The sequence below is a fragment of the Sinorhizobium sp. BJ1 genome (assembly GCF_002531555.1).
GTDB classification, from domain to species: domain Bacteria; phylum Pseudomonadota; class Alphaproteobacteria; order Rhizobiales; family Rhizobiaceae; genus Sinorhizobium; species Sinorhizobium fredii_B.
In genome coordinates this window covers 391,440-556,466 of the sequence record NZ_NWTH01000003.1, presented here as the reverse complement: position 1 = coordinate 556,466, position 165,027 = coordinate 391,440, and the positions used below count along the sequence as shown (strand labels likewise).

Annotated in this window: 150 protein-coding genes, 1 tRNA gene, 2 pseudogenes and 1 riboswitch (1 of these 154 cut by a window edge); of the genes and pseudogenes, 89 read left to right on the top strand and 64 right to left on the bottom strand. The window is 63.2% G+C overall.

The window, feature by feature from the left end; genetic code table 11:
* Positions 1 to 158 precede the first annotated feature (158 nt).
* A complete protein-coding gene (locus CO676_RS06070; protein WP_097519933.1) occupies positions 159 to 620 on the bottom strand; it encodes a hypothetical protein in 462 nt (153 codons plus the stop codon).
* 155 nt (positions 621 to 775) lie between these two features.
* Positions 776 to 849, bottom strand: a tRNA-Gln gene (locus tag CO676_RS06065).
* Between the two features lie 247 nt (positions 850 to 1,096).
* On the opposite strand from CO676_RS06065, the gene CO676_RS06060 reads away from it, so the two are divergent.
* Genes CO676_RS06060 through CO676_RS06050 form a run of 3 tightly spaced genes read left to right on the top strand, consistent with a single transcriptional unit; the run spans position 1,097 to position 3,793 of the window.
* The gene (locus CO676_RS06060) at positions 1,097 to 2,671 is read left to right on the top strand and encodes a Ppx/GppA phosphatase family protein (RefSeq protein WP_179875413.1); all 1,575 of its coding nucleotides are present in this window, start codon (positions 1,097 to 1,099) and stop codon (positions 2,669 to 2,671) included.
* Positions 2,668 to 3,405: an RlmE family RNA methyltransferase gene (locus CO676_RS06055; protein WP_014761260.1), complete on the top strand. Its 738-nt coding sequence runs from the start codon at positions 2,668 to 2,670 to the stop codon at positions 3,403 to 3,405. Before CO676_RS06060 ends, CO676_RS06055 begins: the two co-directional genes overlap by 4 nt.
* A 4-nt stretch (positions 3,406 to 3,409) precedes the next feature.
* Positions 3,410 to 3,793 carry a VOC family protein gene (locus CO676_RS06050; protein ID WP_014761261.1) on the top strand — a complete coding sequence of 128 codons (384 nt, stop codon included), beginning with the start codon at positions 3,410 to 3,412 and terminating at the stop codon, positions 3,791 to 3,793.
* A gap of 16 nt (positions 3,794 to 3,809) precedes the next feature.
* On the opposite strand, the gene CO676_RS06045 is transcribed toward CO676_RS06050, so the two are convergent.
* Positions 3,810 to 5,219 (bottom strand): DHA2 family efflux MFS transporter permease subunit, encoded by a 1,410-nt coding sequence (locus CO676_RS06045; protein ID WP_097519932.1) that lies wholly within the window; start codon positions 5,217 to 5,219, stop codon positions 3,810 to 3,812.
* A gap of 196 nt (positions 5,220 to 5,415) precedes the next feature.
* Between CO676_RS06045 and CO676_RS06040 the strand changes: the two genes are divergently transcribed.
* The 4 genes from CO676_RS06040 to CO676_RS06025 all read left to right on the top strand — a co-directional run bounded on the left by CO676_RS06040 (position 5,416) and on the right by CO676_RS06025 (position 9,610).
* Positions 5,416 to 6,399, top strand: coding sequence for an MBL fold metallo-hydrolase (locus CO676_RS06040; RefSeq protein ID WP_179875412.1), 984 nt, complete (start codon positions 5,416 to 5,418; stop codon positions 6,397 to 6,399).
* 189 nt (positions 6,400 to 6,588) lie between these two features.
* A complete protein-coding gene (gene guaB, locus CO676_RS06035; RefSeq protein ID WP_014761264.1) occupies positions 6,589 to 8,091 on the top strand; it encodes an IMP dehydrogenase in 1,503 nt (500 codons plus the stop codon).
* A 69-nt stretch (positions 8,092 to 8,160) separates the two neighbouring features.
* Positions 8,161 to 8,577 carry an MAPEG family protein gene (locus CO676_RS06030; protein WP_097519931.1) on the top strand — a complete coding sequence of 139 codons (417 nt, stop codon included), beginning with the start codon at positions 8,161 to 8,163 and terminating at the stop codon, positions 8,575 to 8,577.
* 157 nt (positions 8,578 to 8,734) lie between these two features.
* Entirely contained in the window at positions 8,735 to 9,610 is an 876-nt protein-coding gene (locus CO676_RS06025) for a dienelactone hydrolase family protein (protein ID WP_097519930.1), read from the top strand.
* 38 nt (positions 9,611 to 9,648) lie between these two features.
* Here CO676_RS06025 and oxyR read toward each other — a convergent pair whose 3' ends face one another.
* Both oxyR and CO676_RS06015 read right to left on the bottom strand, forming a co-directional pair.
* Entirely contained in the window at positions 9,649 to 10,566 is a 918-nt protein-coding gene (gene oxyR, locus CO676_RS06020) for a hydrogen peroxide-inducible genes activator OxyR (protein WP_014761267.1), read from the bottom strand.
* Positions 10,567 to 10,679: 113 nt separating this feature from the next.
* Complete coding sequence (locus CO676_RS06015; protein ID WP_014761268.1) at positions 10,680 to 11,630, bottom strand: LysR substrate-binding domain-containing protein; 951 nt, start codon at positions 11,628 to 11,630, stop codon at positions 10,680 to 10,682.
* A 206-nt stretch (positions 11,631 to 11,836) separates the two neighbouring features.
* Here CO676_RS06015 and CO676_RS06010 point away from each other — a divergent pair, with 206 nt between their 5' ends.
* Positions 11,837 to 12,133 carry a DUF1127 domain-containing protein gene (locus CO676_RS06010; RefSeq protein ID WP_014761269.1) on the top strand — a complete coding sequence of 99 codons (297 nt, stop codon included), beginning with the start codon at positions 11,837 to 11,839 and terminating at the stop codon, positions 12,131 to 12,133.
* Positions 12,134 to 12,429: 296 nt separating this feature from the next.
* Here CO676_RS06010 and CO676_RS06005 read toward each other — a convergent pair whose 3' ends face one another.
* The 6 genes from CO676_RS06005 to CO676_RS05980 form a co-directional block, all read right to left on the bottom strand.
* Positions 12,430 to 13,248: a DUF937 domain-containing protein gene (locus CO676_RS06005; RefSeq protein ID WP_097519929.1), complete on the bottom strand. Its 819-nt coding sequence runs from the start codon at positions 13,246 to 13,248 to the stop codon at positions 12,430 to 12,432.
* A 100-nt stretch (positions 13,249 to 13,348) separates the two neighbouring features.
* The gene (locus CO676_RS06000) at positions 13,349 to 14,722 is read right to left on the bottom strand and encodes a glutamate--cysteine ligase (RefSeq protein ID WP_097519928.1); all 1,374 of its coding nucleotides are present in this window, start codon (positions 14,720 to 14,722) and stop codon (positions 13,349 to 13,351) included.
* A 178-nt stretch (positions 14,723 to 14,900) separates the two neighbouring features.
* Positions 14,901 to 15,638: a 16S rRNA (uracil(1498)-N(3))-methyltransferase gene (locus CO676_RS05995; protein ID WP_097519927.1), complete on the bottom strand. Its 738-nt coding sequence runs from the start codon at positions 15,636 to 15,638 to the stop codon at positions 14,901 to 14,903.
* Between the two features lie 11 nt (positions 15,639 to 15,649).
* A complete protein-coding gene (locus CO676_RS05990) occupies positions 15,650 to 17,158 on the bottom strand; it encodes an inorganic phosphate transporter (RefSeq protein WP_179875414.1) in 1,509 nt (502 codons plus the stop codon).
* A gap of 108 nt (positions 17,159 to 17,266) precedes the next feature.
* Positions 17,267 to 17,773, bottom strand: a complete 507-nt coding sequence (locus CO676_RS05985; protein WP_041413856.1) for an NUDIX hydrolase — start codon at positions 17,771 to 17,773, stop codon at positions 17,267 to 17,269.
* A 254-nt stretch (positions 17,774 to 18,027) separates the two neighbouring features.
* A complete protein-coding gene (locus tag CO676_RS05980; protein WP_080605737.1) occupies positions 18,028 to 18,819 on the bottom strand; it encodes a FadR/GntR family transcriptional regulator in 792 nt (263 codons plus the stop codon).
* A gap of 210 nt (positions 18,820 to 19,029) precedes the next feature.
* Here CO676_RS05980 and CO676_RS05975 point away from each other — a divergent pair, with 210 nt between their 5' ends.
* Positions 19,030 to 20,304 (top strand): DUF3422 family protein, encoded by a 1,275-nt coding sequence (locus tag CO676_RS05975; RefSeq protein WP_014761277.1) that lies wholly within the window; start codon positions 19,030 to 19,032, stop codon positions 20,302 to 20,304.
* 12 nt (positions 20,305 to 20,316) lie between these two features.
* On the opposite strand, the gene CO676_RS05970 is transcribed toward CO676_RS05975, so the two are convergent.
* Positions 20,317 to 21,213: a LysR family transcriptional regulator gene (locus tag CO676_RS05970; protein ID WP_097519924.1), complete on the bottom strand. Its 897-nt coding sequence runs from the start codon at positions 21,211 to 21,213 to the stop codon at positions 20,317 to 20,319.
* A gap of 235 nt (positions 21,214 to 21,448) precedes the next feature.
* On the opposite strand from CO676_RS05970, the gene CO676_RS05965 reads away from it, so the two are divergent.
* From CO676_RS05965 to glcF, 4 genes are all read left to right on the top strand, one after another.
* On the top strand, positions 21,449 to 22,888 hold the full coding sequence (locus CO676_RS05965) for an FAD-linked oxidase C-terminal domain-containing protein (protein WP_014761279.1): 1,440 nt from the start codon (positions 21,449 to 21,451) through the stop codon (positions 22,886 to 22,888).
* The gene (gene glcE, locus CO676_RS05960; protein WP_097519923.1) at positions 22,885 to 24,096 is read left to right on the top strand and encodes a glycolate oxidase subunit GlcE; all 1,212 of its coding nucleotides are present in this window, start codon (positions 22,885 to 22,887) and stop codon (positions 24,094 to 24,096) included. The genes CO676_RS05965 and glcE overlap by 4 nt, the downstream gene beginning before the upstream one ends.
* 44 nt (positions 24,097 to 24,140) lie before the next feature.
* Positions 24,141 to 24,521 (top strand): membrane protein, encoded by a 381-nt coding sequence (locus CO676_RS05955; RefSeq protein WP_014761281.1) that lies wholly within the window; start codon positions 24,141 to 24,143, stop codon positions 24,519 to 24,521.
* 61 nt (positions 24,522 to 24,582) lie between these two features.
* Positions 24,583 to 25,878: a glycolate oxidase subunit GlcF gene (gene glcF / locus CO676_RS05950; RefSeq protein WP_097519922.1), complete on the top strand. Its 1,296-nt coding sequence runs from the start codon at positions 24,583 to 24,585 to the stop codon at positions 25,876 to 25,878.
* A gap of 192 nt (positions 25,879 to 26,070) precedes the next feature.
* Here the strand turns inward: glcF and CO676_RS05945 are convergent, their stop codons facing one another.
* Together CO676_RS05945 and CO676_RS05940 are read right to left on the bottom strand one after the other, a co-directional pair.
* Positions 26,071 to 26,766, bottom strand: coding sequence for a L,D-transpeptidase (locus CO676_RS05945; protein ID WP_097519921.1), 696 nt, complete (start codon positions 26,764 to 26,766; stop codon positions 26,071 to 26,073).
* A 183-nt stretch (positions 26,767 to 26,949) separates the two neighbouring features.
* Positions 26,950 to 27,693, bottom strand: a complete 744-nt coding sequence (locus CO676_RS05940; protein ID WP_097519920.1) for a L,D-transpeptidase — start codon at positions 27,691 to 27,693, stop codon at positions 26,950 to 26,952.
* Between the two features lie 221 nt (positions 27,694 to 27,914).
* Between CO676_RS05940 and CO676_RS05935 the strand changes: the two genes are divergently transcribed.
* Positions 27,915 to 28,550 (top strand): DNA-3-methyladenine glycosylase I, encoded by a 636-nt coding sequence (locus tag CO676_RS05935; protein ID WP_097519919.1) that lies wholly within the window; start codon positions 27,915 to 27,917, stop codon positions 28,548 to 28,550.
* A gap of 49 nt (positions 28,551 to 28,599) precedes the next feature.
* Here CO676_RS05935 and CO676_RS05930 read toward each other — a convergent pair whose 3' ends face one another.
* The 3 genes from CO676_RS05930 to CO676_RS05920 all read right to left on the bottom strand — a co-directional run bounded on the left by CO676_RS05930 (position 28,600) and on the right by CO676_RS05920 (position 29,926).
* Positions 28,600 to 28,965, bottom strand: coding sequence for a DUF305 domain-containing protein (locus CO676_RS05930; RefSeq protein ID WP_014761286.1), 366 nt, complete (start codon positions 28,963 to 28,965; stop codon positions 28,600 to 28,602).
* 81 nt (positions 28,966 to 29,046) lie between these two features.
* On the bottom strand, positions 29,047 to 29,424 hold the full coding sequence (locus tag CO676_RS05925) for a hypothetical protein (protein ID WP_097519918.1): 378 nt from the start codon (positions 29,422 to 29,424) through the stop codon (positions 29,047 to 29,049).
* A 76-nt stretch (positions 29,425 to 29,500) separates the two neighbouring features.
* On the bottom strand, positions 29,501 to 29,926 hold the full coding sequence (locus CO676_RS05920; protein ID WP_097519917.1) for a hypothetical protein: 426 nt from the start codon (positions 29,924 to 29,926) through the stop codon (positions 29,501 to 29,503).
* A 241-nt stretch (positions 29,927 to 30,167) separates the two neighbouring features.
* On the opposite strand from CO676_RS05920, the gene hisS reads away from it, so the two are divergent.
* The 6 genes from hisS to CO676_RS05890 all read left to right on the top strand — a co-directional run bounded on the left by hisS (position 30,168) and on the right by CO676_RS05890 (position 38,713).
* Positions 30,168 to 31,682 carry a histidine--tRNA ligase gene (hisS, locus tag CO676_RS05915; RefSeq protein ID WP_041414917.1) on the top strand — a complete coding sequence of 505 codons (1,515 nt, stop codon included), beginning with the start codon at positions 30,168 to 30,170 and terminating at the stop codon, positions 31,680 to 31,682.
* A complete protein-coding gene (locus tag CO676_RS05910) occupies positions 31,682 to 32,821 on the top strand; it encodes an ATP phosphoribosyltransferase regulatory subunit (protein WP_014761291.1) in 1,140 nt (379 codons plus the stop codon). Before hisS ends, CO676_RS05910 begins: the two co-directional genes overlap by 1 nt.
* Positions 32,822 to 33,517, top strand: coding sequence for an ATP phosphoribosyltransferase (gene hisG, locus CO676_RS05905; protein WP_097519916.1), 696 nt, complete (start codon positions 32,822 to 32,824; stop codon positions 33,515 to 33,517).
* Between the two features lie 109 nt (positions 33,518 to 33,626).
* Positions 33,627 to 34,334 carry a glutathione binding-like protein gene (locus CO676_RS05900; RefSeq protein WP_097519915.1) on the top strand — a complete coding sequence of 236 codons (708 nt, stop codon included), beginning with the start codon at positions 33,627 to 33,629 and terminating at the stop codon, positions 34,332 to 34,334.
* 144 nt (positions 34,335 to 34,478) lie between these two features.
* Positions 34,479 to 35,696, top strand: a complete 1,218-nt coding sequence (locus tag CO676_RS05895; protein WP_097519914.1) for an FAD-dependent oxidoreductase — start codon at positions 34,479 to 34,481, stop codon at positions 35,694 to 35,696.
* 224 nt (positions 35,697 to 35,920) lie between these two features.
* Entirely contained in the window at positions 35,921 to 38,713 is a 2,793-nt protein-coding gene (locus tag CO676_RS05890) for an EAL domain-containing protein (RefSeq protein ID WP_097519913.1), read from the top strand.
* Between the two features lie 208 nt (positions 38,714 to 38,921).
* On the opposite strand, the gene groL is transcribed toward CO676_RS05890, so the two are convergent.
* Both groL and groES read right to left on the bottom strand, forming a co-directional pair.
* Positions 38,922 to 40,559: a chaperonin GroEL gene (gene groL, locus CO676_RS05885; protein ID WP_014761295.1), complete on the bottom strand. Its 1,638-nt coding sequence runs from the start codon at positions 40,557 to 40,559 to the stop codon at positions 38,922 to 38,924.
* 65 nt (positions 40,560 to 40,624) lie between these two features.
* A complete protein-coding gene (gene groES, locus CO676_RS05880) occupies positions 40,625 to 40,921 on the bottom strand; it encodes a co-chaperone GroES (RefSeq protein WP_012706990.1) in 297 nt (98 codons plus the stop codon).
* Between the two features lie 263 nt (positions 40,922 to 41,184).
* On the opposite strand from groES, the gene CO676_RS05875 reads away from it, so the two are divergent.
* From CO676_RS05875 to CO676_RS05845, 7 genes and pseudogenes are all read left to right on the top strand, one after another.
* The gene (locus CO676_RS05875) at positions 41,185 to 42,012 is read left to right on the top strand and encodes a sulfurtransferase/chromate resistance protein (protein WP_097519912.1); all 828 of its coding nucleotides are present in this window, start codon (positions 41,185 to 41,187) and stop codon (positions 42,010 to 42,012) included.
* Positions 42,009 to 43,367: pseudogene (gene chrA, locus CO676_RS05870) on the top strand (chromate efflux transporter). The gene CO676_RS05875 and the pseudogene chrA overlap by 4 nt, the downstream one beginning before the upstream one ends.
* Before the next feature lie 117 nt (positions 43,368 to 43,484).
* Positions 43,485 to 44,333 (top strand): TIGR01459 family HAD-type hydrolase, encoded by an 849-nt coding sequence (locus CO676_RS05865; RefSeq protein WP_097519911.1) that lies wholly within the window; start codon positions 43,485 to 43,487, stop codon positions 44,331 to 44,333.
* Between the two features lie 13 nt (positions 44,334 to 44,346).
* Positions 44,347 to 45,330, top strand: coding sequence for a bifunctional riboflavin kinase/FAD synthetase (locus CO676_RS05860; RefSeq protein WP_014761299.1), 984 nt, complete (start codon positions 44,347 to 44,349; stop codon positions 45,328 to 45,330).
* A 279-nt stretch (positions 45,331 to 45,609) separates the two neighbouring features.
* Positions 45,610 to 48,519, top strand: coding sequence for an isoleucine--tRNA ligase (ileS, locus tag CO676_RS05855; protein ID WP_097519958.1), 2,910 nt, complete (start codon positions 45,610 to 45,612; stop codon positions 48,517 to 48,519).
* A 136-nt stretch (positions 48,520 to 48,655) separates the two neighbouring features.
* Entirely contained in the window at positions 48,656 to 49,276 is a 621-nt protein-coding gene (locus CO676_RS05850; protein WP_097519910.1) for a hypothetical protein, read from the top strand.
* Between the two features lie 3 nt (positions 49,277 to 49,279).
* Positions 49,280 to 49,758 (top strand): annotated as a pseudogene (locus CO676_RS05845) (GNAT family N-acetyltransferase).
* A 10-nt stretch (positions 49,759 to 49,768) separates the two neighbouring features.
* Here the strand turns inward: CO676_RS05845 and CO676_RS05840 are convergent.
* Positions 49,769 to 50,218 carry a nucleoside deaminase gene (locus CO676_RS05840; RefSeq protein WP_097519909.1) on the bottom strand — a complete coding sequence of 150 codons (450 nt, stop codon included), beginning with the start codon at positions 50,216 to 50,218 and terminating at the stop codon, positions 49,769 to 49,771.
* 72 nt (positions 50,219 to 50,290) lie between these two features.
* Here CO676_RS05840 and CO676_RS05835 point away from each other — a divergent pair, with 72 nt between their 5' ends.
* The 3 genes from CO676_RS05835 (at position 50,291) to CO676_RS05825 (ending at position 53,664) form a co-directional block, all read left to right on the top strand.
* The gene (locus CO676_RS05835) at positions 50,291 to 52,120 is read left to right on the top strand and encodes a pseudouridine synthase (protein WP_097519908.1); all 1,830 of its coding nucleotides are present in this window, start codon (positions 50,291 to 50,293) and stop codon (positions 52,118 to 52,120) included.
* Between the two features lie 6 nt (positions 52,121 to 52,126).
* Complete coding sequence (gene rsmD, locus CO676_RS05830; protein WP_097519907.1) at positions 52,127 to 52,687, top strand: 16S rRNA (guanine(966)-N(2))-methyltransferase RsmD; 561 nt, start codon at positions 52,127 to 52,129, stop codon at positions 52,685 to 52,687.
* A 92-nt stretch (positions 52,688 to 52,779) separates the two neighbouring features.
* A complete protein-coding gene (locus CO676_RS05825; RefSeq protein ID WP_097519906.1) occupies positions 52,780 to 53,664 on the top strand; it encodes a patatin-like phospholipase family protein in 885 nt (294 codons plus the stop codon).
* 27 nt (positions 53,665 to 53,691) lie between these two features.
* On the opposite strand, the gene CO676_RS05820 is transcribed toward CO676_RS05825, so the two are convergent.
* Positions 53,692 to 55,551, bottom strand: coding sequence for a monovalent cation:proton antiporter-2 (CPA2) family protein (locus CO676_RS05820; RefSeq protein WP_097519905.1), 1,860 nt, complete (start codon positions 55,549 to 55,551; stop codon positions 53,692 to 53,694).
* Between the two features lie 149 nt (positions 55,552 to 55,700).
* Between CO676_RS05820 and CO676_RS05815 the strand changes: the two genes are divergently transcribed.
* From CO676_RS05815 to lpxK, 6 genes are all read left to right on the top strand, one after another.
* A complete protein-coding gene (locus tag CO676_RS05815; protein ID WP_041413864.1) occupies positions 55,701 to 57,047 on the top strand; it encodes a TldD/PmbA family protein in 1,347 nt (448 codons plus the stop codon).
* A gap of 63 nt (positions 57,048 to 57,110) precedes the next feature.
* On the top strand, positions 57,111 to 57,929 hold the full coding sequence (locus CO676_RS05810; RefSeq protein WP_097519904.1) for a 3'(2'),5'-bisphosphate nucleotidase CysQ: 819 nt from the start codon (positions 57,111 to 57,113) through the stop codon (positions 57,927 to 57,929).
* A gap of 58 nt (positions 57,930 to 57,987) precedes the next feature.
* Positions 57,988 to 58,224, top strand: coding sequence for a DUF4170 domain-containing protein (locus tag CO676_RS05805; protein WP_014761309.1), 237 nt, complete (start codon positions 57,988 to 57,990; stop codon positions 58,222 to 58,224).
* Positions 58,225 to 58,257: 33 nt separating this feature from the next.
* A complete protein-coding gene (waaA, locus tag CO676_RS05800; protein ID WP_097519903.1) occupies positions 58,258 to 59,571 on the top strand; it encodes a lipid IV(A) 3-deoxy-D-manno-octulosonic acid transferase in 1,314 nt (437 codons plus the stop codon).
* A 19-nt stretch (positions 59,572 to 59,590) separates the two neighbouring features.
* Complete coding sequence (locus CO676_RS05795) at positions 59,591 to 60,295, top strand: HAD family hydrolase (protein WP_097519902.1); 705 nt, start codon at positions 59,591 to 59,593, stop codon at positions 60,293 to 60,295.
* Positions 60,296 to 60,431: 136 nt separating this feature from the next.
* Complete coding sequence (lpxK, locus tag CO676_RS05790) at positions 60,432 to 61,472, top strand: tetraacyldisaccharide 4'-kinase (protein WP_097519957.1); 1,041 nt, start codon at positions 60,432 to 60,434, stop codon at positions 61,470 to 61,472.
* A 28-nt stretch (positions 61,473 to 61,500) separates the two neighbouring features.
* Here lpxK and CO676_RS05785 read toward each other — a convergent pair whose 3' ends face one another.
* Both CO676_RS05785 and mutL read right to left on the bottom strand, forming a co-directional pair.
* On the bottom strand, positions 61,501 to 61,734 hold the full coding sequence (locus tag CO676_RS05785) for a DUF2093 domain-containing protein (protein WP_014761313.1): 234 nt from the start codon (positions 61,732 to 61,734) through the stop codon (positions 61,501 to 61,503).
* 137 nt (positions 61,735 to 61,871) lie between these two features.
* Complete coding sequence (mutL, locus tag CO676_RS05780; protein WP_097519901.1) at positions 61,872 to 63,689, bottom strand: DNA mismatch repair endonuclease MutL; 1,818 nt, start codon at positions 63,687 to 63,689, stop codon at positions 61,872 to 61,874.
* Between the two features lie 346 nt (positions 63,690 to 64,035).
* Between mutL and CO676_RS05775 the strand changes: the two genes are divergently transcribed.
* Both CO676_RS05775 and CO676_RS05770 read left to right on the top strand, forming a co-directional pair.
* Positions 64,036 to 65,760: a response regulator gene (locus CO676_RS05775; RefSeq protein ID WP_014761315.1), complete on the top strand. Its 1,725-nt coding sequence runs from the start codon at positions 64,036 to 64,038 to the stop codon at positions 65,758 to 65,760.
* Positions 65,761 to 66,063: 303 nt separating this feature from the next.
* On the top strand, positions 66,064 to 67,404 hold the full coding sequence (locus CO676_RS05770) for an EAL domain-containing protein (protein WP_014761316.1): 1,341 nt from the start codon (positions 66,064 to 66,066) through the stop codon (positions 67,402 to 67,404).
* Here the strand turns inward: CO676_RS05770 and CO676_RS05765 are convergent.
* The gene (locus tag CO676_RS05765; RefSeq protein WP_014761317.1) at positions 67,377 to 68,345 is read right to left on the bottom strand and encodes a LysR substrate-binding domain-containing protein; all 969 of its coding nucleotides are present in this window, start codon (positions 68,343 to 68,345) and stop codon (positions 67,377 to 67,379) included. The genes CO676_RS05770 and CO676_RS05765 overlap by 28 nt on opposite strands.
* Before the next feature lie 90 nt (positions 68,346 to 68,435).
* Between CO676_RS05765 and CO676_RS05760 the strand changes: the two genes are divergently transcribed.
* Entirely contained in the window at positions 68,436 to 69,986 is a 1,551-nt protein-coding gene (locus CO676_RS05760; RefSeq protein ID WP_097519900.1) for a trimethylamine methyltransferase family protein, read from the top strand.
* Positions 69,987 to 70,157: 171 nt separating this feature from the next.
* Here CO676_RS05760 and CO676_RS05755 read toward each other — a convergent pair whose 3' ends face one another.
* The 6 genes from CO676_RS05755 to CO676_RS05730 form a co-directional block, all read right to left on the bottom strand.
* A complete protein-coding gene (locus tag CO676_RS05755; RefSeq protein WP_041414920.1) occupies positions 70,158 to 70,796 on the bottom strand; it encodes a PRC-barrel domain-containing protein in 639 nt (212 codons plus the stop codon).
* Positions 70,797 to 71,087: 291 nt separating this feature from the next.
* Entirely contained in the window at positions 71,088 to 72,812 is a 1,725-nt protein-coding gene (locus tag CO676_RS05750; protein ID WP_014761320.1) for an IlvD/Edd family dehydratase, read from the bottom strand.
* Between the two features lie 129 nt (positions 72,813 to 72,941).
* The gene (locus tag CO676_RS05745; protein ID WP_097519899.1) at positions 72,942 to 73,826 is read right to left on the bottom strand and encodes an SMP-30/gluconolactonase/LRE family protein; all 885 of its coding nucleotides are present in this window, start codon (positions 73,824 to 73,826) and stop codon (positions 72,942 to 72,944) included.
* Positions 73,823 to 74,461: a 2-dehydro-3-deoxy-6-phosphogalactonate aldolase gene (locus CO676_RS05740; RefSeq protein WP_097519898.1), complete on the bottom strand. Its 639-nt coding sequence runs from the start codon at positions 74,459 to 74,461 to the stop codon at positions 73,823 to 73,825. Before CO676_RS05740 ends, CO676_RS05745 begins: the two co-directional genes overlap by 4 nt.
* 12 nt (positions 74,462 to 74,473) lie before the next feature.
* Complete coding sequence (locus CO676_RS05735; protein WP_014761323.1) at positions 74,474 to 75,391, bottom strand: 2-dehydro-3-deoxygalactonokinase; 918 nt, start codon at positions 75,389 to 75,391, stop codon at positions 74,474 to 74,476.
* A complete protein-coding gene (locus CO676_RS05730) occupies positions 75,391 to 76,161 on the bottom strand; it encodes an SDR family oxidoreductase (protein WP_014761324.1) in 771 nt (256 codons plus the stop codon). The genes CO676_RS05735 and CO676_RS05730 overlap by 1 nt, the downstream gene beginning before the upstream one ends.
* A gap of 128 nt (positions 76,162 to 76,289) precedes the next feature.
* Here CO676_RS05730 and CO676_RS05725 point away from each other — a divergent pair, with 128 nt between their 5' ends.
* The 12 genes from CO676_RS05725 (at position 76,290) to CO676_RS05665 (ending at position 88,160) form a co-directional block, all read left to right on the top strand.
* Positions 76,290 to 77,102 carry an IclR family transcriptional regulator gene (locus CO676_RS05725; RefSeq protein WP_179875411.1) on the top strand — a complete coding sequence of 271 codons (813 nt, stop codon included), beginning with the start codon at positions 76,290 to 76,292 and terminating at the stop codon, positions 77,100 to 77,102.
* 202 nt (positions 77,103 to 77,304) lie between these two features.
* Positions 77,305 to 78,045, top strand: coding sequence for an autoinducer binding domain-containing protein (locus CO676_RS05720; protein WP_097519897.1), 741 nt, complete (start codon positions 77,305 to 77,307; stop codon positions 78,043 to 78,045).
* 155 nt (positions 78,046 to 78,200) lie between these two features.
* Positions 78,201 to 78,956: a LuxR family transcriptional regulator gene (locus tag CO676_RS05715; protein WP_097519896.1), complete on the top strand. Its 756-nt coding sequence runs from the start codon at positions 78,201 to 78,203 to the stop codon at positions 78,954 to 78,956.
* A gap of 462 nt (positions 78,957 to 79,418) precedes the next feature.
* Positions 79,419 to 80,570, top strand: coding sequence for an iron-sulfur cluster carrier protein ApbC (gene apbC / locus CO676_RS05710; RefSeq protein ID WP_041414923.1), 1,152 nt, complete (start codon positions 79,419 to 79,421; stop codon positions 80,568 to 80,570).
* A gap of 360 nt (positions 80,571 to 80,930) precedes the next feature.
* Entirely contained in the window at positions 80,931 to 81,908 is a 978-nt protein-coding gene (locus tag CO676_RS05700; RefSeq protein WP_097519895.1) for a magnesium transporter CorA family protein, read from the top strand.
* A gap of 16 nt (positions 81,909 to 81,924) precedes the next feature.
* On the top strand, positions 81,925 to 83,826 hold the full coding sequence (locus CO676_RS05695) for a potassium transporter Kup (protein WP_097519894.1): 1,902 nt from the start codon (positions 81,925 to 81,927) through the stop codon (positions 83,824 to 83,826).
* Between the two features lie 194 nt (positions 83,827 to 84,020).
* Positions 84,021 to 85,202 carry a cell wall hydrolase gene (locus CO676_RS05690; RefSeq protein WP_179875410.1) on the top strand — a complete coding sequence of 394 codons (1,182 nt, stop codon included), beginning with the start codon at positions 84,021 to 84,023 and terminating at the stop codon, positions 85,200 to 85,202.
* A 282-nt stretch (positions 85,203 to 85,484) separates the two neighbouring features.
* Positions 85,485 to 85,844: an AtpZ/AtpI family protein gene (locus CO676_RS05685; RefSeq protein ID WP_097519892.1), complete on the top strand. Its 360-nt coding sequence runs from the start codon at positions 85,485 to 85,487 to the stop codon at positions 85,842 to 85,844.
* A 59-nt stretch (positions 85,845 to 85,903) separates the two neighbouring features.
* Entirely contained in the window at positions 85,904 to 86,656 is a 753-nt protein-coding gene (locus tag CO676_RS05680; RefSeq protein ID WP_014761333.1) for a F0F1 ATP synthase subunit A, read from the top strand.
* An 84-nt stretch (positions 86,657 to 86,740) separates the two neighbouring features.
* Complete coding sequence (locus CO676_RS05675; RefSeq protein WP_012707029.1) at positions 86,741 to 86,968, top strand: F0F1 ATP synthase subunit C; 228 nt, start codon at positions 86,741 to 86,743, stop codon at positions 86,966 to 86,968.
* A gap of 75 nt (positions 86,969 to 87,043) precedes the next feature.
* Positions 87,044 to 87,661, top strand: a complete 618-nt coding sequence (locus CO676_RS05670) for a F0F1 ATP synthase subunit B (protein WP_097519891.1) — start codon at positions 87,044 to 87,046, stop codon at positions 87,659 to 87,661.
* A gap of 13 nt (positions 87,662 to 87,674) precedes the next feature.
* Complete coding sequence (locus tag CO676_RS05665) at positions 87,675 to 88,160, top strand: F0F1 ATP synthase subunit B (RefSeq protein WP_097519890.1); 486 nt, start codon at positions 87,675 to 87,677, stop codon at positions 88,158 to 88,160.
* Positions 88,161 to 88,527: 367 nt separating this feature from the next.
* Here CO676_RS05665 and CO676_RS05660 read toward each other — a convergent pair whose 3' ends face one another.
* Complete coding sequence (locus CO676_RS05660; protein WP_097519889.1) at positions 88,528 to 89,226, bottom strand: ribonuclease HII; 699 nt, start codon at positions 89,224 to 89,226, stop codon at positions 88,528 to 88,530.
* Positions 89,227 to 89,365: 139 nt separating this feature from the next.
* Complete coding sequence (locus CO676_RS05655; RefSeq protein WP_097519888.1) at positions 89,366 to 90,523, bottom strand: PA0069 family radical SAM protein; 1,158 nt, start codon at positions 90,521 to 90,523, stop codon at positions 89,366 to 89,368.
* Between the two features lie 175 nt (positions 90,524 to 90,698).
* On the opposite strand from CO676_RS05655, the gene CO676_RS05650 reads away from it, so the two are divergent.
* Complete coding sequence (locus tag CO676_RS05650) at positions 90,699 to 91,235, top strand: glycosyl transferase (protein ID WP_014761338.1); 537 nt, start codon at positions 90,699 to 90,701, stop codon at positions 91,233 to 91,235.
* A gap of 303 nt (positions 91,236 to 91,538) precedes the next feature.
* Here the strand turns inward: CO676_RS05650 and moaB are convergent, their stop codons facing one another.
* The 4 genes from moaB to CO676_RS05630 form a co-directional block, all read right to left on the bottom strand.
* The gene (gene moaB, locus CO676_RS05645; RefSeq protein WP_014761339.1) at positions 91,539 to 92,081 is read right to left on the bottom strand and encodes a molybdenum cofactor biosynthesis protein B; all 543 of its coding nucleotides are present in this window, start codon (positions 92,079 to 92,081) and stop codon (positions 91,539 to 91,541) included.
* A 3-nt stretch (positions 92,082 to 92,084) separates the two neighbouring features.
* Positions 92,085 to 92,996: a 4-(cytidine 5'-diphospho)-2-C-methyl-D-erythritol kinase gene (locus tag CO676_RS05640; protein ID WP_014761340.1), complete on the bottom strand. Its 912-nt coding sequence runs from the start codon at positions 92,994 to 92,996 to the stop codon at positions 92,085 to 92,087.
* 4 nt (positions 92,997 to 93,000) lie between these two features.
* A complete protein-coding gene (locus CO676_RS05635) occupies positions 93,001 to 94,833 on the bottom strand; it encodes a tetratricopeptide repeat protein (RefSeq protein WP_014761341.1) in 1,833 nt (610 codons plus the stop codon).
* Between the two features lie 165 nt (positions 94,834 to 94,998).
* Entirely contained in the window at positions 94,999 to 96,015 is a 1,017-nt protein-coding gene (locus tag CO676_RS05630) for a polyprenyl synthetase family protein (RefSeq protein ID WP_097519955.1), read from the bottom strand.
* 110 nt (positions 96,016 to 96,125) lie between these two features.
* Between CO676_RS05630 and CO676_RS05625 the strand changes: the two genes are divergently transcribed.
* From CO676_RS05625 to CO676_RS05605, 5 genes are all read left to right on the top strand, one after another.
* On the top strand, positions 96,126 to 96,347 hold the full coding sequence (locus tag CO676_RS05625) for a DUF2007 domain-containing protein (RefSeq protein WP_014761343.1): 222 nt from the start codon (positions 96,126 to 96,128) through the stop codon (positions 96,345 to 96,347).
* Between the two features lie 52 nt (positions 96,348 to 96,399).
* Positions 96,400 to 97,173, top strand: coding sequence for a tRNA1(Val) (adenine(37)-N6)-methyltransferase (locus tag CO676_RS05620; protein WP_097519887.1), 774 nt, complete (start codon positions 96,400 to 96,402; stop codon positions 97,171 to 97,173).
* Positions 97,174 to 97,247: 74 nt separating this feature from the next.
* Positions 97,248 to 98,114, top strand: a complete 867-nt coding sequence (locus CO676_RS05615) for a S49 family peptidase (protein ID WP_014761345.1) — start codon at positions 97,248 to 97,250, stop codon at positions 98,112 to 98,114.
* Between the two features lie 129 nt (positions 98,115 to 98,243).
* On the top strand, positions 98,244 to 98,435 hold the full coding sequence (locus tag CO676_RS05610; RefSeq protein WP_014761346.1) for a hypothetical protein: 192 nt from the start codon (positions 98,244 to 98,246) through the stop codon (positions 98,433 to 98,435).
* A gap of 108 nt (positions 98,436 to 98,543) precedes the next feature.
* Entirely contained in the window at positions 98,544 to 99,506 is a 963-nt protein-coding gene (locus CO676_RS05605; RefSeq protein WP_097519954.1) for a glycine--tRNA ligase subunit alpha, read from the top strand.
* On the opposite strand, the gene CO676_RS05600 is transcribed toward CO676_RS05605, so the two are convergent.
* Positions 99,507 to 99,788 carry a hypothetical protein gene (locus CO676_RS05600; protein ID WP_179875409.1) on the bottom strand — a complete coding sequence of 94 codons (282 nt, stop codon included), beginning with the start codon at positions 99,786 to 99,788 and terminating at the stop codon, positions 99,507 to 99,509.
* Positions 99,789 to 100,081: 293 nt separating this feature from the next.
* Between CO676_RS05600 and CO676_RS05595 the strand changes: the two genes are divergently transcribed.
* From CO676_RS05595 to CO676_RS05565, 7 genes are all read left to right on the top strand, one after another.
* Positions 100,082 to 100,630 (top strand): LemA family protein, encoded by a 549-nt coding sequence (locus CO676_RS05595; protein WP_097519885.1) that lies wholly within the window; start codon positions 100,082 to 100,084, stop codon positions 100,628 to 100,630.
* 24 nt (positions 100,631 to 100,654) lie between these two features.
* Positions 100,655 to 102,592, top strand: a complete 1,938-nt coding sequence (locus CO676_RS05590) for a DUF2207 domain-containing protein (protein WP_097519884.1) — start codon at positions 100,655 to 100,657, stop codon at positions 102,590 to 102,592.
* Between the two features lie 94 nt (positions 102,593 to 102,686).
* Positions 102,687 to 104,852, top strand: a complete 2,166-nt coding sequence (glyS, locus tag CO676_RS05585; protein WP_097519882.1) for a glycine--tRNA ligase subunit beta — start codon at positions 102,687 to 102,689, stop codon at positions 104,850 to 104,852.
* 46 nt (positions 104,853 to 104,898) lie between these two features.
* Positions 104,899 to 105,780 carry an AraC family transcriptional regulator gene (locus CO676_RS05580; RefSeq protein WP_097519880.1) on the top strand — a complete coding sequence of 294 codons (882 nt, stop codon included), beginning with the start codon at positions 104,899 to 104,901 and terminating at the stop codon, positions 105,778 to 105,780.
* Between the two features lie 123 nt (positions 105,781 to 105,903).
* Positions 105,904 to 106,284 (top strand): cupin domain-containing protein, encoded by a 381-nt coding sequence (locus CO676_RS05575; RefSeq protein WP_097519879.1) that lies wholly within the window; start codon positions 105,904 to 105,906, stop codon positions 106,282 to 106,284.
* 13 nt (positions 106,285 to 106,297) lie between these two features.
* A complete protein-coding gene (locus CO676_RS05570; protein WP_097519878.1) occupies positions 106,298 to 106,894 on the top strand; it encodes a LysE family transporter in 597 nt (198 codons plus the stop codon).
* A 47-nt stretch (positions 106,895 to 106,941) separates the two neighbouring features.
* Positions 106,942 to 107,448, top strand: a complete 507-nt coding sequence (locus CO676_RS05565) for a DUF523 domain-containing protein (protein WP_097519877.1) — start codon at positions 106,942 to 106,944, stop codon at positions 107,446 to 107,448.
* 110 nt (positions 107,449 to 107,558) lie between these two features.
* On the opposite strand, the gene CO676_RS05560 is transcribed toward CO676_RS05565, so the two are convergent.
* From CO676_RS05560 to CO676_RS05540, 5 genes are all read right to left on the bottom strand, one after another.
* Positions 107,559 to 108,056: a plant virulence effector HPE1-like domain-containing protein gene (locus tag CO676_RS05560; RefSeq protein WP_097519876.1), complete on the bottom strand. Its 498-nt coding sequence runs from the start codon at positions 108,054 to 108,056 to the stop codon at positions 107,559 to 107,561.
* A 101-nt stretch (positions 108,057 to 108,157) separates the two neighbouring features.
* On the bottom strand, positions 108,158 to 109,429 hold the full coding sequence (gene purD / locus CO676_RS05555) for a phosphoribosylamine--glycine ligase (RefSeq protein WP_097519874.1): 1,272 nt from the start codon (positions 109,427 to 109,429) through the stop codon (positions 108,158 to 108,160).
* 89 nt (positions 109,430 to 109,518) lie between these two features.
* A complete protein-coding gene (locus tag CO676_RS05550; protein ID WP_097519873.1) occupies positions 109,519 to 111,909 on the bottom strand; it encodes a bifunctional diguanylate cyclase/phosphodiesterase in 2,391 nt (796 codons plus the stop codon).
* Positions 111,906 to 112,946 carry a spermidine/putrescine ABC transporter substrate-binding protein gene (locus tag CO676_RS05545; protein ID WP_097519872.1) on the bottom strand — a complete coding sequence of 347 codons (1,041 nt, stop codon included), beginning with the start codon at positions 112,944 to 112,946 and terminating at the stop codon, positions 111,906 to 111,908. Before CO676_RS05545 ends, CO676_RS05550 begins: the two co-directional genes overlap by 4 nt.
* A 177-nt stretch (positions 112,947 to 113,123) precedes the next feature.
* Positions 113,124 to 114,332: an MFS transporter gene (locus CO676_RS05540; protein ID WP_097519870.1), complete on the bottom strand. Its 1,209-nt coding sequence runs from the start codon at positions 114,330 to 114,332 to the stop codon at positions 113,124 to 113,126.
* A gap of 109 nt (positions 114,333 to 114,441) precedes the next feature.
* Between CO676_RS05540 and CO676_RS05535 the strand changes: the two genes are divergently transcribed.
* Positions 114,442 to 115,254, top strand: a complete 813-nt coding sequence (locus CO676_RS05535) for a helix-turn-helix transcriptional regulator (RefSeq protein ID WP_097519869.1) — start codon at positions 114,442 to 114,444, stop codon at positions 115,252 to 115,254.
* 55 nt (positions 115,255 to 115,309) lie between these two features.
* Positions 115,310 to 116,269: a 4-hydroxybenzoate octaprenyltransferase gene (ubiA, locus tag CO676_RS05530; RefSeq protein WP_097519868.1), complete on the top strand. Its 960-nt coding sequence runs from the start codon at positions 115,310 to 115,312 to the stop codon at positions 116,267 to 116,269.
* Positions 116,270 to 116,562: 293 nt separating this feature from the next.
* Here the strand turns inward: ubiA and CO676_RS05525 are convergent, their stop codons facing one another.
* Positions 116,563 to 117,129: a DUF6101 family protein gene (locus tag CO676_RS05525; RefSeq protein WP_014761364.1), complete on the bottom strand. Its 567-nt coding sequence runs from the start codon at positions 117,127 to 117,129 to the stop codon at positions 116,563 to 116,565.
* A 328-nt stretch (positions 117,130 to 117,457) separates the two neighbouring features.
* Between CO676_RS05525 and CO676_RS05515 the strand changes: the two genes are divergently transcribed.
* The gene (locus CO676_RS05515; protein WP_097519865.1) at positions 117,458 to 119,767 is read left to right on the top strand and encodes a DUF1217 domain-containing protein; all 2,310 of its coding nucleotides are present in this window, start codon (positions 117,458 to 117,460) and stop codon (positions 119,765 to 119,767) included.
* 16 nt (positions 119,768 to 119,783) lie between these two features.
* Here the strand turns inward: CO676_RS05515 and CO676_RS05510 are convergent, their stop codons facing one another.
* The 3 genes from CO676_RS05510 to CO676_RS05500 all read right to left on the bottom strand — a co-directional run bounded on the left by CO676_RS05510 (position 119,784) and on the right by CO676_RS05500 (position 122,928).
* Entirely contained in the window at positions 119,784 to 121,214 is a 1,431-nt protein-coding gene (locus tag CO676_RS05510; RefSeq protein WP_097519863.1) for an FAD-binding oxidoreductase, read from the bottom strand.
* Between the two features lie 60 nt (positions 121,215 to 121,274).
* Positions 121,275 to 122,249, bottom strand: a complete 975-nt coding sequence (locus CO676_RS05505; protein ID WP_014761368.1) for an L-threonylcarbamoyladenylate synthase — start codon at positions 122,247 to 122,249, stop codon at positions 121,275 to 121,277.
* 79 nt (positions 122,250 to 122,328) lie between these two features.
* Entirely contained in the window at positions 122,329 to 122,928 is a 600-nt protein-coding gene (locus tag CO676_RS05500; RefSeq protein ID WP_097519862.1) for a DUF6656 family protein, read from the bottom strand.
* Between the two features lie 307 nt (positions 122,929 to 123,235).
* Positions 123,236 to 123,438: riboswitch (cobalamin riboswitch) on the top strand.
* A gap of 103 nt (positions 123,439 to 123,541) precedes the next feature.
* On the opposite strand from CO676_RS05500, the gene CO676_RS05490 reads away from it, so the two are divergent.
* The gene (locus tag CO676_RS05490; protein ID WP_097519953.1) at positions 123,542 to 124,786 is read left to right on the top strand and encodes an aromatic ring-hydroxylating dioxygenase subunit alpha; all 1,245 of its coding nucleotides are present in this window, start codon (positions 123,542 to 123,544) and stop codon (positions 124,784 to 124,786) included.
* Between the two features lie 2 nt (positions 124,787 to 124,788).
* Positions 124,789 to 125,883 (top strand): hybrid-cluster NAD(P)-dependent oxidoreductase, encoded by a 1,095-nt coding sequence (locus CO676_RS05485; protein ID WP_097519861.1) that lies wholly within the window; start codon positions 124,789 to 124,791, stop codon positions 125,881 to 125,883.
* Between the two features lie 21 nt (positions 125,884 to 125,904).
* On the opposite strand, the gene CO676_RS05480 is transcribed toward CO676_RS05485, so the two are convergent.
* Positions 125,905 to 126,966 (bottom strand): glycoside hydrolase family 25 protein, encoded by a 1,062-nt coding sequence (locus CO676_RS05480; RefSeq protein WP_041413872.1) that lies wholly within the window; start codon positions 126,964 to 126,966, stop codon positions 125,905 to 125,907.
* Positions 126,967 to 127,127: 161 nt separating this feature from the next.
* Entirely contained in the window at positions 127,128 to 128,117 is a 990-nt protein-coding gene (locus tag CO676_RS05475) for a transporter (protein WP_097519860.1), read from the bottom strand.
* A 184-nt stretch (positions 128,118 to 128,301) separates the two neighbouring features.
* Here CO676_RS05475 and CO676_RS05470 point away from each other — a divergent pair, with 184 nt between their 5' ends.
* The 3 genes from CO676_RS05470 (at position 128,302) to mcpU (ending at position 133,414) form a co-directional block, all read left to right on the top strand.
* Positions 128,302 to 130,083: an acyl-CoA dehydrogenase gene (locus CO676_RS05470; RefSeq protein WP_097519859.1), complete on the top strand. Its 1,782-nt coding sequence runs from the start codon at positions 128,302 to 128,304 to the stop codon at positions 130,081 to 130,083.
* A gap of 168 nt (positions 130,084 to 130,251) precedes the next feature.
* Positions 130,252 to 131,004 (top strand): crotonase/enoyl-CoA hydratase family protein, encoded by a 753-nt coding sequence (locus tag CO676_RS05465; RefSeq protein WP_097519858.1) that lies wholly within the window; start codon positions 130,252 to 130,254, stop codon positions 131,002 to 131,004.
* A 331-nt stretch (positions 131,005 to 131,335) separates the two neighbouring features.
* A complete protein-coding gene (mcpU, locus tag CO676_RS05460; protein ID WP_245424262.1) occupies positions 131,336 to 133,414 on the top strand; it encodes a methyl-accepting chemotaxis protein McpU in 2,079 nt (692 codons plus the stop codon).
* Positions 133,415 to 133,460: 46 nt separating this feature from the next.
* Here the strand turns inward: mcpU and CO676_RS05455 are convergent, their stop codons facing one another.
* From CO676_RS05455 to CO676_RS05425, 7 genes are all read right to left on the bottom strand, one after another.
* On the bottom strand, positions 133,461 to 134,708 hold the full coding sequence (locus tag CO676_RS05455; RefSeq protein WP_097519856.1) for a class I SAM-dependent RNA methyltransferase: 1,248 nt from the start codon (positions 134,706 to 134,708) through the stop codon (positions 133,461 to 133,463).
* Positions 134,705 to 135,460, bottom strand: a complete 756-nt coding sequence (locus CO676_RS05450) for a TlyA family RNA methyltransferase (RefSeq protein WP_097519855.1) — start codon at positions 135,458 to 135,460, stop codon at positions 134,705 to 134,707. Before CO676_RS05450 ends, CO676_RS05455 begins: the two co-directional genes overlap by 4 nt.
* A gap of 59 nt (positions 135,461 to 135,519) precedes the next feature.
* Positions 135,520 to 137,433 carry a 1-deoxy-D-xylulose-5-phosphate synthase gene (gene dxs / locus CO676_RS05445; RefSeq protein WP_245424260.1) on the bottom strand — a complete coding sequence of 638 codons (1,914 nt, stop codon included), beginning with the start codon at positions 137,431 to 137,433 and terminating at the stop codon, positions 135,520 to 135,522.
* A 163-nt stretch (positions 137,434 to 137,596) separates the two neighbouring features.
* Positions 137,597 to 138,520, bottom strand: a complete 924-nt coding sequence (locus CO676_RS05440; RefSeq protein ID WP_097519853.1) for a pirin family protein — start codon at positions 138,518 to 138,520, stop codon at positions 137,597 to 137,599.
* Between the two features lie 96 nt (positions 138,521 to 138,616).
* On the bottom strand, positions 138,617 to 138,874 hold the full coding sequence (locus CO676_RS05435; RefSeq protein ID WP_014761382.1) for an exodeoxyribonuclease VII small subunit: 258 nt from the start codon (positions 138,872 to 138,874) through the stop codon (positions 138,617 to 138,619).
* A 3-nt stretch (positions 138,875 to 138,877) separates the two neighbouring features.
* Positions 138,878 to 139,807 (bottom strand): histone deacetylase family protein, encoded by a 930-nt coding sequence (locus CO676_RS05430; RefSeq protein ID WP_097519852.1) that lies wholly within the window; start codon positions 139,805 to 139,807, stop codon positions 138,878 to 138,880.
* Between the two features lie 63 nt (positions 139,808 to 139,870).
* Positions 139,871 to 140,839, bottom strand: a complete 969-nt coding sequence (locus CO676_RS05425; protein WP_014761384.1) for a zinc-dependent alcohol dehydrogenase family protein — start codon at positions 140,837 to 140,839, stop codon at positions 139,871 to 139,873.
* Between the two features lie 14 nt (positions 140,840 to 140,853).
* Between CO676_RS05425 and CO676_RS05420 the strand changes: the two genes are divergently transcribed.
* Positions 140,854 to 141,255, top strand: coding sequence for a thioesterase family protein (locus CO676_RS05420; protein WP_014761385.1), 402 nt, complete (start codon positions 140,854 to 140,856; stop codon positions 141,253 to 141,255).
* Here CO676_RS05420 and CO676_RS05415 read toward each other — a convergent pair.
* The 5 genes from CO676_RS05415 to CO676_RS05395 are packed head-to-tail and all read right to left on the bottom strand — an operon-like array spanning position 141,243 to position 145,795.
* A complete protein-coding gene (locus CO676_RS05415; protein ID WP_097519851.1) occupies positions 141,243 to 142,436 on the bottom strand; it encodes a thiolase family protein in 1,194 nt (397 codons plus the stop codon). The genes CO676_RS05420 and CO676_RS05415 overlap by 13 nt on opposite strands.
* Positions 142,420 to 143,916: a class I adenylate-forming enzyme family protein gene (locus CO676_RS05410; protein WP_097519850.1), complete on the bottom strand. Its 1,497-nt coding sequence runs from the start codon at positions 143,914 to 143,916 to the stop codon at positions 142,420 to 142,422. Before CO676_RS05410 ends, CO676_RS05415 begins: the two co-directional genes overlap by 17 nt.
* Positions 143,917 to 143,920: 4 nt before the next feature.
* Positions 143,921 to 144,484, bottom strand: coding sequence for a biotin transporter BioY (locus tag CO676_RS05405; RefSeq protein ID WP_014761388.1), 564 nt, complete (start codon positions 144,482 to 144,484; stop codon positions 143,921 to 143,923).
* 31 nt (positions 144,485 to 144,515) lie between these two features.
* Positions 144,516 to 145,121, bottom strand: coding sequence for an energy-coupling factor transporter transmembrane protein EcfT (locus CO676_RS05400; protein ID WP_097519849.1), 606 nt, complete (start codon positions 145,119 to 145,121; stop codon positions 144,516 to 144,518).
* Positions 145,115 to 145,795 (bottom strand): energy-coupling factor ABC transporter ATP-binding protein, encoded by a 681-nt coding sequence (locus CO676_RS05395; protein WP_014761390.1) that lies wholly within the window; start codon positions 145,793 to 145,795, stop codon positions 145,115 to 145,117. The genes CO676_RS05400 and CO676_RS05395 overlap by 7 nt, the downstream gene beginning before the upstream one ends.
* A gap of 119 nt (positions 145,796 to 145,914) precedes the next feature.
* Between CO676_RS05395 and CO676_RS05390 the strand changes: the two genes are divergently transcribed.
* The 3 genes from CO676_RS05390 to CO676_RS05380 all read left to right on the top strand — a co-directional run bounded on the left by CO676_RS05390 (position 145,915) and on the right by CO676_RS05380 (position 149,125).
* Entirely contained in the window at positions 145,915 to 147,114 is a 1,200-nt protein-coding gene (locus CO676_RS05390) for a winged helix-turn-helix domain-containing protein (protein ID WP_097519848.1), read from the top strand.
* A gap of 72 nt (positions 147,115 to 147,186) precedes the next feature.
* A complete protein-coding gene (gene tldD / locus CO676_RS05385; protein ID WP_097519846.1) occupies positions 147,187 to 148,602 on the top strand; it encodes a metalloprotease TldD in 1,416 nt (471 codons plus the stop codon).
* Positions 148,603 to 148,612: 10 nt separating this feature from the next.
* On the top strand, positions 148,613 to 149,125 hold the full coding sequence (locus CO676_RS05380) for a GNAT family N-acetyltransferase (protein WP_097519845.1): 513 nt from the start codon (positions 148,613 to 148,615) through the stop codon (positions 149,123 to 149,125).
* Here the strand turns inward: CO676_RS05380 and CO676_RS05375 are convergent.
* Entirely contained in the window at positions 149,122 to 150,369 is a 1,248-nt protein-coding gene (locus tag CO676_RS05375) for a D-alanyl-D-alanine carboxypeptidase (RefSeq protein WP_097519844.1), read from the bottom strand. The two genes, CO676_RS05380 and CO676_RS05375, sit on opposite strands and share 4 nt — an antisense overlap.
* 238 nt (positions 150,370 to 150,607) lie before the next feature.
* Here CO676_RS05375 and CO676_RS05370 point away from each other — a divergent pair, with 238 nt between their 5' ends.
* Complete coding sequence (locus CO676_RS05370; RefSeq protein ID WP_097519843.1) at positions 150,608 to 151,657, top strand: polysaccharide deacetylase family protein; 1,050 nt, start codon at positions 150,608 to 150,610, stop codon at positions 151,655 to 151,657.
* Between the two features lie 15 nt (positions 151,658 to 151,672).
* Here the strand turns inward: CO676_RS05370 and pdxH are convergent, their stop codons facing one another.
* Positions 151,673 to 152,293, bottom strand: coding sequence for a pyridoxamine 5'-phosphate oxidase (gene pdxH, locus CO676_RS05365; RefSeq protein WP_014761396.1), 621 nt, complete (start codon positions 152,291 to 152,293; stop codon positions 151,673 to 151,675).
* Between the two features lie 137 nt (positions 152,294 to 152,430).
* Between pdxH and CO676_RS05360 the strand changes: the two genes are divergently transcribed.
* The 4 genes from CO676_RS05360 to CO676_RS05345 all read left to right on the top strand — a co-directional run bounded on the left by CO676_RS05360 (position 152,431) and on the right by CO676_RS05345 (position 155,878).
* Entirely contained in the window at positions 152,431 to 152,883 is a 453-nt protein-coding gene (locus CO676_RS05360; protein WP_097519952.1) for an RT0821/Lpp0805 family surface protein, read from the top strand.
* Between the two features lie 208 nt (positions 152,884 to 153,091).
* Positions 153,092 to 154,138 carry a DnaJ C-terminal domain-containing protein gene (locus CO676_RS05355; protein ID WP_097519842.1) on the top strand — a complete coding sequence of 349 codons (1,047 nt, stop codon included), beginning with the start codon at positions 153,092 to 153,094 and terminating at the stop codon, positions 154,136 to 154,138.
* Positions 154,139 to 154,342: 204 nt separating this feature from the next.
* Complete coding sequence (gene fabI, locus CO676_RS05350; protein ID WP_014761399.1) at positions 154,343 to 155,161, top strand: enoyl-ACP reductase FabI; 819 nt, start codon at positions 154,343 to 154,345, stop codon at positions 155,159 to 155,161.
* Between the two features lie 132 nt (positions 155,162 to 155,293).
* The gene (locus CO676_RS05345) at positions 155,294 to 155,878 is read left to right on the top strand and encodes a histidine phosphatase family protein (protein WP_041413876.1); all 585 of its coding nucleotides are present in this window, start codon (positions 155,294 to 155,296) and stop codon (positions 155,876 to 155,878) included.
* A gap of 45 nt (positions 155,879 to 155,923) precedes the next feature.
* Here CO676_RS05345 and CO676_RS05340 read toward each other — a convergent pair whose 3' ends face one another.
* Positions 155,924 to 156,184 carry a DUF1344 domain-containing protein gene (locus CO676_RS05340; protein WP_014761401.1) on the bottom strand — a complete coding sequence of 87 codons (261 nt, stop codon included), beginning with the start codon at positions 156,182 to 156,184 and terminating at the stop codon, positions 155,924 to 155,926.
* Positions 156,185 to 156,694: 510 nt separating this feature from the next.
* Here CO676_RS05340 and aroC point away from each other — a divergent pair.
* A complete protein-coding gene (gene aroC, locus CO676_RS05335) occupies positions 156,695 to 157,789 on the top strand; it encodes a chorismate synthase (RefSeq protein WP_097519841.1) in 1,095 nt (364 codons plus the stop codon).
* A 23-nt stretch (positions 157,790 to 157,812) separates the two neighbouring features.
* On the top strand, positions 157,813 to 158,913 hold the full coding sequence (ribB, locus tag CO676_RS05330) for a 3,4-dihydroxy-2-butanone-4-phosphate synthase (protein WP_097519840.1): 1,101 nt from the start codon (positions 157,813 to 157,815) through the stop codon (positions 158,911 to 158,913).
* A gap of 99 nt (positions 158,914 to 159,012) precedes the next feature.
* Here the strand turns inward: ribB and CO676_RS05325 are convergent, their stop codons facing one another.
* Positions 159,013 to 159,543: an invasion associated locus B family protein gene (locus CO676_RS05325; protein WP_014761405.1), complete on the bottom strand. Its 531-nt coding sequence runs from the start codon at positions 159,541 to 159,543 to the stop codon at positions 159,013 to 159,015.
* 382 nt (positions 159,544 to 159,925) lie between these two features.
* On the opposite strand from CO676_RS05325, the gene coxB reads away from it, so the two are divergent.
* The 6 genes from coxB to CO676_RS05295 form a co-directional block, all read left to right on the top strand.
* Positions 159,926 to 160,810 (top strand): cytochrome c oxidase subunit II, encoded by an 885-nt coding sequence (gene coxB / locus CO676_RS05320; protein WP_014761407.1) that lies wholly within the window; start codon positions 159,926 to 159,928, stop codon positions 160,808 to 160,810.
* A 20-nt stretch (positions 160,811 to 160,830) separates the two neighbouring features.
* Positions 160,831 to 162,519: a cytochrome c oxidase subunit I gene (ctaD, locus tag CO676_RS05315; RefSeq protein ID WP_014761408.1), complete on the top strand. Its 1,689-nt coding sequence runs from the start codon at positions 160,831 to 160,833 to the stop codon at positions 162,517 to 162,519.
* A gap of 98 nt (positions 162,520 to 162,617) precedes the next feature.
* Positions 162,618 to 163,574, top strand: coding sequence for a heme o synthase (locus tag CO676_RS05310; protein ID WP_014761409.1), 957 nt, complete (start codon positions 162,618 to 162,620; stop codon positions 163,572 to 163,574).
* Complete coding sequence (locus tag CO676_RS05305; protein WP_014761410.1) at positions 163,574 to 163,714, top strand: hypothetical protein; 141 nt, start codon at positions 163,574 to 163,576, stop codon at positions 163,712 to 163,714. Before CO676_RS05310 ends, CO676_RS05305 begins: the two co-directional genes overlap by 1 nt.
* 11 nt (positions 163,715 to 163,725) lie before the next feature.
* A complete protein-coding gene (locus CO676_RS05300; protein ID WP_014761411.1) occupies positions 163,726 to 164,325 on the top strand; it encodes a cytochrome c oxidase assembly protein in 600 nt (199 codons plus the stop codon).
* Between the two features lie 61 nt (positions 164,326 to 164,386).
* Positions 164,387 to 165,027, top strand: the 5' portion of a protein-coding gene (locus CO676_RS05295; RefSeq protein WP_014761412.1) for a cytochrome c oxidase subunit 3. The gene runs 238 nt beyond the window's last position; the window shows 641 of its 879 coding nt (coding positions 1-641); the start codon lies at positions 164,387 to 164,389; the stop codon falls past the right edge of the window.

The following is a 165,027-nucleotide window of genomic DNA, read 5'->3' as shown; positions in this document are numbered from 1 at the left end:
TCTCCCGCTCAACTCGAGGTAGGCTATCATGCGCGGGAGTTTTCACACAGCCTCCACCCATCCAGGACGGAAGGTGGAACCGGAAAGATCGACCCACTACAGACATCCGCACGCTTGCCGAGGCAAGCAAGTTCTGCCGTGCGAACTGGATCGCCGCGCTAAACAGACTGCAAGGCAATCCGCTGGTTTCGTGCGGTTATGAAGGCCGTGACGTTATTCTTGTACACGCGGTATTCATCGACGTCTGCCGGCAAGGGTGCAGTGTCGAAACCGTGAAACGGAATGAAGAAATTGATGGAGGTACCGTCGTTCCCAATCAGGTCCTGAAGCAAGAAGAAGTCGACATATCCCTCGAAGCCGCCGAACAGCTCGAAAAAGTCGGCATATCGCGCCAATGCTTCACCAAGCGGGCTGTCTTGGTTTTGGTAGTGACGCCTGATGCACTCCAAGGTGAGGTCAAAGCGGTCCTTGATCTTGCTGTTGAGCCCGCGTGCGCCATTGATGGTCGGCTTTCGATCGATCTTTCGAGCAGGAAATACCATGTAGGCGCCGACAGTGCTGCAAACTAAAAAGAACTGGTCGAGTTCTTCTTGGGGAACTTCTCCAATGATGTGCGCCATCGATCTGACGTAGCGATAGGTGTGCCCGATCGAGTCGCTGGATAGAACATGTTCTCACAAGTCGGACTTGGAAATTCGTCGCAGGTTGCGACATGAAATCAGCAGCCAGAAGAAGCATGCTGGCGCTAACCAGTTGATTTTATTATGGAAATTGTTGGCTGGGGAACCTGGATTCGAACCAGGACTAACGGAGTCAGAGTCCGCTGGTCTACCGTTAACCTATTCCCCAACGCCTGCTGGCGGTATGGCCGCCCGTCGGTGTGGCGGGCTTATAAACAAAAGAACCGCCGATGCAAATACCCTTTGGCAAAAAAAATGCGGCCGGGCTGTGGTGAAGGGGCGCAAATGCGGACCGATCCGGCGCCTTAAAAAAAGTTTGGCGAAAAAGGGAGGCGCTGGTACAGTCGCGCCAACGCAAAATCGAGAGAGCGCCTTGAGCGGCCGGAAGGCTTCGCGCGGCGCGATGGTTGAGACAAGTGAAAGACCCCGAACACGGCGCAAAGCCGTCTGAATCCGGGGCGTCGGCAGCAGATCGTGGCGAGGCGCATAAGCTTGTGCCGCGCGGCGGCAAGGGCAAGCGGAGGCGGCGCAAGCCGACCGGTTTGTCGTCTGCAATTGCCAGCCGATCCGGGCTTCCCGGAGAAGCAGGGCGTCCCGCAGCACTGAACGAGGCGGAGCCGGCGCGCAAGCGCAAGCGGCGCCGACGTTCGAAGGCCGCAAGGCCGCAGGGCCAGGCTCCCGCCGCCGTTTCCGGCGCAGCTGCGGCCCACGAGACACCGATCACTGACAAGAAGGGCCAGAAGCGCGGCAAGAAGGCGCGCCATCGGCGCGGCCTGCAGGGGCGGCCGCTGGCAACCGGCGGCAAGCCGTTGGCCGCCGAGCGGCCCGCCGAAACGCAGCGACCGCGCGACGTGTCCGCCGCGCCTCAGCAGTCGCGCAAGGATGAGTTGCGGGCCCCCTATGTCGCGCCGAGCGAACCGCCGGCGCCGCTTTATGCGGCGCTCGACCTCGGCACCAACAATTGCCGCCTTCTGGTCGCCCAGCCGACCCGGCCGGGACAGTTCCGCGTCGTCGATGCCTTCTCGCGGATCGTCCGGCTCGGCGAGGGCTTGGGCGCCAGCGGCAGGCTTTCCGACGGTGCGATGGAGCGGTCCGTAGAGGCGCTGAAGATTTGCGCCGGCAAGCTCAATGCCCGCTCGATCCGCCGTCGCCGGCTGATCGCCACCGAGGCGGCGCGCGCCGCCGAAAATGGCGAGACTTTCCTGCAGCGCGTTGCCGAGGAAACCGGACTCGATCTCGAAATCATCGATCGCGAGACCGAGGCGCGGCTCGCCGTATCCGGCTGCTCGTCGCTCGTCGACCGCGAGACCAAGTCGGTCGTCCTCTTCGACATCGGCGGCGGCTCGTCGGAAATCGCGGTGATCCGCATCGGCGACAACCGCTCGAGCCGGCTCGCCAACCACATCACCCATTGGACCTCGCTGCCGGTCGGCGTCGTCACGCTTTCCGAACGGCACGGCGGCGAGCACGTGACGCCGCAGAGCTTCGAGACGATGGTGCGCGAGGTCGAGGGCATGCTCGACCGGTTCGACGGCCCGTCGGTCGAAACGCTCGATAACGCCGCCGGCAGCGGCTTCCATCTGATCGGCACGTCGGGGACCGTGACGACGCTGGCCGGCGTCCATCTCGACCTGCCGCGCTACGATCGCCGCCGGGTGGACGGGCTGTGGCTTTCCGACGACGAGGTTTCGGCCATGCAGGCGCGCCTGCTCTCCTGGGATTTCGCCGCCCGCGCCGCCAATCCATGCATCGGCCCGGACCGGGCCGATCTGGTGCTCGCCGGCTGCGCAATCCTCGAGGCGATCCGCCGCCGCTGGCCGTCGACGCGGATGCGCGTCGCCGACCGGGGTCTTCGGGAGGGTCTGCTGACCGAGATGATGGCCGATGACGGTGCCTGGCGCCGGGCGCGTCCGCGCCGTTATCAGCGCGGCCCCGGCCACGCGCCGGCAGGCGAGGAGCGGCAAAGGCCCCATGAAGGGAACAAGGCATGACGAAATCCCCGATCGGCGGCAACCGCAGCGGCCGCAAGCTCGGTCAGAAGGTCAAGAAGGGCAAGCTCAAGGCGTCCTCGCGCCGCTGGCTGGAACGGCACATCAACGACCCTTACGTGCAGCGCGCCCAGCTCGAGGGCTATCGCGCCCGGGCGGCCTTCAAGCTCCTGGAAATCGACGAGAAGCACAAGATTCTATCGGGCGCCCGACGCATCATCGATCTCGGTGCCGCACCCGGAAGCTGGTCGCAGATCGCCGCCAAGGTGACGAACTCGACCGATGCGGACCCGCGCGTGGCGGCAATCGACTTTCTCGAAATGGACCCGATCCCGGGCGTCCGCTTCCTGCAGATGGATTTTTTGGATCCGCAGTCGCCGGAAAAACTGAAAGAAGCGATCGGCGGCACCCCCGATCTCGTTCTGTCCGACATGGCGGCGCCGACCACCGGTCACCGCCAGACCGATCATCTGCGCACGATGCATCTCTGCGAGGTGGCGGCGTATTTCGCCGTCGACGTGCTGGCGAAAGGCGGGCACTTCCTGGCAAAGACCTTCCAGGGCGGCACCGAGCGCGATCTTCTCAACATGCTGAAGCAGAATTTCCGCCAGGTCATCCATGTGAAGCCGGCCTCGTCACGCGCCGAATCGGTCGAGATGTTCCTGCTTGCCAAGGGTTTCAAGGGCCGACAGGCGGCCGCGAGCGAAGAGGCGTCGGAGGACGCCGCGGCGGAATAGGACCATGCTGCTTTACGTGACCCTCGGTACGAACGACCTTCGACGGGCCGGCGCCTTCTACGACAAGACCCTTGCGACGCTCGGTCTCAAACGTCGCAAGGAAGATGAGGTCGAGATCGGCTATGGAGCTGAGGACGACTTTCGCTGCCGCCTCTGGCTGGTGACGCCCTTTAACCGCAAGGCAGCGACCATCGGCAACGGTTCGATGGTGGCGCTCGAAGTCGAGAGCCGCGCCGCCGTCGATGCGTTTTACGCCGCGGCACTCGCCAGTGGCGGTACGGATGAGGGCGCCCCGGGCTTGCGGCCGTTCCACCCGAATTTCTACGCGGCCTATGTCCGCGATCCCGACGGCAACAAGCTCTCGGCGGTCTGCGAGCGGCCTGAATAGCTCTACATGAATAGCCCTACTTGCCGGCCGTCGCTTCGGCTTCCCGAATAGCCTTTCGATGGCCGGATACGGAAGCGCCGGCATTCTTCGCCATGGTCAGGAAGGGGATCGCCGCCAGCAGATTGGCGACGGCGATGATCATGAAGGCGATGTGGAAGTCGTCGAGCGCCAGCGGTCCGCCGCTGATCGACGTTTCGATCTCCAGGATGGCGCCGGCCACCGCCACGCCCAAGGCGAGACTGATCTGCTGCAGCACGGCGCTCATCGATGTCGCCTTGCTGGCATCCTCGTCCTCGATATCGGCGAAGGAAAGCGCATTGACGCTGGTAAAGAAGAAGGAGCGGGCGAAACCCGCGACGAGCAGAATGAGCAGCATGGCAAGATAAGGCGTCGCCGGCGTGAAGAAGCCGTTCGCGAAGGTGGTGACGGCGGCGATCGCGGCTGCAACGATCAGGGTCGTGCGGAAGCCGGCAAAGGCGAGCACGCGGCGGGCAAGGAACTTGGTGGTGATGGCGCCGACTGCGCCGATGAAGGTGATCAGCCCCGACTGGAATGGACTGAGGCCGAAGCCGATCTGCAGCATCAGCGGCATCAGGAAGGGAACGGCGCCGACTGAAATGCGGAAGATCGTGCCGCCGATCGAGGCGACGCGGAAAGCGCTGTCGCGAAACAGCCGCAGGTCGAGCACCGGTGCCGGATGCCGGCGCGCGTGGAAAATGTAAAGGAACGTCGCTGCCACGCCGGTCGAGACCGACGCGATGCCGATCGCCGGCGGCAGCGCCGGCAGGCTGATGACCGACAGGCCGAAGACGATGCCCGACGCGGCGATGCCGCCGAGCAGGAAGCCGAGGATATCGACCGGCGGCGGGTTTCGGCGCTCCATCTCCGGCAGGTAGATGCCGGAAAGCACATAGCCGGCGATGCCGACCGGCACATTGATCAGGAAGATCCAGTGCCAGGAGAAATAGGTGGTGATGAAGCCGCCGAGCGGCGGACCCGCCAATGGGCCGACAAGGGCCGGGATGGTGAGCAGCGCCATGGCCGAGACGAGTTCGCTGCGCGGCGTGCCGCGCACCAGGACGAGGCGGGCGACCGGCGTCATCATCGCGCCGCCCATGCCCTGCAGGAAGCGCGACAGCACGAAGGCGACGAGGCTGTCGGCGACGGCGCAGAACACCGACCCGACGATGAAGACGAGGATCGCTGCGCGGAAGATGCGCTTGGCGCCGAAGCGGTCCGCCATCCAGCCGCTCAACGGAATGAAGATCGCCAGCGCCACCATGTAGGCGGTTAGCGCCAGCTTCAGCGTGATCGGCCCGACGCCGATGTCATGCGCGATCGCCGGCAGCGACGTTGAGATGACGGTGGAATCCATCTGCTCCATGAAGAGAGCGACGGCAAGAATGATCGGGACGATGCGATTCATGAAGGGGAGCCTTGGCGTGATCGTCTAGTTGGACGCGTGGCCGTAGAGGTCGCGCCGATAGAGAGTTGCGATGGCTTTGTAAGGGCCAAGGGTGCGGTTGCAGATCAAAAGCCTGTGATGTGGCTGATCTTTTCTGTCAAGACCGCTACTTCTTGCTTGTCGGCGAGTAGGGCAGCGCCAATCAACAGGAGCGATCATGATCAGACATAGTTTGAAGCGCCGAACTTTGTTCGGGGCAGGGGCTGCTGCCTTGGCGGCGCCAGGTCTCCTGGCTGGAATTGCAAATGCTCAGGAAAATGCAGAAAACGGCGCCTTGACGAAGGACTCGGCTTTCAAGACGTTCAAGGTCGGCACCTTCAAGGTGACGGTGATCAGCGACGGCACGCGCGCCTCGGAAAATCCGCACGAGACCTACGGCACCAATCAGCCGGCAGACGCGGTCTCCGCATTGCTCGACCAGAACTTCTTGCCGACCAGTGGTTTCATCAACGGCTTTTCCCCGGTTCTCGTCGATACCGGCTCGCACGTCGTGCTGTTCGACACCGGGCTCGGCGAAGCCGGACGGGAGACGGGGACCGGAAAACTCGCTGAAGGCATCCGCGCCGCCGGCTACGGGCCCGAGCAGGTCTCGGTCGTCGTTATCACCCATATGCACGGAGATCATATCGGCGGTCTCATGGAGGGCGGCAAGCCGGCCTTCCCAAGCGCCCGCTATGTGACCGGCCAGATGGAATTCGATTTCTGGAAGGATGGGGCTCGCGTCGGAACGCCGGCCGAGAACGGCCACAAGGCGGTGCTGCAGAAAGTCGTGCCGCTGGCGGAAAAGACTACTTTCATAGCGGACGGTGCCGAGGTCGTGCCGGGAATCACCGCCATCGCCGCTTTCGGCCACTCTCCCGGGCACATGATCTACAGGCTCGAATCCGAGGGCAAGGCGCTGATCCTGACCGCAGACACGGCCAATCACTACGTCCTGTCGCTGCAGCGGCCGGATTGGGAGGTCCGCTTCGACATGGACAAGGCTGCGGCCGGCGCGACACGGCGAAAGGTGTTCGACATGATCGCCACCGACCGGCTGCCCTTCATCGGCTATCACATGCCGTTCCCGGCGGTCGGCTTCGTCGAGCGGCAGGACCAAGGCTACCGGTTCGTGCCGGTAACCTACCAGTTCGACATTTGAATTCAGGGCTTTGTTGCTCTGCAACAACAAATATGCGGGCCCGGGAGATTTCCGGGCCTTAACTATTTCCATTCTGACATATCCGTGTTACGAGCCCTCGCCAACTTCCAAGACAAGCTTTGAAGTCACCCGGTGGACAAGTCGCTGATCGTCCCCGGGGATTTTCGTATATTCGAAGAGGAACTGGCCATGGCGCGCATCATCGAAACGGCAACCGGTCTGGAGGCTCTGACCTTCGACGACGTCCTGCTCCAGCCGGGACATTCCGAGGTGATGCCGGGCCAGACGAACATCGCCACCCGCATCGCGCAGGATATCGATCTCAACTTGCCGATCCTTTCCGCCGCCATGGACACGGTTACCGAGGCGCGCCTGGCGATCGCCATGGCCCAGGCCGGCGGCATCGGCGTCATCCACCGCAACCTGACGCCCGCCGAGCAGGCCGAAGAGGTGCGCCAGGTGAAGAAGTTCGAAAGCGGCATGGTCGTCAATCCGGTGACGATTGGACCGGACGCGACGCTTGCCGATGCGCTGGGCCTGATGAAGGCGCACGGCATTTCCGGCATCCCGGTCGTCGAAAACGGCGGCAGCGGGGGCCAGAAACAGGGCCGCCTCGTCGGCATCCTCACCAACCGCGACGTCCGCTTCGCTTCCGATCCGGCACAGAAGATCTACGAGCTGATGACGCGGGAGAACCTGATCACGGTCAAGGAGAACGTCGACCAGCAGGAGGCCAAGCGCCTGCTACACAAGCACCGGATCGAGAAGCTGCTGGTCGTCGATCCGGAAGGCCGCTGCGTCGGCCTCATCACGGTCAAGGACATCGAGAAGTCGCAACTGAACCCGAACGCCTCCAAGGACTCGCAGGGGCGGCTTCGCGCCGCCGCGGCTGTCAGTGTCGGTGACGACGGCTTCGAGCGCGCCGAGCGGCTGATCGATGCCGGCGTCGACCTGATCGTCGTCGATACCGCTCACGGTCATTCGCAGCGCGTGCTCGACGCGGTCGGCCGTGTGAAGAAGCTGTCGAATTCGGTCCGCATCATGGCGGGCAACGTCGCGACGGCGGATGGCACCAAGGCGCTGATCGACGCTGGCGCCGATGCGGTCAAGGTCGGCATCGGTCCCGGCTCCATCTGCACGACGCGCATCGTCGCCGGTGTCGGCGTACCGCAGCTTGCCGCGATCATGGCGGCGGTCGAGGCGGGGCAGGCGCTCGACATCCCGATCATCGCTGATGGCGGCATCAAGTATTCCGGCGACCTTGCCAAGGCGATCGCCGCCGGGGCGTCAGCCGTCATGGTCGGCTCGCTGCTCGCCGGCACCGAGGAAAGCCCCGGCGAGGTCTTCCTCTATCAAGGTCGCTCCTTCAAGGCCTATCGTGGCATGGGTTCGGTCGGCGCCATGGCGCGCGGTTCGGCAGACCGCTATTTCCAGGCGGAAGTCCGCGACACGCTGAAGCTTGTGCCGGAAGGCATCGAGGGCCAGGTTCCCTACAAGGGGGCCGTTGGCGGCGTCCTGCATCAGCTCGCCGGCGGCCTCAGGGCGTCGATGGGCTATGTCGGCGGCGCGACCATCAAGGACTATCAGGAACGCGCTACCTTCGTGCGCATCTCCGGAGCCGGCCTTCGCGAAAGCCACGCGCACGACGTGACGATCACCCGCGAGAGCCCGAACTATCCGGGCGCCGCCTGATCTCTTCGTGGGACGCCGCCCTGCGTCCCACTCACCGCTTTCCCATCCGAGAATTGAAGCGGAGCACCGATGACGGCGATCGAGATATTCTGGCCCGTGGTCGCCCACGTCGCGCTGGTCTTCATGCTCTATGCGCTTCTGTCGATGCGCCGGTCTACGGTCGTCCGCGCCGGCAAGGCGCAGGCGTCGCAGTTTCGCGAAAACCGTCAGGAGCCGAGCGAGAGCCTGGTGGTGCGCAACAGCATCGCCAACCAGTTCGAGCTGCCGGTGCTCTTCCATGCGTGCTGCGTCCTGCTCTACGTCACGGAGGCTGACAACCTTCTGTCCGTCGGCCTCGCCTGGCTTTTCGTCGCGCTCCGGTATGCCCACGCCTTCGTCCACGTGACGAGCAACCGGCTCCGCCATCGCGGTCCTCTCTTCCTGGCCGGCTTTGTGACGCTCGCAGCAATGTGGGCGTGGCTGTCCCTCTGGATGGCGATGAACTGACGATCGCCGTCTGCCGGCTCCTCGATTTGAACCGCGGGCCCGAGATCACGACAAGTAACGCAGTTTTGACGTGTGCCCGCCGCCTGCTGACCTATTCTGTCGGCGGGCGGTGTGGCCATCGCTGCGCCGCCTTCGGAAAACGCCGAAGGAGTGCGTCATGAACAAGCCTGTGATCACCCAGGCAATGATCGATGCCTATGACGAATACACGCATCTGACACTGGATCGCCGCCGCTTCATGGAGAGGCTGACGGCGCTTGCCGGTACGGCGGCGGCCGCCGCGGCAATCGCCCCGATGCTGGCCGCCAACAGCGCCAAGGCGGAAATGGTCGCCGCGACGGACGAACGGATCAAAGGAGAGGATATCACCTATCCGGGTGCCGATGGCGAGATGAAGGGCTATCTGGTCAAACCCGCCAACGCGTCCGGAAAGCTCCGGGCAGTCATCATCATCCATGAGAATCGCGGCCTCAATCCGCACATCAAGGACGTCGCGCGTCGCGCCGCCCTCGACGGATTCCTCGCACTCGCTCCGGATTTCCTGTCGCCAGACGGCGGAACGCCCGCCGACGAGGACAAGGCGCGCGAGATGATCGGCGCGCTCGACGCGGATAAAGCCAATTCCAATGCGGTGGCGACCGTGACCTTCCTCAAGGGGCACGCGGAAAGTACCGGCAATATCGGCGCGATCGGCTTCTGCTGGGGTGGCGGCATGGTCAATCGCCTTGCCGTCAATTCTCCGGACCTCAAGGCCGGCGTCGCCTATTACGGCTCCCAGCCGAAGGCCGAGGATGTGCCGAAGATCAAGGCCGCGATGCTTCTCCACTATGCCGGCCTCGACGAGCGCATCAATGCCGGCATCGACGCTTACCGCAAGGCGCTGACGGAGAACGGCAAGGACGCCACGATCTATGTCTACGACGGCGTGAACCATGCATTCAACAACGATACCTCGGCCGCCCGCTACGACAAGGCTGCAGCCGATCTCGCCTGGGGACGGACCATCGAATTCCTGAAGACGAAGCTTGCCTGACGCGCGACGAATTTGGGTAGGGACCGCGGCGCGTTCTCCTATCCCGTAGCGTCAGTCTCCTTGGATATCGAGCGGGCACAATCGACGATCGCTTCGGCCAGCGCGTCCATATCGCGCCGGCGCGGATTGCTGCGCCGCCAGATGAGCCCGATCTCGCGTGCCGGCCCCGGGGCGGCAAAGGGTACGATGCGGATGGCATTGCGTGCCGCTTCGCTCGGAATGGCGATCTCGGGAATGAGCGTCATGCCCATGCCGTTCGCCACCATCTGCAGAAGTGTCGCCATGGAGGTGGCGCCGAAGCTCATCAGTTGCCGCTTGCCGGCGGTATTGCAGACGGCCAGCGCCTGATCGCGCAGGCAATGGCCCTCCTCGAGCAGGAGCAGTTGCGAGATATCGACCTGCGCCTCGGTCAGCGGCGACATCAGCACGTTCCGGTCGTTGTCTGCGACCGCCATGTAAAAACGGTCCGAAAACAGCGGGCGCGTGGTGATGCCATCGGCATCGATCGGCAACGCGGCGACGATTGCGTCGAGCCGACCGTCGCCAAGATCGGCGACCAGCCTGTCGGTCAGCGACTCCTTGAGCTCGATTTCGATCCCTGCGTATCGGGCGCGCAGATAGGGAATGAGCTGCGGCACCAGGTAAGGCGCCAGCGTCGGAATGATACCAAGGCGAACGCGCCCTTCGAGCGTTCCGGAGTTCGCCCGGGCACTCTCCTCAAGCCTGTCGACATCGGACAGGATGGCCCGCACCCGCGCCAGGACGTCTTCGCCCTTGCCGGTCAGAAACACGCCGCCGCGGCTTCTCTCGACCAGCTTGACCCCGAGATGCCCTTCCATCTCCATGATCTGCGCCGAAAGCGCCGGCTGGCTGACATGGGCAAGTTCGGCCGCGCGGCCGAAATGGCGGGCGGTCGCGAGAGCATCGAAATAGCGCATCTGTCGAAGCGTCAGCATGATAGGAAATGCTTATTGAAAAAGAGATATGAGTACAATTGCCGATTATCAAAATAGAATAAGGCCACGCCTGGCAAGAGGCGTGGCCTTCGTCCAATTGCCTGTGAGGCGGCTTACCAGCCCGGCAACATATGGCTCTGCCTGAGACGCGGGTAGCGCGGATAGCCCTTGATATCGTTGTCGAGGTCGTCGTTGACCGCAATCGGCGTGATGTTGTCGAGGCAGGCGGTGATGTGGCTGGTGATCGCATTCGACAGCGACGGCGAAAGGCCGGGCCGCTTCATGATGCCGATCTGTACGGGCGCGAGCGCCGGGAACCCGTCCGCGAGCGTCAGCACCTTCATGCCGGGACGGAGAGCGGACTCCGGCAGCACGGAGACGGCCATGCCGGCGAGCACCGCGGCGGCGACGACGGTCGATGACCAGCTTGTGAACAGGATCTGATACTCGCGGCCCGTCGCATCGAGCGCGGCACAGGCAGCCTGCCGCCACAGACAGTCGCGGCGTCCGACGGCGAGCGGGATCGGCGCATTTTCCGGAAGCGGATGGTTGATCGAACTGACCCAGCAGAGCGGTTCAGTCCTGACCACGTCCGATGCCCGCGCCCGCGGGTTGTGAGTAACGAGCGCGATGTCGAGGTCGCCCTTCGCCATCTTCTCGGCGAGATCCGCCGAAGGCTCGCAGACGATGTAGAGTTCGACATTCGGATGCGTTTTCGCGAAGCGGACGATGATCTCGGGCATGTAGCGATCGGCATAGTCGTCGGGTGTGCCGATCCGAAGCGTACCTTCGAGCCTGTTGTCGTCGAAGGAGGCGATCGCCTCGTTGTTGAGGCGGAGCATCCGCCGGGCGAAATTCAACAGCCTGTCGCCCTCGACGGTCAACCGGTTGCCGCGCCCGTCTTTGATGAACAGCGGCTTGCCGATGCGTTCCTCCAGGCGGCGCATCTGCATCGACACCGCCGACTGGGTCTTGAAGACGCGGTCGGCGGCCTTGGTGAAGCTGCCCGTATCGGCGATGGCGACGAATGTTTGCAACTGATCGATATCGAGCGGTGCGGACATGGCCGAATACCCATAAAATTGTTTGATGAATATCATTAGAAACATTCGTTGGACTGATCAATAAGCATTTGCGATTCATAGCGTGCAAATCACGTCAATCTTCCCGGCGACGTCACCGCCGACCAGCCAAACCGTTCCCGCCTGCCCCTGCGTCTGACCTCCCCGCAGGGGGCGGGCATCTTCGTGCCTGAAAAAGGAGTACCGTCATGCGCACGACCCAACACGCCCTCGATCTCGACCTCGCTGCAGGCAAGCCGTCGCTTGCGTCCCGCACGGCAGGTGTCATCGGCGTGCTGACGGCTGTCTGGCGCCTGTACCGAAACCGCTGTCAGATTGCGCGTCTCCACGATCTCGACGATCGGCAACTGCTCGACATGGGGCTGAAACGGGAAGATCTGCACGAGGCCATGACCTCGTCCTTCTTCGAGAATCCGGGCAGCTTCCTGACGCGCGCGTCGCGAAACCGGGCATGCCTCTTCTACAGGGGTGTCCGCCACGATTGATGAGCCCATGGCGCGTCCCCCCGCCTCGGATGCGTCATTTGCGGCATGATCCGGCGAAAGCCTGCCGCCATCGCGCGGATCATGCCGCGAAATTCCAGTTACGGTGGTGTTTATCACCGATCCGTTCCCCGCAGGGTATAAGCCAATAGACCCTGCCGCTTGCCCGGTACATGCCAAGACATGTACCGGGCTTTTTTCTGGCGGCTTCACCGAGGGGCACAAGACTGCATACAGGGACGGTCCCCCTCATACCGCTCCCTTCTCTCCGCGCTCGGCGAGAGGACTAGGTGGCAAATTCAAGCCTTGTCTTCGGAGCCCTTCGTGTAGCTCTCGAAAAGGGCATCGATATTCTTCTGGTATTCCTTCTGCATCTCCAGACCCGTGTCGAACATGCGGTTCATCATCTGCGAGAACTGCGCGAAGGCAGGGTTTTCCTGAGGCGGCTTCTCGGCCGCCGAACTGCTGCTGCGCATCATGTCCTGATACGCCTTGAAGAAGGGATTGTCGGCGAAAAGGTCAGGCGTTTTTGCTTTTTCTTGTGTCTTGCCGGCACTGAAAAACCCCTGCATCGCCTGGGTGAAAGGGTTGTCGAACGGGTTCGGAACAGGCTCGGGCTTCTTGGCGAAGCCGGTCGCCTCCATCCATTGCCGCATCAGCGTCATCATCGGATTGTTGGCGAGCGCTTCGTTCACCTGGCTGGTCGTCTCCTTGAAGAGACCGCCCATGAGTGTGGTCGCCATCACCGGCAGCATCTGCTTGTAGACTTCCTGGCCGATGCCGGTCATCTGCGCCGCCTGCGCCGCGATCGCCCGCGACATCTCCTTCGAGCCGAATAGCTGGCCGAGGATGTCGTTGCCGTCCGCCACCCCCTGAGGTGTGAAGGCCTGCCTCATATCCTCGAAATACTTCACATAATTGCCGGTCGAGAGTGCCGTGAGCAGCGCCCCGAAATCATAGGGATTGGCGGTGTTGCGCTTGAAACCCGTGGAAAAGGCCGGCATCAGCGCCGCGGTCGCCTTCGCCATCTGCTCCTGGGCCAAGCCGAATTGCTTCGCCATCAGATCGATCGCCTGGCCATTCTGCGCTTGTGCGAACATGTCAAAAAGCGGTGCCATGGCGATTCCTTCCCGGGCGAGTGACGCATGTCATTGCACTATAACGGGAATCGAGGCTCTGGAAACGCTTTTTGTTCGGGGGCTGGGCGTGTTCCTCTGCTTAGTATTGGTATTCCGTGAAGACCGGATCGACGGAGCGGTTCCAGCGGCCGTTGTAAAGCGCCAGCAGGTCCTCGGCGAGCGTCGCCTTCTTCGCCAGAACCTCGTCGAGCGGTTCCAGGAAATGACTCTCGTTAATGCCGTCGCCATTCAGGCGGTTGCGTCGTCTCAGCCCGGCGCGCGAAATCGCCAGCACCTCGCGGGCGATGTCGAGCAGCGACGCCGTTCTGAACTTCGCGGCCAGCCCCTCAGCGGGGACTGCGTCCCTCAGCGCCCGAACCTCGTCGTAGCTCCAGTCACGGGTCAGCGCCTCGGCATCGGCCAACGCCTGCTCGTCATAGAGCAGGCCCACCCAGAAGGCAGGCAGCGCACAGATGCGCCGCCATGGTCCGCCGTCGGCGCCGCGCATCTCGAGGAAGCGCTTCAGCCGGACGTCGGGGAAGAGGGTCGAAAGATGATTCGTCCAGTCGCCCATGGTTGGCTGCCAATCGGCGATCTCACCCTTCAGCGCCCCATTCATGAACTGGCGGAAGGTGACATGGGTACAGTCATGATAATGGCCGTCGCGTACGACGAAATACATTGGCACGTCGAGCGCCCATTCGACGTAATCGGCGAAGCCGAAGTCCGGCCTGAAGGACGCCGGCAGGAGACCGGCGCGGCGGTTGTCGGTGTCGCGCCAGATCTCTCCCCGCCACGAGAGCAGTCCGTTCGGCTTGCCCTCGGTAAACGGCGAGCTGGCGAAGAGGGCGGTGGCGAGCGACTGCAGCTTCATCGAGACCTGCATCTTGCGTCGCATGTCCTCCTCGGAGGAGAAATCGAGATTCACCTGGATCGTGCAGGTGCGGTACATCATGTCGAGGCCCTGGGTTCCGACCTTCGGCATGTAGCGCGTCATGATCGCGTAGCGCGACTTCGGCATGCGCGGCGTCTCTTCAAAGGTCCACTTGGGGCTGCCGCCGATGCCGAGGAAGCGGATGCCGAGCGGCTCGGCGATTTCGCGGAGCACGGCAAGGTGCTGGTTCGATTCCTTGCAGGTCTGATGCAGGTTCTCGAGCGGCGCCCCGGAAAGCTCGAACTGGCCGCCGGGCTCCAGCGAGATCGCGCCATTGCCCTCGCGTTCGGCAAGGCCGATGATGTTGCCCTCGTCGACGATCGGCTCCCAGCCGTTCCTTTCAGCCATGCCCTTCAAGAGGGCCTGGATGCTGGCCTCGCCGAAATAGGGCACCGGGCTGTTGTCCGCCTTGAAGAAGGCGAATTTCTCGTGCTCCGTGCCGATCCGAAACCTCTCCTTCGGCTTCGATCCGGACGCGAGGTAGGCGGTCAGGTCGGCAACAGAGGTGACCGGCGTCTGATCGGTGGTGTCTCGGGCCATATTCGTCTTCTTCGTATGTGCGGGATCCCGCCGGCAGCAGGACTGGATGGAGGGTGCTTGAACCGTAATCAAGTGCGGTGCAAGTCAATTTCTTTCAAGATGCCCTCAAAAAAACTCCGCGCAAGCCCTCCGCCGTCGCACGCCCTGTGAGACGGCCAAAGCTCCCAGCATCGGGGCTTCATTTCCAGTCGCCAAGCGTTGCCTGGATGAGCGCCAGCGCGGCCACCGCCGCCGTATCGGCGCGCAGGATTCGCGGCCCAAGCGGGATGGCGGTGACGAAATCGAGGCTGCGCAAGAGCACCCGCTCTGCTTCCGAGAAGCCGCCCTCCGGGCCGATCAGCAGGGCGAGCCGACGCTCGCTGATCCCGCCCAGGATCGGCAGCGGGTTCTGGCTCTCGTTGCTCTCGTCGCAGAAGATGATGCGCCGATCGCGCGGCCAGTTCGCCAGGAGCTCTTCGAGCTTTCGCGGCGTCTCCACCTCGGGAATGCCGAGAACCCCGCATTGCTCCGCGGCCTCGATGACATTGGCGCGAAGCCGGTCGAGATTGCCGAGCTTGCCCTGCACATGCTGGGTCATCACCGGCTGCAGCACCCCGGCGCCCATCTCGACAGCCTTCTGAACAAGGTAGTCGAGCCGGCCCACCTTGAGCGGAGCAAACAGATAGACGAGGTCTGAGGGGGCGGGCTGCGGACGCGTCTGCTCGGTTGCGGTGAGAACCAGGTGCTTTCGGGACGGCAGGGACAATTCCGCACGCCACTCGCCGTCTCGTCCGTTGAAGAGCAGGATCGACGAGCTCTCGTCGAGGCGCAGTACGTTGACGAGATAGTTGAACTGCTCCTTGGTGGCCTCGTGCCTTGCTCCCGTGTGAAGCGGGCTTCCGACGAACAGTCGCTGCATGCGAAAATTGGCGCGCATTTCGATTGCCCTCACAGAAACAGGCCGGCGAGGAGGCGATAGACGAGCGCCGAGAGCAGTGCGGAGGCGGGAAGCGTGATCACCCAGGCGGCGACGATCGTCAGAAAGTAGGAGCGGCGCACCAGCCGGCGGCGGCGCACTTCGGCAAAATTCGTTTCGATCGCCTCTTCCATGAAGTCGCTTTTCCCCGTCTTCCGCCGGACATGTTGCAGCCGGCGTCGGGAATGGCGCGTGTACCATTCGCGGAAGAAGCCGACGCCGAAGACGGCGCCGACCGCCGTATGGGTGGAACTGATCGGCAAGCCCAGAGCCGATGCCAGGAGGACGGTGACCGCCGTCGCCAGTGCGACGCAGAAGGCGCGCATCGGATTGAGGCGGGTGATCTCCTCGCCGACGACGCGGATCAGGATCGGGCCGTAGAGGAGCAAGCCCAGCGCAATGCCGAAAGCGCCAATAAGCAGCACCCAGAAGGGTGCCAACGAGCGCGCCGTCGACATCGTGCCGTTCACCGCCGAGACGATTGCCGACAGGGGCCCGATGGCATTCGATACGTCATTGGCGCCGTGGGCGAAGGAAAGCAGCGCGGCGGAGAAGATGAGCGGCAGGCGGAACAGCTTGCGAAGCGACTGGTTGCGGTTCTCGAGCCCCTCGGACTGGCGATGAATCCACGGCTTGCACAGCCCGTAACAGGCAATGCCGGCGAAGGCGCCGATAAGGAGACCCGTCCGGAGCGAAATCACCTGCAGATGGGCAAGCCCGAAGGTCGCCACATAGGCGGTGAAAGCCCCTGCCGTAACGCCGAGCACGATCGGCATCCAAAGCCGTGCCGCCTCGATCTTGTCGTCGCGGTAGATGATGAATTCCTTGAGGAATGCAAGGAAGAGGGCGGCGATGGTGCCACCGAGCAGGGGAGAGACCGACCAGCTCGCGGTGATCCCGGCGATCGTCCACCATTTGACGCTGGCAAAGCCCTCCGCCGCCAGGCCGGCGCCGATGATGCCGCCGACGATGGAGTGGGTGGTCGAGACCGGGGCGCGGGCGTAGGTGGCGATGTTGATCCAGACTGCCGCAGACAGCAGCGCCGCCATCATCACCCAGATCAGGATCTCGGGGCTGAGTAACCGTGCGCCGTCGATGATGCCGGCCTCGATGGTGAGCGTCACCTTGCGCCCGGCGATCACGGCTCCGGCAATTTCGAAGACGGCGGCTATGCCGAGCGCCGTCGCCATCGTCATGGCCTTCGCGCCGACCGCGGCTCCGACATTGTTGGTTACGTCGTTGGCGCCGATGTTCATCGCCATATAGGCGGCGACAGCGGCCCCCGCGACGACAATGGCCGTGCCGGACGCGCCTGTGAAATAGCTCGCGGCGAATGCCATGCTGAGGATCAGGAAGAGCAGCCCGAAGCCGGGGGCGGCAAGCCCGCGCATCACAAACTGCGACGCCTCCTCGGCAAGGCTGACCTTGTCGAGATCCTTGTCGAGCGTCAGCTTTTCGAGGCGCGGCCTGGCCACAAATATTTCTCCATTGTCATATTCGCCAGTAGCTGTCCGCGACGGCGCATTCAAGCGGTTTTGGAAAGGTTTGTGGCGGAAAGGCGGACCAGGTGGGCATTGGCCGCCGGGCCGTCAGTCTTCGGATGCGGCGGGTTGTGGCGGCCGGGCGGCGGCCATTCGCTTTCCGAAGCCGAGTATAAGTTCCTTCAGCGAAGGTTCGGCGACGCGCCTGGCCGCCTCCTCGTAGTCGACCCACTCGAGCTTTCGCTCGCCCTTCTCGGGAAAATTCTTGCAAAGATTGTCGACTTCGAGGGCGTGGACCTGAACCTTGCAGGGAATCTTCAGCCCATGGTCCATACGCTTCTGGTAAACATAGGAGCCGATCGCGGCCTTCTGCACCGTCCCCTTGACGCCGGCCTCTTCATAGGCCTCGCGTTCGGCGACTTCATGCGCCCATTTGCCCTGCATCGGCCAACCCTTGGGAATGACCCAACGGCCCGTGTCGCGACTGGTGAGCAGGAGAATTTCCGGAGACTTCGTCTTCTTGCGAATGCGGTAGCACAGCGCGGCATATTGCATGCGCGCAGGTCGACGTAGCATCAAATGCACATCAGAAGCTAGCCGGTGCAAGAGGTTCAAGGGAATCGATACTCCTCTACGAATCACATTTCTCAAAATCAGCCATTCGAAATTATGGCGCGTCTGACTTGCGTGTAAATGACGTCCGCCGATCAATAACCGATAACAAGCGTTGTGGTTCCGTGAGCGGAACCTCGTTGCGAATACATGTAATGCTTCTCCGCGCCGCTTGCCAGAAAGCGACATCGTCGATCGTATTCATTTCCAATGGGGTCTAGGAACGTTGGGGCGGGCGCTCCCGGGGGATCCTGAGCCTATGAGCCGGCGCGGTCGCGCTGCTTGAGGCGCAGCCGCGCGATGCGGGCCCATTCGCCGCTGCGCTCCGCCTCGCGCGCCGCGGCGGCGACGAAGTCGATATGGCTTTGTGCTGCCGCCTTGGCGGCATCGGGGTCGCGCGCCATGATGGCGGTGTAGATCGCCTCGTGCTGCGCAAGCAGCCGGTCGCGCGCGCCCGGTGCGCCGAAGACCGAGCTGCGATGAAAGAAGATGCCTTGGGTCAGGAGCCGATAGCAGGCCCTCAGCGTGTGCAGCAGAATGATGTTGTGGGCGCTTTCGCCGATCGCGTTGTGCAGTTCGACGTCCGCTTCGAGCTCGTCGTCGAAATTGCCGCTCGCGTGCGCCTCGCGCATGCGCTCGATGAGGCGGGTGAGAAGGTCGCGGTCGAAGTCCGTGGCGCGCGTCGCGGCGAGTTCCGCCGTCAGGCCCTCGAGCTCGCGCCGGTATTCGAGATAATCCTGTGTCGCCTTGTGATGACGGCCGATGAGCTCGATCAGCGGTTTCGAGAAGATCTGGCCGACCACGTCGGCGACGAAGGTGCCCCCACCGTGGCGGCTCTCGACCAGCCCGCGCGCTTCCAGTTCCTTCAGCGCCTCACGCAGGATCGGCCGCGATACGTCGAGCCTTTTCGACAGGTCCCGTTCGCCCGGCAGCCGGTCCCCGTCGCGCAGCACACCCTCCAGGATCAGAAGCTCGATCTGCTGGACGACCTCGTCCGCCGTGCGGCTGTGGCTGATACGCGCATAGAGGTCGCTCTGGTCTTCGGTCACGGCAAATTCTCCCACGGACGGAAGGCGCATGGCCCCACCTGTTCCCGTCACCGGCAGCAATCTAGCAGGACCGATCAAGTGGTCAAATTGATTGCCCACTTGGCGAGCCGCCGCTGACAAAAGTCAAACTGCGTCAATGCGTCCTGTTCTTTTTGCTCCCCCGGTTGATAAGTAAACGGTGATGAACGCGTGAGGGGGATGAAACGCTTCATGGCGAAGGCAAGTTTTGGATTTCCAGCGGCGCCCCTGCGCGCCCAGGCGCTCGGCGAAATTCATTCGCGGCCCTATGCGCTGGTGACGACGCCACGCGTCATCTTTCAACTCGCCTTCATCACGGAAGGCGGCTCCACCGTCGACCATGCCGTGCTCGCGGAACTGTCGCGCTCGCGCGGCATCGCCCCGCCCGGTCGCGATGCAAACCACCACGCCATGCCCTGGGGGCAGGGGACGTTGCGCTGGGAACGGCACACCGAGTTCTCCACCTATTTCTGGGACGCGCCAGCGCCGGAACGCTTCGGCGGCGAGGTGCCGATCCACCCCTTCGGCGACGGCTTCTCTCCGCCGGGTCTGCTGATTGCCGGAATTCGCCTCGAAATCCGTCCCGATACGCCTGAAACCCGCGAAGCGATCAAGGCCTTCGATCCGACGAGCCTCTGTTACAGCGAAACCAAGAACGGCCAGGCCGTGCTGCTGACCGACTTCCGGCAGAACGGCGATGGTCTCACCCAAATCCTCATCATCGACCGGGGCATGACGGAGGCGGGCACGGGTGCCCTGGTCCAGCGCCTGCTCGACATCGAGACCTATCGCACGCTGGCCATGCTCGGCCTGCCGCTGGCGCAATCGCTGTCGCCGGCAATCCGCCGGACCGAGGATGGCCTGACCGCCGTCACCCAGCGCATGAAGGAGAATGTCCGCGAGGAAGCGGACGAGATGCTGGCGGAAATCACCCGGCTTGCCGCCGACCTCGAAGCCGGCGCTGCGCTCAGCCTCTATCGCTTCGGAGCGAGCCGCGCCTATTACGGCATCGTCCAGGAACGCATCCGCACGCTCTCCGAAATGCCGGTACCCGGTTACGAGACGATCGGCACCTTTCTCGAACGCAGACTGGCGCCGGCGATGCGAACCTGCCAGTCGGTCGAGGAGCGGCAGGCCAATCTTTCACGCAAGCTCGCCCGTGCAACGGCGCTGCTGAGAAGCTGGATCGACGTCGAACTCGAACGGCAGAACAGTGCCCTGCTCAACTCGATGGACCGGCGGGCGAAACTGCAGTTGCGCCTGCAGCAGACGGTCGAGGGCCTCTCCGTTGCCGCGATCTCCTACTATGTCATTGGGCTGTTCGGCTATCTCGCCAAGGCGGTGAGCCACGAGATTCCAGTCGATCCTGGCGTGCTGACCGGCCTTGCGGTGCCTTTTGTGGTCACCGGTGTCTGGCTCATCGTCCGCCGTATTCGCCGCCATCACGAGGAAAGCGCGCAGAAATAGCGGCTCGCCGGACTACTGCTCCCAATAGGGAACGGGGCCATAGAGGGCCGCAAGATAGTCGACGAAGAGCCGCACCTTGGCGGGCAGAAACTGCCGGCTCGGATAGATGGCCGAGAGCGTCAGCCCGTGTGATCCTTCCCATTCCGGCAGCACCTGGACCAGGCGCCCGTCGCGCAGTTCCGTGCTGATGTCCCAGGTCGAGCGGAGCGCGATGCCCGCTCCGGCGATCACCGCGGCGCGGATGATCTCCGACGAATTGGTGACGAGCGGCCCCTCCGGGCGGTAGGCGAGCGAACCGCCCGGACCTTCCAGTTTCCAATTCTCGTTGTTGTGGGCCGGCAGGCAGATATGCTGCGCCAGGTCGCCGATTTCTTTGGGCGCGCCGTGCCGGGCGATATAGTCCGGTGCCGCGCAGAGCAGGCGACGGACCGGCGCGAGCTTGCGGGCGACGAGGCTCGAATCGGTGAGCTCGCCGATCCGAATGGCAATGTCGTACCCCTCGGCGACAATATCGCTGAACGCGTCGCTGAGCACGATATGGAGCTTCAGGTCGGGATGGTCCTTCATGAAATCGGTCAGATGCGGCGCGATGTGCATGCGACCGAAGGAGGTGGGCGCCGTGATGCGCAGGGTGCCCTGAGCCTGCGACGAACGCCCGGACGCATAGGCCTCCGCTTCCTCTATGCCGGTGAGGACGCCAAGGACACGGTCGTAGAAGCCCTGTCCGGCTTCCGTCAGGGAGACCTGCCGTGTCGTGCGCTGCAGAAGGCGCGTGCCGAGCCTCTCCTCGAGCCGCTTGACGCGCTTGGAGATCACCGCCGCGGAAAGGTCGAGCGCCCGTGCCGCCGCCGACATGCTGCCGGTCGCAACGACTCGCGCAAAGACTTCGAGATCGCCAAGGTTCGTCATCAATCGTGACCATTGTTTCCGGAAAGGAAAGGATGAATAGCAGTTGGCCAATGCCTCTACCAGCGTATCCTGCTTTCACAAAGCGGACGAAATGCTCTAGATTCAAATCATAAACGTGATCGATTCTGAGAGGTTGCGGCGAAGGATACGGGCGGAAGCGACTTGCACTGTTCCTTGCGTCGCTCCAGTGGTAAACAAAAAAGACCACTGGTGACGCATTTGGTTGGAGGAGATCATGACGGAGACGATCGGATTCCTGAAACCCAGGCAGGCCGTCCTCGACCGCCGCGGGGAGATCATCGCCGACCTCGCCGACCTCTTGCCGGAAGGCTGCCTGATCAGCGACGAGCGGGGGCTGAAGCCCTTCGAGACGGACGCTTTTCTCGCCTATCGCCGCCTGCCGCTCGCCGTCGTCCTGCCGGAGACGACCGAGCACGTCTCCGCCATCCTCAAATATTGCAGCCGCTACGGGATCCCGGTCGTGCCGCGCGGCGCCGGCACCTCGCTCTCCGGAGGCGCCATCCCGCAGGAGGACGCGATCGTCGTCGGCCTCTCGAAGATGTCGCGCATTCTCGATGTCGACCTCTTCAACCGCACGGCCACGGTTCAGGCGGGCGTCACCAATCTCAACATTTCCGAGGCGGTGAGTGCCGACGGCTTCTTCTATGCGCCCGATCCGAGCTCGCAGCTTGCCTGCACGATCGGCGGCAACATCGGCATGAATTCCGGCGGCGCCCATTGCCTGAAATACGGAGTCACGACCAACAACCTGCTGGGCGCCAAGATGGTGCTCTTCGACGGCACGGTGATCGAGCTCGGCGGCAGGGCGCTCGATGCACCCGGCTACGATCTGCTTGGTCTCGTCTGCGGCTCGGAGGGCCAGCTCGGCATCGTCACGGAGGCGACGGTCCGGCTGATCGCCAAGCCGGAAGGCGCGCGCCCCGTCTTGTTCGGCTTCGCCTCGTCGGAGGCGGCCGGTTCCTGTGTGGCAGATATAATCGGGTCGGGCATCATCCCGGTGGCGATCGAATTCATGGACAGGCCAGCGATCGAGATCTGCGAGGCCTTTGCCCATGCCGGCTACCCGCTCGATGTCGAGGCCCTGCTGATCGTCGAGGTCGAGGGCTCCGAGGCGGAGATGGACGCGATGCTTCAGAGCATTATCGAGATCGCCCGGCGTCACAGCGTCATGACGATCAAGGAATCGCAATCGGCGCTCGAGGCGGCGCTGATCTGGAAGGGCCGGAAATCCGCCTTCGGCGCCACCGGCCGGGTCGCGGACTATATCTGCATGGACGGCACGGTTCCGCTGAGCCAACTTTCTCACGTATTGCGCAGGACCGGCGAGATCGTCGCGAGCTACGGGCTCCGCGTCGCCAATGTGTTCCATGCCGGCGACGGTAACATGCATCCGCTGATCCTCTATAACATCAACGATCCGGCGGATGCGGCGCGCGCCGAGGCGGCCGGCAATGACATCCTGAAGCTCTGCGTCGAGGCGGGCGGCTGTCTGACGGGCGAGCACGGGGTCGGCATCGAGAAGCGGGACCTGATGCGGTATCAGTACAACAAGGCCGATCTCGACCAGCAGATGGCGGTGCGTGCGGCCTTCGATCCGCAATGGCTTCTGAATCCGTCGAAAGTATTTCCGCTCGAAGGACGGCCTGCCGCATGATCGTTCATTTCGAACCGGCAAGCGAGGAGGGGATCGCCTCCGTGGTGCGCTCGGCAGCGGCAGAGCGCGTCACGCTTGCCATTGTCGGCGGCGGGACGCGCTCGGGGCTCGGAAATCCCGTGCGGGCGGACCGGACGCTTTCGACGCGGCGTCTTTCCGGCATCGTCACCTACAATCCGGCGGAGATGACCATGAGCGCACTCGCCGGGACGCCGCTTGCGGAAGTCGAGGCGGCGCTCGCGGCCAATGGCCAGATGCTGTCATTCGAACCAATGGATCATCGCCCGATTTTCGGAACGACCGGCGACCCAACGATCGGCGGTGTCTTCGCGGCCAATATCTCCGGTCCCCGCCGCTATGTTGCCGGGGCCGCCCGCGACAACCTGCTCGGCGTGCGTTTCGTCAATGGCCGCGGCGAGCTGATCAAGGCCGGCGGCCGCGTCATGAAAAACGTCACCGGGCTCGATCTCGTCAAGCTGATGGCGGGCTCCTACGGGACGCTCGGCATCCTGACGGAAGTTACCTTCAAGGTGCTGCCAGTACCGCCGGCGGCCGGCACTGTCGTTGTCTCGGGTCTGAACGATGCGGAAGCAGCCGTCGTCATGGCCGAGGCGATGGCTCAGCCAGTGGAGGTGTCGGGCGCGGCGCATCTGCCCGAAAGCGTGCGCGGCCGCTTCATCGATGGCGTGTTGCCCGAGGGAGCGGCGACCGTGCTGAGGCTCGAAGGCTTGGCGGCGTCGGTAGAGATGCGCTCCGAAAAGCTCGTCGCGGCGCTGTCGCGTTTCGGTCCCGGCTCGCAGCTCGATGCCAGCCAGACGAAGGCCCTCTGGACCGAGATCCGCGACGTGAAGCCTTATGCGGACGGTACCGCAAGGCCTCTGTGGCGTGTCTCGGTCGCCCCGTCCGCCGGGCACCAGCTCGTTGCCACACTGCGTCTTCAGACGGGTGTGGATGCATTCTACGATTGGCAGGGCGGTCTTGTCTGGCTGCGCATGGAAGCCGAGCCCGAAGCCGAACTCGTTCGCCGCTACGTCCGAGCCTTGGGCGGTGGACATGCGATGCTTGTCCGCGCCGAAGGCGGAGCGCGGACCGGGATACCGGCCTTCGAACCGCAGGCTGCAGCGGTGGCGCAACTGAGCGAACGCGTTCGTGCCTCGCTCGATCCGGCGCGGATTTTCAATCCGGGGCGGCTGGCGGCCGTCGCCTGATCGCAGGCGGGTCGCAATTCGCGTCAAGGCGAAAGGAGAATTCGATGAGTGATCCGGGTCCGCAGACGCCGCTTTCCCGTGACACCGATCGCTGGCTGGAGCCGGGCAAGGTCAATATCCAGATCATCTACCTGCTTTATCTGGTCGGTTTCGCCATTGGTATTACCCCGCTCGTCGGCATCGTGCTCGCCTATCTCAACCGCGACAAGGCTGAAGGCTGGGCGAGGACGCACTATATCTGGGCGATCCGCACCTTCTGGATCGCCTTGCTGTTCGCCGTCATCTCGGCGCTTCTGTCGGTGTTGCTCATCGGCGTGCTCGGTTTCGTCGCGACGGCGGTCTGGATCGTCGTGCGCTGTGTCATCGGTCTTCAGAAGGCGGCTCGCGAGGAGCCGATCACCGATCCCGAAAGCTGGCTGGTCTAGAGCATTGCGGCTCTGCCCCGGCAAGAAGCGCCGCCTTGAGAATTGAGAGTGGAGTATTCGGTTGCAGACAAATTTCTCCCCAGAGCAACTCGCCGACCCGCATGTCGCCGAATCGGAAAAGATCCTGCGCAAATGCGTCCACTGCGGCTTCTGCACCGCCACCTGTCCGACCTATGTGCTGCTCGGCGACGAGCTCGACAGTCCGCGCGGGCGGATCTACCTGATCAAGGACATGCTGGAGAACGGCCGCGCCGCCGATACCGAAACCGTTACCCATATCGACCGATGTCTCTCCTGCCTTTCCTGCATGACCACCTGTCCATCGGGTGTCGATTACATGCATCTCGTCGATCATGCCCGTATCCACATCGAGGAGACGTATAAGCGGCCGCTCAAGGACCGTTTCGCCCGCGCCGTCATCGCCGCGACCCTACCCTATCCTTCACGCTTTCGGCTGGCGCTCCGGGCGGCGCGGCTTGCCCGCCCCCTCGCGGGCCTGCTGAAGTGCATTTCATCGCTGAAGACCTTCGGCGTCATGCTCGATCTCGCACCGCGCGCGGTGCCGGCGGCATCGGACGGGGCGAGGCCGGCCGTTTATGCGGCCAAGGGCACGCCCCGCGGCCGCGTGGCGCTGCTCGCCGGCTGCGCTCAGCCGGTGCTGAGACCGGAGATCAACGAGGCGACCATCCGGCTGCTCACCGGACAAGGGGTCGAGGTCGTCGTTTCTGCGGGCGAGGGCTGTTGCGGCGCGCTGGTCCATCACATGGGGCGCGAGGAGCAGGCGCTGGCCTCTGCCCGGCACAACGTCGACATCTGGCTGAAGGTCGCGGAGGAGGATGGTCTCGACGCGATCGTCATCACCGCATCCGGCTGCGGAACGACGATCAAGGACTACGGCCACATGCTGCGGCTGGACCCGGCCTATGCCGAGAAGGCGGCGAAGGTGTCCGCGCTTGCAAAGGACGTAACCGAATATCTCGCGGGCCTCGACCTCCCCGAGCGGGGGGCGCGCGGCCTGACCGTCGCCTATCACTCCGCCTGCTCGATGCAGCACGGGCAGAAGATCACGCTCGCGCCGAAGCAACTGCTGAAGCGGGCAGGCTTTGCGGTTCGCGAACCGGCGGAAGGCCATCTCTGTTGCGGCTCGGCCGGAACCTACAACATCCTGCAGCCGGAGATATCGGCGAAACTCAAGGCTCGCAAGGTGAGGAACATCGAGGCAACCAAGCCGAACGTGATCGCAACCGGCAATATCGGCTGCATCACCCAGATTGCCAGCGGGACGAATATCCCGATCCTGCACACTGTCGAGCTGCTCGACTGGGCCTATGGTGGGCCGAAGCCGGCGGGGCTGTGAGCGGCAAGCGCCGGCCCCTCAACCAGCCTGCCGGCCACCTTCTCCCCGCAGGCGGGGCGAAGGTGTCGCGCGGTGGCGTCTTGCCCGCACGCAGGTCGAAATGGAAAGAACGCCGGGCGGGCATTCAGGGATGCACCCTCGCCCCGCTTGCGGGGAGAGGGCTAGGATGAGGGGGCAACGCTTCCCGACTCGTCAGCCGCCGAAGATATGGCGGAAGATGTCGACGCCGCGGTCGTCGTAGCTGACGTCGCCCTGCTTGTTGCCCGGGCCGATCACGATGACCTTGGTGCCGATCGGCGCCCGGTCATAGAGGTGCTCGACGTCCTCGTTCATCATCCGGATGCAGCCGGACGACATGTTCTGGCCGATGGTCCAGGGCAGGTTCGTTCCATGGATACGGAAAATCGTGTCGCGGCCGCCCTTGTAGAGGTAGAGGGCGCGGGCGCCGAGCGGATTGTCGATGCCGCCCTCCTGGGTGATCGGCAGGATGCGCCCCTTTGCCCTTTCGCGCTGGCGCATCTCCGCCGGCGGTGTCCAGCTTGGCCACTCGGCTTTGCGGCCTACCTTGACGACGCCGGACCAGCCGAAGCCCTCGCGGCCGACGCCGATACCATAGCGCGTCGCGCGGTTCGGGCCGTCAATGTAATAGAGATACTTGTTGTTGGTATCGACAATGACCGTGCCGGGCGCCTCGTTCGTGCGGAACCGTACCTTGGTGCGCCAATATCTTTGCGGCGGCTTTTTCGGCTGGGCAGCCAGCACGACGTCGGAGCGCTTGACCTTTGCGCCGACCATGTCGGCCGGCGAGAAGGCGGACGCGTTTGCGGCAGCCAGAAAAGCAGCGGCCGCGACAGTGAGCGCGGCCAGCCTGGTGGCGTGAAGTTTCATTTATGATTCCCTCTGAACCCTCGTTACGGGCAAGCTATGTATTTTAACCGCAAGTGCAAGCCCGTGAAACATCCCATAGATCAAGGCGAGGGCCGGAACTTGTATCGAAGGGAACAGCTGTTGCTCTTAGATCACGATCCGGCACAAGCAAGTGCTCGAAAAGTACTTTATGGGCGGCTGCCGCTATATAACGATAACCTTGGTGCCGACTTTGACGCGCTCGTAAAGATCGACAACATCCTCGTTGCGCATGCGGATGCAGCCGGACGAAACGCCATACCCGATCGTCCAGGGCGCATTGGTGCCATGGATGCGATAGAGCGTGGAGCCGAGATACATGGCGCGGGCGCCGAGCGGGTTCTGAGGACCGCCGTCCATGCGGGCCGGCAGATAATGACCCTTGGCCGCTTCGCGCGCGATCATCTCCTCAGGCGGCGTCCAGTTCGGCCACTCGGCCTTGCGGGTAATCTTGTGCGCGCCGGCCCATTCGAAGCCTGGCTTGCCGACGCCGACGCCGTAGCGCCGCGCTTGTCCGTCACCGGTGACGAGATAGAGGAAGCGATTATTGGTGTCGATCACGATCGTGCCTGGCTTCTCGCCTGTCTCGTAGGTCACCATCTGCGGCAGGAATTGCGGGTCCAACTGCGACTTCGCCGGCCTTTGCGCGCGAGCGGCGGCGGGCTGCAAGGCCGCCGTTTCCAGCCGGCGCTTCATTTGGCGGCGCTCCACCTGTTTTCGGGTGGCAGCCGGGGCCTGCGGCCGGTAGACGGCCGGACGCACCCCTTCGCCGGTCAACTGCATCACCCAGGGAGCGGTGAGATCCGGGCTGACGATGACCGGCGGGCGGTTCTGATATCGATCTCGCGCGCCGGCGCCGGTGGGGAGTGTGCAGACAAGGCACGTGGCAAGCAAAAGGAACTTCTTCATCGAACGGACTCGCTACCTAACGCCGAACAAACTTCTGGGGCAGCGCGGCAGCTGCACCTCAACGGCGCGATGCTCTCACTCCTCCGCCACCGAACAGTAAACGCCGGTTCGATAAAATGCTGCGATGTGGATAAAGCTTTGGGTAGGGTTATTCCCCGCTTTATGAATCTGGTTTGCAAATGGTAAATGGAACAAAAGAGAAACGAGGCGAGGGAGCGGTGATGTCGGCAAGAGGCTTGATTACGGGCGATGACGGGCTGCAGCGTTGTGCCTGGCACGGCAATCTCGAAGACTACCGCCGCTATCACGATGAAGAATGGGGCCGCCCGGTCACCGACGATCGCCGGCTGTTCGAGAAGATCTGCCTGGAGGGCTTCCAGTCGGGCCTCTCCTGGCTGACGATCCTAAGGAAACGCGAGGCGTTCCGGTCAGCCTTCGCCGGCTTCGACGTCGATCTGGTTGCCGAATTCGGCGACGCCGACATCGAGCGCTGCCTTGCCGATCCCGGCATCGTCCGCCACCGCGGCAAGATCGTTTCGACGATCAACAATGCACGGCGGGCAAAGGAATTGCGTTCGGAATTCGGCTCGCTCGCCGCCTATTTCTGGGCGCACGAACCGGACGGCAGCGAGCGCCCGAAGGTCATGGACTATGAAACACTGATCGCCAATCCGACGACGCAGGCCTCGGTCCAGATTTCGAAGGACCTGAAAAAACGCGGCTGGACCTTCGTCGGTCCGACGACCGTCTATGCCTTCATGCAGGCCATGGGGCTCGTCAACGATCATCTGGAAGGCTGTTTCTGCCGTGCCGGGATCGAGGAGATGCGGCGGCAATTCGCAAGGCCCGCTGTATGACTATTCGAGCGGGCCCTCCCCGATTCTGAGGCGGGGAGGGCGGTCTCATTTAGCCGCCGTGCTCGGATAGCCAGTCCTTCATCATTGTGATCTCGGCCTCCTGGGCCTTGATGATGTCTTCCGCCAGCTTACGGATCGCTTCGTCCTTGCCGTGCTCGAGCTCGACCTTCGCCATGTCGATTGCCCCCTGGTGGTGAGCGATCATGCCACGCACGAAATCGATGTCTGCATTGCCGGTGAAGACGATGTCCATATCCTTGTGCATCTTGGCGCTCGCTTCGGCGAAGGCCTTGCTCGACGGTGCCGACGCGGCCGCCGTCGAATCGTGATGCATCTTTTGATGTTCCTGGGCGAGTGCGGGGATGCCGACCGATGCGGCCAGCATCAAAGCTGCGGTGATCCTTTTCAGGGTCATAATGCGTACCTTTCCATTCTATGGGAGTCGATAAGTCGATGCGGCGCGCGACGCCTTCGTGTCCGGTCGGAGGCGCCAGCGCTAGATGGAAACGTTGCGCCTGGGCGGTGGGCACGGGGGTTCGATGACCTGATCGAGCAGCGCCGCATGACGCTGCGGCGAAAGCCGCGTCGAGCGCCCCGCGGATCGCGTGAGCCCAATGGGCGCTGCATGGATCGCGACGCAGGCCGAGCAGAGCACCGGGTGGTCCGATTTTGCCGGGCCCGGACAATGGGCCCGCTGCGCACAATGGCTGTCACGGCCCGAGGACGCGTGCTGCATGGTATCGGAGATCACCATGTCGTGCTGGTGTGTGCTCACTGCCTTCGCCGCGAGATCGCGCGCCTGCGCGATCGCGGGAAGGGCTCCGCCGAGCGGCGCCGACAGAAGCAGAAGGATGATGGCGAGCCAACGCAGCATGCGGGCAAGATAGGCTACTCGATCTCGAAGAAGAAGGGGCGATACGAAAACACCGCCGAGTCGTGATCGCCTTGCATCAGCCCGGCAATGCCGCTCCGCTTCCGGGAACGGCGAACACGCCCTGCAGGGAACCTCCCGCACCCTCGTCGATCGTCGAATTTCCGATGCAGCAAAGCTGGTGTGAGCTTCCGCCTGGCCGGCGGACCATCGCAGAAAAACAGAAGGACGAGGACGCCGCCGTCGCCTCTTCCAGGATACTCAGGATTGTCGCCCGGTCTTCTTCATCATAGGCCCGCACGAGGTCGATGACACCGCAGGGATTGTGCCTCAGGCCCAGAAGCGACAGGGTCCGGTGGCCGACCACAAAGGCGCCACTGTCGACGTCACAACGCCACGGGTCGATCACATAGCCTGCCTTCGCGAGCACGCGCGTCCAGGCCCCGTGGGTTTCCGGATTGAGCGGCCTTATCGCTGCCGCCCCGGGCGTCATGACAGTCAGCATTTTGCGAAAGTCTCCGTTGAAGCCCTTGTCTCGATCGCCCTAACTTATAAGGGTAACAAGAGCAATTTACAATCACGGCGTTGTGATCGTAACTGAAAGCGGAACGCTTTTGCGCGCGGCCTGGTTCCGCGACCTTTCCGGATGCGGGCTGTCGGCCCTTTGTCGGCCGCTGCCCTTGCCGCCCTTGGCCTGATCCGGTAGGGAAGGCACCGACCAAGCTTCACAGCCCGGAATGCCTTCCATGAACGACAAACCGAAGAAACAGCAGAAGCTCAAGGCGCGCCTGCCGCGCGGCTTCGTCGATCGTTCGGCCGCGGATATCCGTGCCGTCGACGAGATGATCGCGAAGATCCGCGAGGTCTATGAGCGCTACGGTTTCGATCCCGTCGAAACGCCGCTGTTCGAATATACCGATGCGCTTGGCAAGTTCCTCCCCGACAGCGACCGCCCCAATGAAGGCGTGTTCTCGCTGACGGACGACGACGAGCAATGGATGAGCCTGCGCTACGATTTGACGGCGCCGCTTGCTCGCCATGTGGCGGAGAACTTCAACGAGATCCAGCTTCCCTACCGCACCTATCGCGCCGGTTATGTTTTCCGCAACGAAAAACCGGGACCGGGGCGCTTCAGGCAGTTCATGCAGTTCGATGCCGACACCGTCGGCGCCGCCGGCGTCCAGGCCGATGCCGAGATGTGCATGATGATGGCCGACACGATGCAGGCGCTCGGGATTGCACGCGGCGACTATGTGATCCGGGTCAACAACCGCAAGGTCCTGGACGGCGTGCTTGAGGCGATCGGTCTCGGGGGCGACGGCCAGGCGAACGCGCGGCTGACGGTCCTGCGCGCCATTGACAAGCTTGACAAGTTCGGGCCGGAGGGCGTGCGCCTGCTGCTTGGCGAGGGGCGCAAGGATGAGAGCGGCGACTTCACCAAAGGCGCCGGGCTCGATGAGGAGCAGATCCGCAGGATCCTCTTCTTCGTCGGCATCACCGACTACGCGAAGAGCGCCGATGAGCTCGCCGAACTCGTCGCCGGCACCAGCAGGGGTGCGGAAGGCGTTCAGGAACTCAACACGATCCGGAGCCTCGTGCTCAGCGCCGGCTATGAAACGGATCGCATCAAGATCGACCCGTCGGTCGTGCGCGGTCTCGAATATTACACCGGCCCGGTTTTCGAGGCCGAACTGCAATTTTCCGTCACCAACGAGAAGGGCGAGAAGGTCGTCTTCGGATCGGTGGGGGGAGGCGGCCGCTATGACGGCCTCGTCTCGCGCTTCATGGGCCAGCCGGTGCCGGCAACGGGCTTCTCGATCGGCGTGTCGCGGCTGATGACGGCGCTGAAGAACCTCGGCAAGCTCGGTGTCGAAGAGGTGGTGGCACCGGTCGTCATCTGCGTCATGGACCGCGACATCGACAGCATGGGCCGCTACCAGCGCTTCGTCCAGCAACTGCGCCATGCCGGCATCCGTGCCGAAATGTATCAGGGCAACAAGAAGAATTTCGGCGACCAGCTCAAATATGCCGACCGGCGCGGCTCGCCGATTGCCATCATTCAGGGCGGCGACGAGCGCGCATCCGGTACCCTCCAGATCAAGGACCTGATCGAGGGCAAGCGGCTCTCCGGCGAGATCGAGGACAACGTCGCCTGGCGCGAGGCACGCGTCGCCCAGGTTTCCGTTCCGGAAGGTGAACTCGTCGCAAAAGTCCGTGAGATTCTGGCAGAGCAGACCGAGGACCGGAAAAGGGCAGGCTGATGCCTCTGATCAACCTTCCCGCCTTTGCCGGTGATCTGCTTGCCGATTTCGAGCGGCTGAAGACGCTGCGCGTCGACACGCCGGTCATCCAGCCGGCCGAGCCTTTCCTCGACATGGCTGGGGAAGACCTGCGCCGGCGAATCTTTATGACGGAAAGCGAGACCGGCCAGAGCCTCTGCCTGCGTCCGGAATTCACCATTCCGGTCTGTCTCCGCCACATCGAGACCGCCACAGGGACGCCGCAACGCTACGCCTATCTCGGCGAGGTGTTCCGGCAGCGCCGTGAGGGCGCGAGCGAATTCTACCAGGCGGGTATCGAGGATCTCGGCGACGTCGACACGGCCGGCGCCGACGCGCGGGCGATCGGCGACGCGATGCTTGTGCTTGCCAACCGATTGCCGGGCCAGCGGCTAAAGGTAACGCTCGGCGACCAGTCCGTCTTCGAGGCAGTCATTGCCGTCTGCGGATTGCCGGCCGGCTGGCAGAAGCGACTGATCCACGCCTTCGGAGACCAGAAGCAGTTGCAGAAGCTCCTCGGTGAGTTGGCCGACCCCAAGTCCCCTGGCGTCTTCGGTCACGAAGTCGAGCGGCTCGCCATCATGGGCATACTCGACGACGAGGAGCGGCTCGTCGCCCGAATTGGCGAGACGATGGAGGCGACCGGCTATTCCACCAATGCCAGCCGTTCGCCCCGCGACATCGCCCGCCGGCTCAAGGAAAAGATGGAGCTTGCGACAACGCGGCTCGACAAGGCGGCGCTCACCGTCATGCGTGAATTCCTCGCGTTCGACCTGCCGCTTTCCGAAGCTCCAGCGGCACTGCACGCTTTCGCCAAGAAGTCGAAGCTGAAGATTGACGATGCTTTCGCGCTCTTCGATGCGCGCGTCGCGGCGCTCGCGAAAGCGGGCGCCGATCCCGACCTCATCCGCTATCGGGCCGCTTTCGGCCGTCCGCTCGATTACTATACGGGCCTCGTCTTTGAGATCGAGGTTGAGGGAGAGCCGGCGGTCCTGGCCGGCGGCGGCCGCTTCGATCGCCTGCTGACGCTGCTCGGCGCTCGCGAGCACATTCCGGCGGTCGGTTTCTCTCTCTGGCTCGACCGGATCGAACGGGCCGTCGCTACCGGAGGGGGCGCTTAAATGACGATTACCATTGCGCTTCCCTCCAAGGGTCGGATGAAGGACGATGCCTCGGCAATCTTCGAGCGCGCCGGGATGAAGATCGTCGCCGTCGGCAACGACCGCTCCTACCGCGGCCGCGTCGAAGGTTGGGACGACGTCGAGGTCGCCTTTCTGTCGGCCTCTGAAATCTCCCGCGAGGTCGGCAGCGGCGCCGTCGATTTCGGCGTGACCGGCGAAGACCTGGTGCGCGAAGGCATCGCCGACGCTGACGCGCGTGTCGAGTTCGCGGCCCGTCTCGGCTTCGGCCATGCCGAAGTCGTCGTAGCGGTGCCGGAGGTCTGGTACGACGTCGATACCATGGCGGACCTCGGCGATGTGGCCGCCGACTTCCGCGCCCGCCATGGCCGCCGGCTCGCCATCGCCACCAAATACTGGCGGCTCACCCAGCAGTTCTTCTCGGGCAGCCACGGCATCCAGCTCTATCGCATCGTCGAGAGCCTGGGCGCAACCGAGGGGGCGCCCGCCTCCGGCTCGGCCGATATCGTCGTCGACATCACTTCGACCGGCTCGACCTTGAAGGCAAACCATCTGAAGATCCTGTCGGATGGTGTGATCCTGAGATCCGAGGCCTGCCTCGTCCGTGCCCGCAACGCGGCGCACGAGGGTAACCCCACCATCGATCGGATCATGTCTTCCGTGCGCTCGGTTCTCTGAAGCCGGCGGATCGGAAATTTCGTCCCGGGTCTGACAAATGCAACCGGAGCCACCTATCTAGGGACGGCAGACAACTCATCTTCCCATTATCCCACCTCGAGGCATCCTTATGGCTGATCTTTCCTCCTTCCCGATCACGAGCCGCTGGCCGGCGAAGAATCCCGACATCATCCAGCTCTACTCGCTGCCGACGCCGAACGGCGTGAAGATCTCGATTGCTCTGGAAGAACTTGGGCTGCCCTATGAGGCGCACCGCATTGCCTTCGATACGAACGAGCAGAAGTCGCCCGAATTCGTGTCGCTCAACCCGAACGGCCGTATCCCGGCCATCATCGATCCGAACGGACCGGACGGCAAACCGATCGGCCTGTTCGAATCCGGTGCGATCCTCGTCTACCTCGCGGAAAAGACCGGCAAGCTCATTCCGGCCGATGCGGCCGGCCGCTACGAGACGCTGTGCTGGGTGATGTTACAGATGGGCGGCGTCGGGCCGATGTTCGGCCAGTTCGGCCATTTCTTCAAATTCGCGGCCGACAAGGTCGCCAACAATCCCTATCCGGTTGAGCGCTATCGCGACGAAGCGAAACGCCTGCTCGGCGTTCTCGAAGCGCGCCTCGAAGGCCGTGAGTGGCTGATGGGCGACGAATACACCATCGCGGATATCGCCACCTATCCGTGGGTCGAAGGCGCCCGCAAGTTTTATGGCGGCGCCGAGGTGCTCGAGTACAACAACTTCCCGAACGTCATGACTTGGGTGGAGCGCGGCTTGGCGCGCCCGGCCGCGCAGAAGGGCATCGAGATTCCGCGCAAGGAATGATCCGGGCGATGCGCCGGCCCGAGTTGACGAGACTCGGGCCGGGAGGCTACGGGTAGCAGAGCCAGATGAGGAAAGGTGTGGTGCGACTTTCCGCCCGCACCCGCTCCTGGCTTATGGAATAGACGGTCCAAACGGGTGGAAAAGGTGTCGGGAAGACTTGTTGTTGTCGGTGGCGGTCAGGCCGCCTTCGCTTTGATCGCCAAGCTTCGCGCGCTCCAGGACGAGCGTCCGATCACCGTCATCGCCGCGGAAGCGAGCCTGCCCTACCAGCGGCCGCCGCTTTCCAAGAAATACCTGCTGCGCGAACTCACTCTCGATCGGCTGCTCTATCGGCCCGAGGCCTGGTACGCGGAACACGGGATCGACATTCGCCTGTCGACCAAGGTCACCCGGGTGGAACGCCGCGCAAGAGAGGTCATGCTCAGCGACGGCTCGAGGCTGGATTATGAAACGCTGGCCTTCGCAACCGGTGCCACGGCGCGCCGCCTGCCGGCTGCGATCGGCGGCGATCTCGCAGGCGTCTATGTGGTGCGCGACTTCAGGGATGCCGACCGCCTTGCCGAGGAGATGAAGCCGGGGCGCCGGGTATTGGTGATCGGCGGCGGCTATATCGGCCTGGAGGCGGCGGCGGTCGCACGCACTTGCGGGCTCGAGGTCACTGTGATCGAGATGGCGGACCGCATCCTGCAGCGTGTGGCTTCCGCCGCGACCTCTGCGATCGTCCGTGAGATACACCGCTCGCATGGGGTTGATATCCGCGAACGCATGGGCCTTCATCGGCTGATCGGGGAGGACGGGCGGGTGACGGCCGCGGAGCTCGCCGACGGCTCGATCATTCCGGTCGACGTCGTGATCGTCGGCATCGGCGTAGCGGCGAATGATGCCCTGGCGCATGATGCGGGCATCGAAACCTCCAACGGCATCCTCGTCGACAGCTACGGCAGGACTTCCGATCCGGCGATGTTTGCGATCGGCGACTGCGCGGTCCTGCCCTGGCAGGGAATGCGTATCCGCCTTGAATCAGTCCAGAACGCCGTGGACCAGGCAGAAGCGGTCGCTGCCATTCTTGCCGGCGGTTCCGCTCCCTATGATCCCAAACCTTGGTTCTGGTCGGACCAGTATGACGTCAAGCTGCAGATCGCCGGCTTCGGGCTTGGCCACGACGAAACCCTGGTCCGCCCGGGCCAGCGCGAAGGCAGCGTTTCGGTCTGGTATTTCCGCCAGGGCAAGTTGATCGCCGTCGATGCCGTCAATGACGCCAAGGCTTACGTGACGGGCAAGAAACTGCTCGAAGCGGGCGTGACGCCCGAGCCAGCGCTCCTGGCCGATCCCCAGGTCGATCTCAAATCCTTGCTGGCATAGCGGCTGCGCCGCACGGCGAGGACGAGAGCGGAACCGGTCGAGGGCGGCGGCGTCCCTCGCAATTTTAGCTCGCGTGACTCGGCAATTCATTAACACTGTCCGCTTGGAAACAGCGGTCGATGGCTGATTTTTCATCCTTCCTTAAAGGGCGCAAAGCGAACTGCTAGCGACCCGGCGTGCGGACAAGCGCGTGCGGGGCTGTGCGTTTATTTGGGCGACCTCCGATGTTCAAGATACTCTCGTGCCTCGTCGTGGAACATGATCTGCGGTTGGTTGCGCTGGCAGCGGTGATTTGCGCCCTGTCCAGCTATGGCGCAGTGACACTGCTTCAGCGCGCACGGCTTTCCCGCGGCAGGCCCCGGGCGATCTGGCTGGCGGCGGCAGGCATCGCCAGCGGCTTCGGCATCTGGGCGACCCATTTCATTGCCATGCTCGCCTATGACCCCGGTGTCGTGCTCGGTTATCAGGCAGGCTTCACGACATTATCCCTGGTTGTCTCGATCCTGCTGACGACGTCGGCCCTGGCGATCGCCACCTATGCGACAGGCCGCCCCGCATGGGTGCTGGGCGGCCTGGTGCTGGGCGCCGGGGTGGGCTGCATGCATTTCCTCGGGATGGCCGCGCTCGAGGTGCCCGGCTCCATTCGCTGGGATTCGACGCTCGTCGTCGCTTCGATCTTGGCCGGGGTGCTCTTCGACATGGTTGCGATCTTTACGATCAATCGGAGCGGCCACACGCCGAAGGCTCATTTGGTCGCGACAGTGGCGATGACGCTCGGCATCGTCGTGCTGCACTTCACCGCGATGGGCGCAGTTGCGGTCGAAGTCGAGTTCGCGACCGGGATCCAGGAAGGCATGATCCAGCCGAATTTTCTGGCCTTCGTCCTTGCCGGCACTGCCTTCTTTCTTCTGTCCGCCGTGCTGATTGCCGCCGGCTTTGCGCGCCAGGGCGAAATCCTCGCCGTCGCTTCGGAAAAGGAGTTTTCGCGTTTCGTCCGCAGCGTCAAGGACTACGCCATCTGCATGCTCGATGTCGACGGCCGCGTGGCGAGTTGGAACGCTGGGGCAGAAGCCAACAAGGGTTATGTGGCCGAGGAGATCGTCGGCGAGAACTTCGCCTGCTTCTATTCGCCGGAGGAGCAGGCAGCTGGCCTGCCGCAGCAGGCGCTCAACACGGCGCTTGCCGACGGAAGATACGAAACCGAAGGCTGGCGTTACCGCAAGGACGGCACTCGGCTGTGGGCGAATGTCGTCATCGATCCGCTTATCGATGATGTGGGGCGCCATGCGGGCTTCATCACGATCGTCAAGGACATCACCAAGCGAAAAGAGGATGCCGATCACATCGCCGAAGTCAGCAAGAATCTCGACATTGCGCTCGAGAACATGACGCAGGGCATATGCCTGTTCGACCACGCCGATCGCTTGCTGATTTCAAACCGCCGTTGCCTCGAGATCTTCGAACTTCCTGAATCGCTTGCCGGCATGGGACTGACCTTTCGCGAAGTTCTCGATCGCATGTTTGCCCGCACCTACTCGGATCCAGCGATCGCGGAAGCGAAGGCGGAAGAGGCCTACCGCAAACACAGGCTTGATATCGCCGCCAAGGGCGGCGGCGACTTTGTCGAGAAATTGTCGAACGGCCGCTCGATACTGGTCAAGCATCGCACACTTCCCGATGGCGGCTGGGTCTCCACCTACGAGGATATCACCGAGCGGCTCGACTCCGAGGAGCAGATTTCCTTCCTTGCGCGCCACGACAGCCTGACGGGGCTGCCGAACCGGTTGCAGTTCAACAGCTACCTCGACGACGAGCTCGATGCGGCTGCCTGGTTCTCGCGCAAGGTGGCGGTGGTCGGGATCGATCTCGACAGGTTCAAGGAAGTCAACGACCTGCACGGCCATGCGGCCGGCGACTTCGTGCTGGTCACGATCGCGCAGCGGATGAAGGAACATCTTCAGGAGGGCGAATTCATCGCCCGCTTCGGGGGCGACGAGTTCGCTGCAGTCAAACGCTTCGAGGAACTCTCCGAGGTCCATGACTTCCTGCGGCGGATCGAGAGCTGCCTGCAAGAGGAGATGCGCTTCGGCGATTTCGAGTTGAAATCCGGCGGCAGCATGGGGGTGGCCATCTATCCGCAGGACGCCGAAACCGCCGACGCGTTGATCAACAACGCCGACCTCGCAATGTATCGCGCAAAAGCGGCGCTCAACCAGACAATCTGCTTCTACGAGGTTTCGATGGATGAGGCCGCGCGCGGCCGCAGGGCGCTCGCGAACGATCTCTGGGAGGCGGTGGAGAAGAACCAACTGGCTCTGCACTATCAGGTCCAGAAATCGGTCGCGACGGGAGACGTGATCGGCTACGAAGTCCTGCTGCGCTGGAACCATCCGGAACGCGGTATGGTACCGCCGAACGAATTCGTTCCGCTCGCCGAGGAATGCGGCGCCATCCTGCCGATCGGCGAATGGGTGCTGCGCGAGGCCTGCCGTGAAGCGGCAGCCTGGGACCGTCAGTACAAGATCGCCGTAAACCTGTCGCCGGTGCAACTGGCGAACGGCGACCTTGTCAGCCTCGTCAACGCGATCCTCGTCGAAACCGGGCTCGACCCGAAACGGCTCGAGCTCGAGATTACCGAATCGACGATCATCGACGACAAGGAGCGGGCGCTATTGACGCTACGCGAGATCAAGGCGCTCGGCGTCACGATCGCCATCGATGATTTCGGCACCGGCTATTCCTCGCTCGAGACGTTGCGGTCGTTCCCCTTCGACAAGATCAAGCTCGACAAGAGCTTCATGTCGGAAGTCGAAGGCAGCCCGCAAGCAAAGGCGATCATCCGCGCCATCCTCGCCCTCGGCCAGAGCTTGCACGTTCCGGTTCTCGCCGAAGGGGTCGAAACGCAGACGCAGCTCGACATTCTCCAGGCGGAAGGCTGCGACGAGGCGCAGGGCTACCTTCTTGGCCGGCCGGCGCCGATGGGGTCGGTGATCGGTATCCGAACCCAGGCCGCCTGAGGCGGTCCGGAGGGCCCACCCATCGCGCTATTCGTCGCTGGCGTCGTGATGGCGGCGGCCTTTGGGCCCAGTGTGAAGGTCCGGCGGAAAGATCGCCCCATCAGCACGCGGAAAAGGCGCATGGCTTCACCTCGAACAACAAAAAGGGCGGCCCGAAAGCCGCCCTTCAGATCCGGATGGATCTAGCTGTGCTAAGGCTGACGCCTTATCACATCATGTCCATTCCACCCATGCCGCCCATGCCGCCAGGCATTGCCGGAGCGTCCTTCTTCGGCAGTTCGGCGATCATGGCTTCGGTCGTGACGAGAAGGCCGGCAACCGAGGCTGCGTCCTGGAGCGCGGTGCGAACGACCTTGACCGGGTCGATGATGCCCATGGCGATCATGTCGCCGTATTCACCGGTCTGCGCGTTGTAGCCGAAGTCGTCGGTGTTCTTCTCGAGGATCTTGCCGACAACGATGGAGGCTTCGTCACCAGCGTTTTCAACGATCTGGCGGGCCGGAGCCTGCAGAGCGCGGCGAACGATGTTAATGCCGGCTTCCTGATCGTCGTTTTCGCCCTTGACGGTGATCTTGACAGAAGAGCGCAGCAGGGCAACGCCGCCGCCCGGTACGATGCCTTCCTGAACTGCAGCGCGCGTCGCATTGAGAGCGTCGTCGATGCGGTCCTTCTTTTCCTTCACTTCGACTTCGGTCGAACCGCCGACGCGGATGACGGCAACACCGCCAGCGAGCTTGGCAAGACGTTCCTGCAGCTTTTCGCGATCGTAGTCCGAGGTGGTTTCTTCGATCTGCGCCTTGATCTGGGAAACGCGGCCTTCGATGTCCGACTTCTGGCCGGCACCGTCGACGATCGTGGTGTTTTCCTTGGAGATCGAGACCTTCTTCGCACGGCCGAGCATGTCGAGCGTGACGCTTTCGAGCTTGATGCCGAGGTCTTCGGAGATCACCGTGCCGCCCGTCAGGATGGCGATGTCTTCGAGCATGGCCTTGCGGCGGTCGCCGAAGCCCGGAGCCTTGACAGCGGCGATCTTCAGGCCGCCACGCAGTTTGTTGACGACGAGCGTTGCGAGAGCTTCGCCTTCGACGTCCTCAGCGATGATGAGGAGCGGCTTGCCAGTCTGGACGACGGCTTCGAGAACCGGGAGCATCGCCTGAAGGTTAGAGAGCTTCTTCTCGTGCAGGAGAACGAAGACGTCGTCGAGGTCGGCGATCATCTTTTCCGGGTTGGTGACGAAGTAAGGCGACAGGTAGCCGCGGTCGAACTGCATGCCTTCGACGACTTCGAGTTCCGTTTCGGCGGTCTTGGCTTCTTCAACCGTGATAACGCCCTCGTTGCCGACCTTTTGCATCGCTTCTGCGATGTCGAGGCCGACTTGGCGCTCACCGTTGGCCGAAATCGTGCCGACCTGGGCAACTTCTTCCGAGGTGTTGATCTTCTTGGCCTTGGCGAGGAGGTCCTTGACGACTTCGGTGACGGCGAGGTCGATACCGCGCTTCAGATCCATCGGGTTCATGCCGGCAGCAACGGCCTTGGCGCCTTCGCGAACGATCGCCTGGGCGAGAACCGTTGCGGTCGTGGTGCCGTCGCCGGCGATGTCGTTGGTCTTCGAAGCAACTTCGCGGACCATCTGGGCGCCCATGTTCTCGAACTTGTCTTCGAGTTCGATTTCCTTGGCGACCGAAACGCCGTCCTTGGTGATGCGCGGAGCGCCGAAGGACTTATCGATGATGACGTTACGGCCCTTCGGGCCGAGCGTTACCTTGACCGCATCGGCGAGGATGTCTACGCCGCGAAGCATCTTTTCGCGCGCGGTACGGCCAAATTTGATCTCTTTAGCAGCCATGTGAGAAAACTCCCGGGCTCATTGCCCTTTGGTTGTCATGAATGTGGAGAAGTGGGGCCGGCCGATCAGCCGATGATGCCCATGATGTCGGCTTCCTTCATGATCAGAAGGTCTTCGCCGTTGATCTTGACCTCGGTGCCGGACCACTTGCCGAACAGGACGCGGTCGCCAGCCTTGACGTCGAGCGGAACAACCTTGCCGCTTTCGTCGCGGGCACCCGAACCGACAGCCACGATTTCGCCTTCTTGCGGCTTTTCCTTCGCGGTGTCCGGAATGATGATGCCGCCCTTGGTCTTTTCTTCAGACTCGACGCGGCGAACGACAACGCGGTCGTGCAGCGGACGGAAATTGGTGCTTGCCATTGTCTAATCCCTCGATCAAATGACATTGCGGATCGTTAGAGACCCGGTGGATGGGTGTTAGCACTCTTGGTTGAAGAGTGCTAGCGCCGCCGAGATAAGGCTGGCTTCGGAACGAGTCAAGGATTGGCTTCGAGATTTTTTTGCCGGTTGCGAAAGTTGACAAGAAATCCCGTTTTTTGTTTGATGGGTTATGGGGTAAGCGAATGCCCCACGAGGCGTCATGCTGGAATTTCGCGTCCAACAGCAATAAAGGACGTCGTATCATGGCCTCGTACAACTCCATCTCCCCTGAAAAACTCGCCCGGCTCGTCGGAACCGCGAAGGCACCCGTCCTCATCGACGTGCGCGATGAGGACGATTTCGCTGCTGATCCCTTCCTTGTACCGGCGTCGTTTCACCGGACCCATTCCGATGCCCCGCAATGGGCGGACGAATACAAGGGCCACTGGGTCGTCGTGCTCTGCAAGCACGGCGGCAAGCTCAGCGAAGGCGTTGCCGCCTGGCTTCGGCTCGCCGGCGCGTCTGCGGAAATACTGGAAGGCGGTATTGAAGCGTGGCGCGAAGCGGGCTTGCCGCTCGTGCCGGTGGCCACCCTGCCGAATGCCGATCCTTCGGGCGGCTCGGTGTGGGTCACGCGATCCCGACCGAAGATCGACCGCATCGCCTGTCCATGGCTGATCCGCCGCTTTGTCGACCCGCGTGCCAAATTCCTCTACGTCACACCGGCCGAGGTCGAGGCAGTCGGCGAGCGTTTCGGCGCAACGCCGTTCGACATCGAAGGGGTGTTCTGGAGCCATCGCGGCGACGATTGCACCTTCGATACGATGGTGAAGGAGTTCGGTCTTTCCTTCCCCGCCTTGGAGCACGTCGCCCGTATCGTTCGCGGCGCCGATACGGACCGGCACGATCTCGAGCCGCAGGCGTCCGGCCTTCTTGCCGTTTCGCTTGGCCTGTCCCGCATGTATGCCGACGACCTCGAACAGCTCGAGGCAGGGATGACGCTCTATGACGCGCTCTACCGGTGGGCGCGCGATGCGACACAGGAAAAGCACGATTGGGTATCCCACGGCGGCAAGGGGAAGCGGACGTGAAAGAACAAGCTTCGGCGGGCCTCGCGCCCGCCCATCCGTCTTTTGCCGAGGCCACCAGGGTCTAGGCGAAGATCGGCCTGTTGAGTTTCGGCGGGCCGGCCGGACAGATCGCGCTCATGCACCGGGAACTCGTCGAGGAGCGCCGCTGGATATCGGAAAGCCGCTTCCTGCACGCGCTCAACTATTGCATGCTGCTGCCGGGACCCGAGGCGCAGCAACTCGCCACCTATATCGGCTGGCTCCTGCACGGCACGCGAGGCGGGGTGGTGGCCGGCACCCTTTTCGTCATCCCGGGCTTTGTCGTCATTCTCGCCCTGTCTTCGGCCTATGCCCTCTTTCAGGAGACGGATTGGCTCGCGAGCCTCTTCTTCGGCTTGAAGGCGGCGGTGCTTGCGATCGTCATCGACGCGCTGATCCGGCTCTCCCGCAGGGCGCTGAAAACCGGCTTCGATCGATGGCTCGCACTCCTGGCCTTCCTTGCGCTGTTCGCTTTCGGCCTGCCTTTTCCGCTGGTGGTCGTTGCGGCCGGCATCGCGGGCTATGTCGCCGCCCGGCATGCGCCGGGGCGGCGCGAGGCCGCCCATGCTGCGAAGGCTCCGGATCTTCCTTCCGTAATCGGCGCCGATTACCCCGAAGGCAATCCGACCTGGGGGAGGGCCGCGGCGGTCATTGCGGTGTGGGGGGCTCTTTGGCTGGCGCCCTTCCTCCTGATCGCGGCCACCCTCGGCAGCTCGAACGTCTATAGCGGTATCGGCGTCTTCTTTTCGCAGATGGCGGTGGTCACCTTCGGTGGCGCCAATGCGGTTCTCGCCTATGTGGCACAGCAGGCGGTCGAGACTTATCACTGGCTGTAGCCCGGCGAGATGGTCGATGGCCTGGCGCTGGCGGAGACGACGCCGGGACCGCTAGTGCTCGTGCTCGCCTTCGTCGGTTTCATGGGCGCGTACCGGGCGCCGATCGGTGTTGATGCGTTGGCGTCCGGCGTGCTTGGCGCGACGCTCGCGACCTGGGTCACCTTCATCCCATGCTTTCTCTGGATCTTCCTCGGCGCGCCCTATGTCGATCGGCTGCGCGCCAACGCCGCGCTCTCCGGCGCATTGTCGGCGATCTCGGCGGCGGTCGCCGGCGTCATCCTCAACCTTGCGGTCTGGTTCGGCCTGCACGTCCTCTTTGGCCGTGTCGAGCGATTGGAGAGCGGGCCCCTTTCGCTTCCCTATCCGGATCCGACGACACTCGACCCTCTTGCCCTAGTCCTGACCATATTGGCGGCCGCTTCGCTTCTGTGGTTGAAGCGCGGCATTTTCCAGACTCTCGCAATTTGTGCTGCGGCTGGCTGGTTGCTGATGCTTGTCTGATATCGCGACGTTCGCCGCCGAATCTTGGGAAGTGCGGCGTTTTTCTATGTGCGAGGCTTGTATTCTTGGCCCTTCCTTGCGATGTCAGCCGAGAAGCTGAGTTTGCAGGAAGCCAGGATGGCCGTCAGGATCAACAGTTTTCGGGAAATCGCCAGCCGATACGACGTGGTGCTTTGCGACGTTTGGGGCGTGCTTCACAACGGCGTTCAGGCCTTCGCCTCCGCCTGCGAGGCACTGGCCGAGGCGCGCGCCCAGGGGGTGACGGTTGTCCTTATCACCAATTCGCCGCGGCCGCATCCGAGCGTCAAGGTGCAGATCCGCGGTCTCGGCGTTCCCGACGAGGCCTATGATCGGATCGTCACCTCCGGCGACGTCACGCGGGCATTGATCGCTTCCGCAGCGAAGCGGATTTTCTTCATTGGCGCCGATCGCGACCTGCCACTGCTCGAGGGCCTCGGCACCGAGATCGTTTCGGCGGAAGAGGCCGAGACGATCGTCTGCGCCGGCTTCTACGACGACGAGACCGAAACCCCCGAACACTACCGCGCCACGCTGGTTGGCCTCGCCAGACGCAAGATACCATTCATCTGTGCGAACCCCGATCTTGTCGTGGAACGCGGCCATCGGCTGATCCCCTGTGCGGGCGCCATCGCCAAGCTTTACGAGGAACTCGGCGGCGAGGCGCGCATTGCCGGCAAGCCCTACAAGGCGATCTACCGCGCTGCTCTCTCGGAAGCAAAGGCCGTAAGAGGTAACTTCGACCTCGCGCGCGTCATCGCCATCGGCGACGGCATGCCGACCGATGTGAAAGGGGCGCAGGACGCCGGTTTCGATCTGCTCTATATCAGTGCCGGCATCCACGCGCAGGAATACATGCATGAAAGCCGCACCGACGAGGCGAAGCTCTTTGCCTTCCTGAAGCAAGAAGGAGCGACGCCGAAGTGGTGGATGCCTCGGCTCGCCTGACAGGACGACGGCAATGACGGTTTTTCATCGCAACGAAACCCGTGATCCGCTTCCCGAACGCCTCCGCGGCGGCGTGATCGCGATCGGTAATTTCGACGGGGTTCACCGGGGCCATCAGTCGGTGCTGAACCGCGCGCTCGATGAAGCTAGAGGCCGGGGCGTTCCGGCTCTTGTGCTGACCTTCGAGCCGCATCCGCGCACGGTTTTCAGGCCCGACCAGCCTGTGTTCCGCCTGACCCCGGCACCGCTGAAAGCCCGCATCCTGGAGGGAATGGGTTTTGGCGCCGTAATCGAGTATCCCTTCGACCGGACCTTCTCCGAGCTTTCGGCGTCCGATTTCATCCACCGCATCCTGCGTGAATGGCTGCACGCCTCGCACGTCGTCACCGGCTTCGATTTCCACTTCGGCAAGGGACGGGAGGGCGGCCCGGCCTTCCTGATGGCGGCTGGCGCCGAGGAAGGCTTCGGCGTGACGCTGGTGGACGCCTTCCGCGACGAGAACGCCGCGGTGATCTCCTCGAGCTTCATCCGCTCCTTGCTTGCCGAAGGCGACGTCTCGCATGCGGCCGGCCTGCTTGGCTATCGCTACACGGCCGAAGCGGAGGTGATCGGCGGCAAGAAGCTGGGGCGCACACTCGGCTATCCGACTGCGAACATGCGCCTGCCGCAGGAGGCCGAGCTCCGGAACGGCATCTATGCGGTGCGGTTCCGTCGGGCGGACGGTTCTCTTTATGACGGCGTCGCAAGCTTCGGCCGCCGCCCGACCGTCGACAGCGACGGCGAACCGCTGCTGGAGACCTTCGTCTTCGATTTTTCCGGCGACCTCTACGGCGAGGTCTGCGCCGTCTCCTTCTTCGGCTATCTTCGCGACGAGCTGAAATTTGACGGACTCGAGCCCTTGATGGTGCAGATGAGAGAGGACGAGAAAGAGGCGCGCGCCCTTCTGGCCGGGGTGCAGCCGTTGAGTGAGATCGACCGCCAGATCAATTTCGCCTGATGTCGGCCGGGAGGCGGGCCGGCTTGCCAAAGAATTGAGCCATGCAGCGCACGCGGACCTTTTCAAAACACTGAAAACGCCTTAAACAACCGGCCACTATGATCAGGCATCGTCGATTGACCATCGATCAGCGAATTATCGGCCCGGCTTTCCGCGCGCGCTAGAGCGCGCCGGAAGGTCCGGGATTTCGGCGTTTCACGCCCTTCCAGTCATCTTCGATAGACCGAACCCTTCCGCCTGCGTGACGATCCCGCGCGGAAAAGACGAATGCAAAAGACCATGACAGAGACCGCTGAAAAGATCGACTATTCCTCCACGCTGTATCTGCCGCAGACGGAATTCCCGATGCGCGCAGGCCTGCCGCAGAAGGAGCCGGAAACTGTCGCCCGCTGGCAGAAGATGGAGCTCTACAAGAAGCTTCGCGCTTCCTCCGCCGGCCGCGACAAGTTCGTGCTGCATGACGGCCCGCCCTATGCGAACGGCAACATCCACATCGGCCATGCGCTGAACAAGATCCTCAAGGATGTCATCAACCGCTCGTTCCAGATGCGCGGCTTCGACGCCAATTATGTTCCGGGCTGGGACTGCCACGGCCTGCCGATCGAATGGAAGATCGAGGAGAAGTATCGCGAGAAAGGCAGGAACAAGGACGAGGTTCCGGTCAACGAGTTCCGCCGGGAATGCCGCGAATTCGCCAGCGGCTGGATCGGCGTGCAGACCGAGGAGTTCAAGCGCCTCGGCATCGAGGGCGACTTCGAAAACCCTTACACGACGATGAATTTCCACGCCGAGGCCCGCATTGCCGGCGAACTGATCAAGATCGCCAAGGCCGGCCAGCTCTATCGCGGCTCGAAACCGGTCATGTGGTCGGTCGTCGAGCGCACCGCGCTCGCGGAAGCCGAAGTCGAATATGCCGATGTCGAAAGCGACATGATCTGGGTGAAGTTCCCGGTCGTCGAAGGACCGGATGCGCTAATCGGCGCCTTCGTCGTCATCTGGACGACGACACCCTGGACGATCCCCGGCAACCGCGCTGTCGCCTATTCGTCGCGCTACGCCTATGGCCTCTACGAGGTCGCTACCGCCGAGAACGACTATGGGCCGCAGCCGGGCGAAAAGCTGATCTTCGCCAAGCGTCTCGCGGAGGAGTCGGCCGCCAAGGCAAAGGTCACCTTCAACTTCGTCCGCGATCTCGAGGCTGACGAACTGTCGACCGTTACCTGCGCCCATCCGCTGCATGGTCTCGGCGGCGGCTATGCTTTCAAGGTGCCGCTGCTCGATGGCGACCATGTGACCGACGATGCCGGCACCGGCTTCGTGCACACCGCGCCCGGCCACGGTCGTGAGGACTTTGAAGCCTGGATGGACAGCGCCCGGGCACTCGAAGCGCGCGGCATCTCTTCCGCGATCCCCTTCACCGTCGACGATGCCGGCTATTTCACGGCTGATGCGCCCGGCTTCGGCCCGGAGGCCGAAGGCGGCGCCGGGCGCGTCATTGATGACAAGGGCAAGAAGGGCGACGCCAATGACCGCGTCATCAAGGCACTGATCGCCCGCCACGCGCTGTTTGCCCGCGGTCGGCTGAAGCATTCCTATCCGCATTCCTGGCGCTCGAAGAAGCCGGTGATCTTCCGCAACACGCCGCAATGGTTCGTCTACATGGACAAGGACTTCGGCGACGGCACGACGCTGCGCGGGCGGGCGCTCAACGCCATCGACGAAACCCGCTTCGTACCCGGCGCCGGCCAGAACCGCCTGCGCGCCATGATCGAGCAGCGCCCGGACTGGGTACTGTCGCGCCAGCGCGCCTGGGGCGTGCCGATCGCGATCTTCGCCGACGATCAGGGTGAAATCCTCGTCGACGAGGACGTCAATCTGCGCATCCTCGACGCCTTCGAGAAGGAAGGGGCCGACGCCTGGTTTGCCGAGGGCGCAAAGGAGCGCTTCCTTGGAAACGACTACGATCATGCCCGCTGGCATCAGGTCATGGACATCCTCGACGTCTGGTTCGATTCCGGTTCGACCCACACCTTCACGCTCGAAGACCGTCCGGACCTGAAGTGGCCCGCCGATCTCTATCTCGAGGGCTCCGACCAGCATCGCGGCTGGTTCCATTCCTCGCTTTTGGAAAGCTGCGCAACGCGCGGCCGTGCGCCCTACAACGCCGTCGTCACCCATGGTTTCACCATGGATGAGAAGGGCGAGAAGATGTCGAAGTCGAAGGGCAATACCGTCACGCCGCAGGAGGTGATGAAGGATGCCGGCGCCGATATCCTACGCCTCTGGGTGATGACGACGGACTATTGGGAAGACCAGCGTCTCGGCAAGACGATCATCCAGACCAATATCGATGCTTACCGCAAGCTCAGGAACACCGTCCGCTGGATGCTGGGCACCCTGGCCCACGACAAGGGCGAGGTGGTCGCGGTCGCCGACATGCCGGAACTCGAGCAACTGATGCTGCATCGTCTTGCAGAGCTCGACCGGCTGGTGCGCGAAGGCTACGACGCCTTCGACTTCAAGCGGATCGCGCGCGCCCTGATCGATTTCTCGAATGTCGAACTGTCGGCCTTCTATTTCGATATCCGCAAGGACGCGCTCTACTGCGATGCGCCGTCGTCGCTCCGCCGCCGCGCCGCGCTGCACGTCATCCGCACTTTGTTCGACTGCCTGGTGACCTGGCTTGCGCCGATGCTGCCCTTCACCGCCGAGGAAGCCTGGCTTTCCCGCAACCCGGAAGCCGTCTCCGTGCACCTCGAGCAATTCCCGGCCGTGCCGGCGGAATGGCGTAACGATGCGCTTGCCGAGAAGTGGCGGAAGATCCGCGAAGTGCGCAAGGTGGTCACCGGGGCTCTCGAGATCGAGCGCAAGGACAAGCGCATCGGCTCCTCGCTCGAGGCCGCGCCGATCGTCCACGTCGCCGATCCGGATCTGAGGGCGGCGCTCGACGGCCAGGACTTCGCCGAGATCTGCATCACCTCGGCGATCGAGCTCAATGGCGCCGAAGGGCCGGACGGCGCCTTCACGCTGCCGGAAGTGGCAAAGGTCAGCGTCGTGCCGAAGCTCGCCGAAGGCCGCAAATGCGCGCGCTCCTGGCGGATTACCACGGATGTCGGATCCGATCCGCTCTATCCGGATGTGTCGGCGCGCGACGCCGCCGCATTGCGGGAGCTCGGCTTCAAGCCTTAATCGACATTTCACCGGGTGAATTGCACTTGGGGCATTCATCCGGTACAAACTGCCCGAAATTTGGCGGATTTTTCCGCCATGGGGGCGTGTAATGGCCGCGCGGCGGGCGCGGTCCGGCGGGGCTGGAAGGAAATTCATGGAAATGGCGCGAGCGTTGCGGGTGTTTGCGAGCATTGCTGCTGTCGTGGCGGGTAGCCTGGTGCTTACCGGTTGCATCGGCGGCCCGACCTACGGCACGGATAAAACGGCGGGCGAACAGTTGGTCGATGACCTAGGCAGCGCCATCAGCCTGGCTCCGCCGAAGAAGGACCCCGTCAAGTACCAGCCGCGTGCAGGCCTGGTGTTGCCGCCGCAAGGAGAGCAAGCCGCGCTGGTCCAGCCGCAGCAGTCGCTCGCAAGTCGCGAGACCAATCCCGCCTGGGTCGAGTCGCCCGAGGAAGTGCGGCAGCGGCTGCGCGAAGAGGCCGACGCCAACAAGAACAATCCCAACTACGTCTCGCCGCTTGCAAAGGCGAGCGCCAACGGTCGCCGCCTGTCCGCCAAGGAGCAGCAGGCGGCCTATCGCGAAGCCCGCAAGATCGAGATGGGCGCCTATTCCGACAAGCGCCGTTTCCTGAGCGACCCACCGCTCGAATATCGCCGCCTGCCTGAGGGCTCAGAAATGGATCTCGGCGAGTCGGAGAAGGACAAGGAGCGTCGGCGCAAGAAGGCGGCGCAAGTCGCCAACAGCGGCAGCAAGTGGTACTGGCCGTTCTAAGCGATGGCACTCAGCATTCGCGACGCGGTCCCGGAAGATGCGGCGACGATCCTGCGCTTCATCACCGAACTCGCCACTTATGAGAAGGCCGAGCACGAGGTCGAGGCGACAGTCGAGCTTCTGACCGCGTCGCTCTTCGGGTCGGGCTCGATCAGCCGCGTGGTGATCTGCGAAGTCGATGGCAAGCCGGCCGGCTTCGCCATCTGGTTCTACAACTATTCGACCTGGCAGGCGCGCAAGGGCCTCCTCTCGAGGATCTATACGTGACGCCCGAGCATCGCGGTTCGGGAGCGGGAAAGATGCTGCTCAAGCACCTGGCCCGCATTGCGATCGCCGAGGGCTGCGGCCGCTTCGAGTGGAGCGTTCTCGATTGGAACGAGCCCGCCATCCGTGTCTATGAGGCGATCGGCGCGGAACCGCTGACGGAATGGACCCGCTATCGGCTGACGGGCAAGGAACTCGAGGCGCTCGCCGCCAGCTGATTCCTATCCGTCAACGCCGGGCGGCAAAAAACCGGCGCAGGAGATCGGCGGCCTCGCGCTCGGCGAGGCCCGAATAGACATCCGGAACATGGTGGCATGTCGGCGAGCCAAAGAACCTGACGCCGTTTTCGACGGCGCCGCCTTTCGGGTCCTCGGCGCCGTAGTAAAGGCGGCGTATGCGCGCGAAGGAGATCGCCGCCGCGCACATGGTGCAGGGCTCAAGCGTCACATAGAGATCTGCGCCCGAGAGTCGCTCGTCGCCGACGGCGGCCGCAGCCTGGCGGATCGCCTCGATCTCGGCATGGGCGGTAACGTCCCGCAATTCGCGCGTGCGGTTACCGGCCGCAGCGACGACTTCGCCGTCGAGCACCACGACGGCGCCGATGGGCACCTCGCCGCGCGCCGCCGCCTTCCGCGCCTCGTCGAGCGCCGCATCCATGTAGCGCGTCGTTTCCGCCATCACTTGCTCATAATTTCTCTTAACCCACGGCCTTCGACCTGATAGGACAGCCGCAAAAGGCAGGCAACAGAAATGACATCCAAAGACAAGTCCACCGGGCCCGGCAAGGGAAAAGATCGCAAGGGTAATTTCCCTTCCGGCGACAAGAAAGCCAACGCGGCACGACCCGGCAAGAGCGCGGCGCCGAAAGCTGACGTCGGCATCGACGAGCCGCAACGCATCTCGAAAATCCTGTCGCGCGCCGGCGTTGCCTCGCGCCGCGACGTCGAGCGGATGATCATGGAGGGACGCGTCAAGCTCAACGGCGTCGTGCTCGATACGCCGGTCGTCAATGCAACGCTCGCCGACAGCATCGAGGTCGACGGCCATCCGATCCGCGGCATCGAGCGGACGCGCCTCTGGCTCTACCACAAGCCGGCTGGCTTGGTGACGACCAATTCCGATCCGGAGGGCCGGCCGACGGTGTTCGACAACCTGCCGGACGATCTGCCGCGCGTGCTGTCGATCGGCCGCCTCGACATCAATACCGAGGGCCTGCTGCTGTTGACGAACGACGGGGGGCTTGCCCGCGCTCTCGAATTGCCGTCGACCGGTTGGTTGCGGCGTTACCGCGTCCGCGCGCATGGCGAGATCGATCAGGAAGCGCTTGACCGGCTGAAGGACGGCATCGCCGTCGAAGGTGTCCTCTACGGTGCGATCGAGGCGACGCTCGACCGGGTTCAGGGATCGAACGTCTGGATCACCATGGGCCTGCGCGAAGGCAAGAACCGCGAGATCAAGAACGTGCTCGGGGCGCTCGGGCTGGACGTGAACCGGCTGATCCGCATTTCCTATGGTCCGTTCCAGCTGGGCGAGCTGCCGGAGGGCCATGTCCAGGAAATCCGTGGCCGCACGCTCCGCGATCAGCTTGGCCCGCGCCTGATCGCGGAAGCGAAGGCGAATTTCGACGCGCCGCTCTACAACGACCAGCCGGCCGCGGCGGAGGCGGAGATCCACAGCGACGGTGCTGCCGACAAGGGCAGGCCGGAGCGCAGCACTTGGCGCGAAAAGCCGGAGGACAAGCGCGAACGTGCGCTTGCACGCCTCGATACGCAGCGTGATGAGAGCCATTCCCGCGATCGTCGAGACCGTCCCCGCGAGAGATTCGAGGATCGTCCGGCCCGGGCGCCGGCGAAGCGCAGCCGAACCGCGAATGTCTGGATGGCGCCTGGCGCACGGCCTGTCGCCGAAAAGAAGCCAAAGGCGGCCGAGGAAGACGTTTCAGCGAAACCAGCCCGTCGCGAGCGTCCGGAAGGTGCGCCGAAGACGAAGCGTTATGGGCGCACGAAGGATGGTTCGGCCACGAAGACATCGGCAAAGTTCGATCCGGATCGCAAGACAGGTGCCGCCAAGGGTGCTGCTCGGCCGGATCGCGCCCCGCGTCCATCGGTCAAACGCACCGACGAGGACGGAGACTGGATCAGCGCCAGCGAGCCGGTTCGCCGCAAGGACGACGCTCGCGACGGCGGGTTCGAACGGCGCCGTCCCTTTGATGCCGGAGAACGGAAGTCGCGCGACCATGGCGATCGCCCGCCGCGGCGTGAAGGCAGCGAGCGCCCTCGCGGCGAACGTCCGGCGCGGGCTGCAGGCGAGGGTCGCGCATTCTCCGAAAAGCCGCGGACAAGCCGCAGCAAGGACGACCGCCCCAAGGGCCGCGAAGGCGGAGATCGGCCGTTCGGCGATCGGCCGCCCGGCGGCAAGCCGGCGGGGGGCAAGTCCTTCGGTCAGCGCTCCAGCGGTCCCCGCGGTGGCAAGCCCGGTGGCGGCCGTCCTGGCGGAGGCAAACCCGGCGGCGGCAAGCCTGGCGGCAGCAAGCCCGGCGGTCGCACGGGCGGCGGCAAGCCCCGCGGCAAGGGGAAGTAATCAGCCGTGCGCATCGTCGGCGGAGAGTTTCGGGGTCGCACGCTCGCCACGCCCAAGTCCAACGATATCCGGCCGACCACCGACCGGACGCGCGAAAGCCTGTTCAACATCCTGAGCCACAGCTACCCCGAGGCGCTCGACGGCGCCCGCATGCTCGACCTCTTCGCCGGCACTGGTGCGGTTGGACTCGAGGCCCTGTCGCGAGGCTGCCGGCAGGCGCTTTTCGTCGAACAGGGGGTCGAGGGGCGCGGGCTCATCAGGGTCAATATCGAAGCGCTCGGCCTGCAGGGCCGTGCCAAGATCTTTCGCCGCGATGCCACGGATCTCGGCCCGGTCGGTACGATAGAACCGTTTCATCTGGTTTTCGTGGATCCCCCCTATGCCAAGGGACTCGGCGAACGCGCGCTCGAGCAGGCGGCGGCCGGCGGATGGCTCGTGCCGGGCGCCCTGGTGGTGCTGGAGGAGCGGGCCGATGTGCGGCCGCAATTGTCCGGCGCCTTTGAGCCGCTCGACGATCGCGCCTTCGGCGACACGCGAATGCATTTCTACCGATTTCTTGGCGCTTGATCTAAGTTGGGTCCGACGACCGTAAGGCCTGTCTGGTCCCTCCCTGATGGCGGCACCGGCTGTAGTGGACCAGACGGAAACGGAGAAGATCGATGGAGCAGCACGTATCTGCACAGCGCAACCGGCCGGACACGATAGGTGAACCGACGATCGCCGTCGCGTTTGGCGGCGGCGGCGCGCGCGGCCTTGCCCATATCCACGTCATCGAGGCACTCGACGAGATGGGCATCCGGCCTATGGCGATTGCCGGCTCGTCAATCGGCGCGATCATGGGTGCTGGAATGGCCGCCGGCATGACCGGCAAGGAAATCCGCGACTACACGTTTTCCACCGTCGGCAATCGCGGCGAAGTGCTCAACCGCCTTTGGCAGCTCCGTCCGGGCAGTCTGTCGGAGGCCGTGTCGAGCGGTTTCCGCTTCGGGCAATTCAACATCGAACGGGTACTGAAAGCCTTTCTCCCGGAGGCGATCCCGACGCGCTTTTCCGACCTGCTGATACCGTTGAAAGTCACGGCGACCGACTATTACGGGCAAACCGAGCGCGTTTGCGAGAGCGGCGATCTCCACCAGGCGATCGCTGCGTCCTGCGCCCTGCCGGCGATCTTCATTCCCGTGAGGATCGCCGGCCGCGTAATGATCGATGGTGGCATGTACAATCCGGTTCCCTTCGACCACTTGCGTGAACTCGCCGACATCGTCGTCGCCGTCGATGTCGTCGGCGGGCCGGACGGCGACGGCAAGACGATACCGAGTCGCATCGACAGCCTGTTCGGCGCGAGCCAGCTGATGATGCAGTCGATCATAGCCATGAAGATGAAAGCCGGCGCCCCGGATATTCTGCTCCGCCCGGATGTCGGCCGCTTCCGCGCATTGGATTTCATGCGTGCCCGTGAGGTGCTTGCCGCCACTGCCGCGACGAAGGAGCAACTGAAGCGAGCGCTCTGTGACCGGATCGATCAATGGCAGGCGGGGCGCTGATTCTGCCCAGCCGCACCGCGTTCTCGCTCAGTCGGCACTGGCCAGCGTTTCGCCGGCCCGCCGGTTGTCGCCGTCCGGAAGCTGAGGCAGGATTCGCCCTTCCGTCTCAGCAGTGTGGTTGACGTCCCGTTTCGGCTTGACCAGCGGTTCCGGCCGTACCGGCTGCGAATGCAGCATGTGGCGGCCGGCCGTGATGCCCTCGGCCTCCTGCAGCACCAGCCGCGCCTCGTCGCGGCGGCGGATGTCGTCCATGATGGCGATCGCTTCCTCGCCGCCGACGCCGAGCGCCTCGATCGTCTTGCGGCCGAACAGCAGGCCGGACTCGAACGTCTCGCGCAACTCGTACTCGACTCCCATGGTGCGCAGTTCCAGCGTATGCAGGCGATCGTAGGAACGCGCGAAAATGCGGGCGTTCGGGTATTCCGCCTGAACGAGACTGATGATCCTGTCGGTGATCTCCTTCTTCTGCGTACAGACAGCGACGATCTTCGCCTTCTCGATGCCGGCCGCCCGCAAGACGTCGAGCCGCGTGCCGTCGCCGAAATAGATGCGGAACCCGAAAGTCGCAGCCTGGCGAACGCGTGCAGCCGAATGGTCGATGATCGTAACGTCACGGCCGCCGGCCAGAAGGATCTGCGCGGCGATCTGGCCGAAGCGCGAAAAGCCGATCATCAGGACGTCGGCGCCAGCGCCCTCGAAATCCTCCTCCATCTCGTCTTCCAAATCATCCTGTTCACGCAGCAGCCGCTTCGAAAGCAGCGCCGCCACGGGCGTCAATGCCATGGATAGCGTGACGATCGCGACGAGCAGGGAGGCGACCCCTTGCGAGAAGACGCCGGCAACGGCGGCGGCCGTGAAGAGCACGAAGCCGAATTCGCCACCCTGTGGCAGAAGCAGGCTGATGCGCACGGCATCATTGTGATGGGAACCCGTCGCGCGACAAAGCCCATAGAGGACCAGGCTTTTCACCGCCATGAGCAGCGGCACGGCGACCACAATCAGCAGATAGTTCTCGGCTATGACGCCGAGTTGCAGCGATAGCCCGACCGCCATGAAGAACAGCGCCTGGAGGATACCGCGGAACGGCTCGATGTCGGCTTCGAGCTCGTGGCGATAGGAAGATTCGGCGAGCAGCACGCCCGCCAGAAAGGCGCCCATGGCCATCGAAAGGCCCGCCAACTGCATCATCGTCGCCGCGCCTATGACGACGAGCAGCGCTGCGGCGATCATGACGTCGCGGGCTCCGGTGCGGGCGATTACCTGAAAAAGGGGGTTGAGCAGGTAGCGGCCGGCCGCGAATAGCGCAGCAATGGCCGCAATCGCGATCGCGAAGGCCTCAAGCGGCGTGGTCGTGGCCTCCGGTGCCCGCGCCGCCATCAAGGGGATCAGCGCAAGGAGGGGGACGATTGCCAGGTCCTGGAGCAGGAGGATGGAAAAGGCGCGCTGACCGTAGCGCGTGTTCGTATCGTTGCTCTCATCGAGAATCTGCATGGCAAAGGCCGTCGATGAAAGCGCAAGGCCGAATCCGGCGATGACGCTTCCGCCCGGCGGCAGCAGATCGAAGAACGCGATTAGGAAAGACAGTACGAGGCCTGTCACCGCGACCTGCGCCGTGCCGAGGCCGAAAATGTCGCGCCGCATCTGCCATAGTCGCGATGGCTTCAGTTCGAGACCGATGATGAACAGCAGGAAGACGACGCCGAGTTCCGATACGTGAAGAATTTCTTCGCCCTCGGTAATCGACTGGGCGACCGGGCCGATCACGATACCTGCGGCGAGATAGCCGAGAATCGTACCGAGTCCGAGACGTTTGAACAGCGGCGCAGCAACGACGGCGCCGCCGAGCAGCATCAGCGCCTGGGTATAGAGGATTTGTGTCGTTTGCATTGCGCGCGGCTTTCGTCATGGATGTTCTCGACTTCCCTTGGCGGGGAGGCGAGGCGGGATGTCATACTATGTGGAGAGGGGAATCATCTTGATGCCCTTGATGCATGCTCCAGTGCACAATAAATGGGACAGGAATGAAAGGCCTAATCATGTCCGAGACGATCGATTCCGCCATCCTCGAAAAACGCGCCGCCGAACTTGTGGACCGCGCCCGCCAGGCCGGTGCGGAGACCGCCGACGCTGTCGTCGTACGTGGTCGCTCCCGCTCGGTTTCGGCTCGGCTCGGCAAGGTCGAGGCGACGGAAGCCTCGGAAAGCGACGATTTTTCGCTTCGCGTGTTCGTGGGCCGGCGCGTCGCCAGCGTCTCGGCCAATCCGGGCTTCGATCTGAAGGTTCTGGCGGAGCGCGCGGTCGCGATGGCCAAGGCCTCGCCGGAGGACCCCTACGCCTCGCTCGCCGATCCCGACCGGTTGGCGAGATCCTATCCGGATCTGGACCTCTTCGACACGCGCGAAGTTTCGAGCGAGGCGCTGACCGAAGCGGCGCTTGCGGCCGAGGCGGCGGCGCTTTCGGTGTCCGGCGTTACCAATTCGAGCGGCGCCGGCGCCTCCGCCGGCATGGGCGGGCTGGTGCTCGTGACATCGCATGGCTTCTCGGGTTCCTACATGGCGACCCGGTTTGGCCGTTCCGTCAGCGCGATCGCCGGCGAAGGCACCAAGATGGAGCGCGACTACGACTATGACAGCCGGCTCTTTTTCGACGAGCTTCGCAGCGCCGATGATATCGGACGGGTTGCCGGCGAACGGGCCGTGGCGCGTCTCAATCCGCGGCAAGTTCCAACTGCCAAGAACGTCACCGTTGTCTTCGATCCACGCATGGCGCGCGGTTTCGTCGGTCATCTGGCGGGTGCCATCAACGGCGCGTCCGTCGCGCGCAAGACGAGCTTCCTGCGCGACATGATGGGCAAGCAGATCATGAAGGCAGGGATCGCCGTCACGGACGATCCGCTGATCGTTCGCGGCTCCTCCTCAAGGCCTTTCGACGGCGAAGGGATCACCGGTTCGAAGCTGTCGATGGTCGAGGATGGCGTCCTCAAGCACTGGTTCCTGTCGACGTCCGCGGCGCGTGAATTGGGGCTCGAAACCAACGGGCGGGGCGTACGCGGCGGCCCGGCGGTCAATCCGGCCTCGACCAACCTTGCCCTCGAGCCGGGGACGATTTCCCGCGACGATCTGATCCGCGGCGTCGGCACCGGGTTCTACGTCACCGAGCTCATCGGCCAAGGCGTCAATATGGTGACGGGCGAATATAGCCGCGGCGCCTCTGGCTTCTGGATCGAGAACGGCGAGATCACCTTCCCCGTCTCGGAGGTGACGATCGCGTCCAATCTCAAGCACATGTTCATGGCCTTGACGCCTGCCGACGACATCGACAGGAAGTTCGGCATCGCCGCGCCCACCTTCGCCATCGAAGGCATGACGCTTGCCGGAACCTGAGTGCGGGCCGTACGTTCCGCCAGACGAAGCGCGCGGACGCGTCCCGGCGCTTAAAGGAGTCGAATGTCAGAAGCTGCCCTCCAGACCGCGCCCAGCTGGGACGAGGATCTCAAGCTCATTCTCGCCGCGGCGGTGGCCGCCGGCGATACGGCGCTCGGATATTTCCGAAAGTCCATCGATGTTCGCTGGAAGAACGAAGGCCGCTCTCCGGTGAGCGAGGCCGATCTCGCCGCGAACGATATCCTGAAGACAAGGCTGCTTGCCGCGCGGCCCGATTACGGCTGGCTCTCCGAGGAGACCGACGACGATGCGACGCGCCTTTCGCGCGACACCGTCTTCGTCGTCGACCCGATCGACGGCACGCGCGCCTTTATCTCCGGCAAGGACCTCTGGTGCGTCAGCGTCGCCGTCGTCCACCGGGGTCTGCCGACGGCGGGCGTGCTTTATGCACCGGCGCTCGGAGAAATCTTCCAGGCGACCCGTGACGGGGAAGCGCGAAAGAACGGCGCGGCGATTGCCGTGCGCGACCCGGTGCCCGACGAACGGCTGCAGGTGGCGATGGCCGAAGATATCGCCGGCAAGCTCGCCGTACCCTATCGCGAGCGGCTGGCACGCGTGCCGCACGTGCCGTCGCTCGCCTATCGGTTGGCGATGATCGCCGATGGCCGCATCGACGGCACGATCGTCAAGAAGAACGCGCATGACTGGGACCTGGCCGCCGCCGACCTCATTCTGGCACGGGCAGGCGGGGCGCTCCGTGGCCTCGACGGACTGCCCTTGTCCTACAATCGCCCGATTGTCAGTCATGGAGTCCTGGGCGCCGGATCCGCTCTGGCCCTGCCGGCGTTGCTGGCCGCCTCCAGGCCGTTCGACTCCCATTGACCTTTGGGTGCGAATGCCGCAAATCAACGCCGACGTTTCAAGGAACAATGGGAACACAATGGCTCAGAACACCGAGAAGAAGCAGCTTCTGCACCTCGTCTTCGGCGGCGAGTTGACGACGCTTACCGACGTGCAATTCCGCGATCTCAACAACCTCGACATCGTCGGCATCTTCCCCGATTACGAGAGCGCCCACGTTGCCTGGAAGGCCAGGGCGCAGATGACCGTCGACAACGCCCATATGCGCTACTTCATCGTCCACATGCACCGGCTGCTCGACCCGGAAAATGATTGATGAGTTGGTAAGCGCGGGTGAAAGCGAGCGTTCATGAGTAGCCTGCGCGCACGGCTTGCGCTTTCCAGCTATCGCTGGCTTGGCACGGCGATCTACCCCTTCGTCGGGCCGTATCTGGCCTTGCGGGCGGCCAAGGGCAAGGAGGATCCGGCTCGGCGCCGCGAGCGGTACGGCCATGCGAGTGCGCCGCGCCCCCCGGGGCCGCTCGTCTGGTTTCATGCCGCCAGCGTCGGCGAAACGGCTGCAGTCACCCCACTGATCAAGGAGATCCGCCGCCGCGGCATCGCCGTGGTCCTGACCACCGGCACGACGACCTCGGCGCGGGTTGCCGCCGAACGCCTGGGCACGGGCGTCATCCATCAATATGTTCCGCTCGATTTCAAGCCGGCGGTGAGCCGCTTCCTCGAATATTGGCAGCCGGATCTGGCGATCATCGCCGAGTCGGAAATCTGGCCGATGACGATTGTCGAACTGGGCCGACGCCACATTCCGCAGGTTCTCGTCAACGGGCGCCTTTCGGACCGGACCTTCGCCCGTTGGAAAAAGCGGCCGTCGCTCGCCGATGCGCTCTTCGAGAACCTCGCGCTCGTCATCGCCCAATCCGATATCGATGCGGAACGCTTCCGCACGCTCGGCGCGCTCCCGGTGATGGTTTCCGGGAATCTCAAGGTCGACACCGACGCGCCGCCGCACGATCCGCAGGTGCTGCGCGAATATTCCCAGCAGATCGGTTCGCGCAAGACCTGGGCGGCGATCTCCACCTTCGAGGGCGAGGAAGAGGCGGCGGGGGTGGTTCACCATGCCCTGAAGCAGCGCCACGGCTTGCTGACGATCGTCGTCCCGCGTCATCCCGAGCGCAGCGATGCCGTCGAAGCGGCCTTGGCGGCCAAGGGACTGAAGGTCGCGCGGCGCACGCGCGGCGATCGCCTGACGCCCGACGTCGACATTTTTCTCGGCGACACGATCGGCGAAATGGGCCTTTATCTGCGGCTGACCGAGGTCGCCTTCGTCGGCCGTTCGCTCTTCGCCGAAGGCGGGCAGAACCCGCTGGAGCCGGCCATGCTCGGCTGCGCGGTGCTTTCGGGCGCCAATGTCCAGAATTTCCGCGAGACGTACCAGATGCTCTCCAAGAACGGCAGCGCCAAGATCGTCCGCGATGTCGAAATGCTGGCGAAGGGTGTCAACTACCTGCTCGGCAACGACGATATGCGTCGTTCGATGATCGACGCGGGACTTGAAACCATGCAACAGATGCGCGGCGCACTGACGGCGACGATGAGGGGACTCGAACCCTATATCAACCCGCTGATCGTGAAGGCGCGGCTGGAGCCGCGCGCGGAAAGCTGACACCAACTTGGATGGGACCATGGCTGCGGGCAACGGCATCGCCGGCATTTTGTTCGACAAGGACGGCACGCTTCTCGACTATGTGAAGAGCTGGGTTCCCGTGAATTACGAACTGGCGCGCATCGCCGCCAGGGGCGATGAGAGCCTCGCGAGAGTTTTGCTTCAGGCCGGCGGCATGGACCCGGATACGGGCCACGTCGCGCCCGACAGCCTGCTCGCCGCCGGCAACACCGTGGAGATTGCGACAGGCATGGTCGATGCCGGTGCGTCGTTCACCGTGGAGGAATTGACGACGCTGTTCGACGGGATGTTTGCGCATTCCGCCGACTATGCGGTGCCGGTGACCGATCTAGGCGCCTTTTTCGCCGCCCTGCATGCGAAGGGCTATCGCCTCGGCGTCGCCTCGAGCGACAACGAACGGTCGATCCGGGAAACGGCCAAGCGCTTCGGTTTCGAAAACTATCTGCACTACATCGCCGGCTATGACAGCGGCTATGGCGTCAAGCCGCAGCCAGGCATGGTGCTCGGCTTCTGCGCGGCGACCGGGCTGACGCCCGAGCAGGTGGCGGTGGTCGGAGACAACAATCACGATATGCATATGGGCCGCAATGCCGGCGTCGGCATGACCATTGCGGTGCTGACAGGCACCGGCTCGCGCCAGTCGCTGGCCGAGGCTTCCGACCATTGCCTGGCCGATATCACCGAACTTGAAGCGGTGCTCTGACTCCGTTCACCCGCTTGCCTTTTTTTGCGTTCTGAAGTCTCTTGTGGCGTCGCCGGCCGGCGGCCGGCAAGAACACGGCCAGAAGCGCCTCGTGGCCGATGGAGTTAGCGAAACCGCGGAGGCAACACAGTCGAAAATGGTTTCCGAAGCGCCTCCGTTCTGGTGGACAAAGGCCGACTGGCGTGCCTATGCGCTTTGGCCCTTCTCCTGGGTCTATGGCCGCATCGCCGCAATCCGGATGGATCGGGCGCGCCGCGCCATGCCGGCCGTGCCGCTGATCTGCGTCGGCAACTTCACGGTCGGCGGGGCAGGCAAGACGCCGACCGCCATCGCGCTCGCACAGGCGGCCAAGGCGCGGGGGCTGAAGCCGGGTTTCCTCAGCCGCGGCTATGGCGGCTCGCTGGACGTCACGACGGTCGTTGATCCTGGTCATCATCGCGCCCGGGAGGTCGGCGACGAGCCGCTGCTGCTTGCGCGCGAGGCCCTGACGGTCGTTTGCCGCCGCCGCGTCGACGGTGCCCGCAGGCTCGCCGCCGAAGGCGCCGACATCATCATCATGGACGACGGCTTCCAGAGCGCTCGTCTTACCTTCGATTTCGCGCTGCTGGTGATCGATTCGGTCCGCGGCATCGGCAACGGCCATCTGGTGCCCTCCGGGCCCGTCCGCGCGCCGATCGCCGACCAGCTTCGTCACGCGACGGCGCTTCTGAAGATCGGCCACGGTCCGGCCGCCGATCGCCTCATTCGCCGCGCGGCGCGGGCCGGCAAGGCCATCTATGTCGCGGACACGGTGCGGGTGGAAGATCAATCGCTGTCCGGCGTCAAGGTTCTGGCCTGGGCGGGCATTGCCGATCCGGAGAAATTCTATCGGACGGTCCGCGAAACGGGCGCGATCGTCGAGGAGACGCGGAGCTTTCCGGATCATCACCACTTTTCCGAGGACGAGATTGCCGATCTCGTCGATCGCGCCGCAAGCCGGGGCTATACGCTGGTGACGACGGCCAAGGACATGGTCCGCCTTGAATCCGGCCACGGACGGGCGGGGGAACTGGCCGCCAGCAGCAGGGTCATCGAGATCGAGGTGCGTTTCGACGATCCCTTAGCGCCCGCCAAGATCATCGAGGCGACACTTGCCGCCGCGCGGGCACGCAAATTGCGTGCAAATGGGAAGAGTTGAAAGGCTCCTGGATCTCGGCGCAGGGCCGTCAGGACTGCTGCGTCGGTAGCGTTCCGGCACGCCGTTCCGCCTCGAGCGAGGCGGCCGCGTCGATGTAGGGCTCCTGCCGCTCCACGCTCCAATAGCGAAGCTCATCCACTGGAATGGCCTTGCCAGTCATGGCGCAGACGACATGCGAGCCGGCCAGGACGATCTGGAAGTCGCCGTCGAGATAACGGATTTTCGCTTCGCGAGAGGAATTTCCGTCAAAACGGTTCATCATTTTGCGTGTTTGCCTCGTCAATGCTCGTTGCCTGATCTCTATCCCGCCCGTGGCGAAATGACCAGTGCAATTCCGAATCCGGCGCCATCATGACTGCGAGGTCGCAACGTTCTCGCGTTCTCACAGGCGCCCGGTTTTCAGCTCCGGCCAAAGAGCCTTTCGATATCGGCGAGCTTGAGCTCTATGTAGGTCGGCCGGCCGTGGTTGCACTGCCCCGATCCGGGTGTCGCCTCCATCTGGCGGAGCAGCGCGTTCATTTCCTCCGGCCGCATGCGGCGACCGGAGCGGACGGAGCCGTGGCACGCCATGGTCGCGGCCAGATATTCGAGCCGCCCGGCAAGCCCGTTGGCCGTGTCCCATTCGGCCAGTTCGTCGGCGAGTTGCCGCACAAGCCCTGAAGCGTCCATCTCGCCGAGCATTGCCGGCGTTTCGCGCACGGCGATCGCGCCCGGCCCGAAGCGCTCGATCGAAAGCCCGAGCCGCAGGAGTTCTTCGGCATGCGCCATCAGCCGGTCGCAGTCGTCCTCGGCGAGATCGACGATCTCGGGGATGAGCAGCGCCTGTGCCGGCACTGGCCGAGAATGCAACGCCGTCCGCATCGCCTCGAACACGAGACGTTCATGCGCGGCATGCTGGTCGACGATGACGAGGCCGTCTTCGGTCTGGGCAACGATATAGTTCTCGTGGAGCTGCGCACGTGCGGCGCCAAGCGGGAAGGAGGACCCGCCGCTGCCGTTCGGGGCTTTCGTTTCGGCTGCGGCTGCCGCGGCACGTGCCGATGGCTGCGCAAAATCCGCAAATATTGCTTGCGGTGTCTCGGCAAAGCCGCGGGCGGGCTCGTCGAACTGCATCGGTCGGTAGGGCGAGGCGGCAGCCGTCCAGGGCGCCTGCGCTCGCCGCGGTTCTGGTCGGTAGGCTTCCGTGCGGAAGGCGCGCATCATTCCCTGGGCCCCGGTCGTTGCTGCCCGGGCGCCGCCGCGCGTCAAAGCCTCGCGGATCGCGCCGATGATAAGTCCGCGGATCAGCCCCGGGTCGCGGAAGCGCACGTCCGATTTGGCCGGATGGACGTTGACGTCGACGAGGGCAGGGTCGATCAGGATCGAGAGCACGGCGACCGGATAGCGCCCTTGCGGAATGGTTTCGGCATAGGCGGCGCGGATGGCGGAGAGGACGAGCTTGTCCTGCACCGGGCGCCCGTTGACAAAGGCATATTGCTGCAGCGAGTTGCCGCGGTTGAAGGTCGGCACGCCGGCAAATCCGGTGAGCCGCACCTCTTCGCGCTCCGCATCGATCTCGATGGCATTATCGCGAAAGTCCTTGCCGAGCACCTGTGCCATGCGCGCCAGCCGATCGTCGCCGGTCGCCGGAAACTCCAGGGTCGAGCGATCCGAACCGGACAGCACGAACCGCACCTTCGGAAAGGCGATCGCCATGCGGCGGACGACTTCGGAAATCGCCGCGGCTTCGGCCTTTTCCGATTTCATGAATTTGAGCCGCGCCGGCGTGGCGAAGAACAGGTCAAGCACCTCGACAACCGTCCCGACATTGGCGGGCGAAGGACGGACCGGCTCGGTCCTGCCGCCAGTCACCGAAATCGCCGCCCCCTCGCTGGCGGTCGCGGTCCGGCTGGTGATCGACAGGCGCGCCACCGATCCGATCGAGGGGAGAGCTTCGCCGCGAAAACCGAGCGTGCGGATGTCCGTGAGGGCGTCGCCGATCTTGGACGTACAATGCCGGCGGATCGCCAGTTCGAGATCGGTGGGTGACATGCCGCTGCCGTTGTCGCTCACCCGGAGCAGCGTCTTGCCGCCCCCGGCCGTCGCCACCTCGATCCTGGTCGCGCCCGCGTCGAGGGCATTTTCGATCAGTTCCTTGGCGGCGCTGGCGGGTCGCTCGATGACTTCACCGGCGGCGATCTGGTTGATGAGCGTTTCCGAGAGTTGTTTGATGGCCATGGCCCATTTTCCAGGATTCGGCGAAGGAGGGAAAGGGCTCTCGCGCCGGAATCGGCGCTCGGCCTCAGGTGGATCGGCAAAAATGGAAGCCGATTTAATTCGGCCTTAACGTTCTGCTGCGATTTTCCACAACAACCTGAATGATCACGGGTTTTGTTCTTTGGAGCATCGCGGCGTTGCTGGGCGCCGCTCGAATCCCGCCCGAAGAGTGCCGTCGAACGGCCAGCCAGCATGTCCCGAAACAAAACGCCGCTGCAGCGCCGCCAGGCGCAGGTCGCTGCAACATTTCAGATAGCTGCATGGCCTTTCAAGGAACTCATGCGGTCGGCGAGACGAGGGCAGTGTAATGAACGATGTGGCGTCGGGCGGCGCGGACATCAACAGGATCGTTCTGGAGTCGAGTTGCGATGCGCTTGGCCTTGCTCTGCTCGTCTGCGGGCGGGACGACACGATCCTCTATGCCAGCGCCTCGATGTTGCAGTTCTTCCCTGTCCAGCCTCACCTGTTGAAGACCGGTACGCGGCTTCGCGATTTTCTCGGCGCTGTCTACGATACCGGCCTGCGACCCGGAACGCTGCCCGAAAGCAGCCGGCGCCGAGCGAACCGGGAGGACTGGATCGCCGAGCAAATGGGCCTCCATTGGCGCGAGCGATACGAAAATGTCGAGCGGGCTGGACGGACGCGCTGGGTCTGCCTGCGCAAGCGCCGCCTGTCGAGCGGTATTGGCATTTTGTCGGTCAGCGACGTCTCCGACCAGAAGAAGCGCGAGGAACAGCTCCAAACCGACCTCGAACGTGTCGAACTCACCGAGCAGATCCTTGATGCGCAACCCAATCCGATCTGCGTCAAGGACCGCAATCTGCACTACATCGCCGCCAACAAGGCCTTCTGTGCCATTCACGACGTGGCGCCGGAGGCGATCCTCGGTCGTTCGGCCTGGGATGTAGTCGACGCAGAACTTGCGGAACGCTTCGAGCAGTCGGATCGGCATGTGCTGGCGACCGGACGGCCGCATTCAGAGGCTGAGCATATCGTCCGCGCCGATGGCAGCGACTTATGGGTCGTGACGCGCAAGTATCGTGTCGGCGTGCCGGGACGCCACTTCGTCGTCACCTGCATGAACGACGTCACCGACATAGCCGCCTGGTATCACGGTGCGGAAGATGGCGGCGGCAATTCGGGGCTGCAGATCCGCGACTACAGCATCTTCACCCCTGCCCAGAATTTCTACGATCCGTTCCGGGCCCTGAACGTCCAGCAGCTCGTCGAAGCCGGTTCGATGATCGAGACGCTGCCGGCCCGGGGTCTGCGCGTCCTCTTGGCGACGGCGGACAGGGAAATGGAGGCGCGGATCGTCGCACGGCTGCGCGGTTCGGGCCTCGATGCCTGCGCCGTGCGAAATCGCGACGAGCTCGAAGCTTTTGCGGCCGCCGCCGAGGACCGGAGCGTAAAGCTCGATATTTTGGCGTTGGACACGGCATTTCCGGCCAGGGGCGCCATTCTCGGCGGGTGGAAGGCTTGTCCGGTGCTCGAGATCCCGCCGGAGGCGGACGGCACCACTCTGCTCGGCGAGATCTTCAGGGCTAGCAGCGACCGGCAGCAGGCGCGTTCGCAGTTGCCGCAAGCGGATTGGGAAGTCTCTTTCGAGGGGGATGCAGCGGCCCGGACAGGGGCACCCGAGGTGGAAGTGCTCGTCGCCGAGGACAACCAGATCAACCAGTTCGTTTTCGCGCAGATACTGGACGGTCTCGGCGTCTCCTATCGGATTGCCGCGAACGGCCGGGAAGCAGTCGAACTCTGGCACGAGCTCCAGCCGTCCCTCATTCTGATGGACATATCGATGCCGGTCATGAACGGCTTCGAGGCCGCCGCGGCCATTCGCGACGCGGAACGGCAGACAGGACGCCGCACGCCCATCGTCGCCGTCACCGCCCAAGCCCTCGACATCGACCTTCAGCGGTGCGAGGCGGCGGGCCTGGACGATCACATCATGAAGCCGATCAGTCCGGATATGATCGAAGCGTTGCTGCGTAAATACATGCGCAGCGCCAGCGTGCGGATGACAGTTTGATCGGTCGGTAGCGCCGGCGACGAGCCTCGTCGCCAGATTTGACGTTCGGTCGATATAGGATTGTTAACCGCCGATTGTCATCGTCTGCTGCAAGGTTCCTTTCTTAGGCGCCATCACCCGGGAGAAACTGCCCAGCCGTTGGAATTCGGTAGCAATCCATGTCCATTGAACGTGCAATGATGCCGCTCCAAGTCTGCAAGAGTTGAGTATTACAGGAATGAGCACGTCAGCCACACAGCTATTTCCCCGGACGGACATCGGTTCCGGCCGACGGGGCGTGCTGCGTGCCGGGAGCGCACCGCAATGATGCTCGCGGAGCTCGCGACCGAACGCTATGGTCAAGAGAGGCTTCCCTCTGTCGATCCGCTGACGGGGCTGGGCAATGCCCAGCGATTGCGACACAAGGTTTGCGAGCTTGCCGCCGAACGTGCCAGCGATCCGGCCCCGTTCACCATAGGCCTCGCCAATCTCGATGGCTTCAAGCCGATCAACGATCTCTTCGGGCCGGAGGCAGGCGATCGGATCCTTTGCCAGGTGGCGCAGAGATTGACGGCCTGCGTTCCAGAAGGCGCGACGGTGATACGCACGGCCGACGACGAGTTCGCCCTGGTGCTGCCGCTGGTCTTCGAGCGCAAGGGCGCCGAGAAGCTTGGCCAGATGCTGAAGGAAATCCTCTCTGCCCCCTTCGATCTCGGCGACCGCACCGTTCGGCTGTCCGCGTCCTTCGGTTTTGCCGTCTATCCCTTTGCCGGTGCCGCGTTCGAGGATCTTTTGAAAAGCGCCGACACGGCCCTTTACCGCTCGAAACGGCGTGGACGCGGCCAGATCACGGTTTACTCGCAGGAGATCGCCCAGGAGATGAAGCGGGCGACGCAGCTTGAGCAGGCTCTGCGCAACGCGATCATCGCCGAAGAGATTGATGTTCATTTCCAGCCGATCGTCGACCTTCGCAACGACGGCGTGGTCGGTTTCGAAGCGCTCGCCAGATGGTGCGATCCGGACTTCGGCTATGTCTCGCCGTCCGTCTTTGTACCGCTGGCGGAGGAGCGCGGCTTCATCGAGGCGCTCGCCGAAATGCTGCTGCGCAAGGCGGCACAGGCGGCGTTGGCCTGGCCGAAGGAATTGTTCCTCTCTTTCAACCTGTCGTCGGCCCAATTGATGGACCCGGCGACGAGCGGCCGCCTCCTGGCCATCGTCAACAAGGTGGGCCTCGACCCGCGCCGCCTGGAGCTCGAGATCACCGAAACGGCCGTGATGGCGGATGCCGATGTGGCCCAGAAGATCGTCTCCGAATTGCGGGCGGCCGGCGTGCGCGTGTCGCTCGACGATTTCGGCACCGGACAGTCGAGCCTCTGCCGCTTGCGTGATTTCTCTTTCGACAAGGTCAAGATCGACCGCGCTTTTGTCTCGCGGATTTCAGCGGATCGCGCCTCGGAACATATCGTCAGGGCGATCGTATCGATGTGCGAGGGCCTCGAACTCGAGGTCGTCGCCGAGGGCATCGAGAATTTCTCCGAAGTGCTGAAGCTGAAAGCGCTCGGCTGCGGCATGGGACAGGGCTACTTCTACGGCAAACCGGCCGATGCGGTCGCCACCATGCGCTATCTTTCCGATCGTCACCGCGATACCGCTGTGGCGCGCTGACGGTCGTCCGCAGCGTCATCGATCTGTGAACGGTCGCGCGCACCTTCTCTCAGCAACCAGTCCCGAATCCGCCCCGCCTGGCTGTTGAGTTCGCGCGATCTCGGCCAGACGACGTAAAAGGCCTGGCCGGTCCTGAGCACGTGCCCTCCAACCGGTACGAGGGCACCGGAGCGCACCTGTCCGGCGATCAGATGGTCCCAGCCAAGCGCGATGCCTTCGCCGGCAAGCACGGCCTGGATCACCAGAACATAGTCGTTGATCGCCAGCCGCTTGCCCTGTGCCGGATAGGCGATGCCGGCACTGGCGAACCACTCGGTCCAGTCACAGGCGCGCCTGACCGGCTCTTCGAGGTGGATGAGGCTATGCCGCAGAAGATCCGCCGGCGTCTCGGGCATGCCATGCGCCTCGATATAGGATGGCGTCGCCACGGCATTGATCACCTCGTCGGCCAGCAACGCGGCGTGGTAGCGCGGCCATTGGCCGGGATCGCCGCCGCGAATACCCAAGGGTATGGGCTCTTCGTCGAGATCCAGATCGCGCACGCCTGTCTGGATGCGAAGGTCGATCTCCGGCAGATCCTCGCGCAGCCGGGTGAGGCGCGGCAGCATCCACATGGAGGCGAAGGCCGTCGACGCGGCCAAGGTGACGTTCGTCTCGCGGCCCTTGGCGCGAATGTCTTCCGCCGACTTCTGGATGCGCGCCAGCCCGACCGACACATCGGCATGGAACTTCTCGCCGGCCTCGGTGAGTTCGACGGCCCTGTGTACGCGATGGAAGAGCGAAACGCCGAGCTGGTCCTCAAGACCTCTTATGGCATAGGAGACCGCCGCCTGCGTCATGCCGAGCTCGCTGGCGGCGCGGGTGAAGTTCTGATGGCGGCCGGCCGCCTCGAAGATGATGAGGCTGGCGGCGGACGGGAGCAGGCGGCGCAGGCTTTCCATAAATAGTGCTTATATCATGCTTAGAATTTTTCCAGCGTTACAATGGTCTTTCCGGAACATACCATCATCGCAAATCATGGGAGGACGACGATGGCATTGGCAAGCGCGGGGGCCGGCGAGGTCACGAAGCGAACGCGAGGCGGACGGCCGCATCGGCGGGAAGGCGGCGCCAGAAATCTCGGCGTTCCCTATATCGTCCGCAACATACCAACTTACGACATCCTCGGGGAGGAGAGCCTGGAGCGGATCGAACGGACCGCCGATCGCATTCTCGCCGAGGTGGGTATTGAATTCCGCGACGATCCGGCGGTCCTCGACCACTGGCGGCGCGCTGGCGCGAAGCTCGACGGCGTCCGCGTCACCTTCGAGCCCGGCATGCTGAAGGAGATCGTCCGCTCGGCGCCCTCGCAATTCACCCAGCACGCCCGCAATCCCGCCCGCAGCGTCGAAATCGGCGGCCGAAACGTCGTCTTTTCCCCGGCTTACGGCTCTCCATTCGTCATGGATCTCGATAAGGGCAGGCGCTACGGCACGATCGAAGATTTCCGCAATCTGGTGAAGCTCGCCCAGTCGAGCCCTTGGTTGCACCATTCCGGTGGAACGATCTGCGAGCCGGTCGACGTGCCGGTCAACAAGCGCCATCTCGATATGGTCTACAGCCACATCAAATATTCCGACCGTGCCTTCATGGGCTCGATCACCGCCGAGGAGCGGGCCGAGGATTCGATCGAGATGGCCCGCCTCCTCTTCGGTGTCGAATTCGTCGACAACAACTGCGTCATCCTCGGCAACGTCAACGTCAACTCGCCACTCGTCTGGGACGGGACGATGACGAAGTCGTTGCGCGCCTATGCGCGTGCCAATCAGGCAGCGGTCATCGTCCCTTTCATCCTCGGCGGCGCCATGGGGCCGGTCACCAATGCCGGCGCCATCGCCCAGTCCTACGCCGAAACGCTTGCCGGCTGCGCGCTGACGCAGTTGGAGCGCAAGGGCGCCCCGGTGATCTTCGGCAATTTCCTATCGTCGATGTCGCTCCGCTCAGGCTCGCCGACCTTCGGCACGCCCGAACCGGCGATCGGCAGCATGGTCGTCGGCCAGCTCGCACGCCGGCTGGGACTGCCGTTGCGCTGCGCCGGCAACTTCTCCAATTCGAAGCGGCCGGACGCGCAGGCGATGCAGGAAGGCGTCATGTCGATGCTGTCGGCCGTCCATTGCGGCGCGAATTTCATCCTGCATTCCGCCGGCTTCGTCGACGGTCTGCTCGCCATGTCCTACGAAAAATTCGTGATGGATACCGACTTCTGCGGCGCCCTCCACTCCTATCTCGCCGGCGTCGTCGTCGACGACAATTCGCTTGCCATGGATGCGTTTGTGGAAGTGGGGCCGGGAAGTCATTTCCTTGGCTGCGAGCATACGATGCGCAACTATCAGACCGCCTTCTGGGACAGTGCGCTGTCCGATAACGAGCCGTTCGAGAAATGGGTCGAGGAGGGAGAAACCGACATGGCGCTGCGTGCCAATCGTTCCTGGAAGAAGACGCTTGCCGAATACGAAGCGCCGCCCTTGGATGCGGCGATCGACGAAGCGCTGGTTGACTATGTCGCCAGACGCAAGGCGAGCATGGCGGACGCCTGGTATTAACGTGGAGACGGTTTTCGGATCAATCCCGCAGGAAGTGGGCCGCAGGCGGAGCTCCAAGCGACGAGACTCGCAACGCCCGAGGACGCGCCGAGACACGCCTGTTCTCGTCTGACAAAAAAGCGGCGCCGTTGAGCGCCGCTTTCTGTTTTGGCCAGTCGGCCCGCATCTGGCTTACTGCTGAGGTGCGGGTTCGGCCGGAGCCGGTGCCGGTGCCGGGGTCGTGCCGGTGGCCGAGGTGGTCGACGTATCGACCGGCTGTGCTGCATTGCGCTCAGCCATCAACTGCGACTTCGTCTTGAATTCCGGCGCTGCCTTAAGCGACTCCGCCGTTTCGGTCGTGGTCAGCTTCAGGGCATCCGAGTCTGGCTGTTCGGTGACTTCGATGCTTTCGAAGGGAACCGCGACGTTCTTCTCACCGATTCCGAGGAAACCGCCGACGCCGACGACAGCAGCAGCGATACCGCCTTCCTTCTTGATGATCAGGTCGTTGATCTCGCCGATGCTTTCATCGTTGGGGTTGTGCACCGATTGACCGATATAGGTGTTGGCGGAAATCTGGTCCGCGGCCTGCTCGGTCAAGTAGCCGGATCCGGCAGCCATGTCGGTCGTCTTGTCCGCAGGAGCCGGTGTCTGCGCCTGATCAGCCGGTGCCGGTGTTACCGGCGGCGTTGCCGGAGCAGGGTCCATGGTCTGCGTCTCGGGCGCCGGGGCAGGCGGTGTGGTGGTTTCCTGCGCGAAGCTCATCGGAGCGACGGCAACGCCCACGAGAAGCGCGCCGGCGGCAACGGAAGATATAAATTTGTCGGTCATATCAGTCTGCCTTTCGTTGACGTTGTCGGGCAAGGCGCAGCCCCGAGTGCTCCCGGTTTGTGCTGCGCCGGTGGTACTCAAGCAACGTCCGGCAGCGAAAACTGTTCCGGAAAAAATGAAAATCTGAAGCTGCTGGTTGTCTCGACTCCAAGCCTGCTCAACCCAGCGGTATAAGGCGATTTAGCGCGGACGCGGACCGCGCCAGGGCGACCCAATCTCATCTCGGACGAACAGAAAACGCCGCGTGTCGAAGCCGGCACGCGGCGCCCAGATATCCCTGGCCAAAGGGCTTCAGTGGCTCTCGCGATGCACCTCGCTGCCGCTACTGCCGACGAGAAAATCGAGGTCGGCACCCTTGTCGGCCTGCAGCACGGTGTCGTGATAGAGCTTGTAGTAGCCGCGCTGCCATTTTTGCTCCGGCGGCTGCCAGGCCGCCCTTCGAGCCGCGAATTCCTCCTCGCTGATCAGGAGGTTCAATTCGCCCTTCATGGCGTCGAGCCGGATGCGGTCGCCGGTCTTGACGATCGCCAGCGGACCGCCGGCATTGGCTTCCGGGCTGACATGCAGCACGACGGTGCCGAAAGCGGTGCCGGACATGCGCGCATCCGAGATCCGCACCATGTCGCGAACCCCCTTTTCGACGAGCCGGCGCGGGATCGGCATATTGCCAACCTCGGCCATGCCGGGATAGCCCTTCGGGCCGCAGCCCTTCAGCACCAGGATCGTATCCTCGGTGACCGGCAGGTCCGGATCGTCGATCTTCGCCTTGAGGTCTTCGATGGTTTCGAAGACATAGGCCGGGCCTTCATGGGCAAGCAGGTGTTCGCTTGCCGCCGACGGCTTGATCACAGCCCCGTTCGGCGCCAGGTTGCCCTTCAGCACCCGGATGCCCGCGGCAGCGCGGAGCGGATTGTCGAGCGGCCGAATGACGTCGTCGTTGTAGACCTCCGCATCCTCCCAATATTTGCTGATCGGGACGCCGAACACAGTCGGGGCATCGGCATGCATCAGGTGCTGTATGCGGTTCATCACCGCCGGCAGGCCGCCCGCATAGGCGAGGTCCTCGATCAGGTACTTGCCCGACGGCATGCAGTTGACGATACAGGGCACCTGGCCGCCGACGCGGTCGAAATCCTCCAGACAGAGATCGACACCGGCGCGTCCGGCGATCGCCAGAAGGTGCACGACGGCGTTGGTTGATCCGCCGACGGCGGCATTGGCGATGATGCCGTTCTCGAAGTTCTTCCGCGTCAGGATCTTCGAGAGTCTCAAATCCTCGTGCACCATGTCGACGATCCGCTTGCCGGTCATGTGCGCCAGCGCCATGCGGCGCGCGTCGACGGCCGGCAGCGCCGCATTGGTCGGCAGCGACAGGCCCATCGCCTCGACCACCGAGGCCATGGTGGTCGCCGTGCCCATCGTCATGCAGACGCCGGGAGAGCGTGACATGCCGCTTTCGGCGGCCATGAACTCCTGCAGACTCATGTCGCCGGCACGCACCGCTTCGGAGAATTTCCACACATCGGTGCCCGAACCGATATCCTTGCCCTTCCATTTGCCGTTGAGCATCGGCCCGGAGGAAACAACGATTGTCGGCAGATCGACGGAGGCCGCACCCATCAACTGGCCTGGCGTCGTCTTGTCGCAGCCGCCAAGAAGCACCACGCCATCGATGCCGTAGGCGCGGATCGCCTCTTCCACGTCCATCGCCAGGAGATTGCGGAACAGCATGGCCGTCGGTCGCATCTGCGTTTCGCCGAGCGACGAGACGGGAAATTCGACCGGGAAGCCGCCGGCCTCCCAGACGCCGCGCTTGACGCCCTCTGCGAGGATGCGCAGGTGGCTGTTGCAGGGCGTCAGCTCGGACCAGGTGTTACAGATGCCGATGATTGGCCGGCCGTCGAAGACATGATCCGGAAATCCCTGGTTCTTCATCCAGGACCGGTGAATGAAGCCATCCTTGTCTGTGCCGCCGTACCAGTGCCGGCTTCTCAGGTCTTTCTTCTTTTCGCTCATCCGAGCACTCCCTTTCCACGCGCGATTCATCGCATGGATTAATTGTATGACTTTTTCTCGGCGCCGCCAGCATTTGTTCAACTTGGTGACGCCGAATGAAAGGATCGCCTGCCGCCGGTATTCCTAACTCTAGAGCCGGAACGACGGCTCTAAGCGGCCCGTGACTTCGATGCCGAGCTCGAAGGTCTTGCCGGCGTTGGGATCGGCGGAGTGTGCCGCGTCGTCGAGATCCTGCCATGCCGAGGTGACCAGCAGCCTGTCTGCCCTCACGCCGATGAAGGCCGGGCAACTCGGCTGTGTCGCCGGAACGGCATAGCGGGCGACCTTCCGGCCGTCGGGCTTGTACACCTCGATGGCGCCGGCACCCCAGCGCGCGTTCCAGATCAGGCCGTCGGCATCGCAGACCGAGCCGTCGATCCCGCCCGGTGCGGCGCTTTCGTCGGAAAGAATGACGGCGTCGCCGGTCGGCAGTGCCGTTGCCGGGTCGATGGCGACGCGCATCAGGTGATTGACGTCCGTGTCGGTGAAATAGGCGATGGCGCCATCCGGCGAAAAGCAGATCCCGTTCGGGATGGTGATGTTGCTGTAGAGCTTGGTTATCCGATTGCCGGCGACGTGATAAATCGCGCCGGCATGCTTCTCGGCACTCCGCCCCATCGTGCCGATCCACAGCGCGCCCGAGGCATGGACGCGTCCGTCATTGGAGCGATTGCCCGGCTTGTCCTCAAGCGTTGCGAAGGGGCTGAGCTTGAAGCTTGCCGTGTCGCGGACAAACAGACCCTGGTCCGATGCGATCAATTGCCGGCCGGGATCGATGGTGGCCAGCACGCTGCCGAGAAAGGGCAGGGGATGAATGGTCTTGTGCCCGCTTTCGAGATGGAGCTCGTGCAGCTCCTGGCCCTTGATATTGAACCACCAGGCGGTATCGGTGCGGGGATCGTAGGTTGGGCCTTCGCCGAGCTCGGAGGCGAAATCGCAGAGGATGCGGCCGGAAAAGGCGGCGAGGTCGGTCATTCCTGGCCTCCATAGACGGCATCATAGGCCGCGAGCGTGGCTACCGCCCGCTGCCTGACATCCGCAGCACTCATTCCGGGCTTATAGAGGCTCGAGCCTAGTCCGAAGCTGCGCACGCCGATCTTGGCGTAGTCGGCGAAATTGGTCTCCGAGACGCCGCCGACGGCGGCGATCTCCAGATCGCGCGGAAGCACCGCGCGGATCGCCGCGATGCCGGAAGGCCCGAGGACGCTCGCCGGGAAGAATTTCAGGCCGCTCGCACCCGCCGCCACAGCCGCGAGCGCCTCCGTCGGCGTGAAGACGCCAGGCATCGTCACCATGCCCTTCGCCGCGGCAAGCCGAATGACCGATGGTTCGACATTGGGACTGACCATGAGGCGCCCGCCGACGTCGTCAAGCTGTTCGACGTCAGCCGTCGTCAACACCGTGCCGGCGCCGATAAGGCAATGGGCCGGCGCCATCTTCACCGCTGTTTCGATGGATCGGAAAGGGTCGGGCGAATTCAGCGGAATCTCGATCGCCGTAAAGCCCGTTTCGATCAACGCGCCGACGACGCTTTCAGTCTCCTCTGGCTTCAACCCGCGCAAGATCGCAATCAGCGGATATTTCATCGGTGGCAAGGGAATGCGGTTCATCATCTTCTTCCGTCAAAGGGGCCAAATGGCCTGGGCAGCGGTCGAAAGGCCGGCTCGCACGGCCTCATCGGCGTCGACAAGCTGGACTGCGAGCCCCTGGCTTTCGAGCGCCGCGCGATAGAGCGCGCCGAGCCGTCCCGAGCCGACGAGGCAAATGCCGTTCACCGAGCCCGCCGAGGCGAGCGCCCCGGCGATCTCCAGGCCGATCAGCGTGCCGGACAGGTGAGCCTTTGCGTCGGCGGCGCTCAAACCATGGAGCAACTGCCCCGCCCGGACGGAAAAGAGGAGGTTCGTCGCCAGCCCCGGCTTTTCCCGTGCCCGGGTGACGGCTTCGGCAAAGGCAGCGCTGTCGGCGGCGATGGCGTCCGCCTCCGCCACGGCATGGCTCAAGATCGTATGCTTCGAAATGGCGTCGAACAATTCGCCGGTCATGAAGGTGGAAAAGCCCTCGACCGTCTGCCGCGAAAGCCGGACCCACTTGCTGTGGGTGCCCGGCATGCACACGAGATGGCGTCCGTCGTCGAGCATGCCGGCCGCTCCGAGCAGCTGCGTCTCCTCGCCGCGCATGACATCCGGGTGCCGATTGTCGCGTTGCGCCAGGCCCGGTAGGATACGGATGTCGCGATCCACGTCCGGAACGGCAATCGCGTTTCCTGCGATGGCGCCAAGCGTTGCCGGCGTATCGAGATAGCCCGCTTCTCTCCAGCCCTGCCGGGCGCCGGCCATCCCGCAGATGATGATCGGCAGATGGAGAGGTGCCGAAACGGCGGCAAGATGGCTGTCAAGGACGGCATGGAAACCGGTTCTTGCCGCCGTCGTCATGCCTTCCGCACTGCGGCGCTCGGCGAGCACCGCCCCGTCTTCTCCGATGATCCACAAGCGGAAGCTCGAGGTCCCCCAGTCCACCGCGGCATAGTAGCCTGCCGTCATCAAAACACGCCTCCATCGATGATCATGGTCTGTGCCGTCATCGCCCCCGAGCAGTCCGACGCCAGAAAGAGGCAAGGGCCGACGAGATCCTCGGCGACCAGAACGCGTTTCAAGCACTGCCTCTCCTGCATCCTGTCGATCGAGTCCTCCGTCAGCCAGAGCCGCCTCTGCCGTTCGGTAACGATCATACCGGGCAGGATGGCATTGACGCGGATATTGTCCGGCCCCAGCTTTCCGGCGAGCGACTTGGTAAGACCGATAATGCCAGCCTTTGCGGTAGCATAGGCCGGTATTTCGGGCATGTTCAGCATGAAGGCGATGGACGAGAAATTGATGATCGAACCGCCGCCCGTTTGCCGCATGACCGGCGCGATCGCCTGGGAGAGAAAGAAGAAATGCCTGAGGTTGACCGCAAGGCTTTCGTCCCAGCTTTCCCTCGTCACCGCCTCGAGCGGCTGCCGGTCGTCCCGTGCGGCATTGTTCACGAGCACGCGAATGGAGCCAAGCGCCGCGACGGCAGCATCAGCGGCCCTTTTCGCGTGCTCGACGTCACTAAGATCGGCGTGAATGAATTCGGGCCGCCGTCCCGTTTCGGCGGCAAGCTTGTCTGCGAGCGTCCGGCTCGCATCCTCGGCAATATCGATGAAGGCGACCCGCGCCCCCTGGCGCAGAAAGCCCTCCACCAGAGCGGCGCCGATGCCCGATCCTCCGCCGGTCACCAGCACGCCTCGATCGCGCAGGTCGGGAAACTGACTGCTCGGCAGCGTCATGGATCGGGAGCCTCCTTATGTTATCGCGGACAAGCATGTTCCATTATGTGGAACTGCGCTTTATTTTCTGGAATTATCGCGCCGGAGCTTTTATCCTGTCAAGGTCGATGCAGGCGAAAGCGGACGAAATGGACCGTAAGATTGTGACCGATCTGGAAAGTGAAGGGCCTGGGACCGGCACCCTAGGGAAGGCGATGGCGGTGCTCGAGGCCGTCGCGACGGCGGACCGGCCCTTGCGTTTTACCGACATCCTTCAATCCGTCCGTCAGCCGCGCGGCACGCTGCATCGGCTGCTCGGGCATCTCATCGACGAAGGCCTGCTGGTGCAGCGAAACGATCTTTCCTACGAGCCCGGGCTGCGCCTGCTGAAGCTGGCCTATCGCTCCTGGTCCGGCAATCAGTTTCGCGATATCGCCGAACCGCATCTGCTGCGTCTGCATGAACTGACCGGCGAAACCGTCCATCTCGGCATATTGCGCGAAACCGAGATCATCTATGTCGACAAGGTCGAAAGCCGTCAGACGGTGCGGATGAGTTCGCAGATCGGCAAGGCCTCGCCGGCCTATTGCACAGGTATCGGCAAGGCCGCCCTGTCATCGCTTGCGCGGGGCGAGTTGGAGCGAATCGCCGCAAAGACGCAGTTCGTCCCGTTCACCGAGCGCACGCATCGCTCGGCCACGTCGTTGCTAGCCGAGATTGAAGAGATTCGCCACCAAGGGCATGCCTTCGACCGCGAGGAGCATGAAGCCGAAATCTGTTGTGTGGCTGCGCCGATCGTCGTTCCGGAGCATGAACTGGTTGCCGGCATATCGGTAACCGGGCCTTCCTATCGCGTCACCATGCCGCAATTGGCGGCTTGGGCCGCGGATGTGCGCAATGCCGCGGGGAAGATCGAAGAGGAGGCCCGATTCCGGTTGGGACCCGGGCGAGTCGGCCGCTAGCATTGCTTTACGGTAAATTAGAAGTTTCGACTGGACGAGGCGGCTATAGATCGCTAGCTTCAACTTCACAGACCCGGTTCCACGACTGGTTGCAGGCTCACGCGGGATCCTGGTCCTTGGCGGAAGCGCCAAGAGCGGTTTATGACGGTGAACCAGCCCGACTCGCAACGGAGCGAGCAAGCTGTGGGAGGCGAGCGGAACGATCATGGATTTCAACGCGGACATTACCTCACTGGCCCTTCCCAATGGCCGTTTCATCAACGGCGCGATCGGCAATGAAGACGATGTCAAGCGCGCTCTCGACCAGATCGCGGACGCTTTCGGATTCCGCGGCTTCATGGTGTTGGCCATTCCGGATTCCGGTTGTCACAGCCTGGCTGCGCAGGCGCTGCTCACCTCTTGGACGGCGGAATTCCTGCGGCGCTACGACAGCGCCGGCCTGATCGAGGGAAGTCCCGTCATTCAGCGGTTGCGCCGGAGCACCATTCCCTTCACCTATGACGCCCATCTCCTCGCGCGCAGGCGCGTGGATGGCAAGGGCGAGGCCGCCATCAGCGTCTTCGAGCAGGCTGGAATGCCGCGCGGTCTCTATCTGCCGGTTCACGACGCGAAGGGAGGTCGCGCGGCCATTGCCTTTGGCGGTGACAGGGAGGTGGTCTCGAGCGACGAAATGCAGGCGCTCAACCTCTGGGCAGGGCTTCTCTACAGCCGGCTTTGTGAAGTCAGGGCGGGTGACAGGCGCCGCCCGGGCAGTCTTTCGCGGCGCGAGATCGAATGTCTGCGCTGGGCCGCGGCCGGAAAGACGACCGTCGAAATGGCGCGAATCATGGCGCTCTCCGAATACACGGTGAACCACTATCTGAACCGCGCGACGCGCAAGCTCGATTCGGTCAACCGTGTTCAGACGGTCGCCAAGGCGATGCGGGCCGGCCTCATCAATTAGTAGAACGAGCCTCGTTCCGGCCCCGCGGGCGTCAGGCCGCGTGAAACGAAATACACAGCCTTTTGCCTCGCAAGGGACATCATTGCCGATCCTCTGTTGGCAATCATGCGCGGCTCGGGCTATGTGATATTTGATGAATGTCATGGAACGCGCGAATGCAAGATACGATGACGACCGGGATGTCTGACGTCGATCTACCCCGGGGCGGTGATTTTGCGTCTGAGATCGCAAAGCTGGAGACTCAGTTCGATATCATCCGCTATATGCGGCGGATTACGCAGATTTTCGGCTTCAAGACATTTCTCATCTGCTCGATTCCGCCGATCGACATGGAGCGGCTCTCGGCCGCTACCGTTATTTCCAATATGCCGGCCGAGCTTCTCAACAAGTACGACAGCCTGTCGATGCTGCGCTTCAGCACGGGCGTTCGTCGCTTGAGAGAGACCACCACGCCCTTCCGGATCACGCTTGAAGACTGGGAGAGCGAGGGTGGCAAGCCGGCCACCGCCACGGATTATATTGTGATGCTGCGCGAGAACGGCATCTTCCAGGCAAACTATTTTCCGGTCCACGATGCCGAGGGCGGTCGCGGTGCCGTCATTCTCATGGGGCCGGAAGCCGATTTGCCGATGACCGCGGCGATGGAACTGCAGATGATCGCGATCCACGTCTACAACCGCCTCGCTGAGATCGGTTCCGTCTGGAAAAACAGCAACACAAACCTCTCAGAGCGGGAAATCCAGTGCCTGAGCTGGACGGCAGCCGGTAAGACCAGCGCTGAAATCGCCGGGATCCTCGGCCTCTCCGAGCATACCGTCAATCATTACCTCAATCACGTCACCAAGAAGCTCGACGCCGTCAACCGCACACAGGCGGTCGTGAAGGCGATGAAAAAGGGCTATATCAGCTAGAGGCCGCTGTTACAGGCTGCATTGCGGCCGGGGTGTTGTGCCTAAAAAGCACGCATGCACAGGAATTAAGCGAACCTTTGCCCTGCGTCCGCGCCACCTTGGGCCTTTTTATTGATATCGCTAGCATTTCCCCGCTGTTTGGAACTGGCACGTTTTCTGCATCTCCATTGCCAGTCCGCAGAGGGGACTAAAATAAGACAGCGCCCAAGAAGGTCGCGAAAGCAAAAAGGGCCGCCGCCGACCGCCTGTGATCCCGGATGTACGGACATGGGCGGTGGGCTGGCGGCCCTTCATTTTCTCGTCTCTAACATTGGCGAAGCGCCCCGCCTCGATTATCTACTGCAGATGTACCTTAAATCGGATTCGATTTGAGGGTTACCGATGCAGGCATTCAAGCGTTTTGAGCAGCGCCTCGCCCATAGGCGGGGAATTGCCGACGCGGCAAAGAGACAAGAGGGCGACATGCCGGACGTGACCAGGGAAATGGTTCTTGAAAAGCTGCGGAGCGTGCGTGGCCCGGACATGGAAGGCAACATCGTCGATCTGGGCTTGGTCTCCGATGTGTTCATTTCCGACGGCAAGGCTTATTTTTCGATCACGGTGCCGGCAGACCGCGCGAAGGAACTCGAACCGATGCGGGCCGCTGCCGAACGCGTAGTTCGCGAGATGCCCGGAGTGAAGGCAGCCATGGTCGCGCTGACCGCCGACCGTAAGGCGGCGCCTCAGGCGGCCCCCGCACAACGGCCGGCGCCGCATTCCGGGCACGCGCATGCGCCGCGACCGGCTGGCGGCGCGCCGGCGAAGGCGGGCATTCCGGGCGTTGGCGCCATCATTGCGGTTGCCTCCGGCAAGGGCGGCGTCGGCAAGTCGACGACGTCGGTAAACCTGGCGTTGGCGCTTCAGGCGAATGGTCTCAAGGTAGGGCTGCTCGATGCCGATATCTATGGCCCCTCGATGCCGCGCCTCCTGAAGATTTCCGGCCGCCCTCAGCAAATCGAAGGACGGCTCATCCGGCCGATGGAAAACTACGGGCTGAGGGTGATGTCGATGGGCTTTCTTGTCGACGAGGAGGTCGCGATGATCTGGCGCGGCCCGATGATCCAGTCCGCTCTCCTGCAGATGCTGCGCGAGGTGGCCTGGGGCGAGCTCGACGTGCTCGTCGTCGACATGCCGCCCGGCACCGGCGATGCGCAATTGACGATGGCACAGCAGGTGCCGCTCGCCGGCGCCGTTATCGTCTCGACGCCGCAGGATCTGGCGCTTGCCGACGCGCGCAAAGGCATCACGATGTTTCGCAAGGTCGAGGTTCCGGTGCTCGGAATCGTCGAGAACATGAGCTATTTCGTCGCCCCCGACACGGGAAAGCGTTACGACATTTTCGGCCATGGCGGCGCCCGCAAGGAGGCCGAGCGGATTGGCGTGCCCTTCCTCGGGGAAGTCCCGCTAACCATGGCAATCCGGGAAACTTCAGATGCAGGCACGCCATTGGTGGTCTCCGAGCCCGACGGCGAGGTGGCGCGCATCTTTCGTGGTATCGCTGAGCGGGTCTCAGAGCAACTCTCGACCCCCGAGGGGAACCAAAACCGCGCAATGCCGAACATCGTCTTCGAATAGACCATCGGTGAGGCGCCTTCGCGCCAAACCCTATGCTTTTCTTTCACAAGAGCATACCGCTTGCAGAAATTATGAAGTAGGGTCCGGCCCTGTTCGGAACGATACGCGACGTGCCGCCGAGGTCGGCATGCGTGAAAAGCATTGATTTTACCTGAGCGTTGCGCCATATGCCTTGCCGCTCGCGCAGAGGCAGGCGCTCAACGCCGCTCGCCGGAGATTTCGGCCCGGATGATAGCCAAGGGGACATGTCGTGGGGCGGAAGTCTGCATCAGAGAATCGGCATTGTGGAAATCCTGTGGCGGCTGATCGTTTCCAACCTTCATGGTTCGTCCGCATCGGTGCCACCCCAAAGGCGGCCGCATGATCTCAGGCTATTGCGTCAATGGCGAAGCTGTCGCTCTCTCGACGGCCGAACCGCCCGCCTTCCTGCGCCCGGAGATCGTCTGGATCGACCTCGTCGAGCCGACCAGGGCCGAAGAACTGATGATGGAAGAACTGCTCGGAATTTCCATTCCGACCCGGGACGACCTCAAGGGCATAGAGCCGTCGAGCCGCCTCTATGTCGAGCAGGATGCCGTCTTCATGACCGCCTCGCTGGTCTACCGGAGTGAAACGCAGATCCCGGGCCTGACGGATGTCGGCTTCATTCTTTCCGGAGGCAGGCTCGTGACGATCCGCTACGCGGAGCCGCGCGCCTTCGGCCTCTTCAAGGCCGGTACGCATCGGATTCCCGGTGGCTGCAGGAACGGCGTGGTGATTTTGACCCGCCTGCTCGAAACGATCACCGACCGGACCTCCGAAATCCTGGAGCAGGCCGTCGACAAGATCGATGGCCTGTCGATCGAAGTGTTCGGCGACCGGGCTGCCGGCCGGCGCAGGCCGCCGCAACTGCTCGAGGCACGCCTGCGTGACGTGGCGGGCTTTCACAGGCTGGTTGCGAAGACGCGCGACAGCCTCGCTTCGCTGTCAAGGCTGCTCACCTTCGTCTACACCGTACCGGAAGTGCAGGCGGACAAGGATAGCCGCGAGCTTTGCCGCTCGATCTCCCGGGACATTCAGTCGCTCTCCGAACATGCAGCCTTCATCTCCGGCAACATCACCTTCCTGCTCGATGCCTCGCTCGGTCTCATCAATGTCGAGCAGAACGCCATCATCAAGATCTTCTCGATCGCTTCCGTGGTTCTGCTGCCGCCGACCTTGGTTGCCTCCGTCTATGGCATGAATTTTCGGGTAATGCCGGAACTCGAATGGCAGTTCGGCTACCCCTGGGCGCTTGCGGCCATGGTGCTTTCGGCCGTCATCCCCTTTTTCTTCTTTCGTTGGAAAGGCTGGCTCTAAGAGCCTGTTGGATACCATGTCTCAATTGTCTGCCCCTGCCGTGCATGGATCCGAGAACATGCGCCGCCTGCTCGCGCTTGGCCTTGGCTCCATCGGCGTCGTCTATGGCGACATCGGCACGAGCCCGCTCTATGCCTTTCGCGAAGCGCTGCGCCCGGTTGCGCATGACGGCGTGACGGATGTGGAGATCATCGGCCTGATTTCTCTGATGATCTGGTCGTTGACGATCATCGTGACGATCAAATACGTGCTTTTCCTGTTGCGAGCCGACAACCAGGGGGAGGGCGGCACGCTCTCGTTGCTGGCCTTGCTGATGAAGACGGCCAACGGCCACACATGGATTCTGTTCTTCATGGGCGTCGCTGGAGCGGCGCTCTTCATTGGCGATGCGATGATCACGCCGGCGCTCTCGGTTCTATCGGCCGTCGAGGGCCTGAAGCTGGTGACGCCGGCGCTCTCGGACTATGTCGTCCCGATCGCCGTCGTCATCCTGCTGCTCCTGTTTGCCGTGCAATCGAAAGGAACGGCGGCCGTCTCCAATTTCTTCGGGCCGATCACGCTCGTCTGGTTCCTGGTGATGGGCGGCATAGGGCTCGTGCATATCGCCGACGACCTATCGATCTTCGCGGCCTTCAACCCGTTCTACGCCGCAACCTTCCTGTTCAACGAGGGCTATGTCGGCATCATCGTGCTCGGCGCTGTCTTCCTGACCGTGACGGGAGCCGAGGCTCTCTATGCCGACCTGGGCCATTTCGGCCGCCGGCCGATTCAATGGGCCTGGTTCACCATAGTCTTTCCGGCGCTCACCCTGAACTATCTCGGCCAGGGCGCCTTTATCCTCGAGCACCCCGAGGCGATGTCCGATCCGTTCTTCCTGATGTTCCCGAAATGGGCGCTGCTTCCCGTCGTCATTCTCGCGACTGCGGCGACCATCATCGCCAGCCAGGCCGTGATCACCGGTGCCTTCTCGCTCACACGTCAGGCGATTCACCTTGGCTTCCTGCCGCGCATGGCGATTTTCCACACGTCGGAGACCCATACGGGCCAGATCTACCTGCCGAACGTCAACACGCTGCTGATGTTTGGCGTCATGGCGCTCGTCTTCCTCTTCGGCTCGTCCGAGGCGCTCGCCACCGCCTATGGCATTTCCGTCACCGGCGCCATGGTGGTGACCACCATGCTTGCCTTCGAATTCCTGCGCGCGCGCTGGAACTGGTCGGCCTGGTGGGCCGCCGCGGCGCTGCTGCCGCTCCTCACGCTGGAATTCGTCTTCCTCGGCGCCAACATGCTGAAGATCCACGACGGCGGCTATGTGCCGATCCTGATCGCAGCGACCTTCATCATCGTCATGTGGACCTGGAAGCGCGGCACCGAGATTCTTCACGCCAAGACGCGCCATATCGACATTCCGCTGGCAAGCTTCATCAAGTCGATCGAACGCAAGAGCGAGCATGCGCCGGTTTCCGTACCGGGCACGGCAATCTTCCTGACGAGCGATCCGGATTCGACGCCCGCCGCCCTCCTGCACAACATCAAGCACAATCACGTCCTGCACCAGCAGAACTTCATCCTGACGGTCCGCACCGCCAACACCCCCAAGGTGCCAAAGGAGGAGCGCGTCAGCGTCCGGCCGCTGTCGGAACGCTTTACACTCCTCGAGATGAAATTCGGCTACATGGAGACGCAGAACGTTTCGCAGGCGCTCGGCCTCTTCCGCAAATCGGGCCTGAAGTTCGACATCATGTCGACGTCCTTCTATCTCGGCCGCCGCAAGCTCGTGCCGGACGCCCAGTCCGGCATGCCGCACTGGCAGGATCGCCTGTTCATCGCGCTCGCCAATGCGGCCATCGATCCGTCCGACTATTTCCGCCTGCCGACCAACCGCGTCGTCGAACTCGGCTCCCACGTAATCATCTGACAAGCCTTCGCCGGACTGCTCCGCATTAACCAAACATCAAGGTTAATGCTTCATTTTCGAGGCTCAAACGGAGCGATCCCGGTCAACTGTCCGGACGCTTCAAGATCTTAGCATCCCTGCATGGCATCTTCAGGCCCGCTTTCAGCCGGCTTGCGAGGACGCGTGCGCGAGTAAGAGTTGCGTGGAGCTGTATGATGCGTAGGAGTGAGATGTCGCGTCGCAAGTTTCGCATGTCCCTCTCGGTCTGGCGCGCCCCGGCTATCATCGGGCTTGCCATTTTCCTCGGCTTTCCGTCGGTCGCAGCCTATTCCGATCTCGCGACGTTTCTCTCCGGCGTCAACCGCGGTGACGGCGAACGCTGGCGCATGTATCTGACCCGGTCACCGGCCGGATCGGTTCACGACGTCGACATGGTGTTTGCCGACCCGATCACGACCGGCGGACTCGACGGCGGCGCCGGCATGACGCTGCCCGACGGCAGGCGAGTGGCATTGACCGCCGAATCGAAGCATCATGAGGGGACGCCGGATGAGGACCGCGTCACCCGCAAGCTGAAAAAGGGCCGCATCGTCGCCGTCAGTCCGGTGACGCCGCCAAAGGACTTCAGCGCCGGCTCGATCCTTCAGCGGACGAGCTTCCTGATGGAGCCCGATTTCGACGGGGCCGAGAAGATGGCCTTCGCCAAGCCGAAGATCAAAGGCAAGGAAATCGAGATCGCCACGGCCTTCTATCGAAGGAAGCCTCCACAGCCGGATCCCGGTGTTTCGCCCGTGCTTGCCAAGCTCGTGACCAACAGCGAGGCCGATATCCTGGCAACCGCCTATGTCCGGCCGGAGCCGGACTATGCGCGTGTATCGCCGTTCGATTCGATTCTTCGCGAAGACAAGAATGGCGGGCGTTTCATCCCGGATATCGCGCCCGACGATCACGCCTGGGCGGCGACTGCCTTGCCGGCGACGGTGTTCGGCAAGGAGGAACAAACCTGCCTTGCCGAAGGCATTTATTTCGAAGCGCGAAGCGAGTCCGTGAAAGGGCAGGCGGCGGTCGCCCAAGTGATTCTCAACCGGGTGCGCAACCCGACCTATCCGAAGACGATCTGCGGCGTCGTCTATCAGAACAAGGCCTGGCGCAACCGCTGCCAGTTTTCCTTCGCCTGCGACATGATCCGTGACCTCATCTACTCGCGGTCGCATTGGAAGACCGCGAAGGAGGTCGCCATGGCCGTCACCGCCGGAAAGATCTGGCTGCCGGAAGTCGGCTCTGCGACGCATTACCATGCGACCTATGTGAAGCCCGCCTGGGCGAAGACCATGAAGCGCGTGGGACAGATTGGCTTGCACATCTTTTACAGAACCTATGGCGGCGGCTGGAGTTGATCGGCGCTCGATTCCGCACAAGGCGCGCTACATGGCGAAGATAAGCTGCGACAACGCGGACGATTCCGTTGCAGCTTTGTCGCAGGTGTCGCAAGTTTCCTGTAACTGATTGATATTAAAAGCATATATTGTCCACGCCCAATACCCCCGCATGCCTTGACTATGCGGGTGCCTAAAACTATGTTGCGCGCGACTTCAAATGGGGCCGAACCGTGGCTTGAGCACCGGCCGTTTGTATGACCGAGATCGCGTCGACCGCGTGGGGCTGCAAAGGGGAGCCATGTGACGGAGAAGCCGGAAGAAAGTCTGGAAGCGCGGCTGAAGCGCCTTGGCGAAAATATCGCGTCGAAGCGCGTGGATGTTTCGGACGAGGCCGAGGTCCGCAGTGCGGAGAGCCGCAAGGGCTACGCAGCAGCGATGAAGCTCTCGAGCGAGTTCATCGCCGGCATCGTGGTCGGAGCGTTCCTGGGCTATCTTTTGGACCATTTTGCGGGTACAGGGCCGTGGGGCATGATCGTCCTCCTGCTTCTCGGTTTCTGTGCCGGTGTGTTGAATGTGCTGCGTTCTGCCGGTCTGGTGGCGACACCCGACCAGCGCGGAAGTGGCTCAGGGAATAGCAAGAAGGACGGTGACGACGCCTGAGGCGTCGTCCGAAGAACACGGTTTCCGCTTGCGGGCGGGCAGAACGAAAGAGAAGCGCGGTGTCAAACGATCCGACCCACCAGTTCCTGATCAACAAGATTGTCCCGATCGAGCTTGGCGGAATTGACCTTTCCTTCACCAATGCATCGCTGTTCATGGTGGCGACCGTCGGTGTTGCTGCAGGCTTTCTCTACCTGACGACCTCTCAGCGCGGCATCATCCCGACGCGCATGCAGTCGGTCTCGGAACTGTCCTACGAATTCATCGCCTCGATGCTTCGCGAAGGGGCGGGCAGCCACGGGATGAAGTTCTTCCCGATGGTCTTCTCGCTGTTCATGTTCATCCTGACGGCGAACCTGCTGGGCATGTTCCCCTATTTCTTCACCGTCACCAGCCAGATCATCGTGACCTTCGCGCTCGCCGTCTTCGTGATCGGCACGGTCATTCTCTACGGCTTCTACAAGCACGGCCTCGGCTTCCTGCAGCTCTTCGTGCCGCACGGGGTGCCGGGCGTGCTCCTGCCGCTGGTCGTGACGATCGAAGTCATCTCGTTCCTCTCCCGTCCCATCAGCCTCTCGGTCCGTCTCTTCGCCAACATGCTGGCCGGCCACATCACGCTGAAGGTTTTCGCAGGCTTCGTCACCTCGCTCAGCGCCCTTGGTGCGCTCGGCATCGGCGGCGCGATCCTGCCGCTCATCATGACCGTCGCCATCACCGGTCTTGAATTCCTCGTATGCTTCCTCCAGGCCTATGTCTTTGCGGTGCTGACCTGCATGTACCTCAACGACGCTGTCCACCCGGGAAGCCACTAAGGAATACAGTCGCTGGCTTTCGGTCGGCTGACGCCGCCGGAGGCACAAATCCAAGCCGCAACACCATTTCGAAGGAGTTCAATCATGGAAGCGGAAGCAGCAAAGTTCATCGGTGCAGGTCTTGCATGCCTTGGTATGGCCGGCACGGCTCTCGGCCTCGGCAACATCTTCGGCAGCTACCTGTCCGGCGCTCTGCGCAATCCGTCGGCTGCCGACGGCCAGTTCGGCCGCCTCGTATTCGGCTTCGCCGTTACGGAAGCTCTGGGCATCTTCTCGCTGCTCGTAGCCCTGCTCCTCCTCTTCGCCGTCTAATAACGGCTGAAGTCTCGGCCGCGATCCCTCGGGATCGCGGCCGCGCATATCTTTAAGTGCACCTTGGAGGTGAGCATGTTTGTGACCGCGGCCTATGCCCAGCAGTCAACCACCACTGAAGGCGCCGAAGCACACGATGCCCCTGCGGCCGGTGAGGTGCACACCGAAACGGGTGTGGCCCACGAAGGCGAGCATGGTTCCGGCGTGTTCCCGCCCTTCGATTCGACCCATTTCGCTTCGCAGCTGCTCTGGCTGGCGATCACCTTCGGGCTTTTCTATCTCGTGATGTCGAAGGTCATCATTCCGCGCATCGGCGGAATTCTCGAAAAGCGCCACGACCGCATCGCCCAGGATCTCGACCAGGCCTCCCGCCTCAAGGGCGAGGCCGATGCCGCGATTGCATCTTACGAGCAGGAACTGGCGAACGCCAAGGCCAAGGGCCACTCGATTGCCGACGCGGCCCGCGAGGAAGTCAAGAGCAAGGCCAATGCCGACCGCACCGCCGTCGAGGCCGAGCTCACAAAGAAGATCACCGCTGCCGAAGCGCGCATCGCCGAGATCAAGTCCAAGGCGCTTGCCGATGTCGGTGCGATCGCCGAGGAGACGGCGACCGCCGTCGTCAAACAATTGATCGGCGGCAACGTCACCAAGACCGAGATCGCCGCGGCGGTCAAAGCGTCGACCGGCAACTGAGGAGCAGGGAACAATGGCACTTGATGCAACTTTCTACGCCCTCGTCGGCCTGATCCTCTTTTTCGCTCTCATCGCCTATCTCAAGGTGCCGGGCAAGATCGCCGAAGCGCTCGATGCGCGGGCCGACAAGATCGGCAACGAACTGGCGGAAGCCAAGCGTCTGCGCGAAGAGGCCCAGAGCCTGGTTGCCGAGTACCAGCGCAAGCGCAAGGATGCCGAGGCGGAAGCCGCCAACATCGTCGCCGCCGCCCAGCGCGAGGCGGAGATGTTGACTGCGGAAGCCAAGCAGAAGACCGAGGACTATGTCGCCCGCCGTACGGCGCTTTCCGAACAGAAGATCAAGCAGGCCGAGAGCGACGCGATCAACGCGGTTCGCGCGGCTGCCGTTGATCTCGCGATCAGCGCGGCGGAAAAGGTGCTTGCCACAAAGGCCGACGCCAGCGCCCAGGAGACGCTGTTCGAGCAGGCGCTCGGCGAGGTCAAGGGACGCCTCAACTAAGTTCAACCATAATTCGCGAAGTTGAGAACCCCGCTTCGGCGGGGTTCCTCGTTTGGGCCAGGGCCTGTCAGGGCGAGTCCGGGCCTGCGAGGCCATGTCGTGCCTGGATGCGCAATGGCTGTTGGTTCGTCCGCGGCCTCCTGCCGCCCGCCGCCGGCTGGTCCGAGCGGTTGCCGTTCTCGCTCATTCTGCAAAGCGCTGCGGGCGTTCCTGCCGCATACCGACGCTACCGGAGTGCGGACCAGCCTACCGAGAGTCTCTTAAATCGGAGTCGGTTGGGGATCAGGCATGCAGCGATCCAGATTGCTGCAGCGACCCTCGCTTCCGGTAAGACGTACCGCGCCGGAGGGGAGCGATGGCCTTGCCGTCACGAGTTGACGTCGAGTGGTTCAGCGCTGATTGCAACGGGCTGTACCTGGGCCTCTCGAAAGGGGCGGAAGCTCATGCGATGCAACGAACATGGTCCGTGACTGTCGATGGCGCTGCGGTGTTTGACGGTCGCATAGCCCGCGTGGAGCGCAAAGCCATAGGCGGGAAAGGTCGCATCGGCGCGGGTCATCATGCGGTCGCGGGTGACCTTCGCGACGATTGAGGCGGCGGCGATCGACACGGAACGGGAATCTCCCTTGATGATCGCCTTCGCATGGCAGGGGAGGCCCAGTGGAACATCGCGGCCGTCGATGAGCGCGAAGCGCGCCGCAATCGAAAGGCCGTCGATCGCGCGGCGCATGGCGTCGAGGCTCGCCTTGAGGATGTCGGTTGCATCGATACGCGCGGCGGAGGATGAGGCGATGGATACGGTCGCCGTCGCCATGATCTCCCCGAAGAGCGCCTCACGCTGCTCGGCTGTCAGAAGTTTGCTGTCGTTGAGACCGGCCGGCACGGCATCCGGGTCGAGGATGACCGCTGCTGCGACCACGGGACCGGCGAGCGGCCCACGGCCTGCCTCGTCGGCGCCTGCGACCGGCCAAAGACCATCCCGCTTTGCGGCGATTTCGAAGCTGAAGTCCGGAAGCACCGGCTCGAGCGGAAAAAGCGGGGAATCGGGCGATTTGCGGCGTGACATGCGGGGGACCCTCGCATATTCGCCCGATTCCCTTCAAGCCCCCCCGGTACGTGTGCGGCGGTAAACCGGGAGGAAAGCCAGCGCCATCCTGAGGCGGGAAGGCGCCGGAACCAAAATATGGGGCTCGTCTGGCGCCCTCCTACAGCAACGACAATTGCACCCCCATCCCCAACGGGGGCACGAAGATATCGTGCCGCAGTTGGCGGCGGGTGAGATTGAGCTCCAGGCGCTTGGCGGCGAGTTCGAACCGGCGGCCGATCTGCCACGCATAGGGACCGGCGCCCTTCATGCGCTTGCCGAACTCCGCATCATAATCCTTGCCGCCGCGCATCGAACGGACGAGCGACATCACGTGTCTGTAGCGGTCCGGATAGGTTCGCAGCAGCCAGTCGCGGAAAAGCGGGCTCACCTCGAGCGGCAGACGCAGGAGCACATAGCTCGCCTCCGTAGCGCCCGCAGTTTTCGCGGCGTCGAGTACACGCTCGATCTCGTGATCGTTGAGAGCAGGGATGATCGGCGCCACCAGGACGCCGGCCGGAATGCCTGCTTCCGAGACCGCGCGAATTGCCTCGAGCCGATTGGGCGGCGTCGACGCCCGCGGTTCCATGGTACGTGCCAGCTTGCGGTCGAGCGTCGTTACGGAAATGCCTACCCGTGCCAGACCCTTTTCCGCCATCGGGGCGAGCAGATCGATGTCGCGCGTCACCATGGCCGACTTGGTCACGATCATCACCGGGTGATTGGCCGCCTTCAGCACCTCGAGGATCTGGCGCATGATGCGCCATTCTTTCTCGATCGGTTGATAGGGGTCGGTGTTGGTGCCGATCGCGATCGGACGCACCTTATAGTCCGGCTTCGCCAATTCGCGTTCCAGCAAGCGGGGCGCGTCCGGTTTGGCGAAGAGCTTCACTTCGAAATCGAGCCCGGCCGAAAGCCCCATATAGGCATGTGTCGGCCGCGCGAAACAGTAGATGCAGCCGTGCTCGCAACCTCTATACGGATTGATGGAGCGATCGAACGAGATGTCGGGCGACTCGTTGCGCGTGATGACGTTGCGGGGTTTTTCGATCTGAACTTCGGTCTTGAACGGCGGCAATTCCTCGATCGTCTGCCACCCGTCGTCGAACACCTCGCTCGTCCGCGGCTCGAAGCGGCCCCCCATGTTCAGGGCTGCTCCGCGTCCCCGGCGGCGATCGATCTCTATTCTGACGCCGGTGCCGGTGACGATGGCTTCCGCCAGCTCTGCGCTATTGCCGGGCGCGAAAGCACCCTGCCTGAGTTGAGACAGCTCGGTCATGGAAATCTCCTCGGAACCGATTTGGTATCTCCGTTCCGCTCTGATTATTTTCCTAACGCACAAAGTAGAACAAAGCAAGAACAAAAATTGCGGCGCTGCGCAATCGCCGCCGCTACGGTCGCTAATACCCCTGAAGAATTGTGGTATTTGTTGTGACGATGCGCTAGGAGACGGTATGCTGACGATCATAATGGAGACGCGGGACAATGAAGCGGAGCTCGCGCAGACATTGTCCGTCCTTGTCGCCGGGGCCGTCGAAGGGCTCGTCAGTGACGTGATCATCCTGGACCACGGTTCCAGAGATGGTTCCGTGCATGTCGCCGATGCGGCCGGCTGCCGTTTCTGCGCCGAATGGGATCTCGCCGATGTCGTCCGTTCCGCGCGCGGTGATTGGCTGATGCTGCTGGAGCCGGGCGCCCGTCCCATCGGGCGTTGGGTGGACGAGCTCATCGAATATGTCTCGCTCCACAGGGATCCGGCGCGGTTCTCCCCTTCTCGCCTGCATAGGCGGCCGCTCCTCAAGCGTTTGTCGCAGCGGACCGCGCCGCTCGAGGCCGGGTATCTGATGCGCAAGCAGGATGCCGTGGCGGTTGCACGCGCCGATATGCAACTCAGCGACATCGCCAACGCTCGGGCGGTCCGCAAGTTGGCGACCGAACTCGTTCCGGCCTGGGTTGCTCTCGGCAATCGATCTGCGGCCGAGCGGGCTTGAAACGGCCCAAGCCTTTCAGTGTGGTAGTGCCGTCACAAGAGGGGCGTGCCTTGCGGCACCCCCTGAAGCGACTCTCAAATGACCTTGTCTACGAAAAGGGCTTGCCATGCTGCTCCATCTCCTTGTGGTGGGGCACCATGTAACATGTTCTGTAAATCTCTCTCCGCGGGGAAAGGGAAAGAGGCGTCTTCGCTTCGCCCGATGCAAAGGCTCGCTACGTCCACTGCCTTCTGGTGGGCTGACGAGTAGCAATCTAGCGACTTCAACCGTGCGTGGCTGTTCCAAACGGAACAGGTCGGGCAGTCAGCCGCGCTTCAGGTGTTCATCCAGCCGCGGCATGATCTCGACGAAGTTGCAGGGCATGTGCCGGTAATCGAGCTGCTGCTTCAGGATCCCATCCCAGGCGTCCTTGCAGGCCCCGGGCGAGCCGGGCAGCACGAAGATGAACGTGGCGTTGGCGACGCCGCCCGTTGCCCGCGACTGGATCGTCGATGTGCCGATCTTGTCGTAGGAGATCCGGTGAAAGACCTCGGAAAACCCGTCCATGCGCTTTTCGAAAAGCGGCTCCAGCGCTTCGGGCGTCACGTCTCGGCCGGTGAAGCCGGTTCCGCCGGTGGTGATGACGACGTCGATCGACGCATTCAGCGTCCAGGCCCTCACCTGATCGTAGATCCTCTGGCGGTCGTCGGGCACCAATGCGCGCGCCTCGAGCCGATGGCCGGCCTCGCGTATACGTATCTCGAGCGTGTCGCCGGACTTGTCGTCAGCGCGCGTGCGCGTATCGGAAACCGTGAGAACGGCGATCCCGACGGCAATGAAGGGGCGCGTTTCGTCGATGTCGGGCATTTCCTATCCTCGCTTCCCGGCGGTTCGGGTGGCTAGAACGTACCATCCCGGATGATCAGCGGAAATGCGTTGCGCGGCCGCAGCCGCCTTTTCGTCGCCGTCGAACAGACCGAAGCAGGTGGCGCCGGATCCGGACATCCGTACGAGATCGGCTTCCGCGGCGTGCAATGCCCCAGACACCGCCTCGATCGCCGGCTGCAACGCTCTCGCCGGTCGCTCCAGATCGTTGCGCATCCCGGCCAGTGCCTTCAGCCAGTCCGCTGCTGTGCGGATGCCTTGCGGAACGGTGAGCGGAGGATTGCGCTTTTGGGCGAGCATCCGGAAGATGACGGGCGTCGAGACTGCGATGAGCGGATTAACGAGGACGACCGGGAAGGACGGCAGGTCGCCTAGGGGGGCAAGCTCTTCGCCGATCCCCTTGGCAAGGAGCGGCCTGCCGTCGAGGCACATCGGCACGTCGGCACCGAGTTCCAGGGCGAGGCTCGCGAGCCTTTGCGGCGCAAGCTCGGCCTTCCACAGCGAAAGCAGACCTCGCAGCGTCGCAGCTGCGTCCGCCGAGCCTCCGCCGATCCCGGAGGCGATCGGCAGGTTCTTCTCCAGATGCAGATGGACAGGGCCCGCAGCATCGCTCCGATCAATCAATTCCCGCCGCAGCAGGTCGCGGGCGCGCAGCACCAGATTGCCGCTCTTGGCATCGGCCGAAACCTGCAGATCGCGCGAAAAAGGGCCGGATACGGTGAAGTTGTCGACGTCCGCCGGCGCGAATGCGACGCGGTCGCCGTCATCTGCAAAAGTGACCAGGCTTTCCAGGAGATGATGTCCGTCGGGACGTTGGCCGACGACATGCAGTGCCAGGTTGATCTTGGCCGGCGCCACACGGGTCAGCGCGAAACCGGCTATGCCGTCCACTTGCATGCGGTCAGGATTTCCTGCCCGGCGCGGCGACCTCGGGGCCTGGCTTCTTCGGCAGCGTCTCCTTGGCATCCGCCGCGGCCGGGACATCCTGCTTGAGCGGCGGCAGGCCGTTCTCGATCTTTGCCTTGATCTTTGGAACTTCCGCTTCCTCGGGCTTCATTTCGAGCGCCTGGTTCCACTGGAAGACCGCCTCGAGCTTGCGTCCGACCCGCCAATAGGCATCGCCAAGATGGTCGTTGATCGTCGGGTCGCCGGCCATCAGTTCGGCGGCGCGCTCCAACTCGGTCACGGCCTCCTCGAAGCGGTCCATCCGGAAATAGGCCCATCCGAGCGAATCGACGATGTAGCCGTCATCGGGCTTGAGCTCAACGGCCTTGCGGATCATGTCCAGGCCCTTGTCGAGATTGATGTTCATGTCGACCCACGAATAGCCGAGATAATTCAGGACCTGAGGCTGATTGGGATTGAGCTCCAGCGCCTTGAGGAAACTCGGTTCCGCCTTCGCCCAGATTTTCTGCCGTTCGTAGGCGATCCCCCGCTGGAAGAACACCGTCCAGTCGCTGCGCTTCGGCACCGGGCCGATCGCCTCGACGGCGCGGTCGTAGAGTTCGCCCATCTCCTTATACGCTTTAGCGTCGGAAAGGACGCTGCCATAGGCGAGATAGTTGCGGATATTCTCCGGATCGACTTCGATCAGCGCCTGCAGATGTTTCTTCGCCTCGTCGACCTTGCCGACGCCGGCCAGCGCCAGGCCAAGCTGAAGCTCGGACACGCGGCGCATCGGCGAATCTGCCGGCACGCTCTTGTAAAGCGCGATGGCCTCTTCCTGTTTCTTCAGATTTTCCGCGATGCCGCCGAGCATGACCAGGATGTCGGCGCTTTCCGGATCGAGGCGGCGCGCCGTCTGCAGATAAAGCGTAACGATGTCTTCCGCTCCCTCGCGGTTAAGGGCGCCGCCGATCGAAAAGAGGACGGCGGCGGCCCCCTGAGCGGCATTGCGCACCTGCTGTTCCTGGGGCTCGCCCTCTTCGATGCTCTTTCTGAGCGCCTCGAGCGGCGTGTAGTTGTTGACGAGGCTCTCGCCGACGGAAACCGTATCCAGTGCCTTCTGCTTGTTGCCCTCACGGGCTTCGAAGCGGGCCAGCGCCTCGACCGCGCGCATGAACGTATCCGGAGCGGCGCTGCCGCCCTCCCGGTCGAGAATGGCGTCGTTCAGCCTGGCGCGTGCGGTCGTCTTGTCGCCGGCCGCAAGAGCGATCGCGCCGGCGTGATAGTTCTTGAACACCCGGAACCATTCCGGCCCCTCGAGCGCCTTGATCTGGGCAATCGCCTCCTTGGGTCGGCCCTGCCCGGACTTCGCCCAGGCCGAGAGAAGCGTGCTCATCAGCCGGTCGAGATCGTTCGGGCCTTGATAGTTCAGGAGCTTCTGGGCGCTGCGATATTCGCGCTTGCGGATCGCTTCGATGGCGCGGACGGTCGTGGTGATCCGCTCGACGGCCGGATCGGATTTCAACGCTTCGGCAATCTTGACGCCTTCGTCGAACTTGCCGCTCATCAGCAGCGTGATCATCAGCCGCTGCTTGACCTCGATATTGTCCGGTTCGAACCGGAGGGCAATGCGATAGAGCTCCGTTGCCGTTGCGAAATCGCGATCGACGTCGGCCGTCCGCGCCGCCAGGAAGGCGCCGGCGAAGGTGTTGACGCTCCTGATGTCGAAAGGCCGGGCCTCCTCGACAGCCGCCTTGTCTTCAGCAAAGGCTTGGTGGCTGCCGGTCACACACAGGAGAGCCAGCATTGCCGCGCCGCCGAGGAGGCGAAGGAGTGTATTATGCCGCATGTCAAACCTTTCGTTGCCGATCGTCTCGGCTCGCCGCGTCTTTACTGTTTGTTCCGGGGTCGATCGCAAGTTGCCGAACGCAAGTATTGAAGAATAGAATGGCTTTTTTGGCGCAACGCGGCAAGAAATTCCTCCGCGGGAGAATATTGCTTCTCGGCCTGGCGCTCAGCTCACCCGATCGATGCAGAAATCGATGACCTCGATCAGGGCCGACTTCCAGGGAGACGCCGGCAGCGGCGCGAGAGCGTCGCGCGCAATCGTCCCGTAGTGCTGGGCGCGTGCGATCGTGTCGGTCAGTCCGCCGTAGCGGCGGATGAGGCCGAGCGCCTTTTCGAGATTTGCTTCATCGCTGGCGCCGCCTTCGATCGCCTCGCGCCAGAAAGCCCGATCCTCCGGCGTGCCGCGACGGTAGGAGAGAATGATCGGGAGTGTGATCTTGCCCTCGCGGAAGTCGTCGCCGACATTCTTGCCGAGGTCGCTCGATGAGCCGCCATAGTCGAGAACGTCGTCGACGAGCTGGAAGGCGAGACCGAGATTCATGCCGTAGGACTTCAGCGCGTTGCGGTCTGCCCTGCTGGCGCTCGCAACGATCGGACCGACTTCCGCGGCCGCGGCGAATAGCGCCGCGGTCTTGGCCCGGATGACCTGCAGGTAATCGTCCTCGGTCGTCTCCATGTTCTTGGCCACAGAGAGCTGCAGGACTTCGCCTTCGGCAATGACCGAGGCGGCGGTCGACAGCACATCGAGCGCGTCGAGCGAGCCGACGTCGACCATCATGCGGAAAGCCTGTCCAAGCAGGAAGTCGCCGACGAGCACGCTCGCCTGGTTGCCCCAGATCGTCCGCGCTGTCGACTTGCCGCGTCGCAGGTCGCTTTCATCGACGACGTCGTCATGGAGGAGCGTCGCCGTATGCATGAATTCGACGCTGGTAGCGAGCTTGACATGGGCGTCGCCCTCGTAGCCGAACATCGCAGCGGCGGCGAGCGTCAGCATCGGCCGCAGGCGCTTTCCCCCGGAGGAAATCAGGTGATTGGCGACCTCCGGGATCATCTGCACGTCGGAGCCCGCTTTGGAGAGGATGAGCTGGTTGACGCGCTCCATGTCGGACGATGTCAGGCCGACGAGCGGCTTCACGGAAGCCTGTTTGTTTTTATTGTCTTCCAGCGGTATCACTACGCCCAACGCCCCGGACTCCTGCTTCGTGTCGGCTTCGACAATAGAAAGTGGGGCTTCGGGCGGCAAGAGGCGAATTGCCTCGCCCTCTGCAATTTAAGACGGGATCATCAAGGCGAATGAAGGAACTGATCCGTACCAACGACGCCGTGCTGCTCTCCTTTGCGGAAAGCCTGATGAAGGATGCCGGCATTGTATGCCTCATCGCCGATCGGGACATGAGCATCCTCGAAGGTTCCCTCGGCCTTTTGCCGCGGCGCTTTCTGGTGGCCGACGAGGATGCCGATAGGGCCAGGCGCATTCTGGTCGATGCCGGCCTGGAAAAGGAATTGCGGCAATGATGTCTCCCTTGCCGCAACGCGGTCGCGGCCTGTCGGCGGGGCAGTTGCCGCAATGACGTCAGCGGAAACTGTCGATGCGTTTCACCGCGGCAAATTTCATCTGATCCAGCCGCTCGGCCAGGGTCATCGCTCCGGGATGGATGCGATGCTGCTCGCCTCGCTTGTCTCATGTGAGCGTCCCTGCCGCGTCGCCGATCTCGGTGCGGGCGCCGGCGCGGCCGGCATGGCGGTCGCCTCGCGTCTGGCAGGGGCCGAGGTGCTGCTCGTCGAGCGTTCGCCGATCATGGCGGATTTTGCCCGCCGCAGCCTTGCCTTGCCGGAGAACGCGCGTTTCGCCGCGCGGGTCGCCGTGCTCGAGGCGGATGTGTCACTGAGCGGCAAGGCGCGTGCTGCAGCCGGCCTGCCGGACGACGCCTTCGATCACGTGATCATGAATCCGCCGTTCAACGACGCAGCCGACCGCAGGACGCCGGATCGCCTGAAGGCCGAAGCGCATGCGATGAGCGACAATCTCTTCGAGACCTGGATCAAGACGGCCGGGGCGATTATGCGGCCGGGCGGGCAGCTTTCGCTCATCGCCCGGCCGGAATCGATCGCCGAGATCATCGCGGCCTGCGGCCGCCGTTTCGGCGGCATCGAAATTACGCCGCTCTTGCCGCGTGCCGGCGAGAATGCGGTCAGGATTCTGGTGACGGCAATCAAGCAGAGTCGCAAGCGGCTGGCACTCCGGGCGCCGCTGACCATGCACGCGGAACGGACGCACCGTTTCTCGCCGGAGGTCGATGATCTCAACAACGGCCGCGCCGCCTATCGCCGCCGTGATTAACGGTAAGTAGGCCATTGCGTTTGCTGCGCCAATGCATACATGCAGGATCGAGTTCGTATCGGGCAGGAGTTGAAATGGCGAGGTTCTTAAGAAAACTGATGCCGAGGCGTTTTCGCATGGACGGGATTGCGATCCCGGCGATCCGGCTTCACGGCACGATCATGTCCGGTGGCGGGCAGTTTCGCCCGGTCCTCAATCTCGCGACCGTCGCGCCTGTTCTCGAAAAGGCCTTCTCGGTCAAGGAAGCGCCGGCTATTGCCATTTCCGTCAATTCGCCCGGCGGCTCGCCCGTCCAATCCCGGCTGATCTACCAGCGCATTCGCGATCTTGCGGATGAGAAGAAGAAGCGCGTGCTGATCTTCGTCGAGGACGTCGCTGCCTCGGGCGGCTACATGATCGCGCTCGCCGGAGACGAGATCATCGCCGATCCGAGTTCGATCGTCGGCTCGATTGGCGTCGTTTCCGGCGGCTTTGGCTTTCCGGAACTGCTGAAGAAAGTCGGCGTTGAACGGCGCGTCTATACTGCAGGCGAGAACAAGGTCGTGCTCGACCCGTTCCAGCCGGAAAAGGAGCGTGACGTCGAGTTCCTCAAGAGCTTACAGCTGGATATCCACGATACCTTCATCCAACTGGTCAAGGCCCGCCGCGGTTCGCTGCTTGCCGATCATCCCGATATCTTCTCGGGTCTTTTCTGGACCGGGCGGCGCGGCCAGGAACTGGGCCTCGTCGACGCTCTCGGCGACATGCGCGGCGAGGTGAAGAGGCGCTACGGCGAAAAGGCGCGCCTCGAACTGATCCAGCCGTCCCGCAGCCTCTTCGGACGCCGTCAGCCGGGTGCGACCGTGGACGGATCGATTGCCGCACCCCTGGCCGCGTCGGCCGCTGCGGGCCTCATCGAAGCGATCGAGGAAAGGGCACTTTGGGCGCGCTTCGGCCTATGAGACAATGGCAACTGATCGGGGGGCATCTGGTCGGGGCCTCTGGTCAGGCGTGCACGGCCGCTGTAACAAAAGCTGCCGCATCTCCTGTCCGAGATCCCGTCTGATCCAAGGAGGAGCAGAGGAGAAACCATGCCGCAGATCATCCTGCTCTTGATTGTCGCCCTCATCGCCTGGATCGGCTACCGCAAGTTCATCGCCGATGCCCAGAAAGTGACGCGTCACCAGGAACGCTTGCGCCGGGAGCGCGAGACCGGCGCCAACGGGACGCTCGTCAAGGATCCGAAGACCGGAGAATATCGCCTGAAGCGCGACGACGAGTGACGTCTGCCGAACGGGTCGGTCTGGCCGTCTGATCGGCAAGGCGCTTGACCCTTGCCTTGCGGCATGGCACCTGTCCGGCAAGATTTCGAAGAATTCGGACGTGATCCCATGACCATCGCCTCCCTTCCGGACCATATGAACCCGAAGCGTTCCTTCCAGGCTCTGATCCTGACGCTGCACAATTACTGGGCCGACAAGGGCTGCGCCGTGCTCCAGCCTTACGACATGGAGGTCGGAGCCGGTACGTTCCATCCGGCGACGACGCTGCGTGCGCTCGGCCCGAAGCCGTGGCGTGCGGCCTACGTCCAGCCCTCGCGCCGCCCGGCCGACGGTCGCTACGGCGAGAACCCCAACCGGCTGCAGCATTACTATCAATACCAGGTGCTCCTGAAGCCGAACCCGTCCAATCTGCAGGAACTCTACCTCGGTTCGCTGGAAGCGATCGGCCTCGATCCGCTGCTGCACGATATCCGCTTCGTCGAGGACGATTGGGAAAGCCCGACGCTCGGCGCCTGGGGACTTGGCTGGGAGTGCTGGTGCGATGGCATGGAAGTCTCGCAATTCACCTATTTCCAGCAGGTCTGCGGCATCGAGTGCTCGCCGGTTTCCGGCGAGTTGACCTATGGCCTCGAACGTTTGGCGATGTATGTCCAGGGCGTCGACAATGTCTACGACCTGAACTTCAACGGCCGCGAGGGTGCGGAGAAGATCAGCTATGGCGACGTGTTCCTGCAGGCCGAGCAGGAATATTCGCGGCACAATTTCGAATATGCCAACACGGCCATGCTGCATCAGCACTTCATCGACGCCGAGAAGGAGTGCGTGGCGCTACTGGCCGCCGGCGCTCCAGGCGATGCCAGCAACAACCGTCTGCACAAATGCGTCCTTCCCGCCTATGACCAGTGCATCAAGGCGAGCCACGTCTTCAACCTACTGGATGCGCGCGGCGTGATCTCGGTCACCGAGCGGCAGAGCTATATCCTGCGGGTTCGCACGCTGGCCAAGGCCTGTGGCGAGGCCTTCCTGCTGACCGACGCAGGCGGTGCAAACGGGGCGAGAGACGCGGCCTGATCAAGCGGCGACGCTGATCCTTCGGCCGCATGGCAGGACGGCCAGGTTGGCTGGCGGCCGCGTGCCGGTGGACGATTCCCCGTGTTGCGTGCAGAAGAACTGGGTGCCATCGAGCCGCAACATCGGTTCCAGTGTCATTGATCGCCCATTCGTCAATTCGCCGGCGTAGATTTGCAGGGCGCGGCGAACGCCGGCTGGCCTCTCGACCGGTGCTGCGCTCGCATGGGCAGTGAAGAGGGCCGTAAAGGCGACGACGTTGATGAAGGTTGCGAGCGAAGTCATGGTCCTGTCTGCATGTTGCGGTTGTTGATGATTTGAGTATCGGCCACAAGCGCCCATCGCGCCGTTACCGGCGGAACAGTTCGGCGCCGGGGTCTGGACCGCATGCAATCTGCTGCAAAATAGTGATTTCGACGGGTCCAAAATGGCGGGCGGCGATCTTGCCGTTGAGCCGGTTTGATTGCAGAAAAGCCTTCGAATTGGAGCGGGGAAATGTATGCTTTTTGCCTGCGCGTCCTGTATCTCGCGGTCGGAGTCGGTGCTAACCTCCGGCGGGTTCTGAAGGAGGGCATTGCATGATCGGGCTGGCAATCGGGGTCGCCGTGATCCTTTACCTGGTTTTCGTCTACAACGGACTCGTCAAGGCACGGCAGATGGCCGAAGAGGCTTGGTCAGGTATCGACGTGCAGTTGAAGCGTCGCGCCGACCTCATCCCCAACCTGATCGAGACGGTGAAGGGTTACGCGGCACACGAGAAGTCGACGCTTGAGGAAGTCGTCGCCCTGCGCAACCGGGCCCAGGCTGTCCCCGAGGGCGACATCGCCGCACGAGCGGCGGCGGAAGGGGCGCTCTCGCAGGCGCTCGGTCGCGTCTTTGCGCTCGCCGAAGCCTATCCGGATCTGAAAGCCAATGAGAACTTTGCCGAGCTCCAGGGCTCGCTGGAAACGATCGAAGGCGAGATCCAGATGTCGCGCCGCTATTACAACGGCGCCGCCCGCGATCTCAACGTCAAGGTCGATAGTTTCCCGTCCAACCTGATCGCCAGCGCGTTCCGCTTCGCCAAGGCCAGCTATTTCGAGATTACCAACGAGACAGATCGCGCTGTGCCGTCGGTCAAGTTCTGAGACGGTGCGGAAGAGGAAATCCTGATGAAGCGGCTTCTCGCTGCGCTTGCGTTCGTGGTTCTTTTCCTTGCCGCGCCCTTTCCGGCTGCGGCGGAAGAGATCATTTCTTCCTACCATTCGGTCATCGATGTCGACAGGGACGGCACCCTCACGGTGACCGAAACGATCACCGCGAACGTCGAAGGCAATCAGATCCGCCGCGGCATCTATCGTGATTTTCCCCTGACGTTCGTCGACCCGGACGGCCGGCGCGTCCAAGTGGATTTCAACCTGGTTTTCGTCGAACGCAATGGCGAGCAGGAGGAATACCGAACCGAATCGGTCAACGGCGGCATCCGCATCTACACCGGCAACGCCGACGTTTTCCTGCCGCGCGGCGAGCATATATTTCAGATCACCTATGAGACCGGCCGCCAGATACGCTTCTTCGATGATCACGACGAGCTCTACTGGAACGTGACCGGAACTGAATGGGCGTTCCCGATCGAGGAAGCGACCGCGACCGTTACTTTGCCGGATGGTGTCGTGGCGCAGGCGCTCGACGTCTTTACCGGCGGCTACGGTGCGACCGGCAAGGATGCGCGCGCGGTCGAGGAGGGCGGCGAAATCTTCTTTGCCACCACGCGCAGGCTTCGGCCCCAGGAAGGCCTCACCATCGCCATCAAGCTGCCGAAGGGGAGCATCGACCGGCCGAGCGCCTCGCAGCAGAACATCTGGTGGCTGCGCGATCACCTGGCGCTGGTCATCGCCGGCGTCGGCTTCGTCGTCGTGAGCCTCTATTACGGGCGCGCCTGGGTCCGCGTCGGTCGTGATCCCGCCCGCGGCGTCATGGTGCCGCGCTGGGACCCGCCGGACGGGATTTCGCCCGCCCTCGTCAACTATATCGACAGCAAGGGCTTTTCCGGTGAGGGTTGGACCGCGCTCTCGGCAGCCGTACTCAACCTGGCGGTCAAGGGATATGTCGTCCTCGATGATCTGAAGAACGCCATCATCGTCTCAGCGACGGGCAAAAGCGGTGGCGAAAAGCTTCCGACCGGCGAGGCGGCGCTGATGAAGGCGGTCGACGCGGCCGGTGGGACGCTCAAGATAGATCGGGCGAACGGCAAGGCGGTGGCGGCCGCCGGGTCCAGCTTCCGCAGCGCCATGGAGCGCGAGCATCGCGGCAAATACTACCGCGCCAACACCGGCTACATCATCGGCGGCGTCGCGCTTACGATCGTTGCGCTGGCGGCGCTGTTCATCTTCGGCGGGCTCAGCGAAGCGACGATCCCCTTCATCATCGTCCCGGTTTTCGCCGGAGTTTTCGTTTCAGGCTTCGCCGTTTCGATCGGCAAGTCTCTGAGGCGCGGGTCGAGCCTCGTGAGGCGCATCCTGTCGATCGTCGTGCTGGCCTTCATCGCCTTCGTGCTCATCGCCGTCTTTTCGAGCATCCTTGCGGTGGTCATCTTCTCGGCGACCGAAGCGGACGACCTGCCGCTGTTCTTCGCGATCGGCGGCATCGTGCTCGCCAACGGGCTGTTCTACTACCTGATGGGAGCGCCGACGCCGCTCGGCACCCGGATGATGGATGGTATCGACGGGCTTCGGCAATATATGACGCTGGCAGAGCAGGATCGGCTGAACATGCAGGGCGCCCCGGAAATGTCGCCGCGGCACTTCGAAACGCTTCTGCCCTACGCCGTGGCGCTTGGCATCGAAAAGCCCTGGACCGAGACATTCGATCGCTGGCTGCTTGCGGCAGCCGGGGGGGCGGCAGCCGCCGCCTACCAGCCGAGCTGGTACCATGGCGATAGCTTCGGCCCCGGGTCCTTTTCCGACACGATCGGGGGCTTCGCCGGCTCGATGGCCGATACCATGACCTCCTCGCTGCCCCCTCCGCCCAAGAGTTTCTCCTCCGGCTTTTCTTCCGGCGGCGGCTTTTCCGGCGGCGGCGGTGGGGGCGGTGGTGGCGGCGGCTGGTAGATGACGCCGATTTCCTCGTCGCACTTGATGACAATTTCGCCGGGGCTTGCTAAGTCCCGGGGCGACCGACCGGAACAGAAAAAAGTCTGGATTCATGCCCGATCTTCTTATTGAACTGCGCTCAGAAGAAATTCCTGCCCGCATGCAGCGCAAGGCGGCCGGCGATCTGAAGAAGCTCGTAACGGACGCGCTCGTCGAGGCGGGTCTCACCTATGAAGGCGCGCGTGAATATTGGACGCCGCGCCGGCTGACGCTCGACATACGCGGCCTGAACGCGCGCTCCGCCGATATCCGCGAGGAACGCAAGGGGCCGCGCACCGACGCCAACGAGAAGGCGATCGAAGGTTTTCTGCGCGCCGCCGGCCTCTCCTCCATCAGCGAGGCGCATGTCCACAGCGACCCGAAGAAGGGCGATTTCTACGTCGCCCACATCGTCAAGCCCGGCCGCGACGCGGAGGTCATCATCGCCGAGGTGATGCCGGCGATCATTCGCGACTTCCCCTGGCCGAAGTCCATGCGCTCCGGTGCCGCCTCGGCGAAGCCTGGCAGCCTGCGCTGGGTGCGGCCCTTGCAATCGATCGTCTGCACCTTCGGCGCCGAAACCGAGGAGACCAGGGTCATCCCCTTCGAAGTCGACGGCATCGTCGCCTCGAACGTCACCCATGGCCACCGCTTTCACGCGCCTGAGCCGATCACGGTGCGCCGCTTCGCCGACTATGCCGACAAGCTCGAAAAGGCGAAGGTCGTGCTCGACGCCGAGCGCCGCAAGGAGATCATCGCCGCGGATGCCCGCAACGTCGCCTTCGCCAATGGCCTTGAATTGGTCGAGGACGAGGGCTTGCTCGAAGAAGTGGCGGGTCTCGTCGAATGGCCGCGGGTGCTGATGGGCAGCTTCGAGGAGAGCTATCTCCAAATTCCCTCCGAAATTATCCGCCTGACGATCAAGACCAATCAGAAATGCTTCGTGACGCGGCAGCCGGGCGCGGAAACGCTGTCGAACCGGTTCATCCTCGTTTCTAATATCGAAGCCAGCGACGGCGGTCGTGAGATCGTCCATGGCAATGGCAAGGTCGTGCGTGCGCGCCTTTCGGATGCGGCGCATTTCTGGAAACGTGACCAGGGCGACCTGCCGGACCTCGAGACGCTGCGACCGTCCGCCGAGAAGTTCGGTCTTGATCTGAAGAAGCCGCTCGACCAACGCATGGCGAAGCTCGATGCGCTGAACGTCACCTTCCATGCCAAGCTCGGAACGCAGGGCGAGCGCGTCGCCCGCATCCGCTCGATCGGCTTGGCGCTTGCCGAGGCCACCGGCGCCGACAAGACCCTGGTCGAGCGCGCCGCCGTGCTTGCCAAGGCGGATCTGCGCACCGAGGCCGTCGGCGAGTTTCCCGAGCTGCAGGGCATCATGGGCCACAAATATGCGGTACTGCAGGGAGAGAATGCCGCGGTCGCCAACGCGATCGAGGACCATTACAGGCCCCAGGGTCCGTCCGATCGCGTGCCGACGAACCCTGTCTCGGTCGCGGTTGCGCTCGCCGACAAGCTCGACACGCTGGTCGGCTTCTGGGCGATCGACGAGAAGCCGACCGGCTCGAAGGACCCCTATGCGCTGCGCCGTGCCGCGCTCGGCGTCATCCGGCTCATTCTCGAGGGTAGGGCGCGTCTGCCGCTGCTGCCGTTCTTCGACGTCGCGCTCAAGGCTCTGAGGGCGCAGCGGCCCGATCTGGCCGGCGATATTGCCGCGGACCTTCTCGCCTTCTTCCATGATCGCCTGAAGGTCTACCTGCGCGATCTCGGGGCGCGCTACGATCTGATCGACGCGGTCTTGACCTCAGAGGCCGACGACCTGTTGATGATCGCCCGCCGCGTCGAAGCGCTGACCGCTTTCATCACCGCCGAGGAGGGCAAGAACCTGCTCGCTGGCACGAAGCGCGCCACGCAGATCCTCGCGGCCGAGGAGAAGAAGGGCACCGAGGTCGCGGACAACGTGGACGAGAAGCTCTTCCGGCTCGACGCCGAAAGGACGCTTCACGCCTCGATCAAGCTTGCCTCCGGTGATGCCCGCGAAGCGATCGTCAAGGAGGATTTCCGCTCCGCCATGGCAGCGCTCTCCAAATTGCGCGAGCCGGTCGACGTGTTCTTCAACGACGTACTCGTCAATGACGAAGACAAGGCGATCCGTGCGAACCGCCTGGCGCTCCTGGGGCTGATCCGCGCGGCGACCGGCGAGGTTGCGGACTTCTCGAAGATCTCGGGATGAGAGGCTAGGCTGTCGACAACCACAGGCTCGATCCTATCTCTGGAGAATGACGAGCGACAATCCGAGCGCAGGCGCAGGTGTGATCGAACCTCCGGGCACGAAGCGGCGCGGCGACTGGATCGACGTGGCCGAAGACGCCATTCCGTTCGAGCGTATTGAAGCCTTCTTTGCCGGGCGCGCCTACGAGCCGCACCGGCACGATACCTATGCCGTCGGCCAGACACTCTCGGGCGTTCAGAGCTTCCATTATCGCGGCGCCGAGCGCACGAGCCTTCCCGGCGGCACGATGGTGCTGCATCCCGACGAGGTGCATGACGGCCAGGCCGGCGGCGAGCACGGGTTTCGCTACCGCATGATCTATATTGAGCCGGCGGCCGTTCAGCGCGTTCTCGGCGGCCGGCCGCTGCCCTTCATCAAAGGCGGCATCTCATCCGATCCGCGGCTCTTCGCGGCGGTGCATGCTCTCTTACCGGCGACGGATGCCCGGATCGAGACCTTTGAGTTCGAGGACTGCCTCTTCGAACTTGCCCATGCACTGGAAGCCGCGGCCGGTGGGCCTGCGAAGGTTGGCGGCGCGCTCGATTATCGCGCCGCCGAGCGGGCGCGCCTCTACCTCCATGACTTGCCCGACGGTACCATCACGCTTGAGACGCTCGAGGCGGTCAGCGGCCGGGACCGCTGGGGCCTCAGCCGCGACTTCCGCCGTCTGTTCGGCACCAGTCCCTATCGCTACCTGGTGCAGCGGCGTCTCGAAGCCGCAAAGGTCAATCTTCGTCACGGTGTCCCGGCCGCGCAGGCTGCGGTCGATGCCGGCTTTGCCGACCAGGCGCATCTGAGCCGCCATTTCAAGAAGGCATTCGGCGTCACGCCGGGTCGATGGCTGCGTATGGTGGAAATGCCTGCGGGCACAGAGGCGGAGCAAGCCTGAAGCGCGCGCGTCTTATCAGACGCACAAAGGCCGCTGTGGCACTTTGAATGGCTGCACGATCGTTCAAGACCCGATCACCGGAAATGGCTGTAACTCCTCCGGAAACAACGCGAGGAAACAGCCATGAACGTGTCCAGTCGTCCCCACGCACCTATCAATTTTGCCGAGAAGCTGGCGCGGATTGCCGATCAGTGGCAGCCACGCGTGATCGCCGAACTCAACGACTATCAGCTTAAGATCGTCCGCATCGAAGGCGATTTCATCTGGCACGACCATCCGGAAACGGACGAGGCCTTCATCGTCCTCGAAGGCATGCTTCGGATCGACTTTCGCGACGGTTCGGTCACGCTCGGTCCGGGCGAAATGTACGTCGTGCCGAAGGGCGTCGAGCACAAACCCTATGCGGCAAGTGAAGTGAAGATGCTGCTGATCGAGCCAAGAGGCACGGCAAATACCGGCCAGGCGGGCGGTGAACGCACGGCTGCGAATGACATCTGGATCTGACGGGGCTGGCACCATGGTCGGCGACCTCGCGCTTCTTGCCCTTGCGGCCTTGCCGCTGATGGGCAGTCCCGGGCCGGCAACACTCAGCCTCGCCGGCATGGCGGCCGCCCATGGCGTTTCCAACACTCTGCGCTACGCCGCCGGTATCAACATCGGCACCATTGCAGTCGTGTTGCTGATCGCAACCGGCGTCACCGCAATGGTTCTCGGTCTGCCGGGCATGAAAGTGGTGATTACTGTCCTCGCCGCGGTCTACATGCTTTATCTGACATGGCACATCGCCACGGCGCCGCCGGTCGCCGCCGCTGAACAGGGATCGCCGAGACCTTCGTTTCTCGGCGGCTTTGTGCTGGCGATCGCCAATCCGAAGGCCTATGCGGCGATCGGCGCCGTCTATGCCGGCAGCCTGATCGAGCCTGGTCAGGGGGCCGGGGCGGCCATTGCGAAGGTTCTTGTCCTCGCGTTGGTGGCGATCGTCGTGAATACGACCTGGCTTGCCTTTGGCGCGGCCATTGCGAAGGTCCTGCGGGATCCAAGGCAGGCACGGATAGCCAATGTCGTCTTTGCCAGTCTGCTGCTTGTCTCGCTTGCTCCGCTGCTGCTTGGATAACGCATTTTCCCTTGTAGCGGCACCGTTCGGGGCGCTATGAACGCGGCATGACCGCCAAGATACTCGTCAGCGCCTGTCTCATGGGCCATGCGGTGCGCTACGATGGCGCGGCGAAACCGCTGTGCCATCCGGCAATAGAACGTTGGCGTGCGGAAAGTCGGCTCGTGACCCTCTGTCCCGAGATGTCGGCGGGAATGCCGGTTCCGCGACCGCCGGCGGAGATCGAGGCAGGCAGGACCGGTGCGAACGTCCTTTCCGGCGTGGGACGCGTCCTCGAAAAGACCGGCGGCGATGTGACCGAGGCGTTTCGCCGGGGCGCGGAAAACGCTCTTGCTCTTGCACTGGCAGCAAACTGTCGTTTCGCGCTGCTGATCGACGGCAGCCCGTCCTGTGGCTCCAGCTTCGTCTACGATGGCAGCTTCAGCGGCGAGCGCGTCCCCGGCGAGGGCGTCACCGCGGCGCTGCTACGCAAGAACGGCATAGAGGTCTTTTCCGACCGCGAAATCGGGCTGCTGGTCGAGAGACTTGGCCGCGAAGATGAGGCTGACCCATAAAGATTACGCCCCTGCTTCTCTCAGGGGCGCAACCTTTCGCCATTGCAGCGAAACGCCCATCAGCCTTGAATATTCCGGCCGATGGGGCAGGGAACCTTATGTATATGGTGTTAATCTAATCTAAGTTCGAACCCCGACGGATCAAATTCCTGTGAAGCGCTGCCGGCCATCGAGGCACTCACCGGTTCGGCGCGCGACACGATCCCGACGGCGGCGGTCTTTGCCGTCTGGTCGACGTCCGCGATCCCGGCGAGCGAGGCGGCGGTAACGCCCGTCGCCGCCGGATCTGCTTTCACGGCGGCGGCCTTGATCACGTCCTCGGATGCCTTGTTGACGAAGACGACCGGCGATCCTCCGAGCCAGGCCTCGGTGCGGACCGACTTCATTTCGCCATCGATCTGCTTGAGCTCGAGCTTGGCGGTGCCGGGCGTCAGCTCAGGAACGACATAGGAGGCCTTCTTCTTGGGCTGCAGCGGCGGGCACTCTGCGCAGGAGATCGTCGCGACGCTGGAATTTACGGCCTTTCCGGACGCCACGTCCTCGACCGACGACGCTGCCGCTGTGCCGGCGGCAAGCGTAAGGACGGCGGTGATCAGCAGGGAACGCATCGGCTTCTCCTCGAATGTATCGAGGAGGAGAATATAAGACTTCCCTTACCTTCTCGTCAGGAGAATTGGTAAAAATTGAATGATGCCGCGATCGCGGGCGGTTACGCCTTTTCGCGCTCGACCGCGCGCCATCCGATGTCGCGGCGGTAGAAGCCGTTCTCCCAGGAAACGCCGTTCACGCCTCGATAGGCGGCATCCTTTGCGTCGCTGACGGTCTGGCCCATGGCTGTGACGTTCAGCACACGGCCACCCGTGGCGACCAGGCGACCATCCTTGATCGCCGTACCGGCATGAAACACCCTTGTCGTGGCGGATGGTTCGGGGACGGCCGCGATCGGCGTGTTCTTTTCATAGGCTCCCGGATAGCCGCGCGAAGCCATCACGACCGTCAATGCCGCTTCGTCATGCCACTCGATTTGCATGCCGTCGAGCGTGCCCGTCGCTGCGGCGTAGAGCAGGGGCAGCAGGTCGCTTTTCATGCGCATCATCAGGACCTGGCATTCCGGGTCGCCGAAACGGACATTGTATTCGATGAGTTCCGGCCCCTTCGCGGTGATCATCAGTCCGGCGAAAAACACGCCCGAGAACGGATGCCCGCTTTCGGCCATGCCGCGCACGGTCGGTTCGATGATCTCCTTCATCGTCCGCCCGACCATCTCGGCCGTCATCACCGGTGCCGGCGAATAGGCGCCCATACCACCGGTGTTCGGTCCCGTATCGCCGTCGCCGACACGCTTGTGATCCTGCGCCGATGCCAGCGGCAGCACGGTCTTGCCGTCGCAAAGGCAGAAGAAGCTTGCTTCCTCGCCATCGAGGTAGGCTTCGACGACGACCTCTGCCCCGGCGGAGCCGAAGGCGCCGGCGAAACACTCGTCGACGGCGGCGAACGCCTCGTCGAGCGTCGTCGCTACCGTGACACCTTTGCCGGCGGCGAGCCCATCCGCCTTGATGACGATCGGCGCGCCCTGTTCGCGGACATAGGTCTTGGCCGGGCTGGCTTCGGTAAAGCGCCTGTAGGCACCGGTCGGGATTGCGTACTTGGCGCAAAGATCCTTGGTGAAGCCTTTGGAACCTTCAAGCTGGGCAGCGGCGGCAGAGGGGCCGAAGACGGGGATGTCTGCGGCACGGAGTGCGTCCGCGAGACCGGCAACAAGGGGCGCCTCGGGGCCGACCACGACGAAATCGATCGTCTTCTCGCGGCAGAAGTCGACGACAGCTGTGTGGTTGTCGACGTCGAGCGCGACGATCGTCGCCTCTTCGGCGATGCCGGGATTGCCTGGCGCTGCGTACAGCGTGGTGAGCTGCGGCGACTGCGTGATTTTCCATGCAAGCGCGTGTTCGCGTCCGCCCGAGCCGATCAGAAGAACCTTCATTGCCATCCCTGCCGTCAGCGCATTGATGCGCTGCGGTTAGGACGTCGAGCGGGGCGAGGTCAAGAAAAAACCGGCTCCGCGCGCAAGATTCACCAACGGGCTTTGGATGTCGAGTTCCGACGGCTGCTGCCGGAGTGCTCGTCGGCGGGGCGCTCCTTGACATGCTGCGCCGTCCGGGTGAGCGCCCAGATCGCCAGGTCGTCGAGCGAAAGCGGCTTGCTGATCAGATAGCCCTGGAAGCGGTCGCAGCCGGCTGCCGTGAGCATAGCCAGCTTTTCCGGCGTATCGACGCCTTCGCCGATCACCGCCATGTCCTTCGCATGGCAGAGTGCGACGACTGCCTTGAGGACGGAAAGGGAGTGCGACGCGGTGAGGTTGGTAACGAGCGCCCGGTCCAGCTTGATGGTGTCCGCGGCGTAGTCGATGATCTGCTCGATCGAGGTGTAGCCGGCGCCGAAGTCGTCGATCGACAGGCGGAAGCCCTTGTGGCGCAGCTCGTCGATGTTCTGCCTCAACTGGTCGCTGATCTTGACGGCGAATGTCTCGGTGAGCTCGATGTCGATCGATCGCGTTTCGAGCCGATGGCGGGCCGCGCAATCCGACAGATAGTCGCCGAGCGCGCGTGAATGCAGCTCCGCCGAAGAGATGTTGATCGCCAGCACCGTATCTTGCCCGAAGAGTGCCTTCAACTGACGGCAGTCGGACATCGCCTTGTTGATGACCCACCAGTCGATCTTGGTGAAAAGACCGGAGCTTTCGGCAATCGGTACGAATTCGTCAGGCGTAACGGCGCCGAGAACGGGCGAATGCCAGCGCAACAGCGCCTCGCAGCCCGTGACTTGGCCGCGCACGTTGACGATCGGCATGTAGACAAGGCGAAACTGCTCGTCAGGATCGAGGCCCCGCAGTTCCTCCTGGATCTGGCGCAGCCGGGTACGCTTGTCATGCAGCGCACGAGAGAAGCGGGAGGAGCGGTTCCTGCCGCCGGACTTCGCCTGGTACATGGCCGCATCGGCATTGGATATCAGTTCGGCGACATTGGTCGCATCGTCCGGGCAGATGGCCACGCCGATGCTCGCCGTCACCGGATAGCGCTTGCCGGAAACTTCGAAGCCGCCGTCAAACAGGGCGAGGATCGCATCCGAGATCTCCCGGACAGTGCCTTCGCCCGGGTTCGATCGCACCAGAACGGCAAATTCGTCGCCGGAAAGGCGGGCGAGGATGGCAGTCTCCAGCTGCCTCCGCCGCGTGATAGTCTCGACGGTTTGTCCGATGCGCACCGCAAGCGTCTTGAGCAGATCGTCGCCGATATCGTGGCCGTGCTTGTCGTTGACGAATTTGAAATTGTCGATGTCGATGAACAACAGGCTGCACTTCTCGCCGCAAGCGATGGCTTGCTCGACGACGCCGGCCGCGAGTGTGTTGAAACGTCCGCGGTTGTGGATGCCGGTCAGCGTGTCGGTCCACGACTTCTGCTGCACGAGCCGCAGGGCATGGGCGGACTGGGAATGAAGCTCGCGGATGTTATGGGTTAGGCGCCCGATCTCACCAGCTTCGTCCATGTCCCTGATGTCGTCACGCTCGCCGTTCATCACCGCCGTGACGTCGGCGTCGAGGCTGGCGATCGGCCCGGTGATGAAACGCCTTAACAATAGCACGATCAAGAAGATGCAGATCAGGCTCATGGCGAGAGCACCGCAAGCAAGCAGCACCTTTCGGCGCAACACTTGAGCCTCGAAATAGGCGTCCGGGACGACGATCGTGGCGTAAAGCTGCGTTCCGAGCGGCGTACTCGCGGAAAGCTTATCGGTGACGGCGAGCGGCCATGGCTGGAGAACGATGTCGGCTCCATACTCCTTCTTCAGAGCTGCCTGCATTGCGAGGAACCGGTCCGGCAGGACGGCTATCTGCATCAGCAGCGCACTGGCCTTGTTGCTCGGCATGGGACGGCCAAAGGTAACCGGGTCGACGAAGAGGGAGTAGACGATCCGCGGACGGTCGCCGGTTGGCTCAAGATAGGTCAAGTCGCTCAGCCGCTTGCCGGCGATCAACTTTCTTCCAAGATCGCGCTGTGGTTCGTCGATCTCGGCAAAGGGATCCCAACTGTTCTCGAAATAGTATTCGGTCTCTGTTCGCGAGTTGAGGACGGCAAAGGAGATATAAGCTATCGGATCCTCGGATAGCGATTTTATGCTCTCCTGCAGACGCGCGCCGAGCGCGGTGGCGCGGTATCGCTCGTCGGTCTCGGCGACGAATTGGCGCAACACGTTACCGTTCAGGATAGCATTGAGAAAACTCTTGCTGCGCTGGACCTCGTTCTGGAAAACCGCGGCAGCGTGCTCCAGCCGTTGGGAAAGCTTCGCCTTCTCCAGTGCCTGAATGGAGCGCTCCTGGGCGAAATAGACCGAGAGCGCTGCGAGAAGGTAGCCGAGCAGCACGACGGGAAAGATTAGGAAAAGTGCGCGCTTGCTGAGGGTCACTGAAAATTCGCCAATGTGCTGATGATGCGTCGGCGCGCCTGGACCGACTGGATTGAAAGTTCCTGCTGGTATTGGCTTTTTGCCAGCGTCGGGGCTGGCGGGTAGATTTCCGGATCGGAGCGCGTCGCCTCCGGCAGAAGCTTCAACGCCGCGCTGCTCGTGGTCGGCATCGTCAAGGCGAGGGCGTTGGCGGCGGCGCTTTCCGGCGAACCTATGAAATCGAGGAACTCCAGGGCGCGCTGCTTATGAGGTGAACTGGCGATAACCGAAACGCAGTCGAGCCACGAAAGCGTCCCTTCCTGGGGGACCGCATAGCGCCACAGGCCCGGCCTATCGACCTTGTCGTTGAGGACGTGCTGATCGCCGCTGTAGCCGAGCGCCATATGGATGTCTTTGCCGGTCGCCTGGTCCTGGATGGCGGTAATGACATAGTCGTACGTCAGCACGGCTGGGGCCTGTGCCTTTAGCAGATCGAAGGCAGCCTTCAGGGTCCCGGTATCGCTGGTATTGATGGACGCGCCGAGCAGCATCAGCGGTGGCACGAAGAGTTCGGTGTGGTCGTCGAACATCGCAACATGCTTCTTGAGCGACGCTGCGGGGCGCATCAGGTCCTGCCAAGATGTCGGCGGCTGCGCGATAACATCGGAGCGATAGAGAATGCCGACCGTTCCGGAGAAATAGGGAAGCCCGTATCCGGCGCATCGATCCCGCCACTCTGGCGCATAGTCTGCGAGCGCGGGCAAATTGTCTTCACGAAGGGTCTCAAGAATGCCCTTCTTGCCGAAAAGATGCGCGCCGTTCTCATCGACGACGACGAGATCGATACTGTTGCTGGGATTGGCGAGAATCTCATCGCGCGCGTCGTCGCTATCGAAGTTTATCTGGCGGATTGCGACGCCCGTCTCCTGCGACCAGCGGTCGATGAGACCCTGGTCGATATAAGCTTCCCAGATCAACAGGTTGAGCGTTTCGGCACGGCTTGCGGCCGCGCACAGGAATGTCGCCAGGAAGACGGATGTCGCCGCACGCCTTCTCATTCTCTGCCCCCCGCTGAACAACCCCCACGGCAGACGGTAAACGGCAATAATTTAGGAATGCTTACGCCCAGCGCGTACCGTAGCGCCGACTACAGCGCCGTGCGTCTATTCAGACGCACAAAGGTCGCTGTAGCACTTTGAAATTCTGCATGTTCTTCTCCTTAAATCGGCTCCGATTTAAGGAGACATGCAGCGGCGCGACGGTATTTTCGGCAGGAACACGGTGAAGATGCCGAGCAACGGTAGATAGGAGCAGAGCTGGTAGACGAATTCGATCCCATGGCTGTCCGCGAAGATGCCGAGCACCGCCGCGCCGATGCCGCCGAAACCGAAGGCAAAGCCGAAGAAGACGCCGGCGATGAGGCCGACGCGGCCGGGGACTAGCTCCTGGGCGAAGACGACGATCGCGGAGAAGGCTGACGAAAAGACGAGGCCGATCACCACGCTGAGCACGCCTGTCCAGAACAGGTTGGCGTAAGGAAGCATGAGCGCGAAGGGAATGACTCCGAGGATCGACAGCCAGATGACGAAACGCGCGCCGTAGCGGTCGCCGATGGGCCCGCCGAGGAAGGTTCCGGCCGCCGCGGATCCGAGGAAAAGGAACAGCATCAGCTGCGCCTGCTGCACGCTGGTGCCGAACTTTTCGATGACGAAGAAGGTGAAATAGCTGGAGACGCTGGCGAGATAGACATTCTTCGTCGCCGTCAGCAGCACGAGAATCGCGACCGTCCAAAGGACTCGGGCCTTCGGCAGGGGCAGGGCCCGGCTCGGGGCGGCGCGGCTCATTGTCGAGCGGCGATGCCGCACGCACCAGGTGCTCACCCAGGACAGCACGAAGAAACCGATAATGGCGACGATCGAAAACCAGCTGAGGCTGCCCTGCCCGAAAGGCAGGACGATGAAGGCGGCAAGGAGCGGGCCCAATGCGCTGCCGGCGTTGCCGCCGACCTGAAACAGTGACTGCGCCAGCCCGTGGCGACCGCCCGAGGCGAGCCGCGCGACACGCGACGACTCGGGATGGAAGATCGCCGAACCGACGCCGATCAGGCTTGCCGCCAGCAGGAGCATCCAGAAGTGATCGGCATGGGCGAGAAGAATCAGTCCCGAACAGGTCGACAGCATCGCAAGCGGCAAGGTGTAGGGGAGTGCCCAGCGGTCGGTGACGATGCCGACGGCTGGCTGCAGCATCGAGGCCGTGACCTGGAAGGTGAAGGTCAACAGGCCGATCTGCACGAAGTCCAGAGCGTAGTTCGCCTTGAGCAACGGATAGAGCGCCGTCAGCAGCGATTGCATGATGTCGTTCAGCATATGGCAGAAGCTGACGGCAAGAATGACGGAGAAGGCCGTCTTTTCCGGATTGATGCTGCCCGCCGTGACCGAAGACATGAGGTGTTTCCTTCCGAACGGCCCGCTTCGGAGCCTTTCCTCCATCTGTAAACGCCTTGCTGCTGGCCTGCTTTTGTGTTTTGGTCGAATTCTTTCGCAAGTGGGCCAGATGGTGAGATCGAACCGAAATTACTTGCCGGAACTGCCGGATGCGGATCACTTCAGAAATTTGCAGTGGATCGAGAAGGCGAATGCTCCCGTCCTGGCAATCGGAAGGGACTATGGCTGCGGGCTTATCGTGCCGCTGCACAGCCACACACGAACACAGCTCTGGTGGGCGCGCTCCGGTGTGGTTCTCGTGCACACGGCAGAGGGGCGATGGATGATCCCTCCCGGCCATGCCCTGCTCATTCCTGCCGGCATGGAGCACTCGGCCGAGATGGTCAGCGACGTTCGGATGCATTCGATCTACATCGCGGCCATGAACCGAGCGCAGCGGCCTCTGGTGTTGGAAATCTCGGCGCTGGCCGGCAGCCTCATCGACGAACTGGTCCGTACCGAGAACGAGACTTCGTCCGAACGGCGCGAGCAACTGATCATGGGCCTGTTGCTGGAAGAGATTCCGCGTCTCGCGGTGCGGCCGCTGGGTCTGCCCTTTCCACAGGACCGCAGTCTCGCCAGCCTCTGCCGGAAATTCCTGGAGGCGCCTTCGGCCAGCGCCAACATCGATCAGTGGGCCGATGTTCTCGGCATCAGCCGGCGTTCCTTTACGCGGTTCTTTCGGCGCGAGACGGGCATCAGCTTCGTCACATGGCGTCAGCAGGCCTGCATCTTTGCCTCGCTGCCGCGCATTGCCGATGGCGAGCCGATCACCACTGTCGCGCTCGATGCCGGCTATGAGAATGTGGCTGCTTTCACCACCATGTTCCGCCGCATGCTGGGTGCCCCGCCGAGCCTTTATCTGCGCGGCCGCGATGTCTGACTGCGAAGATCATGCGGACGCTTGACCGGCCGGCTCAGCGGGGCCAAACAGGGCCATGAACACGTCATCTGTCGATTCCGGCCGCGTGCACGATGCGCCGTCGAAGAACTGGGTCTACCGCGTGCTGCCGCGGGCGCTCTGGCCCTATGCGCAACTTGCCCGTTGGGATCGGCCGATCGGCTGGCAATTGCTGATGTGGCCCTGCCTTTGGTCCGCCGCGCTGGCGGGGGGGACCGCAGCGGCGCTCGGCAGCTTCTCCCCGGCACGCTTCCTCTTCCATGTCCTTCTCTTCGTTGCCGGGGCGATCGCCATGCGCGGCGCCGGCTGCACCTATAACGATATCGTCGATCACGAGATCGATATGGAAGTCGCCCGCACCCGTTCGAGGCCGCTGCCGTCCGGCCGCGTCAACCGCACCCAGGCGAAGGCCTTCATGGTGCTGCAGGCGCTCGTGGGTCTCTTCGTTCTGCTGCAGTTCAATGCCTTCACGATCCTTCTCGGCATCGTCTCGCTGGCTCTGGTGGCAATCTATCCTTTCGCCAAGCGGTTTACCGACTGGCCGCAATTCTTCCTAGGTCTGGCATTTTCCTGGGGCGCCATCATGGGGTGGTCGGCGGAATTCGGGTCGCTGTCGTTCGCCGCCGTCCTGCTCTACGCCGCAGCAATCGCCTGGACCGTCGGCTACGATACGATCTATGCCTATCAGGACAGGGAAGACGACGAATTGATCGGCGTCCGCTCGACGGCACGCCGCTTCGGCGACAATCCGCGCCCTTGGCTGATGGGGCTCTACGGCTTGACCGTTCTCCTGATGTTTTTCGCATTTCTGGCTGGCGGGGCTGGTTTTTTCGCCCATCTCGGCCTCGCGGTGGCGGCTGTCATGCTCGCCTATCAGATCCTGGTGCTGAACATCCACGACGCCGAACAGTGCCTTGCACTCTTCAAATTCAACAGTGTCGTCGGGCTGATCGTCTTCGCCGGGCTAGTGCTTGCGCTTCTACTGCGTCTGATATGAAAAATCCTCCGGGAGATCCGGAGGATAGGAAATTCAACTTGATCAGGTCGGGTGATCACGCCCAGCTTGCTTCGGCGTCCGCCTTGCGGCGGATGGCAGAAATGCGCGTGCGAACAGCGGCCCGAAGGTTGATGAGGGTGGCGAGCAGGCGCTTGCGCATCGGTACCTCCTTCATTCGTTGCCTTGGCTATGCGCCGCTTGTGGCATGACGAAGGCCGCGCCTGCTGTTCCCGCCGTAACAAAAAGCCGGCCGCAGGGATTGGCCGGCTTCTGCACTGGAGATGGATGGGCGGTCAGGACCGAGCGATGATCTCGCGGCCGTCGATTTTCATATGCACACCGAGCTTGCCGGTGGAGCGGCGCACGAGGAAGCGTGGACGGCGCTCGGCAAAGAAGGAGTGGCGCCGGCGCGGCTTCACCGGTGCGGTGCGGATCTCGCCGAGATGTTCTTCCAGCGGCCGGGCGACCCCGTCCGCTTCGACCATCAGCATCGGGATGCGATAGGCCTCCGCCCAGGCACGCCAGTCGGCCGCGATGTCGGATAAATCATGCGCAACGAGCAACGGGATGCAAAGATCCGGATCGTCGTGATGAAGCTCCAGCGTCACAGTTACCTCCCCGTCGCCATGGTCGATGGCCCGCGCAGCCACGCCCTTGAAAGCTCGCGCAGGCAAGGCGATCGAAAGGGGCAGGCCGCTGGATGGTAGCACCTTGCGCAGAACGGCGCCACGGTGGTCGAGGCTGATGCTCACATTGCCCACATCGCCGCGCAGGACATAGGTCGCCTGCTGGGGAAAACGCTTCGGGTCGAGCCGCAGCGTATTTCCGGCCCAAGCCGGTTGAGAAAGTGTGTTGCGCATTTTCAATCGCCCTTGTTTTCCTTGAGAGCCGGTTCCCGGTCTTCTCCTCGGGACGTTTTCGTCCTCTATGGCCTGGAGGATAGGCGGCCCCTCTTCCGGACGACTTAAAAATCGCGGTTAAAAAAACTTTGCGTCGCCCGATGGTTAGCAAAAGCCGAGGTGGCAAGGTTTCTCTTTCGTCAACGAAAAGGCCGGCATTTTGCCGTTCGCCGCACAGTCGGCCGAAAAGCCACGCGCAAGCCTGTTGATCCAGGTTCGGATGATCGGATAACTATCGGGGATGTCGCGACGCCGGCTGTCCCCGATCCTTGTTGGCGGGGCGACGCGCATGGTTTCGACCTATCTCGACTATAATCTCATCGCGCGGGACATGAAGGTCAGCCTGAAGCGCGTGTCGGAGCAGACGGTCGTCGCGCGCGACACGCAATACTACAAAGAGAATATCGGCAATGTGAGCTCGGTCGACGCGTTCCTCGACGACTACCGCCTCTATTCCTACGCGATGACGGCCTTTGGCCTGGGAGACATGATCGATTCGGTCGCCTTCATGCGCAAGGTGTTGGAAAGCGACCTCTCCGACGCGAGCAGCTTCGCCAACAACCTGACGGACGACCGCTATCGCGAATTCGCTCTCGCCTATAGCTTCAGCGGCGGGACCGCCGTCTCGCAGACGGAGGCGCAGCTCGACGAGATCATCGGCCTCTATGATACGAGCATTCTCAATATCGCGGAGACCCAGAAGGAGGAGACCCGCTACTACAACATCATGATCGATAAGATCACCAGCGTCGATCAGCTGTTGAACAACGACCGGCTCAGAGCCTACGTCTTCACCGCCTACGGCATCGACGAGAGCACCTACTCCCGCCAGACGCTCCGCAACGTGCTCTCCAGCAGTTCCGACGATGCGAGCAGCTACGAGAATACGGTGATCGCTCCTCAGATCACCAGCCTCGAGGCGGCCAAGGCCGAGGCGCAGTCGAAGTTGGCGGCAGGCGGACTTACGGATGCCGAGGAGACGGAACTCACACGCAATATAACGACCTATGCCAACTCGATCGCCACGCTGAACAACTATCTCGACCTCGCCGCCGCCTTCGACTTTGACTCCGATGGCACGGTGACCGCAGGCGCTGCCCAGACGGCCGAGAACAAGGACGCGACCAACGAGCTCTACGTCTACAGCAATTCCCGCGTCACGCAGCAGGCAGCGCTTCTGAACAAGGCCTATTTCGAGGAGAAGATAGCAACGATCACGAGCGTCGACGAACTCGTTTCCGATACGCGCCTCTACAGTTATATCAGGACCGCCTTCGACCTCACCGGGGTCACAGTCGTTTCCGCAACGATCAAGAACATTCTGACAAGCGACCCGGATGATCCGGACAGCTATGTCAACACGGTCGGCGGCGGCGACGAGAACTACATAGCGCTTGCCAGTGCCTTCAATTTTGAGGAGGACGGCACGCTGGCCGATGGCGACAGCGCGCAGACTTCGGCCCAGACGACGCTCACCTCAAATCGCTACTTGACGCGCTACAACGACGAGGACGACGAGGCGGACGAGGCGGCGATCAGTGCCTACAAGGCTGCTGTCGCTGGCATGACGTCCGTCGACGAGTTCATCAATTCCGCTTCGATCTATGATTTCGCCCTGCAGGCTGTCGGCCTGGATCCCGACACGGCCAGCGCCCGCACCATAAAGCGCGTCCTGACCAGCGACCTCACCGATGCGGAAAGCTACGTCTACACGCTGAAGGACGAGCGATACGTGACGCTCGCCAAACTGTTCAACTTTACGACAGACGGTGAGATCGGCGCGCCGACCCTGGCTCAATCCGAAACGCAAATCCAGGAAACCGCGAAGAACTACATCGTCATCAAGTCCCGTTTTGGTTCTGAAGAGGACAGGACAGCGGCCGAAGAGGAAGGCGAATATTATACCGCCAAGGTCGCCAAGATTTCCTCGCTCGACGAATTTCTGGCGGACAGCCGTCTCGTCACTATCGCGCTCGAGGCGAACGGCATCGACCCGGAGGGCGTGACCAGCGATTTCCTCCGTGACATCTTCGCCTCCGATCTCGACGATCCCGAGAGCGTCATCAACGAGCAGGAGAATTCCGCCGCCTATGTCTCGCTCGTTACCTCTTTCAATTTCGACAGCGAAGGAAACGTACTGCGCGAGGATCAGGACGCAATTGTCACACGCCAGGGACTTTACGAGACGCTCGACCAATATCTGCGTCAGACACTGGAAGAGCAGGCGGGCGAGGACAATGAAGGCGTCCGCCTTGCACTTTATTTCGAGCGGAAGGCCGGCTCGCTCGTCGATGCCTATGACCTCCTGGCGGACGACGCGCTCGCCGAGGTGTTCCGCACGATCTTCAGCTTGCCCGACGAGTTCAGCTCAGTGGACATCGACCAGCAGGCGAAGATCGTCGAAAAGAACCTCGATCTCGAGAAACTGAGCGACCCGGCTGAACTCAAGAAACTTCTGGCGCGCTTTGCGGTGCTTTACGATCTGGAAAACAACACGGAGGTCGACCCAGCGGTGACCGTACTATCGAGCACGGGAAGCAGCGTCGGCATCAGCGCCGATACGCTCTATACGCTTTCTCAGCTCAGGATGGGTGGATAAGCGCGCGGCCTTCGTCTCACTCCTGGCGCAGCACCTTGTCCGGATTCATGATCCCAGCGGGATCGAAGGCATGCTTGATCCGCCGCATAAGCTCGATCTCGATCGGCGAGCGGATGGCCGCGAGTTCGTCGCGCTTCAACTGGCCGATGCCGTGTTCGGCCGAAATCGATCCGTTATATTTCAGCACGATGGCGTGGACGATGGCGTTTACTTCGCGCCAGCGGGCCAGAAAGGCGCCGCGGTCCGCGTCGACCGGCTGGGAAATGTTGTAGTGGATGTTGCCGTCGCCCATATGGCCGAAGGCGCAGACGCGCGCATCGGGGATCGCCGTCATGACCGCCGCGTCAGCCTCGGCCATGAAGGCCGGAATGCTCGACACCGGCACGGAAACATCATGCTTGATCGAGCCGCCTTCGGGCTTCTGCGCCGGAGACATGCTCTCGCGCATGTGCCATAGCGCCTTTCGCTGGGCTTCGCTCTGGGCGATGACGGCATTTTCGACGAGCCCTTCGGCGATGCCCGCCTCGAGCAGGCTTTGCACCATGCGCTCCGCGCTCTCGGCGGCGTCCGATGTGGAGATATCGATCAGCGCATACCAGGGATGGCTCGTTTCCATCGGATCGCGCACGCCCGGTATGTGGCGGGTGGTGAACTCGATGCCGAGCCTCGGCATCAGTTCGAAACCGGTCAAGGCCGGCCCGCAGAGGCTCGATGCCCGGTCGAAGAGAGCGAGCGCGTCTTCGACGCTTGCGAGGCCGGCAAAGGCGACCTGATGGCCGCGCGGTTTCGGGAAGAGCTTCAGGACGGCGCCGGTGATGACGCCGAGCGTCCCTTCCGCGCCGATGAAGAGATCGCGCAGGTCATAGCCGGTATTGTCCTTCTTGAGCCGCCGGAGCCCGTCCCAGACTTCTCCGGTCGGAAGCACGACCTCCAGCCCCAGGCAGAACTGGCGCATATTGCCATAGGCAAGCACGGCGGTGCCGCCGGCATTGGTCGAGAGATTGCCGCCGATCCGTGCCGAGCCTTCCGATCCGAGCGACAGAGGGAACAAGCGGTCGACGTCGTCGGCCGCCTTCTGGATATCCGCGAGAATGCAGCCGGCGTCGGCAACGATGACATTGCCGACAGGATCGATATCGCGAATCCGGTTCATGCGCTCGAGCGACAGCACCACGTCGGACTTCCCTTCGCGCGGGATTTGCCCGGCCACGTGGCCGGTGTTTCCGCCCTGCGGCACGATGGCCGTTTGCGTCCGGCTGGCGAGCTCAAGGATGCGCGAGATTTCGTCGACCGAACCGGGCCTGAGGACAAGCGGGGTGGTGCCGCGGTAGAGGCCGCGCGATTCGACCAGATAGGGTGCCGTCTCCGCCGGTCCGGTCAGCGCATGGCCCGGCCCGACGATGTCGGTGAAGGAGGCGATCAGTTCGGGAGAAGGAATTGTGGTCATGATCCTGCCTGGGATTTCTCTTGCCGAAACAGCCCGGCTGCGCACGTTTCGCGCTTCCGGTCAGGCCCTCGGGGCGGCCGCCCGCTCGAGGCGGTCGACGATCGCTTCGCCGAGACCCTGGCGCGGGACCGGCCCGAAAGCGATACTCGCAGCGCCGCTCGCATCCGCCTTCTTCATATAATCGAAAAGATTGGCGGCCGCTTCCCTGAGATTGCCGCTGGGGCTGAGGTCGAGGACGATCGCCGCGGCGATCTCGCCGGGTAGCGCCTTGCCGCCGAAGCGGATCAGAGCCTCGCCTTCGCGGACGTCCTTGGCGTTGAGCCGAACCGCGGCGCCCGGCGCATAGTGCGAGGCAAGCATGCCCGGCGCTTCGATCGTGGCGCCCGCCGCTTCCGGTCGTTCGACGGGAAGGCCGGTCAACGCCTCGATCTCGGCCGCGTCGAGACCACCCGGCCGAAGCAGCCGGAGGCTGCCGTCCTCGACCTTGATGATCGTCGATTCGAGGCCGATCTCTGCAGGACCCGCATCCAGGATCAGTTTCAGCTTCGGCCCGAGGTCGACCTCAACATGCGTTGCGCTGGTCGGACTGATCCTGCCCGACGTATTGGCGCTCGGGGCCGCCAGCGGCCGGCCAAAGTGTCCAATCACCCGCCGGGAGAAACCCTCGGGCATGCGGATACCGAGCGTGTCGAGCCCGGCGGAGGCCAGCGCATGCACGCCGCTTTCGGGTCGCTGCGGCAGGATCAGCGTCAGAGGTCCGGGCCAGAAGGCTTCCGCGAGGCGCCGGGAGATTTGATCGAACGCCACATGCGCTTCGGCCATTGCCATGTCGGAGACATGGCAGATCAGCGGATTGAAGCGCGGCCGGCCCTTCATCTCGTAGATGCGGCTGATCGCATCGGCATTGGTCGCATCCGCAGCAAGCCCGTAGACGGTTTCCGTCGGGATCGCGACCGGTTCGCCTTCTGAAAGCACGGCGCAGGCCTTTTCGATCGCTCGATCCGGTTCGTTGCGCGTATCGATGATTTCGGCCATGGCGGTTCCGATCCTTTCCGTCGCTTCCTTAACGGAGGAGGAGGGAAAACAGAACGACTTTCTTCGCCGACGGGCGGGATCAGAGGCTCCGAATAACCCGCCGCAAAGCCTCGTCGCGTGCGCCGAGCATCAGGACGTTCTTGAGCGCCACTTTCGGGTCCTGCGTCCGGAAGATCAGCCCATTGCCGCGAACGTTGCGATTGATGGCCATTTGCCCAAGTTCGGAGTCCGGCGCGATGGCGACGGCGAAATACATGCGTGAATAGCTGGTTTGTATCCGTTCGAAGAAATGCGTCTCGTCCCCGAGGTCGGAGAAGAAGTTGGCGAAGTAGAAAGCCCAGGTGATTTCGCGCGATTGGTTGAGCTTCGCCTTAGCGGCTGTCACATGGCAATAGCCGAGGTGGGGGCTATCGGCGAGCGTCCGGTGGAAGATCATCTTCGGGAACTGGATGAAGGCGTGAAAGCCGTTGATCCGCTTGTGAGTCGTCTCTCCCGCCGCCTGCAATTTCTGGCCGGTTCTCTCGGCCACCTCTTCATGGGTCATGTAGCGGCGCTGCTCGGGCATCCACGGGCGGCGCCGGTCAATGCGGCCGGTGCGCAGGAACTCCGTGTGGCCCGCCGTTTTCGGCGTCGGCGCCTGCGCTTTGCCGGAGGCGTCGTAGTATCTGAGCTTTGCCATCGACCTCTGTGTCACCTAATCCGTCAAACGGATTGATCCGTCAGTGAACGCTAAATCACTATGGTTAACAGAGTATTTCGGGCGCCACACTGGCTGCTCCGCATCGCCTGTATGTCGCAAAATGGCCAGTTGTCTTCGCGGCGGGGATGGCGCGGTTAAGAAAAGCTTCAGCTGCTGAAATAGACATCTATCATCTTGTTTATTATAGAAAATGTGACGGACGTCTCCATGCGGCCGCGCGAAAATCTCTGTCGTCTTTCCGGAATGGAATGTCGCACACCGGCAATTGCCGAGCCGGGCTGCGCGCTTAGATTGGGATGCTCAAGGTGCCGCCTCTAAGAGGGGGCGGAGAATTGGGAAGCCGGTCAAATCCCGGCGCTGCCCCCGCAACGGTGGTGGAGTGAAAGCCACGGCAGAGAGCCACTGGACAGGTCGTCCGGGAAGGTGCCGGGCTGGTCCTTCGGGGACGACTCCAGAGCCCGGAAACCAGCCTTGGAGCGAAACGACCGTAACAGGTTGCGGCGGGCAGCCGGATCGGAGCTATGGCGTACGGCAAATCACCGGCGCGGTTCCTGTCCTGCCTGTCCGAAACAGGGCTAACGAGGACATGGGCATGGACACTCAGAATGAAATGCTGCGCAAGCTGAAGACCCGCCGCGAGGGCTACAGCCTCGACCGGGCCTTCTACATCGACCCGGACTATTACCGACAGGACCTGGAGCATATCTGGTACAAGGACTGGCTCTTCGTCGGCCACGACTGCGAAATCCCGCGGCCTGGCAACTATTTCACCCTGCAGGTCGGCGACTATCCGATTGTCATCGTGCGCGATCGCCAGGGGGCAGTGCGGGCGCTGCATAATTCCTGTCGCCACCGCGGCTCGCGCGTTTGCACGCAGCACAAGGGCTCCTCGGCCAAGCTGGTTTGTCCCTATCATCAATGGACCTACGAACTGGACGGCAGGCTTCTCTTCGCCCGGCAGATGCCGGAGGATTTCGATCCCGCCCAGCACAGTCTGAAGCCGGTGCATTGTGAAACGGTCGGCGGCTATATCTTCGTCAGTCTCGCCGAGCAGCCGATGGATTTCCAGCCGTTCCGCGACACGGTCGCCGGCTATCTCGCACCGCATCGCCTCGGCGAAACCAAGGTCGCCTATGAGAGCACCATCGTCGAGAAGGGCAACTGGAAGCTCGTCTGGGAAAACAATCGCGAGTGCTACCATTGCGCCGCCAATCACCCGGAACTCTGCCGCACCTATCCGGAGGCTCCGACAGTGACCGGCGTCCAGGGCGCCATGGACGACCCCGAAATCGGTGCCCATTGGGAAAGATGCGAAGCGGCGGGACTGCCGAGCGCCTTCAGGATCGGACCGACCGGCCAGTTCCGCATGACGAGAATGCCGCTGATCAACAGGGCCGAGAGCTATACGATGTCCGGCGAGAAGGCCGTCCGCAAAGAGCTTTCCGCCGGCGTCAGCGCCAAGGGCATCGGCACGCTGCTTCTCTTCCACTATCCGACGACCTGGAACCACATCCTCGGAGACCACGCGATCACCTTCCGCGTGCTGCCGCTCGGGCCGGAACTGACGCAGGTAACCACCAAATGGCTCGTCAACAAGGATGCGGTCGAGGGGGTCGACTATACGCTCGAGGACCTCACCCATGTCTGGACGGAGACCAACGATCAGGACCGGCAGATCGTCGAGGAAAACGCTTTCGGCATCCGCTCGCCGGCCTATGAGCCGGGTCCCTATTCGGCCGAACACGAGGGCGGCGTGATGCAGTTCGTCGACTGGTACTCGCGCTTCATGGTGGATCGCCTCCAGGGCAAGTCCTCTCCTTTGTCGCGGGTGGCCTGACCATGGAAATGGCCCGTTCCTTTCATCATTTCGACGAGCTTCATCCCTGGATCGACCGCCAGCACCTGCTTGAATGCACCTCCGTGGTCGCCGAGACCGCGGATGTGATGACCTTCACCTTCCGGTCGGACAAGCCGGCCTGGTTCCGCTACCTACCCGGGCAGTTCGTGACGCTGGAACTGCCTGTCGGCGAAGAGCCGGTCTTTCGCACCTATACGCTGTCGTCCTCGCCGTCCCGCCCGCTCTCCGTGGCGGTGACGGTCAAGGCCCAGCCGGGCAGCATCGGCACGCGCTGGATGTTCGACAATCTGAAGCCGGGTGTCGTGCTGAAAGCGCTGGGTCCGCTTGGCGATTTCAGCTTCGTTCGCCATCCGGGCGAAAAATATCTCTTCATCTCGGCCGGCTCCGGGATCACGCCGATGATGTCGATGGCCCGCTGGATGGCGGATTGCACGCCGGAAACCGATGTCACCTTCATCTCCTGCGCCCGGCAGCCGGAGGATCTTCTGTTCAAGTCGGAACTCGAGGTCCTGGCGCGCCAAATGTCGCGTCTCAATCTCGGCTTCTTGGTGGAGGGGCACGAAGCGCGTCACGGCTGGCACGGGCTGCGCGGCCGCATCGATGCGACGAAGCTGCCGCTGCTTGCGCCGGATTTTCTGGAGCGGACGGTCTTCTGTTGCGGCCCCGAACCCTTTATGCGGGGGGTCCGGGAGATGCTGAAAGGGGCCGGTTTCGACATGGCCCGCTACCATCAGGAAAGCTTCCAGCCGGCAGCAGCCCCCGCGGCGGAGGAACTCGCCATTCGCGCCGGACCGGCGGGGAGCGCCGGGGCCGAGGCGGCGCGGGTGACTTTCACCATGAGCGGCAAAGAAGTCTCGGCCGTCCCGGGCCAGACGATCCTGCAGACGGCACGCGCCAACGGTGTGCGGATCGGCGCGGCCTGCGAGGGGGGCATTTGCGGCACGTGCCGCGTGCTGAAGATCGCCGGCGATGTCGAGATGAACCACAATGGCGGCATTCTCGATGACGAGGTCGATGAGGGCTATATCCTCGCCTGCTGCTCGCGGCCCGTCGGCGACGTTCAGATCGAGGCATAAGTCGTTCTGCCGCTGGCCAGGTCAGCGACGCTTCGGCTGATTTGGCAACTCCGCCTCGGCAGCCTTTATGCTGATCGAACCGGTGACCGTTGCGTCGACGCCGGTGCCCGATCCGCTGTCGGCCTGGGCCCGGCTGATGAGCAAGGGCTTTGCGAGCGGGACGGAGGTCGCCGCGCTGGCTGCCGGCGCCCTGCCGACTTTTGCGGAGGCGATGACGGTGACAATCGGCGGCTTCTCCGGGAGGAGGGAGCCATGTGCCCACACCTTCTTCAGCGCTGAAGCGCTCATCGCAGCGACGTTCACGTCGATGTCGTTGAGCGTGCCCGGGACGCGATAGGGGCAGCGCTTCTTGCCGCAATTATGGGACGACGAGAACTGCCACAGCGCGTAGCCGTCCCAGTTGCCCATAGGAAAGACGTCGCGAATGTCTGGCTTGTAGCGGGCATACCAGAGCGGCAGGCGGGAGAGCAGCCGGTGCTGGGAGCGGCTGGCGGCGATCTGTTTTGCGGTGATGTGGTTGGTGTAGAGGATCGGGTAGCGCCCGGTGCGGGCCTTGATGTGGCCGGCAAAAATCGCGGCGTCCTCGAGCGACATGTAGTTCGCGGGATCGATGCCCTCGATGTCGAGGACCATCAATTCGTCCTCGCGCGGTTCCGCATAGTCGAGGAAGTGATTGGCCTGGTCGACAGGATTGCCCGGTCGCGCCAGGTGGTAGGCGCCCCATAAGAGGCCTTGCGAGCGGGCGATCATCCGGCGCGTCTGATAGAGTTCCCGGCTGACCGCGTATTTTCGCCACATCGTCTTGCAGTGGGCGACGGTGTCTCCGCCGTGATCGCCGGTGCAGGTAAAGCTTTCCGGAAGGCCGTCGGAAGCTTTCGCGATGAACCCCGCGATGCGCTTGTCCTTCAGCATCGCTTCCCAATCGATGCTGTTCAACTCGTAGGCGTCGACGATGATAGCGTTCTGCCGCTCTTTCCACGGCTCGACGTCTGCGGCGCGTGCGTTCGCCACCGCAAAGGTCAGGCCTACAAGGGCCGCCAGGCGCAAGATCATCCCCGAGATCGAGATTCCCCGCTTTTCCATTCTCTGAGATTGCCGACTTTGCGTTAAAGGGTCGTAAATCTCAGCCCCTTGAGCCAATCTGCGCGAGAGCGCCGCTCCTGTACACTGACCAGTGGCGGTAAAGCGCCTCCGAACTCGGCTCTGGATTGCAGGCGAACCGCGGCAGCCGGTGGTGACCCGGTCTAAAGGATGCCGATGCGCTTGAGGATAAACCAGGCCAGTCCCATGGAGGAGGCGATGATTAGCCCAGCGAAAAGCGTGCCGCCGCCATCGGAGAAGGGCAGGGCACCCGTGTTCATGCCGAAGAATCCGGTGACGAGCGTCGGCGGCAGCAGGAAGGCGGTCATCAGCGACAGAATGTAGAGGTGACGATTGGTCTCCGAGGAAATCTTGCTGTCGATCTCCTCGTGCAGCAGCCTGGCGCGCTCCTGAAGCGCAAAGACGTCGCGATCGACCGCCTCCAGCCGATCCGAAAGCCGCTCGGCCACGTCGATGAAACCCGGCGGCACCTCGTCCTCATCGGACGCGGCGGCGCGCCGCAGCAGGGCAAGGATCGTCCGCAGATGCCGATGCAGCCGCACCACGGTTCGGCGCAAGGGCGCCAGCCCGGGCTGCTGCCGGTGTTCCGCTTCGCCATAGACGCGATCCTCGATGACGTTCAACTCCTCCGTCAATTCGAGCACCAGCGTGATCAGCGTCCGCTGGAACTCGACGACGAGCATTTCGAAGAGATCGATCGGCCGGCCGCATTTGGTGCTTTTCTCGACCGCCGCCTTGACGCGGTCGATGCTTCTCAACGGATGCAGGCGGGTGGTGACGATCATCCGGTCGCTGACAGCAAAATGCAGCCATCCAATCGTCTTGGTCATCATGTCGAATGTCCGTTCGAAATCGACAAGCGTCCCGTAGACGACGTCCTTGGCAACGGTGATCGCCGCCTGGGTGTCATGGCTGGTGAGGGTTGCGATCGCCGCCGGCGGAAGATTGCTGATGCGCTCGATCAGCGCCGGCGTGCGCGCATCGCTCAGCGCCAGATGCAGCCAGACCCAGCCGTCGCCCGCCTGCAGACTGTCGACGGGGGAGTCGGTCGCGATGCGCAGGCAACGGCTTTCTCCGGGCGGGAACCGATAGGCCCAGACGAGGCCGGGTATCTCGGGAGAAATCAGGTTCATCGAAGCACCGTGACTGGGGCCATGCGCAATGGCTTCTATTCGCCCTTGATGACAGTTTTGTTACATTTCCGTCACTGCCGCGGCGGCCTAGAATTGACGTTGACGTTTACGTAAAAACAAATAGTGTGCAGCGCAGGAAGCATGCCGACGCGGCCTCGACCACGGCTGCAAAGGGAGGAGCACCATGTACAAGGCACCGGTCGACGAGATCGCATTCACCCTGAAACACGTAGCCGGCATGGCCGATGCCGTGAACACCGGCGTCTTCGGCGAACTCGGTGAGGATCTCGTCGATGCGATCCTGTCGGAAGCTGGCCGTTTTGCGACCGAAGAGGTGGCGCCGCTCGGCGAGGTGGGCGACCGGCAGGGGTCACGGCTTGTCGACGGGGCGGTCAAGACGCCGGAGGGCTGGCGCGATCTCTACCGTAGCTGGATTGACGGCGGCTGGAACGGCCTGACGGCGCCCGAGGCCTTCGGCGGCCAGGACCTTCCGCACATGCTGCACGTCGCAGCCATGGAGATGTGGAACAGCGGCTCCATGGCTTTCGCGCTCGGCCCGACGCTGACCATGGGCGCGAGCGAGGCACTGGAGAAGCATGGTTCCGATGTCTTGAAGGCGACCTTCCTGTCGAAAATGATCTCCGGAGAGTGGATGGGGACGATGAATCTGACCGAGCCGCATGCCGGCTCAGATCTGGGCGTGCTCAAGACGCGCGCCGAGCGCCGCGCCGACGGCACCTACCGTATCTTCGGCCAGAAGATCTTCATCACCTGGGGCGAGCACGACTTCACCGACAACATCGTCCACCTCGTCCTGGCGCGCCTGCCGGATGCGCCTGTCGGCACGAAGGGCATTTCGCTGTTTCTCGTGCCGAAGTTCCTCGTCAATGAGGACGGCTCGCTCGGCGCCCGCAATGATCTCTTCTGCCATTCGCTTGAACACAAGCTCGGCATCCATGGTTCGCCGACCTGCACGATGATCTACGGCGACGGCCGGTTCGGCGATGAGAAGGGCGCGATCGGCTATCTGGTCGGCGAGGAAAACCGCGGGCTTGCCTGCATGTTCACGATGATGAACAACGCTCGCCTCGCCGTCGGCATGCAGGGCGTCGCGATCGCCGAGGCGGCTACCCAGAAGGCAATCGCCTATGCCAGGGAGCGCACCCAGGGCCGGGCGCCCGGCTGGAATGGTGCGGGCATGAGCCCGATTATCGAACATCCGGATGTCGCCCGCACGCTGCTGACGATGAAGGCGCTCACCCAAGGCTCGCGCGCCATCGCCTATGCTTGCGCTCATGCCGTCGACATGGCGCATGCCAGCCACGGCGACGAGACCCGCCATTGGCAGGAGCGCTCGAGCCTGCTGACCCCGATCGCCAAGTCTTTCGCCACCGATGCCGGTGTCGATGTCGCTTCCATGGGCATTCAGGTGCATGGCGGCATGGGCTTCATCGAGGAAACGGGCGCGGCCCGTTACTTGCGCGACGCCCGCATCGCGCCGATCTACGAAGGAACCAACGGCATCCAGGCGATCGACCTCGTCACCCGCAAGCTGCCGCTCTCCAAAGGCGGCCAGGTGCGCGGCTTCATTGGCGAGCTTCGTGAGATCGCCGCCGCCGTCGGCGCCTCGAACAGGCAGGGCTTCGGCCAGACTGCCGCGCGGCTGGAGGCGTCGACCGCCGATCTCTCCGAGGCGACGGAATGGCTGCTTGCAGCGCTCGGTGAAGGACGAGCCGTCGATGCCCTTGCCGGCGCGACGGCCTATCAACGCCTCTTCGGCCTGGTGCTGACCGGTGTCTATCTCGCCAGGGGCGGCCTGGCGGAGGCCGGCGACGGGAATGAGGAGGCGCGCATCGCCCTCTGCCGGTTCGCTGCGGAGAACCTGCTCGCCGAAACGGCGGCGCTCAAGGATCGTGTCGTCAGCGGGGCGGAGAGCCTCGCCGCCGCGCGTGCCATTCTCGACTAATGCATGTCGCCCAAAAGTGTGCAGCGGTTTTGGGATGACGACATGCATAAAAACAAGGATCTAAAGCGCGCCGCATGAATTCGTTTGGATGCGACGCGCTTTAGCACGGGATGGGTGTGCGCGGGCTTGCCGCCCGCGTGCCTCATCTCAACCACAAAGGGGAACCTCATGACCGATCATGTGCTTGTCGAACGTCCGGAGGCCTATCCCGGCGTACAGGTGATCCGCTTCAACCGGCCGGACAAGAAGAACGCCATCACGCGCGAGATGTACGCGAAGATGACGAATGCCTTGACGGTCGCCGGGTCGGACGCGGCGATCCGCGCCACCGCATTTCTCGGCACAAATGGCTGCTTCTCGGCCGGCAACGACATGAACGATTTCCTTGCCCTCGCCATGGGCGGGAGCATGGGAGGCGAGGTCCTCGATTTCCTTCGGGCCTTGGCGAGCGCGACGAAGCCGGTCGTTTCCGGGGTCGACGGTCTGGCGATCGGCATCGGCACGACGATCCATCTCCATTGTGACCTGACGGTTGCCTCCGCCCGGTCGGTGTTCAAGACGCCCTTCGTCGATCTGGCGCTCGTTCCGGAAGCCGCCTCGAGCCTCATCGCACCGCGCCTCATGGGCCATCAGCGGGCCTTCGCGCTGCTTGCCGCCGGCGAGCCGCTCGAGGCGGCCGATGCGCTTCAGGCCGGGCTGGTCTGGAAAATCGTTGGCGAGAACACGGTCGAGGAGGAAACGCTGTCGCTTGCCTCGCGTCTTGCCAGGAAGCCGCCAGAAGCGCTGCGCATCGCCCGTGATCTGATCCGCGGCGACCGAAAAGAAGTCCTCGCGCGAATCGACGAGGAAGCCGAGCACTTCGCGGCGCAACTGAAGAGTGCCGAGGCGCGAGCGGCATTCGAGGCCTTCATGCGCCGGTAAGGGCGTTCACGACTGCCTCCGGCACCCTAAAATTGCACATATCAATATTAATCGCTTCTTAAATACCGCTCGATAGCGTGCGGCCGCAGTACGTCCCTCCTCGAGGCGCATAGCTTTTTTGCATTTGCAGAACGCATGGCGCTTCGGTGAGGTCTCCCGGCCGCATGACGCATGGCCGGCTCTGCCTTCGCGGCATGTCCAATCGTTCTCCCGCAAATTCCTGTCGCCGCGGCGTCCGTCGGCGCGCGGAAGAATCCATCACGAGCTGTTGTCCGGCAAGGCTTGCCGGCCGCTTCCAAGGAGCCCACCCTTGTCCAAACGATCGAACCTGATGACGCGCATCCTCGTTGCCGCGTCCTGCGTCGTTGTCGGCGCCTTCGCCGGCTTTTCCGTCTACATCGACACGCTCCAGCACGGCACGACGACAAAGGCCGTCGAAGAGAACATCTCCGCTTCCGGCAAGCAGGCGGCCCAAAGTGTCGCCAACTGGTTGAACGGCCGCGTGACGCTCACCGCCATGGCCGCCGATGCTGCGGCCCGCGCAAACGACGAGGCTGCCATCCTCGGCGCGCTCAAGAACGACGTCCTGACCGGCGAGTTCATGTCAACCTATGTCGGTAACGAGGGCGGCAAGTTCATCACCTGGCCGGAGATGAAGCTGCCGGAGGGCTATGACCCGCGCCAGCGTCCCTGGTATCAGCAGGCGGTCAAGGCCGATGCCCGCGTGCTCACCGAACCCTATATCGATGCCTCGAGCGGCGACCTGATCATCAGCGCGGCCATGCCGGTCAAGCACGACGGCAAACTCTATGGCGTCGCCGCCAGCGACTTCTCGCTGAAAACCCTGGTCTCGATGATCACCGACATCGACGTCGGTGGCGAAGGCTTTGCGTTCCTGGTGAGCAAGGACGGGCAGATTCTTGTTCATCCGGATGCGAAGCTCGTGACGAAGACGCTTGCCGATGCCTTCCCCATCGATACGCCTTCGATCGGCAGCGGCATCGTGCACACCGGACTCGGTGGCAAGCCGATGCTCGTCAGTTTCGTGCCGGTCCAGGGGCTTCCCTCGGTAGAATGGTATATCGGCTTCGTCCTCGACGCGGATGCCGCCTATTCGGCGATCGGCCAGTTCCGCGTCGCCGCGACCGTGGCGACGCTTCTCGCCGTCGGGGTCATGATCGCCTTCCTTGCCACCCTGCTCAGCCGGCTGGTGATCCGTCCGGTGACGCAAATGACCGGTGCCATGGAAAAGCTCGCCGCCGGCAATCTCGACGTTGCCATCCCCGGCGAGGAGCGCCGCGACCAGATCGGTTCGATGGCTGCAGCCGTCGCCGTTTTCCGTGCCAATGCGCTCGAGCGGGTGCGGCTCGAGGACGAGGCGCATGCCAACCGGTCGCTCTCCGAGCGCGAACGCCTCGATCGCGAGGCGCAGAAGGCCCGCGACGCTGCGGAAGTGCAGCACGCCGTGGAAGCGCTGGCGGCCGGCCTCGGCCGGCTGGCCGGCGGTGATCTCGCCTACCGGATCGACAGTCCTTTCGCCGATCGTCTCGATCGGCTGAGGGCCGATTTCAACAACTCCGTCGCCAAGCTGCATGACGCGCTCTGCGCCGTCGGCGCCAATGCCCGTGCCATCGATGCCGGTGCGAGCGAGATCCGTTCGGCGGCCGACGATCTTGCCCGCCGCACCGAGCAGCAGGCCGCCTCCGTCGAGGAAACCGCAGCCGCACTCGAAGAGATCACCACGACCGTAAAGGACTCGGCCCATCGTGCCGAAGAGGTAGGCGGTCTCGTCGCCCGCACTCGCGCCGGCGCGGAGAAATCCGGCGAAGTGGTGCAGAATGCGGTCGAGGCCATGCACGCCATCGAGAAGTCGTCGGGCGAGATCTCCAATATTATCGGCGTCATCGACGACATCGCCTTCCAGACCAATCTCCTGGCGCTGAACGCCGGCGTCGAGGCGGCGCGAGCAGGCGAGGCCGGCAAGGGCTTTGCCGTCGTCGCCCAGGAAGTGCGCGAACTCGCCCAGCGTTCGGCCAATGCCGCCAAGGAGATCAAGGCGCTGATCACTACGTCCGGCGACCAAGTCCGCTCCGGCGTGTCACTGGTCGGCGAAACCGGCCGGGCGCTTCAGGCGATCGTCGCCGAGGTCCAGGAGATCAACAAGCATGTGAGCGCGATCGTCACAGCGACGCGCGAACAGTCGACCGGTCTTCAGGAGATCAACACGGCGGTTAACACGATGGACCAGGGCACGCAGCAGAACGCGGCCATGGTCGAGGAACAGACGGCGGCAAGTCACGGGCTGGCGCAGGAAGCCGCCGCGCTCAATGCGCTGCTTGCGCAGTTCAAACTGGGCGATGTGCAGACGCCCACGAGCCTCGCCCACGGCCGGCGGCGCTACGCGGCCTGACGGACTGTTCCAGGAGTGAGAGGCCCGGTCATGCGCCGGGCCTTTCTCATTTCTCGAGCGTCGCAACCGCCTCGACATGCGCCGACCAGAGGAACTGGTCGATCGGCGTAACCGATGTGATGCGGTAGCCGGCGGTAACCAGGATCGAGAGATCCCTCGCGAGTGTGGTCGGGTTGCAGGAGACCGCGGCAACCTTCTTCACGCCGGAGCGGGCGAGCTCGTGGCATTGGACCTCGGCGCCGGCCCGCGGCGGATCGAAGACAATCGCGTCGAAGACTTTCAGCTCCTGCGCCATCATTGGCCGACGGAAAAGGTCGCGCTTCTCGACCGTTACCGGCTTCAGGCCTTGCGTATTGCGGGCCGCGAAGTCGAGCGCCTTCACCGCCTTGTCCTCGCCCTCCACGGCGTGCACGCGCGCCGATCGGGCGATTCGGAGTGCAAAGGTGCCGACGCCGGCGAAAAGATCGGCCACGCGCTTCGCCTTGCCGATGTGGTCGAGGACGAGTCGCGCCATCGCCTCCTCGGCCGGCCGCGTCGCCTGTGTGAAGGCACCGGGCGGCGGCGAGACTGATACGCCGCCGAAATCGATTAGCGGCTTGACCGGCTCGATGATGATCTCCCCGTTCAGGCTGACGCGGGCAATGCCGCGCTCGCCGAGAACGGCCTCGACGGTCGAACGCCGCTGCCGGTCGTTGAGCTTGATGTCTTCGAAGGCGAGGTCGAGTCCCGTGTCGGTCTCGAGCACGGTGATCCGGAACGGTTCGGCGCTCGACACCATCGCTGCCGCAATTTTGCGGATTGTCGCGAGCCGCGAGACGATGCCCGGGCTCGTGATGGGACATTCGCCGATCGCGACGATATGGTGGCTTTGCGCCTGGTTGAAGCCGAGCAGCAGTTCCTTTTCCGTCTGCCGGGCCGTGAACACGGCGCGCCGCCGCTCGCCGGGCCGCGCTATGACGAGCGGCGCCACCGCCGGGGCAAGCCCCTTCGACTTCAAGGCGTCGATGACGAGATTGCGCTTGAAGGCATGATAGAGCGCGTCGGAGGCATGCTGCAGGGTGCAGCCGCCGCAGGTGCCGTTGACGCCATCGGGACCGAAGTGACGGCATTTCGGTTCGACGCGCTCCGGCGAAGCCTGCTTCAGCGAAATCAGCGTGCCATGCGTCTTGTTAACGGCAAGCGCAACCGTCTCGCCGGGCAGGGTGAACGGTGCAAAGACCGGGCCTTCCTCGGTCTGGGCGATGCCGTCGCCCTGCGCGCCGAGACGGTTGATGGTGACGATCCCGGTGCTCATGGCTTCAGCCCTGCAAGCAGAAACTCCTTGTTGCCGTCGCCGCCGGCAATGGGTGAGGGGACGAGGCCGCGGCCCTGCCAGCCCATGTCTTCCACCAGCCAGCGTTCGAGTTCGGCCGCGACAGTCGGGGCACTCTCGGGATCCTTGAGGAGCCCGGCCTTGCTGATCGCCTCGCGTCCGGCCTCGAACTGCGGCTTGACGAGCAGGATGCAATGGGCGCCAGGCTCGGCGAGCGATAGCGCCGGCGGCAGTGCGAGCTTCAGCGAGATGAACGAAACGTCGGAGACGACGAAGCTGATCGGCCGGTTGCCGATGTCGTGTGCCGTCATCGCCCGGGCGTTCAGTCCTTCGATATTGGTGACGCGCGGGTCTTCCGCGACGCGCGGATGCATCTGCCCGTGGCCGACATCGACGGCAACGACATTGGCGGCGCCGTGCTTCAACAGCACCTCGGTAAAGCCGCCCGTCGAGGCGCCGACGTCAAGGCAGGTCTGACCGGTCGGATCGAAGCCGAAATGGTCAAGCGCGGCAACGAGCTTCAGCGCCGCGCGGGAGACATAGGCCTGCGCCGGGTCGTCGATGGAAATCTCGGCGGTTTCGGCAAACGTGGCGGCCGGCTTGGTCACCGTGTTCCCGTCGACCCGGACGGTTCCCCGTTGGATCGCGTCGCGCGCCCGGGCGCGGCTCGCCACCAGGCCTTTGTTCAGGACCAGCTGGTCGAGGCGGATCATGCTGTGCTTGCTATCGGACATGGGCCGTCATCGCCCGTCGGGCGACACATTGCAAGGGAGTTCGGTAAGATCTGTTCTATCTAGCCTGCCGCGCCGAGGCCGACGGACTGCTTCTGGCCGAGGGCGTTGAAGACGGTCGAGACGATGCCGGCCCGATCGAGGCCAGCGCTGGCGTACATGGATTCCGGCTTGGCCTGTTCCATCCAGATGTCCGGCAAGACCATCGGCCGCACCTTGAGCCCGCCATCGAGCAGGCCTTCTTCCGCAAGGAAGTGCAGCACGTGGCTGGCAAAGCCGCCGATGGCGCCTTCCTCAATGGTAATCAGCACCTCGTGATGACGGGCAAGCTGGCGGATCAGTTCCTGGTCGAGCGGTTTGGCGAAACGTGCATCGGCAACCGTCGTCGAAAGGCCGGCGGCATCCAGGTCCTCGGCCGCCAGCAGACAGTCGGCGAGCCGCGTCCCGAACGAAAGCAGCGCCACCTTCGTGCCTTCCTTGATGATCCGTCCCTTGCCGATCTGCAGGATTTCGCCGCGCTCCGGGAGTTCGACCCCGACGCCCTCGCCGCGCGGGTAGCGGAAGGAGATCGGTCCGTCATCATAGGCCGCGGCGGTGCGCACCATGTGCTTCAATTCCGCCTCGTCGGCCGCCGCCATCACCACGAAGCCCGGCAGCGAGGCGAGATAGGTCGTATCGAAGGAGCCGGCATGGGTCGGCCCGTCGGCACCGACGAAGCCGGCGCGGTCGATCGGGAAACGCACCGGCAGGCCCTGGATCGCCACGTCGTGCACGACCTGGTCATAGGCACGCTGCAGGAAGGTCGAGTAAAGTGCCGCGAAGGGCTTGTATCCTTCCGCCGCAAGGCCGGCGGCGAAGGTCACGGCATGCTGCTCGGCGATACCGACGTCGAAGCAGCGCGACGGATGCACGGCTGCAAACCTGTCGAGACCGGTACCGGACGGCATGGCGGCGGTGATAGCGACAATCTTGTCGTCGAGGCTTGCCTCCTGCACGAGCGCATCGGCAAACACGGACGTATAGGCCGGCGCGTTCGGCTTTGCCTTCGCCTGGGCACCAGTGATCACGTCGAACTTGTTGACGCCGTGGTATTTGTCGGCGGCCGCTTCTGCCGGCGGATAGCCCTTGCCCTTCTGCGTCACCACATGGATCAGCACCGGTCCGCGCCTATTGTCGCGGACGTTGCGCAGAACCGGCAGCAGATGGTCGAAGGAGTGACCGTCGATGGGGCCGATGTGGTAGAAGCCCATTTCCTCGAAGAGCGTTCCGCCGGTGACGTAGCCGCGGGCATGCTCGACGGCGCGGGTGATCGCCCGGTCGACCGTCTTGCCGAGATAGGCGGTGAGCTTCTTGCCGACCTCGCGAATGCCCATATAGGTCCGCCCGGACGCCAGCCGCGCCAGATAGGCGCTCATCGCGCCCGTCGGCGGGGCGATCGACATGTCGTTGTCGTTGAGGATGACGATGAGGCGGGCGTCGAGAGCCCCGGCATTGTTGAGCGCTTCATAGGCCATGCCGGCCGACAGCGCACCGTCGCCGATCACCGCAACGACGTTGCGGCTCTTGCCGTCGAGATCGGCGGCGACCGCCATGCCGAGGCCGGCGGATATCGAGGTCGAGGAATGCGCCGCGCCAAAGGGATCGTACTCGCTCTCGGCGCGCCGCGTGAAGCCGGACAGGCCGCCCTCCTGACGCAGGGTGCGGATGCGGTCGCGTCGCCCGGTCAGGATCTTGTGCGGATAGCATTGATGACCGACATCGAAGATCAGCCGGTCATGCGGCGTGTCGAAGACCTTGTGGATGGCGATCGTCAGTTCGACGACGCCCAGGCCGGCGCCGAGATGGCCGCCGGTGCGCGACACCGCATCGATCATTTCCGCGCGCAATTCGCTCGCCAGCTGCGGCAGGTCCTTGTCGTCGATCTTCTTCAGATCATCGGGGACATCGACCTTGTCGAGCAACGGGGTCGCCGGCATCGGATTGGTTGGCAGTTGTGTCACGCTGCGTGCCTCGTGCGCGCCAAAGGCGGGGGCGCGCGAATTGTTGATGAGTTCCGTAAGGATGGCTGTTTAGACGCAATCCTCGTTGAATGCAAAAATTAGGCTTTCCTGCGTCTTCAACCAAGACCCAGACGAAAAATTAGCTAGAAGGCAAGGGGATGAACTCTTCCTCGTCCCCCGGCACGATATCGAAGCGACCGCTTCGCCATTCTTCCTTCGCCTTGTCGATGCGCTCCTTGGATGATGACACGAAGTTCCACCAGATATGACGCGGCGAGCCGAGTGCCGCGCCGCCGAAGAGCATGACGTGACAGCCGGATGGCCCCGCCGTGATGGTGATCTCGTCCCCGGGCCGAAAGACGAGAAGCTGGTTGTCGGCGAAATGGTCGCCCGCGATGACCGCTTCGCCCGAGAGAATATAGATGGCGCGTTCTTCCCAATGGGCGGCAAAGGGAGCGCTGCGGCCGGCCTCGATCGACAGGTCCACATAGATCGTATCGGTGAAGGCAGAGACGGGCGAGGCGGCGCCTTCGAAGCGGCCGATGACGACTCGCGCGCGGACGCCGCCGTCGGCAAGATGCGGCAGCATGCGTTCCTCGGTGTGTGCGAAGACCGGATCGACCTCTTCCTTGTCGTCGGGCAAGGCCAGCCAGGTCTGCAATCCGGACAGCGAGCGTTCCTGGCCGCGCTGGTTTTCCGGCGAGCGCTCGGAATGCACGATGCCGCGGCCCGCCGTCATCAGGTTCACGTCGCCGGGACGGATCACCATTTCGGTACCGAGACTGTCGCGATGCTTGATCTCGCCGTCGAAGAGATAGGTGACCGTCGATAGGCCGATATGCGGATGCGGGCGGACGTCGATCGCCTGTCCGGCGCGCAGCAGCGCCGGTCCCATGCGGTCGAAAAAGATGAACGGGCCGACGAGCCGGCGCCGCGCCGTCGGAAGTGCCCGGCGCACCTCGAGGCCGCCGATATCGCTGGTGCGCGGGATGATCAGATGCTCGATGGCGTCACAGGCCGGCTTGTCGCCGGCGAGCGGATCGGGACCGGGAAAGAAGGACATGGCAATCGCTCCGTTTGTGGGCGTTTCCGCGTGAGGCTATCCCCGATCCCATCCTCCTGGTAGAGCTGACTTGAAGACGCTGCGTTTCCGCGACGTTCACTGTTCCGCGTCGAGCGGCTCGACGCCTTGGGGCTTGCCGTTGCGGTCGAGGCGGATTTTCTCGATGCGGTCCTCTGCAGCCTTCAGCAGCGTCTCGCAATGCTTCTTGAGGGCTTCGCCGCGCTCATAGATTTCGATCGACTTGTCGAGCGCGACATCGCCGCGTTCGAGGGCCGAGACGATCCGTTCCAGCTCCTCGACCGCCTGCTCGAAGGAGAGGGCAGAGACGTCCGGCTGCGCATTGTTGTTGTTCATCGATTACCCTCTCATCAGTCTCATTATGTGCATGGCCGCCGATTCGGCGAGACCCTGCAGGTCATAGCCGCCCTCGAGCATGCTGACCACTCGGTTGCCGGCGCTCCTGCCGGCGGCCTCCATCAGTCGTCCGGTCGCCCAGTCGAAGTCCTCCGCCACGAGGTTGATCTGGGCCAGGGGATCGCGGTAATGCGAGTCGAAACCGGCGGAGATGAGCACCAGGTCTGGGCGGAAATTGTCGAGAGCGGATAGCACGCGGGTCCTGAAAGCGTCGCGGAAATGTTCGCTGCCGCTGTTGGGGGAGAGCGGCGCATTGACGATATTGTGCTTGACACCCGTCTCTTCCTTGGCGCCGGTGCCCGGATAGAGCGGCATCTGGTGGGTGGAGCAGAAGAGCACCGACGGGTCGTTCCAGAAGATGTCCTGCGTGCCGTTGCCGTGGTGTACGTCCCAGTCGACGATGGCGACTCGTTCGACGCCGTGGGCCTTCTGTGCATAGCGCGCGGCGATCGCAATCGTGTTGAAGAAGCAGAAGCCCATCGCCTTGTTCTTCTCGGCGTGGTGGCCCGGCGGGCGCGCCGCGACGAAGGCGTTGTCGGCCTCGCCGACGAAAACCGCGTCGATGGCCGCGACGGCGCCGCCGATCCCGGTGAGCGCCGCCTCGAAGCTTGACGGGCTCGCATAGGTGTCGGCTTCGATCTGGCTAATGTCGTCGTCCGGGACTGCCCGGGCGATCGACCGAAGGTGCTCCTCCGTATGGGCGAGCAGCACCAGTTCCTCGCTGCCCCTCGATGCCTCGACACGCTTGAGCGGCGCGAAATTCGGATGCTCCAGCGCGAGGTTCAGCGCCCTCAGCCGGTCCGGGCGCTCCGGGTGCCCCTCCGGAACTTTGTGCTCCTGGAAGAGCGCATTTTCATAGAGATGCGTGGTCATCCGCGGAAAGCTAGTGCGCGCGACTGTCAAAATCCATGGCCGCCACCGCAAAAGTACCGATTTTCAACAGCGCGGATCGAGCAGGATCTTGCCGTTGCGAAGCGGATCAGCCTGGTGCGCCAAGGCCTCGCCCAGCCGGCTCAACGGGTAGGTTGCGGCGACCGGGCTGGCGAACAGCCCGTCACGGAGGCCCGCGAAGCTTCTGGCAAAGGCGGCTTCGAGTGCTTCGCGCCCGGCGGAGTGGACCCAGGTCCTCAGCCACAGGAAGGCGAAGCGAACGTCCGCACGGGCGGCGATCGCCGCCTGCGGGACAGGAATGCCGCTCAGGGCGCCGTACTGGATAAAGGTCCCGCCCGGATGGAGGGATCGGACGATCAGTTCGGCCGCTAGCGTCCCGCCGACGGCATCGAGGACGGCGTCGAACCGCGTCCCTGCCGGTAGATTGCTGCCGTCGGCAACGATGGTCGGATATTCCTCACTGACGCGGCTGCGGCTTTCTTCGCTGCGGAGAATCGCCGTGGGCGCCAAACCTTCCAGAGCAAGCAGCTTCATCAGCATCCCGCCGATCGCCGAGCCTGCCGCCGTCACGCCGACGCTACGGCCAGCGAGAGAGCCAAAATGCATGCGCAGGGCCTCGACGAGCCGCAGCGCCGTCAGGGGATTGACGTAGCTCATCGCCGCCTCGGCGTCGCTCAGGTCGTCCGGCACTAAAAAACACCAATCGGCCGGGCGGACGAGGAGTTGCTGCCATAGCCCGCTGGCGCCGATCGGAATGACCCGGTCTCCGGGTTTCAGGTGTTCCACGCCCGCTCCGACGCGGCAGACGACGCCGACGCCCTCGAAGCCGGGCACGAAGGGCAGGTCGGTGCGGGCGCGATAGGCGCCGGTGACGGGGATCAGATCCGAGGGGTTGATCGCCGCAAGCGAGATTTCGACCTCGACCTCGCCGGCCGCCGGGTCGACGCGCGCGGCGTCGACAAGCTCGATGACTTGTTCGGGATCGCCAAACTGTCTAACGAGGGTGGAGCGCATGTAAGAGGCCTCGCATGGACGGCACAGAGCGGGAAAATGTCACGGAAGTCCGCATTCCGTTTCGCGATATAGACATGCATGGCCACATGCACAATGCGGCCTACTACGCGCATGCCGAGGCGGCACTCGCCAATCTCTGGCGCCATCGGCCGCAGATGAAGGACGAGCCGGCCTATCTGGTGCGCCGCTCGGCCTGCCTCTTCCATCGCGGCTTGCGCTTCGACGAGCCGGCCCGTTTCATTGTATCCGTCGCGAAGATCGGCGGCAGCTCGGTGAGCTTTGCCGTGCGCGTCGAGGCCGTCGGCCACCTCGCGGCGGAGGTCGAGATCGTCTGGGTCGCCGTCGAGCGTGCTCGCCATCAGCCGGTGCCGTTGCCGGCCGCGACGCGCGACTGGCTCGCCGGCTACACGGCGTGACCGAGCTTGAGCGTGCGGAAATGGGCGACGACGCCCATGCCGCCTCCGACCCCCATCATCACCAGACCCTCGCTATCCGTTGCGGCGGTGAGCATTTGCGAAAACAGCCTGACGACGAGAATCGCGCCGGAAGCCCCGTAGGGATGGCCGAGCGCAATCGCACCGCCATCGCGATTGACGCGTTCCGATGGGATATCGAGCTGGTGGAGACTGCCGAGGACCTGTGAGGCGAAGGCCTCGTTGAACTCGATGAATTCGATATCGGCGACGTCGAGCGCCGGATTGCGGGCACGAAGCCTCGCCATTGCCGGGATCGGACCGAGGCCGAGCAGGTTGGGATCGACTCCCGCCGTCGCCGCATCGACGAATTCGAGAGCAAAGGGCGCGCCAAGCCGACGCGCTTCGGCGAGCGATGTCACCAGCACGATTGCCGCGCCGTCATTGATCGGGCAGGAGTTACCGGCGGTGACGGTGCCGTCCTTGACGAAGACCGGCTTCAGCCGGGCAAGCGTCTCGGCCGAGGCGTTGACGCGGGGGCACTCGTCGCTGGCGATGAGGCCGGCCGGTGTCGGAACCGGGACGATCTCGCGCGCGAAGCGGCCCGCAGTCTCGGCCGCCACGGCACGGCGATGACTTTCGAGGGCAAACTGGTCCTGGCGCTGGCGCGAGATGCCGCAGGCGGTGGCGACGTTCTCCGCGGCGACGCCCATATCGGGATCACCGATGAGATCGGGAGCCATGCGCGCGCGCTTCACCGGTTGGAGTTCCTCGCCACGCGCCAGTGGCGGGCGAAGCCGGATATGCGCACGGCTGGCGCTTTCGGTGCCGCCGGCGAGAAAGTACCGCCCGGCGCCGGCCTGGATCTGCCGTGCTGCAAGGACGATCGCTTCGAGCCCGAAGCCGCACTGGCGGTCGACGGTCACGCCGGGAATGGAAACCGGCAGGCCGGCTTCGAGAGCAGCAAGACGAGCGAGATTGCCGGCGCTGTTTGCGGCGTTGCCGAGAAGCACGTCGTCGATCTCGTTCCGGTCGATACCGGTGTCCGTGACGATCCTGTCGAGCAGCAAGGCGGCAAGGGTTGCCGGCTCGATCGTCGCAAGGCTGCCGTTGACGCGGCCGATCGGGGTGCGCAGCGCCGCGATGACGACCGGGGTGCGAGCGGGATCAGAAGAGCCGTTCAAGGACACCGTTTCCCTCCGCGATCCATTGCCGCAGTTGACCGGCCGCAATCTTGCCGGAGGCGGTCATCGGCATCTCCCGGCAGAACCAGATCTTGCGCGGGTGTTTGTAGCGCGGCAGGGCGGCAGCAAGATGACGCTCGAGCGCCTCACGTTCGAACGTACCAACGTTCGGCTGGATGACTGCTGCAAGCTCGCTGCCGAGATCCGGATGATCGAGACCGAAGACCAGCACCGCGCTTACCCCGGCGGCGCTCATGATCGCGGCCTCGACTTCGGAGGGATAGATATTGTTGCCGCCGGAAAGCACCATGCCGCCGGCGCGGCCGATCAGATGCAGGGTGCCGTCCTCATCGAGAAAACCGAGGTCGCCGACGGTTGCGAGCCGTCCCTGGCGGCGAAAGCCGACGCCGTCGCAGCCAGGGATGTAGCCGTCCGATATCAGCGCGCTTTCGACGAAGATCGTCCCGGTTTCCCCCGGCGACAAGCTATTGCCGTGATCGTCGAGGACGGCCAGCCGGACGCCAGGGAATGCCTTGCCCACCGCGGTCGCCGCGTGACGATCGTCTGCGCCGGCGACGGTGATGAAGCCAAGTTCCGATGCGCCGTAATATTCGGTCACTTCAGCCGTCGGGAAGGTGCTGGCGGCAGCGCTCCGGTCCGCCGGCGTGAGCTTGGCGCCGGCGACGGTGATCTTTTCGACGGAGGTCAATGCAGCGCCTTCGGCCTGTTCGCAAAGCCGCCGCAGCATTGTCGGCACCAGCACCAGGCGTTTTGCATCGGCGCCGCCAATAACTTCGAGCGCCTGGCGCGGCTGGAAATGACGTGCGCCGATGAATTCGGCCCCCGCCGCAAGGCTCTCGACAAGCGCGTAAAGTGCCAGTCCGTGTGCCAGAGGTCCGGGCGCGTAGGTCGTCGTTTCCGGTCCAATGCCGAAGAAATTCCGACCAGTTTCGAGGCTGAGGCGCCAGGATCTTCGGTCGCGGATGATCGCCTTCGGCTCGCCGGTGGTGCCGGAGGTGAAGACTACGAGAAAAGGTTCCGCCCGGTCGCCGACGCGAATCGGTGACGAACCGTCGAAGGCCTCTAGTGCATGCGTTTGCCCGGCGGAGGGCACGTCCAGTTGCAGAAGATCGCCGTCCGCGCGGATGACGATCTCCGGCCGCAGTTTTTCCGTCATCCGCCGGCGCGTCGATGCCGGCTGGTGCGGATCGATGAGCGCGGCACAATTGCCGCCCGACGCCGCGGCGATGAAGGCCGCGGCAAAGAGCGGGTGATTGCCGGTTTCGAGGGCAATCAGCCGCACGCGGCCGGAAAGCACGCTGTGCCCGGTTGCGTGCAAGGCCGATTGTTCGATCGCATAGAGAATGTGGCCTGCCGCGGCAGCAAGCTCGCCGAATGTGAAAACCCGGCCCTCCATGCGGAAGGCCGGGGCGTGCGGGCGCTCGCCCGCATGCAGCATTATGGCGCTCGCAAGCGGCATCGCGTCAGGCGCGGGCCGGCAGCAGCGGGTAGCCGGCGTAGACGGCGCGGGCGGCGAGCGTCGCGATCGCCGCCTTGAGGAGATCGCCCGGAATGAACACGAGCGAACCGGTCGCGGCGGTCATCAGCGGCGTGCCGGTAACCGCGGAGAGCCACGGAACGCCGATCGCGTAGAGGACGACGATGCCGCCGATCACCGAGGCGAGGAAGAAACCGACGAACTGGCGCCCTTCCGAATTTCCCGGCTGTACGAAGCGCTCGGCGATCAGGCCGGTGACGTAAGCGGCGACCGCCCAGCCGAGGATGAAGCCGCCCGAGGGGCCGGCGAAGACGGCGAGCCCACCGCGGCCGCCCGACAGCACCGGCAGGCCGATGGCGACCAGGAGGATGAACAGCAGGAACGATAGCGCGCCGCGTCTTGCGCCGATGATGCAGCCGGCGAGCATGACGCCCATCGATTGCGCCGTGATCGGAACGGGGATGAAGCCGAGCGTGATCGGCGGAATGAGGCCGAGCACGACAACGATTGCGGCGAAGAGCGCAATGAGGACGAGGTCTCTGGTGTTCATGTGGTCCTACCCTTTATTAGAAAGCGCGAATTTATTGGCGGCGAAATCCGCGGGCGTCAATGGCCGCGGCGATCGTATCCGCATCTTTCAGCGTCAGGATGATCAGCGGCCCGATGATCGTCAACGGGCGGATTGGCAGTCCTCGCGCGCGGTGCGCCTCGCTGATCGCCTGATACCGGGCGAAGATATCCGGAACGAAGCGCAGGACGAGGCCGAGCGCCAAACTGACATCGGCCGCCCGCAACAGGCCAAGGCGCTCCAGGGGCTTCAGAAGGATGGTGATCTCGTCCATGAAGGCGCCGATCGTCGTCGTCGCCGTGACGGCGGCGGCAAGGAGTACGAGGGCCGTCAACCGCAGGATGAGAGCGACCACCTGGGGGACCGGAACAAGGAAGAGATTGACCGCGGCGAGCACGAGGATAGTGAACAGGACGAAGCCGACGCGCGAAAACGCTTCGTGCGCCGTCATGCCGAGGGAAAGATAGAGCGCACCGCAGCCGAGAAAGGCCGGCAGCAGCAGAAGCGGCGAATTCGTGGTGAAGAGCGCCACGCTGAGGACGAGGAGCGCAGTGAGCTTCAGGCGCACCGGCACCCGGTGGAACCAGCTCCGTCCTTCCACATAAAGGCTCGTCAGCATCCGGCCACCTCGTGATAGTAGCGGATGGTATCGTCCGGACTCCCGTCGGCGACGAGACGACCCTCATGAAAGAGCAGGAGCCGCTCCACCCCTTCGACCAGCCCGAGGTCGTGGGTGATGACGATCGTGTCCTCATCGAGCGCATCGATGGTTTCTGAAACCATGCGGCGGTTGCGCAGGTCGAGCTGGTTGGTCGGCTCGTCGAGGATCAGGATTCTCGGTCCGGTGACGACGACGCTCGCCATGGCGACGAGCTGCGTTTCCCCGCCGGAAAGCTCGTGCACCCGCCGCCGCGCCAGATGGCTGACGCCGAAACGGGACAGCACCGCTTCCGTGCGCGACGAAATTTCGTGAGCCGGCAGCCCGCGATTCTTGAGCCCGAACGCAATGTCGTCGGAAACGATAGGCATGATCAACTGGTGCTGCGGATTCTGGAAGATGAAGCCGGCTTCGGCAAGCACCGCCCTATCGTCCTTCACCGTGTCGAGTCCGTTGACCGAGACACGGCCCGTCGTCGGCTTGACGAGCCCGTTGATCAGTCGCGCGAAGGTCGTCTTGCCGGAGCCGTTGAGGCCGATGATGCCGATCCGCCGTTCGTCGAGGGCAAGCGTCAGGGGGTGGAGCGCAACCCGTTCGCCGAACCGAACCGTGCAATCGGTAAAGCGGATGTCCAATCCCAGTTCCTCGTGAGTTGTCGTGGGTGGCTCTATAGGCAACTCGATCTGCAAGGGCAATGCGCTTCGCTTCGCGGGGTGTATTTGAAAATTGGGAATAAAAGCCTACTCTCTCTTGCATGATGATTCGCCTCTCCAACCGCGATGCCCGGCGCATCTTTCTCGCCAAGCAGGGTCTCTCTACAGCGCCGCATCGCGCGCTCGGCAAGGAGGGTCTCCTGCGGTTGATCCAGGACATCGGTTTCGTCCAGGTCGACAGCATCGCAACCGTGGAGCGCGCCCATCATCAGATCCTGTTTTCGCGTAACCAGACCTATCGACGCGAACATCTGAACGAGCTCCTCGAGGAGGACGGCGAACTCTTCGAGCACTGGACGCACGATGCTTCGATCATTCCGAGCGCCTTCTTCGTCTATTGGAAACATCGCTTCAAATGGGAGAGCGAAACGCTCCGCGAGCGCTGGCGCAAATGGCGCGGTGAGGGGTTCGACGCGGGCTGCGACGAAACCTACGAGCGGATCGCCAGCGGCGGGGCGGTCATGGCGCGCGACCTGAAAGAGGATCATCACCAATCCGGCGGCTGGTGGAACTGGCATCCGTCGAAGACCGCCCTGGAGGTGCTCTGGCGGCAGGGCAGGCTCGCGATCGCCCGTCGCGTCAATTTTCAGAAGGTCTATGACCTCACCGAACGGGTCATTCCGGCGCATCACTACGAAGGCGATGTGAGCCATCCCGAATTTATCGACTGGGCCTGCCGGAGCGCACTCGAACGCCTCGGCTTTGCAACGCATGGGGAGATCGCCGCCTTCTGGGATCTCGTCTCGCCCGAGGAGGCGAAGACCTGGGTTGCCGATCATCGCGACGAACTTTGCGAGATCGTCATCGAGGCCGCCAATGGCGGCAAGCCGCGGCCGTCCTATGCCTTCGCGGGCTTTCCGGACAATCTCGGCGATCTTCCAGATCCGCCTTCGCGCATTCGCGTGTTGAGCCCCTTCGATCCCTTGCTACGCGACCGGAACCGGACAGAACGGCTGTTCGGCTTCTTCTACCGCATCGAGGTCTTCGTCCCGGAGGCGAAGCGCGAATACGGCTACTATGTCTTTCCCCTTCTCGAAGGCGACCGGCTGATCGGCCGGATCGACATGAAGGCCGACCGCAAGCGTGGCAGCCTCGACGTCCGGCGCCTCTGGCTCGAAGACGGTGTAAAGGCGTCGTCCGGCCGTATCGAGAAGGTGATGGCCGAACTCGATCGGATCGCCCGCTTCGCTGGCGTCGGAGACGTCAATCTGCTCGACGGCTGGAACGCCGCGCGGTCCTGATCGATTTTTCTTGGCTTGCGGCGCCGGGCTTCCTAAATGGAACGAGAATCCTTCACGACGCGGAGCAGAACGATGGACACCAACCTCATAAGCCTCTTCGATGCGGACGAGGCGACGGTCCGCAAGGTTCTCTCCGAGACGCTTGCCGGCGCCGACGACGGCGAACTCTTCCTCGAACATGCCCAGGCGGAGGTGCTCTCCTTCGACAATGGCCGCCTGAAGGGCGGCAGCTTCAACACGGACCAGGGCTTCGGCCTGCGGGCGGTCGCCGGCGAAGCGGTCGGTTACGCCCATGCCGGGGAACTATCGGTTGCCGCCTTGAAGAGGGCGGCGGACGCGGTAGGGCAGGTGACCCGCGGCTATTCCGGCTCCTATGCCGCTGCCCCGCAGCGCACCAACAAGAAGCTCTATGGCGATGAAAACCCGATCGGCGAACCGAGCTTCGAGACCAAGGTAACGTTGCTCCAGGAGATCGACGCCTACCTGCGCGCCAAGGAGCCCAAGGTCAGGCAGGTGACGGCGACGATCGCCGCAAGCTGGCAGGTGGTGGACATTTTGAGGTCGGATGGACATCGCGTTCACGACGTGCGGCCGATGACGCGCATCAACATCTCGGTCGTGGTTGGCGAGGGTGATCGGCAGGAGTCCGGTTCCTTCGGCATCGGCGGACGGCGCGGCTTTGGCGATTTCATCACGGAAGAGAACTGGAAGCGCGGCGCCGACGAGGCGTTGCGGCAGGCGCTCGTCAATCTCGAAGCGATCGATGCGCCGGCGGGAACGATGGACGTCGTGCTCGCTTCCGGCTGGCCGGGAGTGATGCTGCACGAAGCGGTCGGTCACGGTCTGGAAGGTGATTTCAATCGCAAGAAAACCTCTGCCTTCGCCGGGTTGCTCGGCGAGCAGGTGGCGGCCAGGGGCGTCACCGTCGTGGATGACGGAACGATCGAGGCGCGGCGCGGTTCGATCTCGATCGACGACGAGGGCACGCCCTCACGCTACAACGTCCTGATCGAGGACGGCAAGCTCGTCGGCTATATGCAGGACCGGCAGAATGCGCGGTTGATGGGCATGAAGCCGACCGGCAACGGCCGCCGCCAGGGCTATGCCCATGTGCCGATGCCGCGCATGACCAACACCTACATGCTCGCCGGCGACCGTGCGCCCGATGAAGTCATCGCCTCGGTGAAGCGAGGCATCTATGCCGTTTCCTTCGGCGGCGGCCAAGTGGATATCACCTCGGGCAAGTTCGTGTTCGGCTGTACCGAAGCCTATCTCATCGAGGGTGGCAAGGTAGGCGCGCCGGTCAAGGGCGCGATGCTGATCGGCAACGGGCCGGATGCGATGAAGCGGGTGACGATGGTCGGCAACGATATGAAGCTCGACACCGGCATCGGCAATTGCGGCAAGGGCGGCCAATGGGTGCCTGTCGGCGTCGGCCAGCCGCATCTCAGGATGGACCAGATCACCGTCGGCGGCACCCAGGCATAGGCAAGTCGGAATGACCAGCCAGTCGCGAGAAACTCTGCAAATCCGGCGTTTTTCCGCGGCAGATGAGGAAGGTGTCATAGACCTTATCCTGCCAATCCAGCAGGAGGAGTTCGGCATCGCCGTCACTGCCGAAGATCAGCCGGATCTTCGGGCAATCCCCGAATTCTATCAGACGGGCGACGGCGACTTCTGGGTTGCGGCCGTTGGAGAGCGGATCGTCGGCACGCTTGCCCTGAAGGATATCGGAGGCGCTGAGGCAGCCTTGCGCAAGATGTTCGTCGCGTCCGACTTTCGTGGCCGCGAACACGGCGTGGCCGCCCGCCTGCTCGAAGCGCTCCTCGCCCATGCCGAACAGCGGAAGATAGAGGCGATCTACCTCGGGACGACCGAGAAGTTCCTCGCGGCCCATCGGTTCTACGAAAAGAACGGCTTTGTCGAAATCGCCAGGCAAGATCTGCCGGCGAGCTTTCCGCTCATGGGCGTCGATACGAAATTCTATGTTCGTCGGTTGGCCTCACGCTAGCTGCGGCCGCGAAGCAGCAAGCAGTCATAGGACCGTTTCTTGAGGATGCTGCAGGCTGAGGCGGCTGCCTCCCGGCTGGCGAAGCCGATGAAGCGGGCGCGGTAGCGCTTGCCGCTGCTGTCCACATCCGTACGGGGCGAAGCGCCGAGCAGAGCGGCACCGCCGGCCGACTGTGCCTCGACGAGGATCCTGCGCGCAGCTTCCGCAGTGGGTGACGTCGAAATTTGGATCTGCCAGTAGGCATCGGCCTTAGGCTCGGTGCTCGCAACCTCCTCAATGGCAGTTGGCCGATCCGCCGGAACCACGGCAGCCGTCGACGCCGCCATGATCGCTGCCTTGGCGTTTTTCCCAGCACGATTGGGTTCGGAATAGAGCGACACGCCGGGCAAGGTTGCGACTTCGACCGTGTCGAGCGGCTTCGCCGCGGCGATTGCCGGGCCGTCGCCCGTCGCGGGCGCCCGGCCCAAATGCTGATCGAGCAGCGCGGCCATCTTGTTGTCGCGGCTCTTCGCCGTCCGCCCGCCGAGTACGACGCCGATGACGCGGCGGTTACCGTCACTGACGGCGCTGACGAGATTGAAACCGGAAGCGTTGGTATACCCGGTCTTGATGCCGTCCATGCCGTTGTAGCGATACATCAGCTTGTTGTGGCCGCGGATCACCCGGCCGCGGAAATTGAAACTCTGCGCCGAAAAGAGTCGATATTCCCGCGGAAAGTCCCTGAGCAGCGCCATGCCGAGCCTCGCCATATCGCGCGCCGTCGTCACCTGCTGGCTTGCAGGCAGGCCCGATGCGTTGACGAAGATGGTGCGCGTCATTCCGAGCCGGCGCGCCTTCGCCGTCATCATCTGGGCAAAGGCGGCTTCGGAGCCGCCGAGCTTTTCGGCCATCGCCGCAGCGGCATCATTGGCGGAATGGACGATCATGCCGTAGACGGCCTGCTCGACGGTGATGGCATCGCCAGGCTTGAGGCCGAGCTTGGTCGGGGGCTTGCGCGCCGCCTCCTTCGACATCGGCACCGGGGTTTGCCAGTTGATCTCGCCCCGGTGCAGCGCTTCGAAGGTCAGGTAAAGCGTCATCATTTTCGTCAACGACGCGGGATAATTCAGCTCATCGGCGTTCTCGGCGGAGAGAATCCTGCCGCTGCGGGCGTCGATGACGAGAGAAGCGCTGCCAGCGAAAGCCGATGCGGTGGCGGCGACGAATGCCACGATCGCGGCCAAGGCAAATTGCAAGTTCTTCATGATCCCCCCTTGAGCCCCGTAGTTCTGGCGCGCGAAACGTATCAGGACGTGACGGCCGTGGACTTGTCGTAACATTAAGGCCGAAAATCGATAAAGGCAGCCCCTTTTTGAGCTTTGCCCCGACTTATGAACGCGCGGGTCGATTCAGCAAGGCTTAACAGAGGTGGCGTAAAGCTGCGGCAATTGCGGCGGGGCGGGTGCATCGCGTCCCGCAATCAGTGCGGGACAGCGGAGAAAGATGAAACACTCGCTCGCAAAGATGGTCCGCAACCATTTGAGACGGGCCGCAATTGCCGGCGGGCTCGAGGTCGCCCATCTCCTCGCACGTGTCGGTCTGATGGGGAAGGCGCGCGGTCGCGGCGCCGTCTTTACCCTGCATCATGTCCGCCCCAAGGGGCATCGGGACTTCGATCCCAACGCCCATCTGGAAATCACCCCGGCGTTTCTTGAAAAAACGATCCTGATGTTGAAGCGCGACGGCTACCGTTTCGTTGCTCTAGAAGAGCTGCCGGAATGGCTCGCCTCGGTCGACGATCGGCCCTTCGCCTGCTTCACCCTGGACGACGGCTACCGCAACAATCTCGAATGGGCGCTGCCCGTGTTCGAAAAACACGGCGTCCCCTTCACCGTCTTCGTCACGGCCGGCTATGTCGATCGCACCCACACCCTGTGGTGGGAAACGCTTGCCGATTTGCTGTCCGCTTGCCGCGAGTTCCGCTTCGACTTTGGTGATGGTGCGGTTTCGGTGTCGAGCGGCACGTACAGGCAGAAGCAAGCGGCCTTCGATCGCATCGCCGCTTACATCCATGGCGTCGATGAGGCGAGCGCCGTGGCGGCTCTGAATCGTACTGCGAACGCCTGTGGAATCGACCCCTTCGCCATCACCGGGCGATTGACGCTCGACGAAAGCGGTCTTCGTGACTTGATCTCAAGTCCGCTCGCGCGCCTTGGCGCGCATACGATCAGCCACCGGGCGCTGGCACGGCTCGATGACGACGAGGCCCGCCGGGAAATCGCCTCATCCGCCGCACGCGTCGCGGCGATCACCGGCAGGCCTCCGTCGACGATCGCCTATCCCTACGGCTACCGGTCGACGGTTTCGGCCCGCGACCATCGGCTGGCCGCGGATCTCGGCTTTACCGTTGCGGTGACGACGGAGCCGGGCACGCTTTCCTCCGGCGTCAACCTTCACGCCGTGCCTCGGATATCGCTGAACGGTCATTTCCAGAGCGAGCGGCATGTATCAGCGCTGGCCTCCGGCATCCCGTTCCGGCTCGCCGCGCCATAAGTTGCTACGCCTCGGTCAGGGATACATCCGCACCTTCTCCCAACCCCCTTCCGGAACCGGGCGACGGAACTCGACGCGATCATGCAGTCGGAACGGACGGTCGTGCCAGAACTCGATCGAGGTCGGCCGGATGCGGAAACCGGACCAACATTGCGGGCGCGGGATCTCGCCGATTGCGTGACGGGCGGTGAATTCGGCGACGGCCTTCTCCAGGGCAAAGCGGCTCTCGAGCGGGCGGGATTGCTTCGAGGCCCACGCGCCGATGCGGCTGCCGCGCGGTCGGCTCCTGAAATATTCATCCGCCTCTTCGTTCGTGACGATTTCCACCGGCCCGCGCAGGCGCACCTGGCGGCGCAGCGACTTCCAGTGGAAACACATGGCCGCCTTGCGGGTGGCCAGCAGTTCCTGGCCTTTCTGACTTTCAAAATTCGTGTAAAAGACAAAGCCGCGTTCGTCGAAACCCTTGAGCAGCACCATGCGCACATTGGGCAGTCCATCGGGATCGACGGTCGCAAGGGCGACCGCGTTGGGGTCATTCACCTCGCTTTTCTCGGCGTCCTTCAGCCATGTGCCAAAGAGGGAAAAGGGCTCGTCTGCTTCCGTGAAGTCACCGGTTATTAACTCATTCGCGGTCATATTGCCTTCCTATGCCGTGTATCTGGCGCGGGGACGCGTTGGGATGAGCCCGATCGTGTTTCCGCATCGAAAATGGTCGGAGCCTGCCAGTGCGTCGTCGCTCTGTGCTCGGCTCTGGCGAGTCTGACAGGATTGCCGTGCAAGACATAGCAAAGTGGATCGATGGCAAGAAGGGCTTTTCCATTGCGTTGCTGCGCAATGCGGCACTCTGCCTGAGCATTTTCGCGCTCCCAGGATGCATGGGGTCCGGTCTCGACCTCTTCGGAAATTCCAGCGTCGATCGCTCCGTCGCGACCGGGACCGTGCCGGTCGCCAAGACGTCCGATGGTCTGTCTGACGCCGTCGCCGTGCGCAACGCTGTTTCCTCCGCCGATATCGCTTCGGGCGGCAGCGCCATTCCCTGGGCCAATACCTCGTCGGGCAGCGCCGGCGTCATCAGCAGTATCGAGGAAGACCATGCTTCCGGCGTGCTCTGCCGCCGTTTCACGACAACGCGCCACTCCTTTGAAGGCATCGCCAAGTTCGACGGCAGGACCTGCCGGCTCGACAACGGCGAGTGGTATCTGACGAGCTTCGGCCCGCAGGGCTGAAATCCGCGGTTAACCACAATCGAGCAAAGGCACGCACCGACGCCCTGTACCGTCCGGATCCGCTGCCGGGGGAGGGGCCAACTAACCGTTAGTTAGCAACTTCCCTGGATCATCGCCTGTGAGTAAACCGGCCCATCACGGGCTGCCTTCGTAATGCGTAGACGAGCCGCCGCGAAGCGTGGCCGTTCAAAGACTGTGGTGACAAGCCATGCGCGATCCCTATCAAATCCTCGGCGTGCGTCGCGGTGCCGGGCAGGAGGAAATCAAGGCCGCCTGGCGCTCTGTCGCCAAAGCGATCCACCCGGACCATAATCAGGATGACCCGCTGGCGACGGAACGTTTTGCCGAAGCCGGCAGGGCTTACGAACTGCTGCGGGATCCGGCGCGCCGGAGCCGCTACGACCACGCGCGGCGCGAGGCGGAATTGCGTCGCATGGAAGCAATGAAAGAGAAGATGCGCGGCCCCGAGCCGGCCGAGGAGCCAGTCGGCGCGGAAAGCGCCGAAGAGGCGATATCGCGAATCTTCGGCGTCGATCCGCAGCCCGCGCCATCCGGTGCGAAGGCCTCGTCGCCGCGCTCCGCCGAGAAGGCCGGTCCCGCTGCCGAGGCAAAGCCGGAGCCGACGGCCGAGACGAAACAGGAGCCTGCGAAGACGGAGGCGACGGTCCGGCGATCTGCTGCGCCCGGGACGGAACTGGTCGCGGCGATCGTCCGGCGCATTCGGGACCGGATTGCAAAAACCGCGGAGAAGGTGCCAGATTTGGTCGTCGATCTGCCCGTCAGCATCGAAGAGGTGATGAACCGATCGCGTGTCGCCATGGAGCTTCCGGACGGCGAAATGGTGAAGGTAGCAATTCCGCCTGGCGCGATCGACGGACAGGTGATTCGCCTGAAGGAGCAGGGATACCGCGTCGCCGGTATGACCCGCGGCGACGTCGTCGCGACCTTGCGTGTTCGTCAGGACGGTCCGTTTCGCACCCAGGGGCTCGACCTCGCGACAACTCTGCCGCTTGACCTCCAGGATGCGGTGCTGGGCTGCGAGACCAGGATCGAAACACCGAGCGGAATCGCGACGGTGGTGGTCCCGGCATGGTCGGGATCCGACAAGGTCATCCGCATTCCCGGCAAGGGTTTAAAGGGACCCGATGGCGAAAGCGGCGACCTTCTGGTCGAGTTGCGCTTGGTGTTGCATGAAAAGCCCGACGACAAGATCACGGACTTGATGCGGTCGCAGCGCGACGGGCTGTATTTGTAACGATTTAATGACAAGCTGAACCAATATTACGGGGACTAACAGTTCCTGATCCGCGCCGCGCTTGAACCGCTCTGGCGGCTATGCCATAGGCAATTCTCGACATTTTGCCGCACCGATCTATGGTGGCGTGGTGCGGTGCCATCGACTTCGGGAATTCTGGCATCGGCGCCGGCTGGTCCAGGCAGACAGTATTGGGGACATTCCATGGCTCAGGCATCGGGTCTGATGAATGGCAAGCGCGGCGTCATCATGGGCGTCGCAAACAACCGCTCGATTGCGTGGGGCATCGCCAAGGCTCTGTCTGAAGCGGGCGCGGAGATCGCGCTGACGTGGCAGGGCGATGCGCTGAAGAAGCGCGTCGAGCCGCTGGCGCAGGAACTCGGCGCCTTCATGGCCGGGCATTGTGATGTGACCGACCTCGCCACGATCGACGCCGTCTTCTCGGCGCTTGAGGAAAAGTGGGGCAAGATCGATTTCGTCGTGCACGCCATCGCCTTCTCCGACAAGGACGAGCTGACGGGCCGCTATCTCGAGACGAGCCGCGACAACTTCGCCCGCACGATGGATATTTCCGTCTACTCCTTCACGGCCGTTGCCGCGCGTGCCGAGCGCATCATGAATGATGGCGGCTCGATGCTGACGCTCACATACTACGGCGCCGAAAAGGTGATGCCGCATTATAACGTCATGGGCGTTGCCAAGGCGGCGCTGGAAGCAAGCGTGCGGTATCTCGCCGTCGATCTCGGCAACCGCGGCATCCGCGTCAATGCCATCTCGGCCGGTCCGATCAAGACGCTTGCCGCCTCCGGCATCGGCGATTTCCGCTATATCCTCAAGTGGAACGAGTACAATGCGCCGCTGAAGCGCACCGTTTCGATCGAGGAGGTCGGCAATTCGGCGCTTTATCTGCTGTCCAACCTGTCGACGGGCGTCACCGGTGAGGTGCACCATGTCGATTCCGGTTATCATACGATCGGCATGAAGTCGGTCGACGCCCCGGATATTTCCGTACTGAAGGACTGATTGCTTCTTGCCTGCAACTGCTTGATTCCTTACATCGAATTCGATCTAAGATCCGCAGGGCACGACAGCGGCCTTCGCGTGCCTGATAAGACGCGCCCACGGTGGGCGGCGGCCTCATCCGGAGTGAAACCTGTGCTCATCTACATGGTTCGCCACGGTCAGACGGACTGGAATGCCGAGAGTCGTCTTCAGGGGCAGAAGGACATTCCCCTCAATGAAACCGGTCGCCAGCAAGCGACCGGCAATGGCGCGGCTCTTGGAGAGATCCTCGGGCGCGATGCAGCCGGCTTCGATTTCGTCAGCAGTCCACTCGGTCGAACGCGCGACACCATGGAACGCCTCAGGCGGGCCATGGGGCTCGACCCGTTCAACTATCGCACCGACGAGCGGCTGAAGGAGGTCTCCTTCGGCGCTTGGGAGGGCTTCACGCTTGGCGAATTGAAACGCCGGGTGCCGGAGCGCATCGCCGCGAGACGGGTGGCAAAGTGGGATTTCATTCCGCCTGGCGAAGATGCGGAAAGCTACGAAATCCTGTCCTGGAGGGTCGGCGCTTGGCTGAAGGACGTGAGAAAGCCCACCGTCTGCGTCAGCCACGGCGGGGTTATTCGTACACTGTTCAAGCTGCTCGGAGAAATGGAGCCGGATGAGGCGGCGGCGGCCGCCATTCCGCAGGACCGGCTGCTGAAGATCGTCGACGGTTCGATCAATTGGCTTTAAGCGAAAAAGGCGGAGCGTCTGCCCGATCCATTCGAGGGAACAGTCCTACTGGACGATCTCCAGATCGTTGATGACGCGCTTGCCATCGACTTCGGTGTAGAAGACGAGAACCTTGACGCCGGCCTCCAGGCCCTCGAAGTTGAATTCCTCGGGTGCCTGGTAGCTCTTGCCGTCGTCGAGCGATAGGCTCAGTCGCTCAGTATCGATATTGGTGATCACGGCCTCGACGTCGGCGCTTTCGGCGTGGACCGAGAGCGGTGAAAGCAAGCTTGCGGTAGCCATGAGCGTCGCAATGACAAATCGCATCCTTCTTGCCCTCTTCCATGCTTTTGCGAATTTTCTTGTCTTCACCCTTTGATCCCCGATTGTGGCAAAAGTTCTTTTTTGCGGTGGTTTTTTAGGATTCTAGCTGCTCGTTTGAATGTGCTTTCGGCGAATGGGAGAGTGAACGCGGGCCCGGTGGATTTCAAGTCGCCGAAGCATGAACGGGAGTGCTGAGCGCCTTGCTGCGGCTGCTGTCGCCAAGTTTTCCAAAGAAAGATTACCGAGGCCTATCTTGGAACCCGGCGGTACGGCAGGCGCTGCAATCCGAGGTGGTGACTCCAAGCGAATCGCCGACGAAATCCTCCGCCATGCCGGCAGCAAATCTCCCGCAGCAGCGCAAGCTCTTTCCCCAGTGAGCGCTTTACACTAAGAGAGGGCAGCGTCGGAAGCAGGACGAAGAATGCAGTGTTCGCGTTCTGCCCTGACTCGATTAGAATTGATCCGAAGAGATCGCCCGGTCCGATCACTCGGACTCTGAACCCGGTAGCCATCATGTCGCACAATACCTTCGGTCATCTCTTCCGCGTCACCACCTGGGGCGAGAGCCACGGTGCGGCGCTCGGCTGCGTCGTCGACGGGTGCCCGCCCGGTATCCGATTCACGCTCGCCGAGATCCAGGCCTGGCTCGACAAGCGCAAGCCGGGACAGTCGCGCTTCGTCACCCAGCGTCGCGAAGACGATCTTGTGAAGGTTCTTTCCGGCGTGATGCTCGACGAGGACGGCGAAACGATGATCTCCACGGGAACGCCGATCTCGATGATGATCGAGAATACCGACCAACGCTCGAAAGACTATTCCGAGATCGCCAAGCGCTATCGCCCGGGGCATGCAGATTATACCTATGACGTCAAATACGGCATTCGCGACTATCGCGGCGGCGGCCGGTCCTCGGCGCGCGAGACGGCCGCGCGTGTGGCCGCCGGCGGCATTGCCCGCAAGGTCGTGCCGGGCCTCGTCGTTCGCGGTGCGCTCGTGCAGATCGGCAAGCACCGGATCGATCGGGCCAATTGGGACTGGGCCGAGGTCAACAACAATCCGTTCTTTGCGCCGGATCCGGCAATCGTTCCCGTATGGGAGGAGTATCTCGACGGCGTCCGCAAGGCCGGCTCGTCGATCGGCGCAGTCGTCGAGGTCGTTGCCGAAGGTGTGCCGGCCGGCATCGGTGCGCCGATCTACGGCAAGCTCGACCAGGATATCGCTTCGAACCTGATGTCGATCAACGCCGTCAAGGGCGTCGAGATCGGCAATGGCTTTGCCGCCGCCGAGTTCAGCGGTGAGGAAAACGCGGACGAGATGCGCATCGGCGCGAACGGCGAGCCTGTCTTCCTGTCCAACAATGCCGGCGGCATTCTGGGCGGCATCGCGACCGGCCAGCCGATCGTCGCGCGCTTCGCGATCAAGCCGACCTCTTCCATCCTGACCGAGCGCCGCTCCATCGACAGCGATGGCAACGAGGTCGACGTGCGCACCAAGGGTCGCCACGATCCCTGCGTCGGGATCAGGGCGGTGCCGATCGGCGAGGCCATGCTTGCCTGCACGATCGCTGATCATTACCTGCGCGATCGGGGCCAGACCGGTCGGCTGTAGCAATTTGCTGGAGAAGAGTGAAAATGTCCTATGACCAGAAGCGCGTCGTCGAGGCCATTCGTGCCTTCGAGGCCGGCGAGATCGTCGTCGTCACCGACGATGGCGGGCGCGAGAACGAAGGCGACCTGATCGTCGCGGCGGTGCATTGCACGCCCGAGAAGATGGCCTTCATCGTCAGGCACACTTCGGGCATCGTCTGTGCGCCCATGCCGCGCGACGAGGCGAAACGCCTCAACCTGAATGCAATGGTCGCCGAGAACGATTCCGCTCACACCACCGCTTTCACTGTTTCCGTCGATTTCAAGCACGGGACGACCACCGGCATTTCTGCCGACGATCGCACCTTGACGGTGAGAAACCTTGCCAATCCGAACGTCGGAGCGACGGATTTCGTGCGGCCCGGCCATATCTTCCCGCTGGTGGCGCGCGAAGGCGGCGTCCTGATGCGCTCCGGTCACACCGAGGCGGCCGTCGACCTCTGCAAGCTCGCGAGCCTGCCGCCGATCGGCGTCATTTGCGAACTCGTCAATGACGACGGTACGGTGACGCGCGGGCCGCAGGTGGAGACGTTCGCCGAAGCCCATGGTTTGAAACAGGTCTCCGTGGCGGATCTCATCGCCTACCGGCAGCGCAAGGAGACCTTGATCGAGAAGGCCAATAGCTTCGAGATCGAGACGGCCTACGGCAAGGCGAAGGCGCACACGTATTCGCTGCCCTGGGATCCGATGCAGCATCTTGCCGTCGTTTTCGGCGACGTTCGCGACGGCGTGGACATTCCCGTCCGTCTTCACCTCGAGAATGTCGGCGCGGACGTCTTCGGCAACGATCGCCAGATCGATGAGATCATGAAGCGCATCGCCGGAGAGGGCAGGGGTGTCATCGTCTATCTGCGCGAGGGCTCGGTCGGTGTCGGCGTCTCACAGACCGCGCGAAAGGGTAAACACGATCGCGAGGCCCATTCGGAAGCGCAGGCGCGCGAAAACGAATGGCTCGAAATCGGTCTTGGCGCCCAGATCCTCAAGGACCTCGGCATTACGTCCATCCGCCTCCTCTCGTCCCGCGAGCGCCACTATGTCGGCCTCGAAGGCTTCGGCATCAAGATTGCCGCGACCGAGATCCTGTAGCGCGCATACGCGGCTTACAAGCCCACAAAGAAGCCGCGCATCCGAGGAGCGCGGCTTTTTCACTTAAGCGGCTTTTTCACTTAAAGAGTGACTGGGAACTTACGGGAGCGCGTCGTAGCCCTCGCCGAAACCCTTGAGGTCGACCGGAATGCCCACCCCTTCCTCCGGCGATTGGAAGACGATGAAGGTTGCCGTCCCGCCGGCGCGCAGCGTCTTCAAGAGCTCGTCCTCGAGAACGACCTCGGCATAGCAGCCGTCGGAGAAGCAGCGGACAAAATAGGCACGGCCGATATCCTTGCCATCGACATTGAGACCAAGTCCGTTGGGCAGAAGCACGCCGAGGGGCGCCAGAACGCGAAGGATCTTCGCCTTGCGATCTGCGGTCTTCAGAACGACGACCGAGAGCCCGACCTCCGGCCGGTCCTCGGCGATGACGTTCTGCATCAGCGCGCATTGCTCTGCCGAGGCGCCAGCCGGTTGATCGCAGACGATCGACCAGGCGCCGTGGTTCGACTTTACCGTCCCCGGTGTCGCGGCCGATTGCTGGGCCATGCTTGCGGCAGGGAAGACGAAGGCGGCAATTCCGAGCGCGATCAAAGCGGGCAGCCGGGAGAAGAGGGACAGGCCCATGTAAACCTCAAAACGTCGAATCATTCAGGCTATTCTTGAAGTGCAGAGAGATAAATGAAAAGCCCTGCCACTTACATTCCAGCGGCATATGGCCGAAATTGGGCCCTGCCTCGCCCGTATCAGACGCGCCGGGCATTTCTGCCGCAGCCGCTTGCTCCGAGGTGGTAGCGCAGAGACCAGGCGCGGATCGGGCCCTAACACAATCTTTGATACGGCGCGAAGGGGGCGGCGAGAAAACTTGGCTTTGTGCAAAAATGCCGCATGAGGTTCATTGCACAGATGTTGCGGCGCTGGTCAAACTGTGGTTTGAAGCGCTTCCAGTATCGCAGGGATTCTGCGTTCCGGGATTGATCCTGATCAAGCGCATTGGGGAGACGTAATTGTGAAAAACAAGGCCTATGCAGTTCTGGCAGCGCTTGCCTGTCTGCTTTTTGCTTCGAGCGCTTTTGCTGACAAGCCTGTCGACTGGCAGACGAGCTTTCAGCCGGCCGCGACGGGCATCATGGAAGAAATCGCGTGGTTTGAACAGTACACATTGTGGTTCATCATTCCGATCACGCTCCTGGTCCTCCTGCTGCTGATCATCGTCGTCGTGAAATTCCGCGAGGGCGCCAATCCCGTTCCTTCGCGGACCAGCCACAATACTGCGATCGAAGTGATCTGGACCGTCGGTCCGGTTATCATTCTGCTCTTCCTGGCCATTCCCTCCTTCCAGCTTCTCACCGAGCAACTCACGCCGCCGCAGAACCCGGACCTGACGGTCAAGGCGACCGGAAACCAGTGGTACTGGTCCTACGAATATGAAGTCGGCGAAAATCCGCTGTCCTTCGACAGCCTGCTTTTGAAGGACGAGGATCGCGCAAGCGTCGGGAAGGAAGACAAGGCGGCTTATCCGCGCCTGCTCGCCGTCGACAACGAAGTCGTCGTCCCGGTCGGCAAGACCGTCCGTCTCCTGGTCACGGCCGCCGACGTCATCCATGCCTTCGCCATGCCGGCCTTCGGCGTGAAGATCGACGCCGTTCCGGGCCGTCTCAACGAGACCTGGTTCAAGGCGGACCGCGAAGGTCTCTACTATGGCCAGTGTTCCGAGCTCTGCGGCAAGGATCACGCTTATATGCCGATCGCCGTCCGCGTGGTTTCGCAAGAGAAATACGACGCGTGGCTCGCTGCCGCCGCAACCAATATCGGCGAGGCGAACAAGGCGCTCATGGCGTCCATCGACGGCGCGGCCAAGACCGTTGACGTCGCCGCAAACGCCGCACAGTAATCGGAAGGGGAGCTCGACCCATGGCTGGAACAGCCGTTCATCACGATCACCGCCATGATCATTCGGATCATGGCCACGCGGACCACGCGCACAAGCCGCTGACCTTCTTCCAGCGCTGGTTCCTGTCGACCAACCACAAGGACATCGGCACGCTCTATCTGATCTTCGCGATCATCGCCGGCATCATCGGCGGTACGCTGTCGGTCTTCATGCGCGCCGAACTTCAGGAGCCGGGCATCCAGATCTTCCACGGTCTGGCGCAGATGGTCTATGGCTTCGAGGGCGATGCTGCCATCGACGGCGGCAAGCACATGTTCAACGTCTTCACCACCGCCCATGCGCTGATCATGATCTTCTTCATGGTCATGCCGGCTTTGATCGGCGGCTTCGCCAACTGGATGGTGCCGATCATGATCGGCGCGCCGGACATGGCGTTCCCGCGCATGAACAACATATCGTTCTGGCTGATCGTGCCGGCCTTCCTGCTCGTGCTGCTTTCGATGTTCGTCGAAGGGCCGGCGGGTGCCTACGGTGCCGGCGGCGGCTGGACGATCTATCCGCCATTCTCGACGTCCGGCATGCCGGGACCGGCAATGGATCTGGCGATCCTCGGCCTGCACATCGCCGGTGCCTCGTCGATCCTCGGCGCGATCAACTTCATCACGACGATCCTCAACATGCGCGCTCCGGGCATGACACTGCATAAGATGCCGCTCTTTGCCTGGTCTGTTCTGATCACCGCCTTCCTGCTCCTGCTGTCGCTGCCGGTTCTGGCTGGTGCCATCACCATGCTCCTGACCGATCGCAACTTCGGCACGACGTTCTTCGCCCCCGAAGGCGGCGGCGATCCGATCCTGTTCCAGCACCTGTTCTGGTTCTTCGGTCATCCGGAAGTATACATCCTGATCCTGCCGGGCTTCGGCATCGTCAGCCACATCATCTCGACCTTCGCGCGCAAGCCGATTTTCGGCTATCTCGGCATGGCCTATGCCATGGTCGCGATTGGCGCCGTCGGCTTCATCGTGTGGGCGCACCACATGTATACGGTCGGCATGTCGCTTCAGACGCAGCGCTACTTCGTCTTCGCGACGATGGTCATCGCGGTTCCGACCGGCGTGAAGATCTTCTCCTGGATCGCGACAATGTGGGGCGGCTCGATCCGCTTCACCACTCCGATGGTCTGGGCGATCGGCTTCATCTTCCTCTTCACCGTCGGCGGCGTCACGGGCGTTCAGCTCGCAAACGCCGGCCTCGACCGTGCTCTGCACGACACCTACTACGTGGTTGCCCACTTCCACTACGTGTTGTCGCTCGGTGCCGTCTTTGCGATCTTCGCGGCCTGGTACTACTGGTTCCCGAAGATGAGCGGCTACATGTACTCCGAGTTCCTCGGCAAGCTGCATTTTTGGGTGATGTTCGTCGGCGTGAACCTCATCTTCTTCCCGCAGCACTTCCTGGGTCTTGCCGGCATGCCGCGCCGCTACATCGACTATCCGGATGCCTTTGCCGGCTGGAACATGGTATCGTCCTACGGCTCCTACATCGCCGCGGTCGGCGTGCTGATCTTCCTCTTCGGCGTCGCCGAGGCCTTCGCGAAGAAGCGCGTCGCGGGTGATAATCCGTGGGGTGAGGGCGCCAACACGCTGGAATGGCAGCTGTCTTCGCCGCCGCCGTTCCACCAGTGGGAACAGCTCCCGCGGATCAAGTGACGGACAACGAACAGAAGCCGCCGGTTACGGCGGCTTCTCCCCGCCGGCCTTCCGGCATGATGCGGCTTATCGTTCCGCAGCAAATTCGGGAAAGAGACATGACGCTCATCGACAATCACGAGGCAGTCGGCATGGAAGGCGCAGCGCGCCTGTCCGAAGCCTCTGCGCGGGATTACTTCGAGCTCCTGAAGCCGCGCGTCATGTCGCTGGTCGTCTTCACGGCCTTTGCCGGGCTAGTGCTCGCGCCCGGCTCCATCAATCCCGTCATCGGCTTCATCGCCATTCTCTGCATCGCGATCGGCGCCGGCGCCTCCGGGGCGCTGAACATGTGGTATGACGCCGATATCGATGCGGTGATGAGCCGTACCGCCAAGCGTCCCATCCCCGCAGGCAAGATCCTGCCGCAGGAAGCGCTCGGCTTCGGACTCACCTTGTCGGCGTTCTCCGTGATCATCCTTGGGCTCGCCGTCAATTGGCTCGCAGCCGGATTGCTCGCCTTCACAATCTTCTTCTACGTGGTCATCTATACGATATGGCTGAAGCGCTCGACGCCGCAGAACATCGTCATCGGCGGCGCCGCGGGAGCTTTCCCGCCGATGATCGGCTGGGCCTGCGTGACCGGCGGCGTGTCGCTCGAAAGCATTGTGCTCTTCCTCATCATCTTCCTTTGGACGCCGGCCCACTTCTGGGCACTGGCGCTCTTCAAGATGCGTGACTACGGCGCCGTCGGCGTGCCGATGATGCCGAACGTCTGCGGCGAGGCGACGACCAAGCGGCAGATCCTGGTGTACGCGCTCCTGACCGCGCTGAGCGGCATCTGTCCCACCCTGCTCGGCTTTGCGAGCCTGGGATACGGAGCCGTTGCGGCTGCCCTTGGACTGGGTTTCATCTGGTATTCGCTTGCCGTGCTGCGCATGCCCGAAGGCGATCTCAAAATGCTGCCGGCGAAGAAACTCTTCGCCTTCTCGATCGCCTATCTCTTCGCGATCTTCTCGGCCCTGCTCGTGGATTACGTTGTCGCCCATATCTGGCTCAATGCCGGAGGTATCATCTAATGGAAACCGTCAAACTCAGCGACGCGCAGAAGAAGTCGCGCCGCGGCCGCAACATCGCGCTCGGCCTGGTGCTCGCCGGTCTTGTCGCGCTGTTCTATGTCGTCACGCTGATCAAGTTCGGCGGCGGCATGGCCCATTGAAGGTGCGGCGCATGACGAACACCCCGCAATCACCCGGGAAGGAACGCGCCAACAGCGTCATCGTCGGCGGCTGCCTTGCCTTCGTCGCCGGCATGGTCGGCATGGCCTATGCGGCCGTTCCGCTCTACGACATGTTCTGCCGGGTGACTGGCTATAACGGCACGACGCAGCGCGTCGAACAGGCTTCGGACGTTATTCTCGACGAGAAGGTCAAGGTGACCTTCGACGCCAATGTCGGGCCGGGTCTGCCATGGGATTTCAGTCCGGTCCAGCGTGACATCGACGTCAGGATCGGCGAGACGGTGCAGGTCATGTACCGGGCGAAGAACCTTTCGTCGAAGCCGACGACCGGTCAAGCGACGTTCAATGTGACGCCGATGGCGGCGGGCGCCTATTTCAACAAGGTACAATGCTTCTGCTTCACCGAAACGACGCTTCAGCCGGGCGAGGAAATGGAGATGCCCGTCGTCTTTTTCGTCGATCCGGAGATCGTCAAGCCGGTCGAGAGCAAGGACATCAAGACACTGACGCTATCCTACACCTTCTATCCGCGCGAGCCGTCCAAACCGGTCGCTGCGGTGAAGGACGAGGAAATTGAGAATAGACTTTGACAGGAGGTCCGTTTCGGCTATTCCGGGCGGGCGACACATAGGACTATCGGGGATTACTGACATGGCCGGAGCGCATCAGAAAAATCACGACTACCACATCATCGATCCGAGCCCGTGGCCGCTGCTTGCCTCCATCGGCGCCTTCGTCATGGCCTTCGGTGGCGTCGGTCTCATGCGCTACGCTGCCGGCGGTTCGTTCAAACTGTTCGGTCTGGAGCTCGCCAATCCGTGGCTTTTCGTGATCGGCCTGGCGATCGTTCTCTACACGATGTTCGGCTGGTGGTCGGACACCATCAAGGAAGGCCGTGAGGGTCATCACACCCGCGTCGTGTCGCTGCACCTGCGCTACGGCATGATCATGTTCATCGCCTCCGAGGTGATGTTCTTCGCCGCCTGGTTCTGGGCCTTCTTCGATGCGAGCCTGTTTGCCGGCGAACCGATTCAAGCCGCTCGCGCCGCTTATACCGGTGGCGTCTGGCCGCCCAAGGGCATCGAGGTCCTCGATCCCTGGCACCTGCCCCTTTACAACACCGTCATCCTGCTGCTCTCCGGTACGACCGTCACCTGGGCGCACCACGCGCTGCTGCACGACGACCGCAAGGGCCTCATCTCCGGCCTGACGCTCACGGTGCTGCTCGGCGTTCTCTTCTCCTTCGTCCAGGGCTACGAGTACGCGCACGCGCCGTTCGCCTTCCGGGATTC

What these genes read in the sequence shown, in the direction of transcription:
- purD (WP_097519874.1), bottom strand. Translation starts at nt 109,429, where the DNA reads ATGAAGGTTCTTCTGATCGGCTCGGGCGGACGCGAACACGCGCTTGCA.
- CO676_RS05735 (WP_014761323.1), bottom strand. Translation starts at nt 75,391, where the DNA reads ATGACGGCAGGCTACTATGCCGCGGTGGACTGGGGGACCTCGAGCTTC.
- CO676_RS05970 (WP_097519924.1), bottom strand. Translation starts at nt 21,213, where the DNA reads ATGACGAACCTTGGCGATCTCGAAGTCTTTGCGCGAGTCGTTGCGACC.
- CO676_RS05940 (WP_097519920.1), bottom strand. Translation starts at nt 27,693, where the DNA reads ATGAAGAAGTTCCTTTTGCTTGCCACGTGCCTTGTCTGCACACTCCCC.
- CO676_RS05590 (WP_097519884.1), top strand. Translation starts at nt 100,655, where the DNA reads ATGAAGCGGCTTCTCGCTGCGCTTGCGTTCGTGGTTCTTTTCCTTGCC.
- CO676_RS05765 (WP_014761317.1), bottom strand. Translation starts at nt 68,345, where the DNA reads ATGGAAAGCCTGCGCCGCCTGCTCCCGTCCGCCGCCAGCCTCATCATC.
- CO676_RS05420 (WP_014761385.1), top strand. Translation starts at nt 140,854, where the DNA reads ATGGACGGCACAGAGCGGGAAAATGTCACGGAAGTCCGCATTCCGTTT.
- CO676_RS05785 (WP_014761313.1), bottom strand. Translation starts at nt 61,734, where the DNA reads ATGATGAACCGTTTTGACGGAAATTCCTCTCGCGAAGCGAAAATCCGT.
- CO676_RS05900 (WP_097519915.1), top strand. Translation starts at nt 33,627, where the DNA reads ATGGCTGATCTTTCCTCCTTCCCGATCACGAGCCGCTGGCCGGCGAAG.
- pdxH (WP_014761396.1), bottom strand. Translation starts at nt 152,293, where the DNA reads ATGACCGCGAATGAGTTAATAACCGGTGACTTCACGGAAGCAGACGAG.
- CO676_RS05355 (WP_097519842.1), top strand. Translation starts at nt 153,092, where the DNA reads ATGCGCGATCCCTATCAAATCCTCGGCGTGCGTCGCGGTGCCGGGCAG.
- CO676_RS05935 (WP_097519919.1), top strand. Translation starts at nt 27,915, where the DNA reads ATGTCGGCAAGAGGCTTGATTACGGGCGATGACGGGCTGCAGCGTTGT.
- CO676_RS05820 (WP_097519905.1), bottom strand. Translation starts at nt 55,551, where the DNA reads ATGCAAACGACACAAATCCTCTATACCCAGGCGCTGATGCTGCTCGGC.
- CO676_RS05925 (WP_097519918.1), bottom strand. Translation starts at nt 29,424, where the DNA reads ATGCTGCGTTGGCTCGCCATCATCCTTCTGCTTCTGTCGGCGCCGCTC.
- CO676_RS06010 (WP_014761269.1), top strand. Translation starts at nt 11,837, where the DNA reads ATGCGCACGACCCAACACGCCCTCGATCTCGACCTCGCTGCAGGCAAG.
- CO676_RS06025 (WP_097519930.1), top strand. Translation starts at nt 8,735, where the DNA reads ATGAACAAGCCTGTGATCACCCAGGCAATGATCGATGCCTATGACGAA.
- CO676_RS05840 (WP_097519909.1), bottom strand. Translation starts at nt 50,218, where the DNA reads ATGGCGGAAACGACGCGCTACATGGATGCGGCGCTCGACGAGGCGCGG.
- CO676_RS05310 (WP_014761409.1), top strand. Translation starts at nt 162,618, where the DNA reads ATGACGCTCATCGACAATCACGAGGCAGTCGGCATGGAAGGCGCAGCG.
- groL (WP_014761295.1), bottom strand. Translation starts at nt 40,559, where the DNA reads ATGGCTGCTAAAGAGATCAAATTTGGCCGTACCGCGCGCGAAAAGATG.
- CO676_RS05725 (WP_179875411.1), top strand. Translation starts at nt 76,290, where the DNA reads ATGGACCGTAAGATTGTGACCGATCTGGAAAGTGAAGGGCCTGGGACC.
- CO676_RS05745 (WP_097519899.1), bottom strand. Translation starts at nt 73,826, where the DNA reads ATGACCGACCTCGCCGCCTTTTCCGGCCGCATCCTCTGCGATTTCGCC.
- CO676_RS05455 (WP_097519856.1), bottom strand. Translation starts at nt 134,708, where the DNA reads ATGAGCACCGGGATCGTCACCATCAACCGTCTCGGCGCGCAGGGCGAC.
- CO676_RS05760 (WP_097519900.1), top strand. Translation starts at nt 68,436, where the DNA reads ATGGCATTGGCAAGCGCGGGGGCCGGCGAGGTCACGAAGCGAACGCGA.
- CO676_RS05400 (WP_097519849.1), bottom strand. Translation starts at nt 145,121, where the DNA reads ATGCTGACGAGCCTTTATGTGGAAGGACGGAGCTGGTTCCACCGGGTG.
- CO676_RS05565 (WP_097519877.1), top strand. Translation starts at nt 106,942, where the DNA reads ATGACCGCCAAGATACTCGTCAGCGCCTGTCTCATGGGCCATGCGGTG.
- CO676_RS05865 (WP_097519911.1), top strand. Translation starts at nt 43,485, where the DNA reads ATGGCCGTCAGGATCAACAGTTTTCGGGAAATCGCCAGCCGATACGAC.
- CO676_RS05570 (WP_097519878.1), top strand. Translation starts at nt 106,298, where the DNA reads ATGGTCGGCGACCTCGCGCTTCTTGCCCTTGCGGCCTTGCCGCTGATG.
- CO676_RS05835 (WP_097519908.1), top strand. Translation starts at nt 50,291, where the DNA reads ATGACATCCAAAGACAAGTCCACCGGGCCCGGCAAGGGAAAAGATCGC.
- CO676_RS06070 (WP_097519933.1), bottom strand. Translation starts at nt 620, where the DNA reads ATGGCGCACATCATTGGAGAAGTTCCCCAAGAAGAACTCGACCAGTTC.
- CO676_RS05425 (WP_014761384.1), bottom strand. Translation starts at nt 140,839, where the DNA reads ATGCGCTCCACCCTCGTTAGACAGTTTGGCGATCCCGAACAAGTCATC.
- CO676_RS05860 (WP_014761299.1), top strand. Translation starts at nt 44,347, where the DNA reads ATGACGGTTTTTCATCGCAACGAAACCCGTGATCCGCTTCCCGAACGC.
- lpxK (WP_097519957.1), top strand. Translation starts at nt 60,432, where the DNA reads ATGGTTTCCGAAGCGCCTCCGTTCTGGTGGACAAAGGCCGACTGGCGT.
- tldD (WP_097519846.1), top strand. Translation starts at nt 147,187, where the DNA reads ATGGACACCAACCTCATAAGCCTCTTCGATGCGGACGAGGCGACGGTC.
- apbC (WP_041414923.1), top strand. Translation starts at nt 79,419, where the DNA reads ATGCCGGACGTGACCAGGGAAATGGTTCTTGAAAAGCTGCGGAGCGTG.
- CO676_RS05930 (WP_014761286.1), bottom strand. Translation starts at nt 28,965, where the DNA reads ATGACCCTGAAAAGGATCACCGCAGCTTTGATGCTGGCCGCATCGGTC.
- groES (WP_012706990.1), bottom strand. Translation starts at nt 40,921, where the DNA reads ATGGCAAGCACCAATTTCCGTCCGCTGCACGACCGCGTTGTCGTTCGC.
- CO676_RS05605 (WP_097519954.1), top strand. Translation starts at nt 98,544, where the DNA reads ATGACCATCGCCTCCCTTCCGGACCATATGAACCCGAAGCGTTCCTTC.
- CO676_RS05505 (WP_014761368.1), bottom strand. Translation starts at nt 122,249, where the DNA reads ATGGCCGAAATCATCGATACGCGCAACGAACCGGATCGAGCGATCGAA.
- CO676_RS05655 (WP_097519888.1), bottom strand. Translation starts at nt 90,523, where the DNA reads ATGACCGAGCTGTCTCAACTCAGGCAGGGTGCTTTCGCGCCCGGCAAT.
- hisS (WP_041414917.1), top strand. Translation starts at nt 30,168, where the DNA reads ATGAACGACAAACCGAAGAAACAGCAGAAGCTCAAGGCGCGCCTGCCG.
- CO676_RS05535 (WP_097519869.1), top strand. Translation starts at nt 114,442, where the DNA reads ATGGTGAGATCGAACCGAAATTACTTGCCGGAACTGCCGGATGCGGAT.
- CO676_RS05635 (WP_014761341.1), bottom strand. Translation starts at nt 94,833, where the DNA reads ATGCGGCATAATACACTCCTTCGCCTCCTCGGCGGCGCGGCAATGCTG.
- CO676_RS05805 (WP_014761309.1), top strand. Translation starts at nt 57,988, where the DNA reads ATGGCTCAGAACACCGAGAAGAAGCAGCTTCTGCACCTCGTCTTCGGC.
- CO676_RS05600 (WP_179875409.1), bottom strand. Translation starts at nt 99,788, where the DNA reads ATGACTTCGCTCGCAACCTTCATCAACGTCGTCGCCTTTACGGCCCTC.
- CO676_RS05575 (WP_097519879.1), top strand. Translation starts at nt 105,904, where the DNA reads ATGAACGTGTCCAGTCGTCCCCACGCACCTATCAATTTTGCCGAGAAG.
- ileS (WP_097519958.1), top strand. Translation starts at nt 45,610, where the DNA reads ATGACAGAGACCGCTGAAAAGATCGACTATTCCTCCACGCTGTATCTG.
- CO676_RS05430 (WP_097519852.1), bottom strand. Translation starts at nt 139,807, where the DNA reads ATGACCACGCATCTCTATGAAAATGCGCTCTTCCAGGAGCACAAAGTT.
- CO676_RS05465 (WP_097519858.1), top strand. Translation starts at nt 130,252, where the DNA reads ATGACCGATCATGTGCTTGTCGAACGTCCGGAGGCCTATCCCGGCGTA.
- CO676_RS05675 (WP_012707029.1), top strand. Translation starts at nt 86,741, where the DNA reads ATGGAAGCGGAAGCAGCAAAGTTCATCGGTGCAGGTCTTGCATGCCTT.
- CO676_RS05610 (WP_014761346.1), top strand. Translation starts at nt 98,244, where the DNA reads ATGCCGCAGATCATCCTGCTCTTGATTGTCGCCCTCATCGCCTGGATC.
- aroC (WP_097519841.1), top strand. Translation starts at nt 156,695, where the DNA reads ATGTCGCACAATACCTTCGGTCATCTCTTCCGCGTCACCACCTGGGGC.
- fabI (WP_014761399.1), top strand. Translation starts at nt 154,343, where the DNA reads ATGGCTCAGGCATCGGGTCTGATGAATGGCAAGCGCGGCGTCATCATG.
- CO676_RS05435 (WP_014761382.1), bottom strand. Translation starts at nt 138,874, where the DNA reads ATGAACAACAACAATGCGCAGCCGGACGTCTCTGCCCTCTCCTTCGAG.
- ctaD (WP_014761408.1), top strand. Translation starts at nt 160,831, where the DNA reads ATGGCTGGAACAGCCGTTCATCACGATCACCGCCATGATCATTCGGAT.
- CO676_RS05640 (WP_014761340.1), bottom strand. Translation starts at nt 92,996, where the DNA reads ATGCAAGTGGACGGCATAGCCGGTTTCGCGCTGACCCGTGTGGCGCCG.
- CO676_RS05775 (WP_014761315.1), top strand. Translation starts at nt 64,036, where the DNA reads ATGAACGATGTGGCGTCGGGCGGCGCGGACATCAACAGGATCGTTCTG.
- CO676_RS05410 (WP_097519850.1), bottom strand. Translation starts at nt 143,916, where the DNA reads ATGCCGCTTGCGAGCGCCATAATGCTGCATGCGGGCGAGCGCCCGCAC.
- glcE (WP_097519923.1), top strand. Translation starts at nt 22,885, where the DNA reads ATGATCGTTCATTTCGAACCGGCAAGCGAGGAGGGGATCGCCTCCGTG.
- CO676_RS05770 (WP_014761316.1), top strand. Translation starts at nt 66,064, where the DNA reads ATGATGCTCGCGGAGCTCGCGACCGAACGCTATGGTCAAGAGAGGCTT.
- CO676_RS05955 (WP_014761281.1), top strand. Translation starts at nt 24,141, where the DNA reads ATGAGTGATCCGGGTCCGCAGACGCCGCTTTCCCGTGACACCGATCGC.
- CO676_RS05500 (WP_097519862.1), bottom strand. Translation starts at nt 122,928, where the DNA reads ATGGCAAAGCTCAGATACTACGACGCCTCCGGCAAAGCGCAGGCGCCG.
- CO676_RS05795 (WP_097519902.1), top strand. Translation starts at nt 59,591, where the DNA reads ATGGCTGCGGGCAACGGCATCGCCGGCATTTTGTTCGACAAGGACGGC.
- CO676_RS05810 (WP_097519904.1), top strand. Translation starts at nt 57,111, where the DNA reads ATGTCAGAAGCTGCCCTCCAGACCGCGCCCAGCTGGGACGAGGATCTC.
- CO676_RS05405 (WP_014761388.1), bottom strand. Translation starts at nt 144,484, where the DNA reads ATGAACACCAGAGACCTCGTCCTCATTGCGCTCTTCGCCGCAATCGTT.
- CO676_RS06015 (WP_014761268.1), bottom strand. Translation starts at nt 11,630, where the DNA reads ATGTCCGCACCGCTCGATATCGATCAGTTGCAAACATTCGTCGCCATC.
- hisG (WP_097519916.1), top strand. Translation starts at nt 32,822, where the DNA reads ATGACGATTACCATTGCGCTTCCCTCCAAGGGTCGGATGAAGGACGAT.
- CO676_RS05620 (WP_097519887.1), top strand. Translation starts at nt 96,400, where the DNA reads ATGACGTCAGCGGAAACTGTCGATGCGTTTCACCGCGGCAAATTTCAT.
- CO676_RS05695 (WP_097519894.1), top strand. Translation starts at nt 81,925, where the DNA reads ATGTCTCAATTGTCTGCCCCTGCCGTGCATGGATCCGAGAACATGCGC.
- CO676_RS05305 (WP_014761410.1), top strand. Translation starts at nt 163,574, where the DNA reads ATGGAAACCGTCAAACTCAGCGACGCGCAGAAGAAGTCGCGCCGCGGC.
- CO676_RS05660 (WP_097519889.1), bottom strand. Translation starts at nt 89,226, where the DNA reads ATGTCACGCCGCAAATCGCCCGATTCCCCGCTTTTTCCGCTCGAGCCG.
- CO676_RS05595 (WP_097519885.1), top strand. Translation starts at nt 100,082, where the DNA reads ATGATCGGGCTGGCAATCGGGGTCGCCGTGATCCTTTACCTGGTTTTC.
- ubiA (WP_097519868.1), top strand. Translation starts at nt 115,310, where the DNA reads ATGAACACGTCATCTGTCGATTCCGGCCGCGTGCACGATGCGCCGTCG.
- CO676_RS05945 (WP_097519921.1), bottom strand. Translation starts at nt 26,766, where the DNA reads ATGAAACTTCACGCCACCAGGCTGGCCGCGCTCACTGTCGCGGCCGCT.
- CO676_RS05525 (WP_014761364.1), bottom strand. Translation starts at nt 117,129, where the DNA reads ATGCGCAACACACTTTCTCAACCGGCTTGGGCCGGAAATACGCTGCGG.
- CO676_RS05815 (WP_041413864.1), top strand. Translation starts at nt 55,701, where the DNA reads ATGTCCGAGACGATCGATTCCGCCATCCTCGAAAAACGCGCCGCCGAA.
- CO676_RS05625 (WP_014761343.1), top strand. Translation starts at nt 96,126, where the DNA reads ATGAAGGAACTGATCCGTACCAACGACGCCGTGCTGCTCTCCTTTGCG.
- CO676_RS05910 (WP_014761291.1), top strand. Translation starts at nt 31,682, where the DNA reads ATGCCTCTGATCAACCTTCCCGCCTTTGCCGGTGATCTGCTTGCCGAT.
- CO676_RS05480 (WP_041413872.1), bottom strand. Translation starts at nt 126,966, where the DNA reads ATGGAAAAGCGGGGAATCTCGATCTCGGGGATGATCTTGCGCCTGGCG.
- CO676_RS05965 (WP_014761279.1), top strand. Translation starts at nt 21,449, where the DNA reads ATGACGGAGACGATCGGATTCCTGAAACCCAGGCAGGCCGTCCTCGAC.
- CO676_RS05370 (WP_097519843.1), top strand. Translation starts at nt 150,608, where the DNA reads ATGAAACACTCGCTCGCAAAGATGGTCCGCAACCATTTGAGACGGGCC.
- CO676_RS05475 (WP_097519860.1), bottom strand. Translation starts at nt 128,117, where the DNA reads ATGAACCTGATTTCTCCCGAGATACCCGGCCTCGTCTGGGCCTATCGG.
- CO676_RS06040 (WP_179875412.1), top strand. Translation starts at nt 5,416, where the DNA reads ATGATCAGACATAGTTTGAAGCGCCGAACTTTGTTCGGGGCAGGGGCT.
- CO676_RS05510 (WP_097519863.1), bottom strand. Translation starts at nt 121,214, where the DNA reads ATGACCACAATTCCTTCTCCCGAACTGATCGCCTCCTTCACCGACATC.
- glyS (WP_097519882.1), top strand. Translation starts at nt 102,687, where the DNA reads ATGCCCGATCTTCTTATTGAACTGCGCTCAGAAGAAATTCCTGCCCGC.
- guaB (WP_014761264.1), top strand. Translation starts at nt 6,589, where the DNA reads ATGGCGCGCATCATCGAAACGGCAACCGGTCTGGAGGCTCTGACCTTC.
- CO676_RS05325 (WP_014761405.1), bottom strand. Translation starts at nt 159,543, where the DNA reads ATGGGCCTGTCCCTCTTCTCCCGGCTGCCCGCTTTGATCGCGCTCGGA.
- CO676_RS05490 (WP_097519953.1), top strand. Translation starts at nt 123,542, where the DNA reads ATGGACACTCAGAATGAAATGCTGCGCAAGCTGAAGACCCGCCGCGAG.
- CO676_RS06050 (WP_014761261.1), top strand. Translation starts at nt 3,410, where the DNA reads ATGCTGCTTTACGTGACCCTCGGTACGAACGACCTTCGACGGGCCGGC.
- CO676_RS05825 (WP_097519906.1), top strand. Translation starts at nt 52,780, where the DNA reads ATGGAGCAGCACGTATCTGCACAGCGCAACCGGCCGGACACGATAGGT.
- CO676_RS05340 (WP_014761401.1), bottom strand. Translation starts at nt 156,184, where the DNA reads ATGCGATTTGTCATTGCGACGCTCATGGCTACCGCAAGCTTGCTTTCA.
- CO676_RS05975 (WP_014761277.1), top strand. Translation starts at nt 19,030, where the DNA reads ATGGCGAAGGCAAGTTTTGGATTTCCAGCGGCGCCCCTGCGCGCCCAG.
- CO676_RS06055 (WP_014761260.1), top strand. Translation starts at nt 2,668, where the DNA reads ATGACGAAATCCCCGATCGGCGGCAACCGCAGCGGCCGCAAGCTCGGT.
- CO676_RS05750 (WP_014761320.1), bottom strand. Translation starts at nt 72,812, where the DNA reads ATGAGCGAAAAGAAGAAAGACCTGAGAAGCCGGCACTGGTACGGCGGC.
- CO676_RS05715 (WP_097519896.1), top strand. Translation starts at nt 78,201, where the DNA reads ATGCAAGATACGATGACGACCGGGATGTCTGACGTCGATCTACCCCGG.
- CO676_RS05700 (WP_097519895.1), top strand. Translation starts at nt 80,931, where the DNA reads ATGATCTCAGGCTATTGCGTCAATGGCGAAGCTGTCGCTCTCTCGACG.
- CO676_RS05540 (WP_097519870.1), bottom strand. Translation starts at nt 114,332, where the DNA reads ATGTCTTCGGTCACGGCGGGCAGCATCAATCCGGAAAAGACGGCCTTC.
- CO676_RS05375 (WP_097519844.1), bottom strand. Translation starts at nt 150,369, where the DNA reads ATGAAGAACTTGCAATTTGCCTTGGCCGCGATCGTGGCATTCGTCGCC.
- dxs (WP_245424260.1), bottom strand. Translation starts at nt 137,433, where the DNA reads ATGCCGGCGACCCCGTTGCTCGACAAGGTCGATGTCCCCGATGATCTG.
- CO676_RS05890 (WP_097519913.1), top strand. Translation starts at nt 35,921, where the DNA reads ATGTTCAAGATACTCTCGTGCCTCGTCGTGGAACATGATCTGCGGTTG.
- CO676_RS05440 (WP_097519853.1), bottom strand. Translation starts at nt 138,520, where the DNA reads ATGTCCTTCTTTCCCGGTCCCGATCCGCTCGCCGGCGACAAGCCGGCC.
- CO676_RS05485 (WP_097519861.1), top strand. Translation starts at nt 124,789, where the DNA reads ATGGAAATGGCCCGTTCCTTTCATCATTTCGACGAGCTTCATCCCTGG.
- CO676_RS05580 (WP_097519880.1), top strand. Translation starts at nt 104,899, where the DNA reads ATGACGAGCGACAATCCGAGCGCAGGCGCAGGTGTGATCGAACCTCCG.
- CO676_RS05450 (WP_097519855.1), bottom strand. Translation starts at nt 135,460, where the DNA reads ATGTCCGATAGCAAGCACAGCATGATCCGCCTCGACCAGCTGGTCCTG.
- oxyR (WP_014761267.1), bottom strand. Translation starts at nt 10,566, where the DNA reads ATGCTGACGCTTCGACAGATGCGCTATTTCGATGCTCTCGCGACCGCC.
- CO676_RS05665 (WP_097519890.1), top strand. Translation starts at nt 87,675, where the DNA reads ATGGCACTTGATGCAACTTTCTACGCCCTCGTCGGCCTGATCCTCTTT.
- CO676_RS05730 (WP_014761324.1), bottom strand. Translation starts at nt 76,161, where the DNA reads ATGACGCTGCCGAGCAGTCAGTTTCCCGACCTGCGCGATCGAGGCGTG.
- CO676_RS05995 (WP_097519927.1), bottom strand. Translation starts at nt 15,638, where the DNA reads ATGCGCGCCAATTTTCGCATGCAGCGACTGTTCGTCGGAAGCCCGCTT.
- mcpU (WP_245424262.1), top strand. Translation starts at nt 131,336, where the DNA reads ATGACGCGCATCCTCGTTGCCGCGTCCTGCGTCGTTGTCGGCGCCTTC.
- CO676_RS05690 (WP_179875410.1), top strand. Translation starts at nt 84,021, where the DNA reads ATGCGTAGGAGTGAGATGTCGCGTCGCAAGTTTCGCATGTCCCTCTCG.
- CO676_RS05470 (WP_097519859.1), top strand. Translation starts at nt 128,302, where the DNA reads ATGTACAAGGCACCGGTCGACGAGATCGCATTCACCCTGAAACACGTA.
- CO676_RS05650 (WP_014761338.1), top strand. Translation starts at nt 90,699, where the DNA reads ATGCTGACGATCATAATGGAGACGCGGGACAATGAAGCGGAGCTCGCG.
- CO676_RS05755 (WP_041414920.1), bottom strand. Translation starts at nt 70,796, where the DNA reads ATGACCGACAAATTTATATCTTCCGTTGCCGCCGGCGCGCTTCTCGTG.
- CO676_RS06030 (WP_097519931.1), top strand. Translation starts at nt 8,161, where the DNA reads ATGACGGCGATCGAGATATTCTGGCCCGTGGTCGCCCACGTCGCGCTG.
- CO676_RS05515 (WP_097519865.1), top strand. Translation starts at nt 117,458, where the DNA reads ATGGTTTCGACCTATCTCGACTATAATCTCATCGCGCGGGACATGAAG.
- CO676_RS05670 (WP_097519891.1), top strand. Translation starts at nt 87,044, where the DNA reads ATGTTTGTGACCGCGGCCTATGCCCAGCAGTCAACCACCACTGAAGGC.
- ribB (WP_097519840.1), top strand. Translation starts at nt 157,813, where the DNA reads ATGTCCTATGACCAGAAGCGCGTCGTCGAGGCCATTCGTGCCTTCGAG.
- CO676_RS05380 (WP_097519845.1), top strand. Translation starts at nt 148,613, where the DNA reads ATGACCAGCCAGTCGCGAGAAACTCTGCAAATCCGGCGTTTTTCCGCG.
- CO676_RS06000 (WP_097519928.1), bottom strand. Translation starts at nt 14,722, where the DNA reads ATGGCCCGAGACACCACCGATCAGACGCCGGTCACCTCTGTTGCCGAC.
- waaA (WP_097519903.1), top strand. Translation starts at nt 58,258, where the DNA reads ATGAGTAGCCTGCGCGCACGGCTTGCGCTTTCCAGCTATCGCTGGCTT.
- CO676_RS05850 (WP_097519910.1), top strand. Translation starts at nt 48,656, where the DNA reads ATGGAAATGGCGCGAGCGTTGCGGGTGTTTGCGAGCATTGCTGCTGTC.
- mutL (WP_097519901.1), bottom strand. Translation starts at nt 63,689, where the DNA reads ATGGCCATCAAACAACTCTCGGAAACGCTCATCAACCAGATCGCCGCC.
- CO676_RS05740 (WP_097519898.1), bottom strand. Translation starts at nt 74,461, where the DNA reads ATGAACCGCATTCCCTTGCCACCGATGAAATATCCGCTGATTGCGATC.
- moaB (WP_014761339.1), bottom strand. Translation starts at nt 92,081, where the DNA reads ATGCCCGACATCGACGAAACGCGCCCCTTCATTGCCGTCGGGATCGCC.
- CO676_RS05560 (WP_097519876.1), bottom strand. Translation starts at nt 108,056, where the DNA reads ATGCGTTCCCTGCTGATCACCGCCGTCCTTACGCTTGCCGCCGGCACA.
- CO676_RS05390 (WP_097519848.1), top strand. Translation starts at nt 145,915, where the DNA reads ATGATGATTCGCCTCTCCAACCGCGATGCCCGGCGCATCTTTCTCGCC.
- CO676_RS05300 (WP_014761411.1), top strand. Translation starts at nt 163,726, where the DNA reads ATGACGAACACCCCGCAATCACCCGGGAAGGAACGCGCCAACAGCGTC.
- CO676_RS05545 (WP_097519872.1), bottom strand. Translation starts at nt 112,946, where the DNA reads ATGAGAAGGCGTGCGGCGACATCCGTCTTCCTGGCGACATTCCTGTGC.
- CO676_RS06045 (WP_097519932.1), bottom strand. Translation starts at nt 5,219, where the DNA reads ATGAATCGCATCGTCCCGATCATTCTTGCCGTCGCTCTCTTCATGGAG.
- CO676_RS05920 (WP_097519917.1), bottom strand. Translation starts at nt 29,926, where the DNA reads ATGCTGACTGTCATGACGCCCGGGGCGGCAGCGATAAGGCCGCTCAAT.
- CO676_RS05615 (WP_014761345.1), top strand. Translation starts at nt 97,248, where the DNA reads ATGGCGAGGTTCTTAAGAAAACTGATGCCGAGGCGTTTTCGCATGGAC.
- CO676_RS06005 (WP_097519929.1), bottom strand. Translation starts at nt 13,248, where the DNA reads ATGGCACCGCTTTTTGACATGTTCGCACAAGCGCAGAATGGCCAGGCG.
- CO676_RS05875 (WP_097519912.1), top strand. Translation starts at nt 41,185, where the DNA reads ATGGCCTCGTACAACTCCATCTCCCCTGAAAAACTCGCCCGGCTCGTC.